Source organism: Paenibacillus sp. GCM10012306 (assembly GCF_042649265.1).
Lineage (GTDB): Bacteria > Bacillota > Bacilli > Paenibacillales > Paenibacillaceae > Paenibacillus_AQ.
Genome location: NZ_JBHRYW010000008.1, coordinates 35225 through 265910 on the forward strand (window position 1 = coordinate 35225; position 230686 = coordinate 265910).

General features: G+C 45.8%; 217 protein-coding genes, 3 tRNA genes, 4 pseudogenes and 1 riboswitch (1 of these 225 only partly in view). Of the genes and pseudogenes, 153 read left to right on the forward strand and 71 right to left on the reverse strand.

What is annotated here, in order from left to right; translation table 11 throughout:
* The 8 genes from ACFORK_RS17760 to ACFORK_RS17795 all read left to right on the forward strand — a co-directional run.
* Nucleotides 1-1669 (forward strand): S-layer homology domain-containing protein (locus ACFORK_RS17760; RefSeq protein WP_379201330.1); only part of this gene is annotated, 1669 nt, incomplete at its 5' end.
* A gap of 78 nt (nucleotides 1670-1747) precedes the next feature.
* Nucleotides 1748-2941, forward strand: coding sequence for a HupE/UreJ family protein (locus tag ACFORK_RS17765; RefSeq protein ID WP_379201332.1), 1194 nt, complete (start codon nucleotides 1748-1750; stop codon nucleotides 2939-2941).
* A 43-nt stretch (nucleotides 2942-2984) separates the two neighbouring features.
* Nucleotides 2985-4016: a permease gene (locus tag ACFORK_RS17770; RefSeq protein WP_379201334.1), complete on the forward strand. Its 1032-nt coding sequence runs from the start codon at nucleotides 2985-2987 to the stop codon at nucleotides 4014-4016.
* Nucleotides 4017-4049: 33 nt separating this feature from the next.
* Complete coding sequence (locus ACFORK_RS17775; RefSeq protein WP_379201336.1) at nucleotides 4050-4988, forward strand: TIGR03943 family putative permease subunit; 939 nt, start codon at nucleotides 4050-4052, stop codon at nucleotides 4986-4988.
* A 42-nt stretch (nucleotides 4989-5030) separates the two neighbouring features.
* On the forward strand, nucleotides 5031-5936 hold the full coding sequence (locus ACFORK_RS17780; RefSeq protein WP_379201339.1) for a cupredoxin domain-containing protein: 906 nt from the start codon (nucleotides 5031-5033) through the stop codon (nucleotides 5934-5936).
* A gap of 167 nt (nucleotides 5937-6103) precedes the next feature.
* Nucleotides 6104-7474, forward strand: coding sequence for an MATE family efflux transporter (locus ACFORK_RS17785; RefSeq protein ID WP_379201875.1), 1371 nt, complete (start codon nucleotides 6104-6106; stop codon nucleotides 7472-7474).
* Nucleotides 7475-7494: 20 nt separating this feature from the next.
* A tRNA-Leu gene (locus ACFORK_RS17790) sits at nucleotides 7495-7578 on the forward strand.
* 108 nt (nucleotides 7579-7686) lie between these two features.
* Nucleotides 7687-8223 carry an HXXEE domain-containing protein gene (locus ACFORK_RS17795; protein WP_379201341.1) on the forward strand — a complete coding sequence of 179 codons (537 nt, stop codon included), beginning with the start codon at nucleotides 7687-7689 and terminating at the stop codon, nucleotides 8221-8223.
* A gap of 78 nt (nucleotides 8224-8301) precedes the next feature.
* Here ACFORK_RS17795 and ACFORK_RS17800 read toward each other — a convergent pair whose 3' ends face one another.
* From ACFORK_RS17800 to ACFORK_RS17820, 5 genes are all read right to left on the reverse strand, one after another.
* Nucleotides 8302-8922, reverse strand: a complete 621-nt coding sequence (locus ACFORK_RS17800) for a DedA family protein (RefSeq protein ID WP_379201343.1) — start codon at nucleotides 8920-8922, stop codon at nucleotides 8302-8304.
* On the reverse strand, nucleotides 8923-9543 hold the full coding sequence (locus tag ACFORK_RS17805; protein WP_379201345.1) for a class I SAM-dependent methyltransferase: 621 nt from the start codon (nucleotides 9541-9543) through the stop codon (nucleotides 8923-8925).
* Between the two features lie 155 nt (nucleotides 9544-9698).
* Nucleotides 9699-11006, reverse strand: a complete 1308-nt coding sequence (locus ACFORK_RS17810; RefSeq protein WP_379201348.1) for a sensor histidine kinase — start codon at nucleotides 11004-11006, stop codon at nucleotides 9699-9701.
* Nucleotides 10981-11682: a response regulator transcription factor gene (locus ACFORK_RS17815; RefSeq protein WP_379201350.1), complete on the reverse strand. Its 702-nt coding sequence runs from the start codon at nucleotides 11680-11682 to the stop codon at nucleotides 10981-10983. The genes ACFORK_RS17810 and ACFORK_RS17815 overlap by 26 nt, the downstream gene beginning before the upstream one ends.
* Complete coding sequence (locus tag ACFORK_RS17820) at nucleotides 11682-12626, reverse strand: phosphatidylinositol-specific phospholipase C/glycerophosphodiester phosphodiesterase family protein (protein ID WP_379201352.1); 945 nt, start codon at nucleotides 12624-12626, stop codon at nucleotides 11682-11684. The genes ACFORK_RS17815 and ACFORK_RS17820 overlap by 1 nt, the downstream gene beginning before the upstream one ends.
* A 265-nt stretch (nucleotides 12627-12891) precedes the next feature.
* Between ACFORK_RS17820 and ACFORK_RS17825 the strand changes: the two genes are divergently transcribed.
* Complete coding sequence (locus ACFORK_RS17825) at nucleotides 12892-13056, forward strand: hypothetical protein (RefSeq protein WP_379201354.1); 165 nt, start codon at nucleotides 12892-12894, stop codon at nucleotides 13054-13056.
* Nucleotides 13057-13245: 189 nt separating this feature from the next.
* On the opposite strand, the gene ACFORK_RS17830 is transcribed toward ACFORK_RS17825, so the two are convergent.
* Nucleotides 13246-14274 carry an NAD-dependent epimerase/dehydratase family protein gene (locus ACFORK_RS17830; protein WP_379201356.1) on the reverse strand — a complete coding sequence of 343 codons (1029 nt, stop codon included), beginning with the start codon at nucleotides 14272-14274 and terminating at the stop codon, nucleotides 13246-13248.
* Between the two features lie 1050 nt (nucleotides 14275-15324).
* Between ACFORK_RS17830 and ACFORK_RS17835 the strand changes: the two genes are divergently transcribed.
* The 7 genes from ACFORK_RS17835 to ACFORK_RS17865 all read left to right on the forward strand — a co-directional run bounded on the left by ACFORK_RS17835 (nucleotide 15325) and on the right by ACFORK_RS17865 (nucleotide 20592).
* The gene (locus ACFORK_RS17835; protein ID WP_379201358.1) at nucleotides 15325-15789 is read left to right on the forward strand and encodes a DinB family protein; all 465 of its coding nucleotides are present in this window, start codon (nucleotides 15325-15327) and stop codon (nucleotides 15787-15789) included.
* A gap of 210 nt (nucleotides 15790-15999) precedes the next feature.
* The gene (locus tag ACFORK_RS17840; RefSeq protein WP_379201360.1) at nucleotides 16000-16422 is read left to right on the forward strand and encodes an NUDIX domain-containing protein; all 423 of its coding nucleotides are present in this window, start codon (nucleotides 16000-16002) and stop codon (nucleotides 16420-16422) included.
* Nucleotides 16423-16444: 22 nt separating this feature from the next.
* The gene (locus tag ACFORK_RS17845; protein ID WP_379201362.1) at nucleotides 16445-17008 is read left to right on the forward strand and encodes a helix-turn-helix domain-containing protein; all 564 of its coding nucleotides are present in this window, start codon (nucleotides 16445-16447) and stop codon (nucleotides 17006-17008) included.
* Nucleotides 17009-17201: 193 nt separating this feature from the next.
* Entirely contained in the window at nucleotides 17202-18452 is a 1251-nt protein-coding gene (locus ACFORK_RS17850) for a CynX/NimT family MFS transporter (protein ID WP_379201364.1), read from the forward strand.
* Nucleotides 18453-18525: 73 nt separating this feature from the next.
* Nucleotides 18526-19200: a metalloregulator ArsR/SmtB family transcription factor gene (locus tag ACFORK_RS17855; protein WP_379201878.1), complete on the forward strand. Its 675-nt coding sequence runs from the start codon at nucleotides 18526-18528 to the stop codon at nucleotides 19198-19200.
* Nucleotides 19182-20324, forward strand: a complete 1143-nt coding sequence (locus tag ACFORK_RS17860) for a cysteine desulfurase family protein (RefSeq protein ID WP_379201366.1) — start codon at nucleotides 19182-19184, stop codon at nucleotides 20322-20324. The genes ACFORK_RS17855 and ACFORK_RS17860 overlap by 19 nt, the downstream gene beginning before the upstream one ends.
* 184 nt (nucleotides 20325-20508) lie before the next feature.
* A tRNA-Leu gene (locus tag ACFORK_RS17865) sits at nucleotides 20509-20592 on the forward strand.
* Between the two features lie 250 nt (nucleotides 20593-20842).
* Here the strand turns inward: ACFORK_RS17865 and ACFORK_RS17870 are convergent.
* Together ACFORK_RS17870 and ACFORK_RS17875 are read right to left on the reverse strand one after the other, a co-directional pair.
* Entirely contained in the window at nucleotides 20843-21490 is a 648-nt protein-coding gene (locus ACFORK_RS17870; protein WP_379201368.1) for a FusB/FusC family EF-G-binding protein, read from the reverse strand.
* Between the two features lie 326 nt (nucleotides 21491-21816).
* Entirely contained in the window at nucleotides 21817-24285 is a 2469-nt protein-coding gene (locus ACFORK_RS17875) for a beta-mannosidase (protein ID WP_379201370.1), read from the reverse strand.
* Nucleotides 24286-24437: 152 nt separating this feature from the next.
* On the opposite strand from ACFORK_RS17875, the gene ACFORK_RS17880 reads away from it, so the two are divergent.
* Complete coding sequence (locus ACFORK_RS17880) at nucleotides 24438-25277, forward strand: helix-turn-helix domain-containing protein (protein ID WP_379201372.1); 840 nt, start codon at nucleotides 24438-24440, stop codon at nucleotides 25275-25277.
* Nucleotides 25278-25463: 186 nt separating this feature from the next.
* Nucleotides 25464-27032 carry a carbohydrate-binding protein gene (locus tag ACFORK_RS17885; RefSeq protein WP_379201374.1) on the forward strand — a complete coding sequence of 523 codons (1569 nt, stop codon included), beginning with the start codon at nucleotides 25464-25466 and terminating at the stop codon, nucleotides 27030-27032.
* 141 nt (nucleotides 27033-27173) lie between these two features.
* On the opposite strand, the gene ACFORK_RS17890 is transcribed toward ACFORK_RS17885, so the two are convergent.
* Together ACFORK_RS17890 and ACFORK_RS17895 are read right to left on the reverse strand one after the other, a co-directional pair.
* Nucleotides 27174-27650: a YbaK/EbsC family protein gene (locus tag ACFORK_RS17890; protein ID WP_379201376.1), complete on the reverse strand. Its 477-nt coding sequence runs from the start codon at nucleotides 27648-27650 to the stop codon at nucleotides 27174-27176.
* A 19-nt stretch (nucleotides 27651-27669) separates the two neighbouring features.
* Nucleotides 27670-28263: a LysE family transporter gene (locus ACFORK_RS17895; RefSeq protein ID WP_379201378.1), complete on the reverse strand. Its 594-nt coding sequence runs from the start codon at nucleotides 28261-28263 to the stop codon at nucleotides 27670-27672.
* A gap of 109 nt (nucleotides 28264-28372) precedes the next feature.
* On the opposite strand from ACFORK_RS17895, the gene ACFORK_RS17900 reads away from it, so the two are divergent.
* Nucleotides 28373-29257 (forward strand): LysR family transcriptional regulator, encoded by an 885-nt coding sequence (locus tag ACFORK_RS17900; RefSeq protein WP_379201380.1) that lies wholly within the window; start codon nucleotides 28373-28375, stop codon nucleotides 29255-29257.
* A gap of 76 nt (nucleotides 29258-29333) precedes the next feature.
* Here ACFORK_RS17900 and ACFORK_RS17905 read toward each other — a convergent pair whose 3' ends face one another.
* Entirely contained in the window at nucleotides 29334-30215 is an 882-nt protein-coding gene (locus ACFORK_RS17905; protein ID WP_379201382.1) for a MetQ/NlpA family ABC transporter substrate-binding protein, read from the reverse strand.
* 256 nt (nucleotides 30216-30471) lie between these two features.
* Between ACFORK_RS17905 and ACFORK_RS17910 the strand changes: the two genes are divergently transcribed.
* The 9 genes from ACFORK_RS17910 to ACFORK_RS17950 all read left to right on the forward strand — a co-directional run bounded on the left by ACFORK_RS17910 (nucleotide 30472) and on the right by ACFORK_RS17950 (nucleotide 40673).
* A complete protein-coding gene (locus tag ACFORK_RS17910) occupies nucleotides 30472-31824 on the forward strand; it encodes an LLM class flavin-dependent oxidoreductase (RefSeq protein WP_379201384.1) in 1353 nt (450 codons plus the stop codon).
* Nucleotides 31825-31986: 162 nt separating this feature from the next.
* Nucleotides 31987-32652: an S-layer homology domain-containing protein gene (locus ACFORK_RS17915; protein ID WP_379201386.1), complete on the forward strand. Its 666-nt coding sequence runs from the start codon at nucleotides 31987-31989 to the stop codon at nucleotides 32650-32652.
* A gap of 235 nt (nucleotides 32653-32887) precedes the next feature.
* Nucleotides 32888-33604, forward strand: coding sequence for a cytochrome c biogenesis CcdA family protein (locus tag ACFORK_RS17920; RefSeq protein WP_379201388.1), 717 nt, complete (start codon nucleotides 32888-32890; stop codon nucleotides 33602-33604).
* Between the two features lie 15 nt (nucleotides 33605-33619).
* Nucleotides 33620-34162, forward strand: a complete 543-nt coding sequence (locus tag ACFORK_RS17925; protein WP_379201390.1) for a TlpA family protein disulfide reductase — start codon at nucleotides 33620-33622, stop codon at nucleotides 34160-34162.
* A 24-nt stretch (nucleotides 34163-34186) separates the two neighbouring features.
* Nucleotides 34187-35302: a peptide-methionine (R)-S-oxide reductase MsrB gene (gene msrB / locus ACFORK_RS17930; RefSeq protein WP_379201392.1), complete on the forward strand. Its 1116-nt coding sequence runs from the start codon at nucleotides 34187-34189 to the stop codon at nucleotides 35300-35302.
* A 21-nt stretch (nucleotides 35303-35323) separates the two neighbouring features.
* Nucleotides 35324-36103, forward strand: a complete 780-nt coding sequence (locus ACFORK_RS17935) for a response regulator transcription factor (protein WP_379201394.1) — start codon at nucleotides 35324-35326, stop codon at nucleotides 36101-36103.
* The gene (locus tag ACFORK_RS17940; protein ID WP_379201397.1) at nucleotides 36103-37833 is read left to right on the forward strand and encodes a cache domain-containing sensor histidine kinase; all 1731 of its coding nucleotides are present in this window, start codon (nucleotides 36103-36105) and stop codon (nucleotides 37831-37833) included. The genes ACFORK_RS17935 and ACFORK_RS17940 overlap by 1 nt, the downstream gene beginning before the upstream one ends.
* A gap of 28 nt (nucleotides 37834-37861) precedes the next feature.
* Nucleotides 37862-39541, forward strand: a complete 1680-nt coding sequence (locus ACFORK_RS17945) for a methyl-accepting chemotaxis protein (RefSeq protein ID WP_379201399.1) — start codon at nucleotides 37862-37864, stop codon at nucleotides 39539-39541.
* 178 nt (nucleotides 39542-39719) lie between these two features.
* Nucleotides 39720-40673 (forward strand): VanZ family protein, encoded by a 954-nt coding sequence (locus ACFORK_RS17950; protein WP_379201401.1) that lies wholly within the window; start codon nucleotides 39720-39722, stop codon nucleotides 40671-40673.
* 34 nt (nucleotides 40674-40707) lie between these two features.
* Here ACFORK_RS17950 and ACFORK_RS17955 read toward each other — a convergent pair whose 3' ends face one another.
* On the reverse strand, nucleotides 40708-41403 hold the full coding sequence (locus ACFORK_RS17955; protein ID WP_379201403.1) for a DUF7002 family protein: 696 nt from the start codon (nucleotides 41401-41403) through the stop codon (nucleotides 40708-40710).
* A 515-nt stretch (nucleotides 41404-41918) separates the two neighbouring features.
* Between ACFORK_RS17955 and ACFORK_RS17960 the strand changes: the two genes are divergently transcribed.
* The gene (locus tag ACFORK_RS17960) at nucleotides 41919-42866 is read left to right on the forward strand and encodes a divergent polysaccharide deacetylase family protein (protein ID WP_379201405.1); all 948 of its coding nucleotides are present in this window, start codon (nucleotides 41919-41921) and stop codon (nucleotides 42864-42866) included.
* On the opposite strand, the gene ACFORK_RS17965 is transcribed toward ACFORK_RS17960, so the two are convergent.
* Entirely contained in the window at nucleotides 42853-43599 is a 747-nt protein-coding gene (locus tag ACFORK_RS17965; protein ID WP_379201407.1) for an N-acetylmuramoyl-L-alanine amidase family protein, read from the reverse strand. The two genes, ACFORK_RS17960 and ACFORK_RS17965, sit on opposite strands and share 14 nt — an antisense overlap.
* Nucleotides 43600-43785: 186 nt before the next feature.
* Here ACFORK_RS17965 and ACFORK_RS17970 point away from each other — a divergent pair, with 186 nt between their 5' ends.
* Nucleotides 43786-44007 (forward strand): YqzE family protein, encoded by a 222-nt coding sequence (locus tag ACFORK_RS17970; RefSeq protein ID WP_379201409.1) that lies wholly within the window; start codon nucleotides 43786-43788, stop codon nucleotides 44005-44007.
* A gap of 117 nt (nucleotides 44008-44124) precedes the next feature.
* On the opposite strand, the gene ACFORK_RS17975 is transcribed toward ACFORK_RS17970, so the two are convergent.
* From ACFORK_RS17975 to ACFORK_RS17985, 3 genes are all read right to left on the reverse strand, one after another.
* A complete protein-coding gene (locus ACFORK_RS17975) occupies nucleotides 44125-45147 on the reverse strand; it encodes a hypothetical protein (protein WP_379201411.1) in 1023 nt (340 codons plus the stop codon).
* 138 nt (nucleotides 45148-45285) lie between these two features.
* Nucleotides 45286-46350 (reverse strand): YqhG family protein, encoded by a 1065-nt coding sequence (locus ACFORK_RS17980; RefSeq protein ID WP_379201413.1) that lies wholly within the window; start codon nucleotides 46348-46350, stop codon nucleotides 45286-45288.
* The gene (locus ACFORK_RS17985; protein WP_379201415.1) at nucleotides 46347-48092 is read right to left on the reverse strand and encodes a DEAD/DEAH box helicase; all 1746 of its coding nucleotides are present in this window, start codon (nucleotides 48090-48092) and stop codon (nucleotides 46347-46349) included. The genes ACFORK_RS17980 and ACFORK_RS17985 overlap by 4 nt, the downstream gene beginning before the upstream one ends.
* A 200-nt stretch (nucleotides 48093-48292) precedes the next feature.
* Here ACFORK_RS17985 and ACFORK_RS17990 point away from each other — a divergent pair, with 200 nt between their 5' ends.
* Complete coding sequence (locus tag ACFORK_RS17990; protein ID WP_379201417.1) at nucleotides 48293-48925, forward strand: hypothetical protein; 633 nt, start codon at nucleotides 48293-48295, stop codon at nucleotides 48923-48925.
* Nucleotides 48926-49411: 486 nt separating this feature from the next.
* A riboswitch (cyclic di-AMP (ydaO/yuaA leader) is annotated at nucleotides 49412-49548 on the forward strand.
* 4 nt (nucleotides 49549-49552) lie between these two features.
* Complete coding sequence (locus ACFORK_RS17995; protein WP_379201881.1) at nucleotides 49553-50029, forward strand: C40 family peptidase; 477 nt, start codon at nucleotides 49553-49555, stop codon at nucleotides 50027-50029.
* Nucleotides 50030-50110: 81 nt separating this feature from the next.
* Here ACFORK_RS17995 and ACFORK_RS18000 read toward each other — a convergent pair whose 3' ends face one another.
* Nucleotides 50111-50839: an SDR family oxidoreductase gene (locus ACFORK_RS18000; RefSeq protein ID WP_379201419.1), complete on the reverse strand. Its 729-nt coding sequence runs from the start codon at nucleotides 50837-50839 to the stop codon at nucleotides 50111-50113.
* Between the two features lie 193 nt (nucleotides 50840-51032).
* Here ACFORK_RS18000 and ACFORK_RS18005 point away from each other — a divergent pair, with 193 nt between their 5' ends.
* Complete coding sequence (locus ACFORK_RS18005; RefSeq protein ID WP_379201421.1) at nucleotides 51033-51404, forward strand: winged helix-turn-helix transcriptional regulator; 372 nt, start codon at nucleotides 51033-51035, stop codon at nucleotides 51402-51404.
* A 181-nt stretch (nucleotides 51405-51585) separates the two neighbouring features.
* On the opposite strand, the gene thiD is transcribed toward ACFORK_RS18005, so the two are convergent.
* Nucleotides 51586-52398 carry a bifunctional hydroxymethylpyrimidine kinase/phosphomethylpyrimidine kinase gene (gene thiD / locus ACFORK_RS18010; protein ID WP_379201423.1) on the reverse strand — a complete coding sequence of 271 codons (813 nt, stop codon included), beginning with the start codon at nucleotides 52396-52398 and terminating at the stop codon, nucleotides 51586-51588.
* A gap of 198 nt (nucleotides 52399-52596) precedes the next feature.
* On the opposite strand from thiD, the gene ACFORK_RS18015 reads away from it, so the two are divergent.
* Complete coding sequence (locus ACFORK_RS18015; protein WP_379201883.1) at nucleotides 52597-53004, forward strand: CidA/LrgA family holin-like protein; 408 nt, start codon at nucleotides 52597-52599, stop codon at nucleotides 53002-53004.
* A complete protein-coding gene (locus tag ACFORK_RS18020) occupies nucleotides 53001-53687 on the forward strand; it encodes an LrgB family protein (protein WP_379201425.1) in 687 nt (228 codons plus the stop codon). The genes ACFORK_RS18015 and ACFORK_RS18020 overlap by 4 nt, the downstream gene beginning before the upstream one ends.
* A gap of 58 nt (nucleotides 53688-53745) precedes the next feature.
* On the opposite strand, the gene ACFORK_RS18025 is transcribed toward ACFORK_RS18020, so the two are convergent.
* Nucleotides 53746-55092 (reverse strand): glycoside hydrolase family 30 protein, encoded by a 1347-nt coding sequence (locus ACFORK_RS18025; RefSeq protein WP_379201427.1) that lies wholly within the window; start codon nucleotides 55090-55092, stop codon nucleotides 53746-53748.
* A 128-nt stretch (nucleotides 55093-55220) separates the two neighbouring features.
* Here ACFORK_RS18025 and ACFORK_RS18030 point away from each other — a divergent pair, with 128 nt between their 5' ends.
* Nucleotides 55221-56015 carry an AraC family transcriptional regulator gene (locus tag ACFORK_RS18030; protein ID WP_379201429.1) on the forward strand — a complete coding sequence of 265 codons (795 nt, stop codon included), beginning with the start codon at nucleotides 55221-55223 and terminating at the stop codon, nucleotides 56013-56015.
* Nucleotides 56016-56175: 160 nt separating this feature from the next.
* On the opposite strand, the gene ACFORK_RS18035 is transcribed toward ACFORK_RS18030, so the two are convergent.
* Nucleotides 56176-57165, reverse strand: a complete 990-nt coding sequence (locus ACFORK_RS18035) for an SDR family NAD(P)-dependent oxidoreductase (RefSeq protein WP_379201431.1) — start codon at nucleotides 57163-57165, stop codon at nucleotides 56176-56178.
* A gap of 217 nt (nucleotides 57166-57382) precedes the next feature.
* Here ACFORK_RS18035 and ACFORK_RS18040 point away from each other — a divergent pair, with 217 nt between their 5' ends.
* Nucleotides 57383-57940 carry a TetR/AcrR family transcriptional regulator gene (locus tag ACFORK_RS18040; RefSeq protein WP_379201434.1) on the forward strand — a complete coding sequence of 186 codons (558 nt, stop codon included), beginning with the start codon at nucleotides 57383-57385 and terminating at the stop codon, nucleotides 57938-57940.
* Between the two features lie 113 nt (nucleotides 57941-58053).
* On the opposite strand, the gene ACFORK_RS18045 is transcribed toward ACFORK_RS18040, so the two are convergent.
* Entirely contained in the window at nucleotides 58054-58449 is a 396-nt protein-coding gene (locus ACFORK_RS18045; RefSeq protein ID WP_379201436.1) for a winged helix-turn-helix transcriptional regulator, read from the reverse strand.
* Between the two features lie 138 nt (nucleotides 58450-58587).
* Here ACFORK_RS18045 and ACFORK_RS18050 point away from each other — a divergent pair, with 138 nt between their 5' ends.
* The 4 genes from ACFORK_RS18050 (at nucleotide 58588) to ACFORK_RS18065 (ending at nucleotide 61367) form a co-directional block, all read left to right on the forward strand.
* Nucleotides 58588-59259, forward strand: coding sequence for an NAD(P)H-dependent oxidoreductase (locus ACFORK_RS18050; RefSeq protein ID WP_379201438.1), 672 nt, complete (start codon nucleotides 58588-58590; stop codon nucleotides 59257-59259).
* A 138-nt stretch (nucleotides 59260-59397) separates the two neighbouring features.
* Nucleotides 59398-60303, forward strand: coding sequence for an ArsR/SmtB family transcription factor (locus ACFORK_RS18055; RefSeq protein WP_379201440.1), 906 nt, complete (start codon nucleotides 59398-59400; stop codon nucleotides 60301-60303).
* Between the two features lie 94 nt (nucleotides 60304-60397).
* Nucleotides 60398-60577 (forward strand): hypothetical protein, encoded by a 180-nt coding sequence (locus ACFORK_RS18060; RefSeq protein ID WP_379201442.1) that lies wholly within the window; start codon nucleotides 60398-60400, stop codon nucleotides 60575-60577.
* A gap of 184 nt (nucleotides 60578-60761) precedes the next feature.
* Nucleotides 60762-61367, forward strand: coding sequence for a putative ABC transporter permease (locus tag ACFORK_RS18065; RefSeq protein ID WP_379201445.1), 606 nt, complete (start codon nucleotides 60762-60764; stop codon nucleotides 61365-61367).
* 114 nt (nucleotides 61368-61481) lie between these two features.
* On the opposite strand, the gene ACFORK_RS18070 is transcribed toward ACFORK_RS18065, so the two are convergent.
* Nucleotides 61482-61658 carry a hypothetical protein gene (locus tag ACFORK_RS18070; protein ID WP_175374447.1) on the reverse strand — a complete coding sequence of 59 codons (177 nt, stop codon included), beginning with the start codon at nucleotides 61656-61658 and terminating at the stop codon, nucleotides 61482-61484.
* Between the two features lie 225 nt (nucleotides 61659-61883).
* Between ACFORK_RS18070 and ACFORK_RS18075 the strand changes: the two genes are divergently transcribed.
* From ACFORK_RS18075 to ACFORK_RS18085, 3 genes are all read left to right on the forward strand, one after another.
* On the forward strand, nucleotides 61884-62357 hold the full coding sequence (locus ACFORK_RS18075) for an NUDIX domain-containing protein (protein ID WP_379201447.1): 474 nt from the start codon (nucleotides 61884-61886) through the stop codon (nucleotides 62355-62357).
* 81 nt (nucleotides 62358-62438) lie between these two features.
* Complete coding sequence (locus ACFORK_RS18080; protein ID WP_379201449.1) at nucleotides 62439-62840, forward strand: ribosomal maturation YjgA family protein; 402 nt, start codon at nucleotides 62439-62441, stop codon at nucleotides 62838-62840.
* Between the two features lie 8 nt (nucleotides 62841-62848).
* Complete coding sequence (locus ACFORK_RS18085; RefSeq protein ID WP_379201451.1) at nucleotides 62849-63640, forward strand: lipid II flippase Amj family protein; 792 nt, start codon at nucleotides 62849-62851, stop codon at nucleotides 63638-63640.
* A 51-nt stretch (nucleotides 63641-63691) separates the two neighbouring features.
* Here ACFORK_RS18085 and ACFORK_RS18090 read toward each other — a convergent pair whose 3' ends face one another.
* Nucleotides 63692-64519 carry a hypothetical protein gene (locus ACFORK_RS18090; RefSeq protein ID WP_379201453.1) on the reverse strand — a complete coding sequence of 276 codons (828 nt, stop codon included), beginning with the start codon at nucleotides 64517-64519 and terminating at the stop codon, nucleotides 63692-63694.
* A 245-nt stretch (nucleotides 64520-64764) separates the two neighbouring features.
* Between ACFORK_RS18090 and ACFORK_RS18095 the strand changes: the two genes are divergently transcribed.
* The 4 genes from ACFORK_RS18095 (at nucleotide 64765) to ACFORK_RS18110 (ending at nucleotide 67071) form a co-directional block, all read left to right on the forward strand.
* Nucleotides 64765-65625 (forward strand): SDR family oxidoreductase, encoded by an 861-nt coding sequence (locus ACFORK_RS18095; RefSeq protein WP_379201455.1) that lies wholly within the window; start codon nucleotides 64765-64767, stop codon nucleotides 65623-65625.
* A gap of 83 nt (nucleotides 65626-65708) precedes the next feature.
* Nucleotides 65709-66110, forward strand: a complete 402-nt coding sequence (locus ACFORK_RS18100) for a DUF4265 domain-containing protein (protein ID WP_379201457.1) — start codon at nucleotides 65709-65711, stop codon at nucleotides 66108-66110.
* Nucleotides 66111-66150: 40 nt separating this feature from the next.
* On the forward strand, nucleotides 66151-66660 hold the full coding sequence (gene lepB, locus ACFORK_RS18105; protein ID WP_379201459.1) for a signal peptidase I: 510 nt from the start codon (nucleotides 66151-66153) through the stop codon (nucleotides 66658-66660).
* A gap of 78 nt (nucleotides 66661-66738) precedes the next feature.
* Nucleotides 66739-67071: a DUF3024 domain-containing protein gene (locus tag ACFORK_RS18110; protein WP_379201461.1), complete on the forward strand. Its 333-nt coding sequence runs from the start codon at nucleotides 66739-66741 to the stop codon at nucleotides 67069-67071.
* Nucleotides 67072-67074: 3 nt separating this feature from the next.
* Here the strand turns inward: ACFORK_RS18110 and ACFORK_RS18115 are convergent, their stop codons facing one another.
* Entirely contained in the window at nucleotides 67075-67413 is a 339-nt protein-coding gene (locus ACFORK_RS18115; RefSeq protein WP_379201463.1) for a Dabb family protein, read from the reverse strand.
* A gap of 272 nt (nucleotides 67414-67685) precedes the next feature.
* Here ACFORK_RS18115 and ACFORK_RS18120 point away from each other — a divergent pair, with 272 nt between their 5' ends.
* The 5 genes from ACFORK_RS18120 to ACFORK_RS18140 all read left to right on the forward strand — a co-directional run bounded on the left by ACFORK_RS18120 (nucleotide 67686) and on the right by ACFORK_RS18140 (nucleotide 72627).
* The gene (locus ACFORK_RS18120) at nucleotides 67686-68720 is read left to right on the forward strand and encodes an HD-GYP domain-containing protein (RefSeq protein WP_379201465.1); all 1035 of its coding nucleotides are present in this window, start codon (nucleotides 67686-67688) and stop codon (nucleotides 68718-68720) included.
* 140 nt (nucleotides 68721-68860) lie between these two features.
* On the forward strand, nucleotides 68861-69601 hold the full coding sequence (locus ACFORK_RS18125) for a GTP pyrophosphokinase (RefSeq protein WP_379201467.1): 741 nt from the start codon (nucleotides 68861-68863) through the stop codon (nucleotides 69599-69601).
* A 213-nt stretch (nucleotides 69602-69814) separates the two neighbouring features.
* Entirely contained in the window at nucleotides 69815-71422 is a 1608-nt protein-coding gene (locus tag ACFORK_RS18130; RefSeq protein WP_379201469.1) for a sensor domain-containing diguanylate cyclase, read from the forward strand.
* A 37-nt stretch (nucleotides 71423-71459) separates the two neighbouring features.
* Complete coding sequence (locus ACFORK_RS18135) at nucleotides 71460-71645, forward strand: cyclase family protein (protein WP_379201472.1); 186 nt, start codon at nucleotides 71460-71462, stop codon at nucleotides 71643-71645.
* 112 nt (nucleotides 71646-71757) lie between these two features.
* On the forward strand, nucleotides 71758-72627 hold the full coding sequence (locus tag ACFORK_RS18140; protein ID WP_379201474.1) for a cupin domain-containing protein: 870 nt from the start codon (nucleotides 71758-71760) through the stop codon (nucleotides 72625-72627).
* A gap of 75 nt (nucleotides 72628-72702) precedes the next feature.
* On the opposite strand, the gene ACFORK_RS18145 is transcribed toward ACFORK_RS18140, so the two are convergent.
* Complete coding sequence (locus ACFORK_RS18145; protein WP_379201476.1) at nucleotides 72703-73710, reverse strand: acrylyl-CoA reductase family protein; 1008 nt, start codon at nucleotides 73708-73710, stop codon at nucleotides 72703-72705.
* Between the two features lie 121 nt (nucleotides 73711-73831).
* On the opposite strand from ACFORK_RS18145, the gene ACFORK_RS18150 reads away from it, so the two are divergent.
* From ACFORK_RS18150 to ACFORK_RS18165, 4 genes are all read left to right on the forward strand, one after another.
* The gene (locus ACFORK_RS18150) at nucleotides 73832-74443 is read left to right on the forward strand and encodes a TetR/AcrR family transcriptional regulator (RefSeq protein ID WP_379201478.1); all 612 of its coding nucleotides are present in this window, start codon (nucleotides 73832-73834) and stop codon (nucleotides 74441-74443) included.
* Between the two features lie 52 nt (nucleotides 74444-74495).
* On the forward strand, nucleotides 74496-75098 hold the full coding sequence (locus ACFORK_RS18155) for a histidine phosphatase family protein (protein WP_379201480.1): 603 nt from the start codon (nucleotides 74496-74498) through the stop codon (nucleotides 75096-75098).
* Between the two features lie 158 nt (nucleotides 75099-75256).
* The gene (locus tag ACFORK_RS18160; protein WP_379201482.1) at nucleotides 75257-75415 is read left to right on the forward strand and encodes a GNAT family N-acetyltransferase; all 159 of its coding nucleotides are present in this window, start codon (nucleotides 75257-75259) and stop codon (nucleotides 75413-75415) included.
* Between the two features lie 359 nt (nucleotides 75416-75774).
* Nucleotides 75775-77133: an SIR2 family protein gene (locus tag ACFORK_RS18165; RefSeq protein WP_379201484.1), complete on the forward strand. Its 1359-nt coding sequence runs from the start codon at nucleotides 75775-75777 to the stop codon at nucleotides 77131-77133.
* Here ACFORK_RS18165 and ACFORK_RS18170 read toward each other — a convergent pair.
* Nucleotides 77099-77857 (reverse strand): toll/interleukin-1 receptor domain-containing protein, encoded by a 759-nt coding sequence (locus ACFORK_RS18170; RefSeq protein ID WP_379201486.1) that lies wholly within the window; start codon nucleotides 77855-77857, stop codon nucleotides 77099-77101. The two genes, ACFORK_RS18165 and ACFORK_RS18170, sit on opposite strands and share 35 nt — an antisense overlap.
* A 139-nt stretch (nucleotides 77858-77996) precedes the next feature.
* Nucleotides 77997-78941, reverse strand: coding sequence for a tyrosine-type recombinase/integrase (locus tag ACFORK_RS18175; protein ID WP_379201488.1), 945 nt, complete (start codon nucleotides 78939-78941; stop codon nucleotides 77997-77999).
* 593 nt (nucleotides 78942-79534) lie between these two features.
* Between ACFORK_RS18175 and ACFORK_RS18180 the strand changes: the two genes are divergently transcribed.
* Nucleotides 79535-80959, forward strand: coding sequence for an NAD-dependent malic enzyme (locus ACFORK_RS18180; protein ID WP_379201490.1), 1425 nt, complete (start codon nucleotides 79535-79537; stop codon nucleotides 80957-80959).
* Between the two features lie 67 nt (nucleotides 80960-81026).
* On the opposite strand, the gene ACFORK_RS18185 is transcribed toward ACFORK_RS18180, so the two are convergent.
* Entirely contained in the window at nucleotides 81027-81524 is a 498-nt protein-coding gene (locus tag ACFORK_RS18185) for a GNAT family N-acetyltransferase (protein ID WP_379201492.1), read from the reverse strand.
* A gap of 257 nt (nucleotides 81525-81781) precedes the next feature.
* On the opposite strand from ACFORK_RS18185, the gene ACFORK_RS18190 reads away from it, so the two are divergent.
* From ACFORK_RS18190 to ACFORK_RS18200, 3 genes are all read left to right on the forward strand, one after another.
* Nucleotides 81782-82228, forward strand: a complete 447-nt coding sequence (locus ACFORK_RS18190; protein ID WP_379201494.1) for a hypothetical protein — start codon at nucleotides 81782-81784, stop codon at nucleotides 82226-82228.
* 17 nt (nucleotides 82229-82245) lie between these two features.
* Nucleotides 82246-82683 carry a GNAT family N-acetyltransferase gene (locus ACFORK_RS18195; RefSeq protein ID WP_379201496.1) on the forward strand — a complete coding sequence of 146 codons (438 nt, stop codon included), beginning with the start codon at nucleotides 82246-82248 and terminating at the stop codon, nucleotides 82681-82683.
* 161 nt (nucleotides 82684-82844) lie between these two features.
* Nucleotides 82845-83336 carry a DinB family protein gene (locus ACFORK_RS18200; RefSeq protein WP_379201885.1) on the forward strand — a complete coding sequence of 164 codons (492 nt, stop codon included), beginning with the start codon at nucleotides 82845-82847 and terminating at the stop codon, nucleotides 83334-83336.
* Nucleotides 83337-83376: 40 nt separating this feature from the next.
* On the opposite strand, the gene ACFORK_RS18205 is transcribed toward ACFORK_RS18200, so the two are convergent.
* Nucleotides 83377-85065 carry an ABC transporter substrate-binding protein gene (locus tag ACFORK_RS18205; protein ID WP_379201498.1) on the reverse strand — a complete coding sequence of 563 codons (1689 nt, stop codon included), beginning with the start codon at nucleotides 85063-85065 and terminating at the stop codon, nucleotides 83377-83379.
* Between the two features lie 112 nt (nucleotides 85066-85177).
* On the opposite strand from ACFORK_RS18205, the gene ACFORK_RS18210 reads away from it, so the two are divergent.
* The 5 genes from ACFORK_RS18210 to ACFORK_RS18230 all read left to right on the forward strand — a co-directional run bounded on the left by ACFORK_RS18210 (nucleotide 85178) and on the right by ACFORK_RS18230 (nucleotide 94135).
* Nucleotides 85178-86692: a DUF4153 domain-containing protein gene (locus ACFORK_RS18210; RefSeq protein ID WP_379201500.1), complete on the forward strand. Its 1515-nt coding sequence runs from the start codon at nucleotides 85178-85180 to the stop codon at nucleotides 86690-86692.
* A gap of 75 nt (nucleotides 86693-86767) precedes the next feature.
* Nucleotides 86768-87466: a Crp/Fnr family transcriptional regulator gene (locus ACFORK_RS18215; RefSeq protein ID WP_379201502.1), complete on the forward strand. Its 699-nt coding sequence runs from the start codon at nucleotides 86768-86770 to the stop codon at nucleotides 87464-87466.
* 577 nt (nucleotides 87467-88043) lie between these two features.
* On the forward strand, nucleotides 88044-92024 hold the full coding sequence (locus ACFORK_RS18220) for a discoidin domain-containing protein (RefSeq protein WP_379201504.1): 3981 nt from the start codon (nucleotides 88044-88046) through the stop codon (nucleotides 92022-92024).
* A 190-nt stretch (nucleotides 92025-92214) separates the two neighbouring features.
* On the forward strand, nucleotides 92215-93135 hold the full coding sequence (gene cysK / locus ACFORK_RS18225) for a cysteine synthase A (protein WP_379201506.1): 921 nt from the start codon (nucleotides 92215-92217) through the stop codon (nucleotides 93133-93135).
* 25 nt (nucleotides 93136-93160) lie between these two features.
* Complete coding sequence (locus ACFORK_RS18230) at nucleotides 93161-94135, forward strand: hypothetical protein (RefSeq protein WP_379201508.1); 975 nt, start codon at nucleotides 93161-93163, stop codon at nucleotides 94133-94135.
* A gap of 951 nt (nucleotides 94136-95086) precedes the next feature.
* Here the strand turns inward: ACFORK_RS18230 and ACFORK_RS18235 are convergent.
* A complete protein-coding gene (locus tag ACFORK_RS18235) occupies nucleotides 95087-95674 on the reverse strand; it encodes a sugar O-acetyltransferase (protein WP_379201510.1) in 588 nt (195 codons plus the stop codon).
* A gap of 221 nt (nucleotides 95675-95895) precedes the next feature.
* Between ACFORK_RS18235 and ACFORK_RS18240 the strand changes: the two genes are divergently transcribed.
* Nucleotides 95896-96945, forward strand: coding sequence for an ROK family protein (locus ACFORK_RS18240; RefSeq protein ID WP_379201512.1), 1050 nt, complete (start codon nucleotides 95896-95898; stop codon nucleotides 96943-96945).
* 114 nt (nucleotides 96946-97059) lie between these two features.
* On the opposite strand, the gene ACFORK_RS18245 is transcribed toward ACFORK_RS18240, so the two are convergent.
* From ACFORK_RS18245 to ACFORK_RS18255, 3 genes are all read right to left on the reverse strand, one after another.
* The gene (locus ACFORK_RS18245) at nucleotides 97060-98271 is read right to left on the reverse strand and encodes a GNAT family N-acetyltransferase (protein ID WP_379201514.1); all 1212 of its coding nucleotides are present in this window, start codon (nucleotides 98269-98271) and stop codon (nucleotides 97060-97062) included.
* A 140-nt stretch (nucleotides 98272-98411) separates the two neighbouring features.
* Nucleotides 98412-98966 (reverse strand): GNAT family N-acetyltransferase, encoded by a 555-nt coding sequence (locus tag ACFORK_RS18250; protein WP_379201516.1) that lies wholly within the window; start codon nucleotides 98964-98966, stop codon nucleotides 98412-98414.
* The gene (locus ACFORK_RS18255) at nucleotides 98963-99811 is read right to left on the reverse strand and encodes an AraC family transcriptional regulator (protein WP_379201519.1); all 849 of its coding nucleotides are present in this window, start codon (nucleotides 99809-99811) and stop codon (nucleotides 98963-98965) included. The genes ACFORK_RS18250 and ACFORK_RS18255 overlap by 4 nt, the downstream gene beginning before the upstream one ends.
* A 211-nt stretch (nucleotides 99812-100022) precedes the next feature.
* Between ACFORK_RS18255 and ACFORK_RS18260 the strand changes: the two genes are divergently transcribed.
* The 8 genes and pseudogenes from ACFORK_RS18260 (at nucleotide 100023) to ACFORK_RS18295 (ending at nucleotide 106984) form a co-directional block, all read left to right on the forward strand.
* Entirely contained in the window at nucleotides 100023-100262 is a 240-nt protein-coding gene (locus ACFORK_RS18260; RefSeq protein ID WP_379201521.1) for a helix-turn-helix transcriptional regulator, read from the forward strand.
* Complete coding sequence (locus ACFORK_RS18265; protein WP_379201887.1) at nucleotides 100252-100602, forward strand: DUF2178 domain-containing protein; 351 nt, start codon at nucleotides 100252-100254, stop codon at nucleotides 100600-100602. Before ACFORK_RS18260 ends, ACFORK_RS18265 begins: the two co-directional genes overlap by 11 nt.
* Nucleotides 100603-101497: 895 nt before the next feature.
* On the forward strand, nucleotides 101498-102631 hold the full coding sequence (locus ACFORK_RS18270; RefSeq protein WP_379201523.1) for a DUF1648 domain-containing protein: 1134 nt from the start codon (nucleotides 101498-101500) through the stop codon (nucleotides 102629-102631).
* Between the two features lie 135 nt (nucleotides 102632-102766).
* Nucleotides 102767-102910, forward strand: a pseudogene (locus tag ACFORK_RS18275) (aldo/keto reductase); the annotation flags it as partial.
* Nucleotides 102911-103166: 256 nt separating this feature from the next.
* Nucleotides 103167-103436: a hypothetical protein gene (locus ACFORK_RS18280; protein WP_379201525.1), complete on the forward strand. Its 270-nt coding sequence runs from the start codon at nucleotides 103167-103169 to the stop codon at nucleotides 103434-103436.
* Between the two features lie 365 nt (nucleotides 103437-103801).
* The gene (locus ACFORK_RS18285) at nucleotides 103802-104641 is read left to right on the forward strand and encodes a DUF5677 domain-containing protein (RefSeq protein ID WP_379201527.1); all 840 of its coding nucleotides are present in this window, start codon (nucleotides 103802-103804) and stop codon (nucleotides 104639-104641) included.
* Nucleotides 104634-105737: a hypothetical protein gene (locus ACFORK_RS18290; protein WP_379201529.1), complete on the forward strand. Its 1104-nt coding sequence runs from the start codon at nucleotides 104634-104636 to the stop codon at nucleotides 105735-105737. Before ACFORK_RS18285 ends, ACFORK_RS18290 begins: the two co-directional genes overlap by 8 nt.
* A 461-nt stretch (nucleotides 105738-106198) precedes the next feature.
* On the forward strand, nucleotides 106199-106984 hold the full coding sequence (locus tag ACFORK_RS18295) for a hypothetical protein (RefSeq protein ID WP_379201531.1): 786 nt from the start codon (nucleotides 106199-106201) through the stop codon (nucleotides 106982-106984).
* Nucleotides 106985-107117: 133 nt separating this feature from the next.
* On the opposite strand, the gene ACFORK_RS18300 is transcribed toward ACFORK_RS18295, so the two are convergent.
* The 3 genes from ACFORK_RS18300 to ACFORK_RS18310 form a co-directional block, all read right to left on the reverse strand.
* Nucleotides 107118-107876 (reverse strand): DUF6414 family protein, encoded by a 759-nt coding sequence (locus ACFORK_RS18300; protein ID WP_379201533.1) that lies wholly within the window; start codon nucleotides 107874-107876, stop codon nucleotides 107118-107120.
* A 358-nt stretch (nucleotides 107877-108234) separates the two neighbouring features.
* Nucleotides 108235-108531 (reverse strand): glycosyl hydrolase 2 galactose-binding domain-containing protein, encoded by a 297-nt coding sequence (locus ACFORK_RS18305; RefSeq protein ID WP_379201535.1) that lies wholly within the window; start codon nucleotides 108529-108531, stop codon nucleotides 108235-108237.
* A gap of 408 nt (nucleotides 108532-108939) precedes the next feature.
* Entirely contained in the window at nucleotides 108940-110064 is a 1125-nt protein-coding gene (locus ACFORK_RS18310) for a DegT/DnrJ/EryC1/StrS family aminotransferase (protein ID WP_379201537.1), read from the reverse strand.
* A 452-nt stretch (nucleotides 110065-110516) separates the two neighbouring features.
* Between ACFORK_RS18310 and ACFORK_RS18315 the strand changes: the two genes are divergently transcribed.
* The 6 genes from ACFORK_RS18315 (at nucleotide 110517) to ACFORK_RS18340 (ending at nucleotide 116509) form a co-directional block, all read left to right on the forward strand.
* Nucleotides 110517-110927: a RidA family protein gene (locus ACFORK_RS18315; protein WP_379201539.1), complete on the forward strand. Its 411-nt coding sequence runs from the start codon at nucleotides 110517-110519 to the stop codon at nucleotides 110925-110927.
* A gap of 250 nt (nucleotides 110928-111177) precedes the next feature.
* The gene (locus ACFORK_RS18320; protein WP_379201541.1) at nucleotides 111178-111972 is read left to right on the forward strand and encodes an AAC(3) family N-acetyltransferase; all 795 of its coding nucleotides are present in this window, start codon (nucleotides 111178-111180) and stop codon (nucleotides 111970-111972) included.
* A gap of 148 nt (nucleotides 111973-112120) precedes the next feature.
* Nucleotides 112121-112939: a sensor histidine kinase gene (locus tag ACFORK_RS18325; protein WP_379201543.1), complete on the forward strand. Its 819-nt coding sequence runs from the start codon at nucleotides 112121-112123 to the stop codon at nucleotides 112937-112939.
* The gene (locus ACFORK_RS18330) at nucleotides 112936-113604 is read left to right on the forward strand and encodes a response regulator (RefSeq protein ID WP_379201545.1); all 669 of its coding nucleotides are present in this window, start codon (nucleotides 112936-112938) and stop codon (nucleotides 113602-113604) included. Before ACFORK_RS18325 ends, ACFORK_RS18330 begins: the two co-directional genes overlap by 4 nt.
* Before the next feature lie 30 nt (nucleotides 113605-113634).
* Nucleotides 113635-114255 (forward strand): YcnI family copper-binding membrane protein, encoded by a 621-nt coding sequence (locus ACFORK_RS18335; RefSeq protein WP_379201547.1) that lies wholly within the window; start codon nucleotides 113635-113637, stop codon nucleotides 114253-114255.
* A gap of 196 nt (nucleotides 114256-114451) precedes the next feature.
* Nucleotides 114452-116509 carry a methyl-accepting chemotaxis protein gene (locus ACFORK_RS18340; RefSeq protein WP_379201549.1) on the forward strand — a complete coding sequence of 686 codons (2058 nt, stop codon included), beginning with the start codon at nucleotides 114452-114454 and terminating at the stop codon, nucleotides 116507-116509.
* A gap of 160 nt (nucleotides 116510-116669) precedes the next feature.
* Here ACFORK_RS18340 and ACFORK_RS18345 read toward each other — a convergent pair whose 3' ends face one another.
* Both ACFORK_RS18345 and ACFORK_RS18350 read right to left on the reverse strand, forming a co-directional pair.
* Entirely contained in the window at nucleotides 116670-117731 is a 1062-nt protein-coding gene (locus ACFORK_RS18345) for an endonuclease/exonuclease/phosphatase family protein (RefSeq protein ID WP_379201551.1), read from the reverse strand.
* Between the two features lie 65 nt (nucleotides 117732-117796).
* Entirely contained in the window at nucleotides 117797-118537 is a 741-nt protein-coding gene (locus ACFORK_RS18350) for an SDR family NAD(P)-dependent oxidoreductase (protein WP_379201553.1), read from the reverse strand.
* Between the two features lie 133 nt (nucleotides 118538-118670).
* Between ACFORK_RS18350 and ACFORK_RS18355 the strand changes: the two genes are divergently transcribed.
* From ACFORK_RS18355 to ACFORK_RS18375, 5 genes are all read left to right on the forward strand, one after another.
* Nucleotides 118671-119567 carry a LysR family transcriptional regulator gene (locus tag ACFORK_RS18355; RefSeq protein WP_379201555.1) on the forward strand — a complete coding sequence of 299 codons (897 nt, stop codon included), beginning with the start codon at nucleotides 118671-118673 and terminating at the stop codon, nucleotides 119565-119567.
* A 75-nt stretch (nucleotides 119568-119642) separates the two neighbouring features.
* On the forward strand, nucleotides 119643-119969 hold the full coding sequence (locus tag ACFORK_RS18360) for a hypothetical protein (RefSeq protein WP_379201557.1): 327 nt from the start codon (nucleotides 119643-119645) through the stop codon (nucleotides 119967-119969).
* 49 nt (nucleotides 119970-120018) lie between these two features.
* Entirely contained in the window at nucleotides 120019-120639 is a 621-nt protein-coding gene (locus ACFORK_RS18365; protein ID WP_379201559.1) for a hypothetical protein, read from the forward strand.
* Between the two features lie 83 nt (nucleotides 120640-120722).
* Entirely contained in the window at nucleotides 120723-122918 is a 2196-nt protein-coding gene (locus ACFORK_RS18370) for an alpha-galactosidase (RefSeq protein ID WP_379201561.1), read from the forward strand.
* A 219-nt stretch (nucleotides 122919-123137) separates the two neighbouring features.
* Nucleotides 123138-123698, forward strand: a complete 561-nt coding sequence (locus ACFORK_RS18375; protein WP_379201563.1) for a TetR/AcrR family transcriptional regulator — start codon at nucleotides 123138-123140, stop codon at nucleotides 123696-123698.
* Nucleotides 123699-123814: 116 nt separating this feature from the next.
* Here the strand turns inward: ACFORK_RS18375 and ACFORK_RS18380 are convergent, their stop codons facing one another.
* Nucleotides 123815-124432, reverse strand: coding sequence for a nitroreductase family protein (locus ACFORK_RS18380; protein ID WP_379201565.1), 618 nt, complete (start codon nucleotides 124430-124432; stop codon nucleotides 123815-123817).
* A 519-nt stretch (nucleotides 124433-124951) separates the two neighbouring features.
* Between ACFORK_RS18380 and ACFORK_RS18385 the strand changes: the two genes are divergently transcribed.
* The 4 genes from ACFORK_RS18385 to ACFORK_RS18400 all read left to right on the forward strand — a co-directional run bounded on the left by ACFORK_RS18385 (nucleotide 124952) and on the right by ACFORK_RS18400 (nucleotide 128215).
* Nucleotides 124952-125578: an SGNH/GDSL hydrolase family protein gene (locus ACFORK_RS18385; protein WP_379201567.1), complete on the forward strand. Its 627-nt coding sequence runs from the start codon at nucleotides 124952-124954 to the stop codon at nucleotides 125576-125578.
* Between the two features lie 204 nt (nucleotides 125579-125782).
* Nucleotides 125783-126781 carry a YhfM domain-containing protein gene (locus tag ACFORK_RS18390; protein WP_379201569.1) on the forward strand — a complete coding sequence of 333 codons (999 nt, stop codon included), beginning with the start codon at nucleotides 125783-125785 and terminating at the stop codon, nucleotides 126779-126781.
* A 152-nt stretch (nucleotides 126782-126933) separates the two neighbouring features.
* A complete protein-coding gene (gene map, locus ACFORK_RS18395; protein WP_379201571.1) occupies nucleotides 126934-127680 on the forward strand; it encodes a type I methionyl aminopeptidase in 747 nt (248 codons plus the stop codon).
* 112 nt (nucleotides 127681-127792) lie between these two features.
* Complete coding sequence (locus tag ACFORK_RS18400) at nucleotides 127793-128215, forward strand: Rrf2 family transcriptional regulator (RefSeq protein WP_379201573.1); 423 nt, start codon at nucleotides 127793-127795, stop codon at nucleotides 128213-128215.
* Between the two features lie 123 nt (nucleotides 128216-128338).
* On the opposite strand, the gene ACFORK_RS18405 is transcribed toward ACFORK_RS18400, so the two are convergent.
* Entirely contained in the window at nucleotides 128339-128788 is a 450-nt protein-coding gene (locus ACFORK_RS18405) for an amidohydrolase family protein (RefSeq protein ID WP_379201576.1), read from the reverse strand.
* 146 nt (nucleotides 128789-128934) lie between these two features.
* On the opposite strand from ACFORK_RS18405, the gene ACFORK_RS18410 reads away from it, so the two are divergent.
* Both ACFORK_RS18410 and ACFORK_RS18415 read left to right on the forward strand, forming a co-directional pair.
* Complete coding sequence (locus ACFORK_RS18410) at nucleotides 128935-129786, forward strand: GNAT family N-acetyltransferase (protein ID WP_379201578.1); 852 nt, start codon at nucleotides 128935-128937, stop codon at nucleotides 129784-129786.
* Nucleotides 129787-130109: 323 nt separating this feature from the next.
* Nucleotides 130110-130976, forward strand: a complete 867-nt coding sequence (locus ACFORK_RS18415) for a VOC family protein (RefSeq protein ID WP_379201580.1) — start codon at nucleotides 130110-130112, stop codon at nucleotides 130974-130976.
* Nucleotides 130977-131046: 70 nt separating this feature from the next.
* Here ACFORK_RS18415 and ACFORK_RS18420 read toward each other — a convergent pair whose 3' ends face one another.
* Nucleotides 131047-131802, reverse strand: coding sequence for an MBL fold metallo-hydrolase (locus tag ACFORK_RS18420; protein ID WP_379201582.1), 756 nt, complete (start codon nucleotides 131800-131802; stop codon nucleotides 131047-131049).
* A 314-nt stretch (nucleotides 131803-132116) separates the two neighbouring features.
* Between ACFORK_RS18420 and ACFORK_RS18425 the strand changes: the two genes are divergently transcribed.
* Nucleotides 132117-134138 carry a Na+/H+ antiporter gene (locus ACFORK_RS18425; protein WP_379201584.1) on the forward strand — a complete coding sequence of 674 codons (2022 nt, stop codon included), beginning with the start codon at nucleotides 132117-132119 and terminating at the stop codon, nucleotides 134136-134138.
* A gap of 82 nt (nucleotides 134139-134220) precedes the next feature.
* On the opposite strand, the gene ACFORK_RS18430 is transcribed toward ACFORK_RS18425, so the two are convergent.
* On the reverse strand, nucleotides 134221-134652 hold the full coding sequence (locus ACFORK_RS18430) for a threonine/serine exporter family protein (RefSeq protein ID WP_175374499.1): 432 nt from the start codon (nucleotides 134650-134652) through the stop codon (nucleotides 134221-134223).
* Between the two features lie 27 nt (nucleotides 134653-134679).
* Nucleotides 134680-135447, reverse strand: a complete 768-nt coding sequence (locus ACFORK_RS18435; RefSeq protein WP_379201587.1) for a threonine/serine exporter family protein — start codon at nucleotides 135445-135447, stop codon at nucleotides 134680-134682.
* A gap of 238 nt (nucleotides 135448-135685) precedes the next feature.
* Here ACFORK_RS18435 and ACFORK_RS18440 point away from each other — a divergent pair, with 238 nt between their 5' ends.
* On the forward strand, nucleotides 135686-137041 hold the full coding sequence (locus tag ACFORK_RS18440; RefSeq protein WP_379201589.1) for an arsenic transporter: 1356 nt from the start codon (nucleotides 135686-135688) through the stop codon (nucleotides 137039-137041).
* A gap of 135 nt (nucleotides 137042-137176) precedes the next feature.
* Here ACFORK_RS18440 and ACFORK_RS18445 read toward each other — a convergent pair whose 3' ends face one another.
* The gene (locus ACFORK_RS18445) at nucleotides 137177-137851 is read right to left on the reverse strand and encodes a hypothetical protein (protein WP_379201591.1); all 675 of its coding nucleotides are present in this window, start codon (nucleotides 137849-137851) and stop codon (nucleotides 137177-137179) included.
* Between the two features lie 167 nt (nucleotides 137852-138018).
* Between ACFORK_RS18445 and ACFORK_RS18450 the strand changes: the two genes are divergently transcribed.
* Complete coding sequence (locus tag ACFORK_RS18450) at nucleotides 138019-138330, forward strand: hypothetical protein (RefSeq protein WP_379201593.1); 312 nt, start codon at nucleotides 138019-138021, stop codon at nucleotides 138328-138330.
* A 111-nt stretch (nucleotides 138331-138441) separates the two neighbouring features.
* Here ACFORK_RS18450 and ACFORK_RS18455 read toward each other — a convergent pair whose 3' ends face one another.
* Nucleotides 138442-139677 carry a DNA polymerase IV gene (locus ACFORK_RS18455; RefSeq protein WP_379201889.1) on the reverse strand — a complete coding sequence of 412 codons (1236 nt, stop codon included), beginning with the start codon at nucleotides 139675-139677 and terminating at the stop codon, nucleotides 138442-138444.
* A gap of 339 nt (nucleotides 139678-140016) precedes the next feature.
* On the opposite strand from ACFORK_RS18455, the gene ACFORK_RS18460 reads away from it, so the two are divergent.
* Together ACFORK_RS18460 and ACFORK_RS18465 are read left to right on the forward strand one after the other, a co-directional pair.
* Nucleotides 140017-140304, forward strand: a complete 288-nt coding sequence (locus ACFORK_RS18460; RefSeq protein WP_379201595.1) for a VOC family protein — start codon at nucleotides 140017-140019, stop codon at nucleotides 140302-140304.
* Nucleotides 140305-140779: 475 nt separating this feature from the next.
* Nucleotides 140780-141029 (forward strand): annotated as a pseudogene (locus ACFORK_RS18465) (transposase); the annotation flags it as partial.
* Nucleotides 141030-141184: 155 nt separating this feature from the next.
* Here the strand turns inward: ACFORK_RS18465 and ACFORK_RS18470 are convergent.
* Nucleotides 141185-142954 (reverse strand): UvrD-helicase domain-containing protein, encoded by a 1770-nt coding sequence (locus ACFORK_RS18470; protein WP_379201597.1) that lies wholly within the window; start codon nucleotides 142952-142954, stop codon nucleotides 141185-141187.
* Nucleotide 142955: 1 nt separating this feature from the next.
* Entirely contained in the window at nucleotides 142956-144959 is a 2004-nt protein-coding gene (locus ACFORK_RS18475) for an ATP-dependent nuclease (RefSeq protein WP_379201599.1), read from the reverse strand.
* Nucleotides 144960-145096: 137 nt separating this feature from the next.
* Between ACFORK_RS18475 and ACFORK_RS18480 the strand changes: the two genes are divergently transcribed.
* Complete coding sequence (locus ACFORK_RS18480; protein ID WP_379201601.1) at nucleotides 145097-145630, forward strand: hypothetical protein; 534 nt, start codon at nucleotides 145097-145099, stop codon at nucleotides 145628-145630.
* Nucleotides 145631-146078: 448 nt separating this feature from the next.
* Nucleotides 146079-146447 carry a hypothetical protein gene (locus tag ACFORK_RS18485; RefSeq protein ID WP_379201603.1) on the forward strand — a complete coding sequence of 123 codons (369 nt, stop codon included), beginning with the start codon at nucleotides 146079-146081 and terminating at the stop codon, nucleotides 146445-146447.
* A gap of 95 nt (nucleotides 146448-146542) precedes the next feature.
* On the opposite strand, the pseudogene ACFORK_RS18490 reads toward ACFORK_RS18485, so the two are convergent.
* Nucleotides 146543-146670, reverse strand: a pseudogene (locus ACFORK_RS18490) (chloramphenicol phosphotransferase CPT family protein); the annotation flags it as partial.
* A 395-nt stretch (nucleotides 146671-147065) separates the two neighbouring features.
* On the opposite strand from ACFORK_RS18490, the gene ACFORK_RS18495 reads away from it, so the two are divergent.
* The 4 genes from ACFORK_RS18495 to ACFORK_RS18510 all read left to right on the forward strand — a co-directional run bounded on the left by ACFORK_RS18495 (nucleotide 147066) and on the right by ACFORK_RS18510 (nucleotide 152238).
* Complete coding sequence (locus ACFORK_RS18495) at nucleotides 147066-148319, forward strand: DNA polymerase IV (RefSeq protein ID WP_379201605.1); 1254 nt, start codon at nucleotides 147066-147068, stop codon at nucleotides 148317-148319.
* On the forward strand, nucleotides 148316-148792 hold the full coding sequence (locus tag ACFORK_RS18500; RefSeq protein ID WP_379201607.1) for a YhjD family protein: 477 nt from the start codon (nucleotides 148316-148318) through the stop codon (nucleotides 148790-148792). The genes ACFORK_RS18495 and ACFORK_RS18500 overlap by 4 nt, the downstream gene beginning before the upstream one ends.
* A 389-nt stretch (nucleotides 148793-149181) precedes the next feature.
* Nucleotides 149182-150417, forward strand: coding sequence for a nucleotidyltransferase domain-containing protein (locus ACFORK_RS18505; protein ID WP_379201609.1), 1236 nt, complete (start codon nucleotides 149182-149184; stop codon nucleotides 150415-150417).
* Nucleotides 150418-151089: 672 nt separating this feature from the next.
* On the forward strand, nucleotides 151090-152238 hold the full coding sequence (locus ACFORK_RS18510) for an SAVED domain-containing protein (RefSeq protein WP_379201611.1): 1149 nt from the start codon (nucleotides 151090-151092) through the stop codon (nucleotides 152236-152238).
* Nucleotides 152239-152282: 44 nt separating this feature from the next.
* Here ACFORK_RS18510 and ACFORK_RS18515 read toward each other — a convergent pair whose 3' ends face one another.
* Complete coding sequence (locus ACFORK_RS18515) at nucleotides 152283-153275, reverse strand: DGQHR domain-containing protein (RefSeq protein WP_379201613.1); 993 nt, start codon at nucleotides 153273-153275, stop codon at nucleotides 152283-152285.
* Between the two features lie 143 nt (nucleotides 153276-153418).
* On the opposite strand from ACFORK_RS18515, the gene ACFORK_RS18520 reads away from it, so the two are divergent.
* Nucleotides 153419-153769, forward strand: coding sequence for a helix-turn-helix domain-containing protein (locus ACFORK_RS18520; protein ID WP_379201615.1), 351 nt, complete (start codon nucleotides 153419-153421; stop codon nucleotides 153767-153769).
* Nucleotides 153770-154496: 727 nt separating this feature from the next.
* Here ACFORK_RS18520 and ACFORK_RS18525 read toward each other — a convergent pair.
* The 6 genes from ACFORK_RS18525 to ACFORK_RS18550 all read right to left on the reverse strand — a co-directional run bounded on the left by ACFORK_RS18525 (nucleotide 154497) and on the right by ACFORK_RS18550 (nucleotide 161643).
* Nucleotides 154497-154880, reverse strand: a complete 384-nt coding sequence (locus tag ACFORK_RS18525; protein ID WP_379201617.1) for a DUF6262 family protein — start codon at nucleotides 154878-154880, stop codon at nucleotides 154497-154499.
* 30 nt (nucleotides 154881-154910) lie between these two features.
* Complete coding sequence (locus ACFORK_RS18530; RefSeq protein ID WP_379201619.1) at nucleotides 154911-156587, reverse strand: tyrosine-type recombinase/integrase; 1677 nt, start codon at nucleotides 156585-156587, stop codon at nucleotides 154911-154913.
* A 305-nt stretch (nucleotides 156588-156892) separates the two neighbouring features.
* The gene (locus tag ACFORK_RS18535; protein ID WP_379201621.1) at nucleotides 156893-158926 is read right to left on the reverse strand and encodes a tyrosine-type recombinase/integrase; all 2034 of its coding nucleotides are present in this window, start codon (nucleotides 158924-158926) and stop codon (nucleotides 156893-156895) included.
* Complete coding sequence (locus ACFORK_RS18540) at nucleotides 158907-160022, reverse strand: tyrosine-type recombinase/integrase (RefSeq protein WP_379201623.1); 1116 nt, start codon at nucleotides 160020-160022, stop codon at nucleotides 158907-158909. The genes ACFORK_RS18535 and ACFORK_RS18540 overlap by 20 nt, the downstream gene beginning before the upstream one ends.
* Nucleotides 160023-160365: 343 nt before the next feature.
* A complete protein-coding gene (locus ACFORK_RS18545) occupies nucleotides 160366-160947 on the reverse strand; it encodes a YitT family protein (protein ID WP_379201625.1) in 582 nt (193 codons plus the stop codon).
* A 177-nt stretch (nucleotides 160948-161124) separates the two neighbouring features.
* On the reverse strand, nucleotides 161125-161643 hold the full coding sequence (locus ACFORK_RS18550) for a DUF3231 family protein (protein ID WP_379201627.1): 519 nt from the start codon (nucleotides 161641-161643) through the stop codon (nucleotides 161125-161127).
* A gap of 185 nt (nucleotides 161644-161828) precedes the next feature.
* Between ACFORK_RS18550 and ACFORK_RS18555 the strand changes: the two genes are divergently transcribed.
* The 4 genes from ACFORK_RS18555 (at nucleotide 161829) to ACFORK_RS18570 (ending at nucleotide 165540) form a co-directional block, all read left to right on the forward strand.
* Nucleotides 161829-162044: a hypothetical protein gene (locus ACFORK_RS18555; RefSeq protein WP_379201629.1), complete on the forward strand. Its 216-nt coding sequence runs from the start codon at nucleotides 161829-161831 to the stop codon at nucleotides 162042-162044.
* Between the two features lie 185 nt (nucleotides 162045-162229).
* Complete coding sequence (locus ACFORK_RS18560) at nucleotides 162230-163240, forward strand: ABC transporter substrate-binding protein (protein ID WP_379201632.1); 1011 nt, start codon at nucleotides 162230-162232, stop codon at nucleotides 163238-163240.
* A 152-nt stretch (nucleotides 163241-163392) separates the two neighbouring features.
* The gene (locus ACFORK_RS18565) at nucleotides 163393-164949 is read left to right on the forward strand and encodes a helix-turn-helix domain-containing protein (RefSeq protein WP_379201634.1); all 1557 of its coding nucleotides are present in this window, start codon (nucleotides 163393-163395) and stop codon (nucleotides 164947-164949) included.
* Nucleotides 164950-165105: 156 nt separating this feature from the next.
* Nucleotides 165106-165540, forward strand: coding sequence for a VOC family protein (locus tag ACFORK_RS18570; RefSeq protein ID WP_379201636.1), 435 nt, complete (start codon nucleotides 165106-165108; stop codon nucleotides 165538-165540).
* 219 nt (nucleotides 165541-165759) lie between these two features.
* Here the strand turns inward: ACFORK_RS18570 and ACFORK_RS18575 are convergent, their stop codons facing one another.
* Nucleotides 165760-165948: a hypothetical protein gene (locus ACFORK_RS18575; protein WP_379201638.1), complete on the reverse strand. Its 189-nt coding sequence runs from the start codon at nucleotides 165946-165948 to the stop codon at nucleotides 165760-165762.
* A gap of 840 nt (nucleotides 165949-166788) precedes the next feature.
* Between ACFORK_RS18575 and ACFORK_RS18580 the strand changes: the two genes are divergently transcribed.
* A complete protein-coding gene (locus ACFORK_RS18580) occupies nucleotides 166789-167616 on the forward strand; it encodes a restriction endonuclease (protein ID WP_379201640.1) in 828 nt (275 codons plus the stop codon).
* A 17-nt stretch (nucleotides 167617-167633) separates the two neighbouring features.
* Here ACFORK_RS18580 and ACFORK_RS18585 read toward each other — a convergent pair.
* A pseudogene (locus ACFORK_RS18585) lies at nucleotides 167634-168589 on the reverse strand (IS30 family transposase).
* A gap of 199 nt (nucleotides 168590-168788) precedes the next feature.
* On the opposite strand from ACFORK_RS18585, the gene ACFORK_RS18590 reads away from it, so the two are divergent.
* The 5 genes from ACFORK_RS18590 (at nucleotide 168789) to ACFORK_RS18610 (ending at nucleotide 173094) form a co-directional block, all read left to right on the forward strand.
* Nucleotides 168789-169001 carry a transposase gene (locus ACFORK_RS18590; protein WP_379201642.1) on the forward strand — a complete coding sequence of 71 codons (213 nt, stop codon included), beginning with the start codon at nucleotides 168789-168791 and terminating at the stop codon, nucleotides 168999-169001.
* A gap of 353 nt (nucleotides 169002-169354) precedes the next feature.
* Nucleotides 169355-169699, forward strand: a complete 345-nt coding sequence (locus ACFORK_RS18595) for a DDE-type integrase/transposase/recombinase (RefSeq protein WP_379201644.1) — start codon at nucleotides 169355-169357, stop codon at nucleotides 169697-169699.
* Between the two features lie 616 nt (nucleotides 169700-170315).
* Entirely contained in the window at nucleotides 170316-171905 is a 1590-nt protein-coding gene (locus ACFORK_RS18600; protein ID WP_379201646.1) for an HNH endonuclease, read from the forward strand.
* Nucleotides 171906-172131: 226 nt separating this feature from the next.
* On the forward strand, nucleotides 172132-172269 hold the full coding sequence (locus tag ACFORK_RS18605; RefSeq protein WP_379201648.1) for a hypothetical protein: 138 nt from the start codon (nucleotides 172132-172134) through the stop codon (nucleotides 172267-172269).
* 213 nt (nucleotides 172270-172482) lie between these two features.
* Nucleotides 172483-173094, forward strand: coding sequence for a DUF1643 domain-containing protein (locus tag ACFORK_RS18610; RefSeq protein WP_379201650.1), 612 nt, complete (start codon nucleotides 172483-172485; stop codon nucleotides 173092-173094).
* A 401-nt stretch (nucleotides 173095-173495) separates the two neighbouring features.
* On the opposite strand, the gene ACFORK_RS18615 is transcribed toward ACFORK_RS18610, so the two are convergent.
* A tRNA-Val gene (locus tag ACFORK_RS18615) sits at nucleotides 173496-173567 on the reverse strand.
* A gap of 321 nt (nucleotides 173568-173888) precedes the next feature.
* On the opposite strand from ACFORK_RS18615, the gene ACFORK_RS18620 reads away from it, so the two are divergent.
* Nucleotides 173889-174866, forward strand: a complete 978-nt coding sequence (locus ACFORK_RS18620; RefSeq protein ID WP_379201652.1) for a stalk domain-containing protein — start codon at nucleotides 173889-173891, stop codon at nucleotides 174864-174866.
* A gap of 119 nt (nucleotides 174867-174985) precedes the next feature.
* Here ACFORK_RS18620 and ACFORK_RS18625 read toward each other — a convergent pair whose 3' ends face one another.
* A complete protein-coding gene (locus ACFORK_RS18625) occupies nucleotides 174986-175180 on the reverse strand; it encodes a hypothetical protein (protein ID WP_379201654.1) in 195 nt (64 codons plus the stop codon).
* A 376-nt stretch (nucleotides 175181-175556) separates the two neighbouring features.
* Here ACFORK_RS18625 and ACFORK_RS18630 point away from each other — a divergent pair, with 376 nt between their 5' ends.
* The 5 genes from ACFORK_RS18630 (at nucleotide 175557) to ACFORK_RS18650 (ending at nucleotide 178895) form a co-directional block, all read left to right on the forward strand.
* The gene (locus tag ACFORK_RS18630) at nucleotides 175557-176567 is read left to right on the forward strand and encodes a site-2 protease family protein (protein WP_483874851.1); all 1011 of its coding nucleotides are present in this window, start codon (nucleotides 175557-175559) and stop codon (nucleotides 176565-176567) included.
* A 90-nt stretch (nucleotides 176568-176657) separates the two neighbouring features.
* Complete coding sequence (locus ACFORK_RS18635) at nucleotides 176658-177299, forward strand: stalk domain-containing protein (RefSeq protein ID WP_379201658.1); 642 nt, start codon at nucleotides 176658-176660, stop codon at nucleotides 177297-177299.
* A 460-nt stretch (nucleotides 177300-177759) separates the two neighbouring features.
* Nucleotides 177760-177993: a hypothetical protein gene (locus tag ACFORK_RS18640; RefSeq protein WP_379201660.1), complete on the forward strand. Its 234-nt coding sequence runs from the start codon at nucleotides 177760-177762 to the stop codon at nucleotides 177991-177993.
* A 110-nt stretch (nucleotides 177994-178103) separates the two neighbouring features.
* The gene (locus ACFORK_RS18645; protein WP_379201662.1) at nucleotides 178104-178547 is read left to right on the forward strand and encodes a GNAT family N-acetyltransferase; all 444 of its coding nucleotides are present in this window, start codon (nucleotides 178104-178106) and stop codon (nucleotides 178545-178547) included.
* A 114-nt stretch (nucleotides 178548-178661) separates the two neighbouring features.
* Entirely contained in the window at nucleotides 178662-178895 is a 234-nt protein-coding gene (locus tag ACFORK_RS18650; protein WP_175374823.1) for a DUF3892 domain-containing protein, read from the forward strand.
* 79 nt (nucleotides 178896-178974) lie between these two features.
* On the opposite strand, the gene ACFORK_RS18655 is transcribed toward ACFORK_RS18650, so the two are convergent.
* The gene (locus ACFORK_RS18655; RefSeq protein ID WP_379201664.1) at nucleotides 178975-179712 is read right to left on the reverse strand and encodes an MBL fold metallo-hydrolase; all 738 of its coding nucleotides are present in this window, start codon (nucleotides 179710-179712) and stop codon (nucleotides 178975-178977) included.
* A 168-nt stretch (nucleotides 179713-179880) separates the two neighbouring features.
* On the opposite strand from ACFORK_RS18655, the gene ACFORK_RS18660 reads away from it, so the two are divergent.
* Both ACFORK_RS18660 and ACFORK_RS18665 read left to right on the forward strand, forming a co-directional pair.
* Nucleotides 179881-180432, forward strand: coding sequence for a copper amine oxidase (locus ACFORK_RS18660; RefSeq protein ID WP_379201666.1), 552 nt, complete (start codon nucleotides 179881-179883; stop codon nucleotides 180430-180432).
* A 92-nt stretch (nucleotides 180433-180524) separates the two neighbouring features.
* Nucleotides 180525-180848 carry a DUF1292 domain-containing protein gene (locus ACFORK_RS18665; RefSeq protein ID WP_379201668.1) on the forward strand — a complete coding sequence of 108 codons (324 nt, stop codon included), beginning with the start codon at nucleotides 180525-180527 and terminating at the stop codon, nucleotides 180846-180848.
* A gap of 124 nt (nucleotides 180849-180972) precedes the next feature.
* Here ACFORK_RS18665 and ACFORK_RS18670 read toward each other — a convergent pair whose 3' ends face one another.
* Nucleotides 180973-182448 carry an aminotransferase class I/II-fold pyridoxal phosphate-dependent enzyme gene (locus ACFORK_RS18670; RefSeq protein WP_379201670.1) on the reverse strand — a complete coding sequence of 492 codons (1476 nt, stop codon included), beginning with the start codon at nucleotides 182446-182448 and terminating at the stop codon, nucleotides 180973-180975.
* 90 nt (nucleotides 182449-182538) lie between these two features.
* Between ACFORK_RS18670 and ACFORK_RS18675 the strand changes: the two genes are divergently transcribed.
* Nucleotides 182539-183825 (forward strand): MFS transporter, encoded by a 1287-nt coding sequence (locus ACFORK_RS18675; protein WP_379201672.1) that lies wholly within the window; start codon nucleotides 182539-182541, stop codon nucleotides 183823-183825.
* 116 nt (nucleotides 183826-183941) lie between these two features.
* Here the strand turns inward: ACFORK_RS18675 and ACFORK_RS18680 are convergent, their stop codons facing one another.
* Complete coding sequence (locus ACFORK_RS18680) at nucleotides 183942-184565, reverse strand: YktB family protein (RefSeq protein ID WP_379201674.1); 624 nt, start codon at nucleotides 184563-184565, stop codon at nucleotides 183942-183944.
* Nucleotides 184566-184840: 275 nt separating this feature from the next.
* Between ACFORK_RS18680 and ACFORK_RS18685 the strand changes: the two genes are divergently transcribed.
* The 3 genes from ACFORK_RS18685 (at nucleotide 184841) to ACFORK_RS18695 (ending at nucleotide 187884) form a co-directional block, all read left to right on the forward strand.
* Nucleotides 184841-185437 carry a hypothetical protein gene (locus ACFORK_RS18685; RefSeq protein WP_379201676.1) on the forward strand — a complete coding sequence of 199 codons (597 nt, stop codon included), beginning with the start codon at nucleotides 184841-184843 and terminating at the stop codon, nucleotides 185435-185437.
* A 349-nt stretch (nucleotides 185438-185786) separates the two neighbouring features.
* Nucleotides 185787-187202 carry an NADP-dependent phosphogluconate dehydrogenase gene (gndA, locus tag ACFORK_RS18690; RefSeq protein ID WP_379201678.1) on the forward strand — a complete coding sequence of 472 codons (1416 nt, stop codon included), beginning with the start codon at nucleotides 185787-185789 and terminating at the stop codon, nucleotides 187200-187202.
* 175 nt (nucleotides 187203-187377) lie between these two features.
* Nucleotides 187378-187884: a shikimate kinase gene (locus ACFORK_RS18695; protein WP_379201680.1), complete on the forward strand. Its 507-nt coding sequence runs from the start codon at nucleotides 187378-187380 to the stop codon at nucleotides 187882-187884.
* Between the two features lie 23 nt (nucleotides 187885-187907).
* On the opposite strand, the gene ACFORK_RS18700 is transcribed toward ACFORK_RS18695, so the two are convergent.
* The gene (locus tag ACFORK_RS18700; RefSeq protein WP_379201682.1) at nucleotides 187908-188222 is read right to left on the reverse strand and encodes a rhodanese-like domain-containing protein; all 315 of its coding nucleotides are present in this window, start codon (nucleotides 188220-188222) and stop codon (nucleotides 187908-187910) included.
* A 114-nt stretch (nucleotides 188223-188336) separates the two neighbouring features.
* On the opposite strand from ACFORK_RS18700, the gene aroA reads away from it, so the two are divergent.
* The 6 genes from aroA (at nucleotide 188337) to ACFORK_RS18730 (ending at nucleotide 196952) form a co-directional block, all read left to right on the forward strand.
* Entirely contained in the window at nucleotides 188337-189629 is a 1293-nt protein-coding gene (gene aroA, locus ACFORK_RS18705) for a 3-phosphoshikimate 1-carboxyvinyltransferase (RefSeq protein ID WP_379201684.1), read from the forward strand.
* Nucleotides 189630-189711: 82 nt separating this feature from the next.
* Nucleotides 189712-190146, forward strand: coding sequence for a CoA-binding protein (locus tag ACFORK_RS18710; RefSeq protein ID WP_379201686.1), 435 nt, complete (start codon nucleotides 189712-189714; stop codon nucleotides 190144-190146).
* A gap of 224 nt (nucleotides 190147-190370) precedes the next feature.
* Nucleotides 190371-192257: a glucose PTS transporter subunit IIA gene (locus tag ACFORK_RS18715; RefSeq protein ID WP_379201688.1), complete on the forward strand. Its 1887-nt coding sequence runs from the start codon at nucleotides 190371-190373 to the stop codon at nucleotides 192255-192257.
* Nucleotides 192254-194020, forward strand: coding sequence for a phosphoenolpyruvate--protein phosphotransferase (ptsP, locus tag ACFORK_RS18720; RefSeq protein WP_379201690.1), 1767 nt, complete (start codon nucleotides 192254-192256; stop codon nucleotides 194018-194020). The genes ACFORK_RS18715 and ptsP overlap by 4 nt, the downstream gene beginning before the upstream one ends.
* Before the next feature lie 1002 nt (nucleotides 194021-195022).
* Complete coding sequence (locus ACFORK_RS18725; protein WP_379201692.1) at nucleotides 195023-195529, forward strand: RNA polymerase sigma factor; 507 nt, start codon at nucleotides 195023-195025, stop codon at nucleotides 195527-195529.
* Nucleotide 195530: 1 nt separating this feature from the next.
* A complete protein-coding gene (locus ACFORK_RS18730; RefSeq protein WP_379201694.1) occupies nucleotides 195531-196952 on the forward strand; it encodes a DUF4179 domain-containing protein in 1422 nt (473 codons plus the stop codon).
* Between the two features lie 90 nt (nucleotides 196953-197042).
* Here ACFORK_RS18730 and ACFORK_RS18735 read toward each other — a convergent pair whose 3' ends face one another.
* On the reverse strand, nucleotides 197043-197567 hold the full coding sequence (locus ACFORK_RS18735; RefSeq protein ID WP_379201697.1) for a type 1 glutamine amidotransferase domain-containing protein: 525 nt from the start codon (nucleotides 197565-197567) through the stop codon (nucleotides 197043-197045).
* 227 nt (nucleotides 197568-197794) lie between these two features.
* Here ACFORK_RS18735 and ACFORK_RS18740 point away from each other — a divergent pair, with 227 nt between their 5' ends.
* The 3 genes from ACFORK_RS18740 to ACFORK_RS18750 all read left to right on the forward strand — a co-directional run bounded on the left by ACFORK_RS18740 (nucleotide 197795) and on the right by ACFORK_RS18750 (nucleotide 200329).
* On the forward strand, nucleotides 197795-198229 hold the full coding sequence (locus ACFORK_RS18740; RefSeq protein ID WP_379201699.1) for a hypothetical protein: 435 nt from the start codon (nucleotides 197795-197797) through the stop codon (nucleotides 198227-198229).
* Nucleotides 198230-198525: 296 nt separating this feature from the next.
* Complete coding sequence (ccpA, locus tag ACFORK_RS18745; protein ID WP_066370851.1) at nucleotides 198526-199536, forward strand: catabolite control protein A; 1011 nt, start codon at nucleotides 198526-198528, stop codon at nucleotides 199534-199536.
* A 97-nt stretch (nucleotides 199537-199633) separates the two neighbouring features.
* Complete coding sequence (locus ACFORK_RS18750) at nucleotides 199634-200329, forward strand: 5'-methylthioadenosine/adenosylhomocysteine nucleosidase (RefSeq protein ID WP_379201702.1); 696 nt, start codon at nucleotides 199634-199636, stop codon at nucleotides 200327-200329.
* 13 nt (nucleotides 200330-200342) lie between these two features.
* On the opposite strand, the gene ACFORK_RS18755 is transcribed toward ACFORK_RS18750, so the two are convergent.
* A complete protein-coding gene (locus ACFORK_RS18755) occupies nucleotides 200343-200975 on the reverse strand; it encodes a GNAT family N-acetyltransferase (protein WP_379201704.1) in 633 nt (210 codons plus the stop codon).
* 163 nt (nucleotides 200976-201138) lie between these two features.
* Here ACFORK_RS18755 and acsA point away from each other — a divergent pair, with 163 nt between their 5' ends.
* Nucleotides 201139-202863 (forward strand): acetate--CoA ligase, encoded by a 1725-nt coding sequence (gene acsA, locus ACFORK_RS18760; protein WP_379201706.1) that lies wholly within the window; start codon nucleotides 201139-201141, stop codon nucleotides 202861-202863.
* Between the two features lie 109 nt (nucleotides 202864-202972).
* Here acsA and ACFORK_RS18765 read toward each other — a convergent pair whose 3' ends face one another.
* Together ACFORK_RS18765 and rpsD are read right to left on the reverse strand one after the other, a co-directional pair.
* Nucleotides 202973-205957, reverse strand: coding sequence for a transglycosylase domain-containing protein (locus tag ACFORK_RS18765; RefSeq protein ID WP_379201708.1), 2985 nt, complete (start codon nucleotides 205955-205957; stop codon nucleotides 202973-202975).
* Between the two features lie 344 nt (nucleotides 205958-206301).
* The gene (rpsD, locus tag ACFORK_RS18770) at nucleotides 206302-206901 is read right to left on the reverse strand and encodes a 30S ribosomal protein S4 (RefSeq protein WP_066370830.1); all 600 of its coding nucleotides are present in this window, start codon (nucleotides 206899-206901) and stop codon (nucleotides 206302-206304) included.
* 394 nt (nucleotides 206902-207295) lie between these two features.
* Here rpsD and ACFORK_RS18775 point away from each other — a divergent pair, with 394 nt between their 5' ends.
* The 5 genes from ACFORK_RS18775 (at nucleotide 207296) to ACFORK_RS18795 (ending at nucleotide 213476) form a co-directional block, all read left to right on the forward strand.
* Complete coding sequence (locus ACFORK_RS18775) at nucleotides 207296-209269, forward strand: sensor domain-containing diguanylate cyclase (RefSeq protein WP_379201711.1); 1974 nt, start codon at nucleotides 207296-207298, stop codon at nucleotides 209267-209269.
* A 1298-nt stretch (nucleotides 209270-210567) separates the two neighbouring features.
* A complete protein-coding gene (locus ACFORK_RS18780; protein ID WP_379201713.1) occupies nucleotides 210568-211401 on the forward strand; it encodes a hypothetical protein in 834 nt (277 codons plus the stop codon).
* Nucleotides 211402-211498: 97 nt separating this feature from the next.
* Entirely contained in the window at nucleotides 211499-212614 is a 1116-nt protein-coding gene (locus ACFORK_RS18785; RefSeq protein WP_379201715.1) for an aminopeptidase, read from the forward strand.
* A 102-nt stretch (nucleotides 212615-212716) separates the two neighbouring features.
* On the forward strand, nucleotides 212717-212962 hold the full coding sequence (locus ACFORK_RS18790; RefSeq protein ID WP_175374537.1) for an HPr family phosphocarrier protein: 246 nt from the start codon (nucleotides 212717-212719) through the stop codon (nucleotides 212960-212962).
* Between the two features lie 223 nt (nucleotides 212963-213185).
* Nucleotides 213186-213476 carry an Fpa/YlaN family protein gene (locus ACFORK_RS18795; protein ID WP_066370804.1) on the forward strand — a complete coding sequence of 97 codons (291 nt, stop codon included), beginning with the start codon at nucleotides 213186-213188 and terminating at the stop codon, nucleotides 213474-213476.
* A 127-nt stretch (nucleotides 213477-213603) separates the two neighbouring features.
* On the opposite strand, the gene cax is transcribed toward ACFORK_RS18795, so the two are convergent.
* The gene (gene cax / locus ACFORK_RS18800) at nucleotides 213604-214674 is read right to left on the reverse strand and encodes a calcium/proton exchanger (RefSeq protein ID WP_379201718.1); all 1071 of its coding nucleotides are present in this window, start codon (nucleotides 214672-214674) and stop codon (nucleotides 213604-213606) included.
* A 153-nt stretch (nucleotides 214675-214827) separates the two neighbouring features.
* Between cax and ACFORK_RS18805 the strand changes: the two genes are divergently transcribed.
* The gene (locus tag ACFORK_RS18805) at nucleotides 214828-215193 is read left to right on the forward strand and encodes an Asp23/Gls24 family envelope stress response protein (protein WP_379201720.1); all 366 of its coding nucleotides are present in this window, start codon (nucleotides 214828-214830) and stop codon (nucleotides 215191-215193) included.
* A 215-nt stretch (nucleotides 215194-215408) separates the two neighbouring features.
* Here ACFORK_RS18805 and ftsW read toward each other — a convergent pair whose 3' ends face one another.
* Nucleotides 215409-216647, reverse strand: a complete 1239-nt coding sequence (gene ftsW, locus ACFORK_RS18810) for a putative lipid II flippase FtsW (RefSeq protein WP_379201722.1) — start codon at nucleotides 216645-216647, stop codon at nucleotides 215409-215411.
* Complete coding sequence (locus ACFORK_RS18815; RefSeq protein WP_379201724.1) at nucleotides 216644-216991, reverse strand: YugN family protein; 348 nt, start codon at nucleotides 216989-216991, stop codon at nucleotides 216644-216646. Before ACFORK_RS18815 ends, ftsW begins: the two co-directional genes overlap by 4 nt.
* Before the next feature lie 238 nt (nucleotides 216992-217229).
* On the opposite strand from ACFORK_RS18815, the gene ACFORK_RS18820 reads away from it, so the two are divergent.
* The 10 genes from ACFORK_RS18820 (at nucleotide 217230) to ACFORK_RS18865 (ending at nucleotide 227337) form a co-directional block, all read left to right on the forward strand.
* Nucleotides 217230-218411, forward strand: coding sequence for an amidohydrolase (locus ACFORK_RS18820; protein WP_379201726.1), 1182 nt, complete (start codon nucleotides 217230-217232; stop codon nucleotides 218409-218411).
* 60 nt (nucleotides 218412-218471) lie between these two features.
* A complete protein-coding gene (locus ACFORK_RS18825; RefSeq protein ID WP_379201728.1) occupies nucleotides 218472-218903 on the forward strand; it encodes a CBS domain-containing protein in 432 nt (143 codons plus the stop codon).
* Between the two features lie 117 nt (nucleotides 218904-219020).
* Nucleotides 219021-220712: a DNA repair helicase XPB gene (locus tag ACFORK_RS18830; RefSeq protein WP_379201731.1), complete on the forward strand. Its 1692-nt coding sequence runs from the start codon at nucleotides 219021-219023 to the stop codon at nucleotides 220710-220712.
* Nucleotides 220709-222895, forward strand: a complete 2187-nt coding sequence (locus tag ACFORK_RS18835; RefSeq protein WP_379201733.1) for a helicase-associated domain-containing protein — start codon at nucleotides 220709-220711, stop codon at nucleotides 222893-222895. Before ACFORK_RS18830 ends, ACFORK_RS18835 begins: the two co-directional genes overlap by 4 nt.
* 16 nt (nucleotides 222896-222911) lie before the next feature.
* Nucleotides 222912-223349, forward strand: coding sequence for a YlbF/YmcA family competence regulator (locus ACFORK_RS18840; RefSeq protein ID WP_379201735.1), 438 nt, complete (start codon nucleotides 222912-222914; stop codon nucleotides 223347-223349).
* 35 nt (nucleotides 223350-223384) lie between these two features.
* Nucleotides 223385-223648 (forward strand): YlbG family protein, encoded by a 264-nt coding sequence (locus ACFORK_RS18845; protein WP_066372879.1) that lies wholly within the window; start codon nucleotides 223385-223387, stop codon nucleotides 223646-223648.
* 204 nt (nucleotides 223649-223852) lie between these two features.
* Nucleotides 223853-224812 carry a GGDEF domain-containing protein gene (locus ACFORK_RS18850; RefSeq protein WP_379201737.1) on the forward strand — a complete coding sequence of 320 codons (960 nt, stop codon included), beginning with the start codon at nucleotides 223853-223855 and terminating at the stop codon, nucleotides 224810-224812.
* 153 nt (nucleotides 224813-224965) lie between these two features.
* Nucleotides 224966-225403, forward strand: coding sequence for a hypothetical protein (locus tag ACFORK_RS18855; RefSeq protein ID WP_379201892.1), 438 nt, complete (start codon nucleotides 224966-224968; stop codon nucleotides 225401-225403).
* Nucleotides 225404-225496: 93 nt separating this feature from the next.
* Nucleotides 225497-226396 carry a selenium metabolism-associated LysR family transcriptional regulator gene (locus ACFORK_RS18860; RefSeq protein WP_379201739.1) on the forward strand — a complete coding sequence of 300 codons (900 nt, stop codon included), beginning with the start codon at nucleotides 225497-225499 and terminating at the stop codon, nucleotides 226394-226396.
* Nucleotides 226397-226446: 50 nt separating this feature from the next.
* Nucleotides 226447-227337, forward strand: coding sequence for a PHP domain-containing protein (locus ACFORK_RS18865; RefSeq protein WP_379201741.1), 891 nt, complete (start codon nucleotides 226447-226449; stop codon nucleotides 227335-227337).
* Between the two features lie 215 nt (nucleotides 227338-227552).
* Here the strand turns inward: ACFORK_RS18865 and ACFORK_RS18870 are convergent, their stop codons facing one another.
* On the reverse strand, nucleotides 227553-229397 hold the full coding sequence (locus ACFORK_RS18870; RefSeq protein WP_379201743.1) for an Rqc2 family fibronectin-binding protein: 1845 nt from the start codon (nucleotides 229395-229397) through the stop codon (nucleotides 227553-227555).
* A gap of 193 nt (nucleotides 229398-229590) precedes the next feature.
* On the opposite strand from ACFORK_RS18870, the gene ACFORK_RS18875 reads away from it, so the two are divergent.
* Nucleotides 229591-230686, forward strand: the beginning of a protein-coding gene (locus ACFORK_RS18875) for a calcium-translocating P-type ATPase, SERCA-type (RefSeq protein ID WP_379201894.1). It continues 1724 nt past the right edge of the window; only the first 1096 of its 2820 coding nucleotides appear in the window; it begins with the start codon at nucleotides 229591-229593; its stop codon lies off the right edge, out of view.

The following is a 230686-nucleotide window of genomic DNA, read 5'->3' on the forward strand; positions in this document are numbered from 1 at the left end:
TACGGCAAGTAATAAGGCTGTAAAATGGAGCACCAGCAATGCTGAAGTAGCAACCGTAAATGCCAGCGGTAAAGTTACTGCTATTGCGGAAGGAACAGCAACCATCAAAGTAACAACTGAAGATGGTAAATTGGAAGCAACAAGCGAAGTAACGGTATCACCGAAAGATTCCAGTGGAGAAAATACACCAGTAACGGGTGTGACGCTGGATAAAGCAACGCTGAATCTGAAGGTTGGAGAAAGCGACGAGCTTAAGGCGACCGTAACTCCTGATACGGCAAGTAATAAGGCTGTAAAATGGAGCACCAGCAATGCTGAAGTAGCAACCGTAAATGCCAGCGGTAAAGTTACTGCTATTGCGGAAGGAACAGCCACCATCAAAGTAACAACTGAAGATGGTAAATTCGAAGCAACGAGCGAAGTGACGGTCACTAAACTGGACACTTCCGGCGGAGATAAAGATAGTAAAGGCAGCAACCCAGGTACAGGAAGCAATGGCAGTGGCTCTAATGGATCAAGCGGCAATACCACTCCTGGTAATGTTGTTGACAATGGTTCTGGCGCTAACTCCAGCTACAAAGTATCCTCCGCTGACCTAAACAATAGTGCAAACGGGGTTACGACCGTCGAAGTTCCCGCGAAAACGACGGAAATAAGTCTTCCAGGAAATACAGCAGATCTGATTAAGCAAAATGCGTTGCAAATCAAATCTGACGCAATTACGTTAACCGTTCCGTCTGAGCTGCTGAAGCAGCTGTTCAGCAAGCTGTCGACAGAAGAGCAGCAGAACAGTACGGTTACGTTGAAGCTGTCGCCTTTGAGTAATGAAACAGCAGTCAGCATAATCAACGGCAGCAGTCAAACAGCCCATGCAGGCCTGAAACTGAGCAGCGATATCTATGAGCTGACTCTTTCGATTCAGACAGCAAGCGGCCAGTCGATTAATCTGTCGAAATTCGATCAGCCAATTACGATCCAGCTGAAGGTTGCGGCAGATACGAATCCTAAGCTGGCAGGAATCTTCTACATTTCTGATGGCGGATCAATTGAGTATGTGGGAGGCACTTATGCCAACGGGTATATGACAGCCAAGCTTACTCACTTTAGTAAATATGCCGTTCTGGAATATACCAAGTCATTCGTGGATGTTCCGGCAGGACATTGGGCGGCAGACGTGATTAAAGAGCTTGCAGCTAAACAACTGGTGAACGGAACCAGCGACAGCACATTGGAGCCGGAACGTAAGGTTACTCGTGCCGAATTCACTGCGATGCTGATCCGGGCGCTCCATCTTACGGATAAAGGAACCTTGGCATTCACAGATGTGAAGGACGGCGATTGGTATGCCGAGGCAGTAGCGATCGCTGTCAAAGCGGGCATTGTCCAAGGCAAGACCCAGACCCTCTTCGATGCCAATGCACAAATTACCCGTGAGGAAATGGTGACCATGTTGATGCGGGGATATGAAGTGGTTCATGGTCAAGTAACCGTGAATAATCCTACTTCATTTACCGACGAGGCTAAAATCTCTGCTTGGGCCGTACCATTTGTTAATGCGGCCTCAGCGAACAAGCTGATTCAAGGACGCGCGGCTGGCAAGTTTGATCCGAAAGGAATCACAACCCGTGCCGAAGCGGCGCAAGTCATCTATAATCTGCTGAACAACTAATTTTTATAGAGGCACAGGATGGAAAGCAGGATGCCCTTCTTTTGAATGGCATCCTGTTTATTTAAGAGGAGGAAAATCATGCCCAGGCTTCAAAGAGCACGTCAATTATTCATCTGTTTCGCATTAATATTACTGCTAATACTTCCGTTTAATCAGCAAGCCGATGCACATGCGTATAGTGCCAGCTATACTACGCTTAATCTGACCAAATCCTACACTGAAATGACTTATTCAATTGATGAGCTGTCCGTGATCGAGCTGGCTGGTGGCGATACAGATGGAAATGGAATGCTGGATGAACAGGAATTCGAAGCTATCAAAGATCAATTCCTCAAGTTACTTGAGCAGGATATCACTTTGAAAATAAATAACGAGCCACAGGCTTGGACACAAGTGGAAAGTATGGTCATGGATCGTAAAGGTGATGCCACGAAAGCCATCATCAAATTAAAATTTCCAGCGGTGTCGCCGGCTCAGTCGATATCTTTGACAGATCGGTTGTACATGAATAATAAGGCTACTGAGAACTATGTGGATCTGATCACGATCAATTATGGTCAACAAAAGAGCACCGCAGCTTTATCCGGCAGCAGCCGGGTATGGGCAATGCAGCTCACTGACACAGAGTATGCAAATTTGCAGCAGGATGGCGAACAGGTACAGTCTAGTGTTGCCGACAATTCATCCTCAGCGGGACAGACAACTGACGAAGATGCTGAGCAGTCGGTTTCTGGTTGGGTATCGTTTTTCAAACTGGGTATGAACCACATCTTGTCTGGTTATGATCATCTATTGTTCCTGTTCTCGCTACTGATCGCCAGACAAACCTTTAAGCAGTATGCAGCGATGATCACTGCCTTCACCGTTGCACACAGTATTACTTTAACCTTGACCGTGCTTGGCATCATCAATGTTCCTTCCATTATTGTGGAGCCGGCGATCGCGCTTAGCATTTGTTTTGTTGCTGTTGATAACATGGTCCGTGAGCGTGTCAGCTACCGCTGGGTATTGACCTTCCTGTTTGGACTCATTCACGGGATGGGCTTTGCTGATATTCTTAAAGAAATGGACCTTGTAAAAAGTGAGCTTGCCGTTGATTTAGTTAGTTTCAACCTTGGTATTGAGACCGTTCAACTGATTTTGGTCGCTATCCTTTTGCCGCTTCTGGCACTGCTGCATCGTTGGAAATATTCGAGACGGGCGGTACTGGGATGCTCAACACTGGCCTTTGCACTCGGTGGTATTTGGCTGGTTCAACGTTTGTTCTTCTAATTCATGAACGAAAAAAGGTGAAGCTATAGTGCAAGAGACGGTAATGCGAAATAAGTCATCCAGGTGGAATAGTTATATCGTGCTGGGACTCTCATTGGTGACGATGCTCATTCTCTATTTCTTTTCTACCCAAGAGCCTGGAGCGCTGCTGCAAAACGCCAAGCTACAGTTATTTAAAATGATGTTTGTCAGCATTATTATCGAAGCGATGCCGTTTATTCTCATCGGGGTGATTATTTCAGCGCTGCTGGAGGTTTTTGTATCAGAGGGGACGATTAAGCGAATGATTCCCCGCAATCCAGTTTTAGGAATCATCACAGCAAGCGTGATCGGTATCATTTTTCCTATTTGCGAATGCGGGATGGTGCCCGCGGTTCGTCGTTTAATTCAGAAAGGGATGCCATTATATGTCGCGACTACGTTTATTGCGGTAGGGCCTATTTTGAATCCAATCGTTTTCTGGTCGACATTTACGGCGTTTCGCAACCGACCGGAACTCGCATATTCCCGTATGGGACTAGCTTTTCTGGTAGCCCTTGTATTAGGATTGATTGTCTATCGTTTTGTTCATCCAGATCAGTTGCGACACAGTGGCGCTTCTTCACATGGAAGTCACAGCCATCATGCTCATTCGGAAGGTAATACTTTAGTTGCGCGTTCTTCTTTTAGGAAACGGCTATTGGAGGTCATGCACCATTCGATCAGCGAGTTTTTTGATATGGGTAAATATTTGATGTTCGGCGCATTATTGGTTAGCCTGCTACAGACATTCGTTCCTAAAGAGAGCCTGGCGGCATTAGGCCATGGACAGGGAAGTGCGAACTTACTAATGATGGGGCTGGGCTTCTTGCTTTCACTTTGTTCGACATCGGATGCATTTGTGGCCCAATCGTTCACGACTAGCTTCTCCGGGGGAGCATTGGTTGCATTTATGGTGCTTGGTCCAATGCTAAATTTGAAGGGTGTACTGATGATGACAGCCGTTTTCAAATCTCGGTTTGTGGTCGTATATAGCGCATTGGTGGTTGTGTTCGTCTATGCAGGCACTTGGCTGCTTGAGAAACTGTTGCTGTAATAGAAAGAGGGATCCGAATTGGGAAAAACACGCATGTTGGTACATGATTCATTAAAACTGCTTATCCTTATGGGATTCACCGGTTACATGATTTATCTGGCTCTCACGGGTGAAATTCTGCTTTATATCGCACCACATCTGGTAAAATACACGGAGCTCGCTGCTGCTGGTCTATTCCTGTTCACCCTTTTTCAACTTTACGTTCTAATTCGCTCCCGTACTCAGCCTGTGATTGCTTGTAGTTGTGCTCATGATCATGACCATGGCCACGATCATAGTCATCATCACGATCATGAGCATGATCATCATGGGCATAGCCATGAGCCGTCCAAATCACTCTTGAAAAATGTGATCATGTATGGTCTATTCATTTTGCCGCTAATGCTGGGTGCATTTTTGCCTAGTCAGGCTTTTGCCGGCTCTCTTATTAAGAATGGAGGCTTTCAACTAGAGGGAACAGCTACCAGCAGTAGTATCCCTGAGGATTTGGCTGGGCTTGCCGGATCGGAATCTCCAGAAATAAAGGAACGGTTTAAGTCGGACAAGTACAACCGGGATTATGCCAAGTTGGGCATGCTCTTGTATCAGCAAGATATCATTGAGATGAAGGAACAGTGGTTTATCGAGAGGCTGCAGGCGCTGAATTCTTTTGCGGATAACTTTGAAGGCAAGACGATTAAGATCAAAGGCTTTATCTCTCGGGAAGATGAATTACAAGGGAACCAGTTTATCATTAATAGAATGGCTATGACGCATTGTATCGCCGATATTACTCCTTACGGAATTGTTGCCGAGAGTGAGGAAGCAAGCAATTTTGCCAATGACACATGGGTGGAGCTCACAGGAACCATTGATAAGACAACCCATCATGGTCAGACTGAAATAAAAATCATGGTCACGGATATCAGCCCTTCGACTGGACCAGAGATTCCTTATATTTATCCAGACTGGGATTTTGCCTCTAAGCTGTGAGTCTATAGTGCAAGAATAGATTAAAGATGGAGTGAATGTGTTATGCTGCTGAATACAGGCGGTCTAGTGTTAATTCTGCTAATTACGCTTTACCATATTTATTTTTTGGTGCAAAGAAAGAGTGGGCTGACTGGGAAGAGCGGCATGATACTAGCTTCGCTTTTTGCTCTTCTTGCAGGACTTGCAGCCGGAGTGATCGGGGCCCAAACCTTTGATTACGGGCTAGTGCTATCCATACTGATCTGCGCATTGCTGTCCGCTGTTGCGGGAGCGGCTCTAGGATTCCCTTTTGGCTGGCAATCTGTGATTAATAGTATCCTTTCTGGTGTCATCGGCGGTACATTAGGGACCGTGCTGGGAAGCTTATTCTTTACTTCAGGACGAGTTGTTTTGTCTGGGGTCGTTCTGTTCATTCTGTGTTCCTTCCTCGTGCAAAAAATAGGCGATGCATTGATCAACAAGCCGCGTCCGAAAGCGAAGAAAGCAAACACGTCCAAGAAAACAGTAGGCAAGCCTACCTATGCAAGCACCATTTTGTTAGCAGCAGCTACGATCATTGTCGTGGCAGGGCTGCTATTGCAATATGACCGAATTGCTGTAGGTTCTATTGGTCAGCCCATATCGCAGACCGCAGTATTGGATGAGGAGAACGATATGCAGGTGGCGACGATTGAGGTATCAGAAGCAGGGATTACTCCTAAGACTACTGAATTTATTGCCGCCAAAATGATCAAGGCCATCGTTAATGTCAAAGGGTCTGTAGGAACAGGGCTAACGCTCGTTTCGAAGGATTTGAATTTTAACGTAGAGCTGAAAGAGGGAGAGAACATCTTGCTACTCAGCAATCCTCAGCCGGGTACGTATGAGATAGAAATCCCCACCAAGAATTACACAGGGACCTTCATCGTCAAAGCAGCAGAGAAAACCAATAACATAAACAATCCATAGTCTGCTTAAGCAAGGCATGGAGAAAGTCCGTAGGCACGTCATAGAGGCGTATACGGGCTTTTTTTATTTATAGTTAGACGATTGACAATTCAAATTCTAACAATTATATTATGAATAAAGATAGAATTCTAACAGTTAAATACCTTATTAAGAAGGAAGAGAATGAAATGGAGAATAATCAATATTATCTCGAAGCTGCACCTGTCCGTAAAGCGATCACCCATTTATCCATTCCCATGATGATCGGGATGTCGGTCGGTACGATTTACAACGTGATTAACGCTTATTTTATCGGCTTGCTGCATAACACAAGCATGCTGTCAGCCATCACCCTGGGCCTGCCGATTTTCACCGTGTTGATGGCCATTGGTAATGTATTCGGAGTAGGCGGAGGAACCTTTGTTACACGCTTGGCCGGGGAGAAAGAGATGGAGAAGGGGAAGAGAATTGCTGGCTATACCTTCTATAGTAGTATCATCGCCGGATTGCTGATTGCATTCCTAGCTTTTCTGCTGGTGAATCCCATTATTCAATTACTTGGTGCGGATGCTGCTACTCTGGCCTATACCAAAATTTATGTCTTGACTCTTTTTGCCGGAGGGTTCGTCGTTGTTCTTAATTTTGCTTTGGAGCAGTTGGTACGGTCTGAAGGGGCCTCCAAGGAATCAATGTATGGCATATTCATTAGTACGGCGCTGAGCCTGATCTTCGACCCGTTATTTATACTGGTGCTGAAATGGCATGTAGCCGGAGCGGCGCTGGCAATGGTTTTGGCTAATGTGGGGTCCGTGCTGTATTATATCTATTACTTGGAAAAGAAGAGCGAGTATCTGCGAGGGTTCCTGAAGTCTTTTAAAATCTCCATTCAGGATCAGTTGGAAATCTACAAGATCGGGTTATCCGAGCTGTTGCAAGCTGGCTTCCTTATTGTCAGCACACTTTTGCTCAATAACTATTCCATACTGTATGGAGACAGCGTTGTTGCCGGTTTCGGTCTGGCGCTACGGATTGCCCAGGTGCCGGAGTTCCTCGCCATGGGATTGTTCCTAGGCCTGATTCCATTCTTCGCTTATAATTATTCCAGTAAAAATATTAGCAGATTCAAAACAGGGTTTACCTATGCTTCGCTCTATATTGGCGGAATGTCGATATTATTCGTGGGCTTGGTGTATCTCTTCAGAGAGCCTGTTATCCATTTCTTCTCCAATGATCCAGAGGTGCTGAAAGTAGGGACCTATATTGTAGTAGCGATGCTCATATCCGCATTGTTTAATGGTTTTACAGGTTTGTTCACAAGTGTGTTTCAAGCCACAGGTCAAGGCCTGCCCACGATGATTATGTCCATCACACAAGGTGTCTTGTATATACCGGTCATTATTCTGTTACATTCCCTGTTTGGACTACACGGTGTTATCTGGTCGATGACGGTTACCGAAGTGATCACCTGTATGATGGGCCTGCTATTATTTATCCCGTTTAATAAAAAAATCCTTGCATTCTGCCTGAAAAGCGAGTATAGTCTTATGTACAGGCGGTGATGATCGCCAGTACATAATTTGCGGTCGTGGCGGAATTGGCAGACGCGCACGGTTCAGGTCCGTGTGGTAGCAATACTGTGGAGGTTCGAGTCCTCTCGACCGCATTACAACGAAGAACTTCTTGATTGTGTCTTATGACGATTCAAGAAGTTTTTTTGTGTATTCGGAATTAATGTAATAAGAACCTAATAACGTAAGGAAGGGATAAGCAAATGAATAATTTTATTAGTGACACTAGTATTTTGTGGCTGCTACCAATTATTTTTATGCTTCATGATTTTGAAGAAATCATTCCGATCCCAGGTTGGCTTCACAGAAATAGAGAAGATATTTTGAAAAAGGTTCCTAATGCCCTCCGATCAAGGGTGGGAAAAATGTCAGCTCTCACAGCCCCACAATTCTCAGCAGCTGTTGGCGTCCTATTTGTTATCTTTTCGATAGCCACCTTTTTGGCCTATGAGTATGAATTTTTCCTTCTTTACATTGTGTTAAGTCTAGGATTGTTTCTGCATGCCTTCTTTCATATCGGAGTGTCGTTATATTTAAGAAGATGGACACCAGGCGTTGTAACGAGTGTTGTTCTCCTTCTTCCTTATGGTGTTCTAAGCATAGATTACTTCATACGCAACCATTTGTTAGTGTTCCCCGATATTGTATACTCCGCTTTAGTTGTTATCATATTCTTTTTCCCATTCCTTAGGTTGCTACATTTCATTGGTAAGAAGCTGACAAAATCAGAGCAGTATTAATGGGCGAGCAAAAAAGAGTGTATTCTTCCACAATAGGTAGGCTACACTTTTTTTGCGTTAACATGTCATCCTTGGTCTTTAACCTTCAACATTTTTTGTTACTTTCTTTCGTTTTGTAAAAGTAACACGCATGATGAGATACAGGGTTAGAGCAACAAGTAGCGCCGATAGCACCCAAATTCCGTCCCGGTAAAGTAAATGACCAATTTCCTCGACATGGCTACCTACACTCCGTCCCAGCATGAAAAAAATCGTCGTCCATATCAGCCCGGTTGTGTAAGAGAGTAAGGCGTAGCGAGGGGACGACATTTTATTGAGACCCATAAGATAGGGGAGGACATGCCGGATGACCGGGAAAAAGTAACCGATGCAGAGCGAGAAGCTGCCGTACTTCTGTATCAATTTTTCCGAGGATGAAAGGTACTTATCCATCTTCTTTTTACGTCGAAGCTTATCCAGTACAGGGGCCCCCAGCAGGCGGCCAAGTACATAACCAAGCGATAGTCCCGAGATGACTCCCAAGTAGGTAACAATGAAGGCAGGAAACATATGGAGCATACCGTTTGAGGTAACGCTGCCGCCGGTCATGACTATGACTTCGTCGGGGATCGGTAGACCGATAATCCCGAACCATAGGGCAAGGAATAGAGCAGCATAGCCAAACTGTCCAATAAGCGATACAAGCGTGTCATAGTTCATTTACAGATCGCTCCTTTTGTAAAAAAAGATGTGAGTCTGCGGGAAGGGGAGAGGGCTTCTTACGCAGACGTAGACGAAGGCAGGAGGCATATTGAGTGGTACGAAATGTACATGCTCTATCTCAAATTGCTGGTGCAGTTGCTTTCTCATTTGCTGGGAATATTGAAACGCAATGAACAGTCCACCGGGCTTCAGTGCCGTACTAATCTGTTCCATTAGAATGTCACGTAGCTGCTGAGGGAAATTAAAAAACGGCAGGCCACTTAAGATACAATCCAACTTCTCGTCTTGGAGTCCTTGTTGGTGTAGGGCAATATCCATATGTCTTGCATCGGGATAACACAGAAATCCTGGGTATCTCTCAGTCAGTTTTTGCCGGAGTTCAGCATCTTTCTCAAATAAAAGAACTTGCGTGTGTCTTGACTTAGCGGACGCTATGTACTGCGTAATCGCGCCGCTGCCAGCCCCAAGCTCGGCAATTGCCGTGGCTTGTTGCCAGGGTACGTACTCTATCATTTTTTTGGCCAGATAAGCTGAGCTTGGAGTAATGCTGCCGACCTGCATAGGCATACGAAGAAATTTATAAAAAAATAGTAAGGCGTCATGGAGGTTTCTGTGCATAGTGTTATCCTTCTTTCTTGTTGATGCCTCCATCATAAGCAATAAAAATAAAGATCAAATAAGGGGAAATCTAAAGTTTGTTTGAAGATTTTTTTAATATCTAAGAACGAAAAAAAACCTTCAACTTCTCGTGGAAGTGAAGGGGCTTACTGTTTTTATAATCTCGTTTTGGGTAGCTCAAGAAGAACGTTAAACTGATCGCCATGGATTTCGATTCTGATCTCACCGCCGTGCAGGTCAATAATGCTTTTCACAATAGCCAGACCAAGCCCGGAACCTTCAGTTTGACGTGACTCATCCGCTCTTTTGAAGCGTTCAAATAACTCGTCAGCGGGAAAATCAATTTCATAAGAAGCTGTGTTTTGGATTTTAAGCAGAACACGATGTTCAGATTCATCAAGGTAAATGTAAATTCTTGTACCTGGAAGAGAGTATTTTTTGGCGTTCCCAATCAGGTTTTCAAATACCCGCCAGATTTTATTACCGTCCAATTCGGCATAGATATGGGGTTTGGCTATTTTTTCTCTTACTTCAAGAGAGGTGCCCAAGTTACTGCTGAATTCGGCAATCGCTTGTGTTAATAATGTTGCTACATCGATCGTTTGAATATCCAGTTCAACGGTGCCACTGCTCATTTTAGACACTTCAAACAGGTCTTCAATTAATAGTTTAAGCCGAAGAGCTTTGCGGTCCAGAATATCAACGTAGGAAGTGGCTCTATCCGACTCAAGCTGTTCTTTTTTTAACAAATCAATGTAGTTGATAATAGATGTTAATGGAGTCTTCAAGTCATGCGATACATTTGTAATCAGCTCCGTTTTTAAACGCTCGCTTCTGATTTGATCCTCCAGGGCATTTTGATAGCCGATCTTCATGTTGTTAATGTATCCTGCCAGTCTGGGAAATACGCCTTCTCCTTGAACTGGGATTGTAGATTGAATGTTGCCTTGGGCAATTTCCTTCGTGCCGTTAACAATCTGCATCAACTGAATAACCTTGTGTAGACTGTGCGGAATGACAATCAAAATATACAAAACGAGATAAGGTATCCAGATAAACAATTCATAAAATGGGGAATAGCTAATGATTCGCCACACAGAAATACCTGCAATCGCTGTTAAAAGGAATAAAACAACCAATTTCAGTGTAATTCGGTTATCTACCGAAATGCCTTTCCAGACTTGAGCATACTTCCTGAGAAGGTCCAAGTAAATAGATACCATACTGACCTGTTTCGGAGCATTTTTACCAAAAAAGAAGTAGCCTTTGCCTGCAAGAATCAGGATAATAATAGCAGCTAAAACATAGTTGAACAGGCTAAATAGAAGAGGACTCCAGTAAAACCACCCGATGAATCGATCAATTAGTTGAACCACGATCCATAAAATCGCCGTACCTAATATGACCCGGAGATCAAGAGATAAAGCACTAATCCCGTTATTTTTTCTCGATTTTGTACCCAATTCCCCACACCACCTTTAAATATTTCGGATCCTTGGGATTAATCTCAATTTTCTCGCGAATGTTTCGTACGTGTACAGCGACCGTATTATCAGAGGCAAAAATAGGCTCATTCCACACGCTCTCGTAGATTTCTACAATGGAAAAGACTCTTCCTTTGTTCTCCATCAGCAGCTCCAGAATTTTATATTCCTTAGGCGTGAGCCGAACGTCTTCGCCGTCTACTTCTACAGTTTTTGAAGTTTTGTTCAGGACAAGCCCCCGTACCTGGAGAATCTCCTCGCCTTCACTCATTTGAAAAGATCCCAAATTGGTAAACCTTCTGAGCTGGGACCGGACTCTTGCGATCAGTTCCAGCGGGTCGAACGGTTTGGTAACGTAATCATCAGCGCCTACATTAAGCCCTATGATTTTGTCGTTCGCTTCCGATTTGGCGGAGAGCAGAATAATCGGTATATTTTTATTTTCACGAATTTTGAATGTTGCTTTAATGCCATCCATCTGTGGCATCATGACATCCATGATAATGAGATGAATGGTTTCTTGTTCCAATATTTCAAGCGCTTCTAACCCATTGGACGCTGTAAACACATCCACACTATCGCTTTTCAAATAAATGACCAGCGCTTCTCTGATTTCCAATTCATCATCCACAATAAGAATATTATTAATCGCCATTATGTTGCCACCTTCATTATTATACTACTTATCGTTCCCAGTACTTCCTGGATGTATTTCCCGAAAACCAGCTTAGCAGGCTTGGAAAATGTATCCTCCAGCGTGTTTGGGGGTGTTTCTAAATCTGTGTAATACCCGTGTACGCCTAGTTGAGACATTAATTTCATAACGCCCGGATTATTAACGGTATGGACGTAGCTTTGTACATTGAGTTGGTTTAATGCATAAACCAGATTAGGATTTATAAGAACACGGTAGGTGGGCATTGCCACCACTGAAATTTGTTTTTCCTTTACAAAATTCACAATGCTTGCTGCAGATGCCCCGGATTGATACAGGGAATAGATTTTATTGGGAAAAGGATAGATGTTCATGACGGTATCGTACATTTCCGGACTATAGATTTCAGGAATAATTCGATTCAGGAGAGAGGCGTCAACCTTCCTCGCTTGTTCCACTAAAGTAGAAAATTGCTGCTGAATCTTCTGTTTGTTCATTTCCTTCGTATCTGTAATCAGATAGAAATCAGGATATTTCACCATTAAATGAAGAATATCTTTAAATAGGAGGGGGCGGAATTTGCCGTCTATAAGAGAGCTTTCAAATTGCGAACTAGTTAAGGAATGACCAGTCTGGCCAGACAGATCTGGCTGTAGTCTTTTGGACCAGTCATGTCTAGCGGCAAGCTCACCGTCTGTTGTTAGCAAAAGATCTGTTTCGAACAGGCGGTATCCTTTATTGTAGTTCGTTATAAATGCATCATAGGAGTTCGTATAACTCGATCCTTGTATTCCGCCCAAAGCGTGGGCAATTAATCTGTTATTTTCCCAACCATTTATAGTTTGTGCAGGAATCTGCCCGTTCCATCCAGACCAAACGATTCCCCATCCTAACCAGATCAAACAAAACGCTAACAATACTGCACTCATTATTTTCTTATCCATCTGTAATTCTCCTTTTTCATATGCCGATGTAAGTCATCTTACAGGGCTGAGATAAAGGACAGGTGGAGAAAAAACGAATGAAATTATGAAGATTATTATAGCATGAATAGAGGAGGAGCTAGACGAGAGGCCCTATTCACTATCCGGAAACGCAAGGAATAGAGGTCTTGATCAGCTTAATGTCGAAATGAATGCATAACCGCTTAGAACAGAAAAAGAGGCACTTTGAAAAAAATATTTAAGCTTTTTAGGAGGGAAGTATTTCATGCAAAAGGCTTTTGTTGTTCATTATTTTAACGAGAAAAGGAATAACCTGACTGAATTGAATCAACTGTTAGAAGGGGGATGGAAAGTGGTCAGCCAGAGTGCCATGTCTGGAGGTGAAGCCGGGGGTACGGTTTATTCACTTGTTATAATAGAGAAAAATTAAGGCACAATAATTTTTTCTTCGGGTCTGAGAAACTGGATAGCTGGATAGCTGGATTATGGATAATGTCGTCCCAGATGAGTAGCTTCTCACTATTAGAACCGATCTATTTATGATGATTTTTCCCAAGTAATGATAAAAAAAGTGTAGCCTTTCCCAATGGGGGGGCTACACTTTTTTTGCGATAACATGTTATCCTCTGTTTTTATCCTGCAACATCTTTTCCATGGCTTGTATGACTGTAGCACTCGGTTCTGTATACTCATAAGCATACACTTCAGGGTAGTTAGTCTTGTACACTACACGGTTTAACATGCGAGGTACCATATCTTGATAATATGACGTTGAATGACAATAGCTCAATAAATCTGCGGCGTCTTCGCCAGGGATAATCCGGGCAGCATGACCTAACACGGCTTTAATCTGCTCATCTGTAAAATGCTTTTTAATCAAATCCATAAGGGTAGAGTAAGTTGATTTAAATGCAGAGGCGAAATGACGCGTCCCATTCGCTTCAGTCGATTTCATCAACGCAATATTCATTGCCGCTGCGTCGCGCACATCAACCCCATACAGCTGCGAATCTGCCATAGCTCTATCGCCGCGAAGCATGGCATAAATCATATCATTGTGCCAAGGCACAAAGCTTGGTCCCATAACATGCGTAGGGTGGATCGTGGTCATGATTATGTTCGTTGTATTTTCAGGGGAGCGGATAAACGACCAGGCTGCTTTTTCTTCCATTGTTTTTGAAACCATGTTGTGGTCGAACAAGCCTTCCCTGTTTTCATTGGTCCAGTCATCCTCAGTAAACGTCGTTTTTGATAGATCATCGTTGCCATAAGCAATGGTTGACTCTGCGGTGGTGTGTACGATCTTTTTGACAGTGCCTGTATCAACAGCCATTTGTAAGAGCATGCGGATTCCTTTTTCTTTCGTGTGGCCCCTATCTTTAAACGTTTTGTCGTTTGGACTGGAGGCACTCCCCTGATTAAAAATCCACTTTGCTCCATTTAACACTTCACGCCAATTTTCTGTATCACCCAGGGTTGCTTTGTAAAAGTTTATATTTGGCAACATCGTTTGAAGCTGCTGTGCTTTTGCTTCATTTCGGTATGTTCCGACAATCTGCGTATAACCCATATCTGTTAACTTCTTGGCAACCCATGCGCCGATGTAACCTGTTACCCCAACAATGACAATCTTATCGTTTAGTTCCATTTTTACGTATCCCCTCTCAATAAAATTGAATGCTACTAATATAATCTCCTGATCATTGTTACTGTATTTCATCAATATAATGTTAAGGCTTAAAGTCGACTTTAAGTCAAACTTTATTTTATTATTAAGTAGATATATAGCTGGACAGTGATAAGTTATACATCACTAATAAGTTCACAAATTCTCGTCCATACTAGAGGTATCCTGCTTGGATTTGATTATTTTCGTTAGGGATACATGCGGGTGCCTGAGCGAACAGGAGAAAAATAGACTTGCGTAAATAAGCGACTGCCGCCCCTCGGATACTACAGCACAAGAAGTCAAGGTCCAAACGACAGCGCTTGACCGAATCCTTTCGCGGCTGCGTCCCCCTGTCTAATTCTTTGAGTGACATGGGAGGAGTTCGCTGGCTCTTGGCTCAACGTCGGTTTGCTTCCAGCCTCGTGAATACATAAATAAGAGCATTTTTGTACCTTAATTTATCTACAAAAGAAGGAAAAGTTCAATTAAGGGCATTTTTGTATGTTAATTCTTACGATACATCCCCTTTTGAGGAATAAGTGAGGAAATAAGGTACAAAAATGCTCCTAATTTCCTTTTTTACTCTAAAACGATCAATATAAGGTACAAAAATGCCGTTATTTTAACCGTTGAATAGATGTTGAGTTCCCAGTTCAGTCTCAGCTTAAGTTCCCAATAAATTCCTAGTGCATACTCAGTTAAGTGCATTTTATACGGTGTTCGTGTATAAGCCACATGAGGCAGTCACTGCTTTTGTAATGTATAGTAGTGTGCCCAGAGTTCAAGCGCTAGAAGTAGTTTAGTCAAAGAAATACGTGGACAACAGCGACCGGAAGTCCAAACATTCGCCGCAGTGATGATCAAGTCTTACGTGAAGATCTTTAGTTCAACTTATATAGTAGACCAAAGCCTGAATATTATTTCTGGCTTGCAAAAAATAACATTGACTTAAAGTCCACTTTAAGGAGTATGATGGTGAACTGGCAAGAGCCAGTAAAGGGTGTAAGAGAAATATGCAGGAGGTTTACGATGAGCACGAAAAATGAGGTTATTTTAGGGTATGGAGAATGGATCAATTTTGCAAAAAATCTTAGTAAGTATGAAGAACAGTCATGGCTAACACCTCTGGGTCCGGATAAGTGGACTGTAAAGGAGGTCGTCGGCCATATTGTACTGTGGGACAAGTATATTCATAATGAGGTTACTCGCGCCATTTTGCATAATAGTCCATTAGGATTATCCAATGCTGAGGAGATCGAAGAATTCAATCGAAAAGCAGGGGAATGGGCTTTAAGTAAAACAAAGGATGAAATTCTTACTGATCTAATCTCCTCAAGAGAAGCCGTTTTGGAAGATCTTCAGGCAATCTCAGAAGAAGCCTTCACCAATGTGTACAATGATGTAGATGGAAATCCTTTTGTGCTAAAAGATTTTATTGTTGAAATGACACGTCATGATCATCATCACAGAGCACAAGTAGAAAGAGTTTTGTAAAAACGAGGGGCAAAAATAGTATAGATCTCAGAATGATTGTATCGATACTGTCATTTTAATGGTTAGTGCTAGGGTCTTTGAATTACTACTAAGTAATTTGAAGACCCTGTTTTTTGCGTTAACATTTATATAGTATTCCTGTACTGATATATAGCTTAAGTATCGCAATACGCTATAATAAGCTTAATGTGAAATTAGGAGAGAAATGTAATGGAAACAGAAAAACGGCCAAGAGTCGGTGTAGGCGCGCTTATAAGAGATGAGAATGATCGCATCTTACTAGTGTTACGTAAAAAACCACCTGAAGCTGGGCATTGGAGTTTACCCGGTGGCAAAGTCGATTATATGGAGACAATAGAAAACGCTGTGATACGTGAAATTCGGGAAGAGTTAGGAATAGAAATCGAAATTGAACGACTACTGTGTGTGACGAATCACATCATTCCATCGGAAGATGTTCACTATGTAGCTCCAACATTTTTGGCTAAGATCGTCTCTGGGGATGTACAAAATCAAGAACCTCATGCGTTAGAGGAAGTACAGTGGTTTCCTATCCAGGATCTCCCGAATAAGATCACAATGACCACAGATTATGCGCTTAAACAGTTGGAAGGCAGCACAGTGGTACAATAGAAAGCGAGGTTGAACAATACAAATGGAAGCCGATGATCCCAAGCAAATTGTTCTACAGGTTGGCGGTAGCCTCAAAAAACTTCGTAAAGAGAAGCGCTTGAGTCTGGAGGAGCTATCCGAAATATCTGGGGTGAGTAAGCTGACCCTTGGAAATATAGAACGGGGTGAGACCAATCCAACCCTTGGACTGTTATGGAAAATATCCAAAAGCCTCTCAATTCCGCTCATGTCTTTGTTCTCAACAGAGAATAAATCGCAAATATCCCGAGCTGGACAAGGCTTAAGGATTACAGGTGAACAGAAAACCTGGATTGTGGAGCCCATCTTTCAGAACACCAGTAATGAAATTGAGATGTGCCGGGCCTATCTGCAGCCGCATAGTTCCTACTTTCCGGAACCACATCACCAATACTCAACAGAAATTGTCACCGTCATGTCCGGGAGCATTACCATTCACGTGAATGAAGAAGCGCATAACTTGAATCAATATGACTCCATCAGTTTTAATGCAGAAGGTAAGCATTCCTATGTTAACCACTCGGATGATGAAGTAGTTCTTCATATTATTTTAAAATACAAGCTGTAGTCTTCAGGGGCTGTGACGTAATCATAAGAACCACAATGACCTTCTATCTATTTGAGGATAGAGGGTTTTTGGTATGCTAAATTTTATTTAAAAATATATTATAGTTTACTTTATTTAATTATAAGTATATTATAATTTATGTGGTTCATTAGATTACAGAATCTAGCTAACAATACATTAGGAGGGTTACAGCATGGCTTTATCGAATGAGCTTCATGAAAGACTGAATAAAGAATCAGGTCTAACTGCCCGGCGCACAGCGGGTTTGACCTTGATTATAGGAATTATTTTTATCGCGGCCAATCTGCGGACTCCACTCAGTTCGGTAGGTCCCTTGGTGGGACTGATTCGCAGCAGCACACAGATTTCCAATACAATGGCAGGGATGATTACGACATTGCCCTTGCTTGCGTTTGCTTTATTTTCAACATGGGTTCCCCGGTTAGGTCGTAAATTTGGCGTGGAACGGCTGATTATGGCTGCTGTGATTTGTCTTACATTTGGTATTGTATTAAGGTCTGTTCCTGGGGTGATCACTTTATATGCGGGAACTATTGTGCTTGGGCTGGCTATTGCTGTGTGCAATGTAATGTTGCCCAGTCTGATCAAACGTGAATTTCCCGCACGGCTAGGGATGATGACAGGTGTATATTCCATTTCGATGAATTTGATGAGTGCCATCGCTTCCGGAATCAGTATCCCGCTTGCCGTTAATGCAGGACTTGGATGGAGGGGGGCACTGGGGATTTGGGGCGTTCTGAGCTTTATCTCTATTGTAATGTGGGTACCACAATGGAAACGGAAGGGAAAAGAAAACGGGGCAAGTACGATTCAGAATAATACGGTGGCCGGTGAACAGACCAGCTTGTGGCGTTCTGGCTTGGCTTGGCAAGTGACCTTGTATATGGGTTTGCAATCTATGGTGTTCTATGTGGTGATCGCCTGGTTGCCAGAGATTCTGCTGCAGCAGGGCATTGGCTCGAGCCAATCCGGCTGGTTGTTATCGATTCTGCAATTGGCGATGCTTCCCTTTACTTTTATTGTACCAATTATGGCAGGACGGATGTCTAATCAGCGTCCACTTATTATAATGGCGTTTATTTTTATAATGTCTGGCATTCTCGGTCTACTCTATGGAAGCGTCCATTTAATTGCGTTATGGGTCATCTTGGTGGGGATCGGTGGTAGCTTCGCTTTTGGTCTGGCGATGATGTTTTTTGGGCTCCGCACTAAGGATGCTCATCAGGCGGCAGAGTTGTCTGGTATGGCTCAATCCGTCGGTTATTTGCTGGCGGCAACAGGTCCGATGCTCTTCGGTTACTTGCATGATGTGACGCATAGCTGGACAACGCCGCTTCTGATTCTGGTTGGCGCAACCGTGCTGCTCCTTATTTTTGGCTTGGGTGCAGCGAGAGATCGGAAAATTGGTTCTTCACATCAATAAGAAAACTTGCGGGATTAAGAACCCACTTGACGAATAGGCTGCTCATTATTATAATTCAAATAATTTATTGAATATGATAGGGGTGGGCGAGATGACTCAAGAGCCGTCGGTAAGAGAGTTTAAGGATGAGTTATATGGACAGTTCGCTCGTATCGGGAAATGCCTGTCTAGTGATAAACGCCTGGAACTGCTGCATTTATTATCTCAGGGTCCCAAGTCGGTAGAGAAGCTGGCTAAAGGAACAGAGATGAGCGTAGCGAATGTTTCGCGCCATCTTCAAGTTTTATTAGATGCCAGATTGGTGAAATATACTAAGCAGGGGACGTTTGTCATCTATACATTGGCTAACCCTGAAATTTTAGACTTTTTAAATTCTTTATGGCGTTTATCTGAAAGTCAGCTTGCAGAAATTACGCGGATTAAAATGAATTTTATGAACAACTATGAGGATTTGCAGACCGTTTCACTGGAAGAGGCATTAAACAAGGTCGAAAACGGGAGCATTATTCTACTCGATGTTCGTCCGGCAGAAGAGTTTGAAGCAGGTCATATTCCTGGGGCGATTTCCGTACCGATGGAGGAACTGGATACTTATCTTCAAGGGCTTCCCAAGGATACTGAGATTGCGGCATATTGCCGAGGTCCCTATTGCATTTTTTCAACTCAGGCTGTGGAAAAAATGCAGCGCGAAGGATTTACAGCGTTCCGCTTGGAGGAAGGGGTATACGAATGGCAACAAAGCCAGTAAATCCAATATACCTGGATTATAACGCCAGTACCCCCATTGCTGCGGAAGTCTTGCAGGAACTGCTGCCGTATTTGCAACAGCACTACGGGAATCCTTCTTCAACGCATTGGGCTTCCGCATCGCTTAAAGATACCATTGAGGTAGCCAGAGGCAGGGTTGCTGCGGCTATCGGGGCAATATCCAACGAAGTGATTTTTACAAGCGGCGGGACGGAAGCTAATAATCATGCCCTGAAAGGGGTGTACTTTGCGTTACGTCAGCGCGGCAATCATATCATTACAACAGCCATTGAACATCCAGCGATCTTGAATCCATGCGCCTTTCTTGAGACACTCGGAGCAGAGGTGACTTATGTGAAGGTGGATGCCGAGGGGCGTGTATCTCCTGATGAGATTGCGCGTGCGATTCGTAAGGAAACGATACTTATTTCTGTGATGCACGCCAATAGTGAGGTCGGAACGATTCAACCCATTGCGGAAATATCGGCAATTGCTAAGACTCACGGAGTTCTTTTTCACACAGATGCCGCACAATCCTTTGGTAAAATACCCATCGATGTCGATCAGTTAGGTGTTGATTTATTATCGATTGCTGGACATAAGCTATATGCGCCTAAAGGGATTGGTGCCCTATATGTCCGTGAAGGGACACCTATTTCATCCTTTATTCAAGGTGCAGGTCATGAAGCGGGTCAGCGAGCTGGAACTGAAAACGTTCCTTATATAGCCGGTCTAGGCAAAGCATCCGAACTGGCTGCGGAGTATGCGAAGAGCCATACGATCCGTGACCTGAAGGATAGGTTGAAGGAAGGTCTACGATCCAGCTTTGGTAATAGCATACGGTTCAATGGTGATATCAATCAGGGTTTACCGAATACTTTGAATGTTAGCTTCTTGGGGATGAACGGCACTGAGATCCTGAAGAAATTCCCTGAAATTGCGGCATCAACCGGGTCGGCTTGCCATTCAGGGAACACCACCTTATCCCCGGTATTAAGTGCAATGGGCATCACTGAGTATGAGGGCTTAGGGGCGATCCGCTTCAGTCTGGGCCGATATACTACGGCAGAAGAAATAGACGAAGTCATCGCGTTGTTTAACCAGCGGCTCCAAATAACCAATTAAAGCAGCTGTCATATCGTTTCTGGCAGGAGATTGTGGTCATTCCTTTGGTTCAACACGGGGGGATGACCTGTTTTCTGATTAGCTCGTGGCAAGAGTAGAAGATTTTCGAAAAAAGACTTGCATTTTATCCGAAAAAGGCGTATAGTCTTATGTACAGGCGGTTGTGGTCGCCGTATCATAATATGCGGTCGTGGCGGAATTGGCAGACGCGCACGGTTCAGGTCCGTGTGGTAGCAATACTGTGGAGGTTCGAGTCCTCTCGACCGCATCATAGTTAGAGAAGAAGCTCGTAAGTTGCTCTTGTAGCGATTTACGAGCTTTTTTATATTTTTGAAAATATAGAGTATTACTCATAGCTTGTGCTGAAGAGATCCTTGAACTGTAATCCAAATGAGTATAAATATATTCTAAGTTCATATACCGTGGCACAGTTATCCATGCTAACCGTTAAAGAGCGTATCTTATTAAGCGTATAAAAAAAGGTTGCTCTTGCGAGCAACCTTTTCTACAATCAAGCGCTATTTGCGAACTGAGAGAATGAACTTCTCCAGTGATTCTGTATCGGTAATGATCCCATTACATTTATGATTGTCCATACATACGTATTGACCAACCGCAGAATAATTATCCGGCGAAGCACCCGCAGGCTTGGTCTTGACCGAGAAGAAAGCAAGCTCTTGATGCCGATTGCAGAACAGACAATATCCGCTCTTGTGTGTCGGCGTAATTCTTCCCTCAATCCCAATGAACTGCCCTTCGAATGGATATACAATGAATAATTTATTCGCAGCAATATCGATCCAGCTCAGATACGTCACAAATCGAAAATCGATGGATGACAGGTCCGGTGCTTTCAGCTTCTTCGTCTTAGGGAACAGCTTCTGAATTTGTTTTAGCGTAATCGTCGGATATGACTCAAGGTAAGGCTCTAATGCGCTAACATATCTCTGGAAATCATAGCCCGACTCCAAGGTCGAGATTTGTTCCAGCATCTGCTGCTGCTCCTGTGTAAGAGAAGGAAAGGCTTCAGTAACGATCGTTGCGGCACGAAATCTTACGGTCTCCAAGACTCTACGGTCTGCGACGGTTCGCAGAGTGTTTTGAAGGAATTCACTTTGTTTCTTGATAACGTTATATTGGTGGTTTCTAATGAATGGTGTATTCATAGCTTTTCAGCCCCTTATTTTTAATGGAAAATTATAAGGTGCAAAGCCCATTATTAGAAACGATAATGTTAAGCTTGGGCGAAGAAATCTGTTCTATCGCACCTCACACAAAGTATCGCCCTAGTATTAGGCTTTGCATGAGGACACCCTAGCTAATGAGCAATTCTGCGTTGCCATGTCTATACAACCCCCTGTCGCAAATACTGAGAAAAGTATAGCATATGAGGTTGAAAGGCACAAAAACTGCACGGGAAAGGGCCGAAGTATACTATAACAAGAGGGTCGTAAACCTGCTTTTACAGCGGTTTACGACCCTCTTATAATTTTTATTCAAATGTATCAAACAAACTACGAACAGTAAGCTGCTCTTTAAAGGCTTCTAGTGTCAATGGCTCCGACAGGGTGTCTTTCTGCACAGTGACGGTTTTGGTAGCAGTAGTGGATAGGTCAAAGATGTTATCGCTCCAAAGAGAATCCGCATCACTTAAGCTGAGTTCGATAAATTTGGCGAGCGACTCGCTCTTAACTTCAACGATAAACTGATCTATCGTCTCCAAGACAGAAGTGCTGATGAGTGGGTCCAGATAATTAAAATGCTTGGATTTTACGAACAGCACGCTGCCGCTGCTTACCGATTGGCCGTCGACGTGATAGTTGAATTCCAGATAGCTTTCTCTCAGCTTCTGCTTGGTGTCCAATACAGAACCGAAATCCAGGCTGGTAATCTCCTGCGTGGAAAGGGCAGCTACGGATACCGGCAGCTCACCACTCTGGATGAGTTCGGAGCGAGTGTTCAGGAGGCGCCAGCTTAGGTGTCCAGTAGTTTCGTTCAAGGTTTCGTTAGTGACATGCAACGAGACAGTAGTTCCTTCTTCACAGGCAGAGGCCAGAACCGGTGCGAAGAATCTTTTGGCAGCATAATGTCCCGCTTTCCATCTACCGAAATAGTCCAAGCTGGACCAGGATGCGACTGGCCAGATATCATTCAGCTGCCAGTAGATCGCGCCCATGCATCTTCCGCGGTTTCTTCTCCAGTGCTCAATCCCATTACGCATGCCTTCCGCCTGAATAAGCTGGGAAACATACAGCAGGTTATCGAAGTCTTTAGGGTACTTAAAGTATTCACTGATATAGTACAGAATCTTCTCATTGCCAGTGCCGTTCTTCTGATGGGACTCCATAACATAAGAGAAGATATTCCGGTCTTCTGGGAGTGTAAATGACTCCACGGTTCTAAGCGACGGGAACGACTGTAATCCGAACTCTGACATAAAGCGCGGGAACAGCGTTCTGAATTCCGTGATTGGCTTACGTCCGTGCCATACATCCCAATAGTGCATGTCCCCAATGTTCTCATTGTTCGGGTCGTCGAAGTTACCAGTGGAAGAAGGAGAGGAGCGCCAGTAGAACGTATTGGGATCTAGTGACTTGGACAGCTCCGGCAAGTATTCTTCGAATTGTTTGAGATAGTCTTGTTTCAGCTTTTCGCCGTACCGTTCTCCCCAGCCCCAATAAGCCCAGGCATACTCCAGCTCATTGTTGCCGCTCCACAGACCGAGGGAGGCGTGGTGACGGATTCTTTTCATATTATCGATCGTTTCCAGTGTGATGCTGTCTTTGAACTCGTCGGTAAAATCGTAATTGCCGCACGCATACATATGATCCTGCCATACAATCAATCCGTATTGATCACACAGATCATAGAAGTAATCATCGGCATAATAGCCGCCACCCCAGACCCGGATACAGTTGTAGTTGGCTGCCACACAGCTCTTGATCAATTTCTCGGTACGTTCAAAGTTAATCCGCCCAAAGACGTTATCTTCCGGGATATAGTTTGCGCCCATGGCAAAGATGCTGCGGCCATTCACTTCAAACTCGAAGGACTCGCCCCAGGTATCTTTAACCTGCTTGACGGTCAGTGTCCGGAGTCCGATGGCAAGTGTCTTGTCATCTATGACCTTAGCCCCACTAGACAGTTCCACCTTTAAGGTATACAGAGGTTGACTGCCGTAATTGTTCGGCCACCAGATCTGTGGGTCGGTAATTACCAGTTCCATTGAGGTCTGAGAAAGGCTGACGATTGACGTCTGTTCGTACACTTTGCCATCCGGGGATTCCAGAACGGCCCGCAGGTTCAATTCGGCTTCCGACCAATGCTGAAGATCTACCTTGATGTCCAGATGGACCTTGTTGTCAGTATGGGTCTGAGTGACATATACATCGTTGACACGGCCATGGTCGTAGCCGCAGACAGAGATTTCTCTCCAGATGCCCGAATCGGGAATCTGCGGACCCCAATCCCAGCCGAACATACTGTGTGCCTTGCGGATATGGGAGATACCTGGTACGGCATCGGCGCAGCTGGACAGGTGCTGTTCCTGTTCTTTTTCCAGTGCATATAGGGTTGCCGATTTAATATAAACATGGATCACATTGTTCCCGGGAACCAGCACATTCTTAACATCAACCTCGTAGGTTCTGTGCATGTTATCCGCTTTCAAAACAGAGGTTCCATTAATAGACAGATCGCAAAGTGTATCGAGGCCCTCGCAGCGTAGTACGACCACATCATGGTCAAGCAATTCCTTGTCTACTGAAAAAGTTCTTGTATATTCATAATCAAACTTGGATAACTCAAGCGCTTCATATTCGTTGTCCCTGAAGAACGGGTCTTCCATTTTACCAGCCTGCAGCAAGTCTTGATAAACCGAACCTGGTACCGTACCTTTGATCCATTCGGACTCATCGCTTCTTTTCATCTGCCATACACCGCTAAGTGTTAACTTTTGCATTTACGTTCCACCTGCTTTTTGAAGTAGTTTATTGTACTATATCTGTATGATGGATTTATCGTATCAGCTGAATGGCATGACAGTCTTGTGTTGTTTTATCTTTTTTTTGTACTATATGAACATGAGTTTAGGATGAGGAGAGGTGAGAAGAAGTGGCAGAAGCTACTCTTTTGAAGGCTGAAACGTTGATCGATCCCCAGGTACAGTCTACTTTTCATATTGAGCATTCGATTAAGCACACTACCCCGCTGCATTATCATGACTATTATGAGATTTTTATTATCACTGAGGGGTCTTGCATCCATCACATTAATGGTGAGGCACAGATTTTGGACAAGAACTCGATGGTGTTTATCCGGCCAGAGGATACGCATTGGTATGACTTTTACGATGAGACAGATTGTCAATTTATTAACGTTAACTTTTACAAAGAAGTGGTGGAGGATGCTTTTCAGTATTTTGAGAATCTGATCTTTGCGCAAAAATTAAAAAGTATGAGGATGCCGCCCCATGTTCTTCTGCCATCCTTCAATAGAGAGAGCCTTGTCCAGAAGGGCAAGCTGATCCATCTATACACAAGTATAGACAAGCAGAAGGCCAGAATTATGGCGAGAAGCTTTCTGACGGATGCGTTGACCTATTACTTTTTCAATGAACAGGATGAGAACAAGAAAGTTATGCCAGGGTGGTTGAACGATCTGCTTCTGGATATGCAAAAGAAAGAGAATTTCACAGCCGGTCTGGAGCGCTTGTATGATCTCTCTGATCACAGTGTCGGTCATATGAATCGCGTATTCAAACAATATCTTCACACCACCCCGACGGCTTACATTAATCAACTGCGGCTTGGATATGCCAAGAATCTATTGCTGACCACAACGTTAACGATCCTTGAAGTGTCCTATGAAGCCGGGTTTGATAATCTCAGTCATTTCTACCATTTGTTCAAAATGAGCTATGGCGCTTCTCCAGGGAAGATTCGTTCACGTTAGGAACTCCGTGTGAATTTTCGTATCATATATAAATTTAATAATGCATAAAAATTAAGACCACTAATTATGTAGTGGACACCCTGTGTAATCACTCCAAAGAGAACTTCAAAAAATGAAATGGAGGAAGGGAAAATGTCCATAAGAACTAAAAAGAATACGTTTTTTATCAGGTTTTTTGCGGTCTGTATGAGTTTCATATTCATAAGCTCTTTTTTCAGTTATGGTGCCAAGGCTGCAGAAGCCAGTCCGCAATTTAAAGTCATCGCTTTCTACAATGGAACTTGGGATGCGGCCCATATCAGCTTTGTAAAAGAAGCAAACCAGAGATTTCCCGAGCTGGCCAGTAAGTATAATTTTTCGTACGAATCAACAAACGATTGGAGTAAACTTAATACTTCGAATCTTTCCCAGTACAAGGTTGTTATTTTCCTAGATGATGCACCTCCCGCTGCCCAGAGACCTGCATTCGAGCAATATATGAAAAATGGCGGAGGATGGCTGGGATTTCATGTCAGCGCTTTCACCACGAACCCATCGTCATGGAACTGGTACTATAACGAATTTTTGGGATCGGGAGCTTTTAAATCAAATACGTGGTTCCCAACGCCAGCTACTTTAAAGCTTGAAAACAGCACCCACCCTGCTACCAGTAATATGCCAGCAACCTACAAAACCCCTGCCAACGAATGGTATAGCTGGTCGGTGGATTTGCGGACCAAACCCAATATTGATATCCTGTATTCCATTGATCCGGTGAGCTTTCCTCTGGGCACAGATCCCAACCAATCGTGGTACAGCGGCTATTATCCTGTAGTTTGGTCCAATAAAAATTATAAGATGATGTATCTCAATATGGGCCATAATCTGATGGATTACGCTACTAATACTACGAAATCGTTTACATTTTCAGATGAGACGCAGAACAAGTTGATTACGAATGCGCTCCTGTGGATGGGCGGCGGTCAGCAGCCTAGTACTTCCGTTAGTGTGCCTGGGACGATAAAAGCTGAGAATTATGCCAGCATGTCTGGAATCCAAACCCAGAGCACTACCGATACAGGCGGCGGCCAAAATGTGGGCTGGATCGACCCGGGCGATTGGCTGACGTATAACATCAATGTCGCTTCTTCCGGTACGTATAAGATAAGTTACAGGGTAGCAAGTCCAAGTGGCGGCGGAACCATCCGGGCCGAGAAAGGCAATACAGGTCAGGTGCTTAGTTCCACCCAAGTTCCTTCTACAGGTGGCTGGCAGACATGGACTACTACTGCTTCCAGTGATATTAGCCTTTCTGCTGGCGAGCAGCAATTAAGATTATCCTTTCCCGCCGGCGGATTTAATCTGAACTGGATCAAAATCGAAGAGAAATCACCGACTATAAAAATTGAGGCAGAGGATTATATCGAAAGTTATGGCGTGCAGAAGCAAGATACAACAGACGTTGGGGGAGGGCAAAATGTGGGCTGGATTGACCCTGGTGACTGGATGACTTATTCAACTCCAACCCCGCTGTCTCCCGGAACTTACACAATCAGCTATCGGGTAGCTAGCCCCAATGGCAGTCAAATTCAATTCGAACGGGCTGGCGGCGGTGCTGTATTCGGTACCATCACTGTTCCAGCAACGGGAGGATGGCAGAACTGGACCACGATCTCCCATGATGTCGTATTTACTTCTACAGAACAGCAAATTGCGTTAGCTTTTCCAACCTTAGGCGGCTTAAATGTGAATTGGTTTACGATTATGAAGAAGTAATATCAGAAAGCAATGCTGCTGATGAGCAGAACGGTTGTACGGTAATTCGATTTAAGGTATTATCGGTAACAATATCAACAAAAGCCTCCAAACCCACGCTAAAGTGGGATGGGGGCTTTTGTTAATTAACGATACTTAATTTTATTGTTCCACAGGTAATTTTGCAATATCCACCCACTCCGTAGCATGCCCATGGGTGAAAAGTTCATCAGGCGTCAGCTCAACTACACTGGTGGGACTGCCGCAAGCCGGGAACAGCGTATCAAAACGTTTAACCGAGACATCGATATACACAGGAATGTGATCCGCGACAGCGAAGGGACAGACGCCGCCGACTTGCTGATCCAGCTGTTCCTCCACTTCGGATGCCGTCAGCATCCTAGCTTTCATACCAAAGTAATGACGGAACTTCTTATTATCGATACCCACGTCACCGGCCATTACGATCAGCATGCAATCCTCATCTTTTCTGAGACTCAGTGTCTTGGCAATTCGGGCAGGCACAACACCAATGGTATTCGCCGCTTCCTCAACCGTTGCACAGGAGCTGTCAAAATGTTTGATTCGACCGGTCATTTCCTGTTCTTCAAAATATGCAACAATTTTCTCATACGACATCGTTATCTCGAACTCCTTCTCAATCTAGTAGTAGATTAATAGCACTATAAACTAGCAATAACGCCATTATCACATTGACCACTCGCCAGTAGTTGTTGATGACATTATGAAGCAGCACGCCAGCCATAACCCATATATGAGTTGCCCCGTTACCGATTGCAGCTGACAAGAGGATAAAACCGGCAATGGCAGGGTATGAGGAGTAATAAGGCAGGATGTACGCAATGAAGACGGTGAGGCCCCATAATATGATTTTCACATTCACGAATTGCAAAATGAAGCCGCGCCAAAATGATGAAGAGCCAGACTTCTGATCTTCATTCTTCGCTGGTTTACTTGTAATCGTACGGTAGGCAAGGTACAAGATATAAATACAGCCGACATATTTTAAATAGATCAGGATGCCGGGCAGATATCTTCCCAGGATTACGCTGAAGAAACCGCAAAGAATCATCACAGCCAGGAAGCCAGCATAGATTCCGTACAGCAGCGGTCTGCTTTTCTTCAACCCATAAGTACTGACTTCATTTAATGCGAGAATGTTGTTTGGCCCTGGCGAAAGGGCTGTTGTTATTGCATATGTGAAAAAAGAGATCCATAGCGCAACATTCAATTGAAAAGCACCTCCTTTTACGTTACGATAGCATAAATCGATATTTTAATATAATTGAAACATTGAATAATTAAATTCGATTCTATCGAACTGAAAGAAGGATATTACCATGGAATTGAAATATTTGTACACAGTAAAAACCATTCTCGAAGCCGGAAGCTTTCAAAATGCAGCCCGGCAGCTAAACTATACACAGTCCACAATTACCTTTCAGATGCAGCAGCTGGAACAGGAACTAAGCGTCAAGATTTTTGAAAAGATTGGCCGGAAAATGGTGTTGACACAAGCCGGAAAAGAGATTTTGCCGCTGATTGATAATATCATTAAGTCTACTGAGCAGATTAGTAACTATGGTAAAAGCGCGCTTGAAATTAGTGGCGACCTAAATGTCGCTATTCCAGAATCTCTATTAATCTATAAATTACAGCCTCTACTAAAAGCTTTTAAAGAGCAGGCTCCACGTGTAAAACTATCTCTGCAAGCCCTGAACTGCTATGTAATTAAAGACAAAATCATTAGCGGGGGAGCCGATCTGGGGATACATTATGATGTAGGGGGACGTTCCAGCTCTGTAATGAATAGATCTTTGTCTGCACATGACCTGGTGTTGATCGCTTCACCGCTTCTGGTCGAAGATCAGCATAACTTTACAGCGAAGGATCAGGCTAAAGCGGTCAGCATGATTGTTAATGATCCGGGCAGTATTTTTCAGCAAAAATTCGATCAGTATATTAAAGACAAGAACATTGTAATGGACAACATCATTGAGGTCGGGAGCATTGAAGCGACGAAGCGCTGTGTAAGCAGTAATTTAGGAGTGGCCTATTTGCCTCGCTTTACAGTGGAAGAGGAGCTAAGGAATCAATCTCTTATTGAACTGACGACAGAGCTTGAAGCTGAACGTATCACAGCGATCTGCTCCCATCATAAGAACAAATGGCTGAGCCCGGCGATGGAATTGTTTGTATCTTTGTTGGAAGAACATTTGGTATAGAAATAACAACCTGCGGACAAAAGAAAAAGGATCAAAGCATCTGGAAAATCAGATGTTCGATCCTTTTTACGTTATGCTATTTCGTTCCGTTTTCTTTATTGAACGATTCTACAACATCGTCGATGGTGCGAGTAACCGGGATGAAGTTTCCTTCGTATCGTTTCTGAATATACTCTTTGACCTTGTCAGAGTGGAGCACGGTGTTCAGCTTCTTGAAGGCTTCCGCCTTGTCTTTTAAAATGTCTTCCTTCGTTGCTACTACGTTAACATAGGCGCTCTCCTGCTCATTCTCATGGAATAGGGAGGTGTCCAGCTTGTACCCCGCCTGCAGAGCCACACCATTATTAATAATGGCTGCGTCTACGTCATCCAGCACTCTTGGGAGCATCCCGCTTTGCGCTGTAATAATATCCAACTTGTGAGGGTTGTCTGCAATCTGATCTACTCCGCCCTTAGCAAGGTCAAAGTTCTCAGGCAGCTTAATGAGTTTGGCTGATTCGAGCAGCTTCAGGGCCCGGACCAGATTGGACTGATCGTTCGGGATCGCAATCTTGGCGCCGTCTTTAATCTCATCCAGATTCTTGATCTTCTTGGAGTAGATACCGAGCGGGGCAATAATCGTCGTATCCGCAGCCACTAGAGAGGCATTGTGAATACCGTTCCAGCTTGTTAGATAAGCAACATGCTGGAAAGCGTTGGCCTCAAGGTCACCGTCGGCGAGAGATTGGTTTATATCTACCTGACCAGATAGAGTGACGACCTCAATCTTTAATCCTTCGCCTTTGGCTTCATCTCGCACGAAATTCCACAAATCAGTTTGAATATCTGTCGTTCCTACTTTCAATGAAACTTCACTGCCAGAGCCTGTCCCCTTATTACTGCACGCCGATACTAGCGTAACTGCCAATACCGTAGATACTGTTAATAAAAGCCGACCCCATTTTAATTTCTTACTCATCTGTAAAGACCCTCCTAAAATTGAATGAAAAATAATAGTGATTAATTCCTAGTAAACACATGAGAATTATTAAAATCATAACAGCTTTGTCTCGAATGTCAATCCTTAGTTGCTCAATTGAGGAATTGATTTCCTCTGCAATCTAATGTATCATAAATTAAAATTTTAAAACTGAGTATACCAATTTATTAACTATGTTTAACGATATTTTTTCTATCTGCAATCATTCAGGTCTATTACGGAAAGGATGAAATCTATGTCTGCCAAGAGACAAATAAAAATTGGCTTATATATTGTCGGAACCGGGATGCATATTGGTTCGTGGCGACTGCCGCAAGCGCAAGCGGATGCCAGTATTGATGTTGGCTTTTATAAAAAAATCGCCCAGGAAGCGGAAAGAGGCTTGTTTGATGCTGCCTTTATCGCTGACAGTCTGGCTGTTGATGAGAATTCACATTCACAAATCTTGAATAGATTCGACCCTACTATACTGATTACTGCTATTGCAGGCGCCACTAGCCATATCGGGGTTGTAGCCACTGCTTCTACCACTTACAACCAGCCCTATAATTTGGCCCGGCAGTTCGCCTCGGTCGATATTATTAGTGGAGGAAGAGCCGGATGGAATGTGGTGACCACTGCTGATGCGACAGGGCTTACTGCGCTTAACTTCAGCCGCAAGGAGCATCTCCTTCATGATGACCGCTACAAGGTTGCAGAGGAATTCATTGATGTAGTGAAGGGGTTATGGGATTCATGGGAAGAGGACGCCTTTATCCGTAACAAGGAGACTGGCGAGTTTTATAATCCGGATAAGGTGCATCTGCTCAATTATGAAGGTGAATTCTTTCAGGTAAGGGGGCCGCTCAATATCGGACGTACACCGCAGGGTCATCCTGTGCTGTTCCAGGCAGGCTCCTCCAACCCGGGGCAAGAACTGGCTGCGAGAACGGCTGAAGTGGTGTTTAGTCACAAAAAATCGTTCGAGGAAGCCAAAGACTTTTACAAAGAATTGAAAGGTCGGATGTCCAAGTATGGGCGGAGCGAGGATGAACTGCTTATTCTACAGGGCATCTCGCCGATTATCGGGCGAACGGAAGCTGAGGCAGCGGAGAAAGCGGCGCTGTTGGACTCCACGGTTATCCAGGAGCAGGCGCTACGTTTCTTGTCCGGCTATGTGGGGAATGTCGATCTGACTGCCTACAGTCTGGACACCCCTGCATCGCAAGTGGCTTGGAAGGAAGTGAACAGCATCCAGAGTGATTTTGATCGAATTCAGAAAATCATTCGTGAAGAGGACCTGACCATCGGCGAGCTTTACTCCAAAATCAGCAATGTGTCATCGGATGAATCCCTGCGTGGTACACCGGAGCAAGTGGCGGATACGCTGACGTATTGGTTCGAAAATGGCGCCGCCGACGGGTTTATCTTCGTTCCACCTGCACTGCCGGACAGCCTGGCTGACTTTGTCGAACTGGTCGTGCCTATTCTTCAGGAACGGGGTATCTACCGAACGGAATATGATAGCACTACCTTGCGGGGACATCTCGGGCTCTCAGTTCCAGTCAATCGTTATGCAAGACAACCGTTGCCTGCAAGCCAGAGTTAAAACAGGAGCCCATAAATCAACTTCAGGAAATAACGTTAGCAATGTATCAAAACGCAGATCAGAATACGATTCAGCGGTTTCGTTCAAACAGCTGCAACATTATGTGCTAACACTCGTCTATGGGGATGTAACATTCCAATTACTGGCGAGGAGACAACAATGATGAACAAAAAATTTGCAATGCTGGGGGCAACAGCTATCCTTACCCTCGCGATTACTGGACAAAGCTTTGCCGCTGGGGTGGCTTTTACCGATCTTGCGAATATACCGGCCAAGGATAAGATTATCTCTTTGCAGCAGAAGGGCTACATTCATGGTGTCAGTAGTGATCGCTTTGATCCTAAAGGGACATTGACTGCGGCTCAGGGAATTCAGCTACTAGTTAACGCCTTTGATTTGAATATTGATCTGTTGCGATTTATCAAAGAACCACATGCGACCGATTATTTCCCTAAGGCCAATGATGCTGCGTGGTATGCCAAGACTCTAATCATTGCTGCCAATAACAACATTGACTTGTCCAGAGATCTGGACCCCGGAGCAGCATGGACCAAGGAAGAGTTCACTCATCATTTGATTCTGGCCATGCAGGAGAGTAACAATCTGCCGCTGTTCAAAATCAAACCGCTGGAGTTTGGCGATCAGGGCCAGCTTAGCACTGAATTTGACGGGTCTGTTCAGCGAGCACTTGTGCTTGGGATTGCCAAGCTGGATCAGGACAACAACTTCAAACCGCAGGAGAAGATCACCCGCGCCGAAGCGGCGGAGCTGGTCTATAACGCGCTGGCCTATATCGAGGCACACCCTGCGCCTGCACAGGGTTCTTAAGTCGGGATCGCTGGACAAGAGACTTAGCTAATCGCCCCATCATAAGCAAATACAGCAGAAGACCATTCATCCTTCATTGGGTGAGTGGTCTTCTTGCATGTTAGGTTGGCTATACTGACTGCAACACATGATTATTTTATAGAAAATGCTGATCAACTTGGATGTTATCTCTGGATAGATTAACCTACACTAGAAGTATGATTGAAATGGAGACGCAGTTAGGGGGGCAAAAGTGGTGACGGAATCGATTTATTTTGGAAGTGTGTTTACTGCGGGTGTACTGTCGTTCTTTTCCCCTTGCATTTTGCCTTTACTGCCTGTGTATCTCGCCTACCTCGGCAGTTCAGAGCAGGGCAGTGGTCAAGAAAGGTCCTGGAAGCTGGGGAAGATGACAGTCTCACCATTGCTAATAGGTAGAACACTGATGTTTATTCTTGGGCTATCGGCAGTCTTCGTAATGCTTGGTTTCGGGGCAGGTGCGCTTGGCGGAGTCCTGGGGAGCTCGTATTTCATTACAGTCTGCGGAATCGTGGTGATTCTGTTCGGAATTTACCAGACGGGCTTGATCAGGCTCTCTTTCTTGGAAAAAGAAAAGCGCATTGACGCTGATTTGCAGCATAAAAAAGGCTTTGGCGGTGCCTTTCTGCTCGGGTTCACATTCAGCTTCGGCTGGACCCCTTGCATCGGTCCTGTGCTTGCGGCTGTGCTGGGCCTTTCGGCAAGCGGCGGCTCGGCGGGCACGGGAGGGATGTATATGTTGGTCTATACTCTGGGCTTGGCGTTACCGTTTCTGGTAATGGCCGTATTCTCCAGCCTGCTGTTAACGAAGGTGCGCCGGATCTACAAGCATATGCGTGTACTGAAAGCCATCTCAGGCATCGTATTAATTGTGATGGGACTGCTGCTGGTCAGTAATAAGCTGAACATGATTACAAGCTATTTTCAAGTGTAGAAGGAGGAAAGCGTCATGGGAAAGATGAAAACATGGGTCTGGGTCGCAATAGCTGCCCTATTGGTAATCGGCGCGATTGGTATTTATGGTAGAGAGGGTGTCACTTCAGCATCGGTAGCCGGAGGGGCAGTGAACAAGGGGCAGCTGGCGCCGGCGTTCAAGCTCAAAGATTTGCAGGGAAATGAAGTGTCCTTGGCTGATTTCAAAGGGCAGAAGGTATACGTGAAATTCTGGGCGTCCTGGTGCCCTATTTGCTTGGCGGGACTGGATGAATTGGACCAGCTGTCGAGCGAACAGCATGACTATAAGGTATTGACGATTGTCAGTCCTGGATACAATGGGGAACAATCGGCTGCTGATTTTGCAAACTGGTTCTCCAAAAGAGGGTACGACCATATTCAGGTGCTGATGGATGACGGGGGAACGTGGACTCGCAAATTTGGTGTGAGAGGATATCCTTCTTCCTATTATATCGGCTCGGATGGCATTCTGGTCAAAAGTGCACCAGGACATAACACGAACGAAGTCATTGCCGAGACTTTTCAATCCATACATTAAAACAGAAGGATACGGGAGGAAATTATGAAACGACTAGGACTGATAGGTTCACTGCTGCTATTGCTGGTACTAAGTGCTTGCACGCCGTATAATTTAATCGGTGATGGAGGGATCGCTTCCGCAGGCGGGGGCCAGGTCACAACCGCTTCTCTGCCGAATCCGAACAAGGATGTGGATTACTCAGGTAGTGAACTGCGCGATATTTATTTTGCCGGCGGCTGCTTCTGGGGCATAGAAGCTTACATGGCCCGGGTATACGGGGTTAGCGATGCTGTATCCGGCTATGCCAACGGTACCGGAGAGAATCCTTCTTATGAAGATGTTGTCCGCGGGGACAGGGGGTTCGCTGAGACGGTCAAGGTCAGCTATGATCCGAAACGAGTGACTCTCGAACAGCTTATCGCGGCGTTCTTCAAGGTCATCGACCCGACAAGTGTCAATAAGCAAGGCAATGATCAGGGAATTCAATATCGGACTGGTATTTATTCGAGCAATGCAGCGGACCTGGCTGTGATTAAGGATGCTATCAAGAAGGAACAGCAGAAATATGACAAGACCATCGTGACCGAAGCGCTGCCACTCAGCAATTTCTATATGGCAGAAGAGTATCATCAGGACTATCTGGAGAAGAATCCGAACGGGTACTGCCACATTGATCTGAGCGTCGTGCAGGATGTGAATATCCACATTGATGCATCTAAATATCCTAAACCAAGCAATGAGGAACTGAAAAAGAAACTAACCAAGATCCAGTATCAAGTAGCCGTGCTTGCTGATACTGAGCATGCGTACTCCAATGAATATTGGGATCAGTTTGAGCCGGGCATCTATGTGGATGTTACAACAGGTGAGCCGCTGTTCGCCAGCGCTGATAAATACGATGCAGGTTGCGGCTGGCCGAGCTTCACCAAGCCAATTATTCCGGATGTCGTAACCTACGACGAGGATCACAGCTTTGGGATGACCCGTACAGAGGTGCGGAGCCGGGCGGGCGATATTCATCTAGGTCATGTCTTCGATGATGGTCCGGCAGACAAGGGCGGCAAACGCTATTGTATCAATAGTGCTTCCATCCGTTTCGTTCCGCTGGCAGACATGGACAAGGAAGGGTATGGAGACCTGATTGTTGTCGCCAAATAAGAATGAAGGAGTCTAAAGGTTATGTATAAGCTGTTGCTTGTTGAAGACGAGGATCTGGTAAGAAACGGTATCAAGCGTTTCGTCCCCTTTGATGAACTGCATATTGTGGAAATCTATGAAGCTGCGAGTGGTGACGAAGGCTTGCGTATTTTTGAGGAGCAGCTCCCGGATCTGGTGTTGCTGGATATCAACATGCCACGTATGAACGGACTGGATTTTGCGACAAGGATCAAGGTGTTGAAGCCGGATGTCAAGATTGCCGTGATTACCGGTTATGATTATTATGACTATGCCGTAACCGCATTGAAGATCGGGATTGATGATTATGTGCTGAAGCCGGTCTCCAGAAAAGATGTGTTTGAGGTCTTGAGCAAGTTGGTGAATAAGCTAAAAAATGAGGGTCAGCAGACTGAACTGCTGACCCTTCTCAAGGATATGCAGCTACGGACGAACGGGACCGTACCGGTCAGTGAACCGGAAGGTGAAAAACAGCATGTAGCCCAGGTGATTGAGAGCAATCTTGCTAATCCGGAGTTCTCGTTAACCGCATTAGCGGAGCAGATGGGCTTTAGTTCGGGGTATATGAGCACATTGTTCAAAAAGCTGTTCAAGGTATCTTTTCAGGACTACATCGTATCGCTGCGACTGGAACGGGCCAAGCTGCAGCTGCTGGCTTCAGATAAAAAGGTGTACGAAATTTCCGCAGAAGCAGGGTTCGACAACCCGAATTATTTCAGTTCTTCTTTCAAGAAGAAATTTGGCATGTCACCCCTGCAATACCGTGAAAGGATCAAAGAGTAATGAAACCCTTCTTTCGCTCACTACAATTTCGTATTCTGTGGATTTACATATTAATAAGCATTCTGACGGTCGGGATCACTGGCAGTGTTCTTTATGTCGGCATATCCAGAGTGGTGATGAACCAGTCCGTGGAATCCAGCCAGATGGCTATTGCCAAGGGCGGCACGTATGTGGAGATGTATATTGACCGTCTCAACGTGCTGTCCACGATGCTCGCCCGCAATCCCGAGACCCTCCGGACGCTGGCAAATAAGAATAAGACTGATGAGCGGGATGTCCTTCAGTTCATCCAGAATGTACTGATTTCGGATCCGTTTATTCAGTCTGTGATCGTGATCGGTAAGGATGGTTATGTACTATCTAATGAACAAAAATTGAATATGAGGCGTTCGTCGGATATGATGGAAGAGCCATGGTACGTAGCTGCCATACATAGTAACATTCCTGCGCTTACCTCTGCAAGGATGCAGAAGTTCTCCATGGACAAGGATAACTGGGTGATTTCCTTGAGTCAGGAGGTCAAAGATGAGCATGGGCAGAATCTCGGCGTAGTGCTGCTGGATATCAAATACAAGGGACTTGAGGACTATCTCAACGGCTTGGAGCTGGGTAGTAAAGGGTATGCTTTTATCATCAACAGCAAGCATGAAATGGTCTATCATAAGGACGTTTCGTACTTTATGGATAGTGCCAAGCAAAAGCAATTAATTGCTATGAGTCAGCAGGCTCAGGGGTATGATCTGAAGGAGAACCGTCTAGTCTACCAGACCCATCTGAAGGGGACAGACTGGACGCTGGTAGGCGTAAGTTCTTTGGACGGATTGCAGCAGATCCGCATGCAGTTAATGAAATCGTTTATTATGGTCGGCGCAGCACTGCTGCTGCTTATCTTGATAACGTCGCCTTGGATTGCGAAGAGTATGACTCGGCCGATTCATCGGCTGGAGCAGGCGATGCAGCAGGTGGAGAGCGGACTGCTAGCCATCAGTGTGCCTGAGACTGGCGTTACAGAGGTGCAGGGCCTTGCCCGGCATTTCAACTCTATGGTGCTGGAGATCCGTCAGCTGCTGAAGGATATTGAAACCAAAGAGAGAGCGCTGCGTCTGCATGAGCTTAGTGTGCTGCACAGTCAGATTAATCCGCACTTTCTATATAATACGCTGGATACGATTGTATGGATGGCCGAGTTTCAGGATACCGAGCGAGTCATATCAACGACCAAGGCGCTCGCCGAATTCTTCCAGCTGTCACTGAGTGGTGGTGAAGAGTTCACGACGATTGAAAAAGAGATGGCGCATGTCTCCAAGTATTTGATCATCCAGAAGGAACGGTATGGCGACAAATTGTCATACGAGTTGGGCTATGATCACGCTTTGTCGGATCTGATCATTCCCAAGATCATTTTGCAGCCGATGGTTGAAAATGCGATTTACCATGGCATACGAGAGAAGAATGGACCGGGATCTCTTGCGATCAGCTGTGGCAGAACAGTCAATGGCAGCATACAGTTTATCATTAAGGATGACGGAGCAGGCTTTGATCCTGCCATTCTTGAAGCCGCCGCTGAGGCTTCCGGACAAGAGCCGGTACCACAGGTAAGATCCAAGCTGGGCGGAATCGGCATTCACAACGTGGATGAACGTCTCAAGCTATACTACGGGCAGAATTACGGAGTTACGATCACTTCCGCGCCCGGACAAGGGACCGAAGTCAAAATCGTTATCCCCTGACCCGCACTACGGAAGGGAGAGAGCAGTGATGGACAATACACAGATAAACCAACCAATGATTGAGGGGACAACCCAGATCAAGCTTCCGTTCTGGAATCTGCCCCGTAAACTAAACCTCATGCTGCTGATCATGTTCACACTGATGGTTATAATCATAATTACTGTTGTGCATGTACAGAACCGAAATCTGGTTATTGATGAAAATAAGGAACGGGCGCAGAGTATTGTACAGACCTTCGGTACAGTCATTCAGGCCAGCGAAGATAGTCTGCAGAACTATCTGGAGCAGCAGGTGCGAATGCAGCCGGATATTGTATCGATGAAAATCTATGAGGCGGTGGAAGGCGGTAAGGTCATTGCCGCCAAGGATACTTCGCTAGTGGGGCAGGATATCACGCCAGAAGTGCTACAAACTGTAAGTCATAATCAGGATCAGAGCTTGTATAAGAATGAACAGCTCGAATATATCGCCCCAATACATATTAATAATCAAGACGCCTATGTGGTGGATGTCGTATTTTCCTTAACACGGTCACTGCAATCAACGGACAAGCTATTGTTCAATGCTTCGATCATTGGCCTAATCCTGCTGGTGATATTCGGATCGATCCAGTATATAATTATTCACCGGAAAATCTCGAGGCCAATCCGTAGGATTATGGAGCTGGCGACGGAGATTTCCCGCGGCAATCTGCGGATCGAAATTCCAGCGCAGCGGGGTAAGGATGAGATCGGCCTTCTGTACCAGACTTTTGGCCAAATGACTGAGAGTTTGACGCATTTGATCGGCAGCGTACGGTTCGGAACCGGACAGGTAAGTAGGGCGGTGGACCGGCTGGTGGTAAATGCAGAGACGACGGAAGCGGCTGCGCAGGAGATTGCAGCCAGTATTCAAGAGTTGTATGACGGCAGCAATCTGCAATTGCAGCTGTCACAAGATAATGCCGATGCCATGGAGGAAGCGGCTGGTGGCATTCAGCGCATTGCAGATTCATCCCAGAGTGTTGCTGATATCAGCGAAGAAGCAACGTCGCTGGCTCATCAAGGCGATACTTCGCTCGAAGAGACAATTCATCAGATGGGTCGGATCAAATCGACTGTGAATGAGTTGAACGAAGTGCTGCATAGCTTGACCGATAAAACAAAGAGAATTGACGAGATCCTCCAGATTATCCGGCAGATCTCCTCCCAAACCAATCTGCTGTCATTGAACGCAGCCATTGAGGCAGCGAGAGCCGGTGAGTCCGGCCGTGGATTTGCGGTAGTGGCAGGAGAAATCCGCAAGCTCTCGGAGCAAACCGGCCAATCGGCTGAGGAGATCTCCGGGCTTGTCCATACGGTGCAGGCAGAGTCTGAAGCTGCCCTGAACTCCATGGAGGCAGTTAACGATGAGGTTACTGGCGGGATGCAATTGACGGAGGAAGCCGGAGTTATTCTCAAGAACATTCGGGGTAAAATAGAGGCCGTATTCAACCGCATTCAGGAGGTATCCGCTGCCTCTCAGGAAATTTCTGCAGGAACGGAAGAAGCGACAGCCTCGATCGTACAGATGACCGAGATCGCCCGGCAGTCGTCTGAGAAGACCTATGAATCTTCCGAAAGTGTCAAGAGCCAGATGAACCAGGTCAATGAGATGAAGGAAATGTCTGACCAGGTGAAGGTACTCTTGAGCAATCTCAAGGATACGGAAGCGGCATTTAAAATTTAATATGTGACCATGGGTAATGGCTGCAATTCTAGTAAGCGGCGAGTCTTCTTGTTCAGAGGAGACTCGCCGCTTTTGTGTATTTTGGAATATTTTACAAATGATAGAAAGCCCGTTATGATAAGAAAGAGCGAAGGTGTTGTGAAAAAAGGTGCATATATGATTGGGGAGGAATGTGCAAATGGAACATATCGAAAGGAGAAACAGCACAGTGAAGGTGGTATTCTATCTGCTATTTGCCGGGTATGCTGTGATAGCCGTCAACCTTATCTTATTCAAGACGATTCCTATAACAGCTATTTTCAGCTACCCTGGTTTATTGCGAAGTGTGAATCTCATGCCCTTTTACACAATTATATCTTACTTCAGTGATGATTCAGTGGGGCTCAAACGATTGTTGGAGAATATTCTGGGCAATATTGCGCTGTTTATTCCCTTGGGGGTTTTTGTATCTCATATGGGTGTAATGCGCTCTAGTCGGTACAAATTTGGCATCATACTGACGACCACCGTATCGTTTGAGATCATTCAGTATATATTGGCACTCGGCAGCAGCGATATCGATGATGTTCTGTTGAACCTGATCGGCGGGATGCTTGGCATTGCTGTGTATAAGAGTTTGGAGCGGAGGACGACTTCGAGAGAGCAGATTATGAATGCCCTCGTAGTCTTTTTCCTTGTAACAGGGATTAGCGGTATAGCCGTAATTGGAACTGTGGATCGTAATCTCCTGCCGTTTGGGCATCAGAAGTTTGAATATATAGATGAGAATAAAGGAATTATGGCGGGACTGGATGAGAGTACAGCTGATCTGTTCGGTGATCTGAATGCGGCGGAGCAAAGGACAATCACGGTTTATCAGAATCCTAAGTATATGACCACATTGTCAACCGCAGATACGGAAAAAGCGGCGAGTGAATTGTATAACGACATCTCCTTGAATGCTGCAACGAAAGTCTTCATCAGACATATAAGTTCGGAGAAAAATCAGCTCATTTCCAGATATGAAGAAGGTTCTACAGGGGATCTGGCTTCCTTGCTGAAACAAAAAGGTACTGATCCTACGGTTAGAATATGGTTGTCCGATGATGACGTTCAGGTCGCAAGAGCGGTGCTGGTGAGTGTGACGGATTGAGCGATGTAGTGTAGTTAATTATATAGAAATCAGATCATTTACCGTCTTCATGGAGTGTGGCTAACGGTTTCGCCAAGGCGTTCCACCTGAGTGGAACTAGTGACTCTGCTGTGCAATAAATGGTTTGCAGGTATTTGCTGAGCGGAGTCAATGGACCTGCAACCAGAATTTCTTTGATCTCTGAGGGCTTGCTCGGGACAAAAGTCGCTGTAGATTGCTTGAAGCGGTGAAGTGGCAGAAACATTTCGCAGGATTTCCGGTAGGACATTCGGTGCGGATACCGCGGAGAGCTCCCGGAATCGTATTTGGACAGCGCAATTACGTCAAAATGATCAGTCAGCAGTGCAGCGGCATCCAGTTGGAGAACGGCGAAAGATTCGTCAGGCTCCCGGCGGGAGTACATCCCGAGCATTGTTAGGCAATCGCGCTTGGTAGGCCAGAGGAATACATGACGGTCGAGACAGGTTCTAAATTGCTCCGGTGTAGTGCTGGGGTCCATTGCGTCGTCGGTAATGCGCAAATGAGCGTTCAGAACGACTGATTGCTCATTGAACAAGGTGGAATGTTTCAAGCTGCGACGAATGCCTTTAGACAGATGAGGAGCAATAACAGATGGTGAATACAGGGCATCGAAATGGGCGATGGCTTGCAGATTAGAGGCTCTGGTGAAGTGATACAACGACCGTCTGAGTGGGCTTTTGGTGATGTCGGCAACGATACTTATGTCCATGGGATTAGAATCTCCAATGCAAGGGATCAATATGCTTGAAACTGTATCATTATTATGGGCCTTATGTGGGAAAATCATTTTATTGAAGGCTCATTTCTATAGTGGCTTATTGAGCTTTTCTTTCTTGTGTTTGCTTACGAGATCCATAATAAAACTTATGAGTACGATAATAATAGAATGGAATAAAGGCTTAACCATGCTTGCATCATCATAAATAAAATAGGCGAATATGAAATTAGCTATAAAAATAAAGAGGTATCCGAGGATTGTAATCATTCCTTTCTGAGAGATTAATTTTAGTTTATTTTCAATATTAAGGTAAAAATCAAACGGATTCAATTGTATTATATAGCGCATTAAACAACACAACGTTAATTCTCGCAAATAACCAGATGTGGCTCGATCGTGATCCTTCCAAGGCGAATGTTAATTATTGCGTAGAGTCACTTCTACATAATTGCCCTCCAAAATTCAAACAATGAGAACACAATCCAAAGTGAGAAGGAGATGAGGGCATGAGAAAGTACCAATGGCGTCATCGGCTCATGACCGGGGGAAGAAACATTGCCGTGCTGCTGTCCGCCGGGTGCCTGGCGATATCCGGGAACTATGCTGCTACAGCAGCTGAAGGGGCTTATGGTAAGGACGTTCAGACGGTAGGTGTCGTTGCTGCTGCCGATGGACAACCGAAGGCTTCATTGAACGGGCCGGGCAGTACCGTGCCAGCGGGCAAAGAGGGCAAGCATTCTCGTCAGACCCGCAGCCGGGTAGCCATTATTATTGATGATTTCGGCAACGGAATGAAGGGCACGGATGAGATCTTTTCCCTGCCGATTAAGCTCACCGTAGCGGTGATGCCGTTCCTGCCGACCTCCCAGAAGGACGCGAAGCGTGCCCATGAACGGGGAGATGATGTACTGGTTCATCTGCCGATGGAGCCAAAAAGTGGGAGACCGGAGTGGCTCGGTCCAGGTGCAGTGCTGGCAAAGATGAGCGACGCAGAAGTGCGTCAGAAGGTCGAAGCGGCACTGGATAATGTTCCTTATGCGATCGGCATCAACAATCATATGGGTTCGAAAGTGACGGGAGATCCCCGAATCATGGGCATTGTGCTGGCTGTCTGCAAGGAGCGTGGACTATTCTTCGTGGACAGCAAGACTAATTACCGTTCTGTGGTGGGAGAGGTGGCACAAGAGCTCGGCTTGCCCCGTGTTGAGAACCACATTTTCCTGGACGATGTTCATAATGTCAACCATGTGCGTAAGCAGATGCGTCTTGTACAGGAACGGGCCCTTAATCTGCGTTACTGTGTAACTATCGGGCACGTCGGTGTACAAGGCAAAAATACCGCAGCGGGGATTCGCAGCGGCATTGAAGACATGAAGAACACGGTCGACTTCATTGGAATTTCCGATCTTGTAAAAGAAGAATGGAAGTGGACTCCTCGGCCTACACTTCCATAAGATAAGCGGCAATGCCATTCGCTACAGCTTCGGCAATCTCCTGCTGGCCCGCAGGACTACACAATTTCGCCCGGTCCGTTGGACTGCTGATAAAGCCCGCCTCGACAATTACCGTTGTGGCGGTTATTTTATTAAGCAGATAAAAGGGCTTGCCGGGTCTTGGATCAGTCTGCGTGCCATACAGATGGTTCAGCTGGCTCTGGATCGCTTTGGCGAGGATGAAGCTGCGTCCTTCCTGACGATACAGCACTAACGGTCCATGCTTGGAAGGGGAAGAAGCCCAGTTGATATGAATGCTGACGACAACGTTGGCCGGGAGTGTCTCGGCCAGCTCTTTACGCTGGGCTAGATCGCGCAGATGACGGGAGGAACTGCGCAGCCAGCGGTTCTCATCACTGGGCGCATAGTCACCGTTGCGATTCAGAATCGCATCGAAGCCATCGCTGCGGAGCAGCAGGAACAGCTTGCGGGAGATATCCAGTGTGATATCCTTTTCCAGAATTTTGCCGTAGGATGTACCGCCGTCCACGCCCCCGTGCCCGGCATCGATCAGGATCATCCGCTGGCCATGGCCCAGCATGTGGTGCCGTTCATCATCATCCTGTTGCTCCTGCGTGGAATACACCGGTTCAGCTCCGATATAACCTGGGGTCAGTAGTAGCATTCCAGCTGCCCAGCAAAGACTGATCCGGCGTAGGAACCTGGAGGAGCCCGACCCGATGGTCAACTTCATCTAAATACGCCTCCTTACCTGAAATGGGAAAAAAATCTGGGAGTGGTTACACTGTTAGATTGTGCCGCTACAGGCAAACCTATACGACCCTCTTCCATGGGTTTAGATTTCACGGCGGCGGAGCACACTATAGCTATAATGGAGTGTCCATCAAATCAAGGACAAACAGTGCAGGAGGTGGTGAATATGGCTTCAGGCGGCGATGAGCTGGTGAAGTATATCACCGAGAAAATAGTTGTATTTATCGAGGACCCGCGCAGCAGCATCCGTTCCCACAAAGAAATGGTGAAAGAGCCTTGGTCTGAGAAGTGGTTCGGTATGATCCCTATGGGTTGGTCTGTTTGGCGGGGGAGCTGGCCACGAAAGGAAAAGAGTACCGTATCATCCCTAAACAGGCATGATGCTTAGGCCAATTCAGCGTAGCTTTGGACTCAGCCTATATCACAGCAAAGAACCTTCCCTATGCCAAGATGGCTGTTGGAAGGTTCTTTGACATATCCTAATGTTCGCTTTCTCATCGTGATTCTAATTGAATGATGCTGTACGATTTCCGGGTAATTTCTGAAGCGTTCCGTTCTGGAGCAATACGGACAACGGTAAGTAACGTTTGCCTCCTGCACCTGTAGCTGCGTATAGAGCCGTCTTGGCGTCCGCAGTTTTCTCTGCTGGCAGCCAGCTCTGATAGCCTGTAATCGTAAAAGGTGATCCGAACAGGTCATTCCGTCCAGGTGCCTGAAAGACAAGGCTTACACCAGGAGAGATTTCAGCAGTAAAACTATCGGCATCCGTAACGACCAGCTTGGGCGATGTCAGCCATAGCAGATCCGCATAAGGATCGTCTGTTCCTCCGGTCCGGTAAGCGGTGCGGGGGATGGTAGCCTTTTTACTGGTTACATCCTCTAAGCTGACTGTTCTATTCTTGAATGCGTTATCCACCTGACTCAGGGTCCAAGGCAGCACCTGTGGTGCAGCGGCGTCGATAAAGACAAGCTTACCGTCGATTTTCAGCTTCCATACTGGCAGAAGGGGGGCATACAACGCTGTAAGTTCCAGTGTACCTGAATAAGTAGAAGAAATAAGTCCTTGCTGCACCAATAACCGGTGCAGTTCGCTTAAGCTGTACGGGAGACCATAGGTTCCGGCTCCGTATTCACTCAGTACATAACCTCCATCCTCAGAGGCGGAGATAATCATATAACCGATTCGCTGCTTACCATTCATCACATTGACCAGCCAGCCGTGCGTTCCCGGTCCCAGTGGGTAATATTGGGGTTTTGCACTGGCCCATTCCTTGAAGGGCGCTTGCTCCGAGAGCTTTATAATGTTCGATTGGGCGAAGTCTTCCAGAGTGACAGGGGCGGAAGCCTCCTGAAACCGGAAGATGGGCGGTACTTCCTGCGAGACGGATTGCACAACGCTTACGCGGCTGCCGGTCGCAGCGAGCTGTGACGGGAAACCAAAGCTTGCTGCTGCCAGTCCCAGGCATAACAGCAGCAGAAGGGAAGCGGGGAGCCTGCGGTGGCGTTCCCGCTGAACGAATATTTTCATAGCACCGATCACCTTTCTTCTCCATAAGCATACTGATATTGTAAAGGACAAGCTGTAAAAAGAGTGTTACAAGCTGTCGCGAGCAGCTGCGGGAATTCCGTTGTTTTTTTGCCTGCTTTTAGCGAGCCGGGTCGCATTCTATGCCTTCCGCAGATGAAACAGTCCATAGGTCACCGCAGAAACTGCAATTTGCGGTTCATACTGCCACACGGTCTCCTGCCTGCGCCGGGCATATTGCTCCTCGATCTCTTTACGCTTCTCTTCATCCGGTTCCTTGAGCAACTCTTCGTAATAGACGTCGATGATGTCTAGCTCCAGCCGCAGCCGTTCACGGGCCGCTTCCGCCCAGCTGTAATCCAGCCCTGCAAGCCGGTTGGTAAGATTGGCTTCCAGTTGTTCCGCGCCTGCCGTCACCGACATTTCAAGCGGCTGAACATGGACATTTTCCGGCAGGCGCGGGGTCAGCTTGAGTGGTGCAAGCTTATTCGCAAATTCATAGGTAATGACACCCGACACCAAAGAGATAGCCATAAAATGCAGCTCCTCACGCTTCAAGTCGCAGGACATCTCCACTTTGTAGCAGACTCCGAGCCATGGCTCATAGGCCGCTGAGAACAGCGTTGTTCGCTGGCGATTGCCAGGGTCTTCGAACAGGTAGAGGCATTTGCCTTCCTCACGGGCAGCGTCCCAGATCTGGCGCAGCCGTTTGCTGCCATAAATAACATCCTCGCGCCTGATCAGGCCAGGGCCAATCCTGGGCAAGGCGGGCATAACGCCGAAATAGCGGGACAAAATGCTGTCCTGCGGATTGCCCGGAGGAGGGGGAGATCCTACAGAGCCTGCGGTAATGGTACCTCCAGGTTCTGTGGCTGCTTCTATTTCGGCAGGCTTAACGCTTCCACTGCTGATGCCTGTCCTCATCACTCCGGAGGTTCCTAATCCCGAACTCCGGGGTGCCGCAGGGGCTTCGGCTTGAGTGTCATATTGTTCAGGATTGAACACGAACGTGAATGACAGTGTCTCAGGTTCCACTCCTGTGCGTTCTACGAAGCCCCAATAATAGGGACGATCTGTGAGCATCTGGTCTGCACGCGGAGAGAGCTTGACCGTCACATGCAGGGGAGAGGTCTCAATAATGGAGCAATCCGTGGCCTCAAGATAATCCATAACCTGCTTGCGCACTTGCTGTGGGGAGAGGGTCATGACGTTGTCTCACTTTCCTTCTTGATGCTGGTGTTCAATTGAGTAAGCGACTCACCGATTTGGTTAAGACCACTGCGCAGCTGCTGCTCGTCTTGCGATTCCAGCATGAGCTTGTACAGACTCTTTTCCAGCGATTCCTTCTTCTCGAACTTTTCCAGAATGACATCGAGTCCGCCGATAACCATCTCGAACATATTAATCTTCTCATGCAGTAGATGCAGAATATGCTCTTCAATGGTGCCTTGGGTCGACAGGTTATAGATCACTACATCATTTTGTTGTCCCAGTCTGTGGACACGTCCGATCCGCTGCTCTACCCGCATGGGATTCCAGGGCAGATCGAAGTTGATCATATGGTGGCAAAATTGTAGGTTGATGCCCTCGCCACCGGCTTCTGTAGCGATCATGACCTGGGCGCGGCCACGGAACAGATCCATCATCCAGTCTTTTTTGCCACGGTTCATGCCCCCGGAATAGGTGACGCATTGCAGCCCGCCTTCGCGAAAATATTGCAGAAGATACTCCTGGGTGGCCCGGTATTCGGTGAACACAATGACCTTTTCGTTCATTTCGCGGATTAGAGACATCGTCTTCTCCGCCTTAGTATTGGCTTTTACCGTACGAAGCGTCTGGAGCAGTTCCATCATCCGGTCACGCTTCGGTGAGTCCTCAGGCAGTTTCTTGATCAGGTTCACCAAGGTGATAAAGACGGCATCCCGGCTGCTGCATACCTCCCGCTGCAGGGTGACAAGAGAGAGCATACTGCTGAGATTGCCGCCCGCCTCCTGATACTGGTCTTTGACAAAAGCGGTAACCCCGTCATAAAGTGACTTCTCTTCTTCCGACAATGTCAGTGGAATATTACGGACCTTGCGCTTCGTAAAATTGACCGGGCCTTCTCCACGGCGATTACGGATCATCAGCTTGGACAGCTCCCCGCGGAGCTGCTCTTCGTTCTTAGGCTGACGCTTATCAACAACAAAGTTGGTGGCAAAATCGCCTTGATTCCCCAGCTGGCCCGGCTTCAGCAAAGTAATGAGATTGAACAGTTCGCCGAGGTCGTTCTGCACGGGGGTGGCGGTAAGCAGGAGGCAGTATTTTTTACGTAGCTGCTGTACGAACTGGTAATTGGTTGACTTCTTATTCTTGAGCTTGTGGGCCTCGTCAATAATCAGCATGTCGTACTCGTTGTTCATCAGCACTTCTTTATGCGGATCACGTTTGGCGGTATCCAGGGAAGCGACAACTATGTCGTTACCCCAGGAATAGGATTTCTTCTGGGCAATGGCAGAAATGCCGAATTTGGCGTTCAACTCCCGAACCCATTGCAGCACTAAGGAGGCCGGAACGAGGATCAATACCTTGGATACAAGTCCACGTACGAGATACTCTTTGAGGATCAGCCCAGCCTCGATCGTCTTGCCAAGTCCAACCTCATCGGCGAGAATGGCCCGGCCCGACATTTGGAATAGCACCTTATGTGCAGTGTCGATTTGGTGGGGAAGTGGGGAGAGTCCGGACAGATGCTTCATACATTGCAATTCGTCGAAGCTACTGACCAGAGTCGCTTTTTCGCCCTGCACGGCCAGCTGTGACAATCGCCAGTCGCCCCAGGGACCGCCTTTATCGAGCTTTGACTCCAAATCCTGCATCCAGTTGCGGTTAAAAGAAAGAGGAACAGGCAGCACTGGCGCAGGCTGACCCGCTCCGGCGGGCAGAGAATTACGGAATAATTGCGTCATACGGCATTCTCCTCTCGCAGTGATTCATATTGAATGTGTAAGAGTAGTATGCGCGGAAAAGAGAGGATTCATAACCCGGGTGTACTATTCTGAAAATATTAATACCCAAAAATAACCTTTATTGTGTATAATTAAAAATCCTGGAGGGATAGATGGACTCAAAGAGTAGTTTTCAAATAATTGTTAGTTGGAGGTCTTTAATGAGCCACATAAGAGGAATTATTTTGGAGGGTTACTCACACGCAGGAAAAACATCTGTTCTAAAAGCTCTAAAGTTACTTCAAGCACAAGAAGAATCAGCAGAGCGCAGTATCATTGTCTTGAGCGAACAGTATTCCCAAGTATTAAACAATGTTCATGGAGAATTTAAACGCTTAAGCCGTGATGAACATCTTCATATATTGAAAGAACGGGTTAGTATGCTACGACAATTAAATGAGTGGTCAACATATTTGGGTCCAGATGCATCTCGGGCGTCTAGAGGTATATTTTTTATATTGGAAAGATTCCATCTGAATCACAGAGTGGCCTTCCCCTCCGACTCCTTATATGAAATTGAATCACTTGAAAATGAACTGCTCCACCTTGGTGCTACATGTGTATTATTAACGGTTTCTTCTGGCAACGTAGAACAAAGAATGCAAAGTCGAACACCTCATGAATGGACAAGCAAATCAAGAGAACAAATCAGAAAGTCGGCCGATGAATTTATACAAACACAATCAGAACTACGTAAACAATCTAGTTTATCAATCCTGCCAACGATAGAGATAAATACTGACAATAAGGATTGGATTGCATATGCAAACAAAGTAATGGATTTATTGAACTAACTAATAATCTATATCCGTCGACTGCGGATACACAAAAAAAGGTTGGGTCAGAATAATCTTCTGCCCAACCTTTTTCTATCTAAATGAAGACAAGCTGTTGTCTAACTATAGGGGGAAATTCTCTAATAAACGAAAAAAGCCCCAATCCAAGCTATCGAAAAGAAGATGGATGAGATAGATTATGAACAAATGAAATTCTATTAATTAATGAGTCAGAGATATTCCATCGCCCAATTCCGACATCTATACTGCGTTATCTGCAGTGATTACAAGAATGTTACCTTTTGTTACAATTGTATTACGATCTACCCCCGAGGGATTAATAGAGAAGAAATGATCGAAAATCAGCTGAAAAACAACTGAAAAAAGCCAGTATAATCTATGAATATGTAGAAAGAATGTAGAAGCAAATAAAGTTATGAATCTAGCAAATAGCATTGACAGGAGGTGTGCATCTATACTACTATACAAATAGTTACAAAATATTAATTAATGTTGCCGAATTTCAATCGTTGAAAACGGGGGAACCACATCTGGGTGAATTATTCCTGAACGCAAGGGAATATAGGGAAACCTTTAACCGAACCCTCAGCTAACTCCGTAGGCATTTGAAGGGAGAATAACGTTCTGAAGAAGTTTATTGTTTCTGTAATTGGAGCCGCTATTCTATTCACTGCAGCACCAGCCGCATTTGCCAGTAACGTTAATGCTAAGATCGACAATGAAGTAAACCAACTCATTGGTACTCCTTATGTATGGGGAGGCACAACAGTTGCGGGTTTTGATTGCACCGGATTTATTTTATACATATTCAATAAGTTCAATGCTGGAGATCTTCCACGCACCTCGCAGTCCCAAGCCAAAGCTGGTACAGCTGTCGCTAAAGAAGATCTTCGTGTCGGAGATTTGGTATTTTTCAATACTCTTGGTAACGGGATCTCTCATGCAGGCATTTATATCGGTGATGGCGAGTTCGCCCATTCTTCCAGCAGCAAGGGCGTTCGAATCAGCAAATTGTCGGAATCGTATTATGCTGAACGTTATGTTACCGCACGTCGTGTCGTGAGTGAGACAAGCTATCAGGCCATGACTGCCCAGAAATAATCCATTAAATACATAGAAGGTGTCCCGAATTAGTTAGTTTTCTGGCTAATCGGGACACCTTTTATTTTAGAGTATAGAAGATTAGCGTAAAATATAGCCGCCGTCCGGGAACAGGGTGCTGCCGGTGGTGTATCCGTTCGTCAGCAGATAGACGACAGTATGTGCGGCTTCTGCGGCTGTGCCGATACGGCCGAGCAGATTGATTTTGGCATAGGCGTTGTAGGATTCATCCCGAACAGCCTGTTCGGCACCTTCCCAGTTAAATTCTGTGTGGATCGTTCCTGGGGAAATAACATTGACACGAATTGGGGCGAGCTCTACCGCTAGTGCCTTGCCCAGACTCTCGATGGCTCCATTGCAGGCAGCGTAAGATGCTCCATCTGTGAGTGGTCTTTGCCCAAAGGCGCCGGACATTAGGACCACCGATCCACTAGGGTTCATGTGAGGGGCACCGTATTTTACAGCATTGTATTGTGGCCAGAATTTGGCGTCGAAGCAGCTGCGGGCAACTTCCGCGCTTGCCGTGATCGGCCCTCTGACATAGCTGGCACCAGGCGTGAACAGATGATCGAATGGACCCACTTGCTCGAAAAAGGATTTGAGCTGTTCCTCATCTTTATTGTCCAGCGTATATATTTCCACGGAGTCAGCGCCCAGTCGTTCCTTTGCTAGTTCCAGTTTGTCCAAGGACCGACCTGCCAGAACGACGGAAGCGCCTTGTTCCACCGCTTGTTTGGCTGTAGCGAATCCAATTCCGGAACTTCCTCCTATAATAACGACCCGCTGATTTTGTAGAGTAAGAGTTGACATGATAGGTTGTTCTCCTTTATTCGTATGATGGTTTCCATTCTATTATTGGGTAAAATAACAGCGCTGCCCAGTACGCACTTTATTCGTACCCGGTACGAAAATTCGTACTAATGGATGTTTTGCCATTCTCCAGGCAAGAGACGTGCAATTAAGGAGTGTCCCAGGTATGATGGAGAGAACAGGAGAGGTGATAATGATGAAACGAAATTCGCAGGAGCCTAGACTGACAGGTGTGCTGGCAACCTTGGATGTCATCGGGGGTAAATGGAAGCCGCTGATCCTGTTCATGCTGCTGGTGGACGGAACGAAGCGGTTCGGGGAGCTGCGGCGGAGAATTCCAGACGTGTCCCAGGGCACGCTCACAAAGCAGCTACGGGAGCTGGAGGAGGACGGGCTCATTGACCGGATCTTTTATCAAGAGATGCCTCCACGCGTAGAATACAGCCTGTCTGAGCATGGCAGGACGATTGCTGTGGTGCTGGACAGCATGTGCGGCTGGGGCAGAAGCCATCTGAGCTTCGTGAATGAACGGGAAGATGCCGGAAAGACTGTCAAGGAGAGCTGAGAAGACGGCAGTTTGGGGAAAATAACCTGTAGAGCGCACCTAGCTTGATAGGGTGTAAATACATCTCGTTAACAAGTTGAAAGCTGCTGAACAGCTTACTATAGCCGTATAAAAAGAGCAGAACCGAGATTCTCGGCTCTGCTCTTTTGTATGTCAAGACTGTTCGCCAGACTGGCGAGACCTAGTGTTCCAGACGGTAGCCGCCGTGGAAGACCGGTCCTACGTACTGGTTGAACGCGAAGCCGTTGCGGATGGCCGCAGAGACGAAGTCTTTCGCCTTGGCCACCGCATCGTCCACGGTTAGGCCGTTCGCGAGTCCACCGGTAATCGCAGCTGCAAAGGTGCAGCCTGCGCCGTGGTTGTGTGCCGGTTCGATTTTATCCGCTTCAAAGACGGTGTAGTCTGTACCGTTGAAGAAGACGTCGATCGCTTTGGAGCCATCCAGCGCCTTGCCGCCTTTGACTACAACGTTGCGGGCACCCAGTTCGTGGATCAAACGTGCAGCTTCTTTCATATCTTCAATGGTGGTGAGCTTGCCGAGACCGGACAATACACCTGCTTCAAACAGGTTAGGTGTAACCACGGTGGCCAGAGGCAACAGCAAATCGCGGATCGCTTGCGCGCTCTCCGGATTCAGTACCTCGTCTTCTCCTTTGCATACCATAACAGGATCAATGACAACATTGGTCTGGAGATTCTCACGGATTGCCTGTTCGGCTACCTTGACAATTTCTACACTCCCCAGCATGCCGGTCTTCATGGCATTAACTGGACCGCCGGCGAAAATGGTTTTAAGCTGTTCGGCAACGATAGCCGCATCCACCGGATAGACATTATGGTGCCAGCCATTGTCTGGGTCCATCGTCACAATAGTGGTGAGAGCGCTGAAGCCGTATGTTCCGTATTCCTCAAAAGTTTTCAGGTCAGCCTGAATGCCCGCGCCCCCGCTGGAGTCACTGCCGGCAATAGTTAAAGTCTTAATAATCTTTGACAATGCAAACGTCCCCTTCTTCTATGTCTTAATTCATAAGTACGAATTGAATTGATTATAACAAAAATCGGCACACAGTGAAAATACATCAGAGTTTCATATTATACATTGAAAAAATCATGAAATCTCTGTTAGTCTGGTAGAGTCCGTTTTTTACAATAACATTAAGGATAGTTTACTCTGTGAAGGGACTTTTGTGTGATGAAGATTGTGCGAATTATTGCTCAGGTGGTACTGCTGTACTTGTTCTCCCTGGCTGGCGAGGCTGTGAAGCAGCTTCTGCATCTTCCTATACCGGGAAGTATTATCGGTCTGTTGCTTCTTTTTATTCTGCTGCTATGCCGGGTTGTGCCTATCCGCTGGATTGAGCATGGGGCTGCGGCGATTCTGGCGTATCTTCCCTTGTTCTTTATTCCCGCGACAGCGGGCATTGTGGATCATTTGAGCCTGTTTAGCGGAAAAGGGCTACTGCTGATTGTAGTGCTGATCTTGAGTACGACAGTCACGATTGGTGCGGCGGCACATTCCAGCAGATGGTTTGCCAGATGGAGCATGGATGTACCAAAGGCCCTGCCGGGAATGGAAGAGAAGGAGAAGGAAGCTTCATGATTCTAACTGCGATTGCAATTGTGCTGGCCAATGTAAGCATATATGTGCTGATGGCCTTGATCTATAAAAGATTCCGCATCCCTGTTCTGATGCCAGCCTTAACTGCGACGTTCATGGTTGTCGTCCTGCTGCTATACTTTGAAATTCCCTACGAGACCTACATGATCGGCGGACAGTGGATTAACAAGCTGCTAGGTCCCGCTGTCGTTTCGTTAGCTTATCCGCTCTATAACCAGCGTCATGTGCTGCGTCGCAACCTTCCAGCGGTTCTGGGAGGTACGCTAACTGGACTCTTGGTAGGGATGTTCAGTGGAATTCTGCTGGCTATGCTGATGGGCTTTCCGAAGCAGTATATTCTATCCCTTCTGCCCAAGTCAATCACGACACCGGTAGCGATCCAGATCTCTGGCAGCTTGGGCGGAGAGTCGTCTCTGACCTCTGTCTTTGTGATGATTGCCGGATTTACCGGGGCCATTGCTGGTCCGTACATCCTGAAGCTGTTCAGAGTCCGCAGCGAGCTCGGCATTGGGATTGGTCTAGGAACCGCATCTCACGCACTGGGAACGGCCAAGGCACTGGAGTATGGGGAACAGTCCTTGTCCATGAGCTCGGTCGCGATGACCGTGTGCGCGGTTGCAGGTTCATTCACTGCTCCACTTGTAGCCTGGCTGCTGTACCATTAGCAACATAGAAAACGGGTACCGTCCTAATAATAAGGAGGGTACCCGTTTTCTTGTTCACTTATTTGAACAAGAGGGTCTGGATCGCATGACCTGGAATGGAGGTCTCAGCCAGCTGTTCACGGCAACGGAGGGTGAACGGCAGCTCATTGTCCGTCCGGTTCATGACGACAACAGCAATGGTTCCGTCTGGGTTGCGGAACGCCGTTGTCTCCAAACTGTCGGTATACTTGGAGCTTCCAATGCGCTTGGCGCCTGGACGAATATATTTACTGAAATGCCCGATGTAGTAGTAGGAGCTCTCGAAGATGAGTTCATCCTGTACAGTATCGCCAATAATCGGGGCATCACAGAAGTTGCCTACATGGTTAGGGCCACCTTGCTCGTCGAGCAGAATATTCCAGTCGGTCCAAGTGGACATCCAGTTGTTCAGGTTACCGATGATATCATGGCCGTAACGCTCGCCTGTCTTCCAGGAACCAAGTTGAACGCCACCTTCCTGACAGCCTTCGCTGAAGAAGAGCTTCTTGTCCGGGAAGCGGTCATGTACCGCAGACAGGGCTTCGAAGTGATCTCCGGAGTACCAGTGGAAGCAGATGCCCCAGATGTACTTGGAAGCAGCTTGATCTTCAAAAGCAACTTTGGCACGGTCATAGACACGTTCCTTGTTGTGATCCCAGATCAGCACCTTAACGTGGGACAAGCCGGCTTTTTCCAGTGCAGGTCCGAGGTAATCACGGACAAAATCTTTTTCTTCCTCGGCGGTGTAGATACAGGAATCCCAAATTTGTTGAGCTTTGGCTTCATTCTGTACGCTGACTCCCCAGATATCGATACCTTCTTCGGCATAGGCTTGGATGTATTTCACAAAAAGGTTGGCCCAAGCTTCTCTGTATTCTGGTTTAAGCTTACCGCCATTATTCATTTCGCCATTCGTCTTCATGAAGGCTGGAGGGCTCCATGGCGAGGAGAAGAGACGGAAGTCTGTACCTACTGCATTAGAAGCGCGCTTGATCAGCGGAATAATGGACTCATGGTCGCGGGAAATATCGAAAGTTGCCAACTCGGCATCTTGCTCTTCTACATAAGCGTAGTTGCCGAGCGAGAAGTCACAGCTTTGAATGTGCGAGCGGCACAGCGTGTATCCAATGCCTTGCTCCCGGTCGAAATAGGCATCAATGACTTTCTTCTGGTTCTCTTCGCCCAGCTTGGCCAGCGTTACTGCCGAAGCTTCGGTAAGCGCACCGCCAAAGCCTTCAATTTCTTGATATTCAAGATCATCATAAATGTTGATGAGTGTATTTTCTTTTCCCTCAGTGTCAGGAGTGAACGTAAGCGCTTGCTTTTCAGTCAGACGATCTGCGGTATCTTTAGCGGTCTGGATGACGCGAATAGTTCCTTGGCTCATAGTGATGATAACCTCCTAGGTAATTTCATAAATTTATTATAGGAGGAATTCCGGCCTCCTTTGAAGAAACAATATGGCTAATAACCTCATCAATCTGGTCATGAAAGTGTAAGAAAAGAGGGATTACTATGGAAAAAATTGGTGTAAACATACAGCTCAGCGGCTACATCAGCCATGATCAGCCCTTTCGGCAACTATTCCGAAACGGTCTCGAAACCTATATCATCCGGCTTCAGGTAGAAGGTGAGTGCGAAGCGCTGATCGACGGTAAGATGGTGACCGTCCTGCCTGGGGACATGCTTTTGTTTCCTCCGGGGGAGGTCTACGATCTGCGGATCGGAGAGAAGCAAAGTCCGCTGGGCCACAGCGGCGATTATTTTGTCATGTGTACGGGCGACTGGGTGGATTATTGGTGGAACAAACGTGAGCGCCCGAAGAAAATCAGAATCGCTGATGTCGGCAAAATACACAGCGTATGGCAGCAGCTTATCTTTGAACAAAGAAGGCTGGACGGAGGCAATGCGGAAATCCTTCAGGCCTTATTCAAGGCATTATGTCTGCTCCTCGACCGAGCCATTGAAGAGGCGCCTGTGACTTCCTCCTCATCACTACTGCTTGCCCTCAAGATGAAAGGCTATATCGAAGAACACGCTACCTCCGTTATTCGTTTGGAAGATGTGGCTTCCCATGCTGGGATCAGTCCGACAAGAGCCGTGCATCTGTTCAAGGCGCAGTTTGGATACTCTGTGATCCAATATGCCAAGCAAATCCGTCTGGCTATGGCCCTAAGTCTCATGGATAACAGTAACTACACCCTGGAGCGTATCGCAGAAGAATGTGGCTTTGGCAGTTATACTTATTTCCACAAAGTCTTCCGGGAGCGCTACGGGGTATCCCCTGGCGTGTATCGGCGGAGGGAATAATTCAGTGGCTGGAGTGAATTGGCGCTACATAGTGTTCGCACCAAGAAGGAACTTCATACAGTACAACCCTTGGGGGAGTCTGGAGGAATGTCGAGTGACAAGAAAAGGTACTCAGCTCCTCCTATGTGAAGGGTCTGAGTACCTCGTTAACTACATTTGGTTAGTTTGAACCCTGTGGGATCGTGCCATGAGGGATGTTAAGCAGCTCCTCACTTTGTTCCCACAGTGACTGTGCGAGTGCCGGATCAATTGCCCAACTGCGAACACCTCTACGCTCACTATAATCATCAGGAACAAATTCCGCGATATCACTGTCTTCGCAGTATACGCCACCTTTGCCTTCTAATAATGGATTTGCTGCGCAAAAGACAGTTGTGGCGGCACCTTCCTCAACGGTTTTAAACCCTTCAGGTGAAATGAAATTACCTGCAGCATCACGATGAACGCCCCAAAGTGCGAGCACCTCATCAGATAAATGGCGAGTCAAGCCAGTCAATATGCCTCCAGGATGGACGGCGAATGCCCGGATGCCATGCTCCTTACCCCGTTTATCCAGTTCAATCGCAAACAGCGAGCATGCCGTTTTAGATTGTCCGTACGAAATGTCTGTGTTATAGGGTCTGGTGTTAAAGTTAAGGTCGCTCAAATCAACCTGACCATCCATATGACCGATGGAAGAAAGCGACACTACTCGGGCGTTCCCTGACTTTTTCAGTGCTTCCCAAAGTCTGGTGGTCAATTGGAAATGACCCAAATAATTGGTCGCCAGCTGAGTATCAAATCCGCGGTAATCTTTAATTTCTGGCGGTGCTGTAACACCGGCATTATTAATTAGAATATCAAGCTGACGATCAGACTTTAGAAATTCGGCGGCAAAAGCATCAATGGATGCCGGATTAGAAAGGTCTAATTGAAGAACTTCTACATTATTGAATTGACTTACATTCTGCTGCGCTTGCTCTACATTGCGGGCCCCGACAATAACTGTAGCTCCGGCTTTCGAGAGTACTCTTGTTGTTTCAAGACCAATCCCTCCGTGACCGCCAGTTACAATGGCAATTTTCCCGTGAAGATCACGCCCAGCTAAAGCTTCCTGTGCAGTAGTATGAAATCCGAAACCTGATTGCAGCGGTTTTTGTTCTGTACTCATGTTGTTAGTATTCTCCTTTGTAGATCATATATTTGGCAGGATCGGCAGGTATTCAATAAAAGGAATTGTTAAAGATTTTATCCAGTTAACACCTCTCATTTTAAACTATTATACAAATTACGATAATCGTCTATGTGTGTATAATAAACGAGTGGACAGATATTGTAAAGTGTCTATATAATAAAATTACAGAAAATCAAGACTGGGGCAGTGTTGAATGGACGATCAAAAGAGGCATCACATTATTTCGACCGCACTTGAGGTGTTTTACAAGTATGGATACAAGCGTGTATCGATGAATGATATTTCTCAGGCAGCTGGAATCTCACGAGCAGGTCTTTACTTATTTTTCAAGAGTAAAGAGGAGATTTTTAACTCAGCGATACTTTTCAATGGGGAAAACCTTATAGAGGAAATACAAAAAGGGCTGTCGCAGCGGGACACACCCAAAGAAAAAATCTATTATGCTTTTGAGGTTTGGGCAATCAATATATTCGATCAAGCGCTGCATTCGCCAGAAATCAGGGAAATTTCGGACAGCTCTTATGAATTTGCCCGCGAAGCGTTAGATATGAGCTATAGGAAGTTTGAAGATGTATTGGCCGCACTGATTCAAGAACACTTCGAAAGTAATGAGAAACGTGGAGGGCTGGATCCGCAGCAGCTGGCTTACCTCTTAACAAGCTCTTTGCGCGGGTTCAAAATCGTCGCCAAAAACTCGAATGAGCTGGAACAATTAATTCGGCAATTAGTAGAGGTTATTCTGGCGCCGTAATGAAGGATTCTGAATCAGGATGGCAAGTACCTCCGACAGGCTCTTGTCTGAAATGCAAAAAAAGAAACCCAAGTTCTTTAAATAACCTGGGTTTCTCGACACAGAGGTCGGCCTCAATGGCCGGCTTCTGTGTCTATTTGGCAGCTTTCTGTTGAAAGCTGCTTTATTTTATATTCCTTGCCCCAATCCCTCATAAGTATGATGATCGGAGTTAAGGTTCTTCCAAATTCGGTCAACGAATACTCCACTTTGGGAGGGACCTGCTGATACACTTCACGATGCACTACACCGTCTTCTTCCAATTCACGAAGCTGTAGGGTCAGCATCCGCTGGGTAATTCCCGGACAGATTCGGCGGAATTCGCTGAATCGTTTGGTCCCATCCATTAGATGATACAGCAAAATTCCCTTCCATTTGCCACCGATGACATTCAGTGTATGTTCTACAGGGCAAGCCTGCCCTGTGTCCAGTGAGATATCCTCGCTAAAGCGGCTTTTTCGGTTAGGCATGAGTTCTTCTCCCCTTGGTATCATTTTGTATACTACACCACATTAATGTGCGTACTTATAAAAACGAAGTATATAACTTAATATTAAAACTGTGATCGGTTATACGTCAATTCAATGAGAAGAAGAGAGGGAATAATTGTGGAAACAACATCTGTGAAAAAAGAAATCCTGTCAGCTTACAAATTCAGACATGCGACTAAAGAATTTGATAGCAGCCAAAAGATCAACGATGAGGATTTTGAATTTATATTAGAGACTGGACGATTGTCCCCAAGCTCCTTTGGCTTTGAACCATGGAAATTTGTGGTGGTTCAGAACCCGGCACTCCGTGAGAAATTGTATGACTATGCTTGGGGAGCGCAGAAACAGCTGCGGACGGCTAGCCATTTCGTACTTATTTTGTCCAGACTGCCTAAAGATCTGCATCCTGACTCCGATTATCTCAGTGGACTAATGCAAAATGTTAAAAATTTGCCACCTGAGGCCATGGAGGTAAGGAAAAACAGGTACGGTGCTTTCCTGAAAACTGATTTTGAACTGGTAGATAATGAACGGGCATTATTTGAATGGGGTTGCCGACAATCCTATATAGCGCTAGGCAATATGATGACGGCTGCAGCGCAAATCGGAGTGGATTCCTGCCCCATTGAGGGCTTTAACAAACGTAAAATTGAAGAGATCCTGTCCGCAGAAGGAATTATGGACGAGGGCCACTTTGGAATATCCTGTATGGTGGCGTTCGGCTATCGACTTAACGAGCCGCGCGTGCAGACTCGGCAAGACGCCGGACAGGTAATCCAGTGGGTGTAAGAAATGATATCAAGAACAGGCCAGATAACTCTGTGCCTGTTTTTTTTATGAAACCTTCCAATCTTTATCCAAAATTATGTATTTATTCTGTTCCTTGATATATAATTTCATGACCATCATGAATATGGAGGTCTTCACATGTACTTAACGACAGATACCCAATCTCTGCGGGTGTATGAAGCGCTCGCCAGCGAAGTGCGTTTGCGAATTGTAGATCTGTTGGGTGAGCGGGAAATGCATATCAAGGAGCTCGCTGCGGAGCTTCATCTCAGCAGCGCAATTGTTAGCTCTCATGTGGTCAAATTGCAGAAAGCGGGCATTGTCAGCTCCAAAATGAAGCGGATCGCCGGCGGTACCTATAAGTACTGTTCGCTGTCTGCGAACTATTTTCTGGTGAAACTGGATGGTTCCCATGCGGTTGCCCGAAAAGTCGTCGAGGTGTCCGTTCCTGTCGGACATTACAGCGATCTAGAGGCCGCTCCCGGCTGCGGAATTATAGGCTCGGATAAAGTGGTGGGCTATTGTGATGATGATGCGCGGAGGTTTCGGGATTCGTGCCATGCCGATGCCAGTGTCCTATGGCTTGATAAGGGTTATGTAGAATACAAAGTACCCAATTATCTTTTCAGGGACAAAGCGATGCAGGAGATTGAAATCTCCATGGAAATCGGCTCCGAGGTGGCTCATGTGAACGAAAAATGGCCGATAGATCTTACTTTTACGCTGAACAACAGAGATTTGGGGAGATGGACCGGACCTGGAGAGTCAAGCAAACTGAGAGATCGCCTGACCCCGGATTATTGGAAGAATGAGGGTCATCGGCGCGGTCTGCTAAAAGTGCTGCGGATCAACGCCAGCGGGACATTTATGGATGGACAGCAGATTTCCGAGGTGACGCTGGCTGATATTTGTTGGGATCAAGAGGACTGGACATTCAGACTTACGGCTGCAGAAGTGAACCGAAGGCGAGGCCGGCTGGCATTATACGGCTGCGGAAGCGGAAATTACGAGCAGGATATTGTGTTCAGAGTCTACAGCGAATGAGCCTATGAAAAAGCTGGTGTCATGATTGGAAACAACCTCATCGGGTAACGATAACTAAGAACCAACATCGCACAGCCCAAAAGGAGGATTCCACATGACGGATCATATTCAGGACGAAGCGGACATTCGCAATAAGAAAAATAAAGCCGGTGATTCACTGGCGGAAATCAAGAAGATTGAGAATGGTGTCGATATCGAGACGCAGGCGGACGATTGGGTCGCCAAGCCCGCGGAATCCGCGCATCCTGACCCGCTTCCGAACAATCAGGGCTAAGAACCGCTAAGCAGGCCGTCCATATGGATGGTCTGTTTTGTTGTGCTTACAGCAAAAAGGATTGGTATGAAACGTTGTAGAAGCCTGCTATTCAGGGATATGTCTTTTTTGTACGAAAGTGAAGGCAGTGCAGAATATTTCCATTCTAAGGAAGGCATACTATGTCCCGATGTTCATGCATTAGATGTACAAACAGGGGGCGAGATCCATTTCAATTTTCACAAGTGCATCGTTTATCTCATTGTATAACTATGGGCCAGTTGCCGCGGTCAGTGAGTACTTTTTTTACTTTATGGTGTATTCTTTCCTGGGCTGGGTACTCGAAGGAACTTACAATTTATATAGTCAGGGAACCTTTCGCAAGGAAGGATTTCTGCGAGGTCCGTTCAAACCGATGTACGGCTTGGCTCCGCTGTTGCTGCTGGCTGCTCGGGAGCTGGGAGTATCGCTTCCACTACACCTGATATGTGCCTTGCTGATACCGTCAGCGGTTGAATACGTTAGTGGTTGGCTGCTGCAAAAAGTCTTTCACAAGCAATGGTGGGACTACTCTGGTATGTCTTACCAGCTTCATGGACATATCTGCCTGCGTTTTTCTGTATACTGGTGGATGCTATCCATTGCCTGTATGTATGTGCTTCAGCCGCTCATGGTGGTGTTGTACCGTCAGGTGGGGGTAGTATGGGGGATAGCCATGCCGTTAGTCATGCTGTTATTTAGTGCAGATTTGCTATGGACCTGTTGGACCCGAGCTCGGGGTCAGAAAGAATTGGAGCTTGGAGAGGGATAACGAATTGCTACGAAACAATACCATAAAGGGCGAATAGTCTTCATACAATAAAACGCCCGGCTTGGCAATCAAAAGGGAACCCTGTACAGAGGTACAGAGCTCCCTTTTTTCACATTACTTATACGTATTCTGTTCATTCTTCTGGAATTTTTGATCATCGCTACTGATCATTTCTTTCCGGTGATCCTTCTTCTTTTGTCCGAGCTGCTGGGCCTGCTGGCTTGTCACAGGTGTCGTCTCAAGATCACTTACTGTGTTGATTAGGTTTTTATCCGGTTTAACTGGACTCATTGTATAATCCTCCCTGGTATGAAATGATAGGCGTGGTTCGTATCTATTGTGGCAGTATTCAGCCTCGACTATGCAAATTCATTACAACAGGTGCGTGTATTGTACGCTCTTGAAGCGATGGAAGAAAAAGTTAAGGGTGAACAAGGTCAATGACAGGGCTTTGTCTAATATACATATATAGTAGTTCAATCAAGGTCACGTCATAAACCCAAAGGATGATTAATCATGCCAATGTCTGAGTATTATCGAGGATTACGGGAAAAGATCGGACCAGAGTTGCTACTGATTCCCTCTGTAGCGGCAGTTATAAGAAATGAAGAAGACGAGATCTTGTGTATTCGCAAACCGGGCGAGACAATGTGGGGCCTGCCTGCAGGTGCCATCGAACCAGGAGAGAAGCCTGTGCGTTCTCTACGCAGAGAGGTGTATGAAGAGACAGGACTAATGGTTAATCCGGACCGGATGATCGGCGTTTTTGGTGGTGAAAAATTCAGATACGAGTATAGCAATGGTCATCAGGTGGAGTATCTGGCCATGGTATTTGAATGTTCAATGATCAATCGAACGCTTGTGGGACTGGAAGGAGAGGCGGAGGAACTGAAATTTTTTAAGGAAGAAGAACTGCCGGAGCTAGCAATTCCTTATCCGAAAGAGATTTTTGCCAAAAGCAGTTCATCCTCAAAGCCAATATTTGAATAAAGCATGGTCTGTTAGTAGAAGTCAGCGACATAGAGTAGTAGGAGGCAATAATGAAAATATATATTTATAGGTATTCTTGTCATGTGGAGAACTAAAATAATCTACCTTTCCGCCGTTCTGCTCGTCATCGTGCTTGGCCTTGGTTCCAGGGCGTTTGCGGAGCAGCTACCACCGTTCGTCTCCAGACATTTTGGCGATGCGTTATGGGGGAGTATGGTCTACCTTGGTTTCCGAATGCTATGGACGAGACGACAGCTCTTGTTCTCCTTCTGGCTAAGCCTGCTGTTCAGCTACGGCATTGAGTTCAGCCAGCTGTATCAAGCGGACTGGATAAACAACATACGCGCAACTGTACTGGGAGGCCTGGTATTAGGAAAAGGGTTCCTGTGGATTGATCTACTCAGGTATACTATCGGAATTACTGTCGTCTTTGTTCTGGATAGAGCAATCTCGCAACGCTATAAAGTCAAGCATTGGAGATGAATGAGAACATGACGAACAGCTTAATTATTGTATGCCTGCTCACCTTGATCATCCATACCGCGGAGACCCTATCTTATTCGATCAGATTTGCCGGAGTGAGACTGAACAAGATTGCGATTGCCCTATCTCTGACCGGAATCATTGTTCTGGTATCCAGAACGGCCAATATGATCCAGGCCCCGTTGACAGCTAAATTCGTCGATTATGCCAAAGTGAATCCGGGTTTCCCGCTGCTTAACTATTTAATGATCATTATGCTCGCTTCATCGCTGGGCACTTTGATTGCTATAGGTGTCTTTCCGACATTTGTAGGTCTGTTCGAAAGGGTCATCTCCAAGCTGGAAATCGAAGGTTCTATTCCGAAGTTACTGAACAGTGTCACGATAAGCCAGCTCAAGAATACCCGAAAATACATAAAAAAACCGAAAGTAAGACTCTACAGCTTCAGGTATCTGGGCATTCCTAAACGTTTTATTATTATGAATATCTTCGTTACGGCGTTCTACACCGTTGGTGTCTTGTCTTCACTCTACGCTGCACATCTCGTTCCACAGTTCAGTACAACAGCCTCACAAGCTTCAGGACTCATTAATGGGCTGGCGACGATTATGCTTACAGTATTCATTGACCCGCAGCTGGGGATTATTACGCATAAGGCTACTCAGCATGTAGAATATCGGGATCAGCTTGGAAAAATATACGTTGTACTGATGGGCTCCAGATTCCTGGGCACCTTACTCGGCCAAGTTGTGTTGTATCCTGCTGCGCTCTTCATTAGCATGTTGGTCAAGCTGATCTAATAATACAAGGTGGTTGGTATCAGCAGCCCATCAGTCCATCATTCCTGGTGTTTATTTCGGAAGCTTCAACTCCGCAGTGCGAAGCAGGGTAGAGATTTGTTTCTCCCAGCCTATCAGCTTTAGCTGCAAGGCTTGGATGATTTTCATCTGGGCAAAAGAGGTCTCCATTCCTGCTGCAGCAGCGGGTGCGTCACCTTGCTTCATTCCTGTCTGATACCGCTTATGAGCTTCTGCGCGAAGCCTTTGTGCAGCAGTAAGCTCTTTACTCCCGGTGGTGGCCACCTTCCGAAGCGCTGATATAGCGGCAATAGTTTCTCTAGCTGGCTGGGTCTTGTCAGTGGTCTGCTTCCGGGCTGTCGTCAATGCTGCGGATTTCGCTTTGATCTCGGCCTGTGCCGCTGTCGCCGCTGCTTTGAGCTTGTTGCGCTGCAGATCAAGTACCGCGGCAGTCTTGGGATCCTTGGCATTACGTGCAGCCGTAGCCTGTTGTCCTAGTGTATTATACTTTTCGAGCAGTGGCGCATGTTTCTTGCGTGCTGCATCAACCTGCAGCTTCAAGTTGTCGATTTGGGCCTGATCGGTGGATTTGAGCTTCCCCTGGATTGCCTTCAAGTCATCATTGTTCTGCTTGCGCAGCTTCTGGAGCGTTCCCGTGTTCTGGGTGATGTTCTCCTGTAAGGTAGAATAGTCGTTGTACAGATTGCTAATACGTTCCAGCGCCATGTCCCAGTCTGATGTCGCCGCTTGGGCTTGAGGCAGATGCAGAAAAAACAGGGACAGCGTTAGCAAAATAGCAGCAGCGAACTTTCGATATACCATTGTTTTTGTATTAACTGCTGAGCGATTACCCTTTCTGTCACGTACTTTGTCTACAATCATTGGCTCCCACATTGATCTCAACCTCTTCTCTGAATAGTAGTAGGCACAAAAAAAGCACCCCCAAGAAAGGCATTTCTGCCTGTCCTGCGAGGTGCTTCGCCCGCAAATCTATCATAATTGATGCTTTTACTATAACTTGAAAATTAATGGATAGTCAATCAAAATATAGAACATTTGTTTTCTATTTAATCATGAAATATACTTTTGTTAACATAAATTACACCTTTCAATGAAGGAGGAGCAGAATGACTCCCTACCAGGAACGTTCGAAGGAAAAGGTAGCCCTAATAACTGGTAGTTCCAGCGGCTTTGGGCTGCTGACAGCGATTACGCTTGCTAAGAAAGGCTTCAAGGTAGCTGCAACTATGCGGAATCTTAGCCGCAGCAGTGAGCTTGAGCAACAGGCCCGACAGGAGGGCGTGCTCGATAAGCTGTACTTTATACATATGGATGTAACAGACCAAGCTTCTATTGATACGGCCGTGGGCAAAGTGGCCGCAACTTTTGGCAGAATAGATGTACTAGTGAACAATGCGGGATACGCTGTAGGTGGATTCGTGGAAGAAGTAACGATGGAGGAGTGGCGCGGACAGATAGATACGAACCTGTTCGGCCTTATTGCCGTTACCAAGGCTGTGCTGCCACTGATGCGGGAACAGAAGAGCGGGACGATTATCAACGTTGGAAGCATCAGCGGTCTGTCCGGGTTCCCCGGATATGCGCCATATGCTGCATCCAAATTCGCAGTGGAAGGTTTCAGTGAAAGCCTGCGCCATGAGATGTCACCGTTTGGGATCAAGGTCGTCATTGTTGAGCCGGGCTCATTCCGTACCCCCATCTGGGATAAAGGACTGGACAGCATTCACAGCAGCCCAGATTCGCCATACAGTGAGCGGCTTGATGCCGTGCTGCACTACACCAGAAAGACTGCTGAATCGGCTCCTGACCCACAGCAGGTAGCAGATTTGATCGGGCGGATTGCAGGGATGTCTTCACCAAGGCTACGTTATCCCATCGGGAAAGGAACGCGTATCCTGAGATGGGGCAAGACGCTTTTGCCCTGGAAATGGCTCGAAAAGATTATAGATAAGAATTTGAAGAAGTAGTGAAGTTTTGTGTTTCTTGGGCTGAATAAGGTAAACTATCATATATGGATTTGATATTTAAGAGAGAGAATTGAGGTATGCTGATGCCGAAGCCATTGGAGCTGCATATATGCTTTGATGAACGAGGGTTTGAGATTGAGGTTCTGGATGTTACCCCGGTGGACCGGGACATGTACCGAATTGAGGAGACACCGATTTTTAATCCGGGGGTGTCTATGGGGGATGTAATTCGCCTAAAGGAAGAACAGGGAGTCTACTACTATCAGGAGACTGTCCATAAATCCAATTTAAAACGATACGCCTGGTTGCTAACCCAGGATACTGCTTATTCACCGATTCTGGCAGCTTTCAAGCAGCGGGTAAATAGCGCCGGTGGAAGCTGGGAGCAGATTTTTGGCGGATTGGTCGTTATTCATATTCCGCAGGACGCTGTGCTGGATGTGGAAGACGAAATGAGCCGCATTATTGATTGTTTTGGGGACTGAAAACAAGAGTTATCTATACGAATTGATGAGGTGAATAATTATGAAGAAATATGCGAAGCAATGGGTACCGACACTCTTGATTGCCCTTGTCGTTTCCTTATTCCTGAGAACTTATGTTGCTGAAGCGATGAAGGTTCCTACCGGGTCGATGATTCCGACCATTCAGATTAATGATCGTCTCATTGTCGAGAAACTATTATGGATGACTTCACTGGAGCATGGCGATATTGTTGTGTTCTACCCACCGGTGCCTGGTGATGAAGACAAACGTTATGTCAAACGACTCATCGGACTTCCTGGTGATACGGTAGAGATCAAGGAGGGGGCTCTGTACAGAAACGGCCTCAAGGTGGATGAGCCTTATCTGAAAGAGCCGATGAACTATAGCTTTGGACCGGTTACCGTTCCGGCGGACCACTATTTTTTCCTTGGGGATAACCGGAATATCAGTTATGATGGCCATTTGTGGGAGAATCCGTTTGTCGCCAAGGATAAGTTGATTGGAAAAGTAATTGCGGAAATCCCAACCCACCTACTATTTCAGCGTTAACGGAGTTCCCGGTTCAGATTATGTTTATGTAAATATAATAAGATAACCTCTGGAAGCTTGTTAAGAGGTGAGAATAAAATGCTGGATCACTTTACAAAGAAACGTATAGAGAAGATCATGGATCACTATATCAAGGCCCAAAACTCCGGGCGCTCCAACCCGCAGCGTAAACTCAAGTATCGGATACATGAGAATACGGTAACGCTGCTGGATGAGCGGCCGATTTTTCTGAATGGACAATGGATAGAATGGGGAATTGCCCAATTTTGCAGGAGTGATCAGGGTTGGCGCATTTACTGGCGGGATCTGAAGAACCATTGGCATGTTCTGGACAATATTAAGCCTGATACTGATTTTGAGAAACAACTTAAGATTGTAGAGCAGGATTGCAATGGAATCTTTGGTGCTTAACAACTACTGCACGTTTGTCGTCTTAGATTGAGAGCGAATTTTGGTTATTGGATAGTCTGCTACTATGACATTATCGAGGATGCCTGTCAGCATTTGCACAAACGCCTGATGTTTGGGATGCGGGCCATATTGGCGAAGGGCGTCCTTATTTTCAAAAGTTACTCGAAGTCCCAGTGTGTAACCATGTATGTTATCCACTTCTTCAGTCTCATTCACCCCGGCCGTAATTTGCACAATTCCCGGAATATCTCCTTTAAAAGACAATAAAGTCTCCACAAGCTGGGGCCCTGTCGCTGGATCATAGTTGCCGTTGAATTTAAAGAGAACCAAATGTTCGAACATAAATAAAACTCCTTTATACATAAAGTGTAGGGCTAATGGACGGTTCCGCTTTAGCTTACCACAAAGAATTTTGTCAATAAAACATGGAAAAGCGCGAGGTAAGGCTAATTCCTCTCTTTGGTAAATTTAGTGATGCTAAAGTTGGGATACTTTGGAACTAGTTGACGGCGTTAATGTGACTTTTCCCATATTGTCAGGCCAAACGCAAATAGACTATGATCAAGTAAAGGCAAAAGGAAAAAATTCCTATACATAAGAAAGGGTGCTGATTCTTGAAAGTTCATGTCACGGATCTAAAACACGGCGACTGTCTTCTGACAGACACTTTCAATAGTGTTGGTCTGCACGTGCTCCCGAAAGGGACTGTCGTCCAAAGTGAAGAAATCACCATCCTCATCCGGCACAAGATTGATTATGTGGATATTGAGCCACGCTCCATGCAACAGGGAGTGCAAGTCAATAATCTAGAGCAGGATCTGAAAGCCAATCTGGATCTTGCGATCCAGAATTATGAATCCATCTTTTTGGAGGCACTTGCCAAGGGAAGTTTTACGCAAAGCATGGTTGATAATACGCTCCAACCCTTGCTTGAAAGTCTAGATGAGCAAAAGGATGTCGTTTCGCTCCTGCTTTTGTTCGACCGTAACGATATTGATACATACAATCATTCCCTGCAAGTCGGATTATTATCGTATTATATTGCTTCCTGGTTGGGACATTCCAAGGCAGAACGCTATGAGATCAGCAGAGCAGGTTATCTGCATGATATTGGTAAAAGCCAGGTTCCGGCTGCGATTCTGCATAACACAGGCGTCTTGACTCCTTCTGAAGAGGAAGAATTGAAACGCCACACTACATATGGCTATGAGATTATTCGTGAATCGATGAAAGACGGAATTACCGCTCTAGTGGCCCTCCAGCATCATGAGTTTGAAGATGGCACCGGCTATCCGCGCAATATGCACAAGAACGACATTCACCCGTATACACGGATTGTCGCTGTCGCCAATACTTATATGGGTTTGACGACAGCCCGAGCCAACCAACCTAAGCAAGGTCTGATTACAGTGCTGCGTAAGGTGCATGAGCTTGGATTTGGCAAGCTGAACGGAAATGCAGTACAAGCGTTGACAGGACATCTGTTGCCTAACTTTGTTGGTAAGACTGTACAGCTTAGCAATGGAGAGATGGGTACCATTATCATGAACAATCCGCTGGACATGTTCAGACCGCTCGTGAAGGTGGATGAATCCTTCAGAGACTTGTCCAAAGAACGCAATCTGTCTGTTGAAGAAGTCTTTATCTAGTTTGCTATGACAATAAAGCTGTCCTTTGGTCCAACGACCGGAAGGGCAGTTTTATTGTTTTTATCCCCTGATTTTTCCAAATTTGAATTCCGGTAACGGATTGGCTATGATTAATTCATAACCTGATGAAGGAGATTTCCATGAAGACCGAAGATCAAATTGAGAAAATGAAGAGATTCCGCAACGAAATTACCCGGTTTATGCTGCTCTACAAGTTCGCTCTGGATGAAATGGAGACCAAGGTTGATATACTGAAGCAGGAATTCCAGTCGCTGCATGACTATAGTCCCATCGAGCATACGAAATCACGGTTGAAGTCTCCTGAGAGTATTATGAATAAAATGCTGCGCAAGAATAGCGAGATTTCACTGGCCGCTGTGAAGAATGATATCAAGGATATCGCGGGCCTCCGCATTACCTGCTCTTTTATTTCTGATATTTATCAAGTTAGCGAGATGCTGCAGAAGCAAGACGACTTGACGGTGCTGGAGATCAAGGATTACATCAAGAATCCCAAGCCTAACGGTTATCAAAGCCTGCATCTGCTGATTCAGGTTCCGGTATTTATGTCTGACGGTCAGGAACTGGTGTGTGTCGAAGTGCAGATTCGTACCATTGCTATGGATTTCTGGGCTAGCCTGGAGCATAAAATCTTCTATAAATACAACCAGTCCGTTCCGGAACGGCTCACCCGCGAGTTGAAACAGGCTGCCGAATCTGCGAACATGCTGGATGTGCAGATGGAACGTTTACACCGCGAGATTAAGGAAATCAAGGACGCACAGGGTGAGGACGACATGATAGAAGACCTGAAGCGGATTATTATTAATAATCAGAAAATTTCCTTGCCTTCCGGCTTCCTCAAGCTTTTAGGCGAATAACAGCCATTTTCATTCAAACAATCACAATAGTGAGCAGAGTAGCGATTCTCTCGTATGGGGGGATCGCTGTTTTGCATTTTTGGCTAACGCGGCTGAGCAGAGTAGAAGATGGATATAGCATTTTTTTCTTACCGTTCATGTGAAACTTTCGTTTATAATAATATTAATCATTATTTTATAGTAAGCGTTACGTAAAAACACAGGGGGTGCCGGATGCCTTTACACCAAGAAGCCCATTTGGGTCGCAGAAAAAAAATAGGCCTTACAGCGCTTCTCATTGGCTTGGTAACAATGGTCTTTGTCCTAACCTCAGCTATTCTTTTGATTGCATCTTACCAATCTGAGAAGGAGTCTCTGACTGAAACTACACTGGATTTGAACTTTTCGAGCGCAAGTCGGATGAGTCAAACGACAGAGTCTCTTTTCCAGTCCATGCTCAGTACCTTGGAATACAGTGCGCATAATCTTATGAGGGAAGATGGACCAACGGAGGATTTATACAATCATTATCTTGAGTTAATGCGCCAAAGCAGCAGTTATTTCAATTCGATAGCTTTGGTGAACGAGAACGGGATGATCCGTAATGTGTCTCCAGAATCGCTGGGAACCGCCGGGCTACTATTTACTAGCACACCAGTATTGGATGCTTTGGCTGCCAAGAAGACTTATATCTCACAGCCGTATACTACGAAAAATACCCCGAAAATGACTGTGTTCGTGAGCCAGCCCTTATTCGACAAGCAGGGACGATATAAGGGAATACTGGGTGGAACTATATACCTTGAGGATAATAATATCTTCAGTATGATCTTTGAAAATAACAAGCGGGATGAGAACGGGTCCTATTTTTATATTGTGGATTCTACGGGGCATATGCTGTATCACCCGGATAAAACGCGAATCGGTGAGGATACCAGCACTAATAAAGCTGTTCAGGAGCTAATGAAAGGTCACAGCGGCGAACAAGAGATTATTAATACCAAAGGTGTGAAAATGCTAGCCGGATATGTCAATGTTCCCGCCAGCGGCTGGGGAGTTGTGGTGGTGTCCCCTACTCAGGTGATACACGAGCAGATTATAGGTCATATGGAAAAAATCTTTTGGTACACTCTGCTGCCTTTCATTCTATTGTTGGTCGTTGTTATTGTAGTGGCTCGCAGGCTGGCCAGCCCGTTCGTCTATCTTGCGAATTTGGTGAGCAAAGTCGGGAAGGGGAAGATCGAAATCCCTACTGCCATTTCCCACTGGAACAGAGAAGCTGACTTGCTGACCAAGACACTCACTACAGCCCTAACGGTTATGCAGAAACAGACGGATCGATTAACCCGCCATGCCATGACGGATTCCTTAACAGGTCTTGCGAACCGAAGGGCTCTGGAGCTTGTAATGGAAGAGTGGATTGCGGAGGGTACTCCGTTCTCCTTAATTGTGATGGATGTGGACAAATTCAAATTTGTTAACGATACCTATGGCCATCTGACAGGGGATGAGGTACTGAAGCGTGTTGCCACGGTTCTAGCAGCATCCGTCAGACCAGGGGATTTCTGCAGCCGTTATGGTGGAGAGGAATTTATTATTTTGTTGGCTGATGCCAAAGCGGAGGATGCCTACATTGTGGCTGAACGCTTCCGTTTAGCCCTGGCAGCAAGCGAGGCTCCAACCGCGACGCCAATAACTGTATCGCAGGGGATTGCCCACTATCCTACCCATGCACAGTCCAGCGAGATGCTGCTGAGGAATGCAGATCAGGCGCTATATTATGCCAAAAATACGGGGAGAAATAGAACGATTATTTCCGGCAGTGAACCAGAGCAATCTTGATGTATTAAACAACTATTGATCTTGGGGGAGTATGGACATGCCCTCACCGGACAGATTTCCTTTTGAAATCCATAAGTATCTGCTGTCGAACGATGTACTAATCCTGGAGAATCTGACGAATGTAGATGCACTGCTAGGCAAGGAGAAGTTTGAAGTGATGGCCCTGCCGCTGCGAATTCGGTCGGATTCCGCAATTTCCCGGGTAATTGCCAGGATTAACTGATGGACGGGTCAACATAAAAAATCCGCACCTGGGCCTAGGCAAACACATATCTTACCACAGAGAGTCCAAAATTGGGATGACAGAAGGGTAGGAATGTATTTTGACTTCTTATATGGATTACACGTCTCCAGGGACACAGTTTAGTGCGGATGTGAACAAAAACCTATTATTCAAAAAAGACGATCGGAACTTTATCAATGTACTGTCTGTTCAACAATTGAACACGCTGGAGAACACTTCACTGCTGGATATCTTCCTCAGTAAATCAAATGTGGTAGAGCCCCACTATCATCAGAATGCGGCAGAGTTGGTCTATTGTATCTGTGGCGCGGCTGTAGTCTCACTGATTAACCCGTTTACGAATGAGCTTTTGCATTTCCCGCTCACCCCTGGTCAGGTAGCCAATGTTCCGCAAGGCTGGTGGCATTATGAGGTGGCTACGATGGATGATACGCATTTGCTGGCTATTTTTGATGCGCCGGTTCCAGAGGTTATTCTGGGTTCGGATATTCTGAAGCTTACTCCGACGAAGGTGCTTGCCCATACCTACTGCCTGGATGAAGCTAAAGTAGAAGATGCGCTCGCTCCCATTCAAAAGAGAACCTTCATCGGTCCACCGGTGGGCTGTGTAAAAGGGGCAGTCAAGGGTAAAAAGGAGAATGCGATGCCGAATCCACAACCTCATGCTCAATCGCCTTACGGAACTATGCCTCAGCAATATGGGCAATCTCCTCAACCTCACTGGAATGGGCCTCAACAGGGATGGGCACAGACACCGCAGCCTCACTGGAATGCACCGCAACAAGGATGGAACCAGACAGCTCAGCCTTATGCGCAAGCGCCTCAACCCTATGCACAAGTACCACAGTCTTATGGGCAGCCAGTATATACCCATCAATTGTATGGGGAGAGTTCTCGGCAGCAGCCGTATGCACAACAGCAGCCGACTGTACAATATGTCGGAGGTTCTGAATCCGTCTAATCCTCAGATATCAAAGGGCGTCCCCTAAGCCAGAACACGGCTGCGGAGACGCCCTTTATTTTGTATATATGAACTTTAGGATAAAGTAACAAGCACACGACCACGGGTCCGGAATTTCAAAATATCCTCCAGCGCTCCTGGCAGTTCCTCCAGTGTCACTTCTCGGTCAACCAGAAGATCCAGGTGCTCAGGCTTCAGGTCGGTTGCCATGCGTCCCCAGACGCTTGCTCTTGTCTGTGCATCACAGAACACGGAGTCAATACCGAGCAGGTTAACCCCTCTCAGAATAAATGGCAGCACAGTAGTCGGCAAGGCGGTTCCTGCGGTCAAACCGCTTGCGGCTACAGAACCTTTGTAAGCGAGCTTGCTCAGGACGGCTGACAATGTAGTTCCGCCGACAGAATCGACGGCGGCCTGCCATAATTGTCTATCCAGGGGTTTCGTAGAAGCCCCAAGCACATCCTCACGGGAGAGGATTTCCTCAGCGCCTAACGCTTTGAGATAGTCTCCAGCTGCGCTGTTGCCAGTGCTGGCTGCGACGCTGTACTGCTTGGCAGCCAGCATTGCCACAGCAGCTCCGCCTACACCACCGGTGGCTCCAGTGACCAGCACTTTTCCTTTCTCAGGAGATAGCCCATGAGCTTCTAGTCCTTGAATGGACAAGGCTGCTGTAAAGCCGGCGGTTCCATAGATCATGGCTTCTCTTAAGGTAAGCCCGTCCGGGAGGGGGGTGATCCAGTCAGCGGGAATACGTGCATACTGGCTAAAGCCGCCAAAATGAGTTACGCCAATGCCATAGCCGCAAGCGATCACGGGCTGGCCTTCGGTAAAACGTTCGTCACTAGACGAGACTACATAACCTGACAAGTCCACACCTGGGATGAATGGATAGGATTTGAGGATTTTTCCATCAGGAATGCTGGCTAAACCATCCTTATAGTTTACACTGGAATAAGCGACCTTGATGACAACTTCTCCGGCAGGCAGGTCTGCCAAGGTAAGGGATTGGATACCGACAGAGAATGAGTCAGCGGTCTTATCAACCATTAGGGCTTGAAATGAGTCTGGTAGTTGTGAGTTCATGTACGAAGGACTCCTTTGCTCGAAGTGAAATGTAAGACAGTTATATAATATTTATTCTGACCGGTCAACTTTTTTATGTCTGTGATATAATATGCATTATTGCCTGTTTAATGGAGGTATTATGGTACGTTATAAGAAATCTGAGGAAAAACGCAAGCAAATCCTCTCCGCAGCCTTTCGGGCGTTGGCCGAATACGGATATGATGCCGTGACCTTACAAGTCATAGCGGATCATGCCGAGGTGAGCAAGGGGGTAGTGCACTACTACTTTGAGAATAAGGAAGCTGTGCTGACGGAGCTCCTGGAGTGGCTGACCGCCAGAATCTATGAAAAAGAACGCGCAGCTGTTCAGCAAGAGACGACGGCTGCCGGTAAACTGGGAGCGTATATTGATTCCGTGTTCGTCTCTCCGGAGAAGAACCGGTCCTTTTACCGGGTATATCTGGATTTCCTGGCCCGGGCCAGCCGTCTTTCTGTGTACCGTGAGATCAACCAGCGTTTCTATGACAACTGTACCAGTATTAGCACAGAAGTGTTGCTGATCGGTCAGGAGGAGGGAGTTTTTGCCCCCCATCTCTCCCCTGACACAACGGCTCCGGTGATCCGGGCCGTTATTGACGGTTGTCTGATTCAATGGCTGATGTCGGATCGGGATGAGCTGCATGCTGTGTTTAAGAAATCCTGTTATGATGCGGTGTGGAATGTGCTTAGTAAGGGACCGGAACCCATTTGAAATTGGGGGGCTTTGCATACTGCACATAAAGATCTAGGAAAAGAAGCCATTGTTGAGCGGCTACACGAACTCTGTTGGGGATGAGGTGGCAACGATAAGCGGGAATGTGAAAATTGGACTGCTCAGACATTTCAAAGTTGATCTGCAGACAGAGGGAACATGGATGAGCGCGCAGCAATTTAACGCTTGGGTGGATGAATATAACACGTGCAGTATAGAAAGGCCTCGGGTCGTAGATGTTCTTGATGCGGACTGGAATCGATGCTTGTCGAGCAATCTATATAGAGCGGCTGAAACAGCCAAAACGATGTACACTGGAGAAATTGTTATAACAGACCAACTTAGGGAAATCGATGTTCGTGCATTCACCAAACTCCCTATAAGGCTGCCTTTAAGCTGGTGGATGATAATTGGAAGGCTAGCTTGGTATGGGTCACATCGCTCTCAGCAAGAGAGCAGGAGAGAGACAATATTAAGAGCAAGAAATGTCATTGATCAGATGGAGCAGGATCAGAATGCAGCTACACTGCTCGTGACTCACGGCGCGTTTATGAAGGTTCTTCGTAAGGAGCTGCTGCGAAGAGGGTACCAGGGGGAAGCATTTACTATTCCGAAAAATGGTGGTTTGTACACGTTTGAGAAGACTGTTAAGTAGGGCAGTTAGCGAGCATGATTATAGTTAAGCTCTCTATGTTCTTTGCTTTTCATGTGGGGAAATTGGATGAAGCGTACGGAATTATCACTGCTTTTCATTACGAAGCGCCCCCGAGGAGTGTAACACTTAGCACCCAGGGCTGAGGTACTTGATATTGTGTGAGCAAGAAGCATCGAAGAAAAGGGATCGGCAGTATCCTGCTGCAACATGTAGAAGAGATAGTGAAGTCTCGCGTAGCCTACTGCCTGCTTATGCTGAGGTATGTTGAAGATTACGACACATTTCCTTCTATGGAAAAAACGGAGTTGGCCCTGTAGCCACCATACCTGATGTCTTTGGTCCCGGTGGGGAGGGGAATGTTGTTCTGCGGAAGGTGCTGGGTTAGAAAGAGTAGAGTATGAAGGAGATAGGCTGAAGGACACATCAAGACAGTAGGACTGTAAGGTTCTGCTGTCTTATTTTGTCTGCATTTGTTATATTTTTGATTAATATAAGTTCGTTACAGGAGGGATTTGTAATTTTGAGACGAATATAAAGAATTATAGTTAGAAAATGTTGTTTATCTTTTACCTCTATGAGGTGCTCAAGTGTAATCCTATGGACTAATAACTACGAATTATTTGGAGGTACTTCCTATTATGCGGCAAACATTAATTATTTATTTTGAGGTGCGTAGATGAGGCTAACGAAAGAGCAATTTTTGGATTTTTACTCACAACAGACACTGGCTGATGAAGCATCATTGTTTTTGGGATCAGGGGTATCAGCGACAACGGGTTATCCCTCCTGGAAGTCACTATTACAGCCATGTGCGCGGCAACTAGGAATTGAAATCACTGATTCTACAGACTTGTATTTACTAGCGCAATATTATGCTAATACGTTTGGTGAAAGTGCTCTTAAAAAAATAGTAAACGATAATATTAATATATTAAATCATGAGAGTTCATTAATAGATGAATTATTAAATCTTAACTTTTCAACAGTTTGGACTACTAATTATGATACAGTGCTTGAGAAGAACTTACACAAAAGAAATATTCAATCAAATAGCGTAAATAACGATAAAGACCTAGCAAACATAAGCCGCAACAATAGAGTAAATATTTATAAACTAAACGGCGATGTTTCAAATCTTGATAGAATTGTAATTAGTAAGAATGATTTAGACTCTTATAATAGTACCCATGAGTTATTATTAACATTTTTTAAAAAGGAGTTAGTGTCCAACACTTTTCTTTTTTTAGGATATAGTTTTTCTGATACTTTAGTGCTTTCATGTCTCAACACAATTAATAAATGTCTGGGTAATTCTGCAAACTATCATTATGCGATTATGAAAGATGAAAAAAATACCAATTTTAATTATTTTATAGAAGATTTAGAAAAAAGATATAAAATAAGAGTTTTACTCATTGATAATTATGACGATTTACCAATTGTTTTAAATGAGCTAAATAAAACTATCAAAAAGAAAAATATTTTCTTTTCTGGAACCTTCGAAATGCTTCCCTCGAAGGAAGATCTTTTCGCTTATGAACTTTGTGACAAATTATCCGAAGGATTACTATTAAATAAGTATTATATTTACACAGGATATGGAAGAAAAATGGGAAATTATTTGGCCGGCACAAGTATTCAGCATTTATTAAATCATAATATGAAGATTGAAAAACATTTACTAATGCGGCCTTTTCTATCAAGCATGTCACCAGCAGAACAATATGCTCATCGAGAAATGTTGATAACAAACTGCCACGTCGCAATTTTTATGTTTGGACAGAGTCCATATCAAGATGGATATGTAAATTCACGCGGAGTAAAAGAAGAATTTGAAATAGCAAAGAAACATAAGAAAATAATAATTCCAATTGGTGTGACGTCTTATTCCGCAGCTGAGATATGGGAAGAAGTAAAAAATAACATCACACTGTATCCTTATCTAGAAAGATATATTGATATTTTAAAAACTGAGAATAATCCAAGCTGTATTACAAAAGTTATTCTTCAAATCCTTGAAGAGGTATGTTTATAATTTGATTTAAATAAATTACCAATGCGTACTCTACAATGGTTAATTCCTTAAAATCAGATATTAAGTCAAGTTTTGTAAGATTAAATAAATAGCTTATGCTTTTTGTTACATATTTTGGGACGCAGACATCCCTCAAATTTGAAATATAAAGAAACAAAGAATACAAGATAGTTATGCGACCGTTTAAATTGTTACGATCAATATTATAATATGTGTTAATTAGTTCAGATAAATATTTACTATTATCAATTCTTCCTACCTGCTCATTCAATTTATGATAGCAATCAGCTAGATCTGCGTATTTATAAAAAGAAATTGTATCTTTTAAAAATTTGCATATTATCTGATTACATATTGCTAAGGTACCGGTAGTATTATCGACTTCATTGTAAATTAAGTCGCTTAACCAATCATACTTACTAGGAAGATCCTTTGCTTTAATCTTATAAAAAATAGGGAATATATGTATCTTTCTTCTTTGGAATTCTTTATAGATAACTTCAATTTCTTCAATAGCACCAGAGCTTTCAAAAAAGTGTTCTGATATTACAATAATAGCGTATTTACTTTCTTTGATTCCTCTTACATAATTATCAAATTTATTATCACCAAGATAATGTTCATGATAATCATACCAAACATTTATTCCATAATTCTCCAGATGATAGAGAATAGATCTTACTACTGTTTCGCGGTCTTTTCCAGAAAAACACAAAAAAATCATTGGACACCTCTATACTATAGATAATAAGTCTCATTGTATTGATATATCACTTCATATAGCTGTCTTAAAACAACTTTTAATATACCGTTTAGTCGTTGGTTCAAATTAACTTATGACAGTACCTCCAAATAATTCGTAGTTATTTGGAGGTAATAATTCGGTTCCGGGGATTGAACTGGGAGAGGACGTCCCGTTTTCTTTTGACAGATACTTCAGTGTAGATTTCGGTGGTGCTTACGCTGGAGTGACCCAGAATTTCTTGGACAGCGCGCAGATCGGCTCCGTTTTCTAGCAGTTGAGTTGCGAAAGAATGGCGCAGGTAGTGCGGTGTGGCTTTTTCATTAATGTTAGCGAGCTGCCTGTATTTCGTAAAAATATCTTCAACACCATAAATAGATAATGCTTGGCCGTATTTGTTCACGAACAGGGTATCGACTTGGGGACGGAACAGTTCTCGCACGTTCAACCACTCATTTAGCTTCTCAATAAGCTCCGTACTGGACAAATACAACAACCTCTCTTTGCGTCCCTTTCCGAAAATGACCACCACTCTATTCTTGAGATCAATGTCCTGCAAATGAATTTGAGTCAGTTCGCCAATACGCATTCCTGTTGAAAATAATAAGTCGATTATCGCATCATTACGGATGGATAAACGTTGGCGAAAAGGAGTCGTTAAGGTTTCACGGTCCAATTGCGGGGAGTGAAGCAATCGTTCGATTTCCTCTACGGCCAGTGTTTTCGGAATTCGTCTGGCCATTTTGAACTTTTTTCCGAAATTCTGAAGAGGGGATTGATCTAGCCACTCTTTTTGGACTAAAAATAAAAAAAAGGCCTTGATAGATATGTATTTGCGCTTAATGGTCGAGTCTTTGAGCGTACCTGTACTGTTGAAGCTATGAAAATAGAGGTGGAGGCTCTCGCTTGAGATCCCTTCTATATCGTTCTCTATGAGCCAGAAGTGCAGCATGTTGAGGTCGGAAGTATAGGCTTTGATCGATTTAGATGATAGATTCTTTTCGATGATTAAAAAGGAAATATATTTCTCAAGATATGCAGGCAATTCAGAAGCGGGGAGCGTCATGGTATTCCTCCTGGTGTATGTATGTTATGTAGGTTCTTGACTGCTCAAATTATAGCAAAGTTTACCGTTAGAACGTTAGGTTTATCCATGGCTTGCCAGATCGATAGTTGTAATGCACAAAACACCGACCTCTAGTCCACATTTCGCCGGAACAATCACCTGAGCTCACGTTCGAGCCTAAGAGGGAATTGGATAGCGGGAAATTATACCGTTAATTACTTCGTTTCACCTTATTTATCATAAATAAATGGAATTTCTCCCGTTATAAACCTCTTTAATCCCGTAATGCTCTAGTATTGAGGCGATTAACAGGAGTTTTTCCAGTTACTTTTTGATAAGAAGAGAATTTAACGAAAATAACAGGAATAATTCCAGTTACTCCAATACTCTGCAGAATGAAATTGAGACTTTCGGCGCATTTGTCGCTTGGAGTGGGTTACACTGCGTCTTAATGTCGTGTCTTTTGGATATCCTGACAATGATCAGCCAGTGGCTAGGGCATACGAATTTCCATCTATTGTAATGGGAATCTATCTCCTATAATATGAGTGTTGTACAGTGGAAGCAGACTTTGAGACAAGGGGGCAGAATGTATGTCGATAGCGACAACAATGATTATCCGACTGGAAATACGGAAATCGGTTGCGTCTTTTGGTGATGTAGCATCCAGAATTGCTGAAGTGGGTGGCGACATTGTAGCGATTGACGTCATACGTGCAGGCAAGGATGTGTCGACCCGTGATATTACGGTGAATGTGCCGGATGCGGCGAACGGCGAGATTGTCGGTGTGTTATCGGACATGCCTGGCATCAAAGTGATCAACGTATCTGACCGGACCTTCCTGGCTCATCTTGGCGGTAAGATTGAGGTTACACCCAAGATGCCGATCAAGAACCGCGAGGATCTGTCGCAGGTGTACACCCCAGGTGTAGCCCGGGTCAGCATGGCCATTCACGAAGATCCTAACAAAGCGTATTCCCTGACGATGAAAAGAAATACAGTAGCTGTTGTAACCGACGGCACCGCGGTGCTGGGACTTGGCGATATCGGACCTGAAGCGGCGATGCCGGTGATGGAGGGCAAGGCCATGCTGTTCAAACAGCTGGCAGACATTGATGCATTCCCCTTGTGTCTGAATACGAAAGACCCGGATGAAATTGTGAAAATCGTGAAAGCGGTTGCTCCTGGGTTTGGCGGAATCAATCTGGAGGATATTAGTTCACCGCGCTGCTTTGATATTGAGCGAAGGCTGGAGGAAGAGCTGGATATTCCTGTTTTTCATGATGATCAGCATGGCACGGCTGTTGTGGCTCTCGCGGGTCTGCTCAACGCGTTCAAGGTTGTGGATAAGGATATTGGAACTGCACGAATTGTAGTGGTAGGGATTGGTGCGGCAGGTGTTTCCATATGTAATCTGCTCCTGGCAGCAGGGGCGCGAAATATTTTTGCGGTAGACCGGGAAGGCATCCTCTCGGCTAAAAAACAATACAGCAACGCAGAGTGGAGTCGGTTGGCCCAACAAACGAATCCCGAAGGGATTACCGGCGGCTTGCCGGAGGCGATCCGGGGTGCAGACGTGTTCATCGGGGTGGCCGGAGCCGGGATATTGACTGTCGATTTGCTCAAAAGCATGGCTGAGGATAACATCGTTTTTGCAATGGCGAACCCTACGCCGGAGATTGAACCGGATCTGGCTGAACCGCATGTGCGGGTGCTAGCCACTGGTCGAAGTGATTACCCGAACCAGATTAACAATGTGCTGTGTTTCCCAGGTATTTTCCGCGGGGCTTTGGATTGCAGGGCCAGAGCGGTTAATCTGGATATGAAGCTGGCAGCGGCTAAAGCCATTGCTTCTGTGGTGCAGACGGACGAATTGAATGAGCACTACATCATTCCCAGTATTTTTAACGACAAGGTGGTAGAGCAGGTTCGTTCAGCTGTGATAAAGGCGGCGATTGCAACGGATACAGCCCGCCGGATTCCCCCGGACTTTTCTGCAGAAGCGAAGAAAGAGTAGCACTAAGGGGTTTAGATAAAGGAAGGGCAGCTGATAGGGCTGTCCTTCTTTGCTGTGTAACTGGAGCCTAGGAGTCAGCAGGAGAGGTCTCACATAGTGGTGCGTTCAGATGAAAGTATACAAGTTGATCTACGAGTTCTTGGTGCCTAGTAAAACCCAACCGGTTCAGCAGCTGTATAGATCGGTCGTTCTGGGGTTCCACTGTGGCTTCAATCATCGACAACCCCATTTTTTCAAAACCAAATGAAATCACGGGAGCCATGACTTCTGTCATAAATCCTTGCCCCCAGTATGCTTTTGACAGGTCATAACCGACTTCCGCTTTGGCTTCGCCGTTGCTCTTAGTTACCCAACAATGATAACCGCAAGTGCCAATAAGCGTGCCGGTGATCGTCTCAAATATTCCCCAGCGGCATCCCGGGTGATCTATCCCAAATTGGATGATTTCTTCAGCCTCTTCCTGGCTCTTGCAGGGCGAAATATCCATGAACCTCGTGACTTCCTCATCTGCAAAATGTTTATATACCTCCTGACTGTCTTCAAGTGTCAATAGTCTTAGGGTCAATCTAGCAGTTTGCAAGGAGGGGAATTCAAAGTCATTCATCTTATCAATCCTTTCTTAAGAGAAACAGTCTGTACGCATATCACGCGGCATGATAAATTGGTCAGATCCTGGTATTATCTAAGTTTACTCCTGCGGACAATAGAACTGGAAGGTAAAGTTCTTTTTGTTGTAAAATTATACTAATCACTGTAATCACATTTGGGCGATCTTACGAACGGCTGACATGTGGTCTTAATCAAATAAGACAGGAGGTCTGTATGATGATGAAGGCACTGCGTGTATTGTTGATGGGGGCGGTAACGCTATTACTACTTGCGTCCTGTAATTCAGAGACTCATAAGTATAATTATACGTTTAAAGGTGAGGGGAAGCAGTGGGCAGCGGAGTATGTGCAGAAAGCATCAACAACGCTGACCGAAAGGAAAAACGAGAGACCGCAGTATAGTTCTTCGAATGAGCGCATTTTCCAGCTCAAGTACAAGGGGAAGCAAACCGATCTCGGTGACATTAAGGAATTGAAATACAGCTATAAAGGAACTACCGGGGAAGGCAGTAGTACTATCGAGGGTCCAGTTCACTTTGCTGATTTGAAGTCTGGGTCTGTAAGTAACGGATCTATCGAGCAAGAGGACGCCGTAATTCAAGTTGAGGTTGAATGGGATGGTCAGAAGGAGCAATTCGAACTGAAAGTCCCTAAAAAATAAATCGACGGAGGACAAACATGGTTATTCTTAAGGAAATAGAATTAGAGCATCTGGATGCGTTAAACGATCTGTATCATGAACTGGTGGGGAGAGCGGCAGATCGGGGCAAGCTAGAGCAAATTTTTAAGCTGGTGAAGGCTGACAACCGGTACATTTTGCTGGGTGCTTTTATAGATGGAGAGCTGGTAGGTTCGGTAATGGGTATTCTGTGTTATGACCTTGTTGGGGATTGTCAACCATTTATGGTGATTGAGAATGTTGTGGTCTCGTCACGTGCCCGCCGTCAAGGCGTTGGTAAGAAGCTGATGGTGCGCATTGAAGAAATAGCCCGTGAGCGAGACTGCTATTACATGATTCTGGTCTCAGGCGAACAGCGGAAGGAAGCGCATATTTTCTATGAAAGGCTGGGCTTCCGCGACGAGAAAGTAGAGGGCTATAGGAAGCATTTAAGCTAGGGGTTAACCAGAAGTGGCTGCGTAGCTGCTTTGTGCCGTAAGAGACGATGAGAGGATAAGGAGAACATACGTGGGATTGATTTTTTAAAGCTATTTTTTCCATACTACGAAAACTCCCGCCATATTACACTCAGAATATTATTATCATGGAGGCGTTCGATCTGGAGACATTATTTCGATATAACTGGATGGTCAGGGAGCAGTGGTACCGTTGGTGTGAAGATGTGCCTGAGGAGGAGCTACTCAAAGTAAGGACAGGCGGTGTAGGAAGCATTCTGAAGACACTGTTCCATGTCGCTGATGTTGAATGGAGCTGGATCCAGACCATTCAGGGCAAGCCGGATTTCCTGGAGGACTTCAATTTGTACCAGAGTCTGGCACAGGTGAGGGCGCTGGATGCCCGTTTCCGCCAAGATGTAGAGGGATTCGTATTAGGTTGGCGGGAAGAGCTGGAACGGAAGATGTTCGATGATTTGCTGCCAGACGGGCAGGTGCGCTCCCTGGCTTGGGGTGAGGTGCTCCGTCATGTGATTGCTCACGAGATTCATCATATGGGACAGCTGTCGGTATGGGCCAGAGAGATTGGCAAGGCGCCGGTGTCCGCTAACTTGATAGACAAAGGGTTGGTATTTAGCCTGCCCGGCCGGGAATAGGACCCTATTCCCAGCCATGAAGAAACCCGGTAACTAGCAGTTACCGGGCTTTCAAGTCTTCCGGAGGAAACCAGAGATGACGTAGATCCACCCAGCCCTGGCTGTTGAAGGTGACGCCACGAACCGAGGGGAGGTAGGCAGTTTGGGTAGGTTTTTCATATAAAATATGCAGATGATGCTCGTCCGTCAGACGTTGCTCAATCCGCTGAAAGATCTCGGCTCTGACATGCGGATCGGGTTCCCGGGAGATTCTGTGAAGCATGCCTTCGATGTCGCCTCGCGTGTGCGCCTCCAGATGCCGCGACAAGGTCTGGTAAAGGTCGAACAGCCGCAGCTGCTCATCCTGATCACGGAATAGGGAGAAGACAATAAGATCTGATTCCAGACGGATAGACCCTTTGAATTCCTCCGGGGACACGGTGACAACTCTGCAGGAATAGCCGGAAGCAGTCAGTTTAACGGCAATATCTTCGGCATCGCCAGCATATTGGGGGATGGTGGCAATCTGCAATGGGCCCATGTGGGATAGGGAACTTCGCGGGATATTGCCAGTTGCCGTCCCTTGCAGACAGGAAATCAGATGACCTCGGACCAATGGATCGCTCAGCGGTCCTGTTTTGTGTGTATTGCAGGTCACAAACTTGCGCGTGGAAGATTCGGAATGGATACGACTCCAACTGGAAGACTCGGTGGCGGATGGGTTCTGGATCACATGGAACGCGGCACCGGAATCGGCAGAAGAGGCATCGAACTCCCACGGTACATAGATAATCTCTACACGATCCAGGTGAGCCCGTCCCTGAAAATAATACGGAAACACTTCTAGCACACATAGATTCTCATGCATTTCCGTGATCTTGAACGGTCCTGTCCCGGCAGGCTGACGCCCCAGGTCTGCACCACGCGCGCCTTCCCAGTCCCGGGGCACAATTGCCGCCCGGCTGGTGCATAAGAAGGGGAGGAAGAGTTCATTAGGCTTCTTAAGCTGTATCTGTACAGTTGTCGGACTAATAGCGGTAACCGCCTGAATTTCCTTGAAAATATAGCTGTAGAGCGTTCGCTGTGAAGTTTGCATCAACCGCTCAAAGGAATAGACAACATCCTCGGCACCCAGCACCTTGCCATGATGGAACAGGACCTCTTTACGCAGAAAAAAAGTCCATGTCGTCCGGCTCTCATCAGCTTCCCACGCATGGGCTAGCCCCGGACTGATCATGTTCTGTTCTCCGCTCTGGCGCAGCAGACCATCAAATACATGACTGGACACAAAAGACTCTGCCAGCAAATTCATATATAACGGATCAAAGGTATGCAGTTGTTGTGTGATGGGCAGACGTAAGGTATCAATTTGCTTATCGCTGCGCATCTCGGAATGATGGCCGAAATAGTCCAGCAGCCAGCCCTGAAGGGTGTCCTGAAGTGACGAGGAGCGGGCATGATCCCGAATGCCCTCGATGGAGCTAAGGATATCCTTGCGGCTTATCGCCTGCTTCATTGATTGCAGAGCGATCTCCTCGGAAGGCAGCAGAAAGCGCAGCGTGGAGCGCCGCCCCCGTCCGCGGCTGGATGTCCAGACGATCCAGCTCTGCTGGACCATTTTATTCACGACATGCAAGGCGTTACGGTGGGTGCAGCCCAAGGTCTGTGCCAGCTCGTCCAGGGTAACTGTTGCTTCGGCGGCGCTTCCGTAGCGTGAATGGAGCTTCAAGTAATGGCTGTGCAGCTTCACGAAAGAGAGCCTCCTTTGATAATAGGAAATAATAATTTCATTTTTTCTATTTATCTTCTTATTTTAACATCTAAAATAAGGATTAGAAAGTCATAAACTGGAGGTATTTACCATGTTCGAAAACCAAGTAAGGCGGGTCCGCCCACTTGTCGTATTGGGTGCTGCATTTCTGCTGGCTATTCTTCACCAGTATCTGTTCTCTGGCGCACAACCAGGCATTTCATATCCGATCTTTGTGACCTTGTTCTACGTTTTTATGCTGTACTATGCTAGGGAGCAAAGACGCCCATTCTCGTGGTTCAGCTACCTATGGCTGGCTGCCATAGGTTTACTCTCGCTAACGTATGCATTGTTCCAGGATATGTTCTTCTTCGCATTCAATTTGCTAGTCATCCCGATCCTGATTCTTTTACATATGACATATATGCTGGGAGCAGACAGACTCTCATGGAGTGACGGAAAGCTGATCGGCAAAATGCTGGAACATTTGTTTCCGCAAAGTTTTCGGCATTGGGGCACAGCCTTTGCTCAGTTGCGCAGCAAACAGGGTGGTAAAATGAAGGACGAGCGGAGGCAGGTTCTAATTAAGGTGTTGATTGGTTTGACCATTTCATGTCCAATCCTGCTGATTGTGGTCTCGCTGCTCTCCTCTGCCGACGGTGTCTTCCTTCATCTGATGCAGGAGCTTCCTAATCTCTTGGGTAACTTGTCTCTGGGCGAGGGCTTTGTACGGGTGTTGTGGGTACTGTTGTTCGGACTTGGCTTTTTCGGTTTTGTCTGGGGCTTTGTTGATCCCAAGGATTACAGCTGGAATGCCCAAAATCCTGCGCTACAGCAGCTAAATATGGAGACAACGGAACCGCCGGTTTTCAGAATAGATCCCGTGATCATGGCGACGATTCTAATTTCGATTAATACGGTCTATGTGCTGTTTGTGTTCGTACAGTTCTCCTATCTGTTCGGTGCCTGGGAGGGAATTCTGCCAACGGGCAGTACGTATGCTGATTATGCTCGGAGCGGTTTTTTCGAGTTGGTGATGGTGACAGGAATCAATTTCATAATGCTTCTGTTATGCCTTCTGCCTTCAAGCGAGGGGCAAGGTTTACTGCGAAAAATCACTCGTTTTCTACTATACATCCTGGTAGGTTGTTCCGGCGTCATGCTGTATTCGGCTTTTACCCGGCTGTCCTTATATGAGGAAGCGTATGGATATACCTACACGCGTTTTCTGGTGCATGCTTTTATGATTTTCTTGGGCCTGCTGCTTGGTCTGGCAGCTCTACGGATTGGCAGTAAGAAGATTTCACTGGCAAAATGTTATATTGTGCTGGGGCTGGTGTCGTACGTCGTGATGAACTATATCTCTTTGGACGTAATTGTTGCGAACAAGAATATTGAACGATATCTCACTAGTGGCAAGCTGGATGCCAATTACTTGTTTACATTATCGCCGCAAGCGATTCCGACCCTAATTGATTTCAGTCGTAGTCAGAATGGTATACTCGATAATGATTTGCGTAACAAATGGGAAGTCAGCCAGGCGACTGACAAATGGCAGTCGTTTAATGTAGCGCGGTATAGGGCAGAACATGAACTGAGAGCGTATTTTACAGCAGAGAGAAAATAATTCGCCAAAAAGGACATATGTCCTTTTTTTACGGGGCATTCTACATTACACTGGAGCATCGGAGGGATATGGCGAATGCAAATGATATATGACCGGGAGGCTGTTCGCCAACTGGCGGACAAAAACGGTCTTGACGAACTTTTTGGCAGTCCGATGATCGAGTCTATGGAGCTGCGATTGTACGGAGATGGCGAGGCGATCTGTTCGGTTGGAGACAAGTTGGAATATCTATTCATCCTCGTACAGGGGAACCTTAAGATTCATACGCTGTTGCCAAACGGGAAGTCAATGCTAGTACGTTTTGCACGGCCGATGTCGATTATCGGAGATGTAGAGCTGCTAAGGGAATATCCTGTGAAGAACCAGGTCGAATCGGTGGGAGATAGCCTGCTCCTGCTTGCCAGTCGTAAACGGCTGCTGAAGGAAATAGAGCATAATGCGGTGCTGCTGCGTTTTCTATACGGAGAACTGAGCCATAAGCTCTACACGCTGGGACAGACTTCTGCGCTGAATCTCTTGTATCCGGTCGAGAATCGGTTTGCGAGTTATCTGTTGTCACTGTTCACGGACCGTGAGGGGGTACGATACGTAGATGAGATTCGCACCTCCACGTTGACAGAAACAGCGGAATTGCTAGGTACCAGCTACCGGCATTTGAACCGGATTGTTCGCAGATTTATTGAACAGGGCATCATCGAACGGAAGCATGGTCGCCTAAGTATTCTGGATGAAGGTAAACTGGCTGAGCTAGCAAGCGGCAGTCTGTACGAATAGAACGGCATAAGTGACTGCCAGAGATCGCTTTAAATCAGGCTGCGGCCGGAAGAAGCGGTCTTTTTGCTTTTCTATATGTGAAAGGTCAGTCTATTGAAGTAAGACTATTGGCATATTTTATCGAAATCGTAAGATACCACACACAAATCATAGAAATTGCCATCGACTGGAAGATTACTATATCTTATATTGTTACCATTATTAGTTAGTTTATAGTCACCCTCTGAGGTTCGGTCTTCTTATATTGCGTGTTGAGTTGCAGTTATGCATGTTTACGCAAGCAAGGGGATCGTTCTTTTTTATGCGAAGATGCAGCTATTCTGTGTCTAAGAGGATTACTATGAGCTTTCTACTAGTACTAGAATGCTGCTTCACATGTATTTCTCTGCGATTTCAGTATCCTGGAGGAGGCGGTAGATGATAAAAGATCAGTTTTGAAAGCGTATACGAGATGGGGATTTGCAAGATTTCGAGATTTCGTATCTAAGGACATGTTTTGTTTTCGAATGCTGCGTGCAGTTCAGAAGGTTGCAGAGGGTTCATGCTTCACCATAAAAAATATGGAGGTTGGCTGTTAATGATAACAGGTCGCAAAGCTTCAACGAGAAGGTCAGTCCTGATGTACTGCCTGATTGCTGCATTATTTGTAGGCCAGCTAGCCTTTTTCCCATCTGTGAGTTCAGCAGCCGGAAATCTGGCTCAGGGTAAGACGATTACTGCTAGCTCCGTCGGTGATGTATATGTGGCATCTAACGCCAACGACAGCAACCAGGGAACGTATTGGGAGAGCAGCAGCAATGCTTTTCCACAGTGGCTTAAAGTGGATCTGGGTGAAGCCAGCAATGTGAACCAGGTTGTGCTGAAGCTGCCTGCCACTTGGGGGGCAAGAAATCAGACACTGGCGGTAGAGGGTAGCAGCAACGATTCCAATTACAGCAATTTGGTCGCTAGTACCAGCTATGCTTTTAATCCAGCCAATGGCAATACGGTGACCATCAATTTTACCGCGACAAGCGTAAGATATGTGCGACTGAACATCACAGCTAATACTGGCTGGCCAGCCGCACAAATCTCCGAGTTTGAAGTCTATGGTACAACTGCGACACCTTCGGGAACGTATGAAGCGGAAGCGGCTGCGTTGTCCGGTGGTGCGAAGGTGAACACGGATCACAGTGGTTACACTGGATCAGGATTTGTGGATGGATACCTGGCGCAAGGTGCCACTACTACCTTCACAGTGAATGTGCCTACAGCCGGCAGCTATGACGCAGCACTGCGTTATGCCAATGCCACCGGCAGTACCAAAACGATCAGCGTGTATGTCAACGGGACGAAGATCAAACAGACTTCTTTGCCGAATCTGGCGAACTGGGACTCTTGGTCCACTAAAGTAGAGACACTGGCTTTGAATGCCGGCACTAACACGATTGCTTACAAGTACGATGCCGGGGATACTGGCAATGTAAATCTGGATAACCTGAATCTCACGCCGGGCGTAGCGCCAACCCCGTCACCGACTGTAGCGCCAACCCCGTCGCCGACCGTAGCGCCGACACCATCGCCAACTGTGGCACCAACACCGTCGCCGACCGTAGCGCCAACACCATCGCCAACAGTAGCACCAACCCCGTCGCCGACCGTAGCGCCGACACCATCGCCAACAGTAGCACCAACCCCGTCGCCGACCGTAGCACCAACGCCATCGCCGACCGTAACACCAACACCTTCTGCGACTCCAACACCAACACCGACAACCGGACCAGGGTCCAACCTGGCGCTAAACAAACCGATCACCGCTTCTTCTTCTGTATTTACTTTCGTGGCGACCAATGCCAATGACGGAGATGTCAATACGTACTGGGAAGGTGCAGGCGGAAGTTATCCGAATACGCTTAGCGTGAATTTGGGTGCGAATGCCAATATCAGCTCCGTCGTATTGAAACTGAACCCGTCTTCAGCCTGGTCAACGCGCACACAAACGATTCAGGTTCTTGGTCGTGACCAAAACGGAACCACGTTCTCCAGTCTTGTACCAGCAACCGTCTATACTTTTAATCCGGCCACTGGCAATTCAGTGACCATACCGGTTAACGCTACAGCCAGCGAAGTTCAACTCAGAATCACGACAAACTCCGGCTCTAGCGCTGGGCAAGTTGCCGAATTCCAAATCTTTGGTACACCAGCTCCTAATCCGGACTTGACGATCACAGGGTTGTCCTGGACTCCGACAGCGCCGGTTGAGACTAGTGCCATCACACTTAATGCCACTGTGAAGAATATCGGTACGGCTGCTTCTGGAGCCACCAGTGTTAACTTCTACCTGGGTACCACGCTTGTCGGTAATGCTCCCGTTGGAGGTCTTGCTGCAGGTTCTTCCACGAATGTCTCTGTGAACATCGGAGCTAAGGATGCGGCAGCTTATACAGTAATCGCCAAGGTAAATGAGAATAACGATATTATTGAGCTCGACAAATCCAACAACAGCTACACTAGTCCGTCCCAGTTGACGGTTACGCCAGTAGCTAGCTCTGACCTGATTGCAGATTCAGTTAGTTGGTCACCGAGCAATCCATCGCCAGGTAGCACGGTGAACTTTACGATTACGATCAAAAACCAGGGTACGATAGCTTCCGCCGCAGGTGCACATCCTGTTACCCTGACCATTACGGATGCCACAACCAATGCCGTAGTGAAGACGCTGAGCGGCTCTTACAATGGCGTAATTGCTAGTGGACAAACGACAGCTCCAATCAGTCTTGGTTCCTGGACGGCTGGCAACGGCAAGTACAACATTAAGAGTGAAATTGCTGTCGATGCCAATGAGCTTCCTGTAAAACAGGGTAACAACATCCAGAACCAATCTCTCTTCGTAGGACGCGGGGCCAATATGCCTTACGATATGTACGAAGCTGAGGATGCTGTTGTGGGTGGTGGTGCCGTGAAGCTTGCACCGAACCGCAACGTCGGCGATCTTGCTGGTGAAGCTTCCGGCCGCAGAGCGGTCACTCTGAATACCACAGGCAGCTACGTAGAATTCACCACCAGAGCCAGCACGAATACACTGGTGACACGATTCTCCATTCCAGACTCCCCTAGCGGTGGCGGAACAGATGCTACACTTAACATTTATGTAAACGGTGTCTTCACAAAGGCAATCAATCTGACTTCCAAGTATTCTTGGCTGTATGGCTCGGAGACTAACCCTGGCAAGACACCAAGCGCAGGTTCACCACGCCATATCTATGATGAAGCCAATATTATGTTCGACAGCACCATCCCGGCAGGAAGCAAGATTCGTTTGCAAAAGGATGCTGCCAATACGTCGCAATATGCGATCGACTTTATCAACCTGGAACAGGTGTCCCCGATTCCGAATCCAGATCCAGCCAAGTATGTAGTGCCTGCCGGATTTACTCATCAGGACGTGCAGAACGCACTGGATAAATTCCGCATGGATACTACCGGCAACCTCGTCGGTGTCTATCTGCCTGCCGGCACGTATCAGACTTCAAACAAGTTCCAGGTCTACGGCAAGCCTGTAAAAATCATTGGCGCAGGTCCATGGTATACACGCTTCGTGGCCCCGGCCAATCAAACGAATACAGATATCGGATTTAGAGCTACCGACACGGCGAACGGCTCCACTTTTGCCAATTTCGCTTACTTCGGCAACTATGTAACTCGTATCGACGGTCCGGGTAAAGTCTTTGATTTCTCCAATGTGGCCAACATTACCATCGACAACATCTGGACCGAGCATCAGGTCTGCATGTACTGGGGTGCTAACACGGACTACATGGTTATCAAGAATTCCCGTATCCGCAATACTTTTGCCGACGGTATCAATATGACAAACGGAAGTACGAACAACCTGGTCTCCAACATTGAAGCACGTGCTACCGGAGACGACAGCTTCGCCTTGTTCTCGGCCATCGATGCGGGTGGATCTGACATGAAGGACAATGTGTATGAGAATCTGACCTCGCTCCTGACCTGGCGTGCAGCGGGTCTCGCGGTATACGGTGGTTATGGCAATACATTCCGTAACATTTATATCGCCGATACGCTGGTTTACTCCGGGGTGACGATCAGTTCACTTGACTTTGGTTATCCGATGAATGGTTTCGGGGCTTCCCCGACCACCAATTTCCAGAACATCACGATTGAGCGGGCGGGTGGACATTTCTGGGGCGCTCAGACCTTCCCGGCCATCTGGGTATTCTCAGCCTCCAAGGTGTTCCAGGGAATCAGAGTTAGCGATGTAGATATCATTGATCCAACGTACCACGGTATTATGTTCCAGACCAACTATGTCGGCAATACACCGCAGTTCCCAGTAAAAGACACCATCTTCACGAACATCACGATTTCCGGTGCGAAAAAGAGCGGTGACGCGTTTGACGCAAAATCCGGCGTTGGTATCTGGGCGAACGAATCCGCTGAGCCGGGTCAAGGTCCGGCAGTCGGTTCGGTGACCTTCAACAACCTGAAGATTACGAACACCGTAACACCAATCAAGAACAACACCTCGACATTCACTATTAATGTGAATCCGTAAAGCATCATGACTTGACCGGTTTAGTAGTCGGTTGCAAAAAGCCGTCTCTCGCTTCTATAGGGGAGCGGCTTTTTGTCGTGCGGCCATTTCACAGGTGCTTTTGGATTCGACAGCAGCCTTGCTCACCAGTTACAATGAAGGAATAGGAATGTTAAGGAAAAGAAATGAAATGGAATGAGGAGGCTACACCATGTCCCCAAAAATAGTCAATAATATCACTGAGCTGATCGGGGATACGCCGGTTGTGCGTCTGAACCGTCTTACCGGACCCGGGGATGCGGAGGTTTATGTCAAGCTGGAAATGTTCAATCCCAGCGGAAGTGTCAAGGACCGGGCCGCGTACAACCTGATTCTGCAAGCGGAACAAGCAGGACTGTTGAAGCCCGGCGGAACGATTATTGAGCCGACCAGTGGGAATACAGGCATTGGGCTCGCTATGAATGCAGCTGCGAAGGGCTATAAGGCCATTCTGATTATGCCGGACAACATGACCAAGGAACGTATTAATATTCTAAAAGCCTATGGTGCCGAGGTTGTGTTAACGCCCGCTGCGGAGCGGATGCCGGGCGCTATTGCCAAAGCGCTAGAGCTTGGCCGAAGTATAGAGAACAGTTTTATTCCACAACAATTTGAGAATAAGGCTAATCCCGATATTCACCGGATCACGACAGCGCCGGAGATTCTGGAGCAGATGGAAGGGCGACTGGATGTGTTCGTAGCCACTTCAGGTACAGGCGGAACCATCACCGGTACCGGGGAAGTGCTGCGCCAGGAGCTACCGGACATCCGTATTCTTGTGGTGGAGCCTCAAGGATCACCGGTATTGTCGGGCGGTACCCCGGGGCCGCATAAGCTGGTTGGTACCAGCCCTGGCTTCGTTCCTGCGATTCTCAACACTGAGGTGTACGATGAAATTGTGCAGGTGGCGGATGAAGATGCTCTAGATATCGTAAGATCACTGGCAGCACAGGAAGGTATTCTAATCGGACCGTCCGGTGGCGCGGCGGTATGGACTGCTCTGCGGGAAGCCCGGCGGCTCGAGCCAGGCAAGCGGGTGCTATGTATCGCTCCAGATACCGGTGAGCGCTACCTGAGCATGGGGATTTTCTAATTCTACTAACGGCGGAGGTATAGGAATGAAGAAAATTGCGGGGATGACTCTTACTGCAGTGCTGGCAGTGATGCTGGCGGGATGCTCTGCTGTGAATCATACAGGGAACACACAAAGCGGTGGGAATGTTACTCAGCAAGCGTCTTCGAGTCCAGCTGCTACACAGACAGCTTCTCCGGAGCCTGTGGCAGAAGCTTCCCCGACTGCGGAGAACGCCGGAACCGCAGAGGTTCTGGATACTGGGAAGCTGTCCGAGAATTTTGGATTTGCCGATGCGGAGGGCAAGCAGATTCTGGTTACCGCACAGGAAGAGGGACAGGACAAGGCACTATCACTGCTGGATCGGGCGATCGGCAATAACGGTCAGGTGCTGAGCGTGAAGTACGTGAAATGGCAGCCCGGCAGCGATGAGGGAACTGGACGGGAGATGGCTCATAACTTTGCGCATTTGCCAGGATACCTTTTCACAGTTGAGGAAGGAAACGCCTTCCCCGATGCCACCTATTATTTGACTGCGGGAGCGGATTTCAACACTAAGTCTTTACTGGATGTTACACCAGCCAATGAAGATTTCGCGAACCCTCCAGTAGTAGGTGAAGACGTACAGAAAGCGATAAGTGCAGTCAAGAAGCGGGGAATTCAGAGTATCGGGAAGATTGCTGATCTATCCCCGGACCGCGAGTTATATGTTGTCCAGTTTGTGCGGCAGGATAAAGATATGCTGTTCAGTCTTGTGCTGAAAGAAGGGGAATCCCTTGCTTTTATGGACTATCCCGCGGTCGCTCAGGATGACGACTACTCCGTATGGCGGGTGGATGATGGCGGAGAGGTGACTCCCGATATGTTCTCAGTGCTATTTGCTGCGCAAAAAGCAGACGGTGTCCTCCTCGGGATCAACTGGTGGGGGGCGGAAGGGGTCAATACCTTTTTCCTGGATCAGCATGGGGCGACATTCAAGGAACTGGACATTCAGTACGGGCGTTATACCTCTCCTTTATAAAAACAAATATTATTTTTAGCTATATAAGACAAACTTAAATTATAAACGTAAGACTCGTCGTCTCTTCAGTGAATATTTGGACTTCCGGTCGTTGTTGTGCCCAGATTCCTTCTTTATAAACCGCTTCTAGCGGTTGGAATCTGGGCACAATTTGTGCTTACGGGTGCGAGCTTTCCTGCGGAAAAACTTTCAGGAGAACGCTTTCTCTTCTATAGCTCCAAATTCCCCCTTTCGTTCCTTCTCACGTATTGTTAATTTCTTTTTGTTCATCTTACTGGACAGTCAAAAAGCCCTTGTCGAAAAATCGTAACCTGCTATGCATTACAAAAGCAGTGTCTGCCTATGCGGCTTATACACGAACACCGTATAAAACGCACTTAACTGAGTATGTACTGGAAGCTTACCGAGAGCCAGGCTGAGAAACAGGCTGAACTGTGAAGTACATTGGGAACTTAACATCTATTCAACGGTTAAAATAACGGCATTTTCGCACCTTATATTGATCGTTTTAGAGTAAAAAAGGGAAATAAGGGCATTATTGCACCTTATTTCCCTACTTTTCCCTCAAAAGGAGCTGTACGGCAAGAATTAACATACAAAAATGCCCTTAATTGAAATTATCTATCCTTTGTAGATAAATTAAGGTGCAAAAATGCTCCTATTTCCGTATTCACGAGGTTGGAAGCAAACCGACGCTGAGTCAGGATCCAGGAGCCAGGAACCCCTCCCATGTCACTCAAAGGATGGGACAGGGGGACGCAGCCGCGAAGGATTCGGTCAAGCGCTGCTGCTGTTGGACCTTGACTTCTTGTGCTTTGTGGCTTCTTAGTGATGTAGAACTTTTCACTGTCCAGCATCTTATATATTCGAATAAATGAATGGTATTTGTTATTTATAGATATGAGCATGATTTAATTGTTCAAAAAGGGTTTTGCGGTAGGTTAATAGGCTCTAGCTTTTCCAATATTTCTTCTTATCATCTTCGGTAATCGCTCTAATAACTTTGCATGGATTCCCGGCAGCAATCACGCCTGATGCGATATCGCGGTTGATCACACTGCCTGCTCCGATGACGCTATTATCACCGATGGTCACTCCTGGCAGAACAACGACATTCCCGCCAAACCACACATTATTGCCGACGGTAATTGGGTAAGCATATTCTAGGCCTTGGTTACGTTGTTCAACATCTAACGGATGACCGGCGGTGTAAAAGCCACAGTTTGGGGCAATAAATACATTATCTCCAAACGTTACTTTGGCGCAATCTAAGATAACGCAGTTATGGTTAGCATAGAAATTATCACCAAGCTCAATGTTATATCCGTAATCACACCAGAATGGTTGTTCAATATGGAAGTTCTTACCCGTTTTCCCGACCAATTGTTTAATTACTGCTTTACGTTCATCTATGCTAGAGGGACGTAATTGATTGTAATCGTGACAGAGATCCTTAGCATATGTTCTTTCTCTAATAAGTAAAGGATCATTGTTGTTATCATATAGCAATCCTTTGCTTGCTTTTTCTTTTTCGTTCATAATTATTCCTCCGGCATCCAAGGTCAATCTATGGTTTAAATGTAGTAATACTCAGTAGTTTGTAATTCCGTAACTCTTACTTGACATTTGATAAGGGAATTAGTATATTCAATTATTAAAAATGTTATTAAAAGTAATTTATTAAAAGGGTTTGTTACCATGATACCTAGATTTCTCCATACAAGCAAGTAGGAAAGCTCAGTGTACTTTTGATAATAGCTATGAAAGAGGTGTGCAAAATTAGCCAGATCACGAACAATTCGATTCGCGTTAAAAAAATTAACCAGGAACTAATCAAGCAAGCTCTAAAAATGATGAAGCAAGGCACAAAATCTATGATTGCCAGCGCAACAGGCTTAAGTGTTGCTACTTGCGGCAATATTTTGAATGAATTTCTTGAAACAGGTGAAGTGATCGAAACTGAAATGGAGCAGCCTAACGGGGGAAGACCAGCGAAGCGCTTCATATATAATTCCAACTTTGCTTACATCGCTTGCATATATATTAGTGCTGAAGGGGATCAGCATTCTTTAACTTATAGGGTAGCAAACTTAGCGGGTGAGCAGGTGGATGCTGGCTTTCATGCTGTGGAGTTGGCTGATGTCACTGTTATTGAGCAAGTAATCGAATCGCTGATTAGCAAGCATCCTGAGATTAAGGCCGTTGGCATTGGCATACCAGGTCTTGTCCACCAAGGGGTCATTAACGTCTGTGACATAGATGAGTTAATTAATGTTCCTTTAGAGTCACGTTTAAAAGAAAAGTATGAGATCGAAGTTACCGTCGACAACGATATGAACCTGACGGTTTATGGTTTTTATAAAAAGCAGGATTATGAAGAAGACAAAACCATTGTAGTGGTCACCTTCCCAAGGAATAACTTTCCTGGATCGGGCATGATGATTGACGGATATATTCATCGAGGCACAACTCAATTTGCGGGAGAGGTATCCTTTCTACCCTTTGGAATCTCGCGTCAAGAGCAGTTTGCCAGGCTGCACCAACAAGATACATTTGTGTCTTTGGCAGCAACGACGATTATGTCGCTCATTGCGGTTATCAACCCTGAGACGATTGCGTTAACTGGAGACTTGGCGAAAGAAGAGCATATTGAGGGGATCTACCAACGTTGCTCGGGTGTCATTCCTGATGAGCATATGCCACAAATTATCGTGTTAGATCAGCCGCATGAGCATTATATGAATGGATTAATTGCTGTTACGCTGGAAAGCTTGAGCTATAATTTGCAGTTGGTTGAGAGACGACGGTAGCGTATTTGGAGAAGAGTATGTATTGAAAAACGCCTGATAAGGCGTTTTTTTAATATATCGGCTAATCATTAGTACGATTATTTTAAGCAGACTGATCCTAAAAGTTTTTGAAATTTAAAAGTAATCTGAGAAATAGGGTATCCGCTGCTCAATAGCATCTTCAAGCATATCTACGATTTCCGAGGTGCAGGCCATACGGCCGATTTTGTGTAGATAGTTTGGACGTTTGTAGCCCAATAGCATAGTCACCATAGTCTGGATGTCAATTTTATCGCTACATTTCTCAGATACTCGCACAACTTCGCCTTTGCCTGCGGCAGAGATCTTAAGTTTGAATACACCTTGATTCCAAGACAACATAGGGTCATCTAGCATAAAAGTCCATTCTCGGTCAACGGTATCCGGTTTAAAGGGATATTGCGCGATGAACGGCTTAAAGTCTACGATTCGAGCCATATAATAAGGAGAAATGGTTTCTTTGATATCCGCATCCTCCAGCAAAAATGCTAATGGTTCATCCGTATAGGTGTTGCCCCTTACTTTAGAGATCATGGAAAAATGTGCACTAATAAAATTCCACAGACCACTACGAGCTTCTTCGTTGATAAAAATCATATCCTTGATATGAAAAATCTCATCTGAGATACGATAGAGCACATAGCCGTCCGGCTGATCATCCGTGTTGTAATAAAGAGCTGCCATGATATCATCTGATTCCCACAGCCAATATTCATTCCACAGCAAGTCATTTCGTAACAAAGCACCGTGGGTTTGAAGCGCAAAACGTTCATAGGCTTTTTTCACTTGCTCGCTTTCTACTGTAGTCCGTTCGATTTCGCCAGGAACCGGCTTATTCTTGGGCAGCTGATAATCATTAATTTCGTATGTGATCTTATCGGAAATAATCTCCCAGCCTTTTCTACGATAATAAGGTATCGAATAGGGATAGAGGAAGGAGATGGACTGACCCCGATTTTTCATATTTTCAAGCGATTGATAAAGAAGTTTATGCATGAGCCCTTGGTTAGCGTACTCCGGGTAGGTACCAACTCCAGTTAACCCGCCCATATCATAGGTTTGATTAAAGATGCGTACTTGCAAGGGATAAACGGCTACCTGAGAGATCAACTTGTCTTCATCAAACCACCCGAGCACATCAGCCTGCTCCAAAACAGGCGATTTGGCACGAATGATTTCATCTTCTTCCCACCCAATCTGATATAAATCCCGAAAGGTTACCTGAAAAACATACCTAAGGAGCTGATTGTACTGCTTCAGATGCTCCAAGCCAACCTTCTTCATTTTAAGCTGTTTTTTCCTGCTCATAAAAATATCCTTTCTATAATAACTGGCAGTCTGAATGGTGTGTTAGTTTAAACATTAGCGTCTTACGCGGACATTTTGTTTATAGTTTGAATTAAAAAGGTTGTAAATATACATCCACTGGTCCAGGCTGAACTTCTCTTTTAATCATTATGTGTCAGGTGTTTTTGCCTATACAATAAGTCATATCCATTTCGAGGAACTGTACGAGTAACATAAAATTGGTTTTGCTCATACAATTTTTGAGCTTCCCGTTCATTCTCATGTGTGGATGTATACAGGCATAGATTTTGCTTGCCGCGGATACGTGCTTCATTAATCGCGTGGAAAAGTAGTTTTTTACCTATCTGCTGCCCCCTGAAGCGGTTATCCACACAGAACCAACCTACCCAATCATTACTCTTATAATCATGCTCCAATTCGTATAACCCAATAATGCCCTTCACCTGATTACCATCAACAGCTACATAATATCGAAATGAACGAAGCTGATCGTCTACCATATCACGGTATTGATACAGCAGCTCTTGACTAAGACTCGCTTCCAACTCTTGTGAAGGGTTTTCATCCTCATCATCGTAACCAAAAATCCGGTCTACCAATTCTTTTGCCTGCGCCAAGTAAAGATCATTCAAATCCACGATCATTGTTTCGTTTATCTTTTCCATCATGTTAAATCCCTTTCTTTCAATGCTCATAATATAGGAAACCATATTTCTGGAGACTGCTCATCCAGATTTGGATAATACTCAATCTCGGGCAGCATGGAGATGGAGTGACTCGACATTGGCAGCCATTCTGTTAAAACCCGATTGCGAACTAATCGGAAATCCTCATCGTGGATGCCATTTACAGTGAACTTAACCCATCTCCTGGCTTCAAGTTTTATTGTTTCGTACATGGGTAATGGTTCAGGAGGAAGATGTGTAAGGATACCTATCCCATATTGAAGTGCTTCCTTGTCTTCAGAAAGACTAATACCTGTAAGCCCATCCGAGTGATATTGGTCGCTTAGATCATATAGTGTTCCTCGTCTCATCTCTTGCTTCCATGTATGCTCGATAATGGGTAGATACTCCAAGCTATCCGTGGGAACATCGATAATCTTGCCAACGAAGTACATGGTCGGACATTGCTCTATCTTCCCTACTAATGGGGGGCTATTTTCTAAACTGAATTTAATATGTAGAGGACCAAAGTATTTGATTTTGTCAGCACAGGTTTCAGTACGAGCCTCTTTAGGCGAAATACCATGAAATCTTTTGAAGGCTTTTGAGAAAGCCTCATGTGTCTCGTAGCCAATTTCAAGCGCAATATCAAGGATAGGCGCATCATTCTTTTGTAAAATGATACTGGCATTACTTAACCTTCTATTGCGGATATACTCACCTATGGTGAAGTTGGTTAGTATTTGAAATACCTTTTGCAAATCAGCGACATTGGTATAATATTGCTTCGCCAAGGACTCAGGCGTTAAATCCCGGCTGTACAGATGTTCTTCAATCGTTGTCAAAACTCCTGATATCATTCTTACATGTTCCATCTGAATTCTCTCCCTTTCTCTACTGTTATTATAAGTAGGTTTTTATTAGAAAGTTTGTCCAATTCAATCTGATTTTGTCCAGAAGGGGATTGCTAGGTTGTTACACAATCAAAGCAATATAATCAAAAGTAAATGTATTTATTGTTTTTGTATAAGTAAACTTTACTTTTATAAAAAGTTAATTTATAATTTTATTCAAGAGGTGATGGTCATGAAGAAAGATTTTGGTGATTCAATATCAAATAAGGTTTATGAATATCGTGTACTTGCCAGAATGTCTCAGCAAGAATTAGCAGATGAAGTTGGGGTTTCCAAACAAACTATCTTCGTCATGGAAAAAGGAAATTATGTTCCGACTCTGTTGTTAGCGTTTCGAATTGCTAAATTTTTTAACGTTGATGTAAATGATATTTTTACTTATGAGAAAGGAAATGATCAAAATGATAAGTAAATTTTTCTCAGGTATCCACGATGCAATTTTTCTCTCTTTAAAGTCCTGGGCTGAACACTCTCCGGGAAATTGGAATATTCTCATTGGAGTTGGTTTTTTATTGCTCATGGGTAGTATGATTATGCTCTATGTATTTTATAAGATGATTGGGCGAGACGACGAACGGACAAGTACAATCTTTTTGAAAAGCAGTTACTATATGCTGTTGGCAATTGTTCTATGTGATGTGATTTTTCCTAAAGAATATATGTGGAACATCTTTTTCTTGTTCAAATATTCGCTGGCCTTTTTAGCTGGTGGAATTTACTTGGCTGTCCGATATAAAAAGGATTTTACATAAGGAAAGGTCGAGGAGCGAGGTTCAGCTATAGATTGAAAAGAGCTGGATGAGGTGAAGTTAGGACTCGCTTAAGTTCAAGACTGATGATATATGATTATAAGAAGCCACCAATCACTGTGTTTGAATGATGATTGGTGGCTTTTTTATATGTGGTGGTGCGATTGGGTGGGGATATTCAGAAACATCTGATTTATGTAATTCAAAAATTACACAAAAGATTAGCCAAGGAAACATCATCCTATCGACAACAAGTCCACTTCTTATCGATAGGGTATAGCTAGTTGTTGAATACGAACCTGTCATTGATGGGATGTTAGCTTGAATCAATTAATTAAGAAGCTTCAGCCAAAGAAACTGGCGGAGGCTTTTTGTTTGAAAATATAAGATTAGTGATCGTCATATTCTTCCATTTAATAGTATAATAAAAACATGCTTCAAAAAGGTTATTTAAACACGATGATTTCGTTTAATCAATTGCATTCCTTATATTTATGAACTTCGTGAATATAATTTAAAAGCTTGACTAGAAAATAAATAATAACAAAGGAATTAATCGATGAAAGTATACTTAATTATCATTCAAGGCTTGTATTTATTGTCTCTACTTCCTTGGTTTTTTATTTGGGGATTATCCTTTATGGTATTTGATAATGGAATCTCATTATGGGGTATATCGATAATGATTGTAGTTTCTTTGTATCCTGTTGCTGTTGTAATATGTTCAATTTTGTCTTGGCTATTAAAGAAAAAGGTAAAATCACTAAATATTTTTCTTATTAGCGCAATTCCATTACTGTGGGTGATCTCTTTGGGGGCAGTAATAATAGGGTATTAGTTTTGTTCTCAATCATGCGTTCGTTAATTAGAAACTAGTAAAATTATGGATCTAGATAAGTTGGAAAATGAATTGCAAGAGGAGGCGAATGATATAACGATAATGCCTGTTATAGTAATGATCTTTGTATTTGTACCTACCATTGTACTCATGGTAAGCATGCCTTATTTAACAAGAGAGACGATTAGTTTTGGGGTCACCGTCAGCGCTGTACAATTCCACAGTGAGCCTCTGCGCCAGATGCGGAAGTCATATGCTAGGATTAGTGCCACCTTGCATACCATCCTATTCATTGTTTGTATCATCTGCCTAATATACGGTGATGAACATTCCAAGCAACAAAGTTGGATCATTGTCACTTATTCACTCGCCATGGTTGTAATCTCCCTATTCATAAACATTAGCAATCATTTCAAAATGAAAAATTTACTACCTATGCTGCCGATTGCTCAGGAACCATCAATCATGGCAGTGGACACTGGTTTTCGGAAAAGAAACATTGGCTTGTCCAATAATTGGTTCCTCATTCATGTTTTAATTATTGTTGTTAGTATTGTAACTGTGCTACGTAACTACGATCTGATTCCTGATCAAATTCCGATCCATTACAACAGCAGTTGGAACGTAGACCGCTATGCAGCTAAATCTTATAGTTTTGTATTTATACCTACGATAATACAAGTGTTCATAACACTTTTGTTCATATTTGAGAATTGGAGTATTCGCAGAGTGAAGCAGCAGGTTCAACCCACTGATCCGAACCGTTCCATTAGACAAGACGTAACTTTCCGCCGTACTTGGTCATATTTTATGATTACAGCAAGCTTCTTATTAGTTATCCTGTTTTCCGTCGTGCAACTAAACATGATATCTCTGCTTAACATCAATGTGGCTATCCCCATTATCCTAATCATAATAGCCTTTATCATCCTATACGCCTTTGCCTTATCGTTCTGGGCTGGTCAGGGCGGAAGCCGCTTGGAGCGATCTGCCGATTACTCCAATGTCAGACCTGTCCATGATGATGATAAATGGCTGTTAGGTATGATTTATTTCAATCGTAAGGATCCAAACCTAATCGTCGAGAAAAGGTTCGGAGTCGGCTGGGGATTAAATTTCGGTCACCCAGTAAGCTGGCTGATTTTGCTCGGAATTATTGTACTGTTAGTTGTGGTAACAAGGCTTAGAGGTTAGTACTCACCGGAGTATTCTAGCTTTCAACAAATAAATATCTTTTCGCTTCCAAATTAGACGCCATCCACATTAAGATTCTGTATATAGCCTTTCATTTTCTTCTTAGCTCGTTGAATTCTTTTTGTAACAGCAGCAACAGTATCCCTTGAAGAGACCTTCTTGGCTTTTTCGGATCTGGTGCGTCAAGGTAAGGTTCTCTATGTCGGGATAAGTGAGTGGACGGCGGATCAGATAGCAGAAGGTGCTATTTTGGCGAGGGGATTGAAGGTGCCATTGATGGGATGTTCGCTTGAATAAATTTTTTCAAATAAGCTTCTGCTGATGTTTTGGCGGAAGCTTTTTTATAGGAGCAACAAGAGACTAGCTTTTTATAATAAGATGTATTAGCAAACATAACATTTCAATCTGGATTTGGTTTAGATATCCTATTATCGTGGAGGATATTGGAATTATATGTCGAAATATTATATCGTGAGATGTTGAAATGGCATTCAAGGGATTTAGTTGAAAGTTACTTAATTAATACGATTGTGATGTGATAGGTATGGGGAAGCAATTCAGTAAACTCTCTGATCATTCATTCAAAAAAGGCGTATTATATCCACCATTTAATAGCAGTTTAGGAGATCAGCTTTCTTTATCTCCATGGGCTATTGAGTGGTTACCAGAATATTTATGGTTGGCATTGATTCTAGAGCATTACGGCAGGGAAGATGGACTAAATTTAGTTGGCAGCATTGCAGGGGAATTATCGAAGATTGATAAGGAATTGAGCATTCCTGTTCTATCGAAGATTTTGAGCTAGAACCTAAAAAGCAGAGGACTTACTACGAAGTAATATGTAAATGGGCTACTAGAGATGTATTATCCCCTCTAACAATAATATACCGTACAGATAAATATGCTCTCTTTTATAAGTATTTTTCAGACTGCGAAACATCAATAGATGAAAAAACTAGTACCCTACAAAATGTAATTAAAAAAAATCTATTCCATCAAACAAATGAAGCCACAGATATTAGGTTTCTAATTTTATGGTTTAACGTTTTCGCTGATCGTATTCATTTTGCTAGAGGAATGGAAATAACAAAGGCATTAGTTGAGTATCCTAAACTATCTCATGACCATCCAGAAATGAGATTGTATCGCCCGCTAATTAGATCATCTGAAATGGCTTTAAGATTTAGAGAAGATAACGGAGATTTCGCAAAACAATTTTGGCATAGTCTTGGGTTATTAACAAAGTGTAGAACTTTTATTATTGATTATGGTGAACAGGTAGGTGGAAGTATGTCTTTTTTAGAGGATGCCGTTAATACTATCGATTACTTAATGGCTAATAATAAAGAATCGCTACTTACGGACGAGAAATTTTCTGTCTGCTTGGGTATAGCAACTTATGCACTGAAAATTTATAAAGAAGTGATTGAAAGTCAAATTGGAGATGGAATCTTAGGTAGAAATGCCTTAAGGACTATTACAGAAGTGTATGTGACTTTAAAATATATGTCGTTAAAAGAACAAGACCAACCAGACATTTGGAAGGCTTTTAAGGAATACGGAATAGGTAAGTATAAATATGTAATTCTCAAAGCTAGAGAAGTTGAACCAGACCTCGAAAAACACCACTTTGCACTTCCTGTACTAGAAGCATTGCTTAACGAAGATAAAGACGAAGAATTCACTAATATGGACACAAGGCTATTTGATAATCAAAATGTAAGAAAGAAATTTGAAGCCATTGGTGAAAATGATCTTTACGATCTTTATTATGAATATGATACTAACTTCACTCATGGATTATGGGGGGCTATTAGAGAAAGTGCGATGATTTTTTGTGATAATCCTTCTCATAAATATCATACTGTCCCCGACATTACTTTTGAGCAGAAACTTAGAAGCGTGGAACATGACTGTGAGTATGTTCTGAAGAAACTATTTAATCAGTTATCTTCATTTTATGAATTTCCAGACTTCTTTATAGATAAGTATGGTGGTCTAGATGATTGAATTGAAGCCGATCATTAAGATTCAAAAGGAATATTTAGACCTGATAAGTAAATATGTCGATTGCTTAATGGATGAAGAAACCACAAACAATGAACTGGCATATTTCTTTGAGGAAGTATCACTTTTTTGGCGTAGAAAACATGAGATAATTGACTTTTTTCTAAAGAAGATAAGTACAGATGATAAGTGTAGTTTTCTTGCTGGAGCAATGTATATTGATCTGAAAAATGATGGGCACTATGAATTCGCACCTTGTGGGCAATATCGTATATTTACAGATCCTGTCTCGAAAATGAGAACTTTCTTTTTAATCGAAAGCACTGCGATTAAACAAAAGAGAGTAAGGGATTACTTAGTCAAGGTTGTAAATGATTGCATAAATGTCCTATCAGAGTACTCGAACTATTTCATAGTTCTACCTTTGGATGATATCTTTTCGGAAGATCAAGAAGATCGTATGGCTTTTTTGAAGAAAAGCTCTTACTCGTTTATCTCAAGCCTTTTTGTTAACCCCTGTGCAACAGAGGAAGAATTTTTAGATAAATATCATTCCCTTATGGAGATACAACAAGATATCAGAGCAGATTTACTTGATAAATTAATCCTCAATGATGAGAGTGATGTCTCTATTTCTCTGCAAGAACGAATTGAAATGAATTTAAATGATACTCTGTCTCTTGATGTTTTAAGACAAAGGATGGGGGATGCAGAGATTTTTTTAATGGCAATAGGGCAGTTTTTCATGCAAATCATGGATATTATTCTAATAGCTATTTCATACAAATTAATTCCATTTGTTAGATCAGATGTAGTATTTAATTATTTATTACTTACGTATCCAATGATATCGGAAGATAAAGTAGCTGTTACCCTCTTAGAACAGACTACCATAGCTTATATATTTCAAAAGATGTACGGGAATTATGATTTTTCCTCCATTACATTTTCTGATTATCATTCCTATTTTTCCGAGAATCGTATTATCGATTCTGTGATTGAAAAGTCTCGGAGTAAGGGGGAAAGCGTTTTTGATTTGCAAGTCAGTGAAATTGCTTCACTAATACAAGAGGAATGTTCATCACTTTTACCTGCATAATTAAGAAAACAAAAAGAGCCAATAGTAGTGGCTGGGTGATAGGCATAACATATACATTTGTTCAACACTGTCTACTCAACACATGTGGAGAGCTGTGTGTTGTTGGTTAGGAAATAGCATATTGGAGCCGCATTTACCTATTAGAGTCCGAACATATTACCGTTTGGGCTTTACTATTTTGCAACATATCCTAAACTGGCGCAAGGTGTTTAACCCAAGCTACAGTCCGACAAAAGAAAATACGGATTGGCCAGTTCATTGGTACGATGGGTGTCGAGATTGATGGTTTGGTGGATTCTGATAAGGTAATTGGGTAAGGTATATAGAACTAGATTGATATGAGGTTCCTGCCGTTGGTAGGGTCTTATCATTTGTCGAAATTGGGAAAAATTTTTGGATTCCCCTAAAGGAATAGGATATTATAACTTCTAACGAATAAAGAAGTAATCGGAGGGACATGAATGGATTTAAGTACGTGGTTAGGTATAATAAGTATCGTTATCTCATGTATTGGCTTGTTGGTTACAGTAAATAAAGTAAGTCATAGGAACAGTCATAATAGCAATATTAATGGTAGTTTTAATCATACAAAGATCGTTGATAAACGTAAGACTATATATGAAAATCACAATTATGCTACTGATACCCCAGTAGCCCAGCCCAAGCAAATTAATCAAGATGATGACACAGCTATGAAAATTGTTGGTGGAATTGCAGCACTAGTTGTGTCAGCGATACTGATATTTTACTATGTTAAATTTAGAACTCTTATTATCGGCATATCTTCTGTAGTTATGATAGTTGGGGTGTTGACAGCTTTGTTGGTAGTTACTCTGAAAGCTTCTCTTTCAAAAGGATATAAAGTTTACATACTATTGGTTTGGGTTATCCTGTCTGGGCTAATTATTCTATCTAGTCATCCGATATACCCACCAGATCAACTTAATAATGCATTAAGTAAATTTAGTGAAATTGAAGTGAGTTCTGCACCTAAAACATTATGGGACCTTCATAGCAGTAATCCCAATGCATCGCTTTTTTTAACGTTTCAAATTGGTGGATTAATAATGATAGTATTTTATTTGTTTACTTACTTAAAATTAATCTATGAGATACTAGCAAACAAACCCCTTCAACACATTAAGACTTTGATTAAAGGTGATATTATTTTTTTTGGGATTATCTTTGTATTCATTAGTGGAGCGGCAGTAGAGTTTATTCGGTTCTTACAAAATCTATCTGTTTAAATATCGCTAAGTTGCTGACGAGATATATGTTGGACTAGATTGAGGAGAGGCTCCTACGAACAGCAGGAGCTTCTCTAATTATTAGAATTGAAATGTTTTCTGGAATTTATATGGGGTTAGACTGTAATTAATTCTATCTATACATTGCAATAATATCTACTGATTTGTAGTCTTGATCTACCCAGATTGCTTGCAATTCTCTAGGACGGTCTTTTTCCATTGATCTCCGCATTGTTCTGTTCAAAGGTATGAAATCTTTAAGTGGATCAAATAGTGCCTTGCTTTTTGGAACAAGGGAGTTCGAATTAACCTTGGCTAGAACTGTTACCTCAATTGCGTCACTGTCCTCTAGTTCAGCATATTCTACTTCTAAATACTGCGATTCAATTTTGGAGCATAATAATGCATCGTCAGATTCAATTAGTAAAGGAACTTTCGCATCTTTTTTACTAAAAAAGGTTCTGAAGGCTTCTTGTTCAGTCGGTTCCATATCACGAGATATAGAATCAAGGAGCATCGGTTTCATTTGGATAATAAGTTGTGTGAGGTCAAAAGCTTCAGGTACAGAGATATACCCTTTAAACTTAACGATAGTCCCCTGACTTTCTGTACTAATATCATTGAATTCCTCGGATTCAACGTAATCATGATAGTATTGATTATCCGTGAGTGTTTTTTCGAAATTTCGACATTCGAGTAGAAGGTTTTCTTCAATTATTGCATCGTAGGATTCAGTTGATTTAGCGCTGGCAGACAAAAGAGAGGCCTTGCCACTAGCCGATCTTTCAGTAGTGACTTTTGTGTTTTCTTGTTTAACATTAGGTAACTTTGTAGCTATTGCTCTGAATTCATTTATCAATTTCTTATTTAAGTAGAGTATGGTTCCAAACAACGACATTTCCCTCCTTGGACCTTGCTTTATTGATAATTCCAAATCCAGCTACATCCAATATCTTCTATTTATAAGGATAGCGTCATTGTAGTTTCTTGTCAAAGGAATATGGGTATGTAAATGACCAACCGTGGTAGATCACATGGCTGGCACTGGCAGTGACGAAATCAGATGTTCCATATATGCCGTTATCTCTATTTATAAACAGTTCAAGCGCTCACCCACGCCCGGGCTTTTTTTGCGTGGTTCGTTATGTTCCTTTGTGGCAGTCGAACAGTTCTTAAGATTTTCGTAACAATCGGATAAGAAAAAAGAAAGTTCCGTTATGTACATTACGAAATGAGAGACAATAACCGTTTTAAGGACACATAAGTCCGATCATGTTATTTGATTTGCCGAGCAATTGACCGTTAATTTCCACGGCCAGCGTGTCCAACCCTTCGCAACACAACTCCAGCCTATCGTGGCTAAGTAAGTCAGGATCGACCGTGAAGGTGCGCACATATTCGTAATCGTTCAATGCGAGCGGGAAATAGCTGTCCTCTTTATTATCCCTGTAGAACGGGTCTTCAATTGCTTTCGCATTTAAAAGGTCATTCATAACGGAACCGGGTACAGAAGCTTCAAGCCAACTCGTCTCCGTAAGGTCTTTCATTCTCCATTGTCCATTCGTCAACCAAGGCTATATCGCCCGTTACCGCAGCGCGAACGCTGCATTCGTGCATGCGGGATTGCCGTACCAGCTCGGGCAAAGAAATGGGGGATAAGAACAGATGGGGAAAGAAGGAGGTCAAAAGTCCGGAGAGGATAAAGAAAAAGAACTGTGTCAATAAAATGGGTGCTTAACCACCTGAACCAGGGCGGCAAGCCTGTCGATGGACTTACGAAAATCGGTATTTCCGCTGAGTGATAGTCCGCAATGCTCAGAGTCCATTCCTGCTGGCATTGTTCACATGTGCTAAAATAATAACGGCTGCCCACTGACAGCCGTTTCTAGTATAGTTTCCGTTAGTAAATGTATCATCATGATGGTTATCTTCCCAGGAAAGGCATACGGGATGGATTATGAATAGTTCAAAATGATGGAAGCGATGGTTTCTACATCTGTTTGGGTCATTTCCAAATGCAAAGGTAAAGAGATAATGGTATGACTCAATCTTCCTGCATTTGGACAAGTGTTGGCCGACGAAGCAAAGATATTGTATTCCGTATTGTCGCGGTAATGGACGCCCGGATAGATCCCCTCATGATTCAAATGTTCAAACAGTTCATCTCTGTGATTCACTTCAATAACATACAAGTGTCTTGAGGAAAGGCAGCCCTCTGCCACCGGAATGGGTCTCACCTTGTCCTTGGCTTGCGCAAAACAGGCATCGTACCAGTCGGAAACTTTTCTTCTATAGGCATTGTCTTCATCCAGATATTTGAGTTGAACCAAACCTATTGCAGCCATAATCGAGTTCCCGTGATATTTGTACCCCACATCTCCGATTTCGTACATCCATTTATAGTTCCCCTGAGATCTGCTGTAAGTATCTTTATCGATTCCCATCCATGAAAGCTTTCTGCATAAGAGATCATGTTCAGGTTCACGCAAACAAATCATGCCGGAATCTGCGGTTGGCAGATTCTTTACCGCTTGAAAAGAGTAGACTACGGCATCCGCTTCTTTTCCAGGAACGACTCCGTCAAGCTGAGTGCCCGCCATATGGGCTGCGTCAAGAATTAAGCTCAACCTATATTTAGCACAAAGTTCTACAATCCTTTTATACTGGCCAGTGTTCCCGCCCAAACCTACAAACATAACTGCTCGGGTTCGGGCGGTAATCTTCTTTTCCACATCATCGGGATCTAGGCATAAATACTGATCCACATCTGCAAAAATGACATTTAGATGTTCATACAATATGCTTTGGTTGGTCGCAATAAAGGTCAATGGTGTCGAAATGATTTCATCTCCGTCTTTCCAACCATAATTCTCTTTTAATACTTTGATAGCCAAGTGAAGTCCGGAGGTCGCCGAATTTACATAGTGAGCTTGCGGTAATCCTGTATACTTTTTCCACTGCTCTTCAAACTCAACCGTTTTGTATCCCAATCCCGTCCAACCTTTTTCGAGGCACTCCCGTATCCCGTCCAAACACTCTTCCACCCGGTATACCGGTTTAAATAGTTGAATTCTACCCATTAATGAAAGAGCCCCTTTCCAAACCCAATACTTTGTCGTTGATTTATCTTATGTTTTTCTTTAAATACATGGCACGGCGATTGTCCTCTAAGATTTTAGTGAGGCAGGAATTAAAGCAATTGGGGCAGATAGACCGGGTATAGATATTTGCATGTTAGATGGGGGAATTCTAAGTGCTCCTGGTCATGTGGAATATTTTTGAACAGTAAAGCTGGCCAATTGGCGGCTTTTTCGTTCGCCATACTTTTACCCTATACTTAATTATGAAAAAGATAGAAAATATTATAAAATATATAGTGCTGTAGTTTTTATATGATGTATGATGCATAACCAAGAGGCTAGTTGTCATCCGCAGGGATTTATTAGATCGTTCAGAATGGGGAAGCGCCATCATTGATAAGCTTCTCTCAATCGCCAATATATCAATGAAAAAAGTTAAAAGGAGAATAACTATGGAATCTAATAATTCTATCCGTTTTACGAGACCTGAAACTCTGCCGCCTACTTTCGGCTACTCGCATATAGTAGAGGTCAAAAATGCGAGAATGCTCTATATTTCCGGTCAAATTGCTTTGGACAGAAATGGAAAGCTTGTCGGAGAAGGAGATCTGTCCGCCCAGACCGGGCAGGTGTTTGAGAACATTCGGCTTGCTTTAGAAGCGGAAGGAGCTTCGTTCTCAGATGTCATTAAGCTGACTTTTTTCATGATAGATATTTCACAAATGGCAAGTATCCGTGAGGTAAGAGATCAATATATTAATGCAAACAATCCTCCGGCAAGTTCAGCAGTCGAAGTCAGAAGGCTCATTCACGACGACCTACTGATAGAAGTGGAGGCTATTGCGGCGGTTGCGATGCCCTAGATAAGTAAACACAAAGTTCTACGATCTGAACTTAGAGATTCGGAATTGTAAGTTGTAGACACAAGCTCCCCCCATTGATGAAATCTCCATATGAATCATCTATGTATAGAAACTCTTGCTGCATAGCAGGAGTTTTTTGTTTTAACTATATTACACCTACGTAACTTCCTTCCATTAGATGATACAATAAACATATTCTATTATCAGAAAGCTCCACTTTATTTTTCAATATATTTCTAAGGAGCCCAAAATGGAACCATCCCATGCTTTGCAAACAAGAAATTCAATCATTAACGATCTAAAACGAATCGGTGTTAAAGAGGGCATGACGCTGATCGTCCATGCTTCCCTGAAAGCTTTAGGAAAAGTTGTAGGGGGACCTGTCACTGTTATACTAGCATTGGAAGAAGCGGTGGGGCTGAATGGAAATATCGTTATGCCGACACAGACTGAACATTTGTGTGAGCCGACGGAATATGACGATGGTTTGACTGAACAAGAAATACAAATAATAAAAGAAAATATGCCTATCTATTACCCTGATCTTACGCCAACTTCATATATGGGGTTTATCCCTGAAACGTTTAGAAAACAAAATGGAGTGCTCCGAAGTTCACATCCTCATGTTTCATTTGCTGCGTGGGGGAAGAATGCTAAGAGCATAACGGACAACCATAGCTTGAATTATGGGTTAAGCGAGACCTCTCCCTTGGGCAGGATCTATGAATTAGAGGGATATATTCTATTACTTGGCGTTCCAGCGGATACAAATACTTCATTGCATCTAGCGGAGTATAGACAGAAGAACACTTTTATTCGACCGAAAGTTTGGGGAGTGAAAATGTCAGTGGATGGAGTTGAACAGTGGACCACTTATGATGACATTAATAATGAGTCTGATGATTTTGGCCTGATTTTTGATGATTTCAAGTCCAATAGTAACTTGGTAAAAGAGGGACTAGTAGGAGAAGCTAAGAGTTATCTGATACCGCAGAGAGAAATGGTTGATTACGCCTTAGGGTGGATGAATCGGAATAGAAGATAATCAACTTCGATCCATTTTAAATACTTAAAATTGTAACAATTATAGAGGGGATATAGCCCTATCGAGTCATGCCGACGACATCCTTGCGGTGATATGGTAGATATTAAGGTTTTGGGAGGGGACAGCCACGTATAAACGAATCAAGCTGATGATCTTGCTGCTTCCGACGCTCATGGTCGGGGTCTGGGAGATTGTCCGCCATCAGTTTCTGATGGATTACATCTCTATGGATATGGGGAATTACTTGACGCCGGTGCTTGTATTCCTGCTAAGCATCGTGCTGCTGGTCCCGTTGTTCTCGATCATGGAGCGGGGTCAACGGGAGCTGGAACAGGAACGTGCGGTCAAGGACGCCATGGAGGCACGGGAAAGATTGGCCAAGGAGCTGCATGACGGAATGGCACAATCGCTATTTCTGCTGTCGGTCAAAATCGATCGGTTGGAGAACAACCGCAAGAATGGCGAGGTCAGCGAGGACAGTGTACGTCAGATCACGAAGACGGTACATGAGGTGGACCGCTATGTGCGTCAGGCCATAGCCAATCTCAAAATTCCGGTCTCAGACCAGATTCCCTTCTCGCTGGAGCAATCTGTCAAAGGCCAGCTGGAACAAATTGCAGGCGAGGTTATGATCGACGTCTCTCTGGATTGGACGCTGCCGGATCAGGCGTTCACGGCCAAAGAAAAAGCCGAGCTGCTGTCATGCATCCGCGAAGCCATCATCAATGTGCGCAAGCATACGCGAGCAGCCAAGGTGTCGATCTCCGGCCAGGGAGATAAGGACCATTGGCGAGTGACGGTGACCGACGACGGCCAAGGCTTCCAGCATGACCCGTTTGAGGTGAGCGGCAGCTATGGTCTCCAGATCATGAAGGAACGTGCTGAAGGCATGGGCTGGGGGCTGCGGGTAGATTCAGGAGACGGGGGAACCGTTGTGGAGATTACCAAAGGAGGCGTTCCGACATGAAGCGATTCCGGGTTCTGATCGTAGATGACCATGCTCATGCGCGTGAAGCGATGAGTGAGATTTTATCCATGGATGACAGCTTTGAAGTCATAGGGGTGGTGGCGAGCGGGGCGGAAGCCATAGCTTTTACAGAGCAGTGGATGCCTGACCTCATCCTGATTGACATCCAGATGCCAGAGATGGACGGGCTGGAGACCACTCGGCGGATCAAACAGGAATATCCCTATGTGAAAATCGTGATCGTCACCGTCTCGGACGAAATCTCCTATCTATTCGAAGCCTTGAAACAGGGCGCACAGGGATATTTGCTGAAAAACCTCGCTCCGTCGACCTGGATTCAATACTTGCAGTCCATTATGCATGAAGAGGTTCCGCTCAGCCGGGAGCTGGCCGTGCAGATTCTTAAGGAATTTGCTGTTCCCTCTGTGATAGAGGAGAGAGAGGCATTAACCGCACGGGAGAAGGAGATACTGGGCTGTGTATCGTCCGGTTCTACGAACAGGGAGATCGGTGTTATTCTGGGCATTTCGGAGCATACGGTGAAGAATCACTTGAAGAATATTTTGCAAAAGCTTCAGCTCCAGAACCGGACTCAGCTAACCAGATACGCATTGGAACAGGGACTAGCATCACGCTCCGTGCAATTTCCCAAAGAAAAATCATAAATATCATATGATTTAGAAGAGAGGTCACTTATGAAAAATCTTTATCTCAAACTAATGACTCTGATCGCACCATCTGTCGCACTTGTGCTGCTCTTCGCAGCTGTAGCGAGTGCGCATGTTACCGTTTCCCCATCCCAATCGGGCGTAGGCGCATGGGAGACTTACACCTTGAAGGTACCTGTAGAGAAGGATTCACCTACTGTGCAGATCGATCTGCGTATGCCGGCAGGCGTGGAATTTAAGCAATATGAAGCCACTCCGGGCTGGAAAGTAACAATTGACGGTAATAAAGTAAGCTGGATCGCTACAGGAGACGGAATTCAGTCCGGACAGTTCCAGCGCTTCACATTTACTGCCAAAAATCCAGATCAGGCCGGCAAAGTAGCCTGGGATGCTTATCAGCATTATGCAGATGGATCGCTGGTACAATGGTCCGGTGAAGAAGGTAGCGAGAGTCCGCATTCTATTACGGAAATCTCCGGTACTGCTTCGGCAGGCGGCCATTCCCACGGCATGGACATGGATATGGGTGAGGATACGGATACGGCTACCGCGTCTTCTACTTCTCCAGTCGGCTATATTGCTCTAATCGCTTCTATCTTGGCTTTGATTCTGGCAGTCATCGGACTATTCAGACGCCGCCAAGCATAAGCGTACATTTTCGCTAACAATCTTTTATATTCTTAGTATACTCCGTAACCCTGATGCCCTAGATGGCGTCAGGGTTTATTTTGATTTTGTGTATTAAATAAAAACTCCTCTTAAATTATGATCAACTTCTTCCGATAAAAATGTAGAAAAAGGCATAAAAATGAATGCACATTTGAACAAGAGGGAGTTTAACCAAGTGAAACAGTTAAAAAAAGGGGTCTTTGCTATCAGAAACATGTCTCTTCGGATCAAACTTCCTGCAATGATCACCGGGCTGGTCATCGTAGCCATGTTCGCACTGGCGATGGCCGTTTACAGTTTGGGGTCGAACTTACTGTTGAAGAAAAGTAAAGATGAAATTATTGCAAGCGCCGATCGCATCGGGGAAGGACTGTGGACGGCTGCTCAATTGCAGAAGCAGGCTTCATACCTGATCTCGACGGACAGTCTTTTTCAAGATCTCCTGAAACTCAGAGCATCGGGCACCCTGTCAGACAAGGAGTTTTTCTCTGACAAGAACACGCTACTGAATTCTGCTAAGGAGAAAATGATCAAGCTCAAGGAGGAGACTACGGGCACTCAGTCTCTGATTCTGCTGGATACCAAAGGGATCATGGTCGCCGGGAATAACACGGAACTGATCAGTAATAATTTTTCAGATCGGGAGTATTACCAGAAGGCCATCTCAGGGGAGGCATTCATCAGTGATGCGATCAAATCCAAGAGCTCGGGCCAAATCGTGATTGTCTTCTCCCAGCCGGTTAAGGGACCAGACGGGAAGGTGATTGGTGTCTATGCATCCACGATAGCCTCCAATTTCTTCACGGAGAAGCTCGGCAACATTCAAATCAACGGGGAAGGCCGGATTGAAATTGTGAGCCGCAGTGGAATAGAGTTGTATAACTCCAAGGATGAGACGAAGGTCGGCACCAAGATTGAAAACATTGAGGATCTGTTGAAAATCAAGTCCGAAGGCGATATCGCTGTAGGTGTGATTGATGAGGATAATGGTGAATATGTACGCTACAACAAAATTCCGGATTCGGATTGGATTGTGGCCGTTATCGACACCTATAAAGATATCAAGAAGCCGATTGAATTGATGCTGAACCAGCTGATTGTAGTTACAGCTTTTGCGATTCTACTGACTATAGTTTGCGGACTCCTGATTTCCCGCTCGATTACAAAACCAATTTTCCAACTTAGCAAGCTGTTCCGTCAGCTGTCTTCCGGTGATTTGTCGGTAACGGCAACAGGGCGCTACGATAGTGAATTCAGAGAACTGGCTGACAGCTTCAATGAAATGGTAAGGCAGAACAAGGAATTGATCTCCAATATGAACGTTTCGATTAAAGTACTGAATGAAAGCACTCAGGACTTGGACAATGCCTCCAAGCAGGCGGCGCAATCCATTTCCGAAACGACTTCGACTTCGACGGAGATTGCTAAAGCGATGGAATCACAGGCCAATGATACCGAGCTGATCGTGGACAAGTTTGTCGGCTTCGGCGAGAAATTCGTTTCTATGAATGAAAAAGCTCAATCGGCTAAAAACCGGGCGGATGAAATCGTGGAAGTCTTCCATACCAGCGGTCTGATCGTACAGGAACTGGGCAAGATTAGCGAGAAGAATGGAACGGAAGTGCAAAAAATCTCGGCTATCACCGTGAAGCTGCAGGAAAGCTCTAACAATATCAGTAAAATTACTGGCGCAATCAATAATATCGCGAAGCAAACCAATCTGCTTGCCTTAAATGCATCCATCGAGGCTGCCAGAGCCGGAGAGTTTGGCCGAGGGTTCGCAGTCGTGGCTGCCGAGATTCGCAAGCTGGCGGAACAGAGCACGAGACAGGCGAGCGAAATTAACGAAATCATCGGACAGAACCTGGCGTTCGTGGAAGAGAATCATCACAGTGTACAGGAAATTAAAGATATCACTTCCCAGCAAGATGAATATGTAGGCAAAACCAGAGAGGCTTTCCGTACCGTTTATAATAATGTACAAGATATCAATGCACAGATTATTGGAATGGCGGATGAAGTATCCCGTATGCAGCAGGATAAAGAAGAAATGCTGGAATCCTCGCAGAACCTGTCTGCTTCCGGTGAAGAAGTCTCTGCTTCTGTTCAGGAAGTGACAGCGACGATGCATGATCAATCTGCGATGGTGCACCAGCTTGCCGAAATGGTGGAAACCATCGAGCTGCTAACTAAAGATCTAGCGAAGGCGTCCGCTCAGTTCAAGACGGAATAAGCAAATAGGGACAGGCTAGAGATCGATGCCTACAGGCCGTCTAATGAGCATGTCACGAGACGGATTGAAATGGACTCCTGTAAAGGGAGATCAATGAATTCCCATACGTAGAAATGCAAAAAACAAAAGGACCCGGCGGGGTCCTTTTGCATACCTATCCCTATTTCAGCACAAACTGCGCCGTCACCGGGTTATGGTCACTATTGGCAAAATTCAGCTCCTGGCCATGGACCGCCGTTACCTCTACGTTCGGCGAGACGAGGAAACCGTCGATGACGGCCCGAAAGTTCACGCCCGCGCTGTAAGGAACATCAAGGGTGCGGACAGAAGGGGTTGCCGGGTCAACCGCCCAATGAAAGCCTTCAGGACGAAAGTCTGCTGGAAAAGGTTGAAGCCATGCCGGCCATCCCTGGGTGGTCTCGAATAGCTTTGAATCCGTACCAGGCAAGGTATGGTTCCAGTCACCGCCGATGATAAGATAATTGCCGTGTTGGCTTTCTCTTTCGATATAAGCACCGAGATATTCCAACTGCTGCTTACGGATATAGCCGCCCTTGTCATAAGCGGACAGATGAACATTGATTAGGACCAATTCTTTGCCATTGTTAACCGGGAACCTGCTCTCGATGAATCCACGATCCAGTTCAAACAGCTGATAAGGCCAGCTTTCTTTGCCCGGCAGATCATAACGGATTTGGCTGCTGCTTTTGGGCTTGGCCAAGGTTATCAACCCACTCTGCACGGAACCCATAGGATGCAGGATCGGAAGGGGAACCCACGCCGTTTTATAATTGAAAGCAAAAACATGGCTGTAGTCCGGCATTTCTGAGGTAATATAGGAGACTTCGTCCACCTTGTAGCTTCTGGAAGATTTCAGGTCCACTTCTTGTAGCAGATAGATATCCGAAGTGGAAGTCTTCAGAAAGGACGTGATCTCTTCAAGATTCCTTACCGTCTGGGCCTTGCTGCTGGAGCGGGCCATACGGCCGCCGTCCATGAAGAAATCCTGACCCGCGTCCAGCCCGGCATAACCGATATTAAAAGTGGTTACCTGTAAAGGCTGGCCTTGCTGCAGTGCAGATCCATTGTTGTTATAGATGGTGAGCGGTGTAACTTCGGCAGGCTTGTAATCGGTTACTGTTACATAGACCAGAAAACAGCCAAGCGCCAACACGAGGGCAAGACAGAGCCCTCCTATGATTTTTAATATACTGATCCCCATGTCATCTCTCCCTTTACCTTTGAATGTAACATATAGGGAGTAGTGGGGGCTAGATGAATGTATCTTTATAAGGTTTGGCCGCTGTCTATAGTGATGATCTGCCCAGTCATTGCTTCCTGCTCCAGAGCGGCGCAAATCAAGTTGGCGATCTCTCCGGGTTCTGCAATACGCTGCAGGAGCAGGTTGGGTGCTAACTTCTGCATTTGCTCTTCTTGCCCGTTCCACCAGCGTGTTGCGACAGCTCCTGGCACTACACAGTTGACGCGAATATGAGGGGAGAGGGCTCGGGCCAGAGATTTGGTCAGCCCATGTACGGCTGCCTTTGATACGGCATAGGGCAGGGAAGAGCCCAACCCGGTCTTACCGGCGATGCTGCCGACATTGACGATGGCGCCTTGGCCATTTTGTCGCATATAAGTTGCCACTGCTCTAGCACAGAAGAACATGCTTTTGACATTGGTGTCGTAGAGCTCGTCCCAAACCTCTTCGGTAGCAGCTTCCAGATCAGTAAATGGAATATGTCTGGTGATCCCGGCGTTATTAACGAGAAGATCAACGGTGCCGAACCTCTTCACCACATCTGCTACCATGTCCCGTACTTCCTGATCATTAGCGACATTGGCCTGTATGGCATAAGCCTGACCACCCTGATTCATAATCAAGCGGACAGTTTCCTCCGCTTCGGCCTTGGAGCGGCTATAGTTGACAGCAACAGCTGCACCGCGCTTCGCCAGTTCCAGAGAGGTAGCTCTACCGATCCCTGTTCCGCCTCCGGTTACAATCGCTATTTTATTTTTCAATTCCATGGGGCTTCTCTCCTTGTTAGTGTTGTGGATATATATTATTTTATAGCTGTGATGGAATTATGTATAATTGAATGATCTGAATCGTTCGTTCATTTTTTTTGAATTCAATACTGAGGAATGGTGAGGAAGCGGGATGGATATTAAAGCACTGAAAACCTTTCAGACGATTGTCAGCACTGGTAGCTTCAATCGTGCAGCCGAGGAGCTGAATTATGCTCAATCGACTGTGACTATGCAAATACAGAAGCTAGAGGCAGAACTGGGTGTACAGTTACTTGAACGTGGCAAACAAATCGTGCTGACAGAGGCGGGGCGGTTATTCCATGAACAGGGACGGCAGATTATTAAGGATATAGAGCGGTTGGAAAGCGACTTGGCGGGGCTGCATACCGGTGATGCCGGGAGCGTACGGATGGGCGTTACAGACCCGACAGCTACTTATCGCTTGCCTGATCTGTTGAAGACTTTTCTTAACGACTATCCCAAGGTGGAGGTTGAGGTGGAAATCGCCAGCACACAGGTGCTGAGTGAGCAGCTACTGCGCGGGGAGCTGGATTGGGCATTGTGTTCTGCCCCGGAGCTGGTCACTGGGCTTTATTTTGAGCCGCTGTTCACTGAGCGATTCTTGCTGCTCTTGCCGGAAGGACATCCTTTGGCTGCCAATCAGCGTATTACCCCGGAAGACCTGCGGGAACACCGTATTCTGATTACGGCAACCCATTGCCCTTATCGCAAAAAGCTGGAGAGTGTCCTGCAGGAATCCGGCGGCGCTCCACTGCATACAATGGTCATCGGTAGCATGGTAGCGCTAAAAGATTATGTTGCTGCCGGTCTTGGGATCGCCCTTATTCCAGCGGTAATGCTAAATCCGTTACCAAACGGTACGGTATCCCGACAACTGGCTGGAGCCCAGATCGATATGAGCTGCGGACTCCTGTGTAAGACGGCAGATTATCCATTGGTAAGAGCCAGCGCCAAGCTATACAATTTTATACGTCAAGAGCTGAAGGAGCAGCCTGAATCTTATTGATTGGTGGAAGACCGGAGTTGTTTTGATTTACAGATTGTCCCAAATGCTCTATTGTTCAGATAAGGAGGGATGGATATGAACGAATTTGATCGGCCGTACACGGGAAGAAGCACTAAAAGGGGTGGGGCAGGCAGATTTTTTTTATTCCTTATTGTGCTGTTAGTTGCTTTGTTGGCTACGAATCCTGGTAAAGAGGATTTTGTGGATTATGCCATTAAAAATGTAAATGTAGAGAGCGGAGGTAAACTGGCAGAAGGAATCGCCAATATGATCGGCAAACCTGTGCTGAACACGCTCACAGAACGGGAAAACTACTTTTTGTTCTCTATTTTCAAGCTGCCTGGTCTGGATGCCTCCAATCGCTATTTGGGGATATTCAAATTACTCTTCATTAAACTCTAATACTGCCCATGGATACTATGAAAGACAACGAAGAGGGGAGCAACAAGGGATGAATCTATTCCAACTGAAGTCAGGGGAAGCAGAAAAGCAGTGGCTAAAGGGTTTTTTGGAAGATCATTATGTATGCATCGGCTATCCGGGTGTTGGTGATCTGGAGGGGATTGGCCGGGATGAACTAGATGATAGACTGCAGCAGGCATACGGTTATCAGGGCCAGGAGCTGGCAGAGCATGCCGAGGTCGTGGGCATGTTTGTCCATAATATGCAGGATGGAGATTATCTGCTTGTTGCAGACGGAGACTGGGTACACCTGGGCGATCTCGGCGATTACTTTTATGATGAACGTTTCGACACAGCGGAAGATGGTAGATGCCACCGGCGCGGAGTAACCTGGCTGACCAGCATTCCATACGCAGCTTTGAATTCTGTGGTACAAGCACTGCTCGCTGAAGAATCAACAGTCTCAATGTTCCAGGAACCGATTGCCGCTGCGCGTTTGGAGCTTTGGATTAGGAATACAGAGACGTCCGGAAATCTCCTGAATAAGGGAGTTCATGTGGAGGAAGAGACACTGGCCGAAGCGCTTGATATTCTGAAAAAAGCACTGAAGAGTCCCGATGCGGAGCGGCGTGAACGGGCAGCCATTGCAATATTGCAATATGCCAAGTGAAATATTACTATATCGTAAATGAAGCGATTTCATAATATAATGGAGGTTGATTGATTACTAGCATAACATCTACGGAGGGTATTATGGGAATTCAATATCTTGCAGACGAACGTATTTTTCATCTCCAGACTAAAGAAACCAGCTATGTTATTCAGCTTCTCCATACCGGAGTCCCAGCACATGTATATTGGGGCCGCAAGATTCGTTCCGGCGCATTGTCATCGATTCTGAAGCGCACAGAGCGTTGTTCCTTCTCACCAAGTCCGTTCCCGGACGATATGACGCTCTCATATGATACGCTTGCTCAGGAATATCCATCATACGGAGTGGGCGATTTCCGCAATCCGGCCTATCAGATTCAGGCTGAGAATGGAACCACCGCCTCTGAGGCTCTGTATGACAAACACCGTATTTATAAAGGGAAGCCTGCCTTGGAAGGACTCCCAGCTACGTATACAGAACATGAAGATGAAGCAGAGACCTTGGAGCTTGAACTGGTTGACGCTGTTGCGGGACTCCGCATTATTTTGTCCTATACAGTATTTGAGGAATTGAATGCTGTTACTCGTTCTGTTCGTTTTGTGAACGAAGGACAGGCCTCTCTCAAATTGCTGCGTGGATATAGTATGAGCGTAGATTTCCGTACTTCGGATTACGAACTGCTGCATTTGTCCGGAACATGGACACGTGAGCGTTATATTGAGCGCAGAGCGCTTGCTTCCGGCATGCAGGGAGTAGAGAGCCGCAGAGGATCGAGCAGCCATAACCACAATCCATTCGTAGCCCTGCTGTCCCATGGTGCAGATGAGGATCACGGTGAAGTGTATGGCGTCAGTCTGGTATACAGCGGAAGCTTCTCCGCGCAGGTAGAAGTGGATTCTTACAAGACGACTCGTTTGTCTATGGGGATTAATCCATTCGATTTCAACTGGCTGCTGGAAGCCGGACAGTCGTTCCAGACTCCGGAAGCGGTGATGGTGTTCTCCCCGGATGGCATCGGAGCGATGTCCAGAACCTATCATAAGTTGTATCGTACCCGCTTGGCTCGTGGTATTTACCGTGATCGCACCCGTCCGGTGCTCGTTAACAACTGGGAAGCAACTTACTTCGACTTCAATGCGGAGAAGATCGAGAACATCGCCCGTGTTGGTGCTGAACTGGGAATCGAGCTGTTCGTATTGGATGACGGCTGGTTCGGACAACGTGATAACGACCGTAGCTCGCTCGGCGACTGGTTCGTTGACCGGAAGAAGCTGCCGGAAGGTCTGGGCGATCTGGCAGAGCGCGTGAATAAGCTGGATATGCAATTCGGTCTCTGGTTCGAGCCGGAGATGATTTCCCCGGACAGCGAACTGTACCGTAAGCATCCAGACTGGTGTCTGCATGTGCCGGATCGTCGCCGTACCTTGGGCCGTACCCAATTGGTGCTGGACTTCTCCCGTGAGGATGTGTGCCAGGCTATTGGCGATCAGATCGTGGAAGTGCTGCGCAGCGCACCGATCACTTATGTTAAATGGGACATGAACCGCAATATGACCGAGATTGGCTCTGCGCTTTTGCCACCGGAAAGACAACGTGAGACAGCGCACCGTTATATGCTGGGTCTGTATGGCATGTTGGAGCGGATTACTTCTGAATTCCCGAATATCCTGTTCGAGAGCTGCTCCGGCGGTGGCGGACGTTTTGACCCAGGTATGCTGTATTATATGCCGCAAACCTGGACAAGTGATAATACAGATGCAGTCAGCAGACTCAAAATCCAGTACGGAACCAGCATAGTCTACCCGATTAGCTCCATGGGCAGTCACGTCTCTGCCGTTCCGAACCATCAGGTGCACCGCTCCACTTCCCTGGAAATGCGCGGGCATATCGCGATGTCAGGAAACTTCGGGTATGAGCTGGATCTGACCCAATTTACGGAAGAAGAGAAGGCTGCTGTGAAAGAACAAGTGGCTCTCTATAAAGAGCTGCGTTCCCTGGTTCAGTTTGGGGAGCAGTACAGACTGCTTAGTCCTTTTGAAGGTAATGAAACAGCCTGGATGATTGCTGCTGAGGACAAATCCGAAGCTGTAGTGGTGTATGCACGTGTGCTTGCCGAGCCGAATGATCCGCTTCATTATCTGCGTCTGAAAGGCCTTGATCCAGAGGCTGATTATGAGTGGGTTGAAGGCGGAGGCGTATATGGCGGGGATCTGCTTATGTATGCCGGATTGCCACTGCCTGATCTTCACGGAGACTTCCAAAGCGTTCTCTGGCGTTTTAGAAAAGTGCAAGGGTAATTTGATATAGCCAAGCCTTATATAAGGCCCCAAAAGATGACTTCCGATATTTCGGAAGTCATCTTTTCATTAATAGACTAAACCTGTTATTATTTTTATAAACCTTAAAATTGAAGTTGGAATCCAGTGCTTGACTACTCGTGTGAACTTATCAACCTTCCATTTGGAAGGCTTAATCCGAATATTGAGTTGGCGCAAGAAACAGAGAGGATGTATGAATTGGGGAAAAGAGAAGATATCACTGATGCCACGCTGGATTTGATTGACGAGCTTGGATTGCAGTCGGTTACGATTGCTCAGATCTTGAAAAAGGCAAAGGTAGGCTCGGGCACGTTATTTAATTATTTTCGAACAAAGGACGAGCTGGTCCACGAAGTATACAGGTTGGCAAGAAATAAGATGGGCTATAGTCTGCTAGAGGGTTATGACCCCACTGCCAGTCTGTATGAGCGCTTTACCAGTCTTCATCGGAATCGAATACGCTTTGGAATGAAATACCGCAAGGAATTTCTGTTCAGCGACAGCTATTCCTTCTCGCCATATATACCACCGGAATTGCGTAATATGGATGAATCGGGTGAGATCCAGGAGATCATGTCCATCTTGTCCGAAGGACAGAAGCAAGGTCTGATCCGCGATATGGATGCCCGGTTGTGTCATCAGATTACCTATGGGATTGTAGCTTCGGTGTTAAAGGGCTATTATATTCAAAAATATGATCTGGATGAAAAGAGGGAGAAGGAGACGCTGGAAGCTTGCTGGAAAGCGATTAAGCTGTAATGAAGCGTCTAAAGTCAATAAAACCCGCAGAGCAGGGGACTTTGTCAAAGTCACTCCGCCTGCGGGTCTTTTTTAATTAATTACTAAAGCTAATCCCATTACTTCAAGCTATCGGCTCAAAAAAATTCAACAAACTCATTAACCGGCTTGCGGTACCCGCGTGGTCTAATCTTGTGCTGGTTGTCCTTGCCGATGGTGATCAGTAAGACCGGAACGAGGTTGTCCGGCAGATTCAGGACTTGTGCTACAGCGGCCGGATCGAATCCGATCATCGGGCATGTATCCCAGCCTTTGTCTTTGGCGATCAACATGAACTGCATGGCAGATAGGGAGGCATTGCGGATGGCTTCATCGCGCTGGAAGGCCTCATTGCCGATATAAGCACCGTTAATGGACTCAATTTGCTGATCATATTCCTCTTCGGACATCGCACCGAGAAGCTTAAGTCCGCTATAGATTTCCGGAGCCTGGAGATACGCATGTTTATCGCCCAGCACGACGATGACGGCGGATGCGGTATGGGTTTTGTATTGACCGTAGGCGGCCTCACGAATCTGTTCCTTCATCTTTTCACTGGCAACGACTTTGTAGTGAGTATGCTGCAGGTTATAAGCAGATGGAGCTAAGCGGGCTAGCGAGAACATTTCCTCCAGTTCTTGCTGGGGAATCTTGATGCCTTCCACAAAATTGTTAGCCGATCTACGGGATTGAACCAAATCTGTAAATGTACTCATGTTGAACGCCTCCGATAGGTATATGTAGTGGTTAATAATCAACAGCTAGTATTAAATAATAAACTTACTATTAGTTACTTACTTAAAGTATCACACCTTTTGTTGTCCGTCAATGAAGAAATATACTTTTTTTTTGAAAAATAGATCTATATAGACTGAACTAAAAAACTTAACATAAGGCGAGAGGAATGGAGGGGGATTTTGGAACTATAAGGAGCGATAGCGACCGCCTAAAAGCTTTCCAAAGGAAAGCTCGCACCCGTAAGCATAGGCTGTCTCCAGATTTGATCCGCTAACAGCGGCCGGAAGTCCAAACATTCACCGCAGTGACGACCTTACCTCAAGAAAATTCTAAGTTCAATATATATGCATCTTAAATGCAATATTTTCACTATGAAAGCGTATGACATTTTTGATAAGGTTCTGCTATAATAGACTTCGCTAGAGGTGATCGGCTGGAAGGAAAGGCCGGGATCGGTCGCGCTATGCTACAGATGCAGTCAGAGGAGGATATTATTCATGGATTTTCAGAAAAATGACGTCATCCTGTTCCAGGGCGACAGTATTACAGATGCAGGACGTAATTATGAAGACGCTTTATCGCTGGGCACAGGCTATCCTTTATTGATCGCCAGTCAGCTTGGACATCTCTATCCAGAGAAGAACCTCACCTTCCTTAACCGGGGCATTAGCGGCCACCGTGCTGTAGATTTGCAGGGACGTTGGGATAAAGATTGTCTTGATCTGAAGCCGACCTGGGTCTCCATTTATATCGGGATTAATGACACTTGGCGCCGTTACGATTCCAATGATGCGACATCGGTGGAGAAGTTCGAAGCTGCCTATCGTGATCTGATTGAACGTACGAAGAAGACGCTTGATGCGAAGCTGGTGCTGGTTGAGCCGTTTGTATTGCCTGTGCCGGAAGACCGTAAGGGCTGGCGCGAGGACTTGGACCCTAAAATCCATGTGGTGCGTGAGCTTGCCCGTGAATACGGAGCGCTGCTGGTTCCACTGGACGGCCTGTTCGCTGCAGCGTCGGCCACAGCTGAGTCTGCCTACTGGGCGCCGGATGGTGTTCACCCGTCTCCTGCGGGTCATGGCCTTATTGCCGATGCTTGGTTGAAGGCGGTTGGCGCGGAGTAATCACAGGCTAGACGGGTTGTTGTATTGAACTACATATAACTCATAAACCAAAGACTGAATCCGGCCCAAGTGACCGATTCAGTCTTTTTTTGCACCTGCGGATAATGTTTTGCCAGACAAAATTTCATTCGGGGAGTTTATCGTTTATAATGGACTGTACAGTTTTTTTGGAGGTGATTTTCCATTCGCCGTTTCTTTCTAATCGTGTCACTACTTGCTGTGATCGTGTTAAGCGGGTGCCAAAACGCTTTTGGATATATTAATGCGAAGTGGATTCACGAAATCAGCCTGGCCTATCATCAACTGGACCAACAATCGGAACAGCAAGCAGCGCTCGTTGAGTCGAAGTCCATCTCTGATGCTGCACTGATCAAAACTGTAGCGGAGGCGATGAACAAAAGCAAGCGAATTCAAGGCGAACTTGATTATGAACCTGATTTTTCAATGAAGCTGGTTTACGGGGATGGATACACCGAAGAATATGCCCTCGGCCTTGGAGAAGAGAAGGGGCATAAGGGACTGCTCGTCGCCTCCGTTAACAGCGGTAAAGGCTATTCGATCCCGGTGAAATATGCCGACAAGCTCCGGGACGTGATATTCCGGCCGGAGGGTTCGGATGTTGAACAACCGGCTGCAAGCTCCGTTCAAGCTGCTGTTGCCGTAAAAGGGCCAGTCACCTTATCCCGGAATGAGCTGTTCCCGCTAACGGGACGGGAGGAATACTTGAACCTGCGTCTTCTTCAAGGGCAATACAGTGAGGATTGGGCTACGAAAGGGCCGTTCTCGGGAAAAAACTGGAGCGGGACGTTCGAACTGGTTGTTACCGATGCAGAGGACAAGGTGCTGAGCACGTTTCCGTTGAGTCGTCATTTTCAAGAGGGGCTGGAATTCCAGAGCTTCTTTCAGCTGGAGTTCGGTGATTACAATGACGACGGCGATCCCGATTTCACTATCGGACAGTATGGTTCGAGCAATGGTTACTTCTTCAAGCTGTTCTCACTAGGAAAGGATCATGTCATCCGGGAACTTCCTATCCAGCCAACTGGCGAGATGTTTATCAGCAGTCCAGAGAGATATTCCGTTAAGCTAGACCAGGCGGATAAGACCAGCTTCAAGACAACGTATTACGACAACTCGGTAGGGCAGGAGCTTCACGCCCTGTACCAATGGAATGGGACAGAATTTCAGCGGGTCGCTCCATGACGCAGACTGTGGGATTCTTTTCTCCATACATAAAGGTAAATGGCAGGATCCAGCTTAAAGTAGAAGGAAAACATGGAGCATTGCCGCATATGATGGGGTAAAGCAGGAATGCAGCATAAAGAGATTTTAGCGTGTGAGAGGAATGTGAACTAATGATATGTAATACAACGAAAGATTTGGAAGGTCTGAAGGCAATTGGGAAAGTGGTGGGCCACACCATTGCCGAGATGAAAAAGAGTGTTGTGCCGGGAATGACCACGCGTGAGCTCGATGAGATTGGCGCGAAAATTATGAAAGAGGCCGGGGCGGCGTCAGCTCCCCAAGTGACGTACAATTTTCCAGGAGCGACCTGCATCAGTGTTAATGAGGAGGTGGCCCATGGTATTCCTGGCTCCAGAGTGATTCAGGCCGGGGATCTCATCAACATTGATGTTTCCGCCGAATTGAACGGGTATTTCGGAGATGCAGGGGTGTCCTTCCAGCTCCCGCCCTATAATGAAAAGCTTCAGCATTTGTGCCGCAGCACCGAAGAAACGATGATGAGCGTGATTAACCATCTCCGGGCCGGCATGAAGGTCAATGAGATCGGCAGAGTCATGGAAAGAGAGGCGCGTAAACGTGGATACAAGGTGATCCGTAACCTTTGCAGCCATGGCATTGGCAAATCCCTGCATGATAAGCCGAATGAAATTTTGCCTTTCTATGAACCTCGTGTAACCACCGTTCTAAAAGAAGGGCAAGTCATTACCGTGGAACCATTCCTCTCCACCGGTGCGGAGTATGTAGATCCGCAAGCGGATGGATGGACACTCAGTGTTGCGGATGACAGCCGGGTGGCGCAGTATGAACATACTATTATCGTGACCAAAGGCGAGCCAGTGATCCTGACGCGTGCTTAATAACCAGGGCCCACTCTTCTCATAAGGTTGACAATGGAGTAGAATGTAACTATTACTGTTGCATTGAAAATGACGCCCTTATCTGAGAATGCTACTGTGAGGAGAGATCAACATGAACATCAGCACCCGGTTTGCGGTTGCTATTCATATTCTGACTTTGATTGACAGCAACAAGGATGGCAAAAGCACTTCGGAGTGGATTGCCAGCAGTGTCAACACAAATCCCGTGGTGATCCGGCGGATCACAGGGATGTTAAATAAAGCGGGTCTTGTGGATGTGCGCCCGGGAGTGGCGGGTGCCAAGCTGGCGCGCGACCCTGAGCAGATTACCTTGCTTGAGATTTATAAAGCGGTAAATGCGGTGGAGGAAGGCTCTCTATTTGCCGTCCATGAGCATCCGAACCCTGACTGTCCGGTTGGCAAGAACATCGCCGGAGCGATTGTGCCGGTCTTTGCCCGTGCGCAAACAGCGATGGAGAGTGTACTGCAGGGCGTTACTCTTGCCGAGATTGCCAATGAAATGCCGGTTATCTGAGCAATGGAATAGAGAAGGATACATGTAAGACCAGCGATATGTGAGACACAAGCGCTGGTCTTTTTTTCGCTGCGGGATTGATGTAAGAAACCTAAAGTCCTTGACTGCCACTGTAAACTATCGTTAATGGTTAGTAGAATACATAATTTCACCTTCCTTCATGACGAATTTCACCTTTCGTAGATTGTCTATATTGACGAGGGGATCTCCTTCAATGACAAATAGATCAGCCTTCTTAGAAGTTTCGATCGTTCCAATCTCGTGAGATAGGTTACATATCTTTGAACCGACGGAAGTTGCTGCTACGATAATTTGCATCGGTGTAAGGCCGGCTTCACTTAACAAGCGGATTTCTTCCCACGGCATTCCTAGCCTGTACCATGGTTTTTCTTCTTCGATAAAGTCATCACCCAGGCCAACTTCTCCACCTGCTTGTACAAACCTTCGGACATTATCCAGCCCTTGTTTTAATAGCGGGACTCCTAATTTGTCTTGGAGCATTTTTAATACAGTGAGTGTGGGTACTATCCGAACGTTTTGGTCTACCATCTGCCGTATCAAGTCATTGTCCAAATGATTTCAAGAATCTCCTGATTAAGCTGAGGCAGTCCGAATGTGCTGGGGTCATATCCGTCGATAAGCTATCTTTTGAGGAATGGGAGAACTTAACTCGCAATTATAATTCTACAACACCGCAATAAAAATGGAGGGATCCAAAGTTGACGAATATATCAGATATCCGATACGAGCCTTTCAGTCACACAGAATATAATGCTGTCAGAGAGTTGTTAAGCTATGACGCCGATGCCGGTGAAAACCTCCTCCGGGTGCTTGCTGAAGAACCAGAGCTGTTTATCACCGCGTTTATTGAGGATGAGCTGGTTGCGTTAGCCCAGGTGAATGAGCCTGTAGTTCAGTCTTATTTAACTGTATTTGTTGCTCCGCAGTTTCGCAGGCGGGGAATTGGTTTTGAAGTGGTGAAGTATGCGGAGAATAGATTGCGAGCGGGTGGCACCCAAAAGGTTAGAAGTTCCTTTCGTTCCGGTCACGAAGCATCTTATGCCTTTGCACGCAAGCTAGGCTATGATCCATACTTTGCATCGGCTTATATGCAGCGCACCGGTGATCCCTTCCCCCTAAACGAGCACTCTGTGAGACAGTATGTGGACAGTGACTATATGGACAGTCAGTCGCTGTATGCCAGAGCTTTTCATGAAATGCGCGTTCGTGTCGGACGATTTCCTGATTCGGTGATTGCCCAGCCTAGTGAACAGGAAAGAAGTGCATGGAAAGAGGATGCCGAGGATCGCTTTGTCTACATCATGAATGGGGAAATCGTCGCTTATAGCCATATTTGCGGTAATGAAATTAGCAGTGTCTCCGTCCGTACAGACTTACATCGACAAGGCATTGGCAGAAAGTTTGTGATGTATTTATGCAACGAGATCTATCGCCGTGGGCACACAGACATTACCCTTTGGTGTGTTGTCGGGAACGATGCTGAAAATCTGTATGACAGCCTTGGCTTCAAGCAAAAGTATACGATGGAATTTGTGCGGAAAACGTTGTGATTTTTACTGCATTCTCTAAAGTCATGAAATGGCTACTGGGAATGCTTTTTTTAAAAAATATAAGAATCTATATGTTTTGCGCTATAAATCATCCTTATATTTCTCGCTGAAACGGATACTGTCCCTTAAAGGACGGAAAAGCCGTTGCTACTTGCATGTTTTCGTGGAGGTAATTGACAAACTTATGGAATGTTACTATACTAATTATAGTTAGTGTGTAACTTTGTTGGTTACAAACATACATGAGAAGTAAGCGAACTGAGAAAACTGGAAACAATACTTATGGAGATAGACTTCGTACCGTACTTTTAGGAGGAATTGATATGACTGCTACCGCAATATTGCCTGGGGATACCGAAATTGGATTAGTACAGATCAGGGTCAGCAACCTGGAGCGTTCCCTGGCATTTTATCAGAATGTTGTCGGATTCAAGGTGCTGCGGCAGACAGCGCACGAAGCTGAACTGACGGCTGACGGGGAGACTGTGCTGGTTATTCTGCGCGAGATTGAGAATGCCAAAGTGCTGCGCCGTAATTCAGCGGCCGGACTGTACCACTTTGCTATTCTGGTGCCAGACCGTCCGAGCCTGGGCCTTGTTCTACGCAACCTGATTGCATCTGAAGTTCATGTGGGACAGGGAGATCATCTGGTCAGCGAGGCGCTGTATATCCAGGACCCGGACAACAACGGAATTGAGCTGTACCGGGATCGCCCCCGGGATACTTGGCAACGTGACCCGCAAGGGAACTATATCATGACCACTGATGCTGTTGATGTGGATGGCCTGCTGGCTGCTTCGGAAGGTCTGACCTGGAGTGGGCTTCCGTCAGGTACAGTAATTGGGCATGTACACTTTCACGTAGGAAATCTGAATGAGGCACGGAAATTCTATATTGATCTGTTGGGATTCGAACAGGTGGCGCACTATGGCGATGCAGCGCTGTTCATATCGGCCGGAGGCTATCACCACCATATCGGACTGAATATTTGGGCCGGAGAAGGTGCGCCAGCAGCGCCGGTAGATGTACCGAACATTGATTATTTCACCCTGTGGCTGCCTAGCGAAGAGGAGCGGGCCGCTGCCTTAGAACGCGTTCGTCAGGCAGGATATGCCGTGGAAGAGCAAGACGGCGTGCCAGCGATCAAGGACCCATGGAATATCGGGATCAAATTTATTGTGAAGCAATAAGAATGAGTAGTTTGAAAAAAAAGAGGCAGGACCGGCTAATTCCGGTTCTGCCTTTTTGCTGATCCTGTGTTTACTGTTGTCCTCCGGACAATTCAGCAATTCTCCGGTTGGCTTCCCCCTGATATATCCCGCCGTGGTAGCAGATCACCGTATCTATGGGATAATCGGCTAGCTTGGATAGGGAAGCCAAGGCTGTCGCCATGTCAGGGGTGGACGAGTTATCTGGTCCATAAAGCTCGCCCTCCCGGACGATCAGTGCATCTCCTGCAATAAGCGTCCGGCTGGCCTGATGGTAGAGGCAAAGATGTCCGGGACTGTGCCCTGGTGTATGAATGACAGTAATTCCACCCGCCAGTGGAAGCTGCTCACCATCTGCAAGAGTGTCGTCCACTTTCCCCTTCGGCGGATTCTTCAGCACGGATAGAAAAGCTTGCCGCCACTCCTCTGGCACATGAGGCGGGAGCATAGCTTCAGCGGCAGCGAGCGCCTCCGGCGTATGCTTGAGCAGCATTTTTTCACCCTCGATATGGGGCTTTTCCAAGGCGTGAGCCAGAACAGTTGGTGCATCTCCGAGGCTGGTCAGAATGGCGGGCAGACTTCCGATATGATCCAGGTCCTGATGGGTGATTAAGATGGTGCCAAGCTTGGACCAGGAAACACCAGCCTTGTCGAAGGCTGCTTGGAATCTCTCCAGCAAACCCGGGTATCCGGTGTCAATCAAAACCGCAGTTTTCTCGTCATGGAGCAGGACAGGGTAGAGTGTATCGCTTCCGCCCATAACCTGTGCCGTGATTTCCAGCATGTCTATTCCGTTGGCGATATGCATGGTATCCCTCCGTTTATGGATAAGAGTGCTGCCGTGTGGCTAATGCATATCATAGCATTTTGAATATTGATTTCAATATGTAAATATTTAATCATATCATAAATAAATATTTTTGTCAATGTAAATTAAAGGAGTACTCATTGCATAAATGGGAAGGATTTTTACACAGCCGAGGGGGAGTGTGAACATTTAAGGGGATTTGATCTTGTAAGGGGGAGGGGCTCCACTTCAAAACGGATCTGCTCCTACCGGCGATTTTGCCAGAAGTCAAGTTTACGCTATAATAATGGGATTACCTGGAGGAGATGATCAACTTGGAGACTTTACTTGCTGTACTGGTGCTGCTTGGGTTAATTGCAGTATCCAATATTGTGAACCGGTTTATACCGTTCGTACCTATTCCCCTGATACAAATTGGCCTCGGGGTACTTGTTGTATTGATCCCGCCGGGGATACATATGGAACTGGAACCTGAATTGTTCTTTGTATTATTCATTGCACCGCTACTGTTCAATGACGGGAGACGCACGCCGCGGGCTGAGCTGTGGAATCTGCGGGCGCCGATATTGATGCTTGCGCTAGGCCTGGTCTTTGCAACCGTCCTGGTAGCGGGCTATGCGATCAACTGGATGATCCCGAGCATTCCGCTGGCAGCGGCTTTTGCGCTGGCAGCCATTCTGTCGCCTACCGATGCGGTGGCGGTCAGTGCTATTGCCGGACGTGTTCACCTGCCGAAGAGCATTCACCGAGTGCTTGAAGGCGAGTCGCTGATGAACGATGCTTCTGGTCTGGTGGCGTTCAAATTTGCGATTGCGGCAGCGGTGACCGGTGTGTTTTCCCTGCGCCAAGCGACATTCAGCTTCATTCTGATTGCGGTTGGCGGGTTGATAGCGGGTGCCGTGCTGGCGTTCCTGCTTATTCGTCTGAGTGTGTTTATTCGTAAACTTGGTATGGAAGATGTAACCGTACATACGTTGCTACAAATTTTGACTCCTTTTATTATTTATCTCGTGAGTGAGGAATTGGGTCTGTCCGGCATCCTTGCGGTTGTTGCGGGCGGTATTATCCATGCGATTGAGAAAGACCGGGCGGTGTCGCCGCAATATAAGCTTCAGCTCGTGTCGGCCAGTACCTGGTCTGTCCTGCTGTTTATTCTGAACGGGATGGTATTCCTTATTCTCGGGGTGTCCATTCCAGATGTCATCAGCGTAGTCTACCGTGACAGCGCTGTGGATAACTGGATGGTCTTTGGTTATGTACTTGCCATTACTGTGCTGCTCATTGTTCTGCGGTTCCTATGGGTGTATGGGTTTACGTTATGGATGCATCGCGGGGAAAAGGCTGAAAAAAGATCTCTCAAAGAGGTGCTGATCACCTCGATTTCCGGAGTGCGCGGGGCGGTTACGCTGGCGGGTGCTTTCTCGATTCCGCTGGTGCTGGGTGATGGCTCGCCATTCCCCGAACGGAACCTGATGATCTTCCTGGCGGCAGGCTGCATTCTGATGTCGCTGCTGATCGCCAGCATCTTTTTGCCGGTTCTGGCGGGTAAAGGAGAAGAAGGCGCTGGTTCGGAAGAAGGATCGGAACAGGCTGCGAAGTCAGTGGTCATTGATGCCGGGATGGCGATGATGCGCAGCATGATGGATGGAGATTCCCGGGATTCGGCTCAGCCTGCTTTGAACGAATTCAGAGAGAAGATTCAGAAAATGAGCCTGCCGGGGCAGGGGGATGATCCTGCAGCGGAACGAATGCGCCAACTGGGCATGGAAGCGCGAATTGTCGGACTGCATGCCGAGCGCAAGGCATTGAATATCCTACTTGAGAAAGAGGAGGTTCCGGTGGCGGTAGCGGAGAAGATGACGGAGATGCTGGATTACACAGAAGCCTTCTTCGCCAAGCATCTGAACTCGCAGATTCGGATGTCCTTGTCTGAGGTAGGGCGGATGTTCTCTGGCATGTTTGCAGGGCAGCGTGGTCTGGAGGAAGGCTGGCAAGCTGCCGCCGCGCAGTATAAGGAAGCTTCCTGCAAGGCTAAGTCGGTCATGTCGCGGGCTGCCATTGCGGCAATCCGGGATCACATGAATGAAGAGAACCGTGAAGCCTCCCAGCATGTTATCGACAGATATGAACTACTGGTGGCAAGGCTCAATGGAGACGGCGGATGGACTCGGGATGGTATGATGGATGCCCGGAAGCTGGAGGTTAAGCTGAAAGCCATTCAGGAGCAGCGTGACAAGGTACAGCAGATGTACCAAGAGGGCGAGATTAACCGGAAGGTTGCAGGCAGGCTGCGTCATTTTGTAGACCATTTGGAAGCTTCGATCTGGGAAGATTAGATTGATGAAACTATAATCTTTATATAGAAATATCAAGAGCCGCCGGGACAACCCGCGCGGCTCTTGGTGTATATTGTCTGCCTTACAGTCCTTGCTTTCTCTTGCGGCGGAACATCTGGCCCAGCACTTCGCTCAGTACAAGACCTGTTGCAATGGCTCCCGAGAGCATCAAAACCTGTGTAGCAATTTGCACAGCATCAATGTAGTCTTTCTCCACGAATTTGCGCATCGCATCATAAGCCATGCCACCGGGCACCATCGTGATCACCCCTCCGACACTAAAGATAATGACAGGCATTTTGAAGGAGCGGGCAAAAATCTGGCTGACCACGCCGACCACCACGGTCGCGAAGAAGGTGGCAATCACCGTATCCCATTGTTTATCCAATAATAAGTACACGAGCCAGCCCACCATACCGGAAGTTCCGCATTGCAGCAGTGCACGCCGTGGCGCATTGAACAGAATGCAGAAGGTGGCGGCTGCAATAAAGCTGGTAATCAGTTGCAAAATCATGAGTCGCTAACCTCTTTCACAGGGTGATTATAGCAGTGACAGCACAAGCCCGATACCTGTCCCGATCGCAAACGCTGTTAAAAAGGCGTCAGCACCCTTGGACAGCCCGGAGACCAGATGGCCGGCCATGAGGTCGCGGACTGCATTCGTAATGAGCAGACCCGGGACTAGCGGCATGACAGAACCGATAATGATCTTGTCCATTTCGCGTCCCACACCATATTTGACCGAAAAGAAGGTGGATAGGCCGATCAGGAAGGCTGAGCCGAATTCTGCGAAGAATTTGACCTGGACGAGCCGGTGCAGGTAAATCACTGCCGCATAACCGAGGCCCGAGACGAACAGTGCGGGGAGTGCATCCCAGAGGCTGCCCTTGAACATTACTGTGAAGCTCGCACCTGTCAATGCTGCGGCGACGATCTGCATCCATATGGGATAGGCATGGGCAGCAGTGTCTACTTCCCCGAGTCTTCTCCGAGCTTCCTCTGCCGTTATTTGCCCTTCGCAGAGGCGGCGCGAGATGTCATTGACTTCCGATACCTTCTGCAAATCGGTGGTCCGTTCAGCAATGCGAAACAGCTTGGATGGTTCCGTCCAACTGGTCGCGAATACGATCACGGTTGGTGTCACATAACTGTGCGCATTCGGAAATCCCAGGGAATCGGCAATGCGCATCATCGTATCCTCGACACGGTAGGTTTCTGCGCCGCTTTGCAGCATGATTTTGCCCGCTAACAGACAAAGGTCGATAATTTCATGGGTGGAACTGTTGCTGATGGTGCCTGTACTTTCCAACTCTCTGTGATCCTCCCCTGGAATGATATATATCCGATTGTCGCCTCATCGCCCGAAAATATCAACCCTAATATAAAATTTTAAAATAACAGTACCTTTTTAGATAATTTAAAAGATACATATTTGTTGAATTGGCTGTATAACCAGTCCCGTCTATCGTGCAATGAATATAAATATATTGATTAGAAAGTGTAGCGCTTGTCTTATATTTTGAAAGGCACAAAGGAGGAGTGTAATCATGACTTTCGACATCGCAATGACTTTCTTTGTATTCACTATGACCATGCTAATTATTTTTTGGAGACCAGGCGGTATAAATGAAGCATGGCCAGCATCAATCGGAGCTGCGATTATATTGCTTACTGGAATCGTATCTGGCAATGAAGTTGTAGACATCATCGATAAGATTGGGGGAGCGTCTGTTACCATTATGGCGACTATTGTCATGGCTGTCATATTGGAAAGCTTTGGTTTTTTTAATTGGGCTGCTGCACGACTAGCGATCATGTCCAAAGGTTCAGGCTATCGCTTGTACTGGTATATTCAGCTCCTATGCTTTTTAATGACTCTTTTATTTAATAATGACGGAAGCATCTTGATTACAACTCCTATTTTAATATTATTACTAAAAAATCTATGGTTAAAACCCCACCAAATGATTCCTTATCTATTAAGTGGTGCTTTGATCGCAACAGCCTCCAGCGCTCCTATCGGAGTAAGTAATATTGTTAATTTAATCGCATTGAAAATTGTTCATATGAGTCTGTACATGCATACAGCAATGATGTTTGTACCTGCAACTATTGGTTTACTTTTTATGTCGTGCCTAATGTTTTTTGTATTGAAAAAAAAGTTACCGAAGGTATTGCCAGCTGCAACATATGATATAGAAGAGAGATTTTTCACTTACAACTTTCATCCATTGAAGAAGAGAATTTCTCTTGAAACCAAGAGAAAGCGGACAATATTCATGCTGAAAGTATTACTGTTTGTTTTTGTACTGCGTTGTCTCCTCTTTGTGGCATCTTACTTTACGATTCCGGTTGAATGGGTCGCGGTGTTTGGTTCAAGTATTTTACTCCTATGGAGATGGTACCATCTGGGCACGAATCCTGTCGATATACTAAAGAAAGTACCGTGGCACATCTTAGTTTTCGCTTTCTCTATGTACGTTATTATATACGGACTTCATAATGCCGGACTAACAACCATGCTTGTGAGAATTTGTACCCCCATTGTAGAACAAGGATTACTGCAGGCGAGCTTTATCATGGGCGGACTAGTTTCGATTCTATCTAATGTTTTTAATAACCATCCTGCTTTAATGATCGGAACCATTACCTTAACCGAAATGGGACTTGACCCTATCACATTAAAAACGATCTATCTTGCTAATATTATAGGAAGTGATATGGGTTCCTTGCTTTTCCCTATTGGAACACTTGCCTCTCTTATTTGGATGCATATCCTTAGACAAAAGAAGATTAAAATTAAATGGAGGGACTATTTACAAGTTTCCTTGATTGTAGTCCCATTAACAACTGTCGTAACTTTGTTTTTGTTATACTATTGGGTCCAACTGATTTTTGTTTAAAGGCTATAGTGAAGAGGGTATGATCACGGGCGCTGTAGCGTTCACTTGATGAAGAGCTTCAACCGTTCTTACAGCAGCATGAACGATTGAAACTGGACTTCTTCTCACCATCTATATATTGGTTGTTTATCGACTTTATTTTCTTGGGTAGTTCACTGTCTGAATATGGTCTAGCGGTGCAAATATACTTTCACCAGTTGGAGTGACAAGTTCAAACGTTGGAGCTTGGACTTTTTTTAATAATCCGGCCTTTTGAAAAGGAGCAGCCAGATCTATTACGATGGAACTCCCCTCCATTTTTTCTAGTTGCTGAATGAAGTTGGGCTCTGTCGATACAGCAGAAAGGTCTGAATTCAGCTTATCTTGTTTCAAGGAGTAAGGAACAAATTGTGGGGGATAGGGAACCAAATATTTAAGATGTTTCATATGAACGAGTATCGTATCAAAAATAGGAGAATAGAAGAGTAAATAATCTGCCAGAACTCTTTGAATATAACCGTGAAGTGCATGGGCTCCGGCAACATGAATTTCTGTAAAACTCCCCTGACTATTCTCCACAAGCGTTTGAAGAGAGATGGTTGTTTCTTGACTGGTAGGTAAGGATACGGGGATATCGTTCTGTTCTACGATAGCTTCTAGATTGTTTATTAAGGATTTAACGTGGGCAATCGGGATGTACAGAAATTTTACTCCACTGCTAATAACTATAACATCAGTTCCCGTATCTACCAATGTCCCTTCTAAAGGCTGGGCAACTCCTGCAACCACTGCGACAACTTGTTTGCCTAGTAGACTATTTAGCAAGTTCATATGACATCTCTCCTTAGTTTTGGGTACAGATAATGTAAATATATGTGCTCTATAGATTAAAGTTATGGTTGTTTTAACTACTTATTTAAATAATAGTTGAATAACTAGTCGCAACTTCAGTGCATCGAATACTATGTATTATCTCAACTGGAAGGGAGTCAAGTAGGATGAAACATGCAGATTTGCATATCGATCAGAAAGCTGGGGTTGGTCAGGGTTACTTTGTAGAAGAAGTTCCTTTTGGAATTGATGCTTTGGTACAGTTGAAGAACGAGGGCCAGAAAGTGCTTCAGCTTGTGATAACTCGCTATAATGCATCTTCCATTACGACTGATGTTGCACCGCATTCCGATTTTGCAATCGAGGTTGGTAATATTCAAACGATAGGGATTTTCGTTCCGGGCAGCGAGAGTGATAAGGAAAAAGGAAAGGGACGACTGATTATCATCCCTAATTTTAAGAATATCAATCTTGTATAACTCTTAGTTTAAAGAGTCCTAACGAAAGTATTGTACAAAAATGTCGCATCCCCTGCTATTTTTTTCAGGGGAGTGCGGTGTTTTTGTGTTTTTGGTAGACGATACACAGGTTCACTTGTAATGTCCGCCGATTTTACCCGCCCGGTCCTTAATCAGTCCGGAATCAGTGAAGGAAGCGGCCCGCCCGATAATCGTATCACCATACTTGTTCTTCAGGTTGTCGGTGGCCCGCTCCAGCTCCCGGTACCGGGGGCGGGACTCAAATAGGGTCAGCTGGTACTGGTTCTCATCGCTAAGCTCAGAGAGGCTGAGGTTCACCCGGCGCACGGGTTGGCCGTCCCAATGTCGCCGGAAGAGAGCGACGGCCGCTTCGTATACAAGACTTGTGGCATTGGTGGGATCACTCATTTTGCTTTGTCTGGAGAAGCCGGTCGGCGCTTCGAAGCTGGCACCTTGGCAGCCAACGGACACGACGGCGCCATTCACTGACAGGCGCCGGCAGCGTCTGCATACCAGCTCCGCCAGCTCCAGGAGCACGGTCTTGATATCTCCTAGCGTGTGATAATCGCGGGGCAGTGTCATCTGATGACCGACACTCTTGGGCGGAACCTCGTAGGTCGCCGGATGCACTGGGCTATCGTCAATCCCACTGGCGATCCGCCAGTACAGCTCTGCGTCAATATCGCAGTTCTTGTGGAACTTCTCGCGCATGCGCCATTTCAGCTCGGCCAGCGGCATTTGGGCGAGATGGCCGATCGTCGTGAGGCCCATGCTGTGAAAATGGGCTGACATGCGGCGGCCCACCATGAACAGGTTGCCGATAGGCTGCGGCCAGAGCAGCTCCGGGAGCTGCTGTCGTGCCAGGGTGAAGAGGCCGCCCTTGATCTTTTTGGCCCACAAATCGCAGGCCATCTTCGCCGTGACCTTGGAGTAGCTGATGCCGATCCGCGCATATACGCCGGTTTCTTTGGAGATTTGGTCCTGAATCGCGGCAGCGATCTGCTCTGGACTGCCGAACAGGGAAGTGCTGCCTGTAATATCTATAAACTGTTCATCGATGGAGTAGGGCTCCACAAGGTCGCTGAAGGTGCGCAGAATGCCGGTAATTTGGGCGGAGACATCAATGTAATGCTGCATGCGGGGCCGGACCACGATGAGTTCAGGGCATTTGGCCAGAGCTTCCTTCAGCGTCTCTGCGGTGCTTACACCCTGCTGCTTGGCCAGGGGGCAGGCAGCGAGAATAATACCGCTGCGTCTGGCCGGATCTCCGGCAACAGCGAGTGGTTTGCCGTTGTATTGGGGGTTGGAGGCCTTTTCCACCGAGGCATAGAAGCTTTGACAGTCTATTTATCAAGACTATTTTTAAAAAAATGGTTGATTATGTTGAACTTTATCATTGTAGATATATGTATGTAGATATTTGATTCTTTTTGAAAGAATTTTACAAAAACAAATGGCAAGTGTCAGCAGAAAATAAAGTATAGTCTGAAAAATAAAGTGTTAGACTCGGAAAATAAAGTTATAGACTAAGAAAATAAAGAATTAGACTGGTAACGCCCCATTACGCTAACGGGCAGTATAGTTGAAACTTGTTAAAGGAATAATTCATTCGCTTCGAGAATTCTACACTATTAGGTAGTAACTTTTGAGTCAGATCCTAAAACTTTTTCAAAGGAGATATGGGTTATGTTTTTTTCTGATGTATGTCTAATTACAGAGGAGGTAACAACTTTATCTAAGTTTTATGAAGTTATTTTACATGCAAAAGCCGAAGGGGATCATATCCATGCAATAATTCAATCGGAAGGTGCTGGATTGACGATACATTCGAAACAAGCTGCAGAATCAGATATGAAATTTGATTTTTCAAGATATTGGGGATCGGGTAATATTACACTGAGTTTTAATGTTGATGATATTGATGTGGGGTATGAGCGACTAAAAGCATTTGATGTTGAATTTGTAACTTGGTAGTCTAAGACTTTATTTTCTCGTCTAAGGCTGCCGCTGTCTTTTTTGTTGGAGCCAGTCTAATACTTATTTTATGGAATCTGTCGGTTTTTAAAATTGAAAAGCCGCTTGGAGCAGCAAATCTAGTCTAATACTTTATTTCGTATTATTAGGTCAACCAGAGATTTCTGGTTGGCCTTTTTTCTTAGGTGTCATATGATGGCGGTAGCCGAGAGAACGTATACTTTATTGGGGACAACCCCGTAGTGAAAACAGTTCTCTCACTGCCCCCAATGACCAGGTTTGAGCTGGTTGAGACTACGATCTCGTATCACAAGCGAAGCTATGGGTTTGGAACCATCGTGGGAGTGACGGCTACTTTAAAATTAGGGAGTGTGTTATGGAGCCAGTTATAGGATTAGATGTGGCTACAGGAAGCAGCGTAATACAGGCTTTTCTACGAAGGAACGAACCGTACGGAATATTGGAAGGTATTACGCACGTGGAGAGCGGCTTTACGGCCTCTAGAAATCGGATAACGAAGCGAGGTTCAAAAAGACTTCGAAGAGCTGTTTATTTAGCCGTACAATGCGGACTACGTGGTGGGGAGAAATAGCAGATTAAAGGATTATTATGATATGAAAAGAAAAGAGGGCAAGCCCTACAAGGTGGTTGTGATTGCTTGCGCCAACAAGCTTCTCCATCACATGTACGCCATCCTTAATAAAGACCAGCCCTACAACGTTTAGTTACCACAATTATCCATAATCCTTCACGCCAATGAAGGATTATTTGTTGTACTCAAAAACCAGTATATCAGCTTTTAAAATATTTTCCACACTGTAGCTTGACAACTATTAGCTGGTTTTCTTCTGACATTTAGACATATTTTAATGAAATTCTGTCAGTGTGCCTCCACTAATTTCCTGGTATAAACTGTATCCCAATGATCTTTTAATTTTTCATTAACACTATCATTCCACTGGTCCATATGTATAGCAAAAACGAACAAGTGTGTAACTCTACTCATAGCAACATAAAGTAAATTCTGATCAATGAACCTATAATCTTCAACGTTTGTAATACCATATCTATGAAATAGGATATTGGTTAATGGACCATCCTCAAAATTTACAACTAATGCAGATCGTAGCGTTTCACCTTTTACTGAATGTATAGTGTATATATCATCATTTACAACATCTACTTTCTCAACTACAGATTCAGAAGAAAGTAATTGTTCTACCACTTTAAACAAATTATTTCTAATCGTTATTTCCTTTTGTTCTTTAGACTGTAATATGTGGTTAATAACTTCAAGGAGCTTCCTCCTATTTTCCTCAAAATCCCCTTTTTTTAATAAATCAACGAATATTCCTTTTAGAATATGCATATCCTTATGATTTTTTAACCACATTTTTAGCTCATGGGTGTTTTTTTCAGTTTGTCCAAGCCTCTTTAATAGGAAATCAATTACTAATTTTTTCAATTCCGAATTAATAAATTTTGCTTTTTTAGATTTATTTTTAGAGTATATTTGCCCTTTTTTTATTAAAGGTGTCCACTTGGTCTGCAACACCAAAACCTTATCCTCATTACTTGAAGACTTAAACTCTTGATTTTGTTCCTCATATGAAGCGATCAATTGTCTGTATGCTCCGTAGATCTCCTCTTCAGATTCATAAAGTAAGATAAGAGGACGCAAGGAAACAGAGTGGTCAGGCACTTGAATATTAGCTTCGGGTAAAATTGTATTTAAGCATTGAGATATTTCTTTACCGAAGCGATTAGACAAATTCATTCGAAACGTATTCTGCTCTATTATCTCTGGCATTGAATCTTGTTCATACATAATTGTCTGATAAGGATCCCCAATTAATTGCAAAATACAACTTTCTGAATTGAATATCTGTTTTAGCAAGGAAGAACCTGAAGATTTTGTATCTTGGAACTCATCCACAAACACATATTTAAATCGTCTTCTTAGTATTTCTTGATAATAGTCAGTGGATAGAAACGCTTCGGCAAAAAGGAAAGTATCATCGTACTCCAAATAGCCTTGCGTTTTCCTAGCTATTTTAGCCTTTAGCATTCGATGCTTATTTTTCGAAAAACTTTTTTCCGTCCAACCACTTGTATTTTGAAGATCAAACTTCTTAGTTTCAATGTTGAAGAATAAATTACTATCCATTACTTTTTCAGCTATTTTTTCTATAGCCCCAGCGTCCATCCAACTCTCTGTTCTTTGCAAATATCTTTTATAAAATTCTTTATTACCAGAATGAGATTGATCAAAGAACAAAGAAGTGTGACCATGATTCATTCTAAAATAAGGGATCACACAAAAATGATTTAAAAATTCATGAATTGTCCCGATAAAATGAGGGTGTTTGATTTCCCCAAGACCCGCTTTGGACAAGGAAGTATTAATTTCATTCACTGCCACATTAGTGTAAGTAATGATGCATAAACTTTCCTTGCTTCCCGTTTTCTCCAAATACTTAAATAGTAAAATTATCTTAGCTACTAAAGAAGTGGTTTTCCCTGCTCCAGGGCCCGCTACGATCGTTTTAGTTTCGAAAAGTGAAATAAATCTTCTTTGGAGATCGTTGAATTTTCCTCCGTTTAATAATAACGACTCTACAAACTCATAATCTTGTTCTTCAAAGTTCACCTCATTCTCCTCCAGTGACATGTTTTATAGCATCTATTAAATGTTCAAGGTTAGGGTCCGAATTAATATTAGTCTTTATGTCATTTTTGTTATCCATTATATATTTAGAAAGTTGCTGTGATACAATAGACTTGGAAATCTTATTGTTATTAGATAAGAATGAATATACTTCGGTAGCTCTTGCTTCGCTAGATAGTTCATTCCAATCATCTAGTTTGCTCTCCTTGTTATCTTCCACAATATAATTGATATCCAGGATAATTTTTTCTATCTGATCACGTAGAAACCCTTTAGCAATAGAATGTTCTAAAGTCCATGGCTTAGAAAGAAATACTTTGGTTTCTTCCACTCCATGCGAATATCTATTATTAATCTCGGTTTCCCTAATTACCTGATACTCCTCAAAAAATGTTATGTGCTTTTGGAGAGGTTCAAGTCGTTCAAGATATTCTCTCATTTGTTTTCTAATTCTTTTTTTCTCTTCTTTCGGAAGTTTTCTAAACTCTGTTTTAGCATACGTTTCGATTACAGTGTTTACTACCGTTTCATTCATTTCAACGAAAATAGTCTTCTCCAAATCAGGCACTATATCTTTTCCCTTAAAAAATTCTGATAATAAATATTCATTCTGCTGTCTGGAAATTTTAAAATAACAAAGAGATTCCTTGTAATATTCCACCGGCTTTAAATCCAAATCCGTGATTATGGAAACGGGAAAGTTCATTTTTTTATTTTCATCTGTTCTTAAGAAAATGGACGAGTATCTTTTAAAGGCAAGGCTTCCCACGTTAACAATGGATACTCCATATTTATGTAAAGGACGATCTATGACCTCCGCCAAAACAGGTAAAAGAAGATTCTCAGCATCACCTTCGACAAATATGACCCCTCTCGCAAAGAAAAGATTAGCTTTCGTCGCATCTAGGAACCTCTCTAAAAATTCATAATCCTTCTCTTCCAACATAGTTTCACCTTTTCGCATTGAAAAAGCTTTATCATTATAAATAAATATAAGGTTCTGAAGATCCATGGAAGCCGCTAGGATAGGACTGTGCGAAGTGAAAATATATTGCATTCCCGTTTCTTGAGCACTATTTTCAAAATGCTTTATTACTCTAAGCTGTGCTTGAGGATGTATATGAGCCTCAATCTCTTCAATTAAAGCGAGTCTTGGTCCCACCTCTGTTTCGCTTAAGAGAAGAAGTTCCACTGCCATAAACAACAAATTGGAACTACCCAATCCCGTACCTATTTCTCCTAAATTCAATTCCAGTTTCCTCAGAATTTCAGCAAACTCCATACGTTTGTTCTTGATTAGTGGTTCTTTGGGATTGTTATCTTCAAAAAAATTGTTAAGAGTGGATTGTATCTTACTCAGGACTGGAAGAGATAACACCTCTTTCAATTCATCAAAAGCATCAGAGAACTTCTGAACGATTTGTTTCTTCCCTTCACTCTCACCAGAGAACGATTTCAAGCTTTTTACAACCTGAGCAATTCTCGAATATTTTCCTGGGCTCAATTCAGTTGAAGCATCTCTTAACGGCTTTAAATATGTTACATTTAGTAGTTGTCTTACAGTATCTTCCATTCCGCTCTCGAAATTCTGTGGCCCTGCTTTCACAGCCCTTTTAATTTTCTTATGCTGGTTCACATCCTCATAAATCTCTGCCTCCATAGTTACACGTAGTTCTGAATCGTTTGGAATTATAGTTAACCAATCATAAAAATATGCTTCTTCTTGCTTTGAGAGTTTTTTGAAGATGCATTCTACTCTTAGTGCATTGCTGTCAGAGTAAAAATCTTGTTCTGTAACCCAGAAGTTATCGTTACTATTAGTGTTTAGGGTCATTTTAATTGCATCAATTATGGATGTTTTTCCTGAATCATTTTCTCCAACTAAGACATTTAACCCCTCATTAAATTCAACTTCCATTCCTGGGCCACCATCTGCAGCTCGTCCAAATTTTCTCCAATTCCACACTTTAACGCTATGTAAGTACATCTAAAATTCTCCTTCGAAGGTTGGTAATTACATTATAACAAAATAAGTAAGAGAGGAAATGACAACCATATAATGCTCTACTTAAGAATATTTTGAGGTATAATTGTTTTAGACTTAACAAAAAAAGAGGGATACTATTGATTTCACAACGTTTTAGTTCGGTAATGTTAAAATCTTTGTTTTTCTTTAGCTTGTTTATTTTTATTTATGGCTGCTCTTTTTGGTATGGTACAGATTTTGTACAATCCATATTTGTTTTTTCTTCAAATCAAACTATCGAATTTTTAGTTTATGGAACCATGATGTCTTCTATCCTTGCTTTTATAATAACTATGATAGTACATATTTTTTGTATTTATTTTTGCAAATCTACGGACTTCACTAGTTGGTTTAGAGCTATTAATTTACTTATTTTATACTTAACAGGGCTAGGTACTGCTATCATTGCAATGAAAAATCTCCTCATTGAAGATGGAGCGGTTACAGGTAATGAAACCATTTTCAGTGAGCAATATAACTTGTTAGGGTTAATTTTTTTCATTGCTATATTTAACTATAATGTATATAATTCACTTTTCCTAGCCAAAGAAATTCCAGGATTCACCCTTTTTCTTGAAAATCTAAAACATCTAGTCCGAAAAATTCACACTAAAATCTTTATAAAAGATTAAATAGCTCTTGTTACCTTATAACACCCACTCAACCTATACTGACAAAAACCTAGCTAAAGAATATAAAAATAAGCCCATGTGAGGGCCCCCTTATAGTAGACATTGGAAAAACCCATATGGGAAATCTGTGATACTTAGGGGGGAGAAAAAGAGAGTAACCAAATAAATTATATACAGAGGAAGTAAGGAAGAAGGCCGTACGTTTGCATGAGGAGGATAAATGGACGTACAGGCAAATTACTGAGAAGTATGGAATACAAGATAAAGATAGATTCGTAAATACGTGTATAAGTTTAGGAAGCAAGGCGAGCCAGATGAAATATGTAGTATTGCAATTCAACATGAAGCCATTCATGAAGGTCAATGGTATGTGGCATTGAAACAAGCAGGAATAGATTTTCCTGAACAATGGCGTTGAGATTGGCACTTATGGTAGGTCATAGAATACATGATAAAATATGAAATAATAAGTTTCAAACTGCCACAAACAAAATCACTTGATGTTGACTTTGTCATACAAGAAATAGAGGGAATAATAAATACATATGGGTTAAACATAACGCAAAAAACAACCCGTTCAACGTTGAAAGGGTCTATACATTACCACCTTAAACAAGGGGAAGATGCAGGTGTTTTAGAGTTGACATACTGGGTATCTAAACACCGATTATGGACAGAGATACACGATAACAGGTTAGCTGACTGGAACAAAGACATGATTGTTCCATTTACACAAGCATTAGCAGATTGCTTTTGTGGCGAATCAATAAATGCAAATAAATGGGAACCTTTTTCCTTGAAACCATTCCATTGTTAGGGATGGTTTTTCTCTATACACTAATGTAAACATTGTGGTCAAAACGCAATTTGTGGCCAATGCTTGAATATGGTGTTATCTGATGGATACACCATCTAGGAAACACAAACATTTCTTATACTTAATTCTTAAATACCGAGTATTCCTTATTGGACTTAATAAAACTTAATATCTTTTCGGCACATTCTATTGGACTCATCTCTTCAGTATTTACTTCGAGGTTTTTTGTTTTCAATATCACGATTGCGTGGAAGTTTATGAGCTACATATTGACCAGCAAAAGCTGCACCAAATGCACCGGATATAGTTAATAAAGGGGTAAGGTCACTCAGGGGGGAATACTCCTAAAACATAGTTTATTTGTAACTCTCTGCGGGATATTATTATATCACATTATTTTTTAGTAGTTACACTTGTCAAAAGAAATTAATACTCTACTTTACAGTAATCCTGCTCGTTAATTTAATGAAACGTCCAGAGTCGGGACTTAAAGAACGAATTCCATAAATTACACTTGAATAGAGAATGTATGTTCGGTATATAATATGTATACAGAATGTGTGTTCGCATTATATAATCGTAATAACTAATTACCATTACTAAAAGCTGGTGATAAGTATGTCTAAAGTTATTTTTTTGGTGGATGGGCAATCATTTTATGCCTCCATCGAAAAAGCAGCTCATCCAGAATATCAAAACAAACCTGTAGCTGTTGGGGATCCTGCACGTAAATCGGGGATTATTTTAGCGGCCTGTCCTATGGCCAAGGCCAAGGGAGTAACAACAGCTCAGCGAGTTGGAGAAGCCTTAGTACTCTGCCCTGATTTGATAGTCATACGCCCCAGAATGCAGCGGTATATCACGATATCCGTATTAATTACAAAGATTTTTGAATCAATAACCGATCAAGTTGAGCCCTACAGCATTGATGAACAATTTCTAGACGTAACAGGTTCTACTGCTCTTTTTGGATCCGAAGATGAAATTGCTCATTTAATACAGTCGCGAGTGAAATTATCTACTGGCGTATGGTCTAGGGTAGGGATTGGCCCTACAAAAATTCTAGCGAAAATGGCAACCGATAATTTTGCGAAAAAAAGAAATGACGGTGTGTTTAAGCTGGGATTCGAGAATATGGAGAGGGATTTATGGCCGTTACCCGTCCACCAAATGTTTATGGTTGGCTCTCGCATGACAATGCATTTTCTCCGGATGGGTCTGCCAACCATAGGTGACGTTGCTCGTTTAGAGTTAGGAGAATTTAAGCAACGAATGCGCAGAGAGTTTCGAAAGCAATCGGATATTCAGTCGGAGTACTACTGGCAGATTGCAAACGGAAAGGACTCCAGTCCCGTAGTCTCCTCCATTCGAGGCGCTCTCAAATCCATAAGTCATGGGAAAGCCTTAAGAAGCAGCTTATATGGGCGTTTGGAGGATATTGAAGTTGTCTTACTTGAATTAGTTGTGGAGGTTTGCCGGCGGGCGCGCAGGCATGGTTATCAAGGCAGGGTTGTGTCTGTAGGCGCTGTAGAAACAGATGGAGAAAGGGCTTCGTCGTTTGGTCGTCAGATGACTTTGCACCAACCCACATCCCTCACGCATGAAGTAGCCCAGGCAGCACAAAAACTTTTTATTGATCACTGGAAAGGGTTGCCGATTAGCCATCTACATATTTCGTTAACGCAACTCTCGGACGACAGTGTTTATCAATTGACCCTGTTTGAAGACAGGAACGCTGCTTATGCGATTGAGCGGGCCACTGACCATATTAAGGATCGATACGGCAGTGATGCCATTATGCGCGCCTCTTCATTGCTGGAAGCCGGTGTGGCGCGAGAACGAGCAGGCCAAATTGGGGGGCATTTCAAATGAGCAAACTTGACGGAAACGAGAGATGGAAATCAAAAATGCTTTTAACCGAACATCAGGAACAATATGAGAACCGGAATAAAAATCTGCAGACCGGGAGAATAACGACGGAAGAACTGACTATGATTCGGGATGCTATTATGTTCCCTTACATGCTGACCATGTGTGACAAGAGTTTACAGGACCTTCGGAACTCAACACATTTGTTTAAGCAACTTTTCGAACAGGTCATTCAAATCATAATGAATTACATCACGAAGGATTTGTCCAAGATCAATCGAGAATTAAGACAACGAAATATAAAAATTTTTAGCGATGAAACCCATGACGGGATTATTTATCATCGTTATGTTTGTCGTGGTTATGAAGATCAGTTTGGTATTGTCAGAGAAGTACTGCGGTCGGAGATCAGTGTCCACTTTACAAAATGCGCAGCTCGTATTCTCTCCCATTTAAAAATAGAGCAGTCTATTTAATTGATCAAATTGCATTTATCCGCTTAGGAGTTGGCACAAATATTACTAAGCGTATTCCAATTATAAAAAAACAGAACAAATGCTCTCAGAAACTATTGAAATGTGGACAAGCAAATGCTTATAATGGATATAGTTAGCACTCAAGGGATATAAGTGCTAATAAAAATGGCGAAAGGAGGAGTAATATGAGAAATTAACTTAATTAGGATCTATCATATCAAAGCCGCTCAAGCCTTCAACCAAATCCCGAAAATAGAAGGTTTGAGTTGTGATCGTGGGGATCACAACTCAAGATATATGTATAGCTCCAAAACTATAATATATAAGATACGTCGTCAGAGATGTATATCCTTCTACTTTTCAAAAAATAATAAAAGAAGGATGATTCTATGAACTCTCATTTACAATTAAACATATCATCGCTACTAGACGAAATTGCATCCCAATTAGACCTATCCCCTTCCAAATACAAACAAGCTGTTGACCGATATACGGCTGTATGCAGTTGGATTGAGGAAGGCCAAACCGATGGCGTCGGCGAGCTCCACTTTTATCCTCAGGGATCCTTCAGATTTGGAACAGTAATCCGACCTATCCGCGGTGGAAAGGATTCGGAATACGATATTGATTTGGTGTGTGAAGCCCAGATCCCTAAATCAGACACTACACCTCAAGCAATTAAACAGGCAATTGGACAACGATTAAAAGAAAATGAAAAGTATCGCAAAATGCTCGATGAAGAAGGAAGACGATGCTGGACTTTACTTTACGCAGAAGATGACGGAGTGGGATTCCATTTAGATGTTCTACCCGCCGTACCTGAAGAGTTCTTAGCAACCAATCTTCCTGTCCATCCAAATTATCAACAAACGGCGATTGCGATTACCCACAAAAATGAGGATCGAACATATAAATGGTGTTCGAGTAATCCTAACGGATATGCTCAGTGGTTCAGTGAAAAAAATAAAACTGCGTTCGAGCAAGTGAAGTCAGTCCAACAACGTAGTATCTTCGAAAAGAATCAGGACATATATGCACGTATTGAAGATGTTCCCGATGCCCTCATAAAGACCCCCTTGCAACGAGCTATTCAAATCCTGAAACGGCATCGTGATGTTCGTTTTATCAACCACAAATTTTCTTTTGATAAGCCCATCTCCATGATTATTACCACACTTGCTGCTCAACTGTACAACGGCGAAGGCAATGTCTATGCTGCACTCTCTAATATTGTAGACCAATTAGATGCACTTGGTGGATTGTTGCAGCCTGGCTATAAACAAAACGCCGCTATTCTAGAACAAGACTTGATACGAAGAAATGATGACGGAACCTGGTCAATCTTAAATCCTGTGAATCCAGAAGAGAACTTTGCAGATCGTTGGCATGAAAATGATCACCGTAAAGCAAAAACCTTCTTTCAGTGGACTCAATGGGTCAAGAAAGATCTCATCCAAATCACAGAAACAAATGATATTGGGAAAGTCGTCAAATCTTTCGAATCAACGCTTGGCCAAATCTCTAATACAGCTGCCAAGTCTTTAGGTTTTGCCACGACACCTGCATCTATTGTTGTTCCAACAGTCCAATTGAATAATCCCACTCGACCATGGGGCTCTTTATAATGGACAGCACTCTTATATGGGAACACTTTTACGAGCTGTCTGATGCTTTTCCGGATCTTATACTTATCCCTGAAGAAAATAAGTACTTTGTTCGAGGAAACATACATTTTCGCGCCCAGTACTCGACTCATGAATCCATAGAAGATGCATTTCTTATCGAAATTGAGATACCCAATTCTTATCCATCCGTTCCTCCCGTTGCAAGAGATCTGGGGGAACGGATTCCCCCATCATTTCACTCGTTCGAAGACAGAAGTTTTTGTCTCGGAGCACCACTTGCAGTGAAGATGACATTTGCAAACAATCCCACTTTATTGGGGTTTGTTCACTCACTCCTAATCCCATATTTATATTCCTATTCTTTTCAAGCAACTCATCAGGGAACGATGCCGTACGGTGAACTTTCGCATGGTGGAAGTGGTCTAATGAATTACTATATGAGGTTATTTGAAACCAGACAACCAGTAGCCATCTTGAATTTTTTAGTTATCTTGGCTTTTCGAAGATATCGTGGACATGCACCATGCCCATGTGGAAGCAGTAATAAATTAAGAAGCTGCCATGGTCCTTCTCTCTTAGAGCTTCAAAAGTATCAAACTCCAGAAGAATTTCAGTCTGATCTAATCGCTTGTCATTTATATTACAAAAATTATATTAAGGAGCGAAAAACGAATGTCTGAAACCGCAGTTCCTCCGCATATTTGTAAAATGCTTTGGGGAAAAGCAGCAGGTCGTTGCCAGTATAGAGGATGCAATGTACAGCTTCATATCGACCCTACAACAAAAAAACTCATGAATCGATCTTACGTTGCTCATATCATTGCCGATAGTCCGAATGGACCGAGAGGAGATGAAGAGCTTTCTCCGAAATTAGCAAAAGCAATGGAGAACGTAATGTTGCTCTGCGACGCCCATCATCGCTTGATTGACGTAACAGACGTCGCTGGCCACCCAGCATCGCTACTTCAAGAAATGAAGAAAGAACATGAGGAACGTATTGAATTGGCCACAAATGTACAATCAGAAAGGCAGAGTCTTGTGGTTCTGTACGGTTCAAATATCGGAGAGCATAGTTACCCTATCTCCTATGAGCAAGTAGTTCCGGCGCTTCTGCCTCATCGGTATCCAGCAGAATCAAGAGCGGTTGAATTAAGTTGGAAGAACAGTTCGTTCTATGATCATGAAGAAAAGTTTTGGGAAATGGAACAAGAGAATCTCAAGCGGCAAGTAAAATCGAAGCTCATACCTGATCTCACTTCCGGCCAATACAAACACGCCTCCCTTTTTGCCCTTGCTCCTCAGCCATTATTAACCTTCTTAGGGACGATGTTATCGGATATATTCCCGACGGATGTTTACCAACTCCAAAGAGAGCCAGAACAAAAGTGGGGATGGGTGGCTGATGAAACTCCACTTGAGTTCATTGTTTATCCACCGCAAAAAATATACCCAACCATCGCGTTAGCCTTGTCTTTGAGTGCTACTATCGATCCCTCCAGAATCACTGAAATTCTGGGGGAGGAAACATCCATTTGGACTGTAACAATGGCTACCCCAAACAATGACTTCATAAAAACAAAAGAACAGCTTATGTTATTCCGGCAAACGCTAAGAGGGCTATTTGATCAGATTAAACTCACTCATGGGCAGGATAATTGCATCCACGTCTTTCCGGTAACAGCTGCGTCTACTGCAATAGAACTTGGAAGAGTTTGGATGCCAAAAGCCGATTTACCACTTGTGTTATACGACCAAAGCAAAAAAACAAATAAATTCATTAAAGCGATTGAAATAAAAAAAGAAGTTGAGTTGATATCTTAGGAATCAATAAATTTTTTCCTAGTAATAAAGAACAAATGCTGCTCTTATCGGGGAAGCATTTGTTCTTTAAGATCAATGGCTAGCGTTTTGGAACCACTCATCCCTTTTAGGTATCTTAGTGCTCCTTGCGCAGACCAGTCCACAGAGAGTTTTTGGATATACTTAGGGATGGCTGCAAGATCGACGTGTTTTTTTCCTTCTTTCATACATTTAAGTAGCACATCATGGCCGGCCAATGAAAGTGCATCAAGACAAACGATATGCGTCAGTCGGTATTCCTTATAATTAGACCATTCTTCAGAAAATTTCTTCTGAATTGCCTCGTAATATGTCAACGCAATAATGAGTTTTTCTTCTTTTGACAGACTGGAGACTCGATAATCTGCAGTTAACAAATGAAGAGTTCGATACAGATTCTGCAGCGTCACGTGTCGACCTTTGCTTCGTTTCCCAATAATCGTCCCAATGCTGTAAAAGGGGCTTTCTTTTCGTACCATCAGTTCCGTTGAAATCCAGCTGATATCGTCAGAATCCCGTCGAAGAAACTTACTAAGGGATGGCCCAATACCCTTTGCCTTTGTATTGATCGTATCGAAAAGCTTTATTTCTTCATCTTCATCCAAAGAGTGAAATGCGAGAAAAGGTACATTCAGATCCGATTGGGTTTCTCCAATATACTTCTGGATTCCACCCATCCGATGCTGACCATCCATCAATGAAGCCTTCCCTTTACATAGAAGCCGCCCAAAGGTTGGACGCTGGCCATCATAGGGGGAAAACTCCCACTGAGAAGCTGCATTAAGTAAAATCGGCGTAAATAAAGCATCTTGTCCTTTGGACAAATACATTGCAAAGTCATCGCATCTTTTGGAATCCACCGGGCGTTGATAGCCTTTTCCGGATGGTAAATCAAAAGGCTTGACATAGGTTAACTGCACGCCAATCGAAGCCGGAAAGTAACTTTGATAAGCGATTCTGCCGCGCATTTTGCATTGGAGTACATTTTCTATTACAACTTGATTTGGTAGCATGTTCATGGTGTATAAATCTCCTCGAGAAATAGTCATGTATATATAAATATAGATTTTTTAAAGACTATTTTCAAATGGAAATATATATGTTTTGAGTATATTCAACTTTGGTGTTTATTCTCCTACTCTTTTAAAGAGGTGATAAACACTTGCCTAAATTAGCCGGTTATGTAGGTTCCAACGTAAAAGCGCTTAGAAAAAAACGGGGTTTATCTCAGGAGCAACTTGGGGAACGAGTGCAGCAGCCTCAGTCCTATATTGGTGGGATTGAACGCGGAGAAAAGAACATTTCTTTAGAAACACTTCAAAAGTTATGTTCTGCACTGGGGGTTAGGCCCAGTGAAATAATTGAAGCTCCAGTTCGAACGGAGCAAAACGAAAAAGATAGATTAATTGAATTGATTAGTGGTTCTCTTCAGAAGCGATCGACCAATGAGGTCAGAGCATTGCATAAGTTGATTGGGGATTTGATTAAGATGCTTGATTTGGACTTGAAATAAAAAAGCAGCCTATTGTGGCTGCTTTTTTGTTTGCAAAATCCGACAAGCATTTACAGCAGCGGGCGGAAATGAAAATTAAAGTAATTGACCAACAGGGCTGGTTTAAACAACGAATCGTGTGTGCAGAGCACTCTTCTATTGGAAAAAAGGTATCTGTTATATTTTGAAGAAAACTATGTAATGACATCATTTTGGGAATAGACGGACAAGCTTAGTGCAGCTCCGCCGTTGCCATCGTGTTGAAGCGATGTATCTGAAATGACAACCTGAAGTGAGCTACAGCTTATTCTTCAGCTGGCCGTCGGCGACCATACCAATCGCTGCTCGGCGGGAGGTATTCGGAAGCAGACTCAGAACCAGGTGTCGTCATCGGTATGATTGCAGCAAGTGATTTAATTCAAAAGCACAAGGCGGCATATAGATCCGGCGTGTCCGTCTAAAACTTTATATTCCGAGTCTAGCACTATATTTTTTAGTGTATAACTTTATGTGCTTCTGACATCAACCAATTGCCGTCTAACGTGGGTACTCCCTCTTGTAAGGGGTTTATTCTTTGTAGAGAAGCGGAAGGTGTTCAGAAGGCACATAGAAGGTCTTAGAAGGGTCCTGGGATTGATCATGGGTGGAGATGTTCAGAACCTCTGGTGACCGCTCATCCCTTCTAGGAACCTCTTCATTTAGAACAAAGACCTAAAGAATCTATTTCTTTGAGTTATGACATTTGTATTTATATTTCGTTATAGACTAATCCAAAATGAATTTTTAGCTGCTCTTTGAGTTGCTTATTTTCTTTTTCCAGTAGGGTGATACGATTACGTAGCGATACGATAATTACATCTTTTGAAGCTTCACTGGTGCTTCGTTTTACTTGCTTTGGAGACGAAAGACCCAATTGTTGCTTGCGGAGGATTTCAATGCGTTCTCTGATCTGAGCATCCTTATAGAGAAACGCTTTTGATACATCAGCCTCCTCTGAAACTGTGTTAAAGTTAATCTTCATTTGCTTTTTTATCATTAGTTTCAAAGCTGAATCCACTTTTTTTATGGTTGTCTCTTTTTTGAATTTAGCATGGGATAGAAGTCCTTTGTAATTTGGATGAGGATTAGACATCGTAATTCCGCCTTTTCTTTCGCTTTATTTTTAGGGCTCTTCAAAGAGATTTTCAGATTTTAAGAGCGATGATACGATCTTTTGATAGATCTGCAACTTGGGTTGAATAATCTCGCTGGAACGAGTTCGACCTGATTTTGTGAATATGTCTATATCTGATTTTATTTTATGAATTTGATCTTCATAATACGAAAGGAACGATTGATCGACATGAAGGCTGGGGCATTTGTTCTTAATACAAGGAGGTTCAATATTATCGTTTAGAAAGCTGCAAGTGATCTTCGGACTTTTTATACAGAATCCATGATCCATACGAATAGAATCAAGATTATGCCTAATCCACTCCAGTTCAAGTTTGTTTTCTTCCGCTTGCTGAACAAGATCCGCCTCGATTATATGGCCATCCACGTCAAGTCTGACGGCTCCTTGATTTTTAACTCGTTCCCATTCTTTTCTAGCTGTGCGATCATGAACTTGCGCATAAATCAGTGTCATTTCTGGACTTAAGTGAGCCATTAATTTTTGTACATGAAGAATACTCATTCCATTGTTGATTAGAGTAATTCCATAACGATGACGAAAAGCGTGGTTTCTAAATTTAAAAACTGAGCTAGATTCATCTACGATATTAAATTTGTAAGCTAACTTATTTAAGTGATGAGAAATCGTAGTTGTAAGATAGGGTTGTCCTTTTTTTCTGCCGGATAAGATGGGAAATAGGTACTCGTTTGGGTTTCCATTTGGAATACTATTTTCCACATATTCTATTTGTGCTTTAATGACATCTGCAATTTCTGCAGATACGGGAACTTTATGACTATCAATTCCAACTTTACGTTGTGCTCCAGAAACCCAGTACCCTTCTTCTTGATGTAGCAGGCAATCCTTCTTTAATAGTAAGACATCACAACTACGAAATCCGGTTGCTTCCATTAAGAAAATAATGGGGATAATCTCTTTAGGAAGATTATGAATGTGATCGATCACCTGGTTCCAAATGTGATCTGGAATATATTTTATATCTTCACTTCGGGTCCGCTTTTGTTTCGCTCTATCCATGGGAAGAATAAGCCTCTTCACAAGGGCTCTGGGAGCCTCTTTGAACTCATGCCGCTGAATATAAGCCATAAAAGCCTCCAGTGCATTTAGGTACTTGTTGATATGGTCTTTTGAAGCCAGCTTACCCGTATTTCTTCCGGTGTTACTACCAAAACCCATTGGCGTTTCTCGAAGGAAACTGATATATCTTATAATATGATTTCGATTTAATTCATTTAAACTGTCCCAACTAGGATAATTCACAGTAACGTAATCAAAAAATAACCTTAAAGAATTGAATGATGTAAAAGCAGTACTCCAAGCAAGGGATTGCTGGATAACAACACGTTGGTAAAGATATGTTTTTACTAATTCTCTAAAGGGAGTAGCGATTTTTTGAAAATCTAAACAATATCTCGCGTCGGTATTATTAAATCCAATTCCCAACTTCCGAACATCCCACTTATCTTTTTCTACTTCGGGACGGCTATCATAGAGTTCATGAATAAACTTATACAACTTGATGTAAGCACTGATACGTGTCCGATATGAGAAACTCATTTCTGAGAGGTTTAAAGAAGAAAGAAATAATCTGTATTGATATAAGAATTTCTCATGGGGCACATCCAAAATGGATGAAATATTAGGGAAGTGGCTACTAATAAACATTCCCAAATTCCTTAAGGCAGATGAGTCTTCAGTCCATACTGATATTCTTTTATCTTTTGTTAATCGAATATAAAAAAAGTACTTTATCTCTGTTTTTAATGAGATACTTTTGAAAATTTGAAAATTAAGTTCACGCCTCGAACTCGATGAAGCCTCTTTACGGTCAGGGAAATTACAAAGTTTCCATACATCGGACTCATAATATCCCTTCAAGTGTTTTTCGATTTGTCTATGCTGCTCGAACGAAATAATGTTGGTTTGAACGGTACTTTCTGGAATGTTCAGCTTTATATCTCCTCTGTTAATTATTGGGTGTATTCCCTTTTTTCTTTTGATAAGCCCATAATCCCATTATTTAATTTTATTTCTTGAACGATTTGTTTATATCTCTCTAGCTTGGGAGTAATAATTTCAATTGAACGTAACCGCCCTGCCTTTGTATATACTTTTATATCATCATTAATTTTATGGATTTGATCTTCGTAATAAGCAATAAATGTGGTATCTACATGAAAACTCCGGCACTTATTTTTTATGCAAGGAGGATCTAAGGTTGTATCGAGAAAATCACAATGTTGGCTTGTATGCTTAATGCAAAACCCATGTTCTAATCGTATGGAATCCATGTTATGTTTAATCCACTTCAGTTCTAGCCCAACTTCGCTAACTTGTTGCTTTTTTTCAACAGATTGCAGAACACCTGTATTATTGAATCGCAAACCTTGATGGTTCTGTACTTTTTCCCATTCATTGCGCAATGTTCCATCCAGAATTTCTGCATAGAGTAGAGTAACTTCAGGACAAGCATGAGCCATCAGCTTTTGGATATAGACAATGTTCATTCCATGATTGACTAATGTTACTCCGTAACGATGACGAAAAGCATGGTTTTTAAACCAATAGATTTCTCCATTCTTATCTCTAATGTTCTGTTTATAAGCCAAATTATTAAGATTTCGAGAAACTGTAGAACCAAGAGGAGGGGTTCCCTTTTTTCTACCCTTTACGTTCGGAAAAAGATAATTATTGGGATTCTCAGAGGGAGAGAGCATCGTGCTAATATATTGGACCTGGGCCATTACTACATCCGCAATTTCTTTTGATATTGGAACCTTATGATTAACTCTCTTTGTTTTGATTTGATCTCCCTGAATCCAAAAGCCATCTTCTTGTTCTAATAAACAATCCAACTTTATCAGTAACACATCGCAAATCCGAAATCCTGTTGCTTCCATGAGCAAGATTATAGGAACTATGGTTGAAGGGAGAAATTTGATGTTTTCAATAACTTGTTCCCAGATGTAATCGGGAATATAGTTTAATGTTTCTGCTTTTCTCTTTTTTTGTTTTGGCCTGTCCTCAGAGAGAATCAAATATTCGACGCTCTTTAAAGGTGCTTCTTCATATTCAAAAACTTGAATGTAGTTTAAGAACACTTGTAATTCAATTAATAATCTATATACATAATGCTCGGTTGGTTTTTGACCAGCTTTTGAGCTATTTCCACCCATAGGCATAAAACGAATATACTTAATAAACTTGATAATATCTTCTCGGGCAAGATCTCTCAATGTGCTCCAATCGGAATGTGTTTGATATATAAAGTTAAGGAATAGACTAAGACGGAATAGTGAGGCGACTGCTGTTACAGCTTTCAAATTTTCTTTAAGGATTACGCGTTCGTGGATATACTTTTTGCACAATTGTTTGAAAGGTACTGGAATTGAAGAGAATTTGAGATATTTTGAAGTAGACGTGACATTAAAATCTGTATTAAGTTTCTGTATATTCCATCGATCTTTCTCAAACTCGGGAACCTCGTCATATAATTCAACAAAAAAAGCATGTATCGATCTCAATACTGTTATTCGTGTATTATCTGATTGATCAGAAGCATTGTATTTTTTTTCTACGAGACCAGGATATCTTTTTTTGGAAACGGGCTTACCAATTTCAAGTAGAAAGGTTCGAAAGCGTGTAGAGAATTCGTCAATAGGTAGTTCTATGATAGATTCCATGTAGGGGAAATATCTATTTAAGAATTTACCCAGGCTTTTCAGTACACTACTATAATTCCTCCATACCGTGGTTGTTGTTAAAGCACCTTTTGATAACTTATGGTAAAAATAATATTTGATTTCATTTTTAATCACATGATTTGAGAAGTAGCCAAAATTGATGACTCTAGGGCATTGGGTCCATTTCTCTATTTCTTTTTCATCCAATAAAGGAAAGTCACGTACCGCCCAGATGTCGTTCTCATAATATCCGGTTATAGCAGTATTTATTTGTTGCAGATGCACTGCAGATGGTTTCAGTTTAATCGTTGGATTTTTCATGTTTTCTTTTCCTTTGTTTATTTTCTTGAGCTGCCTGATATTCTTCTCTTATTGTTTCATCCGAAGGATGCACATACATTCCAATTGTGGTTTGAACCTGTGCATGACCAAGTAATTTGCGTAGAATAGCAGCATCTACTCCGTATTTGTGCATTTCAGTTGCGTATGTATGCCTCAACATATGAGGCGTAAAGTCAACCCCACACTTATTTATTATCCGAATGACGAACGAACGTACTGCCCAATACTTCAAAGGTTTTCCCTTATTAGGTCCACTAAGGTTAACAAAAACAAAATTAGTATCAAAATTTGAAGTATGAATATCAATGATATAATCTTGAAATAAATTTATTGTATTTTCAGAAACATAAACGAGCCGTCCTTCTCCAGCGTCTGATTTTGATTCTCTTACTCTTATGCTGTTGTTACTAATATTGAAGTCTTCAATCCACAACGAAAGTAGCTCACCAATTCGTAATCCACCTTCGTACAGAACATGGAGAATTAAACGATCACGAATATTGCTGCACCCTTGATGTATTGATTGAATTTGTGCTTGTGTGAGTGTTTTTATGTTCCTTTTTGGTGGTTTGATCTTTAAAATATTCTTCTCGATTTTTTTATCTTTTGTTATGTGATGAAGAAAGGGTTTGAATGTAATCCTTTTTTGTGATGATTCTTTTGTGATGTCTTTCAAGATGTCTTGATCTATGTTGTCGGTTCGCTCTAAAAAATCATAGAACCCTTTAACACATGTCATAATAGCATTCACAGTATTCTCGGACCTCAAAGCTGTGACTGGCATCATAGGAGAGACGTTTTCCTTAGAATAAGGATTCCTTAACCACCCTATGAATCGAGCAAGTAGCCTAAAATTGGCATCTGTATATAGCTGCTCAGCTTCCTTTAAAAATTCAAAATACAGTTTTAGATGATAACAATAAGTTTTAAGAGTATTCGGCCTTCTACCGATGTCATCCAGGTATTTTAGATATTTGATTGCAGGAATAATAGGATTCCCGTGAGAATCTAACAGCATGTATCTGATTTTATTCTCCCCGTTAACATCAGGGAATATTACTTCTTGTACTTTCATACTTCTCCCTTTCCCCCAACAGAATATGTGCCCTATTTATTGAGTAGTCAAACCTCCTTATCTATATAGACTTTAGAATCTATATTTTTTTAGTGCAATTAAAAAGATTACAATTAAACTTAAAAGAGGTAGATGCTAACGTTATAAACGTTAACACCTACCTGAAATAATAGTCTAATTAAGTCGGACAGCATAATGATGCGTTCTTTATTCATATTCGTCACTCTCCAAGTAAAGCGGTAGAAGCAGATACGTAGAGGCGTTATTTTGACGGGGGTGATAGTTGATTGTTATTATAATACGAACATATGATCGTGTATATGCATATTTATTTCCATTCGTTTCAGTCTTGTAAGGTACACAGGCCGGTAGCCACTGCGCCGGAGGTGATGGTGAAGAGGGAGTGAACAAAGGTCTCCTTGGAGATCAGCAGGCCGCCAGCGCCAATGATCAGGGCATCCGTCACAAAGATGATGACCCCGACGTTCAGCGGTACATAGCGGGTAAAAAATTGGGCCAACAGATCCGTGCCCCCAGTGCTAGCTTCAAAACGCAGCATCAGTCCAAGGCCCAATCCCATCAGGAACCCGCCGATAATCGCACTTGAGATGGGTCCGAGTTCTACATAATAGAGGAAGTGGTACTGGAAGGGGGCCACGAGTTCAATGAGTAGGGACGAGCATAACAGGCCAATCAGGCTATTGAGGAAGACATTGCGGTTGATGAGCCAGGCCACTAAAAACACAGGAAGGCTGCAGACCACAATGGCAATTCCGATATTGATACCAAACAAATAGTTGATAATGAGAGCTATGCCGATAATTCCGCCATCTAGAACTTTATAAGGGACAAGGAAAAAGTTGGTCCCTGCGGCAATAAGCAAACTTCCCAGCAAAATGATGGCGTATTTGGACCAAGACCTCATATTCAACATCTCCACATTTAGGCATGTCTTATGAATATGCTTGTCATTGGTAAAAAATTGCTTCTGGAAGAAGAAAAACTCTTATCATGAACCTGCCATTACCATGGGGCCGTGTAAGCAGTGAACACCTTCCAATATGGAAAAAGACCCTGCTTGCGCAGGATCAGAGTGAGGGGATTAGACCGGCACGGGTTCCGGCCGTTTAAGCTGCAGCGGGGGCGGGATGAGCCAGCCCTTCTGCTTGTTGATCCGCAGGAGCGCAAGCCCCAGGGAAGCCATGGAGGCATGAATCTTCATGAACAGGGCGCCGACATCCTCACGGATAGACATGCCCATAATCTGGCTGCATTCGACGAGGCTCATGGCCACCCCGGCGGACAGCGCAGCGGCAATCTCCGGATCGGAGAATCGGGCTCCGGCTGGAATGTCCGCCATCTTGGCGGAAGGCCGATCTGGCAGCGTAGGAGTAGGGAAGACACCGCTGGCTTTAAGGAGCTTGTCGCATTCCTTGATCTCCCCTTGGGCCTGATCCATCAAGTCATCAATAATTTTCTTCAAATCCTGATCGCCTGCATGATAATGGTAGGCCTGCAGGGCGGATAACGACATTTTTGCTTTGGCGGAAAATTGCCACACCCCGAATATTTCGCCGTAGTGCATGGGTTCGTCTTTAGGATTACCGCTTAGAATGCCCATTGCGTATTACTCCTTTATAAATAGTTTATGAACGTGTAAATAGCTTGTCCGGCAACAACTGTTTTATTCCGCTATGCTGAGTTGAGGAAATTTAAGGCTTGCAGCACTGATTAAATACAGCTATATTATTAATAGTAATAATTACTATTAAATGAGCGATAAGGTCAAGGAGCGAATAAAAGAAGATGGATTTTACATATAAAGTGCTGGAAAGTGATATCGATCTGCTGGCCTTGGCGCTGTCCGAGACGCTTGTAGCAGTGGCCGTCAAAGGCGGAGAAGCTGAGGATATTCTGGAGCTTGGAGGACGGATCTGCGAGTATACCCCCAACTGTGTCCGTATCCGTGGGCTGTCATACAGCCGGGAGCTGTATGAATTTCGTGTTCTGACAGGTGGTTGAGGCTGGCAGAAGACGAGAGCGCAGCCCAACTACAACATAATGGACTCCGCCGTCGTCAAGCGGGAGCAATCGTTTGTATAAGAAATCGGGAGAAAAAGTGCATTGAACAAAGGATCAGCTGTAGGTTACCATTGTTCTTGTCATCATATGAGAATGATAATCAATTACAGTTGAGGTGGAGAAAGATGCTTAGATGGGGTCAAAAGGCTGCATGGACAGCTTTGTTAATGGTAGCAGTACTTGGGGTGACAGCTTGCGGGGCCAATAATACGCCTAAAGAAGCAGCTGCAACGAATAATACAGAGAAGACTCAGTCAAGTGCTGAGACGGCTGGCAAGACCGAAAACACCACTGAAGACAATGCAACACGGAAAGTAACCGATGAATTCGGAGAGGTGGAAATTCCGGTTCATCCGAAGCGCGTAGTCGGTCTATATATTGAAGATTATCTAAAAGCACTGGGCGTCACACCGGTGGTTCAATGGTATCATCCGAACTGGGGCAAACAGGATTATCTTCATTTGGATGTTCCATTGTTTGATTTTAGCGGCAACTTGGAAGCACTTCTGGACCAGGACCCTGACCTGATCATCGTGGATGGGGGCGTGGACAAGGAGAAGTACGATCAGTATTCCAAGATAGCACCGACCTACCGGTTGAAGGAAGCAGTTCTACAGGACTCTGCCGAGACGCTGAAGGCTGTTGCAGATGTGCTGGGCATTCCTGAGAAAGCGGAGAGTGTGCTAGCCGAATACAAACAGAAGGAGGAAGACGGAAAGGCTAAGCTGCAACAGGCGGTTGGAAAAGAAACCGTGGCGGTGATCCGGCTGAATGTTGCTGATAAGACACTGGCTTTGTTCGGGATTAAGAACCGGTATACCGGGGTTATTTACAGCGAATTTGGACTTGAGCCTGTTCCTATGGCAGCCAATATGACGGATTCTCAAGCGATTATTTCAGAAGAGGTTATCCCCGAGCTAGAAGCGGATCATATTATCGTGTTCCCGGCCAACGGAACCTGGGATGACCCGGAGAATCAGGAAGCCTACAAGACATTGGAAGGTCCCCTGTGGAAAAACATCCCGGCGATCAAAAATGGCAAGGTGTACAAAATGGAGCGTTCCCACTGGCAGTCAGGCGCCATCACCGCTAACTCCATGAAATTGGACGATCTGTTGAAATACATGGTGAAATAAGACAAATATCAGAAGAAAGCTCTCAACTTCGGTTGAACAGCTTTCTTTTTTGTTTTACACTGAATTAGTGAAAATCATTCTCAATTAAGAAGGAGCGGAAGAATGTCGTGGATCATAGGGAGCCACCAAACAAGGAGGCGTTGTTATACGCTTTGAACCAAATAGAACTGCTAAACAGACCTGCGGATTCCAAAGAGATGCCTAAATTCTTTCAGGAATGGACCCTAGTGGTGGCGGTAGAGGGACAAGGACGGCTGGTTGCAGATGGAACGGGATTTTCTCTAAAGCAAGGTACCGGATTTCTGCTTTCTCCCGGCATGACGGGGGGATTGGAATGCGGGGCACAGGGACTTCGCTATTATCAGATTGGTTTTGAAGTGATTAGGCAAAGCGAGGCGGGATATAGGCGGGTTAGCTTGGCGGAAGCTGGAGAACTGGTGGTGCCTGGACCTGTGGATTGCCAACCGTTCTCTAAGTGTCTTTTGCTGCTGGAGACGCTTCACCAAGACCAGGCCGGCAGCGGGGAGGCTGCCCGTCTTATGGGTCAAATTCACTTTATGGAGCTATTGCTGCTGCTCTACCGGCAGAGGACAACGGACAAGCATGAGCATACCGTTCGAAGTGCTGTAGAGCAGTCTATTGAGTATTTAAAACAGCACTATAACGAGGTCTGGACGGTAGACCGTTTGGCAGACATAGCCAAGATCGGGCGGTCCCGCTACACCCAAATGTTCAAGGAGATCACGGGGCAATTCCCCCTGGATCACCTGAATGACCTGCGCATTGATCGTGCACAACAACTATTGTTGATGACGAATGACCGTCTTTACGACATTGCCCAGACGGTGGGCTACAGCAACGAGTATTATTTTAACCGGCGCTTTAAAGGGGCAGTAGGAGTTACGCCAGGACAATACCGCCGCACCCATCAGGACAATATTCGTGTGTTCGCTCCATTTATGGAGGATTACCTGCTGGCGCTTGGCATCATTCCCGTTGCCCAGTGTGCACACGCCCAGTGGGGTATGCAAGATTATCTCGGCCTGCACCAGGTTCCGCCGTTCGAGATTTCGTCCGGAAACTGGGAGTCACTCTCCCCGTATGAGCCAGAGCTGATCCTGCTGGATGAAGGGTACCAACGCTGGGGACTGGAGCAATGCCGGACCGTAGCCCCACTATTCAAGGTGCCGATGATGAGCAGTGAGGACTGGCGCTCCACCCTGATGACCGTGGCCTCGGTGTTCGGAAGAACCGGCCAGGTGGACGAAATCATCAGTAGCTATGAGCACAAAGCCAAGGAAGCCAGACATCTGCTTACCCGTTCCGTTCGCGATCAGACCGTAGCCTTTCTTCGGCTTTCAGCTTGCGGGATTACGCTGTATGGCAGCGAAGATCTGGGCTATACGGCAGGTGTACTGCACCAAGATTTGGGCCTCCAGCCGCACCCGCTGGTGCAGCAGCTAGCCCGGGGAGAGCGACGCATCAACCTCCCGCCAGACATGTTGGCCCGGCTGGATGCCGACCACCTGTTCATTACCTTCGATAAAGGCGAAGGAGAGGGCAGGGAACTGCTCCAGACGGAGCTCTGGCAAAGCCTGCCCGCGGTCCGCAATAACCACGTGTACGAGGTGGATTTTCTCAGCTGGATGAATTATGGGGTGCTGTCGCATAGAAGGAAGATTGATGATGTGCTGCGGGTGTTGGCTTGAGGGGATTTTATGAAAGAAGAGAGTAGCTATGATAGGAAGCTAAACGTGAGTTAAAGCCGGACCCATTGGTCGGGCTTTTTTAGCTTGCAATAGGATCGTATGTTCGTTATCATTCGAAGTAAATACTTGGAAGTTATGTACGGGAGATGATGTGGAGTGCAATTAGGATGTACCTATTTAGTCGTTAAGGATATGAACCGGTCTATCGCCTTTTATGAGGCATTGCTGAATATGAAAGCTATATCCAAAAATCTCGAAAGATGGGCGCAATTTCATTGCGGAAATACCATTGCCCTGTGGAATCCGGAATATGACCAGCGGCTCATCAAGGATAGTGAAGATATATCCGTTCATTTTAATGAAGCGTATTTGAAATATAAACAAGATCACACTACCCAATATGGTAACAATGTGGTTTTAAACTTCAATGTTCCTGACTTGCAGAGAGAGTATGAGCGAATTCAGTCATTAAATATTGCGACCGTGACCGAATTTCTATATATCAATGTGGTGCAGCCGTATTGCTGCTTTATGCTCCAAGATCCCGATGGGAATTTGATTGAGATTACAGGGGAATATGTGGAAAGATAGATTAGACCAAAGCAAGAATTTAATGGATACAGAAAGAATCTTGTGTACTTTAGCAAAAAGTGTCCTGTGATTGCAAAGCGGTGGTTATAATGAAATGAAGAGATTGATGGTGTAGTATTTATGGATAGCTAGTTCCCGTTTGAGTAAGTTCCTAGAACCCTGTAGCTAAAATGGCTACGGGGTTCATTCATTACATAATGGTATCTTTCCAAGGTTTCTTTATTTGCCGGTGGCGTCACCGGCGGTGAACATTAGGCCAAACACATCAGATCCCATGGTACGGTATCGTATTCCATTTCTAACAGTGGCCGCATCAATACTTGCGAAGTCAACCCCGTCGTCTAGAATACGAAGCTTGGTAAGCACACTTCCGACCGCAGTGGATGGCGGATCAGGATTTACAGCCAAAATTGGCGATCCGATAGAAGCATTAAATTAGAGCCTGATGCAGCAGTGCTGTCACCGTGTCCAATTAACATAACATCTCGAGCGATCCGTCTACTTTGTTCACTGATTCAATCAGACCGATGTGGTCATTGAACATGTCCTGAATGGTATCTTGCAGAGGACCTTCGTCAACGTTTAACTTTTTGCTGATTGAGTCTATAGCGACCGCACGGGACTGATAGTCCCCGGGAAAGTCTTAGCCTTTTTGTTCATATCGTTTCCCCTAAATATGATCATAATTTGCAAACTAGAAGTCTATCGGATAAAGTAACTATTTCTACGTATACTATTGAATAATAAAATCCCCGTCAGTGATTATGCTGACGAGGTCTTTTCGTTTAAAAGTATTGGAACATCTTATTGTACAGCGCTGATACTGTCAGGGTTTTTAACACGGAAATTCCGTTCCCAATTCGTCCTCAAATCAATATAATTTTGAATTTGAGTAACCGGTAAAGATAACAAAAAAGAGAAACCCCGTATAAGATAAGAGTTTTCTCTAATGATTCAATATAGGACGGATGGGGTTCGAACCCATGACCCCTACCCTGTCAAGATGAAACGACGCTCCTGAGTAGAAAGGGATTTGCGTAAGAAAGTCAAGTAGGGCAAGGGTTCTGGAAATGAAATAAGCATACTGCTCGGAAATTGAATCAACAGGAACACAAAAAATCTTGACCAAGAAACATTGTGCAGTTTTATTAATTTATATTTGTATGGAGTTATTATACATGTAATGTTTCCTAGTATTGAAGGTGTTACAATAAAAAGAAAATATTATGAAAGAAAGGTGTTTATATTTTGATTCCAAACCCTCACTTGCAATACGAATTACTTGCAAAGGAAATTTATGAAACCCTTCATAATGAAGAAGGTGTCAGGACAATAAGCATTCAGCATAATGTAAAAGTTCCTGGGAAATCTGGTTGTGAACATCAAATTGATGTGTATTGGGAATTTGAGATGGTTGGAGAAATTCATAGAATTGCAGTGGAATGTAAAAATTACACTAGAGAAGTTTCTATTGGTAAAATAAGAGATTTTTTTGGAGTGGTACATGATCTGGGCAATAATACCAAAGGGATTTTTGTGACAAAGGTTGGATACCAAAGCGGTGCAAAAAAATTCGGAGAATATTATGGTATTTCTTTAAAAGAAATGAGGTTCCCTGAAGACAAGGATTGGGAAGGATTAATAAGAGATTTTGAAATCAGAGGAACTTTTCTTTTCAAGAAAATAACTCATGAAGAACCTAACTACGACTCTGGCTGGATACTAGAAAATACTAGATACAGAGAAGGGGATAGAATTATGTTAGGAGGAATGGCTGATCAAGTTATAATTTATGATGGTGATGATAACGCTATTAAAACTTACTATGATCTTCAAAATGAATTACCGACTATTGAAGAAGCGGAGAATCTGGAACATGTTTATAAATTTGAAAATGCCTATATTTACGACATAAATAAAACTAAATTGAAAATAAAGAGTATAAAATTTCGCTATAATGTAATTTCATCTGAAATAGTCTCTAAAATAGAAGGAGAGAAAGTTGCAAAGGCTATTTTGAAAGATGTAAAGACTGATGAAATATACTTCTTTAATAAAAAAGGCGATGTGAAATGATTATATACGACGGTTTGTCAAGCTAAGTGCGACACCTGTTCCATAAAAGATTCGTGAGCAGATTTCCATCCTAGACATTTTCGAGGACGGTTGTTAATGAGATGGATGGCATGAGCGAGTTCCTCGTCGGTAACCTGTCCAAAGTCATGACCTTCTGGAAAGAACTCCCGAAGAAGTCCATTCCCGTTTTCGTTAGATCCTCGTTGCCAGGACGAATAGGGGTCGGCAAAGTAGAGATCCACTTTATGAAAGGTCTCTAGGGCAGCGTAGCAGGCGAATTCTTTCCCTCGATCTGCTGTAGCGGTTAGAAAGGTGTTGTGAGGGTACTGGCTAGCGATCACTCCGAAAGCGACCTCCATCGAATGAGTCGTACGATCTGGCTTTTTAGGGCTAGATACATCCGTGTCTTGCGCTCGATGAATGTTGCGGCACAGGCGCGGCTTTTTCCACGGCTGGATACAACCGCATCTAGTTACCAGTGTCCGAAAGCCTCTCGTTTACGAACCTCTTTAGGGCGCTGGTTAATGGATTTCCCAATGAGAAAGCGTCCACGTGTCTCCATGGGCTTACGCCGTTTACCTTTATGTCTCAGTACGTTTACTTCACCTGCCGCAAGGCGTCCAGCATATAGCCAACGGTAGATCGTCTTGAAACAAACGAACGTTTTACCGTTGATTCTCCTATGCTTGGCAATTTGCTCAGGTGACCAAGTCTGCTGTAGGTTCGTTACCAGTTCGCTGGCTAACTCAAGGGTAAAGCGCCCCTTTGGTTTATGCGATGCTCGCCGCTCCGTGTAACTAGCCTCTGCAATTTCTGCGGCGTACGTCTTACTGCGACTTCCTCTGTTTCGCTCTCTAGCAATGGTGGAGTGATGTCTGCCTAGTTCCTTGCCAATCTCTCGATTGGACCATCCCAAGCGAAGTAAGATTTCTAGCTGACTGCGTTCAGTTATGTTAAGATGTGAGTAGCCCATGGTTTGATTCTCCTGTGTAATGGTTGTTGTGGTGACTCCATTTTACACGAATCTTCCATGGGTGTTCTTTATCTGTCGCACTTCATATTACAATCCGTCTTTTGCATAAGAGGAGAGAGGTATTATCCCCTTCAAGTAAACACTCGTAAAAAGCCTAATGTTATCATTAGGAACGAGTCAACTTGGAGGGGGTATTTTTATGACTAGAAAAGGACAAGTATTTCAACAGTATGCCGAAGATTTCAAGATGAAGGCAGTCAAGGGATATTTTAAGGGATCTTCCAGCCATAATGTAGTGGCAGAAATGTTGGGTATTCGTAGCAGTACCCAACTGAAAGCGTGGGTAAGGAAGCATCGTGATGGAGAAGCGTTCGGTACACGCAAGGGCCTGTCCAATCCCATGAAAGGATAATCCCGTACGACATTTTCCAGCATTGAAGAAGAGCGGGATTACTTGAAAGCGCAGGTGGACTATCTAAAAAATCGGTATCCAAATATAGAAAATTATTGAAATTAAGACCTCGGGATCATTATCAGGCCATTGTGGAGCTGCGCGACCTACACGGTATTACAAGCCTATTACTAGTTCCAGATCCAGTTATTACAAGTGGTAAGCCACACAGTCACGACTAGGGGAAGTACACTCGCGAGAGCATGAGATTAAAGAGCATATGGTAGCCATCCACTTGGCATATCCCTATTTTTGGGTACCCCCGAATGCGGACAACCTTGTGGGAAGCGGGTTATCTCGTAACCATAAAAAGTATGGCGGCTCATGAAAGAATTGTCGATCCAATCTGTGATCCAAAGAAGAGAAATCGCTCCAACGATACACCTTCCGTGGTGTATCCTAACCGACTGAAGCGCCGGTTTCATGCGACTTCCCCTCAACAAAAGCTCGTCGCCGATATTACCTATATCTCAGATGGCACCCATTTTTACTACCTGTCTGCGATTCAGGATCTTTTAAATAATGAGATTGTCGCCTGGCAAATTTCCAATCGTAACGATGTAAGCCTGGTTCTGGATGCGGTGAAGCAGTGGACACGAAAAAGAGACGTTTCGGAAGCCGTATTTCATTCGGAGCAAGGCTTAATTTACGAAGTCTGATGAGAAGATAATTCAAAAACTGCATAGAATCAACAGCCTGATACTTCATTTTCTAGAACAGCAGCGACAGGCCTGCACTTTATTATCCTTTTTAAGGCTATCAACTAGGATGTGTCTGAAAACTCGTCACTGAGTCAATTTAAAAACGGCAGCGACATATACAAACGATAAAAATGACTTAGGTAGCTTGTCGTAACGAGTAGCTACGCGACGAAAGTGTTTGATTTTATTGAAAAAATACTCAACTAAGTGGATGCTCCAATCCTTTTCCTCAAATCATACCACAAACTTCTTTAGTTTTCAGACACGCCCTAGTTTTTTAGAAGTTAGTATATATAATATTTTTCTATATTTTATTTCGATAAACTCAGTCGTATCACTAGTCAATTCTATAAATAGCTTCTGTTTGGAGCTTTTTATAGGTACTGTCCAAATGATCTCTGGAGCGAGAGGTTTTGATTTAATACTAATAGTTCCTTTATGATTAACTGATGAATTTTTCATTACAGGGAGTCGTCATTGTTTCTTCCCACGAAATGGAGAGGATAAAATAGAGGTAGGATGAAATCTGAAATATATCAACCACATGATATAATTAATCATGAGGTGACTTATAATGGACCGGGATTCTCAGATTGTACACGATCGTCTGATGTACCTATTTCCAAACAAGGTAGTAAAAGGGCTCAGCACAAAAGATCGATCATATTATGGAATGATTTACGGGTACATACAGGAAAATTTTCCAGAACAATCCATGGAGCAGTACATACGATCCCTGGGATTTGATTATGTGGGGAGACAGTTTACAGTATTGGGGGAGTTTGATTATTCTTCCGCCCATTACCTTGTCGAACATTATGATGATATCAATCGAAGCGACTTGGGGAAATTGTTAGGAATGTCTAGGGGGCGTGTGTCTCAGCGTCTTCAAGAAGCTACAGCGGGTGGGGCAGACTGGAAGGTAACGCGATTAACTGAAGAAGAACGTTTTATTATGAAAATTATGGTTGAGGGGGAACTCTTTTATTATGAGGATGATGGTAACAAAGCATTCTTAACAGGATCTTCAGAAGGGCCAGTATTTTTGCACCGAAATGAAGAATCCGTTCGGTTTCATTTTACTTTTGATGATGAGACACTTTCATGGTTACGATCTAAGAATCGCGATCGAATGGATTCTAAGAATTATGCCCATCGACGTATGTATGAGAAGGTAACCATTGGTGGACAAACCTATTTCCGTACAAAGCCTAAAAAGGTAGAAACCTTAAATGTTAAACAATACTGTAGAATACGCAGTCTTGATTATGAAAATTATCTAAAACAGATAGAAGTGTATCCTCTTACCGATCGGAAAACCATTACGGATGAAGAGTGGTTCGAACGACTATTGGCACATGTTGATGATGATGGTGTTCTTCGTGTTCCCCATGGTTCCAGTGATCAAACGGGATTATCTCGCCGAGCGCGAGAATTCGGAATGAACGCACAAGAATATGCTGAAATGTTGGGTTTCCAATGGAGACGCCGCGATTATGCTTCTGAACACCAAAAGCGCCTTGCAATGTATGAAGAGTCGATTTTAGAACAATCCTTTGGAGGATATGTCTACTTGGCGACGGACGGAACATTGTATCGCTCTTTGTACTACTTTTTACGGAGCCGAAGTGAATCCATCCAAACGTTCTTGAACAGGTTAGGACTTGAGCGGTTGGATAAGGAAGAATATCAGTCCCGGCTTGGTCTCGGTGGTGCCCTTCTCGATAAGCTGAAAGAATTACAGGCCGTAAATCAAAATGAAGCGGATTGGGCGGAATGCATTGCCCGAAACAGAAAAATGGTGGTATTGCTTAAAAAGCTATACGAATATCATTGCCAAATTTGTGGTGAAGAGAAGCCACAAATACCACGGATTGAAAAAAACGACGGCACATTCTATTGCGAAGTGCACCATATTACACCACTTGGTACAGCTGAAACGAAATCCGATATTGAAACGCTCGATCACTATTCCAATGCCTTGTGTCTTTGTTCGTACCACCACTCCTTTGTTCATTATCACAAAGGGGGATTCTCTAAAATGATCTTTGACCAGAACGAATTATATTTGGTTTCGAGTCAAGGGGAGAAATTACCTATTCTTATGAATAAACATATCAGCGTAACAGATCTTATGTTGGAGAACAATGAAGGTAGCTCGTAGTGGGTAGAGCTTTTCATAAATAAAATCTTTTTAGCCCGAGATGAGTACCTAAAGGTTAGAAAAATACATATATGGGCGTAAGATTCAACTAACGGGAACATTGTTTCAATACAGCAGGAGGGCGATCGGTTATAACGATCGATATTTATAGGTGATTAAAAAAACTAGATGAAGATATTGTATAATTAGTAAGTTTGCTCTGTACAAACAGGAGGGAAATCCATGAATGAGGGAGTTAATAGTTATATTAGTGACATTGATCCATCAAGCTTATCAAGGAAGTGAGATAGATGTTGTTGCTATTCCTATTACTCCAAGCAAAGACATAAATCTATTCCCGCTTGACTTTAAAAAGGTTTTTTAATCGATGCTACCACCAGAGGTCACCGGTTTACCTTAGAATATCAAGTGGTTACTGTCAATCAAATGGAATGCACTTGATTGGTGTTCCGATGGTAACTAGGTTTCTGGGAATTTACTCTGACTGAATTGGGGACGGTATCGAAATCGGGCGAGTATGGAAACCGAAAATTATCGCTGAAATTTTATCGGGATCTGAAAGGTAAGAGGTGGTATTATGAGAAGATATCCAATTTTTATAAATAAGGTAAAAATTGAGAATATGGGTAAGTACAAATTGCAAAATGGTATTCGTGTTAGGCATAATCTTGTTTTGTCACTTTCTGAGAAAACAAATGGTGAAGTGCTCTCATTTATCCTAATGAATCCTAGCTTGGCCGACACACTACAGTCGGATGACACAGTAAATAGCATGTTAATCTTTGTAGATCGACTAATTAAGGAAGACGCTCGATTTGAAAAGGTTCATGAAGTGGTTGTTTTAAATTTGTTTCCTTTTTATGAACCTTCCTCAAAGTCTTTAGGTGAGGTAATAAAGAAAGTTAATGGTATTGCACAATTACTAAATACGAATCAACGCCATATAAGGAAGCAACTTAAAAAAAGTCACTATGTCGTCCTAGGATGGGGAAATGTTCCACCAAAAATAAGTGCTGTGATTCATAAAGATGAGACGAAAAAAATCTTGGAGGGAATTAAAAAGCTAAGACATATTAAAGGAGTATTCTCTATGGAAAGTAGGAAGAAAACTGGATTAACCAAAAAAGGACAACCAAGACACCCTAAGTATTTGGCTAAGCAGGATTTAAAATTGATAAAGTTTTTATGAATTAAATCCCCTTGGAGAATTATAGGAATACTGCAGCTTGGTTATGAATTAAAAACCTGGTTTTTCAGTATTAAATGAATAATGAAAAACCACTGAAATCGCATTTTTCAGTGTCATTAATAATTGTTGTGATTAAGCCGAAGGTACACATTAGTTTATTATTTCAGAGATAGAATAATCATTTAGTAAATGGTTAAAACTAAGAAAATCCGACCCATGGTCGGATTTTCTTATCTCATGATTTTGATTTTTAATTAGTATATCTCGTTAATGGAGCAATTTTCATCTGCAAAATACTCTAAAAACTATTCTTGACCAAAGACCAGTTTTACTCCTCGTGTTACACTCCAACGTATTCCTAAACAAAAGAAAAAGCCTTATAAAACAAGGCTTTTTCAATATAGGACGGATGGGGTTCGAACCCATGACCCCTACCCTGTCAAGATAGTGCTCTCCCGCTGAGCTACCGTCCTGCGACAAGAAATAATATACCATAGATTGGGCGATAAATGCAATTGTTTTTTATGAAAAAACAATTGCATTGTAACCATTTTTGATTTGCTCTAAAAATGAGCAGATTCCCTTCATAAGTACTAATGTGAAAATAAATCATTCGCCTGTGAAAATGTTTTTTTGCTACAATTCATAATTTACGCATAAGAGAAGGTATAAGCACTCTAGTCTCAGAGGTATCGTAGGAATAATTCCTCTTCCTAGTCATTTTATAACTCTATAGACCTACTTTATTTGTGATGGTACTATAGTTAAAAAAACACTATTTGGGGGATTTTTGTATGAAGAAGTGCAAGTTATGGTTTAGTGCTTTTATTATTTTCATTATTGCTTTTAATTCATTTGGGTCTGTTATTCATGCAGACTCAAGCAGAAAGATAATATTTTTCAATGATAAAAGAATTGTATTCGATAAAGATCCAGTCTATGAGAATGGTACAATGCTTGTGCAAACGGCACCACTCTTAAATGCACTTGGACTAACGTTCACTTACGATAAAAACACTAAAACGACTACAGTAACCGATAAGGTGAATAATACATCGTTTGCTTTTACATTAGGTAGTAAGACTGGAGTCGTAAATGGAAAGAAAACTGCTTTAACCATTGCTCCGAAAATTATCCAAGGTTATACATTTGCTCCTCTGAAATTTTTGCTATCAGCAAGTAATAATAGTTTAGTATTGGATGAATATGCTAGCAGAATATACATAGGTCCGTTTTATTTTAATACGAAAGATCCCTATAAAGAAATAGAGTGGGGGAGAAGCGTTGCAGATGTTAAAAAGGCAGAGAATAAGACTTACATAACCTCAAGAACAGGTACTAATGGTGAAAAAACGTTGATGTACAGAGTGTATCTTGGGAATGACGAGCTACCGGCACAATTGTGGTATGCACATGATGCAGGTGGGAAGTTAGAAGACATGTTCTACATTACAGAAGGTGACGAATATCCAGGGGATCAATATAGACTTTACAAACAAATAGTTTCTGATTTGAGCAAAATTTATAAACCAACAACAGATGATTATAGGGATGATCAACTTTGGAAAGATAAATATATGAGGGAATTTTATAATGATATGTACGGTAGCGATTATGATACCAAAATAGGTACTGCATTGCTTCAACGAGACCTAGTCTTAATTACTAATTTTGAATACCGAGATGTTTCTATATCTGTACAATTAAAAAATTCAGGTTCTGTATCTAAGCCGAATTTTATAGTGACATTATACTATTATATAACCATTTAATAATTTTCTCTTGCTACCTTCGGGTAGCTTTTCTTTTTGTAAATTGCACAACAAAGAGCCGCTTCTTAACATAAAGATTATGAGTCTGCCCTTTGCTTTTAATATCCGATAACATCAAATTAATATCTGGGGTTCTTCTGTTCATAATAATCTTCGGAGAAATCATTGTTAACCCTCTGCAGATATCCTGTGATGGTGAAGGAAGCGATGAGCCCGCCGATAATCCCCATGATGACTGTAAAGAGAGAGAAGCCAAACATACCGACCAGCGCAAGAACAGATAATACGGTGATTATTAAGCTAACCCATTTCATAGGTCATGCCCCTTTAGGTTTTTTTATAATTATAGTATTAATATGGAAATTTAACAACGTTTAGTCCTTCTTCTATAATAGCGCCGTAATAGTGCTTTTCACCACGAATGTACCTCCCATGTATTTTTTCTCATAACATCTTAACTGTTTGTAAAAATTCGCTGCATTTAGGACGTGATGAAACTCTTTCACCATTGCTCCGTATTACCCGGTACGAATATCCCCCCTTTATATAGAAGGAATTTTTCTAATAGGTATGGTAAAATACGTAAATCTAATAACGAATCAACAAAGGAGCTCGAGACTGTTGCCGCAAAATGTGCCGAATAAAAAATCTTCCTCCACTCCGCTGAAATGGCTGGGCGGTGGGGCAGCAATGCTCCTGTTGAAGGGAAAGGCGATTCTGTCGCTGTTAAAAATAGGAAAGATCGCAGGCCCGTTAATTTCGATGATGGTGTCCATTTGGGCGTATGCATTCATTTACCCATGGAGCTTTTCGATAGGCTTCGTACTACTGCTGCTTGTTCATGAGCTGGGCCACGTATTCGCAGCTAAGCGGATGGGGCTCCCCGTCAGCGCACCGTTGTTTATTCCGTTTATGGGGGCTCTAATCGCTTTGAAAAGGCAGCCGCTGGATGCCAAGAGCGAAGCGTACATTGCCTTCGGTGGTCCTATACTGGGTAGCATTGGGGCGGCAGCGGTGTTCGGGGCTGCTTATTACTTGGATAGCCCCTTGCTGTACTCTTTGGCATACGTGGGATTTTTGCTAAATCTGATTAATTTGCTGCCTATTCATCCGCTGGATGGAGGCCGTATTGTCACGGCGGTTACACGATGGTTATGGCTGGTTGGACTTGTGGGAGGACTTGCGGTCATTATTTATCTGAAATCGATTTTGTTTTTGATTATCTGGGGCTTGTTCGCCTATGACTTGTATACCAAATACGTTAAACGGCGCAAGCAAAGTAAGAGCCAGACGGTCACCCGCGGTTTTATGATTCCTGTGGAGCGTCTTATCGAGGAAGGATATATGATCCCGGGGCCGGAACACAAGCGGGAGTTGCCTTTTACAACTTATAGCGATTTGAACCACCAGCAATATATCGGGGTGAAGTGGGATAGTCTGGATTATTATGGTACAGCCATGCTGCCCCAGCAGGTCATTATTGAGAAAGTGAAGGTCATCCAACTGGAGCAGGCCGAACTGGAGAATGGCTCACATCTGAGGATGAGTTGCGAGATTCACTGTACTCCTTTTGAGAATGACAAATATTATGATGTGCCTGCCGCCACTCGCTGGAAGTACGGAATAGCTTATTTTGCGCTGGCGGGCTTCCTTGGAGGTATGATCTATATGGTACACCTGGTGGGGAATGTGAATCTTTAATGGCGGTAAGGGAAGTCCAGCGATTTGAAAATCTCCAGAGTGGTTAATAGATTACATTCGCCAATGATTAACGTCTGGAGATGATTTTTGTTGAAAAAGACATGGGGTATCGCTTCCGCCGTTGTCGGCATGCTCGCTACGGGTTCAGTAGGCGTATATGCTGGCAGCAATCTGCAGCAGATTCAAGCCTTCCTTAATCATGGCATCGCCATTCAGGTCAATGGGAATGCTTATGTACCATTAGATGGAAATGGCAAGAAGCTTGCGCCGATCACGTATGACGGTTTGACTTACCTGCCGACACGTGCCATTGCCGGAGCGCTTGGGGTTCCCGTGTCCTATGATGCAGTAGCCAACAAGGTGATCATCGGCAGTGACTCGGGAAGTACAGGCGGTTCGCCGACAAACAGTGTCAAGAAATCGAAGAATCTACCTGCAGATTTTCCGATATCCGGGGATGCCATTATTACGGATTTGACGGACAGTGTGGTGGACGGTAAGAAAAAGGCTGTACTGGTTTATTTGACAAAGGACAGCATTGAAACTGTTGGTAAAAAGTATACCGATTACGTCGATGGCAAGAACATCACCCAAGCCTCGAAGGTTATAGATAACCGCTCAATGATGATTACGGGTAAGCTGGGTGGCAAAAGCCCGGTCTCTATCATCGGAGGATTGTCTGCAACTAAAGCAGGATACACTGAAATTACGATTACATGGTCGGAAGGATAAAGGAAACTTCAATCCAAATTTACTTATACATTTACATAAGAAATGCAATATGAGCTGAACCCCATTTTCCGAATCCAAGCGGAGGGTGGGGTTTTATTTTAGGCAAGATCATAACGGTGACTGGTCTTTGTTGCTCCCTATCGAGAAGTTATAGCACGTTCTATTGATATTGCATACTTGAACCAGCTAATCAATTATACAGAGTGGGTTATTATAATGATTCCCGAAGTGTAATTAACGGCATCTTTGTACCTTAAATACTCTGCAGCTAAGGGTTAGTGGGAATTAAGTGCAGAATTGTATGTTAAATCCTCCCCAATACCCCTTTCAGCATGATTTTGGGAAAATTAAGATACAAAAATGCTCTTAGTTGGGAAGGTGGAGCCTTGTTTTAAAAAATCTCTGAATCGTCAAAACTGTAGAGAAAGAACTGCAGGAAAAGGGCGAAAGGAGAATGGCTATGAATACACAATCTCATCGACGTAGGGGACTGTCAGCGTGGTGCTTGGGCCTATGCGTTGCTGTGCTTATTGGATTAACCGGGTGCAGTACGGATGCGCCGACGTTGAAATATCAGGAAGTCAACAAGCTATCTACGCTGGATGGAGAGTTGGATCACTCCCCGGAGCCTTCACCGGTGTTGATAGATGTCTACGATCGCTCAATCCCGCAGGAGGTTTATTCGGGCGATTAGCCTATACCGCGTTGCCTGTGCTGCCAGCTAGACCTGAACTATACAGAAAAACGTATATTCTGTATAATAGACCGACTATTGTCTTTTACATAGAGAGGAGTTTTAAGGTCATGGCGGCAGAAATCGTACGTGTAACGAATGAGGAACAGCTCCGGCAGGGGTTTGATATTCGCAAGAAAGTGTTCGTGGAAGAACAAAAGGTACCGGAGGAAGAGGAGATCGATGAGTATGATGTGATCAGTCCGGATGTGCACCATATTCTGCTGATAGATGACGGGATTCCGGTGGCGACGGGGCGATTGATTTATTATAAAGAAGCTACGGCCAAAATGCAGCGAATCGCTGTGATGAAAGATTACCGCTCCAAAGGATATGGACGGGTGCTTCTGCTGGCGCTGGAGGAGCTTGCTCGTGAGCTTGGACTTCAGTACTCCATCCTGGACGGACAATGCCAGGCGGAGAATTTCTATCGCAAGCTGGGATATGAAGTGATCTCGACCGAGCCGTTCTACGATGCAGGTATTCTGCATGTGCGGATGCAAAAAACACTCTAGGTCCGCGTAGCTAGCATCCCTCTAGTCACGCGCATATTCCAATGAAGCTGCGGACATGCTAAAGGTTGCCTGATGATGGCAAATCTATGTCCAAGGAGTTGATCTTGCGTGACGATCAGCGATGAACGCGAACGTTTTATAGCGACCCAGAAGAACGGGGACGGGGATCTGACGAGCTTTCAGACCTCTTCCGGACGGGTGCTTGATTACGAGCAGGCACTGCAGGAAGTACAAGCTGGCAAAATTGCCGGAGTCAATGTGTTCAAAGGCAAGGACGGTGCGTTGCACATCCGCGGAGATGCGGATGGCGACCCGACTAATAATCTGGATCAGCTTCCGTTATTTTAGCGGTGATATTAATGGCCGGACAGGCGTCTTCTCGAAGGACGTTACTGTTCGGCTTTTTATTTATACATAGGACCATGAGTTATAAGGTGTACATCACATGTTGCTCCAGAAACTCCATCTCTCCGGTATGGCCTACATAATCTGGCTTTTCATCCCCATAGTGCATGAGGTAGATTACCCGCCGGACATCTTCCGGCAAGGATAACAATTCTTCCAGCGTCGTGTGAACATGTCCAGTTCCGCCAAGCTGACAGTCGTGTAGAATTCGGCGGATACCCTGTTCCCGTACCAGGTCAATTAGCAGATCAGGTTGAAATATAATATCTGCACTATAGAAAATATCGCCATTCACGATCATGGAATAGCTGTCTTTGCCTGGCACATGCGGGGTTTGCAGCAGTTCCAGGACAAGACCTTCCGACAAACGATGGGGAACGCCAGGAGATAGCGGTATAACGTCAAAGATATCCTCTAGTGAGGACGCAACGCCTTGTTGATACATGCCGCCCATCAGCGTATGGTCCCACAAGGGCTCTACCAGGGCTTCCGGCAAAAGGAGGGTCATCTTGCGATTGTATTTATGTTTGAGGGTGAGGGCCTGCTCTTCCAGTCCACCGACATGGTCGGCGTGGATATGGGTAATCAGTGTGGCATTGACATCCCGGAAGGATCTGCTTAGTTCGTGCATCGCCAGAGGGGCCGTAACGCCGCAGTCAATCATTAGGGTATAATTCTTGTCCAGGAGAAGCCCGTTGTTGTTGAAATAGTTTTTGGCGAGGGCGCTACCGGTACCAAGCATCTGCAGGCTTATACTCATCGGAAGAACCTCCAATAATAAGGGGATAGACATACTATATCATGGGTTTGTTTGCGTGATGTTATCATGCTGTAGGACAGGGATGAAACTTTTTCCTTCCACGAGCGCAACTTGCAGGGAGGAAGCTAGTATACATTAACAGTATGAATTACTTGGGGGTTTCTAGCGATGAGATGGAAAAAAATAGCTTTATGTGTGCTCGTCTTTTCCCTGATGGGCGGTTCGTTATTATTTGCTGATTCGGTGAGCCAGAAGATTAGAGTCTGGAGCAACGGAAAAGAAATTACGGACGGCGGTTATCTGATTGACGGGAAGACGTACATTCCTGCTCGGGAGGCAGGCGGAGTTGTAATCTGGGATGGCTCCGGTAAAGTAACCATTCTCAAACCGAATGTGCATATTGTCCTCTTCAAGGGTGACACAGTGTTCGGCAATGTGAATTTGGGTAAGCTTAAGTTTAAGGTGCTCTCGCAGGTAGATAGTCTAACAGACGAGATTTCTTCGGTCAAGGTGACGATCACAGACCCTTCGGGAAACACCAAGGACATCGACTCCCGCAACATGGAAGGAACGAAGAAAGAGGACTTCTGGTTCTCCAGCTCTGAGATTACGTATGACTTCAAGGAAACGGGAAAATACCGGGTAGGCTTCTATATCAGGCCAACTAAGAACGGAGATTACGTTCTTGTGTCGGAGAAAGTCATAACTGCACTAAATTAGTGAAGTTGGATCACTCCCAAAATTGACCTGAAGTTGTCCTACGTGTTACGATACGTTCTGTAGGCTAATACAATTCAAAGTGAGGTATTTCAATGAGCGATCACAAACATGAGCATGGCCATGAACATGGGGAAGCATGCGGTTGCGGACATGATCACGACCATGAGCACGAGGAGTTTGTGCTGACCTTGACGAACGAGCAGGGCGAAGATGTAGAGATGGTGCTGGTAGAAACGTTCGACGTAGGCGAGAAATTGTACGCGCTGCTGCTGGAACGCGAAAACCCTGAGGCGGACGGCATTATTCTGCGTCTGGAAGAAGAGAATGAAGAAATGGTGCTTTACAATATCGAAGATGAAGCTGAATGGAACGCTGTTGAAGAAGCATACAACGAGCTGCTCGCCCAGCAAGAATAGATTTTCGGTGATAGAAAAGGACTATTCTGGGATTTTCCTGGAAGTTGACTCTCATAAGCAAAAACCCGATACTTTGCAGTATCGGGTTTTTGTATGGTTGGCGATGGTGTGAAGAGAAAGCCGATCAGGAGATCGGATCGGCCTCTACAACTACCTTCACATTGGTGATGGTGCGGTCCTCAGGTCCTTTTACCGGCAACCCGATTTCTACATGGTCGATGATATAATCGATGTTATCTTGGGTAATAACTTCACCAGGGAGGAGAATCGGAATACCCGGCGGGTATACATAGATGAATTCCGCGATAATATAACCAGCAGATTCCCGGAATGGAACGAGCTGAGTGTCGGCGTAGAATGCATCTCTTGGAATCAGGGCAAGCTGTGGAATCTCTGGTACCTGAACCTTGAGCTCGTATATTTCTCCCTTGCTGTAATGAATGGCAGATAATACCCGCAAGGCAGCAATTAACTTGTCCACGGATTCTTGGGTATCACCAGGGGTAATAAGGCAAAGAATATTATACATGTCGCTCAGCTCGACTTCGATTTTGTACTTGTCACGCAGCCAGTTCTCCGCTTCATAGCCGGTGATACCGAGGTGGCGGACATGAATGTTCAATTTGGTTGGGTCATGGTCAAAAGTAGCTTCTGTCCCGAGAATTTCTTTGCCAAAGCTGTACAGGCCTTCAATGCTGTTGACAGCATCGCGGGCATAGTTGGACAGGCGAATCGCTTCCGCGGCAATCTGATGTCCATTCAGGGCGAGATTGCGTCTGGAGGTGTCCAATGAAGCAAGCAAAATGTAGGAAGTTGACGTCGTAGTCAGCATGCTGAGAATGGTCTGTACCCGCTGCGGGTTGATCAGGCCAGTCTTCGCATTGAGATTCAATACCGAGCTTTGGGTCATGGAGCCGCCCAGCTTGTGTACACTGGTAGCTGCCATATCCGCTCCGGCCTGCATGGCCGATGTCGGCAGATCTTCATGAAAATGAATCAGTACTCCATGCGCCTCGTCCACAAGTACGGGAATGCCGTGACTGTGGGCCAGATTCACAATGGAACGCAGGTCGGCGCATACGCCGAAATACGTCGGATTGATGACCAGAACGGCTTTGGCGTCCGAGTGACGCTTCAAGGCTCGCTCCAGGGCGCTGGTGGTTATGCCGTGATCTATCCCTAGATTCTCATCCTGAACAGGAGAGACGAACACAGGCTTGGCTCCGGAAAAAATAATGGCCGACATAACACTCTTATGAATGTTGCGCGGTACAATGATTTTATCACCGGGCGAGCAAACAGAGAGGATCATCGTCATGATAGCGCTGCTCGTGCCTTGTACGCTGAAATACGTGTAATCAGCGCCGAAAGCTTTCGCAGCCAGCTTCTGAGCTTCCTCTATTACGCCTTTGGGCTGATGAAGATCATCAAGCGGCGCAATATTGATCAGGTCTATGGATAGAGCATTATCGCCGATAAACTCACGGAATTCGGCATCGGTTCCTTGCCCCTTCTTATGCCCCGGAATATGGAATTGAACGGGATTGCCGGCGGCATGCTTTGTTAGAGCGTCGAAGAGGGGAGTACGGTGTTGATTCATTTAATGCTGTCACAACCTTTCGTGAAGAGTAATTTTTCAAGCAAGCATCAGTATAACAAATCACTGACCATAATACTAGGATGTGATAGAATGTCCGGCAAAGCACAGCAAATGCATATTAATTTAACTTCGCCGTTTATCGTAAAAATGTGGGTTATCATCTTTTTAGTGGAGTTTGTAAAAGGATCTCTGCTGGTTGCCCTGCTCCCTGTGTATATGGAGCATATTCTGGGACTGTCGGTCACCGTTGTCGGATTTTCCTTCGCGCTGCAGTATTTGGGAGATAACTTGTTCCGCAGTCCTTCAGGCTGGGTAATGGAACGAATCGGGTACCGCTGGACAATGACTGGCGCGCTGCTCTTGATTCTTCTGGCTTTAACCTTGATTATCGTTGCTAAAAATGCGGCGTTGCTGTCGTTGGCTTGCCTCATTCTGGGGATCGGGACATCCCCGCTCTGGCCTTGCGTGATGACGGGTGTAACGGAGCTGGCCGGTTCTACGCAGAGCGGCAGCAGTGGCGCAGCTATGGGCGCAGTAGAGATGGCCTCCCTGGCCGGGACCGGAATTGGTCCCATTACCGTGAACTTTCTCATGGATCATGGTGGCTACAGCTACCGCACGACCTTTTTCGTTCTGCTGGTCTGTGCGGTGGCTGTCATTGCAGTGGCTCTTCTACTGCCCAAGCGAATCGATCCAGCACATCCGGCATCTGTCAAGGGCGCCAATGCGGTGGACGGCGCAGACTTATCGTCCAAACAGACTCACCCGCTGCAGAGCCTGAAACGCACGCTGACGCAGCTCAAGACCTCGCTCAAGGTGAGCAGGCTGCTCTACCCGGCGCTCTTTCTGCAGGCGTTCGCCATCGGCTTAATGACACCGGTTGTCACGCTGTTCGCACGCACAGAGCTGCATGTCTCGCCGAATCAGTTCAGCCTGCTGCTCATTGCCGGAGGCGGGGTCACGGTGCTGACGCTTATTCCGGCAGGACGTCTTGTGGACCGTATCGGTACCTCCCTGTTCCTGAACATTGGCTTCTTATTGGCTGCGTTCTCCATGACACTGTTCTCGTTTGTACGCTGGTTGCCCTTTGTCTTCGGCGCCGTGGCACTGGTCGGTATCAGCTATGCGCTGATCCTCCCAGCCTGGAACGCTTTTCTGGCCAAGCAGGTGCCAAAGGGAGAACGCGGAACGGTATGGGGATTGTTCCTGACCCTCCAAGGCTCCGGAATGGTCGCTGGCCCGGTGCTATCCGGTAAGCTCTGGGATGCGGTGGGTCACGGGGTGCCCTTCCTGGTCAGCGCTTTTGTGATGCTGCTGCTGTTCGGATTGCACCTACTTATCGTACGTAGAACGGGCAGGAAGGTTCAGGCGCTCTAAGCAGTTGCTGCATCAAGCAGGCTGACACTATAACAAAAGCCGCCTGTTGCACGGATGGATTCCGTACAACAGGCGGCTTTTTACAGGAATTGAAGCGGATGAAGCTGCAAAGCCTTTTAGAATGAATAGCGATACAACGGGAGAAGAGTCTCGAAGGTCTCCTGAATCACATGGAGCAGCTTGTCTCCGTCGCTTAATATAGGATCGTCCCGATCAATACGCAGACCGCAGGTGACTTCAGCTTTCTTGACCTCTTTCAGCTTGCGCGCCAGCTCGTCATATTGCTTGTCCCCCATCTCGGCTTGAAGGGTTCCGCGTGGATCCAGGTGATCTGTCGACCAGAAGTAATTGCCGGGCAGCTGCTGGCGGATAGCTTTACGATGTCTGTTCAACGCTTCGGCAAACACTGTTTTGTTGGAGCTTTCATAGATAATGGCGAAGACTACGAACAAATGACTATGGAACATTCCTACCTGGAAATGGGGCAACGCTTTATATCCGCGTTTGTTGGGCCCCCAGGCGACCCAAGTGTCATTAGGGGCATGGACGGTACGCCGGGCATGCTTGGCAACATGGGGGAACATTTCTTCCCCGCAGAGCGCGGACAGTACCGGGACCAGTTCGGAGCCCAGGTCAGTCAGCTTCGGGCGAACCCGGGCAATCAGAGCGTCCATCCGCGGCTCTAGGCCGGGAATATGAAATACATCAAAGTCTTCCTCAGTAAATCCGGTGAATGGCATGGCGTTTCTCCTTGTAATCGGTTTGCGGCCTGCTCCAAAGCCGCCTACTTGCGGGATAATTGTACGAAAACGTTTGGAGCAGTGCCGTTGCGGGTAAAAATAGTCAATAAACCAAGTTACCGCTACATAAACTGAAGTATAAAATAAGAGTAAGAGTAACGCAAAACGCATTTTGTCGCCAGTGGAGGTTCTGTGATCATTGTTACTTCCGGATCAACGTGGCTTAGGCTTGTGAAGCTGGCTTTGCCGGAGCAAAGCAGTTAGGGGGGAGTGCCATGAACAAAAACGACGAGGTGGAATATTGCAATCTGGAGCTGAGGTTTGAACGAGAGCATATCCAGGACCTGATTAAGGATTTGATTCAAGAAGGCTATTCCCTGTATTGGAGCGAGAACGAGAATGTCTTTGTTATATCCGTTCGTACAGGACGCAAGCTGGTGAAGCTGCGCTTTCAGCGGATCAAGGAGGGCTACAAGCTGGTCGGAGATTATATGATCCGCGATGCCCGGCTGTCCGAGTGGATGGAGAAGCTGATCGGCGACAAGCGGGGCCACGCCATTGTTAAGCGGTTCCGCGACCGGCAGATTATCATTGAGAATATTTTATTTGGCGAAGTGATCCGGCTTGTGGAAATCTCCGGTTATCAGCAGCGTGTACTGTATCAGAAGGGACCGTTATTGTCAGATCAGGAGCTGACGAAGCTGTTCTATTCGGTGGAAGGGGAGGAGCGAATTCGTTCTTGCCGGATTGAGGTTGACGAGCAGCTGGACCTGCTGAGTGAGGCACTGGCTGCTGGAGATGCCGTACAGGCTGCCGAGTGTAAAGAGAAACTTGCCTTATTGATCAAGGAATTGAACATGCTGGAATGGTGAATGCGGACGCCAAGAGCAGATGCTGAGGCACCCTGTGGCTTTAGGGTGTCTTCTGTTTGCGCTGAATTTATACGTTCAGGGGGTTCACTTCTGTGCGTAAAAACGTTAAAATAGTCATTGTGAATCTATTCCTGCCGAGAGCGAGAGAATAAAACGCTTCTCTATTTCGCCATGTGCTTTGCAGTCTCTGGCAAAGGGTGGTATTCTTACATATAGGCAAGTCAAGCTTGTCTATATTTCGACAGGAACGGACAGGCAGTACCTACAAAGGGAGACAATGCCGTTTCTTCTCGATTCAGCGAGAAAATGGATTTCACAAAAATATAGGGTGCAAAGGGTGGAGGACCAGATGGCAAAACAACAAATCGGCGTTATTGGCTTGGCGGTAATGGGTAAGAACTTGGCTCTAAACATCGAGAGCAAAGGCTTTTCCGTATCGGTATTCAACCGTTCGCCGGAGAAGACTCATGAGCTTCTGAAAGAGGCAGAAGGCAAGAATTTGACAGGTGCCTTCTCCGTTGAGGAGTTTGTAGCTTCCTTGGAAACGCCGCGCAAAATTTTGATCATGGTACAAGCTGGTAAAGCAACTGATGCGACAATTGAGTCCTTGCTGCCACATCTTGACCAAGGCGATATCATCATCGACGGAGGTAATGCTTACTTCCCTGACACTGTTCGTCGCAGCAAAGATTTGGAAGAGAAAGGTTTCCGCTTCATCGGCGCAGGGGTATCCGGTGGTGAAGAGGGCGCACTTAAAGGACCTTCCATCATGCCAGGCGGACAAGAGAGCGCGTATAAGCTCGTAGAACCAATCTTGACAGCTATTTCCGCTAAAGTGAACGGAGAGGCTTGCTCTACATATATCGGACCGGACGGTGCTGGTCACTATGTGAAAATGGTGCACAACGGTATCGAGTACGGCGACATGCAGCTGATCGGTGAAGCTTACCATTTGCTCAAAGACGTACTTGGTCTGGATGCTAAAGAACTGCACAGCATCTTCAAGGAATGGAATAGCGGTGAGCTGGATAGCTACCTGATCGAGATCACTACTGACATCTTCGCACAATATGACGAAGAAACTGGCAAGCCAATGGTGGATGTTATTCTTGACGCTGCTGGTCAAAAGGGTACAGGTAAATGGACAAGCCAAAGCTCCTTGGATCTTGGCGTACCATTGTCCATGATTACAGAATCTGTATTCTCCCGCTTCTTGTCTGCTATGAAGGACGAGCGCGTAGAAGCAAGCAAAGTGCTTAGCGGACCTGATGCTCCGAAATTTGAAGGCGACAAGGCTGAATTCATTGAAAACGTGCGTAAAGCATTGTTCGCAAGTAAAATCGTATCCTACGCTCAAGGCTTTGCACAGCTTCGTGTAGCTTCCGATGAATATAATTGGGATCTGAAATACGGCGAGCTGGCTAAAATCTGGCGCGGCGGTTGTATCATCCGTTCCCGTTTCCTTCAGAACATCACTGATGCTTACCAAACTAACCCAGATCTGAAGAACCTGTTGCTTGATCCGTTCTTCAAGAACATCATGACTACTTACCAAGATGCTTGGCGTAAAGTTATCACTGCAGCGGTTGCTCAAGGTGTACCGGTTCCTGGTTTCTCCAGCGCGCTGGCTTATTACGACAGCTACCGTACAGAGCGTCTGCCTGCGAACCTGCTTCAGGCTCAACGCGATTACTTCGGCGCTCACACCTTCAAACGTGTGGACAAAGAAGGCGTGTTCCACCACAACTGGTTGTCTGCTGAATAAGACAATTGAAATAGCCGTAACGGGCGGCCCGGAAGGCCCTGCAACAAGGGGAACCTTCCGGGCTTTTTTTAAACAAACATGATATCCCGCTTGGCGACAGGCCAAGGAAAGCCGATTGTCTAATCTTTTAACCCTGTGTTATGATATGACAAATGTCGCGGCTTGGAGGAACGCAATGACTTCAAATAACATTATTCTAGTAGGCATGATGGCCACAGGAAAGTCTACGGTTGGAGCTATTTTGGCAGAGGAACTGGGCTATGAACTGGTCGACCTCGACCATGTCATTGCCGAGAGTGAAGACCGGAGTATTCCAGAGATATTCGCAGAGCATGGCGAAGGCTACTTCAGAAGGCTTGAATCACAGACACTGGAGCGTATGCTGCAAGGGGAGAAACAGATCATTTCAACCGGAGGCGGTGCTGTACTGGCGCCCGGAAATGCAGAGCTGATGCTGAAGCACGGTCTGGTGGTGGCGCTGACCGCCACAGAGGAAGAGATTTTCGCACGTACTAGTGAAAATCATGATCGTCCGCTGCTCGCCGGCAACGCGAAAGAACGGATCGCACGCATCATGGAAGAGCGCCGTAATGCTTACCGTTTCGCGCATTGCACGGTCGATACAACGGGGCTTACTGCTGTAGAAGTGTCTCAGCATATTTTAATGCATCACCGCGGTTGAGCTTTTAAGTATATTGGCGAGGCTTAGCCCTCCGCAGTTTCATTCCAATCAATCATGCCACCGCTCAGGTTGGCAATCGAGTTATAACCGAATTGCTGCTGCAGGTATTCGCAGACACGTTGGCTGCGGGCACCGGAACGGCAAATGAAGACGACCTCAGCATCGGCGGGAATTTCCTCTGTCCGCTGCGGGATCTCACCCATTGGGATATGTTGTGCGCCATCTATCATGCCGAAGGCAACCTCATCATCTTCGCGCACGTCGATAAGGACAAGGTCTTCGCCAGTGGCTAGACGGTGCCGTAATTCCTGTGCTGTAATTTGGGGAATAGGGTTCATGGTTGTGACCTCTTTTCGTCAGAAGAATGGTTTAATGATAACACAAGCATGGAATACCGTGTCAAACGGAGCCATACACCCGACTTATTTATACAAAAAGGAGCGCTAATTACTATGGACGTTATTGTCAGACCCACGCCAAACCTGCAAGGTGAAATCGGAGCCCTCTCTTCTAAAAACTACACCACCCGTTATCTGCTGGTTGCTGCCCTTTCTGAAGGGACCAGCACAATCTATCATCCGGCTCACAGTGAGGACAGTGATGCTATCCGCCGCTGTATCGCCGATCTAGGCGCAGTGCTAACTGAAGATGAAGAGAAGATTGTCGTGCAGGGCTTCGGTGCACGCCCGAGCAATGTTAAGGAACTGAATGTAGGCAATGCCGGAGCAGTACTGCGCTTCCTAATGGCTGTCGCTGCCCTTAGCCCTGAAGTTACCTTCGTGAACACGTACCCGGATTCTCTGGGCAAGCGCCCGCATGATGATCTCATTACCGCACTAGGCCAAATTGGCGTAGAGGTAGAGCATAACGAAGGCAAACTGCCGATCACCATCCGCGGCGGCAAGCCAAAAGGTGGAAAAATCACCGTTTCTGGTGCGGTCAGCTCCCAGTATCTCAGCGCACTGCTCTTCCTGACGCCTTTGCTGGAAGAGGACAGCGAGATTATCGTACTGGATGATCTGAAATCGAAAGTGGTTGTAGGGCAGACGCTGGAAGTTCTGGAGCAGGCGGGAATCGTGGTGCATGCTGCTGACGATTACATGTCGTTCAAGGTGCCAGGCGGCCAAAAGTATGCTGCCAAGACTTACACGGTGCAAGGAGACTATCCGGGTTCTGCAGCTGTACTTGCTGCTGCGGCAGTAACAAAATCGGATGTGACGATTCAGCGCCTTGCCGAGAAGAGTAAGCAGGGAGAGCGAGCAATTGTCGACGTATTGCGGATGATGGAAGTTCCGCTTACTCATGAGAATGACGTTGTACATGTGCAGGGTAACGGCATTCTGAAGGCTGTTGAGTTCGACGGAGATGCGGCGACGGATGCTGTACTGGCTATGGTAGCCGCTGCAGTATTTGCGGAGGGGACTTCACGCTTCTACAATGTAGAGAACCTGCGCTACAAGGAATGCGACCGGATCACCGACTATCTGGCAGAGCTGACCCGCGCTGGAGCGAAGGTTGAGGAGCGCCGCGACGAGATTATCGTACACGGACAACCGGACGGGGTTGAAGGCGGAGTGACGATCAACGCTCACTATGATCACCGGGTGATCATGGCGCTGACTGTTGTCGGCTTGCGGGCACGCCAGCCGCTGCTAATCAAGGATGCGCATCACGTGGCCAAGTCGTACCCACAATATTTTGACCATCTGAAGGCGCTTGGTGCCGATGTGGAATGGGTAAAATAACTAGACAGGGAGCCACGCTTCCCAAGATTTGATGATGCACCATATGATGAGATCAACCTTATTTAGAAAAGGGGATATGAACATGGGCTTTGAGAATCCTTCCCGGGAGCAGATCGGAGATATTCTGGCATCTGCGGGGAATATTGCAGTGGTCGGGTTGTCTGATAAAACTGATCGCACTTCCTATATGGTAGCAGGGGCGATGCAGAGCAGAGGATACCGGATTATCCCGGTCAATCCTACAGTAGATGGGGAAATCCTTGGTGAGAAGTGTTACCACACGCTGGCGGAGATTCCTGAACCGGTAGATATCGTCAACGTCTTCCGTCGCAGTGAGTATTGTGCAGAGGTCGCGCAGGAGGCTGCAGACATCGGCGCACGTGTGCTCTGGCTGCAGCAAGGCATCATCAATCAAGAAGCGGCGGATATTGCCGCAGCGAACGGCATGACGGCTATCATGGACCGCTGTATCAAGGTGGAGGAAGCCATTACGATGCACGGGCGCAGCCGCGTGTAAGCACAGCATCATGTTCAAACTGGAGTCTGTCTAGGCTTAAAACGCCCTTCTACCGCAAGTTATTTGTGGTGAAGGGCGTTTTTGATAAATAAACGATGCACAAACCAGCGGACATTCAGTATAATAGATGTCTGTGAGCAATCTTGGAAATGATAAATGTATTCTTTTGACAAAACCTGCCGCAGCGCGTACCATTTATTATAGTAAGAAAGGAGAGGGTCGCCTTGAATTGGCTCGGATCTTTGCAGCAATTGGGCAGAGCCATAATGCTTCCTACCATGGTGCTTCCGGCCGCAGCCATACTGCTGAGTGTTGGCAGCCTGCCGTGGTCTGCATGGGGACTTTCTTCAGTATCCGAAGTGGCTACATATGCTGGGCAAGGGGTATTCTACTTTATGCCCTATCTGTTCGCAGTAGGGGTGGCTTGGGGACTATCCAACCAGGCCGGACCAGCAGGGCTGGCCGCTCTCGCAGGTATGTTCACCTACGACCGGATCGTGTCGGGGATGGGAGATGGCCATGTTCAGCCCGCAACACTTATCGGAATTCTGCTCGGGATTGTCGCCGGGGTAGCACATAACCGGTTCAAAAATATTAAGCTTCCAGAAGCGATTCAGTTTTTTGGCGGGTCGCGCTTTGTTTTGCTGTTCATGGGGCTGTTCTCAGCCCTGTTCGCTTGGGTGATGCTCGGTCTTGCTCCGCTGCTCCAAAGCGGACTGGATCAACTGTTCCAGGGAATTCTGAGGACCGGCGGCTATGGCGTATTCCTGTACGGGGTGCTATATAGGGTGCTGACAGCCTTTGGGCTGCATCATATCCTGAACAATGTGTTCTGGTTCCAGATGGGCACGTATACGACGCCTGACGGTAGCTCTGTTGTACAGGGCGATCTGCCGCGCTTTTTCGCAGGTGACCCTACAGCGGGGATTTTCATGGCGGGACTATTCCCGATTATGATGTTCGCGCTCCCGGCCATTGCGTTTGCGATCATTCAGGAAGCTCGTGAAGACCTGAAGCCGAAGATTAAAAAGACGTTTTTGCGTGCGGCACTGGTGTGTTTTTTAACCGGGGTGTCGGAGCAGATCGAATTTGCCTTTCTGTTCGCTTCGCCGTATCTGTTCGCTGTACATACCGTCATGTCGGGTCTGGCCATGGTGCTAACTTATTCACTGGGTATTCATCACGGATTCTCATATTCTGCCGGGGCCATTGATTTCTTTCTGAATCTTCACTTGTCCCAACGGGCGTGGTTATTGATCCCGATAGGAATCGGTTATGGCATTGTTTATTATAATTTGTTCCGCTGGGCGATCCGCCGCTTTCAGATCCCGACTCCAGGTCGCGAGGAAGGCTCGGAGCTTGGCGATTGGGCAGGTAATATACCGTATCAGGCTCCTCTTATTCTGGAGGCACTTGGCGGCAAGGAGAACATCGTACAGGTACAGGCCTGCATTACCCGGCTGCGCCTGACTGTTCATAATGACCGCTATGTGGATGCCGGGGCGCTCAAAGGTCTTGGGTCTGCCGGGATCATTAAGCTGGGTGGCGGCAATGTGCAGGTGGTATTCGGAACCTATTCGGAGCTGATCCGCGAGGAGATCAATAAGCTGCTGCTGCGCGATCTGCCGCAGGTGCTGTTCAGTGCCCCGATGCAGGGCCGGATGCTGCCGATCGAGGAAGTGCCGGATCATATTTTTGCGGCCAAGCTGGTTGGCGATGGGGTGGCTTTTTTCCCGGAAAAAGGCGAGCTGGTCTCTCCAGTCTTCGGCAAGGTCATGCACGTATATCCAACCATGCATGCCGTGGGTATCTCGACACCGGAAGGGCTTGAGGTACTGATGCACATCGGTATAGATACCTCGCAGCTGAAAGGGCCGTTCGAGGCCGTTGTGCAGGAGGGAGACAGTGTGGAACCCGGTCAGCTGCTGGTCAAATTTGACCTCGGCTATCTGCGGGAGCATGCAGCTTCACTCGCTACACCGATGGTGATTACGAACCCTGACCGTGTGAAATCCTGGAGCTATGCTCCATTCAAAAATGTGAAAAAGGGGCAAACTTCTGTAATGTCCGTTGTATTACACGAAAGTAATGTTGGAGGGATTGAAGCATGATACAAGGCATAGGCGCCGCAGCAGGTGTTGCCATCGGGAAGGCTTTTGTCCTGCCCAATTGGGAATGGAGCCTACCGGACACGCAAGTCAACCCGGTAGATCTCGCTAAAGAATTTGAGCGTTTATACGAAGGTATCCGCACCTCCAGAGATGAAATTGAATTTATTAAAAGAGAGTTCAGAGAAGTCGTCGGACCGGAAGAGTCCAGTATTTTCGACGCTCACCTGGCCATCCTCGATGATCCGGTGTTCATGAGTGAGATTCGGGGGATTATTGAACGTCAGTACAAGGCAGCAGAGGTGGCGGTCAAGGAGGCTATCGACCATTTTGTAGCTATGTTCGACCTGCTTGACGACGAGTACATGAAGGAGCGGGCGGTGGACATCAAGGATGTCGGCAATCGTCTTCTGAAGCATTTGCTGGGCGCACCTGAGGTCACCCTCCCGTCCGACACTCAGCCGTATATTCTCGTTGCGAAGGAGCTATCTCCATCTCAGCTGGCTCATTTGAATCCTACTTATGTCCTTGGCATCGTGACGATGATGGGCGGCAAGACGTCGCATTCCTCGATCATGGCCCGGGCACTGGGGATTCCACTTGTTGCGGGGCTTGAGAACAAACTTTCAAATCCCATTCAGACCGGAGATATGCTGGTCATTGACGGAGATAACGGGTCGGTGCAGCTGCATCCGGACGAGGCGACGGTGATCGATTACACTTCTATCCGTGATAAACAGCATAAAAAGCGGGAGCAACTAGAACTGCTGGCCACGGTGGAAGCCGTGACAAGAGACGGGGTGAACCTGCGTCTGGCTGGCAATATCAGTTCGGTGAAGGAACTGAATCTGGCACTGAAATATGGCGCAGAAGGTGTGGGATTATTCCGCACGGAATTCCTCTACATGGATCGTGACTCCTTCCCAAGTGAAGAAGAACAGTTCGAAGTGTACAAACTGGTGGCGGAGAAGGTGGGCGATCATCCGGTGGTGATTCGCACCCTTGATATCGGCGGAGACAAGCATCTGGATTATTTCCAGCTGGCAGAGGAGCAGAATCCGTTCCTGGGGTATCGCGCGATCCGTATCAGTCTAGACCGAAAGGACATGTTCAAGACCCAGTTGACCGCGATTTTGCGGGCCAGTGTCTATGGAAAGGTCAAGATGATGTTCCCCATGATTTCTTCTCTGGAAGAAGTGCAGGCAGCCAAAGCTGTGCTGGCCGAAGTTATGGAGGAACTGGAACAGCGAGGCGTTCCCTTTGACCGGAATATTCCGGTCGGGATTATGGTCGAAGTACCAGCGGCAGTCATGATCGTGGATATTTTGGCTGAGGAAGTGGATTTCTTCAGTATCGGTACGAATGATCTGGTGCAGTATGTACTGGCGGTAGACCGCATGAACGAGCAAATTGCCCATATGTATCATCCTTATCACCCCGCAGTTCTCCGTTTGATCCGTATGACGGTGGAAGCGGCGAAGCATGCCGGGATTGAGGTTAGCGTATGCGGGGAAATGGCTGCGGACGAGCGTTCGCTGCCGCTGTGGCTGGAGCTAGGTATTAATAATCTTAGCATGTCGCCACAGGCGCTGCTGAAGGTGAAGCACCGCACGCTGAACACCGTCGCCGCTGAGGCTCGGGAAGTAGCAAAGGCCTGCTTCCGAATGCGTACAAGCTCAGAGACGGAAGCGAAGCTCAGCGCGTATGCCAAGATTAGTGCCACTGCGCTTGGGAGCAGTTCGGAAGCGAAGGAGAAGACCTCCTGAGGCTGCCGAATACCTGTTGTAGCGTCAATAGCAGATACAGATATTGGATTGAAGAGGCTGTCTTATAACAGGCATATTCCTTGATGAGAAGCCCATTTACTTAAAAATAATGCGAAAATAGAACATGGCGGTGTCCAGGAGATTTCCTGAACCCGCCATGTTCTATTTGTGTTTGACCACATTTTGGAACAAGGGAATGGGCAACCCCAAACTAGAGCCAACCCAACCCAACCCAAAGCCAAAGCCAAAGCCAAAGCCAAAGTCAAAGCCAAAGTCAAAGCCAACCCCACTCGGTCATCGGGCGTGCAGATCAGGTGAAATAAAAGTGAATATCATGCAGCGCTTAAACAACTGGAAAAACTCCTGTTATTGATTCGAAAAAAGAAGTGTTTCCAAAAATAACTGGAAATTCTCCCGTTAATCCATAGGATCCCTCTCGATTTTCTTATAAAGTCGAAGAATAACTGGAGAAATTCCTGTTAATTCGAGAAAAAACCTTGAAAGGGGAGAATTAACGGTACATTTTCCTGTTAAACCAGAGCCAAGCTTTCAAGCTAGCAATGAGGACCTGCGCCGGGCTCTGATCAGTCCATCATGCTGCGCTGCGCGACATGCGTACGGCGGTTCAAGGTCTCGTTCTATTTGCAATGCCTGAGCTTCAGGTTTTGCGTTTGAACTGGGGCCTGCTCTACCGCATCCACTTTTTGAATTGGTGTGATAAAGCTCCCCTTTAGCATAACAGCGTTTATGATTATATCTGTCTACCGTGAGAGGGGCGTCTTCGTCTAGGATTAACTCTATTAATGGACATGTTTTGCTGTCTTGCTTGAAGGGGAGCGTTCGCTTTTGGAACCACCCCTGTTTATATTATAGAGAGGTTTATTTTTCCAAATAGTAAAACCGTTTGTGTCTTGTCGCAGTCAATATATAGGAGAGCACAACGCCAGAGGGTTTGGCAAAAATGCTGCATGAAAGGAGTAACGCTGGGTAATGGAGAGTATAATGACAGCCAAAACAATGGATACAGGCGAAGCGGAAGCCTTTATGCTAATGGTGCAGGAGCAACAAAGACTTCTGTATGGGATCGCCTACAGTTATTTACGAAGTGAAGCGGATGCACTTGAAGTGCTACAAGAGGCTACTTGTCGGGCCTGGATCAAGCGAAGGAGCCTGAAAGATCCGACACGGTTCACCCCTTGGCTCATTCGAATTGTTATCAATTGCTGCAATGATGAGCTTAAACGGAGGAAGCGGGTACTGACCGTGAAGCCAGCAGGATCGGCAAGCGACATAATGGAAATGAAAAGCGATCTAAGACTGGATATGGAGCTGGCGCTGGATGGGATGAAGCCAAAGTATCGACAGGTGCTTGTACTCAAGTATTACAGGGACATGACTATCACAGAGATTGCGGAAATATTGGACAAGCCAGAAGGAACGATCAAAACCTGGCTGAACAAAGGACTAAAGCATTTGCGTGGCAAAATGAAAATTAAGGGGGAAGTATGATATGGCTCTGCGCGAGGAGAAACTTCTTGAAGATTATTTTCACGGGTTGTCATTAGAAGCGGAACGGATACCGGAGTCCCGGATTCATGCGAATGTTCGTCTTGCCCTAAACAGGAGATCACAACATGCCAGAACGTTATGGAAAAAGCGCCTGTGGACAGCAACAACCGCTGCGGTAATTGCCGTGCTCTTACTGGCTTCTGTGGGTTCATGGGTGGTAGAAGGTACGGGGCTGCGGAGTGCGCTCAGTTCTTTTTCGAAGAGTGATCCACTGGGGGCATACCAGGCCATTTTAACTTCAGATACTACAGTATCATCAGCGATTAAGGCGGGATTGATGCAGCGGGTGGATGTCTCCTCCTTGGAAAAAGAGGGTCATGTGCTGACAATTGACGGTATAGCAGCCGATGCTATGGGTATCATTATTCTCTACTCTGTAGACAACAAGACAGACCAAATAACAAAGACCCACCAGATGTCATTGACAGATAGTAAGGGAGCGGTAATAGGTTCTGAACTAATTGGAATGCATCAGAATCTTCGCTTAGGCACTACCCTGAATGTAACACGCCTGACTTGGACGGGAGATGCCAATAATTTACCGGACGAAGTGGAGGTTCAGATTGAACTCGCCAAGAGCGCCGGGAATGATCAGCAGCCTGTTACTCCGGAGCAGCTTATCAACTTATCTGTACCCATCAAAATAGACAAGAAGGCAATGGCAGAGAGCGGACAATCTATTGCATTTAATCAACCCTTAACGGTTGCTGGGCAAACGATACATATCAAGCAAGTGTATGCGGGTGTTACCGGCATCTATGTAGAGACTGCATATGATAAGGATAATACCCAGGATGTTTTCGGAATGCTGAACCCGCGAATATTACTGGGAGATGAATCAGAATACCAAGGGTTTTATCTGCCGCAGCGAATCCGGAAAGAGGGAAGGGAATTTAGTGTATTTAGTAATGATAGTACTGTTCCCAAAGCACCGCTGCGTCTGACTGTTGACGGAATCTATGCCTTGGAGCCTTCCAAGAGAGAACTAGTCATTGATACAGATAGGCAGCAAATTGTGAAAGCACCAGATAATGCACTCACAGTAGAAATAGTACAGGATTCCGCTGAGTATCAATTAATTGTTTTGAAGCATCATTTAACAGATAGTAACAAATTAAGCCGTGATGGCAATTTAATCATGAACATGTCGTTTAAGGATGGCAAGGGACAAGTCCATGAATATGATCAGTCTCCTCACAACTTTGACCTTACTAATTTATTAAAATCCAAACCAACGGAGTTGAATGAATCCGGCCTTAATCTGTATTTTATCGGAAAAGAAAAACTTCCTCAGCCGTTGACGTTTACGCTGGACAGCTATCCTAACGCCATTAAGAACGTAAAGACCATTCGGTTGCGGTGATAGACGCTGAAAAAAACAGCAGGCCCTGCACTTCAAGACAAGCTTGAAGGAGGGCCTGCTATGTATTCTTTTAAGGCTTAACGTGCGTCTTTACTCCCCAGCCAGTGCGTCGCAAAAGGCTTTGCCGTATGGCGGTAAATCGGGCGGACGGCGGGCGGAGATAATGTGTCCGTCAGTCACAACAGGTTCATCCTTCCAGATGGCGCCTGCATTCTCCATATCATCGCGGATTCCGGGAGTAGAAGTAACGGTCACACCCTCCAGGATTTTTGCCGAAATGAGCACCCAGCCGGCGTGGCAAATCTGCCCGATCGGTTTCTTGGCTGCATGGAAATCCTGTACGAGCTTCAGCACTTTACTGTAGCGGCGGATTTTGTCGGGCGCCCAGCCGCCTGGTACTAGAATGCCGTCATAATCGGCGGCGTCAAGCTCGTCCCAGGAATATTCGGCTTTGGCGGGAACACCATATTTGCCGATGTAAGTTTTATCTTTTTCGAGTCCAGCCAGATGAACCTCCGCGCCTTCCTCCCGCACCCGGTAGACAGGGTACCAAAGCTCCAAATCCTCAAATTCGTCATCCACTAGTGCAATGACCTTCTTGCCGTGTAGTCTCATTACTGGAGTCTCCTTCCTGCATCTATTAGCTATTCTCATTCATTCTATCAAATTTAAAATTTTAAGTCACACAAGCTGTGGATATGTATAGTTCAATTGCCAAATTAATCATTATATGCAAATGAGAAGGATTCGGGAGGGCGAAGTCGAATATAGAAGTAAAAAGTCGGAACCTGCGTGCTTTTTAATATAGGCTTGAGGTGTGGCAGATGTGGAAAGATAACTTGATGGAAAAAGCATGCGGTTGCGGCGGTGACATGACTATACATATGCATACGCTTGTGTACAACACAAAGATCAAAATCACAGATGTGCCCGTCTATACTTGTGAGAGTTGTTCGCGTTATGAACCGCTACCCGTCATCAAGCCAGCATTGGGCGAACTAGTGCAGCAATTGGGGATAGAAGGAATTGCGGGCAGCAAGGTATCCTTGGCGGACGGCAGTGAATGGGCCTTTGTACTGAAAGAGACGTTTTCTAAATTTAGTGGCGAGAGTTTATCGGAACTTGAAGAGGAGATCCGCAAGACGGTTCAGAGCCGAATTGATCTTTTGCTGGACATTTACAGGTTCGCGGGGAACTCTGGGGATGGTGAATGGATGCGTGAAACGGGTGAGCGACTGTCACAATTGACCTTGAGATCGACACAAAGTGTCAAATAAGTTACAGGAAAAGGATGAGCAGTGGATGTTTTCTTGTTTTCAGGAAATTTTTCTGCAAAATCAATGAAAATTTTTCACGAAAGTTGGATTTTTCACTCACTTTTTGTTACGATAGAAAGAGGTTACATGATTGCACCAATAGGGACGCGGGTTGAATGACGTTCCGAGGTAATGCTTCTGCCATGAAAAGATTTTTGAAAGGAAAATGAAGCGTTATCATTGCACAAATGTACAAAGTGTCGTATCATAATTTTAATTAGTCGAACGATAAAATTTATCGCAATGGAGAGAGTAATTTGACGGTAACCATTTACGATGTAGCGCGAGAAGCAGGCGTATCTATGGCTACGGTATCACGGGTTGTGAACAATAACCCCAACGTGAAGCCGCAGACCCGGAAGAAAGTGTTTGAAGCGATTGAGCGTTTGGGCTATCGTCCAAATGCCGTGGCAAGAGGACTTGCCAGTAAGAAAACGACAACTGTCGGTGTCGTAATTCCTGATATTTCCAACTCGATATTTGCAGAAATTGCACGCGGGATTGAAGATATTGCCAACATGTATCATTACAACATCATTCTCTGTAACGCGGACAAGCGCAAAGAGAAGGAGATTCGTGTTATTAACACATTGCTTGAGAAACAAGTGGACGGGCTGCTCTTCATGGGCGGTACAGTAACGGATGAGCATATTCAGGCATTCCAGACTTCTGCTGTTCCAATTGTGCTCTGCGCAACCCGTGACGAGAAGGGAACGTATCCATCTGTGGATATCGACCACGAAACGGCAGCTTTCGACGCGGTGAACACCTTGATCCGCCACGGACACCGTGAAATTGCTATGATTAGTGGCACTCTGCAGGATCCGGCGAACGGCTATGCTCGATTCCAGGGGTACAAGAAAGCCTTGGAAGCAGCTGGCATTGAGTATCAAGAAGATTTGGTGCGTATCGGTAACTATCGTTACGAATCCGGTGTCGAGGCCATGAAGTACTTCCTCGGCCTGAAGAAGAAGCCAACCGCGATCTTTGCCGCAACGGATGAAATGGCGATCGGTGCCATTCATAGTATCCAGGACGAAGGTCTGAAAGTCCCAGATGATTTCTCGATCATCAGTGTCGACAACATTCGGATGGCCTCCATGGTCCGTCCGCTGCTGACAACCGTAGCCCAGCCAATGTACGACTTGGGTGCGGTAGCAATGAGACTTTTAACAAAGCTTATGAAGAAAGAGACCGTAGAGAATGCCCGTGTTATTTTGCCGCATGAGACGATTCTCCGGTTGTCTGTCAATCATCTGAATAAGTAATTACGGATTTGGATATGTATAGCATGGAAAGCTCCTTCTGGAGCTTTTTATGCTTTATACACTATAAATTTTATTGAACCATGGGAGGAATCTACATATGAGTGAAGTAATCGGAATTATCGGGGCTATGGATGAAGAGATTCAATTGATGCTGGAGGAAATCAAGAACCGTGAAACGGTAGTGAAAGCAGGCATCAGCTACCACGTGGGTACTATTTTTGATAAACCGGTAGTTCTGTGCAGATCCGGAATCGGCAAAGTTAATGCGGCAGTAACTACACAGATCCTGCATGACTCCTTCGGGGTATCCAAGGTCCTGTTCACAGGCGTTGCTGGTGCAGTACACCCTGATCTGAACATTGGGGATATCGTGATCTCTTCGGAATGTATGCAGCATGACATGGATGTCACGCCACTTGGTTATCAAAAAGGGATCATCCCGGATCAGGAAGTGTCCTCGTTCCCTGCGGATGCTGACCTTATTGCCCTGGCTGAAAAATCCTGCCGTGAGCTGAACTGCCACTACGAGATCGGTAAAGTGTTGTCCGGGGATCAATTTATTGCCAGCAGAGAGGTAGTAGCTTCGCTGAGACAGGAAATGAATGGTGCTTGTGTCGAGATGGAAGGAGCGGCGGTTGCTCAGGTGTGTTTCATGAACGATACACCGTTTGTTGTCATCCGCTCCATGTCTGACCGTGCTGACGGCTCTGCAGAAGTTAACTATAAAGAGTTTACCATTGAGGCTTCCCAGCGTTCCCATGCCATCCTGGCACAAATGCTGCAAGCCCTGTAAATTCTGCTGTTTCTTAATACATGAACCGCTGCCTGAAACGGACGCGGTCAAAGGTTTCCTGTGAGGACATCGGTACCTCCCGGCCAATTCGCACCATGAGGCAATTGGCCGGATGGGAACATATCTCCGGATCATCCGTCGCATACCACACCATATCTACGGTTTTCATCAGCTTCTCCATCATCTGCCGGTAGCCCCACACATCCAGCCCGCTACCCTTCAAATCCCAATGCCAATAATATTCTGTAGTGAATACAATGCAGTTCTCCAGTTGTTCTCCTTCAAAGGCGGTGGAAATCATCAGCCTGCCAAGTCCAGCTCCGCGATATTCATTTGCAACCTCAACGGCCCCCAGCTCGACAAGATCTTTCATACCGCCCTGAGACCACAGTTCCATTTCGTCAGGATAGTGAAAAGTTACATAACCTATGATAATTCCTTGATCTATTGCGGCAATAATACGCCCTTCAGGCAGTTCGGCAATTTCGATTAATGCTTCGAGCTGCTCTGAAGGCTTGCGAAAAGCATCCAGATCACGGTGGATGTCCAGGTCTCTGATGTCTTCAGGTGACAAGGGACCGTTAACTGTGAGCGTTTTACCGTTATAATTGAGGGAATGACTAATTGGAATCTTACGGTGCTCCATAACTGACTCCTTTCAAGAATATTATAAAATATGGAATGTAACCGTTTGCTATGATATACTGATTCAGACATAAAATATTCACAAATGCTGCATTGACATCATTAATTATGAAAGAAGTCTCACCCTTAAAGCTTAATTCAAAGAAGTGAGGGAGGCAAGAGTGATGGGTCAAGTTCACAGCGAAATTTTGCCGGGGCGTGTACAAAGCTCCAATATGCCGGATTATGCCCAGGCAGTAGCCGATTTTCGCTGGGAGGATGTGCATAGACATTTCTCCTGGTTCGAGAGCGGCAAGGTCAACATGGCCCATGAAGCAGTGGACCGGCATGTTCAGGAAGGACGGGGAAACGCCACAGCGCTGCTCTATAGTGATGCTGTACGTGCGGAAAGGTATACCTTTGCCGATCTGCGGGAGCGTTCTAACCGGTTTGGAAATGTGCTGCGAAAGTACGGAATCGGCAAAGGCGACAGGGTGTTTATTTTTATGCCGCGCCAACCGGAACTGTACTTCAGTCTGCTAGGGATTTTAAAAGTCGGAGCCGTGGTGGGTCCGCTCTTTGAAGCGTTCATGGAGACGGCCGTCAAGGACCGGCTTGAGGACAGTGGAGCCGTTGCACTGGTGACAACGCCCGGTCTCCTTCACCGGGTGAAACGGGAGGAACTTCCTAACCTGCGTCATATTATTTTGGTGGGAGACGGCCCGGATGCTTATGAGGGAACCTTGCGTTATGAGGAAGAAATGTCCCAGGCCTCACCGGAGCTGGAACCGGAATGGCTTACACTGGATGATGGCTTGATTATGCACTATACCTCAGGCTCTACGGGCAAGCCCAAAGGGGTCTATCATGTTCAACGAGCAATGATACAACATTATTATACGGGTCAGGTAGTGCTGGATTTGCGCCCGGACGATATCTACTGGTGTACCGCAGACCCAGGATGGGTCACAGGCACGTCGTATGGGATTTTTGCCCCATGGCTGAATGGGGTAACGAATGTGGTTCGGGGTGGACGTTTCAGCCCGCAGGATTGGTATAAAACGATCGAACGCAATGCTGTCACGGTATGGTACAGTGCGCCTACGGCTTTCCGCATGCTGATGGGAGCGGGGGAGAGTCTCCTGCAGGACATTGATTTAAGCAGCCTGCGCCATGTTCTGTCCGTCGGGGAGCCGCTGAATCCGGAAGTAGTGCGCTGGGGCGACAAGTTCTATAATCAACGCATTCACGACACCTGGTGGATGACGGAGACCGGCGCACAGCTGATTTGCAACTACCCGGGCATGGACATCAAGCCAGGCTCAATGGGACGTCCGTTGCCGGGCATAGAGGCCGCTATCCTGGATGACAAGGGCAATGTGCTGCCGCCGTATTCCATGGGGAATCTGGCGATCAAGACGTCCTGGCCGTCCATGATGAGTACGATCTGGAACAACCAGGCCAAGTATGAGGAATACTTCCGTATTCCGGGCTGGTACATCTCGGGGGACTCGGCTTATATGGACGAGGACGGCTACTTCTGGTTTCAGGGCCGGATCGACGATGTCATCAACTCGTCAGGTGAGCGGATCGGCCCGTTCGAGGTGGAGAGCAAGCTAGTGGAACATCCGGCGGTAGCGGAAGCTGGTGTCATCGGCAAGCCGGATCTGACACGAGGCGAGATTATCAAGGCCTTCATCTCCCTGCGCGAAGGCTACGAGCCTACGGCAGCGCTGAAGGAAGAAATCGCAGCATTCGTCAAAGCAGGGCTCTCAGCCCACGCAGCGCCGCGTGAGATCGAGTTCAGGGAGAAGCTGCCCAAGACCCGCTCTGGCAAAATCATGCGGCGGGTACTCAAGGCTTGGGAGCTGCATCTTCCTGCAGGTGACTTGTCGACGATTGAGGATTAAGCCTATTGGTAGCAAAAAAACACCGTTCCTATGAAAATCAGGGAACGGTGTTTTTGGTATGCACTGTAAGTCTTGAACCATTAAACCAATTGCGTAAGCAGTAAGGTCTTTAGTGGGTAGTCACGCCGCCCGTATTGGCTCCAGCTCCGCTTGTATTGGCGCCAGTTCCGCCCGGGGCGTTGGCACTGTTATTACTATTGGCGCCTCCCGCGGGCGGGGTGTCTGTGCTTCCCGCTGGCTGTAAGATAATACCGGGGTCATCCGGACCGCCTACCTCCGGATTATCGGAGCCTGGAGTAGGCTCGCTACCGTTATCCGTGGAATCCGGAGGATTCGTCGGTTCCGGTGTAGCGATCGGCCCACTGACTATAGTGCCCGAAGCCGTCTCATGTCCGCCTACATCAACTGCAGTGACATAGAAGCTAGCATTGGCGCCAGCCGGTGTGCTTGATTGGAATACGGTGCCTTCACCTACTGACAGTACCGCCTGCTTCTGGAAGGAGCCGCCGTTCAGTGAACGGTACAGGCGATAGCCAACTACATCCGGTGAACCACTTGGTGTGAAGGAGATCACCGCTTTGCCGGTGCTGTAAGACACATTGACATTACCCGGAGGAGTAGGCGGATTGCCATCATCTACCCGTGGATCAACCTCAGCTGGTACATCGCTCTTCGCATCCGCTGGCATGTAATAGGATAGCGATTCGTGATCTTTCATTTTTGTGAAGGCAGCCAGCAGCTCTTTAACCAATTGCTGAATCGACTTTTCACGTTTCACCACAATTTTTTCTTTCAAGAAATCATCAGGTGTCCCATCGTGCGGAATATAGTTGACACCGTTGTAGGTGATATATGTGGCTTTGGAAATGCCGTCATCGCTGGTGGTTGGCACATATTTGGCATTGAATAGATCGGTATTGAACCGATCTGTCAGGCTGGTTGGCAGCTTGCCGCTATATGCAGACACTGTTTTCTTCACAATACCTTCCGGCTGTACAAATTTATCGGTGACGAACAGATCAGGTTGTTTCTCAATGACCGCATTCATGACCTTGGCCCACAAGGATTGCGCCTGACGTCTTTGTGTGTCGCCTTGCAGCGTGTTAATCTGCTCTTTGTAGCCGACCCACATTCCAAGTGTTACATCAGGCGTATAACCCATAAACCAAACATCCGCATAATTTTGCGTGGAGCCGGTTTTGCCGACGATTGGAATATCTTTGAAATGCTTGTATTTACTTTTAACGGTGCTGGCCGTTCCGTCGGTAATTACAGTACGCAGCATATCCGTCATGAGATAAGCAGTCTGCTCGGAAAATACTTGATCGGGATTAACCTTGTGCTGATAGACGATTTTGCCTTCCGAATCGACGATTTTATCGATCATATAGGCATCGTTAAAAGCACCCTTGTTGCCGATTGCTGAATATGCATTGGTCAACTCTTCGACTGATACACCATAGCGCAATCCGCCGAGAACCCCTGTTTGGGCACTGTAATCTTGTTCCTGAATCGTTGAAATACCAAGCTTCTTCGCAAAAGCCCAGGCATTATCAATTCCGACCTTCTCATTGAAAAGCTTCAGAGCGGGCAGGTTAAGCGATTTATTCAGTGCATAACGGGCGGTGACAAGGCCCTGATAACGATTATTGGCGTTCTTCGGAATATGGAAACCTTTCCCGCCATCTTTTAAAATAATCGGGGCATCATCCAGTATTCCTGCTGGCTGAATCAAACCGGCATCCAGGGCTGGCAGATAAGCAGCGATTGGCTTCATGGTGGAGCCCGGTTGACGAACCATCTGTGTAGCATAGTTCATCTGCTCGATGTTGAAATCGCGTCCTTCGATCATCCCGAGGATGGCCCCGGTCTTGTTATCGATCATCATACCCGCGGTCTGTTCAATCCCCTTGGTTTTGCTGTCCTTAGTGAAGTTAGAACTATCCTCGGAGATGCTATGCATCGCGCTGTATACCTTCTTGTCAATGGTAGTGTAGACGCGGTACCCACCAGTCATCAACTGCTGTCTGGCTGCTTCCAGAAGCTGTTTGTTGTCTGCAGGGGTCTTGCTCGTGCCTGTGGTGCCTGTTGTGTTCGTACCCTTGGCATCCGTCTTGTTCTGATTCAGTGACAGAAGGATCTCCGCAGCCTTACGTTCGGTCTCCAGCATCAGGTATGGATAGGTAGCATAAGCCTTCTTGGTGTAAGGAGCCAGGGAGCCCTTGATGTCAAAGGCCAGCGCCTCCTCATACTGGGAGTTCGTAATTTTGTTCTCCTCAAGCATCCGGCGCAGTACAAGCCGCTGACGGTCCAGAGCCCGCTTAAATGCAGTCTCGTTGAACTCGCCAGTACCGCTGAACGCGGAATAGGCGGAAGGAAGCTGCGGAAGACCCGCCAAATAAGCTGCCTGGGCTATATTCAGCTTATCCAGATTATCCTGACCGAATATTCCCTTAGCTGCAGCCTTGATCCCGTATACGTTGTATCCGTTGGACCCATTGCCGAAGGGTACCTTATTAAGATATGCTGTTATAATTTCTTGTTTGGACAGGAAGCGCTCCAGTCGCAGCGAGAGCAGAATTTCCTTAACTTTGCGATCTTCCGTTTTGTCCAGATTAAGGAATACGCGTCTAGCCAGCTGCTGGGTAAGCGTACTGCCTCCAGTCTGAACGGATTCGTTCAACAGCTTCTGCTTGATAGCACGTAGAGTACCGTTAAGATCTATTCCTTTATGTTGGTAGAAATTATTATCCTCGATCGCGAGGACCGCATCAATCACAATCTGGGGAATATTATTGTACTCAACCAGCCTTCGGTCTTCTTCTGTACGAAGCTGGCCGATCGGTGAGCCGTCACGGAAATAGGCAAATCCAGTGATAGCGTTCTGGCTGACTTGCTGCTGGATAAACTGCTCGGAGCGAATTGGGTCATCTTTCACAATAGATGTAATATAGCCGGCCATCGCACCTCCGGCGAACAGAGTACCCAGTACGCCGAGAATGAACATCCATTTCACTACAGAACCAAATCTGCGAAGCCAGGATCTGCGGGGGGGACGCTTCTTGGCGTTTTTTTTCTTCTTCTCCTCAACCATCGACGATAATCCTCCTTTTAACGGAACTATTATAGCACAAATTGACGATTTTGAATGCGTTCCCGTTGTAATCCTGTTTTTAGAAGGGGTTGACATACGCTAACAAAGGGGGAATGGCTTGGGTTTCTTTGCGGAGCGATGTGGATTTGGGTGGAATCGACTAGAAGCTTAATTTGCTAATCCAAAATTCGAGGTTACGAACTAGAGGGAGGCGCACCAAGAAGCGGACAGGATCCCAAAATAAGGATTGTGCGAAAAATATAGGAACGGTTGGGTGCCCTAATATAACAAAAAGCCCCCGGATAAATCCGGAGGCTTTCAGCATACTCGCCGTAAGCGAAATATTAACGGTTGTAGAACTCGACGATTTGTTTCTCATCGATATCCTGGGACAGTTCAGCACGCTCTGGCAAACGAATGAATTTACCTTCGAAAGAAGCGTCGGAATATTCCAGGTAACCAGGAAGGTGGGAACGGTTAGCAAGAGCTTCCTTGATGGAAGTCAAGCCTTGGCTTCTTTCACGAAGACCAATTACGTCGCCCAGTTCCAGACGGTAAGAAGCGATGTCAACTTTTTTGCCGTTAACAGTTACGTGACCGTGGGATACCAACTGACGTGCACCAGCACGGGAGTTAGCAAAACCAAGACGGTAAACGAGGTTGTCCAGGCGGCTTTCAAGCAAGAACATGAAGTTTTCGCCCGCGATACCTGGAAGCTTTTGTGCTTTGGTGAAAAGAGTTTTAAATTGCTTTTCGCCCAAGCCGTACATGTGACGCAGTTTTTGTTTTTCCAAAAGCTGCATTCCGTAGTTACTTACTTTTCTACGTTGGTTAGCGCCGTGTTGTCCTGGTGGGAAAGGGCGTTTCAGGTCTTTGCCTGTACCGCTAAGGGAAATGCCCAGACGGCGGCTGAGTTTGAATTTAGGTCCGGTGTAACGTGCCATGTTAAAGTAGACTCCTTTATAATTGAAATTTCAGGTTAGGGCCTATTTGCGCCGCTTAACGTATTCAGTGGAGGTTAATAGGTCCACACTGCCGGGGAAGTTCAGCCGCTGCCCTGACAGTAACGATAAGCGTGAGGGTGACACAACCTTACGCCCAAGTAAAAGACCATTACAGTCTTGTTCAACAATAAATATTATATGAAAATAACAGGTAAAGTCAAGTAGAGATTAAAAGTGAATTTGTCAATCTTTGTCGATAGTTCTTTGGTCCTAACAAAAATCCCGGAATTATGGAAAATATAATGCATTACCGGGAAAAAGAGAGTAAAATATAACCACTTAGAAGTTACCGGAAAGTGCGTATTTTAAATGATTAGCAAAGGGGATTCTCTTTATGTCAGAACAAGAAGCATGCGGTCGCAATCGTATGCTCTTACAGGACACTGTGCAATCAAGCGGAGATTCGCAAGATCCTGCCGCCTGGCTGAGGGAAACAGACATCGTATACCACGATCTCCCTTATATAGCCGATCTGATTGTCGATAGCTTTCATGAGTGGCAGGGAGGACAAGCTATTCTGCCATTTGCCGCTTCGTGGGAATGGTGTGTCCTGAATTTTGAAGCCAAATGGATAGAAGATATAAATGAAGAACAGGAGCGTCTGAGAGCAGTTTGGGAGGAGACAGGAAGGCTCAGTCTTGCCTCCAGACAGCCTGAGCTCCTCTCCATCGAGGAGGATGGGGTAGAAAGGGTTATCCTGACGATCCCGGTGGTTACACGTACTCGCGGGGAGATTTTCGCTTTGCTTGGCTGTACGATGTCGACAGAACAATATGAAGCCGGGGGCAGGCATATAGCTGAAGCCATGGCGCAGCATTACCGGACTTGCTTTTACCACCAGTTTGAGCATGTGTTCGTATCCGACCTGGCAGGGGTTCACATGCACGCAGAGCGGGAGAGCAACCGGCGTTCCCTGTTGTTTCAGATCGTCCAGCGGATGCATGACAATATTGATGTTGATGCAGTGCTGAGCGAGGTGATCAACAGTATCTGCGCTATGTATCCGGGTGCACGTCTGGAGTTGTTCATGTCACAGGATCATAGGACCAGCCACCCGCAGGTGAAGCCGCTGCCGCCGGTCTGGTCGAGCGATGATGTGTGCGCTATTGCCTTTAAAGACGGCAAGGTAGCTATTCATACAAGCGGTGAGGGCGGGCGTTATGTAGAGATAGGTCTTCCGCTCGGTGGAAAGCAAGGGGTATATGGCGTATTTCATATGGTACTCGATAACCCGGATTTCCCCGATGTTGACGTGCGGTTTCTCTCCATGGTGGCAGATACGGCCGGAACGGCCTTTGAGAACGCCAAACTCTATGAACGGTCAAATCAACTCATTCGTGAGCTGCGTATGAGCAATGAACTTACAACGCGGTTAAACCAGAGCCTGCGGCTCGGGGACATTTTCCAATTTGCACTCGAGGAATTGCTGGATATGTTCGAGGCGGATTACTGCTGCATCATGCATTTAAATGAAAAGCGGGGCGGTCTTGAAGTGATTGCCTGCAACTATACACGACTGCTGAATGAGATCTTGGAAGTAGGGGGAGGACTCGGCGGACATGTGTATTCTACTGGGGAGTCGCTGATTCTGTCAGATTATCTGGAGAATTCGAAGGTTAACTCCAAGCTGATGGAGGCTACCTGCTCACAGTCTCTTATTGCGACCCCGCTGTATGTTGGCGGAGAAATTCGCGGTGCTATTATGCTGTCACACCGTGATGCTCATTATTTTTCCTACGATAACTACAGATTGCTACAAGCCATGGCGGGCCATATTGGGCTTGCAGTGGGTAACGCTCGGCTGCATGCCGAGGTGCGGCGCCTGGCGAATCGTGATACCTTGACCGGCCTGTATGCCCGGCATTACCTGGACGAAGTGATTCAGGAGAGGCAGACCACCGACTTCTGCGGAACGCTGATCGTGGTGGATATCGACCAATTCAAAATGGTGAATGATACCTATGGACATCAGCAGGGTGACAAGATTCTGAAGCAGGTTAGCGACATCGTGAAATCCTCGATTCGCCAAGGCGATATTGCTGCCCGGTGGGGCGGTGAAGAGTTGGCGGTCTATCTCCCCCAGCTTGGCGTGCAGCAGGCGGCTTATGTCGCTGAGCGTATCCGTAAACGGGTGCAGGAAGAGACCAAGCCAGCTGTCACAGTCTCCTGTGGCATTGCTGAATGGAGCTGGACCGATGATCGTGTCAGTGTAGAGTCCCTGTTCTACCGGGCTGATATGGCCCTGTATGATGCGAAGAACAGCGGTCGTAATCGGGTTGTGATGGACAAGAAGAAATCGGAAGAATAGTTGAAGAATCCTTGAGGCGATGCCTCGAGGATTCTTTTTTTGCCTCAGGAACAATTCTGTATGGATAAGGTGCTGGACAGTGAAAAGGTCTACATTACTAAGAAGCCTACATTACTAAGAAGCCTACATTACTAAGAAGCCTACATTACTAAGAAGCCTACAAATCCTTGTCCATATTAGAGGTATCCTGCTTGGATTTCATTATTTTCGTTAGGGATACATGCCGGTGCCTGAGCAAACAGGAGGAAAGAGACTTGCGTAAATAATCGGCTGCCGCAGCCTCGAATACGACAGCACAAGAAGTCAAGGTCCAACAGCAGCAACTCGTCATATGCATCAGCCACAGTTCAACTCGAATACTACAGTACAAGAAGGCAAGATCCAACAGTAGCAGCGCTTGACCGGATCCTTTCGTAGCTGCGTCCCCCTGTCCCATCCTTTGAGTGACATGGGAGGGGGGCCTGGCTCAACGTCGGTTTGCTTCCAGCCTCGTGAATACAGAAATAAGAGCATTTTTGTACCCTAATTTATCTATAAAGGATGGATAATTTCAATTAAGGGCATTTTTGTATGTTAATTCTTGCAATACAGTGCCTTTCGAGGGAAAAGTGAGGAAATAAGGTGCAAAAATGCTCTTAATTTCCTTTTTCACTCTAAAACGATCAATATAAGGTGCAAAAATGCCGTTATTTTAACCGTTGATTAGATGTTAAGTTCCCAGTTCAGTCTGTTTCTCAGCTTAAGCTCCCAATAAGTTCCCAATACATATTCAGATAAGTGCGTTTTATACGCTGTTCGTGTATAAGCCACATGAGGCAGACACTGCTTTTGTAATGTATAGCAGGTTACGTTCGACAAGAACTTTTGGCTGTCCAGTAAGATGAACAAAAGAAATTAACAATACGCGAGAAGGAACGAACGGGGAAATTTGGAGCTATAGAAGAGAAAGCGCTCTCCTGAAAGCTTTCCGCAGGAAAGCTGGCATCGGAAGCATTGGCAGTCTACGGATTTTATCCGCGAATAGCGGTACAATCCCAAGAAATGCGGGTCCAACAGCGGCCGGAAGTCCAAACAGCGCCCAAGTGCATATTCTACCCAGGCATTCGCCATTCCCGTCACCGTAGTGACGACCGAGCCTCAAGTTCAGATCTAAAGTTCAGATCTCAAGTTCGTCCTATATAGAGGGCATAAGACCGCAGGGCAGAGAGAACCCTAAATACTGATAACCATCAACTTTCGAATATGAAAGGATATAGACCATGAGGAAAAGCATAGCTCATAGCGGAATAATTGCATTGATGTTAGCCGGTATTCTAGGTAGTGGTTGCACGGAGGTAAACAATAAACCAGCACCAAAGGATTTGTCGCTGGCATTGGCCGGGATGGCCGGGAGTGATGGGGTCAGTTTCGAAGGGTCAGCGGCGTTACATCGAAAGGGAGAGACGAAGCCAGCGCTGAGTCAGTATTATGGAGGTAAGGTGGAGAACCATAATCAACTTAGCCTGTACACACTGCTTCCGGACAAAGGAACTTCCAAAACGGCCGCAACAGAAGGTCTTCAGAAGCTGGAGAGAACTGGTGCGACAACACATATCCATTCGGCGGAAAAATCTTATTCCAGCAAGCTGGAGAAGCGGGAGGGCCAGTGGCAAGAACTGTCCGCGACCTCCGGGAACAACGAAGATAATCCGCTCCCCCGTTTGAATCCACTTCTCCAACTGGACCAGTTAAAAGATGTAGACAAAACAGTTACAGAAGAGACAGGTGCGGCCAGAGGCACCAGAGTATTACGAATCCAATTGACCCCAGAAGCAGCGCGGGCGTTACTTTCCAGAGAGCTGGAACAGGAAATGAATTCGCTCCGTCCGGCAAACAGTGGAATAGTGACCAAGAATACGCATCAAACTAAGGCGAATAAGGCGATTGAGGCGCTATGGCAGAAGAAGAACAAAGAGATGAAGCAGCAGCTTGCGAAGGCTAATGTAAAGGCTGTGTATCATTTGACCGTAGACAAGAAGCAGAATCTGCCCCGCAAGCTGGACTGGACCAGAACTGTCAGCTATGCCGACGGGAAAAAACCTGGGGACAACGAGTCTTTAGTCGTACAGGTCAACTTCTATGGATACCATTAACACCGCAAATGACATGGGGCCTTGCGCTCTATAACGGTCGTGCTACAATAGTAAAGCTTGCTTATTTATGTTGGAAGAGGAAGGAAGAGAGAAAGAAATGAAAGATCCCAGAATTCAAAAGCTGGCGGAAAACCTGGTAGGCTATTCCGTAAACGTCCAGCCGGGCGAAAACGTGCTCGTCGAAATGATTGGCAATGAAAGAGATTTGATTAAAGCAGTTGTGGAGGAGGTCGGTAAAGCCGGAGGCCATGCTTTTGTACAATTGACTGACCGTACCGTCCTGCGCAGCATGCTGAAATATGCAACCCGTGAAAGTCTTCAAACTTGGGCCGAGATTGATCTGAACCGCATGAAGCAAATGGACTGCTATATTGGCATCCGTGCCGGCGAGAACGTTAACGACTTGTCGGACGTGCCTGAAGAAAATATGAAGCTGTACAATTCCCTGTATTCGCACCCGGTACATAGCGAGCAGCGCGTTAAGCACACCAAATGGGTAGTTCTGCGTTATCCTAATGCCAGCATGGCTCAGCTTGCTAATACGAGCACAGAAGCATTCGAGGACTTCTATTTCGAAGTGTGCAATCTCGATTATGCCAAGATGGACAGAGCGCAGGACGCGCTGGCTGATCTCATGAAAAGAACCGACAAGGTACGTATTGCGGGTCCAGGAACAGACCTTACCTTCTCAATCAAAGGCATCGGTGGAGAGAAGTGCTCTGGACAGAAGAATATTCCGGACGGAGAGGTCTACACAGCCCCGGTTCGCGATTCCGTCAACGGAACAATCAGCTACAATGCTGCTTCCATCTACAACGGAGTTACGTTTGAGAATGTGAAGTTCACCTTCGAGAATGGTAAAATTGTAGAAGCTACCAGTAACGATACAGACCGTTTGAACGAAATTCTCGATTCCGACGAGGGCGCGCGTTATATCGGCGAGTTCGCTATCGGCTTCAACCCGTACATTCTGCACCCGATGAAGGACATCCTGTTTGATGAGAAGATCGCCGGCAGTTTGCACTTCACGCCAGGTCAGGCCTACGACGTTACTGATAACGGCAACCGGTCCTCCATTCACTGGGATCTCGTGCTGATTCAGCGTCCGGATTACGGCGGCGGAGAAATTTATTTTGATGATGTTCTGATCCGTAAGGATGGCATTTTTGTCATTCCAGAGCTGGAAGGTCTGAATCCTGAAAATCTGAAATAAAATGTAATAACAAGAAAATACCTTGCGCGAGTAAGCGGATTCAAGGTATCATGGAATGGATTAGTAAGTCTTAGTTTCATAATAAGTTTCGGAGGGATTCCTATGTCCAGTAACAATGCTGCAATCGTGGAAATTGCTCAAACGGCGAGCCAGTTTAACTCTTCCATCGTTCTTCAAGCGGACAACAAGTACATTGATGTTAAAAGTATCCTTGGTTTGTTCACTACTTTGGTTTCAAGCCAAAGCTATGAGCTTCACGTCCATGGAACGGACGCAGAAGAAGCTAAGAAGGCTATGAGCGAAGTATTCGCGAAGCACGGTCTGAACTTTTCTGTAGTCGCAGAGTAAAATAATGAATGGTTAAAGACGTCCTGCCGTTAGCGGCGGGGCGTTTTTTATATGTTTATCCTTATATTGCTAAATGAAAACTCCACTTTACGGGGCTATTTTGATATAATTGTGCAGAATTTTGAATATACCAAACTGAATTCTTGTATTGGCATCCGATTTCGACTAATATTAAATAAAATGGCAAAGCAGCAGTAACTTTTGGACATGGGGGGGAAGATGCATGACTTCATCAGATTTGCAGGAACAGCTTAACCTTAAAGCGATCACTCTTCTACAAGAAGATGCCGATAAAATTCAGAAGCTCATCGAAGTGCAGATGGAGAATCTGGCCACACGGTACTGCCCTCTCTATGAGGAAGTGCTGGATACCCAAATGTATGGTTTCTCCAAAGAGGTCGATTTCGCCGTCCGTGCAGGACTGGTGCCTGAGCTTACTGGTAAGCAGCTGGTAAGTAAACTGGAGCGTAATCTGGCCGTATTGTACGAAGCTCTGAACAACAAGGCAAACTAAGGTCATAGGTTGCAGCCGTTCTATCGGACAAGATTATTATCCGAAAATGATAAAGCGCACACGAGGGAATGGGGATTTCCTCCTGTGCGCTTTTTTGTTGCATAAGTGGAACTAAAGTGCCTGTCCTCTATACCAGAAAGAAGGAAACGCCAAGAATCAGGTACACGCCCAGCAGCAGCAATCCCTCATACCAGTTGGTGGCACCGTCCTGCGTAATGGACTTGGCGATAAATACAGCGACAGCGATCGCCACAATTTCAATGGTGGAGAACACAATATCCATGGTGTTGCCCATGAAATAGCTAGCAAAAATCAGCACTGGCGCGACAAACAGCGCGACCTGAAGGCTGCTGCCGACGGCGATTTCCACCGCTGCGCCGATTTTGTTCTTCATGGCGAGTAGAACGGCTGCGCTGTGTTCCGCAGCATTTCCGATAATCGCGACCAGGAAGGCGCCCACGAACAGCTCACTAAAGCCGAAGCGTTCGGTTAAAGCTTCCAATGTGCCTACGAGCCACTCACTGACAAAAGCGACCATGACGGTGGCAAGAATCAGATACATAATGGATTTGCCTTTGGACCAGGCCGGGGGATGCTCATTGGGTAGTTCTTCCGCCCTATCATCGGTGACATCGTCCAAATACTTCTTATGTGTGATCATCGAGAAGAAGAGCCAGGCGATGTAGGAGACGATCAGGATTCCAGCAACTACGAGACTAAGGACATCCGTATCTTTTGCTGTAATCGAGTGTGTGTTGAAGAACATGGCAGGTACGAACAGAGCGATGACGGCGACAATCATCAAGGAACCATTCATACCGGCGAGGGTCACGTTGAAATTCTGCACTTTATGCTTCATGCCCCCGGCAAAAATACTGAGGCCTAGTACGAGCAGCAGATTACCGATGATGGAACCTGTGAGGCTGGCCTTAACCATGTCGAACAGACCCTCTTTAACGAGGAAAAAAGCGATGATCAGCTCTGCGGCATTGCCGAAGGTGGCGTTAAGGAAGCCGCCCAGTCGTTGTCCGGCATAATGGGCCACACTTTCGGTAGCCCGGCCTAAAAAACCGGCCACGAATACGACTGCGACCGCTGACAGAATGAACTGCAGCGTATGATCCCAGCCCGCAAAATGTCCAATGGCGCTGAGGGCGAAAGTGACCACCAACAGCACCGGGGATATCCATTTTTTCAATTCTCGCACTCTCCAGTCTGCGTATGTATGTTGATTTCATACTCAATATACCCAAATTGTTCCACTCTGTAAACGGAAATGCGAGAAAGTCATTTGCTTTTTAGCCTGTTTTGGAATTACAATAATTGATATTGAGTGTAGGGGGGATATGGCATGGCAGAACAACTTCAACTGGAAAATGGGAATATACGGATTTCAAACGACGTCGTCTCGAAAATTGCTGGGCTGGCCGCCTTGGAGACTCCTGGGATAGCGGCCATGTCCGGCGGTTTGTCGGAAGGCTGGGGTAAGCGCCTGAGCGGCAAGAACGTGCAAAAGGGCGTTACCGTTGAAGTCGGACAGCTCGAAGCGGCAGTCGATTTGAAGATTATCGTCCTCTATGAAACTCCGATTCACGAAGTGTGCCGGATGCTGCAACAGAACGTCCGCGAAGCTGTGGAGAGCATGACAGGTCTTCACATTGTTGAAGTAAACGTTAAGGTTGAAGGCGTAGCGTTCAAGAATGACGAAATCTCGTAAGAATGCTGAAAATCAGAATCAATAATTAGGATTAAGATGTTCAGGGGCATAATCGCCCAAGGAGAGGGTCTTTCGAGCCGAATAGGGCTTGGAAGACCTTTTTCTTATGTTAATGTCGCTAAATATAAAAAAGTGCTCCACCAGCTTGTCCGAAGCTGTGGAACACTTTTTATTCGTTGATGAGGTTGCTTGATAGTTTATCAGTAATCACACGATCAGCGACCGCGGACTTCTCTGAGTTTTCTTACCGTGGTTACAGATTTGGTGACTTCCTCTTTGGCTGGCCGGTTGGTCTCTCTGGAGATGCTGAGCATGATACCCATGGCCATCAAGGTTACCAGCAGTGAGGAGCCCCCGTAGCTGATGAACGGAAGTGTTACACCGGTGAGTGGGATCGTATTGGTCACACCACCGATGTTAACAAAGGCCTGAATGGCGATCATCCCCATCACTCCGATTCCGACAAGCGTCCCGAATGGATCGGTGCACCTGAGCGCAATCAGGATTCCCCGCCATAAGAAGAATAGGTACAACAACAGGAAGATGGAGGTTCCAATAAAGCCTAACTCTTCACCGATGACGGCAAAGATAAAGTCAGTTTGCGGGTAGCGGAGGTAATGCAGCTTCTGAACGCTTTGTCCAAGTCCAGAACCGCTGACGCCTCCTTCGCCTAGAGCGGTCAGGGACTGCAGGATATTGAAGCCACTACCTTCAGCGACCTCAAAGGGATCGAGAAAGGCGTCGATCCGGCCTTTTTTATAATCCTGCTTGACGACGACTTCACCGGAAGGTGGAGACAGTGAATCAATAGCGGCCTTGGCGCCCAGAACAATTCCGACGCCGAGCACAAGCAGAGCAATCGAGCCCATAATATGTTTCATACTGGCGCCGCCTGCATAGATGACCAGCCCGCTGGTGGCCACCAGGATCAAGCATGAACCAAGGTCAGGCTGCATCATAATTAAGCCTGCAACGATACCAACTATGACCATGACCGGTATATACCCCGTGCGGAGATCCCGAAGGCGTTCCCCTTTTTTGGTAATCAGGGCAGCTAGGTAGAGAATAATGGTTATTTTGGCAAGCTCGGTAGGCTGAATCCCAAGTCCCATGATATTAAGCCAGCTACTTGCGCCGTTGATTCGTTCGGTAAAGGCCACGAATAGAAGCAGAACAATAGTCACGAAGAACATAGGTGCATACCATTTTTTAAACTTGCTATAGTGGATATTCATCGTCACGAACATAGTGACTATTCCCAAGACAATCCAGATGATCTGACGTTTAACAAAGTAGAGCGGATCATTTTTGAAGAAAAGACTGGAGCTTGCGCTGAAGACCATAATCAGTCCGAAGCCGACAAGCAGCAGGGTCAGAATCAATAACAGGAAGTCGGGTGTTCCTCTTTTGGGCAGGTTGACTTTGGCATTCGTCTTTCCCTTACGGTTACTCAAGCCTCAAGCAGCTGCTTCAATTCAAGGATCCGCTCTGCTGCAATATCCAGTACAGGCTGCGGTACCGGTGATTCGTATTCTAGTCCATGAGGGAAGGTTGCTTTGCCAAGGTATACAGCCTCAATGGCGAGAACCGCATCGGGCTTTTCCAGCTTCCCCTCGACTGCGCGTGTGTTGACACGCAGGAAGTATTCTCCGCCGTTCTTCCGGTCTTCAATCTTGCAGTCGTATGTAGCCCGGTAATATTCCCATTGCCAGCGAATGAATCCGGCCTTTTCTGCACTCTCGTCCAGATAGAGAAGGTCGCTTCTTAAGCCTACGAGGCCCGTGTTCTCAAATATCATAGCGCACTTATCCCCCTTATAAAGTATAATGATTAATTTGTTTATCCGCTTACAGACGTTCATTCTCATGATAGTATGTTTCCAGAGGTTCTGCAAGACAGGGTTTAGCCATACATACCCAGTTTTTTTGCTTTCTGCTACAATAGAAGAAATATAGCCGCTTAGGCAAGGTGATCGTGTGTAGTACGCTGTCATCTTAGTGCCAAGGCTGGTTGTCTAGGAAGGGAATGGAGCAGGCATGAAGCAGCCAACAGTTGAAGCATTGATGAACGATATGGTGGAGTGGCGCCGTCATCTGCACAGCCATCCTGAGCTGTCGTATCAGGAGAAGGAAACATCGGCTTACGTAGCGGCCAAGCTGGAAGGCTTCGGCATTGAAGTTAGAAGAAGTACGTCTAGTTACGGCTTGACAGGGATTCTTAAAGGGGCTCGGCCCGGCAAGATTGTTGTCCTCCGTGCAGATATGGATGCATTACCGATACAGGAAGAGAACAAAGTGGAATATGCCTCAACCAAGAGCGGGGTTATGCATGCTTGTGGTCATGACGGGCATACAGCAATTTTACTAGGAGCAGCAGCCTACTACAGCAGCCGGCGCAGTGAAGTGGAGGGGGAGATCCGCTTCCTCTTCCAGCCTGCTGAAGAAGTGTGTCCTGGCGGGGCTGTTGGCATGATTGCCGAAGGCGTGCTGGAAGGGGCGGATGCTGTCTACGGCTTGCATCTGTGGACACCACTGCCTGTCGGGACAGTGGGCAGCGCCCCAGGTCCCCTGATGGCGTCAACCGATGAGTTCTTCATCAACATCATCGGTAAAGGCGGTCATGGCGGCATCCCGCATCGTGCTGTAGACAGCATAGTTGCGGCAGCAGCTCTGGTGACACAGCTCCAGAGCATCGTTAGCCGATCCGTTGATCCGCTGCGCCCGGCTGTGGTCACCGTGGGCACCATTCAAGGCGGGACCGCCCAGAACATTATTGCGGAGCAGTGCCGTATAACAGGGACGGTTCGGACCTTTGATGATGAGAGTCGTCAGTTGATCCGGCGCAGAATCGAGGAGATAGCACTGGCTGTTGCCGCTACATACGGAGCGGAAGCGAAGATTGAGTTCATGACTGGATACCCGCCGCTAGTGAATGACGAACAAGAGTTCAACCGATTTAAGTCAACAGCTCCTGGAGCGCTGGGTGAAGAAGTGCAGGTTGTGACGCTGGAGAAATTGATGCCAGCGGAGGATTTTGCCTATTATTTGCATCATATACCTGGCTGCTTTATGTTTGTAGGAGCAGGCAATCCCGATAAGGATGCTATATATCCGCATCATCACAGCCGCTTTAATTTTGACGAAGACGCTATGCTGCACGGCATTAAGCTGCTGATCGCCATGACGGATTCCCGGCTTAAAGATACAACCGAAGCATAATGCTGACCTCGACTGGACAACCTAATCGCTGAACTATGCGAGATTTAGGAGGGATTCCAGTTGAAAAAAATTAAGGAAGTTATGACAGCAGGACCGGTGACGGTTACGCAAAAGGATAATATTTATGAGGTTGCTGTCAAGATGAAAGACAATGGTACCGGCTTTATTCCCGTGGTCGATTCAGAAAGCAGCAACCAATTAATCGGTGTTATAACAGACCGTGATCTTGTCATCCGGGGGTATGCTGCCAAGCATTCAGGCTCCACTGCTGTGGAGACGGTGATGAGCAGGGATCTGCGTACGGTGACAGAGGACACTTCCGTAGATGAAGCTGCGGAAATAATGGCTGCGGGACAGATTCGACGTCTGCCGGTGGTCAATGGCAAGAAGCTGATTGGTATTGTGTCCATCGGTGACTTGGCCGTACGGAATATCTTTGCCGATGAAGCGGGAGAAGCGCTTAGTAGCATCTCGCAGCAGACCTTGCATTAAATACTAATACAGGAAGCTCATGTCCGTGTTCGCGGAGGTGGGCTTTTTCCTGTTATTCCGACAACAGAGTGTGTACATACTGCTCATAGAATAGTTTATTGCGAGGAGGGAAGGGTCATGAATGAGACAGGATCCTGTATTGTACGTAGGGACCGGACGGTGCTGCTGGATTGCGCTCATCCAGGCTCTCAGGCAGCAGGACGGAAGCTGGCGGTATTTGCTGAACTGATCAAGAGTCCATCAGCTTATCATACTTACCGAATAACGCCCTTAACTCTGTGGAATGCAGCGGCGCTAGGGGCTACCGCCGATAACATTGTTGAACAACTGCATAAGCTCTCCAGATGGGAAATTCCGGCGGGATTGGAGGAGGAGATCAGACTGCTTCTGTCCCGATATGGAAAATTGACGCTTCACAGCTCAGGAGATGAGCCCGGACATATCGTCCTTAGGAGCGAAGAGCCTGCGCTGCTTGATGAGCTGATGGTCGGCAAAGTACTAGGAGATATGGGGCTGTGGAGGACGGGACCGCAGGACTTAACTTGCAAGGCGGCGCTGCGGGGAGAATTAAAGCAGGAGTTGACCCGGCTGGGATATCCTGTTCTTGATTATGCCGGATACCATGAAGGACAGGCGCTGCAGGTGAAGTGGAGAGGTGAGGGAGAGTATGGAATCCCCTTCCGACTGCGGAATTATCAGCAAGAAGCGGTGAAACAATTCCAGGGAACCGTCGGCAGTGGGGGGAGTGGGGTGGTCGTGCTGCCCTGCGGAGCTGGTAAAACAGTCGTTGGCATGGCCGTGCTGGAGGCTCTCCAATGCGAAACACTAATTCTTACCTCCAATACTACATCTGTCAGGCAGTGGATAGAGGAGTTAGAGCGATGTACGAACTTGACGGAAGATGAAATCGGTGAATATTCGGGGGAAAAGCGTCAGGTACGACCGGTAACGGTCGCCACCTATCAAATTCTCACTCACCGCCGTTCTAAAGGCGGACCTTTCCTGCATATGAGCCTGTTCAATGAACGGAACTGGGGACTGATTATTTACGACGAGGTTCATCTCCTGCCAGCCCCGGTGTTCCGGGCAACGGCGGAAATTCAGGCTACACGTCGACTGGGTCTGACTGCAACCCTAGTCCGGGAAGATGGTCGGGAGGGGGATGTATTCTCCTTGATCGGGCCGAAGCGCTATGAGCTTCCATGGAAGGTGCTGGAGCAGCAAGGCTGGATCGCCTCCGTGGAATGTACTGAAATGCTGGTCCCGATGAACCCGGAATGGAGGAGGGAGTACACCTATGCAGGGAAAAGAGAGAAATTCCGTCTTGCGGCTGTGAACCCAGCCAAGATAGATGCAGCCTCCCGGCTGTTAAAAGCACATCAGGGGGCGGGTGTGCTGGTCATCGGACAGTATTTGGACCAGCTGACACAGCTCTCAGCTGCCCTGGGAGCGCCGCTCATTACGGGGAAGACTCCGCAGCGGGAGCGGGGAGAGTTGTATGCCGCCTTTAATGAAGGCACCCTCCCCGTGTTGATCGTGTCCAAAGTGGCGAATTTTGCGGTGAATCTGCCGGATGCTTCCGTCGCGATTGAGGTGTCCGGTGCGTTTGGGTCCCGGCAGGAAGAGGCGCAACGGCTTGGGCGCATCCTAAGGCCGAAGGCGGGAGAGAACAAGGCGTATTTCTATACGCTGGTATCTGGAGACAGCCGCGAGCAGGAATTTGCTAGACAACGTCGGATGTTCCTGACGGAGCAGGGTTATGAGTATCAGGTGCGCAGCGAACAACAGTCTGGGGAGGAGATCACATGAAGGATTTGACACCTGATGCGCTGGAGCTGCTAGGCAGAATCTGCGCGGTGTACGGTGGTCAGGCTTTCGAAGAGGGTAAAGAAGAACAGCTGCGGCCCGCATATCTAAGCCGGGCGGAGCAGAGGCTGGCGCTCTCTGAGCTGCGCCGGGCCGGGCTGCTAACGGCCCGGCAGAAATTATGGGGGGAGAAGCTGTATCATATCACGGCAGAGGTTCTGGATGCCGTGTCACTCCACTTCTACCCCTATAGTCCGGCTCCGCTTGCGGCCGGTGATGTAAGTCTGTTGGTGGAAGCCGGACCGGGACTGTCCGGTGAGCTATTCCGGGCGCTGCTGTTCACCGCCCGGGAAGGACTGCCCATGACGGCCAAGGGCAGTATTCACAAGAAGCAAGTCAGCCGTCTTGCTGGGCAGCTATCATTCGGAGATGAGCATCTGCAAGGCCTGACAGCGCTTGGTTCGGACCTGGATCAAGGCCGTAGGCATGAACGAGGGTACGAGCGAGAGCACGTGCAACTGCAAAAGTCAGGACAACAGACAGGATTAGGACGTGAGCAAGGACGTTCATTGGGTCAAGGACGAGCTGAAGGAAAAAAAGGTGGGCGAGACCAAGTACGAGACAAAGGACAGATTACAGGTCAAGCAATAGACCAAGTCACAGGCCAAGTTAAAGGTCAAGCTACGGGTATAGCAAAAGGCCAAGCCAATGGCCAAACCACAGGTGACTATCCGCTTGCTGTGACGGTCATTGTGGACCTTATGCTGAGCCTCGGGCTGATCAGCCAACAGGAGAATGGCTATGCGCCTGAGCGGGAAGCACTGAGGAACTGGTTGCAACTGCCGGAGCCGCAGATGAGCGGCATCCTGTACGAAACGGCAGCCGAACGTTACGGCAGCCGGGAGCCGGCCCAGCAGCATTTCCGGCTGCTGCTCTCCCGCCAGGACTTCTTGCCCGGCCAGTGGTACGCTCTGGCCGGGGTACTGGACTGGCTGGCGGCGATGAATCCCGCCGCCCTGCTGGAGCGGCTAGCCCTGGAAGTGGCCTGTCTCGCTTGGCTGCGCGCCCTGGCCGGCTTTGGCTGGGCCGAGCTGGGCAGCTTGCGCACCGGGGAGCATTGCTTCCGCTGGACGGCTGCAAAGCCGCAGCTTCAAGACGTCCGGCCTGCTCCTTCCGGCGCAGCGGAAGAACAGGCCCTGGCGGCCGCCTTCATTGTCCAGCCCGACTTCGAGGTGCTGGTACCCCCAGAAGTTCCTTATGCCATGCGCTGGACACTGGCCGCCTGTGCGGAGCTGCTCGAGTGCGATGTGCTCTGGAGCTTCCGCTTGACCCGGGAGATGCTGGAGCATGCTGCGGTTCAAGGAATGCCGCCTGGGGAGGTCATCTCCTGGCTGCAGGAGCATACGACCGGCGGACTCCCGGAGCAGGTAGAGTATTCGCTGAATCAATGGGGCCAGGGGATCGGCCGTACAGCCATTACCGATGTCCGGCTTCTGAGCTGTCTTAGCGAGGCAGAAGCGGAGATGGTCGCCGCCCATCCCCGGCTGCAGGACAAGCTCACCCGCCTTGGCCCGCTGCATTTTCTGGTGCAGCGGGCGCAGGAGAAGGATGTGCGCCAGGAGCTGGCGGAGGGAGGCCTGTCACCGCAGGGAACGATCAATGGGCGGGAGCCAGAGCGGGCAGCGGAGATGCCGCTGTATCACCGAGAGGAACAACACCCCCCTGCAGCCTATGCTGTGCCGCCCTGGGAGCAGGGCCTGCTCTCTTCCGTGAGGGGGAATCCGCTTCGCCATTTGCCTCTCGCTGATGCGGAGCTGGAGGCTTCATTTCTGGCGGATGAGGGGCAGGTACCGCCCATGTGGAGCCGGGAGTGGCGCGTCTATCATGTCACGACGGCAGAGAAGGTGATGGAGCAGGGCCTGCGCTGGGGCGTGAAGGTGCGAATGTCTTTGCAGGAGCAGGAATGCCACTTCATTCCTCATCGTATCCAGCGTAATCCGTGGCGTGTGACGGGGCATCTGCTGCGGGATTCTGGCCATGAAGTAGAGGAAGTGGAATTGACGGCAGCGGCGTGGAACGAAATACAGCTTATTCTCCCAGCGGCTGCTAGAAATTCCTCTTCTGCTGGAGCAACCGATTATGTTATGATAGAAAAGTCTACTGCTAATGGTAGAACATTAACATAGAAGTGAGTTGAAGTTCATGAGCGTAGCGGAGATTAACACGGTTGACATGGCCGAAGTGCTGACATACGCCTATGAATTGGGCGATATGATTAATCAATCCGCCGAAGTGTCGGATTATCTATACTGGAAGGGTCAGGTGGATGCTAACCCGCAGATCCAGGCCATGGTTAGAAAGCTCCAGAGCAAGAAGGATCTATTCGAAGAGACCCAGCGGTTTGGGCATTTCCATCCGAACTATCATTCCGCCAAGGATGAGGTGCTGGCTGTGGAAATCGAGCTGGAACAGTTCGAGGCAGTTGTCCGCTTCAAGACAGCAGAGAAGACACTGGATGACATGCTGCATTCCATGTCGGAAGCGATTGCTTTTTCTGTATCGGAGAGCATCAAGGTTCCAAGCAATGATCCGGCGCCCAAGGGCGGTTGTGGCAGCGGCGGGAAGTGCTCCTGCGGATAGCGTCACCAGAAGAGAGAGAAAGGTTGGATGAGACTATGTTTCCGGAACGTACAGGATATATTGTTTGGGTCAGCGACGTTAAGGCGGCGCGCAATCTGGAGAAATACGGCACATTGCATTATGTGTCCCGGAAGATGCATTATGCAGTAATGTATGTTAATTCGGATCGGGCTGAGGAAGTGATGAAGAACGTCCGCAGACTTTCCTACGTACGGAAGATCGAACGTTCTTACCGTAACGAACTGAAGACCGAGTATACCAGCAACGGACCGGACAAGAGCCGTTATTACGGGCTATAACTGTTGCCATATGGACAGGCGCTATGCGCCTGTTTTTTTGTACAACGGTAAAGGTTTATTGGGGGCAGCAAGTTAGCATCTGTACGGGAACAGTAACCTGTCTCTTTTGGAGACGCGCGCCCTTTCTTTTTACACAGTTTATCGCGGGTTAATATAACCTGTGTATGCTGAGTGATAGTCACCTAGGGAGGAGGTTTTGAATCTATGTTGCTCCAGATAGGGGATATTGCGGAGCATATTACGCAGATTTCTCCTGCCAGCAAATGCGAAACCGTGGATCATATTTTCAAAAGTGATCCCCAGCTTCAAGGAGTGGTCGTGGTCGATAACGAATATCCGGTGGCCCTGATCATGAGAATTCGCTTCTATCAGCAGATCGGAACCTTGTACGGGTATACATTGTATATGGGAAGACCAGTTTCACTGGTGATGGACCAGGATCCGCTGATTGTAGAATACAAGACACCGATCACCGAGGTGAGTAAGCTGGCCATGAACCGGCAGGTGGAGAATTTGTACGATAATGTTATCGTCACCCATGAGGGAAAGATGTTTGGGGCCGTGAGCGTCAGGGATCTGCTGCTGAATTTTGCCGAAATCCAGGCGATGGCAGCGAGCTATCTTAATCCGTTAACAGGTCTGCCTGGCAACATGAGCATCAATGAATGTCTGGTCAAGTGCCTGCACCAGGAGCGGTTCAGTGTACTCTATATTGACCTTGACCACTTTAAGGCCTATAACGATACATATGGTTTTAAGGAAGGCGATCGGATGATTCAGACAACCGCCGAGATTGCGAAGCACTGTGCACTGCGTCTGGAGGGTTTCCTGGGTCATATCGGTGGCGACGATTTTATCGTTATCATTGACAATCATCACTATACCGAGGCTTGTAGAATTCTCATTGAAGAGTTCGATGCAGCAATTAAGGATTTCTATCATTCTCAGCATCTGGCTCAGAAGTATGTTCTGACAGAGGATCGCTCGGGGGTTGTCGGGGAAATCCCGCTGGTGTCCATATCCGTTGCGGTGGTAACGAATCGGTTCCGGCAGTTTGATTCCATTGAGGAGGTTGCCGGGGAAGCCGCACGTATCAAGAAAAAATGCAAACTGGTGCCAGGCAGCTGCTATGTCGATGATGCGGAGCCAGTGCATGTAAAGTAGTTTTGGGGTGGGACAAGGCCCCTGTCACAATAAAGATATATCATAGTACGTGAGTAATTCTCCATACAGAGGTCAAGGTGCTTGTACAAGCTGCGGCAAATGAGGTAAGATGACAACAATAAGTGCATGCCTAGACGGTGGAGTGTGATGATGATGCGCGACAAGGGTACGGAACGGTGGGGCACCTATGAGCCCTTCCACATCATGCTGAATGACTATAGGGTCGCAGATATTGTGATCACGAATCATGCAAGAAGCCGTTACCTGGACCGGATTAGCGAGGAGGCTGCCGACCCTGGTCAGATTGCTGCCTGGTTATGGCAGTGTCTGAAGCAGAAGCGGATGAAGGCCTATTCCGGCAGCGAACAGAGTGCGTACCTCATTGATGACGATGTGGTGATCATTGCCGAATTCACGGCACTGGAGGGTGAACGAACCGTTTCCGGCCATCCGTTGTATATCATGAACGTCATTTCGTTCCTCGGCTCCCTCTCGAAAGCTCCCGAGCTGCGGGACTTGAAGCAGTATTATTCTTGGCTGCGTCATTCCCGCCGCATGCAGCTAGCTAGAAAAAGCCGTAAACGAAGATAGCGGGTACAGAAGCAGGGGCATGCGGTGTAAGCCGCATGTCTTTTTTATAACCCGCTAGCTGGCAGAATCAGAATGGACGAAGGAGTTGCGAGCATGAATTTTCATCAGCTGCATATTTTTTATACCGTGTCTGAGCGTGGCAGCTTCTCAGCGGCTGCACAGACGCTACATATGACCCAGCCGGCTGTCACCATGCAGGTGCAGGCGCTCGAAGACTATTTTGGAGCCAAGCTGTTCAATCGTACCACCAAAAAAATAATGCTGACCGAGGCCGGTCAGACCCTTATGCCCTATGCGCTGCGCAGCCTTGAACTTATGCGCGAGACCGATCAGGCGATGTCGGAATTTACACATATGCTTGAGGGACGACTCCAGCTTGGGGCCAGTCTGACGATTGGGGAATATGTCCTGCCCAGGTTACTGGGCCCTTTTGGCAAGGAATATCCCCACATCTCCATCATGATGAAAGTGATCAACACCACGCAGATCATAGAGGAGATTACGAAGCACCAGTTGAATTTCGGTCTCATTGAAGCCCCGGTGACCCACCCGGATATGGTGATCGAGCCTGTTATGGGGGATGAGCTGAAGCTGATTGTACATCGTGACCATCCGCTGGCTGAGAGGGAAGAGGTAACGCTTGAGGAAGCACTGGCCTATCCGTTTATATTGCGCGAGCGGGGTTCTGGTACACGGCGTGTCATGGAGGAACAGCTTTTGGCCAAAGGCCTTGATCCCTCGTCTATGAAAATTGTAATGGAGCTGGGCAGTACAGGAGCTGTGAAATCAGCGGTGGAAGCTGGACTCGGCATTACGATGATCTCGACCTCCTCGGTGAAGCATGAAGTCACGCTAGGTTTGTTGAAAATTGTGAATATCTCGGATGCGTCGTTCAAAAGACAATTCTATGCGATCCATCTCAAATCAACGTTGTTGCCGATCTCGGCAGTCACGTTCCTGACTTTTTTGCGGGAGCATGCTGGCGTACACTGACGGGAATACTAGATTAGCAGGAACCTATTAACCTGGAACGGAGTGGCACTATGGAAATTGACACGAAGCATAAGGAAGACAAGATTGCAGAGCGTTCCGCCCTTGCGGGCCGCTGTGATCTGCATACGCATACACAGGCTTCTGACGGCATGCAGCCCCCTGCGGAGAATGTTAGACTAGCGTGGGCGAAAGGACTTGGCGCGGTGGCGATTACGGATCATGATACGGTGGCGGGCATTACGGAAGCGCTTCAGGCTGGAACCGAGTACGGTATCACGGTGGTGCCAGGCGTGGAAATCAGCACACGTGCCGGGGGCAAGGATATCCATGTATTGGGTTATTATGTTGATCCCGGTGATGAAAGGTTCCTCTCTCGTCTGGCTGGGCTTAGAGAGACCCGTGACCGGCGTAATGAACAGATTGTTGGCAAGCTGCAGGAGCTAGGCATCGGAATTACTTTGGACAAGGTAGTAGCAGGCATAGGGCGGGAACTGCGGCCAGATGAGAGTGTCGGGCGTCCACATATTGCTGATGAGCTGGTTCGGCTGGGCGTTGTGCAAAATATGCGGGAGGCCTTTGACAAGTATTTGGCCGAAGGGGCTGCAGCCTTTGTCTCACCGCCTCGTATTTCCCCGGAAGAAGCTTGCACGTGGATCGGTGAAGCCGGCGGTAAGGCAGTGCTGGCCCATCCGGGACTCTACGGTGATGATGAACTGGTACGCAGCATTCTACAGAAAGGGGCCTTTACCGGCATCGAAGTCTATCATTCGGATCATGGACAGGAGGAAGAAGCACGGTATTTGGCGATGGCACAGGATTACAGTCTGGCCGTGACCGGGGGTTCGGACTTTCATGGTGAGCGACAGGGTGTTGTTTTTCACGGTGAGCTCGGTAATGTTAACGTTTCTGTAGATGTGCTGGATCAGTTAGGAAAAAGATAGAAAGTAAAAAGAGAAAAGTAGAAGGTAAAAGCTAAAAGCTAAAAGCTAAAAGCTAAACGCTAAAAGCTAAAAGCTGAGCGTGTCCAAGGTAAAAGATTAACCTGGCTATTATAGCCAGGTACATATGCCATCAATAGAAGAGCCTCCGGCCCATCTGCATATTGTCAGATGATGGCTGGAGGCTCTATTTTTTTGACATGTGCTGTCTATTTCAATTAGCTTCTCAATGTATTCGGCAGGCCCTTGATCATGTATTCCACCGGTGTCACAAACAGGGTCTTCTGATGATCATAGATGACATATCCCGGCTTGGAACCGCTCGGCTTACGCACATGGCGGATCAGGGTGCAATCCACCGGAACACTGCTCGATTGCTTGGCCTGGCTAAAGTAGGCAGCCAATTGCGCAGCCTCTTCCAGCGTGGCATCCCCGAAGCTCTCGCTGCGGATAACGACGTGTGAACCCGGTATGTCTTTGGTATGTAGCCAGGTATCGTTCGGTGAGGCCAGACGGTTCGTTAGGTACTCGTTCTGCAGATTATTTTTGCCGACATAGATGTCGATGCCCTCTGAAGAAGTGAATACCTGAAGGGTAGGGCGGGTCGCTTTTTTCTTCTTCTTGCCTTTCTTGCTTCGATCCCGCAAATATCCCTGTCCTACCAGCTCGTCGCGGATCTCTTCGATATCATTCAGCGAGGCGTGATCGAGTTGCTGCAGCAGGCTCTCCATATAGGTGATCTCTTCATGCGTTTTGATCAATTGTTCATCAATGACTAGCAAGCTGTTCTTGTACTTGTTGTACTTCTTGAAGAAGCGTTGTGCATTGTCTGAAGGGTTCAGGAGCGGGTCAAGCGGAATCGTAATCTCTGCCTGATCCTCATCATAGTAGTTGACCAGCACTGCCTGCTTGTCACCCTTGGATACCGCATGCAATGAAGCGAACAGCAGCTCGCCCCAAATCCGGTAGCGATCCGCTTCCTGGGCTTCCTCCAGATCCTCCTGCAGCTTTGCCAGCTTCTTGATATTCTTCGTCCGTTCGTTGGTCAGGAAGCGGATTAGGTCGCTGACCCGCTGCTTGACGGTATCCCGTTCGGCTTTGTCTCCGTAATAATCCTCCATGCACTGGCTGATGGATTCATAGTGTTTCGCCTGCTCATCCGGGAGAGTGAGAGGAATCGCAGAGAAGATCAGCTTGCCTCTTGCATTAGCACCCGAAACTGGAGAGAACGACAAATTCCGTACCGGTTCCATGACCGAGTTAAAGGCGTTCCATAAGGTCTCTGCCTCTGTTGTACCAGCTGCCACTGTATCAGTGGCTTGACGATAGCGATGCACAATCTCGCCGGCGACAAGTGGGCTAAGACCACTAAAGGCATGCACGATCCACCCCACAGGGTCAGCAGAAGGTGCCGGTCCGCCCGAACCGTCTTTTTGCGGTGCTAGCGAGAGCTCATCAGACTCGGTTTCGTCAGTGGCAGTGACTTGCAGAGCGGCGTCTCTCTCAGCAGAAGCAACCAGCTCCAGGAATTCCTGACGTCCCAGCTCCAGAGGATTCAGCTTGTGCTGCTGGGGTGGCTCAGTATAGGAGAAGCCCGGCATAACGATTCGATAGCTGCTGATCGAAGGCGTCACATGATGAATACCATCCACAATTGTGCCGTTCATGTCCGTAAGAATGATGTTGCTATGTCTGCCCATCAGCTCGATGATGATTTTTTTGGCGGAAACATCGCCAAGCTCATCTCTTTGCTTAATGTGAATATGAATAATCCGCTCCATGCCCACCTGGGTGATACTTTCTATTGTTCCGCCCTCACAATGTTTGCGCATTAGCATGCAGAACATCGGTGCTTCAGGTGGATTGATGCTGTTTCTTTCCGTGAGATGCAGACGGGGATAGGTCGGGTTCGCAGACAGCAGTAGCTTCCCTCCGCCTCCCTGTCCTCTCAGAATAAAGATGAGGTCATGTGTGTTAGGTTGATATATTTTGCCTATGCGTGACCCTGTAAAGGCTTGCAATTCCTGCACAATAGCCCGGGTAACGATTCCGTCCAATGCCATGATATAGATCTCCTGTCGCCATAAAATTGAAATTGTTATCCCTCTATGATGCCATACTTCGCGGTCTTCGTGCAAAAGGAGAAGTCTGCAGGGTGATATTTTGGGACGACCCCGAATAAACTTGGTCATGAACAGGTGGAAAAGCTGTGCGCCGCCGGAAGTCAAGAAACGACCGGGAGGGGAAAGAAAAGACATGGAACAAAACAGTTGGCACCGGCTCGGTGCAGAGGAACTGCAGAAAATCTTCGGTGTTCATCCGCAGACCGGACTCCGAGAGGAGGAGGCCACGGAAAGGCGCAAGGAGAGCGGCTACAATGAGCTGACCGAAGGCAAGGCTATCTCTCCGCTAACATTGCTGCTGAATCAATTTAAGGACTTTATGGTACTTGTCCTGATGGGAGCAACGTTAATCTCGGGTCTGCTTGGCGAGTATCTGGATGCAATCACTATTATTGCGATTATTCTACTTAACGGGGTGCTTGGCTTCGTGCAGGAGTTCAGGGCTGAACGCTCCTTGCGGGCGCTGAAGCAACTGTCAGCGCCCACAGCGAAGGTCATTCGCGACGGTAAAAGTCAGACCATTCCCGCCAAAATGCTGTTGCCTGGTGATATTCTGCTGCTGGAGAGCGGGGACCGGATTCCGGCAGATGTCCGCTGGCTGGAATGCAGCGCGCTCTATGCAGAGGAGTCTGCACTTACCGGGGAATCCCTGCCGGTGTCCAAGCATTCGGAGCCGATCCATGCTGAAGAGATTCCGCTGGGTGACCAGAAGAATATCGGCTTCATGGGAACCATGGTCACGCGTGGGACGGGCAAGGCCATCGTAGTCCGGACCGGGATGGATACCGAGATGGGCAAGATCGCGGATCTGATCCAGAACACGGACGCGCAGGAAACGCCGCTCCAGCATCGGCTGGAGCAGCTTGGCAAGATTCTGATCTATGTTGCGCTTGGCCTAACCGTCGTGGTGGTGCTGGCCGGTATTATGCACGGACAGCCCGCCACAGCGATGTTTCTGGCCGGCGTCAGTCTTGCGGTTGCGGCCATTCCTGAAGGCTTGCCGGCTATCGTCACGATTGCACTGGCGCTAGGCGTTCAGCGCATGATCAAGCGCAAAGCTATTGTGCGTAAGCTGCCTTCGGTGGAGACATTGGGCTGCGCCTCGGTAATCTGTTCCGATAAGACCGGCACGCTGACCCAGAACAAGATGACCGTGACCCAGGTTTGGACCGGGGGTCGCAGTCTGGAGGTCACGGGAGAGGGATATTCACCTACCGGTCAGATTTTGC

Excerpts from the sequence above, each read along its gene's own strand:
- ACFORK_RS17765 (WP_379201332.1), top strand. The coding sequence starts at position 1,748 with ATGCCCAGGCTTCAAAGAGCACGTCAATTATTCATCTGTTTCGCATTA.
- ACFORK_RS17770 (WP_379201334.1), top strand. The coding sequence starts at position 2,985 with ATGCGAAATAAGTCATCCAGGTGGAATAGTTATATCGTGCTGGGACTC.
- ACFORK_RS17775 (WP_379201336.1), top strand. The coding sequence starts at position 4,050 with ATGTTGGTACATGATTCATTAAAACTGCTTATCCTTATGGGATTCACC.
- ACFORK_RS17780 (WP_379201339.1), top strand. The coding sequence starts at position 5,031 with ATGCTGCTGAATACAGGCGGTCTAGTGTTAATTCTGCTAATTACGCTT.
- ACFORK_RS17785 (WP_379201875.1), top strand. The coding sequence starts at position 6,104 with ATGGAGAATAATCAATATTATCTCGAAGCTGCACCTGTCCGTAAAGCG.
- ACFORK_RS17795 (WP_379201341.1), top strand. The coding sequence starts at position 7,687 with ATGAATAATTTTATTAGTGACACTAGTATTTTGTGGCTGCTACCAATT.
- ACFORK_RS17800 (WP_379201343.1), bottom strand. The coding sequence starts at position 8,922 with ATGAACTATGACACGCTTGTATCGCTTATTGGACAGTTTGGCTATGCT.
- ACFORK_RS17805 (WP_379201345.1), bottom strand. The coding sequence starts at position 9,543 with ATGCACAGAAACCTCCATGACGCCTTACTATTTTTTTATAAATTTCTT.
- ACFORK_RS17815 (WP_379201350.1), bottom strand. The coding sequence starts at position 11,682 with ATGGCGATTAATAATATTCTTATTGTGGATGATGAATTGGAAATCAGA.
- ACFORK_RS17820 (WP_379201352.1), bottom strand. The coding sequence starts at position 12,626 with ATGGATAAGAAAATAATGAGTGCAGTATTGTTAGCGTTTTGTTTGATC.
- ACFORK_RS17825 (WP_379201354.1), top strand. The coding sequence starts at position 12,892 with ATGCAAAAGGCTTTTGTTGTTCATTATTTTAACGAGAAAAGGAATAAC.
- ACFORK_RS17830 (WP_379201356.1), bottom strand. The coding sequence starts at position 14,274 with ATGGAACTAAACGATAAGATTGTCATTGTTGGGGTAACAGGTTACATC.
- ACFORK_RS17835 (WP_379201358.1), top strand. The coding sequence starts at position 15,325 with ATGAGCACGAAAAATGAGGTTATTTTAGGGTATGGAGAATGGATCAAT.
- ACFORK_RS17840 (WP_379201360.1), top strand. The coding sequence starts at position 16,000 with ATGGAAACAGAAAAACGGCCAAGAGTCGGTGTAGGCGCGCTTATAAGA.
- ACFORK_RS17845 (WP_379201362.1), top strand. The coding sequence starts at position 16,445 with ATGGAAGCCGATGATCCCAAGCAAATTGTTCTACAGGTTGGCGGTAGC.
- ACFORK_RS17850 (WP_379201364.1), top strand. The coding sequence starts at position 17,202 with ATGGCTTTATCGAATGAGCTTCATGAAAGACTGAATAAAGAATCAGGT.
- ACFORK_RS17855 (WP_379201878.1), top strand. The coding sequence starts at position 18,526 with ATGATAGGGGTGGGCGAGATGACTCAAGAGCCGTCGGTAAGAGAGTTT.
- ACFORK_RS17860 (WP_379201366.1), top strand. The coding sequence starts at position 19,182 with ATGGCAACAAAGCCAGTAAATCCAATATACCTGGATTATAACGCCAGT.
- ACFORK_RS17870 (WP_379201368.1), bottom strand. The coding sequence starts at position 21,490 with ATGAATACACCATTCATTAGAAACCACCAATATAACGTTATCAAGAAA.
- ACFORK_RS17875 (WP_379201370.1), bottom strand. The coding sequence starts at position 24,285 with ATGCAAAAGTTAACACTTAGCGGTGTATGGCAGATGAAAAGAAGCGAT.
- ACFORK_RS17885 (WP_379201374.1), top strand. The coding sequence starts at position 25,464 with ATGAGTTTCATATTCATAAGCTCTTTTTTCAGTTATGGTGCCAAGGCT.
- ACFORK_RS17890 (WP_379201376.1), bottom strand. The coding sequence starts at position 27,650 with ATGTCGTATGAGAAAATTGTTGCATATTTTGAAGAACAGGAAATGACC.
- ACFORK_RS17900 (WP_379201380.1), top strand. The coding sequence starts at position 28,373 with ATGGAATTGAAATATTTGTACACAGTAAAAACCATTCTCGAAGCCGGA.
- ACFORK_RS17905 (WP_379201382.1), bottom strand. The coding sequence starts at position 30,215 with ATGAGTAAGAAATTAAAATGGGGTCGGCTTTTATTAACAGTATCTACG.
- ACFORK_RS17910 (WP_379201384.1), top strand. The coding sequence starts at position 30,472 with ATGTCTGCCAAGAGACAAATAAAAATTGGCTTATATATTGTCGGAACC.
- ACFORK_RS17915 (WP_379201386.1), top strand. The coding sequence starts at position 31,987 with ATGAACAAAAAATTTGCAATGCTGGGGGCAACAGCTATCCTTACCCTC.
- ACFORK_RS17925 (WP_379201390.1), top strand. The coding sequence starts at position 33,620 with ATGGGAAAGATGAAAACATGGGTCTGGGTCGCAATAGCTGCCCTATTG.
- msrB (WP_379201392.1), top strand. The coding sequence starts at position 34,187 with ATGAAACGACTAGGACTGATAGGTTCACTGCTGCTATTGCTGGTACTA.
- ACFORK_RS17935 (WP_379201394.1), top strand. The coding sequence starts at position 35,324 with ATGTATAAGCTGTTGCTTGTTGAAGACGAGGATCTGGTAAGAAACGGT.
- ACFORK_RS17940 (WP_379201397.1), top strand. The coding sequence starts at position 36,103 with ATGAAACCCTTCTTTCGCTCACTACAATTTCGTATTCTGTGGATTTAC.
- ACFORK_RS17945 (WP_379201399.1), top strand. The coding sequence starts at position 37,862 with ATGGACAATACACAGATAAACCAACCAATGATTGAGGGGACAACCCAG.
- ACFORK_RS17950 (WP_379201401.1), top strand. The coding sequence starts at position 39,720 with ATGGAACATATCGAAAGGAGAAACAGCACAGTGAAGGTGGTATTCTAT.
- ACFORK_RS17955 (WP_379201403.1), bottom strand. The coding sequence starts at position 41,403 with ATGGACATAAGTATCGTTGCCGACATCACCAAAAGCCCACTCAGACGG.
- ACFORK_RS17960 (WP_379201405.1), top strand. The coding sequence starts at position 41,919 with ATGAGAAAGTACCAATGGCGTCATCGGCTCATGACCGGGGGAAGAAAC.
- ACFORK_RS17965 (WP_379201407.1), bottom strand. The coding sequence starts at position 43,599 with ATGAAGTTGACCATCGGGTCGGGCTCCTCCAGGTTCCTACGCCGGATC.
- ACFORK_RS17970 (WP_379201409.1), top strand. The coding sequence starts at position 43,786 with ATGGCTTCAGGCGGCGATGAGCTGGTGAAGTATATCACCGAGAAAATA.
- ACFORK_RS17975 (WP_379201411.1), bottom strand. The coding sequence starts at position 45,147 with ATGAAAATATTCGTTCAGCGGGAACGCCACCGCAGGCTCCCCGCTTCC.
- ACFORK_RS17980 (WP_379201413.1), bottom strand. The coding sequence starts at position 46,350 with ATGACCCTCTCCCCACAGCAAGTGCGCAAGCAGGTTATGGATTATCTT.
- ACFORK_RS17985 (WP_379201415.1), bottom strand. The coding sequence starts at position 48,092 with ATGACGCAATTATTCCGTAATTCTCTGCCCGCCGGAGCGGGTCAGCCT.
- ACFORK_RS17990 (WP_379201417.1), top strand. The coding sequence starts at position 48,293 with ATGAGCCACATAAGAGGAATTATTTTGGAGGGTTACTCACACGCAGGA.
- ACFORK_RS18000 (WP_379201419.1), bottom strand. The coding sequence starts at position 50,839 with ATGTCAACTCTTACTCTACAAAATCAGCGGGTCGTTATTATAGGAGGA.
- ACFORK_RS18005 (WP_379201421.1), top strand. The coding sequence starts at position 51,033 with ATGATGAAACGAAATTCGCAGGAGCCTAGACTGACAGGTGTGCTGGCA.
- ACFORK_RS18015 (WP_379201883.1), top strand. The coding sequence starts at position 52,597 with ATGAAGATTGTGCGAATTATTGCTCAGGTGGTACTGCTGTACTTGTTC.
- ACFORK_RS18020 (WP_379201425.1), top strand. The coding sequence starts at position 53,001 with ATGATTCTAACTGCGATTGCAATTGTGCTGGCCAATGTAAGCATATAT.
- ACFORK_RS18025 (WP_379201427.1), bottom strand. The coding sequence starts at position 55,092 with ATGAGCCAAGGAACTATTCGCGTCATCCAGACCGCTAAAGATACCGCA.
- ACFORK_RS18030 (WP_379201429.1), top strand. The coding sequence starts at position 55,221 with ATGGAAAAAATTGGTGTAAACATACAGCTCAGCGGCTACATCAGCCAT.
- ACFORK_RS18035 (WP_379201431.1), bottom strand. The coding sequence starts at position 57,165 with ATGAGTACAGAACAAAAACCGCTGCAATCAGGTTTCGGATTTCATACT.
- ACFORK_RS18040 (WP_379201434.1), top strand. The coding sequence starts at position 57,383 with ATGGACGATCAAAAGAGGCATCACATTATTTCGACCGCACTTGAGGTG.
- ACFORK_RS18045 (WP_379201436.1), bottom strand. The coding sequence starts at position 58,449 with ATGCCTAACCGAAAAAGCCGCTTTAGCGAGGATATCTCACTGGACACA.
- ACFORK_RS18055 (WP_379201440.1), top strand. The coding sequence starts at position 59,398 with ATGTACTTAACGACAGATACCCAATCTCTGCGGGTGTATGAAGCGCTC.
- ACFORK_RS18060 (WP_379201442.1), top strand. The coding sequence starts at position 60,398 with ATGACGGATCATATTCAGGACGAAGCGGACATTCGCAATAAGAAAAAT.
- ACFORK_RS18065 (WP_379201445.1), top strand. The coding sequence starts at position 60,762 with ATGTACAAACAGGGGGCGAGATCCATTTCAATTTTCACAAGTGCATCG.
- ACFORK_RS18070 (WP_175374447.1), bottom strand. The coding sequence starts at position 61,658 with ATGAGTCCAGTTAAACCGGATAAAAACCTAATCAACACAGTAAGTGAT.
- ACFORK_RS18075 (WP_379201447.1), top strand. The coding sequence starts at position 61,884 with ATGCCAATGTCTGAGTATTATCGAGGATTACGGGAAAAGATCGGACCA.
- ACFORK_RS18080 (WP_379201449.1), top strand. The coding sequence starts at position 62,439 with ATGTGGAGAACTAAAATAATCTACCTTTCCGCCGTTCTGCTCGTCATC.
- ACFORK_RS18085 (WP_379201451.1), top strand. The coding sequence starts at position 62,849 with ATGACGAACAGCTTAATTATTGTATGCCTGCTCACCTTGATCATCCAT.
- ACFORK_RS18090 (WP_379201453.1), bottom strand. The coding sequence starts at position 64,519 with ATGATTGTAGACAAAGTACGTGACAGAAAGGGTAATCGCTCAGCAGTT.
- ACFORK_RS18095 (WP_379201455.1), top strand. The coding sequence starts at position 64,765 with ATGACTCCCTACCAGGAACGTTCGAAGGAAAAGGTAGCCCTAATAACT.
- ACFORK_RS18100 (WP_379201457.1), top strand. The coding sequence starts at position 65,709 with ATGCCGAAGCCATTGGAGCTGCATATATGCTTTGATGAACGAGGGTTT.
- lepB (WP_379201459.1), top strand. The coding sequence starts at position 66,151 with ATGAAGAAATATGCGAAGCAATGGGTACCGACACTCTTGATTGCCCTT.
- ACFORK_RS18110 (WP_379201461.1), top strand. The coding sequence starts at position 66,739 with ATGCTGGATCACTTTACAAAGAAACGTATAGAGAAGATCATGGATCAC.
- ACFORK_RS18115 (WP_379201463.1), bottom strand. The coding sequence starts at position 67,413 with ATGTTCGAACATTTGGTTCTCTTTAAATTCAACGGCAACTATGATCCA.
- ACFORK_RS18125 (WP_379201467.1), top strand. The coding sequence starts at position 68,861 with ATGAAGACCGAAGATCAAATTGAGAAAATGAAGAGATTCCGCAACGAA.
- ACFORK_RS18130 (WP_379201469.1), top strand. The coding sequence starts at position 69,815 with ATGCCTTTACACCAAGAAGCCCATTTGGGTCGCAGAAAAAAAATAGGC.
- ACFORK_RS18135 (WP_379201472.1), top strand. The coding sequence starts at position 71,460 with ATGCCCTCACCGGACAGATTTCCTTTTGAAATCCATAAGTATCTGCTG.
- ACFORK_RS18140 (WP_379201474.1), top strand. The coding sequence starts at position 71,758 with ATGGATTACACGTCTCCAGGGACACAGTTTAGTGCGGATGTGAACAAA.
- ACFORK_RS18145 (WP_379201476.1), bottom strand. The coding sequence starts at position 73,710 with ATGAACTCACAACTACCAGACTCATTTCAAGCCCTAATGGTTGATAAG.
- ACFORK_RS18150 (WP_379201478.1), top strand. The coding sequence starts at position 73,832 with ATGGTACGTTATAAGAAATCTGAGGAAAAACGCAAGCAAATCCTCTCC.
- ACFORK_RS18165 (WP_379201484.1), top strand. The coding sequence starts at position 75,775 with ATGAGGCTAACGAAAGAGCAATTTTTGGATTTTTACTCACAACAGACA.
- ACFORK_RS18170 (WP_379201486.1), bottom strand. The coding sequence starts at position 77,857 with ATGATTTTTTTGTGTTTTTCTGGAAAAGACCGCGAAACAGTAGTAAGA.
- ACFORK_RS18175 (WP_379201488.1), bottom strand. The coding sequence starts at position 78,941 with ATGACGCTCCCCGCTTCTGAATTGCCTGCATATCTTGAGAAATATATT.
- ACFORK_RS18180 (WP_379201490.1), top strand. The coding sequence starts at position 79,535 with ATGTCGATAGCGACAACAATGATTATCCGACTGGAAATACGGAAATCG.
- ACFORK_RS18190 (WP_379201494.1), top strand. The coding sequence starts at position 81,782 with ATGATGATGAAGGCACTGCGTGTATTGTTGATGGGGGCGGTAACGCTA.
- ACFORK_RS18195 (WP_379201496.1), top strand. The coding sequence starts at position 82,246 with ATGGTTATTCTTAAGGAAATAGAATTAGAGCATCTGGATGCGTTAAAC.
- ACFORK_RS18210 (WP_379201500.1), top strand. The coding sequence starts at position 85,178 with ATGTTCGAAAACCAAGTAAGGCGGGTCCGCCCACTTGTCGTATTGGGT.
- ACFORK_RS18215 (WP_379201502.1), top strand. The coding sequence starts at position 86,768 with ATGCAAATGATATATGACCGGGAGGCTGTTCGCCAACTGGCGGACAAA.
- ACFORK_RS18220 (WP_379201504.1), top strand. The coding sequence starts at position 88,044 with ATGATAACAGGTCGCAAAGCTTCAACGAGAAGGTCAGTCCTGATGTAC.
- cysK (WP_379201506.1), top strand. The coding sequence starts at position 92,215 with ATGTCCCCAAAAATAGTCAATAATATCACTGAGCTGATCGGGGATACG.
- ACFORK_RS18230 (WP_379201508.1), top strand. The coding sequence starts at position 93,161 with ATGAAGAAAATTGCGGGGATGACTCTTACTGCAGTGCTGGCAGTGATG.
- ACFORK_RS18235 (WP_379201510.1), bottom strand. The coding sequence starts at position 95,674 with ATGAACGAAAAAGAAAAAGCAAGCAAAGGATTGCTATATGATAACAAC.
- ACFORK_RS18240 (WP_379201512.1), top strand. The coding sequence starts at position 95,896 with ATGAAAGAGGTGTGCAAAATTAGCCAGATCACGAACAATTCGATTCGC.
- ACFORK_RS18245 (WP_379201514.1), bottom strand. The coding sequence starts at position 98,271 with ATGAGCAGGAAAAAACAGCTTAAAATGAAGAAGGTTGGCTTGGAGCAT.
- ACFORK_RS18250 (WP_379201516.1), bottom strand. The coding sequence starts at position 98,966 with ATGAGCATTGAAAGAAAGGGATTTAACATGATGGAAAAGATAAACGAA.
- ACFORK_RS18255 (WP_379201519.1), bottom strand. The coding sequence starts at position 99,811 with ATGGAACATGTAAGAATGATATCAGGAGTTTTGACAACGATTGAAGAA.
- ACFORK_RS18260 (WP_379201521.1), top strand. The coding sequence starts at position 100,023 with ATGAAGAAAGATTTTGGTGATTCAATATCAAATAAGGTTTATGAATAT.
- ACFORK_RS18265 (WP_379201887.1), top strand. The coding sequence starts at position 100,252 with ATGATAAGTAAATTTTTCTCAGGTATCCACGATGCAATTTTTCTCTCT.
- ACFORK_RS18285 (WP_379201527.1), top strand. The coding sequence starts at position 103,802 with ATGGCTTTAAGATTTAGAGAAGATAACGGAGATTTCGCAAAACAATTT.
- ACFORK_RS18290 (WP_379201529.1), top strand. The coding sequence starts at position 104,634 with ATGATTGAATTGAAGCCGATCATTAAGATTCAAAAGGAATATTTAGAC.
- ACFORK_RS18295 (WP_379201531.1), top strand. The coding sequence starts at position 106,199 with ATGGATTTAAGTACGTGGTTAGGTATAATAAGTATCGTTATCTCATGT.
- ACFORK_RS18305 (WP_379201535.1), bottom strand. The coding sequence starts at position 108,531 with ATGAAAGACCTTACGGAGACGAGTTGGCTTGAAGCTTCTGTACCCGGT.
- ACFORK_RS18310 (WP_379201537.1), bottom strand. The coding sequence starts at position 110,064 with ATGGGTAGAATTCAACTATTTAAACCGGTATACCGGGTGGAAGAGTGT.
- ACFORK_RS18315 (WP_379201539.1), top strand. The coding sequence starts at position 110,517 with ATGGAATCTAATAATTCTATCCGTTTTACGAGACCTGAAACTCTGCCG.
- ACFORK_RS18320 (WP_379201541.1), top strand. The coding sequence starts at position 111,178 with ATGGAACCATCCCATGCTTTGCAAACAAGAAATTCAATCATTAACGAT.
- ACFORK_RS18325 (WP_379201543.1), top strand. The coding sequence starts at position 112,121 with ATGATCTTGCTGCTTCCGACGCTCATGGTCGGGGTCTGGGAGATTGTC.
- ACFORK_RS18330 (WP_379201545.1), top strand. The coding sequence starts at position 112,936 with ATGAAGCGATTCCGGGTTCTGATCGTAGATGACCATGCTCATGCGCGT.
- ACFORK_RS18335 (WP_379201547.1), top strand. The coding sequence starts at position 113,635 with ATGAAAAATCTTTATCTCAAACTAATGACTCTGATCGCACCATCTGTC.
- ACFORK_RS18345 (WP_379201551.1), bottom strand. The coding sequence starts at position 117,731 with ATGGGGATCAGTATATTAAAAATCATAGGAGGGCTCTGTCTTGCCCTC.
- ACFORK_RS18350 (WP_379201553.1), bottom strand. The coding sequence starts at position 118,537 with ATGGAATTGAAAAATAAAATAGCGATTGTAACCGGAGGCGGAACAGGG.
- ACFORK_RS18355 (WP_379201555.1), top strand. The coding sequence starts at position 118,671 with ATGGATATTAAAGCACTGAAAACCTTTCAGACGATTGTCAGCACTGGT.
- ACFORK_RS18360 (WP_379201557.1), top strand. The coding sequence starts at position 119,643 with ATGAACGAATTTGATCGGCCGTACACGGGAAGAAGCACTAAAAGGGGT.
- ACFORK_RS18365 (WP_379201559.1), top strand. The coding sequence starts at position 120,019 with ATGAATCTATTCCAACTGAAGTCAGGGGAAGCAGAAAAGCAGTGGCTA.
- ACFORK_RS18370 (WP_379201561.1), top strand. The coding sequence starts at position 120,723 with ATGGGAATTCAATATCTTGCAGACGAACGTATTTTTCATCTCCAGACT.
- ACFORK_RS18380 (WP_379201565.1), bottom strand. The coding sequence starts at position 124,432 with ATGAGTACATTTACAGATTTGGTTCAATCCCGTAGATCGGCTAACAAT.
- ACFORK_RS18385 (WP_379201567.1), top strand. The coding sequence starts at position 124,952 with ATGGATTTTCAGAAAAATGACGTCATCCTGTTCCAGGGCGACAGTATT.
- map (WP_379201571.1), top strand. The coding sequence starts at position 126,934 with ATGATATGTAATACAACGAAAGATTTGGAAGGTCTGAAGGCAATTGGG.
- ACFORK_RS18400 (WP_379201573.1), top strand. The coding sequence starts at position 127,793 with ATGAACATCAGCACCCGGTTTGCGGTTGCTATTCATATTCTGACTTTG.
- ACFORK_RS18415 (WP_379201580.1), top strand. The coding sequence starts at position 130,110 with ATGACTGCTACCGCAATATTGCCTGGGGATACCGAAATTGGATTAGTA.
- ACFORK_RS18420 (WP_379201582.1), bottom strand. The coding sequence starts at position 131,802 with ATGCATATCGCCAACGGAATAGACATGCTGGAAATCACGGCACAGGTT.
- ACFORK_RS18430 (WP_175374499.1), bottom strand. The coding sequence starts at position 134,652 with ATGATTTTGCAACTGATTACCAGCTTTATTGCAGCCGCCACCTTCTGC.
- ACFORK_RS18440 (WP_379201589.1), top strand. The coding sequence starts at position 135,686 with ATGACTTTCGACATCGCAATGACTTTCTTTGTATTCACTATGACCATG.
- ACFORK_RS18445 (WP_379201591.1), bottom strand. The coding sequence starts at position 137,851 with ATGAACTTGCTAAATAGTCTACTAGGCAAACAAGTTGTCGCAGTGGTT.
- ACFORK_RS18450 (WP_379201593.1), top strand. The coding sequence starts at position 138,019 with ATGAAACATGCAGATTTGCATATCGATCAGAAAGCTGGGGTTGGTCAG.
- ACFORK_RS18460 (WP_379201595.1), top strand. The coding sequence starts at position 140,017 with ATGTTTTTTTCTGATGTATGTCTAATTACAGAGGAGGTAACAACTTTA.
- ACFORK_RS18475 (WP_379201599.1), bottom strand. The coding sequence starts at position 144,959 with ATGTACTTACATAGCGTTAAAGTGTGGAATTGGAGAAAATTTGGACGA.
- ACFORK_RS18485 (WP_379201603.1), top strand. The coding sequence starts at position 146,079 with ATGATAAAATATGAAATAATAAGTTTCAAACTGCCACAAACAAAATCA.
- ACFORK_RS18495 (WP_379201605.1), top strand. The coding sequence starts at position 147,066 with ATGTCTAAAGTTATTTTTTTGGTGGATGGGCAATCATTTTATGCCTCC.
- ACFORK_RS18500 (WP_379201607.1), top strand. The coding sequence starts at position 148,316 with ATGAGCAAACTTGACGGAAACGAGAGATGGAAATCAAAAATGCTTTTA.
- ACFORK_RS18505 (WP_379201609.1), top strand. The coding sequence starts at position 149,182 with ATGAACTCTCATTTACAATTAAACATATCATCGCTACTAGACGAAATT.
- ACFORK_RS18510 (WP_379201611.1), top strand. The coding sequence starts at position 151,090 with ATGTCTGAAACCGCAGTTCCTCCGCATATTTGTAAAATGCTTTGGGGA.
- ACFORK_RS18515 (WP_379201613.1), bottom strand. The coding sequence starts at position 153,275 with ATGAACATGCTACCAAATCAAGTTGTAATAGAAAATGTACTCCAATGC.
- ACFORK_RS18525 (WP_379201617.1), bottom strand. The coding sequence starts at position 154,880 with ATGTCTAATCCTCATCCAAATTACAAAGGACTTCTATCCCATGCTAAA.
- ACFORK_RS18530 (WP_379201619.1), bottom strand. The coding sequence starts at position 156,587 with ATGTTTATTAGTAGCCACTTCCCTAATATTTCATCCATTTTGGATGTG.
- ACFORK_RS18535 (WP_379201621.1), bottom strand. The coding sequence starts at position 158,926 with ATGAAAAATCCAACGATTAAACTGAAACCATCTGCAGTGCATCTGCAA.
- ACFORK_RS18540 (WP_379201623.1), bottom strand. The coding sequence starts at position 160,022 with ATGAAAGTACAAGAAGTAATATTCCCTGATGTTAACGGGGAGAATAAA.
- ACFORK_RS18545 (WP_379201625.1), bottom strand. The coding sequence starts at position 160,947 with ATGAGGTCTTGGTCCAAATACGCCATCATTTTGCTGGGAAGTTTGCTT.
- ACFORK_RS18550 (WP_379201627.1), bottom strand. The coding sequence starts at position 161,643 with ATGGGCATTCTAAGCGGTAATCCTAAAGACGAACCCATGCACTACGGC.
- ACFORK_RS18555 (WP_379201629.1), top strand. The coding sequence starts at position 161,829 with ATGGATTTTACATATAAAGTGCTGGAAAGTGATATCGATCTGCTGGCC.
- ACFORK_RS18560 (WP_379201632.1), top strand. The coding sequence starts at position 162,230 with ATGCTTAGATGGGGTCAAAAGGCTGCATGGACAGCTTTGTTAATGGTA.
- ACFORK_RS18590 (WP_379201642.1), top strand. The coding sequence starts at position 168,789 with ATGACTAGAAAAGGACAAGTATTTCAACAGTATGCCGAAGATTTCAAG.
- ACFORK_RS18595 (WP_379201644.1), top strand. The coding sequence starts at position 169,355 with ATGGCGGCTCATGAAAGAATTGTCGATCCAATCTGTGATCCAAAGAAG.
- ACFORK_RS18600 (WP_379201646.1), top strand. The coding sequence starts at position 170,316 with ATGGACCGGGATTCTCAGATTGTACACGATCGTCTGATGTACCTATTT.
- ACFORK_RS18605 (WP_379201648.1), top strand. The coding sequence starts at position 172,132 with ATGAGGGAGTTAATAGTTATATTAGTGACATTGATCCATCAAGCTTAT.
- ACFORK_RS18610 (WP_379201650.1), top strand. The coding sequence starts at position 172,483 with ATGAGAAGATATCCAATTTTTATAAATAAGGTAAAAATTGAGAATATG.
- ACFORK_RS18620 (WP_379201652.1), top strand. The coding sequence starts at position 173,889 with ATGAAGAAGTGCAAGTTATGGTTTAGTGCTTTTATTATTTTCATTATT.
- ACFORK_RS18625 (WP_379201654.1), bottom strand. The coding sequence starts at position 175,180 with ATGAAATGGGTTAGCTTAATAATCACCGTATTATCTGTTCTTGCGCTG.
- ACFORK_RS18630 (WP_483874851.1), top strand. The coding sequence starts at position 175,557 with ATGCTCCTGTTGAAGGGAAAGGCGATTCTGTCGCTGTTAAAAATAGGA.
- ACFORK_RS18640 (WP_379201660.1), top strand. The coding sequence starts at position 177,760 with ATGAATACACAATCTCATCGACGTAGGGGACTGTCAGCGTGGTGCTTG.
- ACFORK_RS18645 (WP_379201662.1), top strand. The coding sequence starts at position 178,104 with ATGGCGGCAGAAATCGTACGTGTAACGAATGAGGAACAGCTCCGGCAG.
- ACFORK_RS18655 (WP_379201664.1), bottom strand. The coding sequence starts at position 179,712 with ATGAGTATAAGCCTGCAGATGCTTGGTACCGGTAGCGCCCTCGCCAAA.
- ACFORK_RS18660 (WP_379201666.1), top strand. The coding sequence starts at position 179,881 with ATGAGATGGAAAAAAATAGCTTTATGTGTGCTCGTCTTTTCCCTGATG.
- ACFORK_RS18665 (WP_379201668.1), top strand. The coding sequence starts at position 180,525 with ATGAGCGATCACAAACATGAGCATGGCCATGAACATGGGGAAGCATGC.
- ACFORK_RS18670 (WP_379201670.1), bottom strand. The coding sequence starts at position 182,448 with ATGAATCAACACCGTACTCCCCTCTTCGACGCTCTAACAAAGCATGCC.
- ACFORK_RS18675 (WP_379201672.1), top strand. The coding sequence starts at position 182,539 with ATGTCCGGCAAAGCACAGCAAATGCATATTAATTTAACTTCGCCGTTT.
- ACFORK_RS18680 (WP_379201674.1), bottom strand. The coding sequence starts at position 184,565 with ATGCCATTCACCGGATTTACTGAGGAAGACTTTGATGTATTTCATATT.
- ACFORK_RS18685 (WP_379201676.1), top strand. The coding sequence starts at position 184,841 with ATGAACAAAAACGACGAGGTGGAATATTGCAATCTGGAGCTGAGGTTT.
- gndA (WP_379201678.1), top strand. The coding sequence starts at position 185,787 with ATGGCAAAACAACAAATCGGCGTTATTGGCTTGGCGGTAATGGGTAAG.
- ACFORK_RS18695 (WP_379201680.1), top strand. The coding sequence starts at position 187,378 with ATGACTTCAAATAACATTATTCTAGTAGGCATGATGGCCACAGGAAAG.
- ACFORK_RS18700 (WP_379201682.1), bottom strand. The coding sequence starts at position 188,222 with ATGAACCCTATTCCCCAAATTACAGCACAGGAATTACGGCACCGTCTA.
- aroA (WP_379201684.1), top strand. The coding sequence starts at position 188,337 with ATGGACGTTATTGTCAGACCCACGCCAAACCTGCAAGGTGAAATCGGA.
- ACFORK_RS18710 (WP_379201686.1), top strand. The coding sequence starts at position 189,712 with ATGGGCTTTGAGAATCCTTCCCGGGAGCAGATCGGAGATATTCTGGCA.
- ptsP (WP_379201690.1), top strand. The coding sequence starts at position 192,254 with ATGATACAAGGCATAGGCGCCGCAGCAGGTGTTGCCATCGGGAAGGCT.
- ACFORK_RS18725 (WP_379201692.1), top strand. The coding sequence starts at position 195,023 with ATGACAGCCAAAACAATGGATACAGGCGAAGCGGAAGCCTTTATGCTA.
- ACFORK_RS18730 (WP_379201694.1), top strand. The coding sequence starts at position 195,531 with ATGGCTCTGCGCGAGGAGAAACTTCTTGAAGATTATTTTCACGGGTTG.
- ACFORK_RS18735 (WP_379201697.1), bottom strand. The coding sequence starts at position 197,567 with ATGAGACTACACGGCAAGAAGGTCATTGCACTAGTGGATGACGAATTT.
- ACFORK_RS18740 (WP_379201699.1), top strand. The coding sequence starts at position 197,795 with ATGGAAAAAGCATGCGGTTGCGGCGGTGACATGACTATACATATGCAT.
- ACFORK_RS18750 (WP_379201702.1), top strand. The coding sequence starts at position 199,634 with ATGAGTGAAGTAATCGGAATTATCGGGGCTATGGATGAAGAGATTCAA.
- ACFORK_RS18755 (WP_379201704.1), bottom strand. The coding sequence starts at position 200,975 with ATGGAGCACCGTAAGATTCCAATTAGTCATTCCCTCAATTATAACGGT.
- acsA (WP_379201706.1), top strand. The coding sequence starts at position 201,139 with ATGGGTCAAGTTCACAGCGAAATTTTGCCGGGGCGTGTACAAAGCTCC.
- ACFORK_RS18765 (WP_379201708.1), bottom strand. The coding sequence starts at position 205,957 with ATGGTTGAGGAGAAGAAGAAAAAAAACGCCAAGAAGCGTCCCCCCCGC.
- rpsD (WP_066370830.1), bottom strand. The coding sequence starts at position 206,901 with ATGGCACGTTACACCGGACCTAAATTCAAACTCAGCCGCCGTCTGGGC.
- ACFORK_RS18775 (WP_379201711.1), top strand. The coding sequence starts at position 207,296 with ATGTCAGAACAAGAAGCATGCGGTCGCAATCGTATGCTCTTACAGGAC.
- ACFORK_RS18780 (WP_379201713.1), top strand. The coding sequence starts at position 210,568 with ATGTTAGCCGGTATTCTAGGTAGTGGTTGCACGGAGGTAAACAATAAA.
- ACFORK_RS18785 (WP_379201715.1), top strand. The coding sequence starts at position 211,499 with ATGAAAGATCCCAGAATTCAAAAGCTGGCGGAAAACCTGGTAGGCTAT.
- ACFORK_RS18790 (WP_175374537.1), top strand. The coding sequence starts at position 212,717 with ATGTCCAGTAACAATGCTGCAATCGTGGAAATTGCTCAAACGGCGAGC.
- ACFORK_RS18795 (WP_066370804.1), top strand. The coding sequence starts at position 213,186 with ATGACTTCATCAGATTTGCAGGAACAGCTTAACCTTAAAGCGATCACT.
- ACFORK_RS18805 (WP_379201720.1), top strand. The coding sequence starts at position 214,828 with ATGGCAGAACAACTTCAACTGGAAAATGGGAATATACGGATTTCAAAC.
- ACFORK_RS18815 (WP_379201724.1), bottom strand. The coding sequence starts at position 216,991 with ATGATATTTGAGAACACGGGCCTCGTAGGCTTAAGAAGCGACCTTCTC.
- ACFORK_RS18820 (WP_379201726.1), top strand. The coding sequence starts at position 217,230 with ATGAAGCAGCCAACAGTTGAAGCATTGATGAACGATATGGTGGAGTGG.
- ACFORK_RS18830 (WP_379201731.1), top strand. The coding sequence starts at position 219,021 with ATGAATGAGACAGGATCCTGTATTGTACGTAGGGACCGGACGGTGCTG.
- ACFORK_RS18835 (WP_379201733.1), top strand. The coding sequence starts at position 220,709 with ATGAAGGATTTGACACCTGATGCGCTGGAGCTGCTAGGCAGAATCTGC.
- ACFORK_RS18840 (WP_379201735.1), top strand. The coding sequence starts at position 222,912 with ATGAGCGTAGCGGAGATTAACACGGTTGACATGGCCGAAGTGCTGACA.
- ACFORK_RS18845 (WP_066372879.1), top strand. The coding sequence starts at position 223,385 with ATGTTTCCGGAACGTACAGGATATATTGTTTGGGTCAGCGACGTTAAG.
- ACFORK_RS18850 (WP_379201737.1), top strand. The coding sequence starts at position 223,853 with ATGTTGCTCCAGATAGGGGATATTGCGGAGCATATTACGCAGATTTCT.
- ACFORK_RS18855 (WP_379201892.1), top strand. The coding sequence starts at position 224,966 with ATGCGCGACAAGGGTACGGAACGGTGGGGCACCTATGAGCCCTTCCAC.
- ACFORK_RS18860 (WP_379201739.1), top strand. The coding sequence starts at position 225,497 with ATGAATTTTCATCAGCTGCATATTTTTTATACCGTGTCTGAGCGTGGC.
- ACFORK_RS18865 (WP_379201741.1), top strand. The coding sequence starts at position 226,447 with ATGGAAATTGACACGAAGCATAAGGAAGACAAGATTGCAGAGCGTTCC.
- ACFORK_RS18870 (WP_379201743.1), bottom strand. The coding sequence starts at position 229,397 with ATGGCATTGGACGGAATCGTTACCCGGGCTATTGTGCAGGAATTGCAA.